The organism is Rhizobium sullae (assembly GCF_025200715.1).
Taxonomy (GTDB): Bacteria; Pseudomonadota; Alphaproteobacteria; order Rhizobiales; family Rhizobiaceae; genus Rhizobium; species Rhizobium sullae.
Genome location: NZ_CP104143.1, coordinates 1,575,771 through 1,799,589, shown reverse-complemented (window position 1 = coordinate 1,799,589; position 223,819 = coordinate 1,575,771). Strand labels below are relative to the sequence as shown.

General features: G+C 60.5%; 223 protein-coding genes, 3 tRNA genes, 7 pseudogenes and 1 riboswitch (2 of these 234 only partly in view). Of the genes and pseudogenes, 126 read left to right on the top strand and 107 right to left on the bottom strand.

Features of this window, described 5'->3' with window-relative positions; translation table 11 throughout:
- Together N2599_RS09090 and kdsA are read left to right on the top strand one after the other, a co-directional pair.
- Nucleotides 1-833 carry the 3' portion of a VOC family protein gene (locus N2599_RS09090; RefSeq protein ID WP_027509418.1) on the top strand. Its footprint begins 46 nt before the window's first position, so 833 of the gene's 879 nt are visible here — the last part of the coding sequence; its start codon lies off the left edge, out of view; it ends in the stop codon at nt 831-833.
- Nucleotides 830-1,675 carry a 3-deoxy-8-phosphooctulonate synthase gene (gene kdsA, locus N2599_RS09085; protein WP_027509419.1) on the top strand — a complete coding sequence of 282 codons (846 nt, stop codon included), beginning with the start codon at nt 830-832 and terminating at the stop codon, nt 1,673-1,675. Before N2599_RS09090 ends, kdsA begins: the two co-directional genes overlap by 4 nt.
- Before the next feature lie 21 nt (nt 1,676-1,696).
- On the opposite strand, the gene N2599_RS09080 is transcribed toward kdsA, so the two are convergent.
- Entirely contained in the window at nt 1,697-3,541 is a 1,845-nt protein-coding gene (locus tag N2599_RS09080; RefSeq protein ID WP_027509420.1) for a methyl-accepting chemotaxis protein, read from the bottom strand.
- A 444-nt stretch (nt 3,542-3,985) separates the two neighbouring features.
- Here N2599_RS09080 and eno point away from each other — a divergent pair, with 444 nt between their 5' ends.
- From eno to N2599_RS09015, 13 genes are all read left to right on the top strand, one after another.
- Nucleotides 3,986-5,260 (top strand): phosphopyruvate hydratase, encoded by a 1,275-nt coding sequence (gene eno / locus N2599_RS09075; RefSeq protein WP_027509421.1) that lies wholly within the window; start codon nt 3,986-3,988, stop codon nt 5,258-5,260.
- 142 nt (nt 5,261-5,402) lie between these two features.
- Nucleotides 5,403-5,723 (top strand): FtsB family cell division protein, encoded by a 321-nt coding sequence (locus N2599_RS09070; protein ID WP_027509422.1) that lies wholly within the window; start codon nt 5,403-5,405, stop codon nt 5,721-5,723.
- A gap of 146 nt (nt 5,724-5,869) precedes the next feature.
- Nucleotides 5,870-6,916, top strand: a complete 1,047-nt coding sequence (gene pdhA / locus N2599_RS09065; RefSeq protein ID WP_027509423.1) for a pyruvate dehydrogenase (acetyl-transferring) E1 component subunit alpha — start codon at nt 5,870-5,872, stop codon at nt 6,914-6,916.
- Between the two features lie 15 nt (nt 6,917-6,931).
- The gene (locus N2599_RS09060; RefSeq protein ID WP_027509424.1) at nt 6,932-8,308 is read left to right on the top strand and encodes a pyruvate dehydrogenase complex E1 component subunit beta; all 1,377 of its coding nucleotides are present in this window, start codon (nt 6,932-6,934) and stop codon (nt 8,306-8,308) included.
- 15 nt (nt 8,309-8,323) lie between these two features.
- Nucleotides 8,324-9,670 carry a pyruvate dehydrogenase complex dihydrolipoamide acetyltransferase gene (locus tag N2599_RS09055; protein WP_027509425.1) on the top strand — a complete coding sequence of 449 codons (1,347 nt, stop codon included), beginning with the start codon at nt 8,324-8,326 and terminating at the stop codon, nt 9,668-9,670.
- Nucleotides 9,671-9,689: 19 nt separating this feature from the next.
- Nucleotides 9,690-10,331: an SGNH/GDSL hydrolase family protein gene (locus N2599_RS09050; RefSeq protein ID WP_027509426.1), complete on the top strand. Its 642-nt coding sequence runs from the start codon at nt 9,690-9,692 to the stop codon at nt 10,329-10,331.
- A gap of 2 nt (nt 10,332-10,333) precedes the next feature.
- The gene (locus tag N2599_RS09045) at nt 10,334-10,915 is read left to right on the top strand and encodes a GNAT family N-acetyltransferase (RefSeq protein WP_027509427.1); all 582 of its coding nucleotides are present in this window, start codon (nt 10,334-10,336) and stop codon (nt 10,913-10,915) included.
- A gap of 15 nt (nt 10,916-10,930) precedes the next feature.
- Nucleotides 10,931-12,376, top strand: coding sequence for a dihydrolipoyl dehydrogenase (gene lpdA / locus N2599_RS09040; RefSeq protein ID WP_027509428.1), 1,446 nt, complete (start codon nt 10,931-10,933; stop codon nt 12,374-12,376).
- A 54-nt stretch (nt 12,377-12,430) separates the two neighbouring features.
- Complete coding sequence (locus N2599_RS09035) at nt 12,431-12,685, top strand: GlsB/YeaQ/YmgE family stress response membrane protein (RefSeq protein ID WP_027509429.1); 255 nt, start codon at nt 12,431-12,433, stop codon at nt 12,683-12,685.
- Nucleotides 12,686-12,699: 14 nt separating this feature from the next.
- Nucleotides 12,700-12,948: a GlsB/YeaQ/YmgE family stress response membrane protein gene (locus N2599_RS09030; RefSeq protein WP_027509430.1), complete on the top strand. Its 249-nt coding sequence runs from the start codon at nt 12,700-12,702 to the stop codon at nt 12,946-12,948.
- Nucleotides 12,949-13,039: 91 nt separating this feature from the next.
- Complete coding sequence (gene lipA, locus N2599_RS09025; protein ID WP_027509431.1) at nt 13,040-14,011, top strand: lipoyl synthase; 972 nt, start codon at nt 13,040-13,042, stop codon at nt 14,009-14,011.
- A gap of 66 nt (nt 14,012-14,077) precedes the next feature.
- Nucleotides 14,078-14,644 carry an AAA family ATPase gene (locus N2599_RS09020; RefSeq protein ID WP_027509432.1) on the top strand — a complete coding sequence of 189 codons (567 nt, stop codon included), beginning with the start codon at nt 14,078-14,080 and terminating at the stop codon, nt 14,642-14,644.
- Between the two features lie 9 nt (nt 14,645-14,653).
- Complete coding sequence (locus tag N2599_RS09015; protein WP_027509433.1) at nt 14,654-15,097, top strand: type II toxin-antitoxin system RatA family toxin; 444 nt, start codon at nt 14,654-14,656, stop codon at nt 15,095-15,097.
- A gap of 29 nt (nt 15,098-15,126) precedes the next feature.
- On the opposite strand, the gene N2599_RS09010 is transcribed toward N2599_RS09015, so the two are convergent.
- From N2599_RS09010 to N2599_RS09000, 3 genes are read right to left on the bottom strand one after another with little or no spacing between them, the layout of a single operon-like run.
- Complete coding sequence (locus N2599_RS09010) at nt 15,127-15,432, bottom strand: hypothetical protein (RefSeq protein WP_027509434.1); 306 nt, start codon at nt 15,430-15,432, stop codon at nt 15,127-15,129.
- 38 nt (nt 15,433-15,470) lie between these two features.
- A complete protein-coding gene (locus tag N2599_RS09005) occupies nt 15,471-15,992 on the bottom strand; it encodes a CinA family protein (RefSeq protein WP_027509435.1) in 522 nt (173 codons plus the stop codon).
- Nucleotides 15,989-17,209, bottom strand: coding sequence for a bifunctional 2-C-methyl-D-erythritol 4-phosphate cytidylyltransferase/2-C-methyl-D-erythritol 2,4-cyclodiphosphate synthase (locus N2599_RS09000; RefSeq protein ID WP_027509436.1), 1,221 nt, complete (start codon nt 17,207-17,209; stop codon nt 15,989-15,991). Before N2599_RS09000 ends, N2599_RS09005 begins: the two co-directional genes overlap by 4 nt.
- 145 nt (nt 17,210-17,354) lie before the next feature.
- Between N2599_RS09000 and dusB the strand changes: the two genes are divergently transcribed.
- The 8 genes from dusB (at nt 17,355) to hflX (ending at nt 27,503) form a co-directional block, all read left to right on the top strand.
- Entirely contained in the window at nt 17,355-18,377 is a 1,023-nt protein-coding gene (gene dusB / locus N2599_RS08995; RefSeq protein ID WP_027509437.1) for a tRNA dihydrouridine synthase DusB, read from the top strand.
- On the top strand, nt 18,374-19,522 hold the full coding sequence (locus N2599_RS08990; RefSeq protein WP_037141584.1) for a two-component system sensor histidine kinase NtrB: 1,149 nt from the start codon (nt 18,374-18,376) through the stop codon (nt 19,520-19,522). Before dusB ends, N2599_RS08990 begins: the two co-directional genes overlap by 4 nt.
- Nucleotides 19,519-20,970, top strand: coding sequence for a nitrogen regulation protein NR(I) (ntrC, locus tag N2599_RS08985; RefSeq protein ID WP_027509439.1), 1,452 nt, complete (start codon nt 19,519-19,521; stop codon nt 20,968-20,970). The genes N2599_RS08990 and ntrC overlap by 4 nt, the downstream gene beginning before the upstream one ends.
- A 226-nt stretch (nt 20,971-21,196) precedes the next feature.
- A complete protein-coding gene (locus tag N2599_RS08980; RefSeq protein ID WP_027509440.1) occupies nt 21,197-23,467 on the top strand; it encodes a sensor histidine kinase NtrY-like in 2,271 nt (756 codons plus the stop codon).
- Nucleotides 23,457-24,821 carry a nitrogen assimilation response regulator NtrX gene (ntrX, locus tag N2599_RS08975; RefSeq protein ID WP_027509441.1) on the top strand — a complete coding sequence of 455 codons (1,365 nt, stop codon included), beginning with the start codon at nt 23,457-23,459 and terminating at the stop codon, nt 24,819-24,821. The genes N2599_RS08980 and ntrX overlap by 11 nt, the downstream gene beginning before the upstream one ends.
- A 62-nt stretch (nt 24,822-24,883) precedes the next feature.
- Nucleotides 24,884-25,747, top strand: coding sequence for a D-amino-acid transaminase (locus tag N2599_RS08970; RefSeq protein WP_027509442.1), 864 nt, complete (start codon nt 24,884-24,886; stop codon nt 25,745-25,747).
- Between the two features lie 110 nt (nt 25,748-25,857).
- A complete protein-coding gene (hfq, locus tag N2599_RS08965; protein WP_003539403.1) occupies nt 25,858-26,100 on the top strand; it encodes an RNA chaperone Hfq in 243 nt (80 codons plus the stop codon).
- 77 nt (nt 26,101-26,177) lie between these two features.
- Nucleotides 26,178-27,503 carry a GTPase HflX gene (gene hflX, locus N2599_RS08960; protein ID WP_027509443.1) on the top strand — a complete coding sequence of 442 codons (1,326 nt, stop codon included), beginning with the start codon at nt 26,178-26,180 and terminating at the stop codon, nt 27,501-27,503.
- 7 nt (nt 27,504-27,510) lie between these two features.
- On the opposite strand, the gene mazG is transcribed toward hflX, so the two are convergent.
- A complete protein-coding gene (gene mazG, locus N2599_RS08955; RefSeq protein WP_027509444.1) occupies nt 27,511-28,344 on the bottom strand; it encodes a nucleoside triphosphate pyrophosphohydrolase in 834 nt (277 codons plus the stop codon).
- A 6-nt stretch (nt 28,345-28,350) separates the two neighbouring features.
- On the bottom strand, nt 28,351-28,938 hold the full coding sequence (locus N2599_RS08950; RefSeq protein ID WP_027509445.1) for a nucleoside deaminase: 588 nt from the start codon (nt 28,936-28,938) through the stop codon (nt 28,351-28,353).
- A 248-nt stretch (nt 28,939-29,186) separates the two neighbouring features.
- Here N2599_RS08950 and cysG point away from each other — a divergent pair, with 248 nt between their 5' ends.
- The 5 genes from cysG to N2599_RS08925 are packed head-to-tail and all read left to right on the top strand — an operon-like array spanning nt 29,187 to nt 34,390.
- Nucleotides 29,187-30,623: a siroheme synthase CysG gene (gene cysG / locus N2599_RS08945; protein ID WP_027509446.1), complete on the top strand. Its 1,437-nt coding sequence runs from the start codon at nt 29,187-29,189 to the stop codon at nt 30,621-30,623.
- Nucleotides 30,624-30,625: 2 nt separating this feature from the next.
- Nucleotides 30,626-30,940: a DUF2849 domain-containing protein gene (locus N2599_RS08940; protein ID WP_027509447.1), complete on the top strand. Its 315-nt coding sequence runs from the start codon at nt 30,626-30,628 to the stop codon at nt 30,938-30,940.
- Nucleotides 30,941-30,948: 8 nt separating this feature from the next.
- The gene (locus N2599_RS08935) at nt 30,949-32,619 is read left to right on the top strand and encodes a nitrite/sulfite reductase (RefSeq protein ID WP_027509448.1); all 1,671 of its coding nucleotides are present in this window, start codon (nt 30,949-30,951) and stop codon (nt 32,617-32,619) included.
- A 10-nt stretch (nt 32,620-32,629) separates the two neighbouring features.
- Nucleotides 32,630-33,142, top strand: a complete 513-nt coding sequence (locus tag N2599_RS08930; protein WP_027509449.1) for a DUF934 domain-containing protein — start codon at nt 32,630-32,632, stop codon at nt 33,140-33,142.
- 36 nt (nt 33,143-33,178) lie between these two features.
- A complete protein-coding gene (locus N2599_RS08925) occupies nt 33,179-34,390 on the top strand; it encodes a UbiH/UbiF family hydroxylase (RefSeq protein WP_027509450.1) in 1,212 nt (403 codons plus the stop codon).
- Nucleotides 34,391-34,395: 5 nt separating this feature from the next.
- Here N2599_RS08925 and N2599_RS08920 read toward each other — a convergent pair whose 3' ends face one another.
- Nucleotides 34,396-35,145 carry a cytochrome c biogenesis CcdA family protein gene (locus tag N2599_RS08920; RefSeq protein ID WP_027509451.1) on the bottom strand — a complete coding sequence of 250 codons (750 nt, stop codon included), beginning with the start codon at nt 35,143-35,145 and terminating at the stop codon, nt 34,396-34,398.
- Between the two features lie 194 nt (nt 35,146-35,339).
- Here N2599_RS08920 and N2599_RS08915 point away from each other — a divergent pair.
- Both N2599_RS08915 and N2599_RS08910 read left to right on the top strand, forming a co-directional pair.
- Nucleotides 35,340-35,415 (top strand) — tRNA-Lys (locus N2599_RS08915).
- A 210-nt stretch (nt 35,416-35,625) separates the two neighbouring features.
- Entirely contained in the window at nt 35,626-36,012 is a 387-nt protein-coding gene (locus tag N2599_RS08910; protein WP_027509452.1) for a hypothetical protein, read from the top strand.
- A gap of 126 nt (nt 36,013-36,138) precedes the next feature.
- Here the strand turns inward: N2599_RS08910 and N2599_RS08905 are convergent, their stop codons facing one another.
- Nucleotides 36,139-36,324 (bottom strand): hypothetical protein, encoded by a 186-nt coding sequence (locus N2599_RS08905; protein WP_027509453.1) that lies wholly within the window; start codon nt 36,322-36,324, stop codon nt 36,139-36,141.
- A 1,031-nt stretch (nt 36,325-37,355) separates the two neighbouring features.
- Here N2599_RS08905 and N2599_RS08900 point away from each other — a divergent pair.
- From N2599_RS08900 to N2599_RS08880, 5 genes are all read left to right on the top strand, one after another.
- Nucleotides 37,356-37,565: a hypothetical protein gene (locus N2599_RS08900; RefSeq protein WP_027509454.1), complete on the top strand. Its 210-nt coding sequence runs from the start codon at nt 37,356-37,358 to the stop codon at nt 37,563-37,565.
- Complete coding sequence (locus tag N2599_RS08895; protein WP_027509455.1) at nt 37,565-37,939, top strand: GFA family protein; 375 nt, start codon at nt 37,565-37,567, stop codon at nt 37,937-37,939. Before N2599_RS08900 ends, N2599_RS08895 begins: the two co-directional genes overlap by 1 nt.
- 145 nt (nt 37,940-38,084) lie before the next feature.
- On the top strand, nt 38,085-39,386 hold the full coding sequence (locus N2599_RS08890) for an efflux RND transporter periplasmic adaptor subunit (RefSeq protein ID WP_027509456.1): 1,302 nt from the start codon (nt 38,085-38,087) through the stop codon (nt 39,384-39,386).
- 12 nt (nt 39,387-39,398) lie between these two features.
- On the top strand, nt 39,399-40,115 hold the full coding sequence (locus tag N2599_RS08885) for an ABC transporter ATP-binding protein (RefSeq protein WP_027509457.1): 717 nt from the start codon (nt 39,399-39,401) through the stop codon (nt 40,113-40,115).
- Nucleotides 40,105-41,313, top strand: a complete 1,209-nt coding sequence (locus tag N2599_RS08880) for an ABC transporter permease (RefSeq protein WP_027509458.1) — start codon at nt 40,105-40,107, stop codon at nt 41,311-41,313. The genes N2599_RS08885 and N2599_RS08880 overlap by 11 nt, the downstream gene beginning before the upstream one ends.
- Before the next feature lie 51 nt (nt 41,314-41,364).
- Here the strand turns inward: N2599_RS08880 and N2599_RS08875 are convergent, their stop codons facing one another.
- On the bottom strand, nt 41,365-42,258 hold the full coding sequence (locus N2599_RS08875; RefSeq protein WP_027509459.1) for a dihydrodipicolinate synthase family protein: 894 nt from the start codon (nt 42,256-42,258) through the stop codon (nt 41,365-41,367).
- A gap of 95 nt (nt 42,259-42,353) precedes the next feature.
- Between N2599_RS08875 and N2599_RS08870 the strand changes: the two genes are divergently transcribed.
- Nucleotides 42,354-42,971: a GntR family transcriptional regulator gene (locus N2599_RS08870; RefSeq protein ID WP_027509460.1), complete on the top strand. Its 618-nt coding sequence runs from the start codon at nt 42,354-42,356 to the stop codon at nt 42,969-42,971.
- Nucleotides 42,972-43,135: 164 nt separating this feature from the next.
- Here the strand turns inward: N2599_RS08870 and N2599_RS08865 are convergent, their stop codons facing one another.
- Entirely contained in the window at nt 43,136-43,948 is an 813-nt protein-coding gene (locus N2599_RS08865; protein WP_027509461.1) for a ferredoxin--NADP reductase, read from the bottom strand.
- A gap of 244 nt (nt 43,949-44,192) precedes the next feature.
- Between N2599_RS08865 and pcsA the strand changes: the two genes are divergently transcribed.
- The 14 genes and pseudogenes from pcsA (at nt 44,193) to N2599_RS08795 (ending at nt 60,339) form a co-directional block, all read left to right on the top strand.
- On the top strand, nt 44,193-44,921 hold the full coding sequence (gene pcsA, locus N2599_RS08860) for a phosphatidylcholine synthase (protein WP_027509462.1): 729 nt from the start codon (nt 44,193-44,195) through the stop codon (nt 44,919-44,921).
- 9 nt (nt 44,922-44,930) lie between these two features.
- Nucleotides 44,931-45,911, top strand: a pseudogene (locus N2599_RS08855) (quinone oxidoreductase family protein).
- A gap of 52 nt (nt 45,912-45,963) precedes the next feature.
- On the top strand, nt 45,964-47,529 hold the full coding sequence (locus N2599_RS08850; RefSeq protein ID WP_027509463.1) for an ABC transporter ATP-binding protein: 1,566 nt from the start codon (nt 45,964-45,966) through the stop codon (nt 47,527-47,529).
- Nucleotides 47,519-48,616, top strand: coding sequence for an ABC transporter permease (locus tag N2599_RS08845; RefSeq protein ID WP_027509464.1), 1,098 nt, complete (start codon nt 47,519-47,521; stop codon nt 48,614-48,616). Before N2599_RS08850 ends, N2599_RS08845 begins: the two co-directional genes overlap by 11 nt.
- Complete coding sequence (locus N2599_RS08840; protein ID WP_027509465.1) at nt 48,613-49,530, top strand: ABC transporter permease; 918 nt, start codon at nt 48,613-48,615, stop codon at nt 49,528-49,530. Before N2599_RS08845 ends, N2599_RS08840 begins: the two co-directional genes overlap by 4 nt.
- 47 nt (nt 49,531-49,577) lie before the next feature.
- Entirely contained in the window at nt 49,578-50,651 is a 1,074-nt protein-coding gene (locus N2599_RS08835) for a BMP family ABC transporter substrate-binding protein (RefSeq protein WP_027509466.1), read from the top strand.
- 133 nt (nt 50,652-50,784) lie between these two features.
- Nucleotides 50,785-51,747, top strand: coding sequence for a galactofuranose ABC transporter, galactofuranose-binding protein YtfQ (ytfQ, locus tag N2599_RS08830; protein WP_027509467.1), 963 nt, complete (start codon nt 50,785-50,787; stop codon nt 51,745-51,747).
- A gap of 118 nt (nt 51,748-51,865) precedes the next feature.
- Nucleotides 51,866-53,389, top strand: a complete 1,524-nt coding sequence (gene ytfR / locus N2599_RS08825; RefSeq protein ID WP_027509468.1) for a galactofuranose ABC transporter, ATP-binding protein YtfR — start codon at nt 51,866-51,868, stop codon at nt 53,387-53,389.
- Nucleotides 53,386-54,402, top strand: coding sequence for an ABC transporter permease (locus N2599_RS08820; RefSeq protein ID WP_027509469.1), 1,017 nt, complete (start codon nt 53,386-53,388; stop codon nt 54,400-54,402). The genes ytfR and N2599_RS08820 overlap by 4 nt, the downstream gene beginning before the upstream one ends.
- Nucleotides 54,399-55,367, top strand: coding sequence for a galactofuranose ABC transporter, permease protein YjfF (gene yjfF, locus N2599_RS08815; protein ID WP_027509470.1), 969 nt, complete (start codon nt 54,399-54,401; stop codon nt 55,365-55,367). Before N2599_RS08820 ends, yjfF begins: the two co-directional genes overlap by 4 nt.
- Before the next feature lie 11 nt (nt 55,368-55,378).
- Nucleotides 55,379-56,131: a FadR/GntR family transcriptional regulator gene (locus N2599_RS08810; protein ID WP_027509471.1), complete on the top strand. Its 753-nt coding sequence runs from the start codon at nt 55,379-55,381 to the stop codon at nt 56,129-56,131.
- Between the two features lie 76 nt (nt 56,132-56,207).
- A complete protein-coding gene (gene glmU, locus N2599_RS08805; RefSeq protein WP_027509472.1) occupies nt 56,208-57,572 on the top strand; it encodes a bifunctional UDP-N-acetylglucosamine diphosphorylase/glucosamine-1-phosphate N-acetyltransferase GlmU in 1,365 nt (454 codons plus the stop codon).
- Nucleotides 57,573-57,668: 96 nt separating this feature from the next.
- Entirely contained in the window at nt 57,669-59,495 is a 1,827-nt protein-coding gene (gene glmS / locus N2599_RS08800) for a glutamine--fructose-6-phosphate transaminase (isomerizing) (protein ID WP_027509473.1), read from the top strand.
- Nucleotides 59,496-59,610: 115 nt separating this feature from the next.
- On the top strand, nt 59,611-60,339 hold the full coding sequence (locus N2599_RS08795) for a DUF502 domain-containing protein (RefSeq protein WP_027509474.1): 729 nt from the start codon (nt 59,611-59,613) through the stop codon (nt 60,337-60,339).
- Here the strand turns inward: N2599_RS08795 and recG are convergent.
- A complete protein-coding gene (gene recG, locus N2599_RS08790) occupies nt 60,295-62,400 on the bottom strand; it encodes an ATP-dependent DNA helicase RecG (protein ID WP_027509475.1) in 2,106 nt (701 codons plus the stop codon). The two genes, N2599_RS08795 and recG, sit on opposite strands and share 45 nt — an antisense overlap.
- Nucleotides 62,401-62,491: 91 nt before the next feature.
- Between recG and N2599_RS08785 the strand changes: the two genes are divergently transcribed.
- Together N2599_RS08785 and mfd are read left to right on the top strand one after the other, a co-directional pair.
- On the top strand, nt 62,492-62,809 hold the full coding sequence (locus N2599_RS08785; protein ID WP_027509476.1) for an FAD assembly factor SdhE: 318 nt from the start codon (nt 62,492-62,494) through the stop codon (nt 62,807-62,809).
- The gene (mfd, locus tag N2599_RS08780) at nt 62,806-66,309 is read left to right on the top strand and encodes a transcription-repair coupling factor (RefSeq protein WP_027509477.1); all 3,504 of its coding nucleotides are present in this window, start codon (nt 62,806-62,808) and stop codon (nt 66,307-66,309) included. Before N2599_RS08785 ends, mfd begins: the two co-directional genes overlap by 4 nt.
- A gap of 6 nt (nt 66,310-66,315) precedes the next feature.
- On the opposite strand, the gene N2599_RS08775 is transcribed toward mfd, so the two are convergent.
- Both N2599_RS08775 and N2599_RS08770 read right to left on the bottom strand, forming a co-directional pair.
- Complete coding sequence (locus N2599_RS08775; RefSeq protein WP_027509478.1) at nt 66,316-66,987, bottom strand: DsbA family oxidoreductase; 672 nt, start codon at nt 66,985-66,987, stop codon at nt 66,316-66,318.
- A 97-nt stretch (nt 66,988-67,084) separates the two neighbouring features.
- Nucleotides 67,085-68,887, bottom strand: a complete 1,803-nt coding sequence (locus N2599_RS08770; protein WP_027509479.1) for an extracellular solute-binding protein — start codon at nt 68,885-68,887, stop codon at nt 67,085-67,087.
- 269 nt (nt 68,888-69,156) lie between these two features.
- Here N2599_RS08770 and N2599_RS08765 point away from each other — a divergent pair, with 269 nt between their 5' ends.
- A complete protein-coding gene (locus N2599_RS08765; RefSeq protein ID WP_027509480.1) occupies nt 69,157-69,810 on the top strand; it encodes an invasion associated locus B family protein in 654 nt (217 codons plus the stop codon).
- A 117-nt stretch (nt 69,811-69,927) separates the two neighbouring features.
- On the opposite strand, the gene hspQ is transcribed toward N2599_RS08765, so the two are convergent.
- The 3 genes from hspQ to N2599_RS08750 form a co-directional block, all read right to left on the bottom strand.
- Complete coding sequence (hspQ, locus tag N2599_RS08760; RefSeq protein WP_027509481.1) at nt 69,928-70,257, bottom strand: heat shock protein HspQ; 330 nt, start codon at nt 70,255-70,257, stop codon at nt 69,928-69,930.
- Between the two features lie 150 nt (nt 70,258-70,407).
- Nucleotides 70,408-71,817: a type I glutamate--ammonia ligase gene (glnA, locus tag N2599_RS08755; protein ID WP_027509482.1), complete on the bottom strand. Its 1,410-nt coding sequence runs from the start codon at nt 71,815-71,817 to the stop codon at nt 70,408-70,410.
- 59 nt (nt 71,818-71,876) lie between these two features.
- On the bottom strand, nt 71,877-72,215 hold the full coding sequence (locus N2599_RS08750; RefSeq protein WP_018900556.1) for a P-II family nitrogen regulator: 339 nt from the start codon (nt 72,213-72,215) through the stop codon (nt 71,877-71,879).
- Nucleotides 72,216-72,560: 345 nt separating this feature from the next.
- Between N2599_RS08750 and N2599_RS08745 the strand changes: the two genes are divergently transcribed.
- Nucleotides 72,561-74,036 (top strand): bifunctional ADP-dependent NAD(P)H-hydrate dehydratase/NAD(P)H-hydrate epimerase, encoded by a 1,476-nt coding sequence (locus N2599_RS08745; protein WP_027509483.1) that lies wholly within the window; start codon nt 72,561-72,563, stop codon nt 74,034-74,036.
- A gap of 8 nt (nt 74,037-74,044) precedes the next feature.
- Here N2599_RS08745 and N2599_RS08740 read toward each other — a convergent pair whose 3' ends face one another.
- From N2599_RS08740 to uvrA, 3 genes are read right to left on the bottom strand one after another with little or no spacing between them, the layout of a single operon-like run.
- Nucleotides 74,045-74,851, bottom strand: coding sequence for a DUF72 domain-containing protein (locus tag N2599_RS08740; RefSeq protein WP_027509484.1), 807 nt, complete (start codon nt 74,849-74,851; stop codon nt 74,045-74,047).
- Between the two features lie 23 nt (nt 74,852-74,874).
- A complete protein-coding gene (locus N2599_RS08735) occupies nt 74,875-75,321 on the bottom strand; it encodes a GNAT family N-acetyltransferase (RefSeq protein WP_027509485.1) in 447 nt (148 codons plus the stop codon).
- 2 nt (nt 75,322-75,323) lie between these two features.
- Nucleotides 75,324-78,248, bottom strand: coding sequence for an excinuclease ABC subunit UvrA (uvrA, locus tag N2599_RS08730; RefSeq protein WP_027509486.1), 2,925 nt, complete (start codon nt 78,246-78,248; stop codon nt 75,324-75,326).
- Between the two features lie 250 nt (nt 78,249-78,498).
- Here uvrA and N2599_RS08725 point away from each other — a divergent pair, with 250 nt between their 5' ends.
- A complete protein-coding gene (locus N2599_RS08725) occupies nt 78,499-79,014 on the top strand; it encodes a single-stranded DNA-binding protein (protein WP_027509487.1) in 516 nt (171 codons plus the stop codon).
- A gap of 97 nt (nt 79,015-79,111) precedes the next feature.
- Here the strand turns inward: N2599_RS08725 and chrA are convergent, their stop codons facing one another.
- The 3 genes from chrA to N2599_RS08710 form a co-directional block, all read right to left on the bottom strand.
- The gene (gene chrA / locus N2599_RS08720) at nt 79,112-80,527 is read right to left on the bottom strand and encodes a chromate efflux transporter (protein ID WP_027509488.1); all 1,416 of its coding nucleotides are present in this window, start codon (nt 80,525-80,527) and stop codon (nt 79,112-79,114) included.
- Between the two features lies 1 nt (nt 80,528).
- Entirely contained in the window at nt 80,529-81,344 is an 816-nt protein-coding gene (locus N2599_RS08715) for a chromate resistance protein ChrB domain-containing protein (protein WP_027509489.1), read from the bottom strand.
- Nucleotides 81,345-81,486: 142 nt separating this feature from the next.
- Nucleotides 81,487-82,119: a MarC family protein gene (locus N2599_RS08710; RefSeq protein ID WP_027509490.1), complete on the bottom strand. Its 633-nt coding sequence runs from the start codon at nt 82,117-82,119 to the stop codon at nt 81,487-81,489.
- 226 nt (nt 82,120-82,345) lie between these two features.
- Here N2599_RS08710 and gyrA point away from each other — a divergent pair, with 226 nt between their 5' ends.
- The gene (gene gyrA / locus N2599_RS08705) at nt 82,346-85,132 is read left to right on the top strand and encodes a DNA gyrase subunit A (protein WP_051336520.1); all 2,787 of its coding nucleotides are present in this window, start codon (nt 82,346-82,348) and stop codon (nt 85,130-85,132) included.
- Nucleotides 85,133-85,316: 184 nt separating this feature from the next.
- Here gyrA and N2599_RS08700 read toward each other — a convergent pair whose 3' ends face one another.
- The 3 genes from N2599_RS08700 to N2599_RS08690 form a co-directional block, all read right to left on the bottom strand.
- Nucleotides 85,317-85,454: a hypothetical protein gene (locus N2599_RS08700; protein ID WP_167333893.1), complete on the bottom strand. Its 138-nt coding sequence runs from the start codon at nt 85,452-85,454 to the stop codon at nt 85,317-85,319.
- A 34-nt stretch (nt 85,455-85,488) separates the two neighbouring features.
- Entirely contained in the window at nt 85,489-85,644 is a 156-nt protein-coding gene (locus tag N2599_RS08695) for a hypothetical protein (RefSeq protein ID WP_165928267.1), read from the bottom strand.
- Between the two features lie 160 nt (nt 85,645-85,804).
- Nucleotides 85,805-86,059 (bottom strand): hypothetical protein, encoded by a 255-nt coding sequence (locus N2599_RS08690; protein ID WP_027509491.1) that lies wholly within the window; start codon nt 86,057-86,059, stop codon nt 85,805-85,807.
- Between the two features lie 82 nt (nt 86,060-86,141).
- Here N2599_RS08690 and coaD point away from each other — a divergent pair, with 82 nt between their 5' ends.
- The 5 genes from coaD to tgt all read left to right on the top strand — a co-directional run bounded on the left by coaD (nt 86,142) and on the right by tgt (nt 90,046).
- Nucleotides 86,142-86,636, top strand: coding sequence for a pantetheine-phosphate adenylyltransferase (gene coaD / locus N2599_RS08685; protein ID WP_027509492.1), 495 nt, complete (start codon nt 86,142-86,144; stop codon nt 86,634-86,636).
- Nucleotides 86,637-86,663: 27 nt separating this feature from the next.
- Complete coding sequence (locus N2599_RS08680) at nt 86,664-87,230, top strand: peptidylprolyl isomerase (RefSeq protein ID WP_027509493.1); 567 nt, start codon at nt 86,664-86,666, stop codon at nt 87,228-87,230.
- Between the two features lie 24 nt (nt 87,231-87,254).
- The gene (locus N2599_RS08675; protein WP_027509494.1) at nt 87,255-87,764 is read left to right on the top strand and encodes a peptidylprolyl isomerase; all 510 of its coding nucleotides are present in this window, start codon (nt 87,255-87,257) and stop codon (nt 87,762-87,764) included.
- A 69-nt stretch (nt 87,765-87,833) separates the two neighbouring features.
- The gene (gene queA / locus N2599_RS08670) at nt 87,834-88,919 is read left to right on the top strand and encodes a tRNA preQ1(34) S-adenosylmethionine ribosyltransferase-isomerase QueA (protein ID WP_027509495.1); all 1,086 of its coding nucleotides are present in this window, start codon (nt 87,834-87,836) and stop codon (nt 88,917-88,919) included.
- Nucleotides 88,916-90,046 (top strand): tRNA guanosine(34) transglycosylase Tgt, encoded by a 1,131-nt coding sequence (tgt, locus tag N2599_RS08665; RefSeq protein ID WP_027509496.1) that lies wholly within the window; start codon nt 88,916-88,918, stop codon nt 90,044-90,046. Before queA ends, tgt begins: the two co-directional genes overlap by 4 nt.
- 3 nt (nt 90,047-90,049) lie before the next feature.
- Here tgt and N2599_RS08660 read toward each other — a convergent pair whose 3' ends face one another.
- Together N2599_RS08660 and N2599_RS08655 are read right to left on the bottom strand one after the other, a co-directional pair.
- Entirely contained in the window at nt 90,050-90,478 is a 429-nt protein-coding gene (locus N2599_RS08660) for a DUF4864 domain-containing protein (RefSeq protein ID WP_027509497.1), read from the bottom strand.
- Between the two features lie 97 nt (nt 90,479-90,575).
- Nucleotides 90,576-91,637, bottom strand: coding sequence for a LacI family DNA-binding transcriptional regulator (locus tag N2599_RS08655; protein WP_027509498.1), 1,062 nt, complete (start codon nt 91,635-91,637; stop codon nt 90,576-90,578).
- A gap of 242 nt (nt 91,638-91,879) precedes the next feature.
- On the opposite strand from N2599_RS08655, the gene N2599_RS08650 reads away from it, so the two are divergent.
- The 5 genes from N2599_RS08650 (at nt 91,880) to N2599_RS08630 (ending at nt 97,294) form a co-directional block, all read left to right on the top strand.
- Nucleotides 91,880-92,857 (top strand): substrate-binding domain-containing protein, encoded by a 978-nt coding sequence (locus N2599_RS08650; protein WP_027509499.1) that lies wholly within the window; start codon nt 91,880-91,882, stop codon nt 92,855-92,857.
- Nucleotides 92,858-92,939: 82 nt separating this feature from the next.
- Nucleotides 92,940-94,454: a sugar ABC transporter ATP-binding protein gene (locus N2599_RS08645; RefSeq protein WP_027509500.1), complete on the top strand. Its 1,515-nt coding sequence runs from the start codon at nt 92,940-92,942 to the stop codon at nt 94,452-94,454.
- Nucleotides 94,447-95,448, top strand: a complete 1,002-nt coding sequence (locus N2599_RS08640) for an ABC transporter permease (protein WP_027509501.1) — start codon at nt 94,447-94,449, stop codon at nt 95,446-95,448. The genes N2599_RS08645 and N2599_RS08640 overlap by 8 nt, the downstream gene beginning before the upstream one ends.
- A complete protein-coding gene (locus N2599_RS08635; protein WP_027509502.1) occupies nt 95,445-96,440 on the top strand; it encodes an ABC transporter permease in 996 nt (331 codons plus the stop codon). The genes N2599_RS08640 and N2599_RS08635 overlap by 4 nt, the downstream gene beginning before the upstream one ends.
- Before the next feature lie 5 nt (nt 96,441-96,445).
- Nucleotides 96,446-97,294 carry a sugar phosphate isomerase/epimerase family protein gene (locus tag N2599_RS08630; RefSeq protein ID WP_027509503.1) on the top strand — a complete coding sequence of 283 codons (849 nt, stop codon included), beginning with the start codon at nt 96,446-96,448 and terminating at the stop codon, nt 97,292-97,294.
- A 122-nt stretch (nt 97,295-97,416) separates the two neighbouring features.
- On the opposite strand, the gene N2599_RS08620 is transcribed toward N2599_RS08630, so the two are convergent.
- The 5 genes from N2599_RS08620 to N2599_RS08600 form a co-directional block, all read right to left on the bottom strand.
- Nucleotides 97,417-97,866 carry a DUF6130 family protein gene (locus N2599_RS08620; protein ID WP_027509504.1) on the bottom strand — a complete coding sequence of 150 codons (450 nt, stop codon included), beginning with the start codon at nt 97,864-97,866 and terminating at the stop codon, nt 97,417-97,419.
- 93 nt (nt 97,867-97,959) lie between these two features.
- Complete coding sequence (locus N2599_RS08615; protein ID WP_027509505.1) at nt 97,960-98,367, bottom strand: organic hydroperoxide resistance protein; 408 nt, start codon at nt 98,365-98,367, stop codon at nt 97,960-97,962.
- A gap of 21 nt (nt 98,368-98,388) precedes the next feature.
- Entirely contained in the window at nt 98,389-99,183 is a 795-nt protein-coding gene (locus tag N2599_RS08610) for an SDR family NAD(P)-dependent oxidoreductase (protein ID WP_027509506.1), read from the bottom strand.
- 130 nt (nt 99,184-99,313) lie between these two features.
- The gene (locus tag N2599_RS08605) at nt 99,314-99,493 is read right to left on the bottom strand and encodes a hypothetical protein (protein WP_084606430.1); all 180 of its coding nucleotides are present in this window, start codon (nt 99,491-99,493) and stop codon (nt 99,314-99,316) included.
- Nucleotides 99,490-100,119, bottom strand: coding sequence for an SDR family NAD(P)-dependent oxidoreductase (locus N2599_RS08600; protein WP_051336522.1), 630 nt, complete (start codon nt 100,117-100,119; stop codon nt 99,490-99,492). Before N2599_RS08600 ends, N2599_RS08605 begins: the two co-directional genes overlap by 4 nt.
- A 141-nt stretch (nt 100,120-100,260) precedes the next feature.
- Here N2599_RS08600 and N2599_RS08595 point away from each other — a divergent pair, with 141 nt between their 5' ends.
- Both N2599_RS08595 and N2599_RS08590 read left to right on the top strand, forming a co-directional pair.
- Nucleotides 100,261-100,482, top strand: a complete 222-nt coding sequence (locus tag N2599_RS08595; RefSeq protein ID WP_027509507.1) for a DUF2798 domain-containing protein — start codon at nt 100,261-100,263, stop codon at nt 100,480-100,482.
- 24 nt (nt 100,483-100,506) lie between these two features.
- Nucleotides 100,507-101,460, top strand: coding sequence for an alpha/beta fold hydrolase (locus N2599_RS08590; RefSeq protein ID WP_027509508.1), 954 nt, complete (start codon nt 100,507-100,509; stop codon nt 101,458-101,460).
- Here the strand turns inward: N2599_RS08590 and N2599_RS08585 are convergent.
- Nucleotides 101,449-102,363: a LysR family transcriptional regulator gene (locus tag N2599_RS08585; protein WP_027509509.1), complete on the bottom strand. Its 915-nt coding sequence runs from the start codon at nt 102,361-102,363 to the stop codon at nt 101,449-101,451. The genes N2599_RS08590 and N2599_RS08585 overlap by 12 nt on opposite strands.
- Nucleotides 102,364-102,635: 272 nt before the next feature.
- On the opposite strand from N2599_RS08585, the gene N2599_RS08580 reads away from it, so the two are divergent.
- Nucleotides 102,636-103,604, top strand: a complete 969-nt coding sequence (locus N2599_RS08580) for a DMT family transporter (RefSeq protein ID WP_027509510.1) — start codon at nt 102,636-102,638, stop codon at nt 103,602-103,604.
- Between the two features lie 387 nt (nt 103,605-103,991).
- Here N2599_RS08580 and N2599_RS08575 read toward each other — a convergent pair whose 3' ends face one another.
- From N2599_RS08575 to N2599_RS08555, 5 genes and pseudogenes are all read right to left on the bottom strand, one after another.
- Nucleotides 103,992-104,408, bottom strand: a complete 417-nt coding sequence (locus tag N2599_RS08575) for a PIN domain-containing protein (protein ID WP_027509511.1) — start codon at nt 104,406-104,408, stop codon at nt 103,992-103,994.
- 3 nt (nt 104,409-104,411) lie between these two features.
- Complete coding sequence (locus tag N2599_RS08570) at nt 104,412-104,648, bottom strand: type II toxin-antitoxin system Phd/YefM family antitoxin (protein ID WP_027509512.1); 237 nt, start codon at nt 104,646-104,648, stop codon at nt 104,412-104,414.
- 153 nt (nt 104,649-104,801) lie between these two features.
- A pseudogene (locus tag N2599_RS08565) lies at nt 104,802-104,919 on the bottom strand (helix-turn-helix domain-containing protein); the annotation flags it as partial.
- 406 nt (nt 104,920-105,325) lie between these two features.
- On the bottom strand, nt 105,326-106,444 hold the full coding sequence (locus N2599_RS08560) for an IS110 family RNA-guided transposase (RefSeq protein ID WP_260308238.1): 1,119 nt from the start codon (nt 106,442-106,444) through the stop codon (nt 105,326-105,328).
- Between the two features lie 157 nt (nt 106,445-106,601).
- Nucleotides 106,602-107,517, bottom strand: a pseudogene (locus N2599_RS08555) (IS30 family transposase).
- A gap of 302 nt (nt 107,518-107,819) precedes the next feature.
- On the opposite strand from N2599_RS08555, the pseudogene N2599_RS08550 reads away from it, so the two are divergent.
- Nucleotides 107,820-108,260 (top strand): annotated as a pseudogene (locus N2599_RS08550) (hypothetical protein); the annotation flags it as partial.
- Here the strand turns inward: N2599_RS08550 and N2599_RS08545 are convergent.
- A pseudogene (locus tag N2599_RS08545) lies at nt 108,250-108,990 on the bottom strand (ISNCY family transposase); the annotation flags it as partial. The pseudogenes N2599_RS08550 and N2599_RS08545 sit on opposite strands and share 11 nt — an antisense overlap.
- Nucleotides 108,991-109,407: 417 nt before the next feature.
- Complete coding sequence (locus N2599_RS08540) at nt 109,408-110,526, bottom strand: IS110 family RNA-guided transposase (protein WP_260308238.1); 1,119 nt, start codon at nt 110,524-110,526, stop codon at nt 109,408-109,410.
- A 330-nt stretch (nt 110,527-110,856) separates the two neighbouring features.
- Here N2599_RS08540 and N2599_RS08535 point away from each other — a divergent pair, with 330 nt between their 5' ends.
- On the top strand, nt 110,857-111,720 hold the full coding sequence (locus N2599_RS08535) for a creatininase family protein (RefSeq protein ID WP_084606723.1): 864 nt from the start codon (nt 110,857-110,859) through the stop codon (nt 111,718-111,720).
- 2 nt (nt 111,721-111,722) lie between these two features.
- Here the strand turns inward: N2599_RS08535 and N2599_RS08530 are convergent, their stop codons facing one another.
- On the bottom strand, nt 111,723-112,673 hold the full coding sequence (locus N2599_RS08530; RefSeq protein WP_027513541.1) for a LysR family transcriptional regulator: 951 nt from the start codon (nt 112,671-112,673) through the stop codon (nt 111,723-111,725).
- A gap of 183 nt (nt 112,674-112,856) precedes the next feature.
- Between N2599_RS08530 and N2599_RS08525 the strand changes: the two genes are divergently transcribed.
- The 6 genes from N2599_RS08525 to N2599_RS08500 all read left to right on the top strand — a co-directional run bounded on the left by N2599_RS08525 (nt 112,857) and on the right by N2599_RS08500 (nt 118,920).
- Nucleotides 112,857-113,873, top strand: a complete 1,017-nt coding sequence (locus tag N2599_RS08525; protein ID WP_027513542.1) for an ABC transporter substrate-binding protein — start codon at nt 112,857-112,859, stop codon at nt 113,871-113,873.
- A 75-nt stretch (nt 113,874-113,948) separates the two neighbouring features.
- The gene (locus tag N2599_RS08520; RefSeq protein ID WP_027513543.1) at nt 113,949-114,773 is read left to right on the top strand and encodes an ABC transporter ATP-binding protein; all 825 of its coding nucleotides are present in this window, start codon (nt 113,949-113,951) and stop codon (nt 114,771-114,773) included.
- Nucleotides 114,773-115,618, top strand: coding sequence for an ABC transporter permease (locus N2599_RS08515; RefSeq protein WP_027513544.1), 846 nt, complete (start codon nt 114,773-114,775; stop codon nt 115,616-115,618). Before N2599_RS08520 ends, N2599_RS08515 begins: the two co-directional genes overlap by 1 nt.
- Nucleotides 115,618-116,931, top strand: a complete 1,314-nt coding sequence (locus tag N2599_RS08510) for a cytosine deaminase (protein ID WP_027513545.1) — start codon at nt 115,618-115,620, stop codon at nt 116,929-116,931. The genes N2599_RS08515 and N2599_RS08510 overlap by 1 nt, the downstream gene beginning before the upstream one ends.
- Nucleotide 116,932: 1 nt before the next feature.
- Complete coding sequence (locus tag N2599_RS08505) at nt 116,933-118,342, top strand: FAD-binding oxidoreductase (RefSeq protein WP_027513546.1); 1,410 nt, start codon at nt 116,933-116,935, stop codon at nt 118,340-118,342.
- Entirely contained in the window at nt 118,339-118,920 is a 582-nt protein-coding gene (locus N2599_RS08500; RefSeq protein WP_027513547.1) for an NAD(P)H-dependent oxidoreductase, read from the top strand. Before N2599_RS08505 ends, N2599_RS08500 begins: the two co-directional genes overlap by 4 nt.
- Here N2599_RS08500 and N2599_RS08495 read toward each other — a convergent pair.
- The 4 genes from N2599_RS08495 to metG all read right to left on the bottom strand — a co-directional run bounded on the left by N2599_RS08495 (nt 118,917) and on the right by metG (nt 122,586).
- On the bottom strand, nt 118,917-119,306 hold the full coding sequence (locus N2599_RS08495) for a RidA family protein (RefSeq protein WP_027513548.1): 390 nt from the start codon (nt 119,304-119,306) through the stop codon (nt 118,917-118,919). The two genes, N2599_RS08500 and N2599_RS08495, sit on opposite strands and share 4 nt — an antisense overlap.
- Before the next feature lie 103 nt (nt 119,307-119,409).
- A complete protein-coding gene (locus N2599_RS08490; protein WP_027513549.1) occupies nt 119,410-120,240 on the bottom strand; it encodes an MBL fold metallo-hydrolase in 831 nt (276 codons plus the stop codon).
- A 4-nt stretch (nt 120,241-120,244) separates the two neighbouring features.
- Nucleotides 120,245-121,027 carry a TatD family hydrolase gene (locus tag N2599_RS08485; protein ID WP_027513550.1) on the bottom strand — a complete coding sequence of 261 codons (783 nt, stop codon included), beginning with the start codon at nt 121,025-121,027 and terminating at the stop codon, nt 120,245-120,247.
- An 8-nt stretch (nt 121,028-121,035) separates the two neighbouring features.
- Nucleotides 121,036-122,586, bottom strand: a complete 1,551-nt coding sequence (metG, locus tag N2599_RS08480; RefSeq protein WP_027513551.1) for a methionine--tRNA ligase — start codon at nt 122,584-122,586, stop codon at nt 121,036-121,038.
- Nucleotides 122,587-122,824: 238 nt separating this feature from the next.
- Between metG and N2599_RS08475 the strand changes: the two genes are divergently transcribed.
- Nucleotides 122,825-123,625 carry a sulfite exporter TauE/SafE family protein gene (locus N2599_RS08475; RefSeq protein WP_027513552.1) on the top strand — a complete coding sequence of 267 codons (801 nt, stop codon included), beginning with the start codon at nt 122,825-122,827 and terminating at the stop codon, nt 123,623-123,625.
- Here the strand turns inward: N2599_RS08475 and N2599_RS08470 are convergent, their stop codons facing one another.
- The 4 genes from N2599_RS08470 to N2599_RS08455 form a co-directional block, all read right to left on the bottom strand.
- Entirely contained in the window at nt 123,626-124,651 is a 1,026-nt protein-coding gene (locus N2599_RS08470) for a DNA polymerase III subunit delta' (protein WP_027513553.1), read from the bottom strand.
- Nucleotides 124,644-125,327, bottom strand: coding sequence for a dTMP kinase (tmk, locus tag N2599_RS08465; protein WP_027513554.1), 684 nt, complete (start codon nt 125,325-125,327; stop codon nt 124,644-124,646). Before tmk ends, N2599_RS08470 begins: the two co-directional genes overlap by 8 nt.
- Before the next feature lie 135 nt (nt 125,328-125,462).
- Complete coding sequence (locus N2599_RS08460) at nt 125,463-126,656, bottom strand: D-alanyl-D-alanine carboxypeptidase family protein (RefSeq protein WP_027513555.1); 1,194 nt, start codon at nt 126,654-126,656, stop codon at nt 125,463-125,465.
- A 72-nt stretch (nt 126,657-126,728) separates the two neighbouring features.
- Nucleotides 126,729-127,814, bottom strand: a complete 1,086-nt coding sequence (locus tag N2599_RS08455; protein ID WP_027513556.1) for a septal ring lytic transglycosylase RlpA family protein — start codon at nt 127,812-127,814, stop codon at nt 126,729-126,731.
- Nucleotides 127,815-128,086: 272 nt separating this feature from the next.
- On the opposite strand from N2599_RS08455, the gene N2599_RS08450 reads away from it, so the two are divergent.
- Nucleotides 128,087-128,176, top strand: a tRNA-Ser gene (locus tag N2599_RS08450).
- 886 nt (nt 128,177-129,062) lie between these two features.
- Here N2599_RS08450 and N2599_RS08445 read toward each other — a convergent pair.
- From N2599_RS08445 to N2599_RS08420, 6 genes are read right to left on the bottom strand one after another with little or no spacing between them, the layout of a single operon-like run.
- The gene (locus N2599_RS08445; RefSeq protein WP_027513557.1) at nt 129,063-129,416 is read right to left on the bottom strand and encodes a hypothetical protein; all 354 of its coding nucleotides are present in this window, start codon (nt 129,414-129,416) and stop codon (nt 129,063-129,065) included.
- Nucleotides 129,416-129,721 carry a head-tail adaptor protein gene (locus tag N2599_RS08440; protein ID WP_037144051.1) on the bottom strand — a complete coding sequence of 102 codons (306 nt, stop codon included), beginning with the start codon at nt 129,719-129,721 and terminating at the stop codon, nt 129,416-129,418. The genes N2599_RS08445 and N2599_RS08440 overlap by 1 nt, the downstream gene beginning before the upstream one ends.
- Nucleotides 129,718-130,053, bottom strand: coding sequence for a hypothetical protein (locus N2599_RS08435; RefSeq protein WP_027513558.1), 336 nt, complete (start codon nt 130,051-130,053; stop codon nt 129,718-129,720). Before N2599_RS08435 ends, N2599_RS08440 begins: the two co-directional genes overlap by 4 nt.
- The gene (locus N2599_RS08430) at nt 130,050-131,249 is read right to left on the bottom strand and encodes a phage portal protein (protein WP_027513559.1); all 1,200 of its coding nucleotides are present in this window, start codon (nt 131,247-131,249) and stop codon (nt 130,050-130,052) included. Before N2599_RS08430 ends, N2599_RS08435 begins: the two co-directional genes overlap by 4 nt.
- A gap of 4 nt (nt 131,250-131,253) precedes the next feature.
- The gene (locus tag N2599_RS08425; RefSeq protein WP_260308393.1) at nt 131,254-131,841 is read right to left on the bottom strand and encodes an HK97 family phage prohead protease; all 588 of its coding nucleotides are present in this window, start codon (nt 131,839-131,841) and stop codon (nt 131,254-131,256) included.
- Between the two features lie 23 nt (nt 131,842-131,864).
- Nucleotides 131,865-133,046: a phage major capsid protein gene (locus tag N2599_RS08420; RefSeq protein ID WP_027513561.1), complete on the bottom strand. Its 1,182-nt coding sequence runs from the start codon at nt 133,044-133,046 to the stop codon at nt 131,865-131,867.
- Between the two features lie 1,008 nt (nt 133,047-134,054).
- Here N2599_RS08420 and N2599_RS08415 point away from each other — a divergent pair.
- A complete protein-coding gene (locus tag N2599_RS08415) occupies nt 134,055-134,333 on the top strand; it encodes a hypothetical protein (RefSeq protein ID WP_027513562.1) in 279 nt (92 codons plus the stop codon).
- Between the two features lie 132 nt (nt 134,334-134,465).
- On the opposite strand, the gene N2599_RS08410 is transcribed toward N2599_RS08415, so the two are convergent.
- The 4 genes from N2599_RS08410 to N2599_RS08395 form a co-directional block, all read right to left on the bottom strand.
- Nucleotides 134,466-134,762 carry a hypothetical protein gene (locus N2599_RS08410; RefSeq protein ID WP_027513563.1) on the bottom strand — a complete coding sequence of 99 codons (297 nt, stop codon included), beginning with the start codon at nt 134,760-134,762 and terminating at the stop codon, nt 134,466-134,468.
- A 138-nt stretch (nt 134,763-134,900) separates the two neighbouring features.
- Nucleotides 134,901-136,136, bottom strand: a complete 1,236-nt coding sequence (locus N2599_RS08405; RefSeq protein WP_027513564.1) for an AAA family ATPase — start codon at nt 136,134-136,136, stop codon at nt 134,901-134,903.
- Nucleotides 136,136-136,336 carry a helix-turn-helix transcriptional regulator gene (locus N2599_RS08400; RefSeq protein WP_037144054.1) on the bottom strand — a complete coding sequence of 67 codons (201 nt, stop codon included), beginning with the start codon at nt 136,334-136,336 and terminating at the stop codon, nt 136,136-136,138. The genes N2599_RS08405 and N2599_RS08400 overlap by 1 nt, the downstream gene beginning before the upstream one ends.
- Nucleotides 136,337-136,417: 81 nt before the next feature.
- The gene (locus N2599_RS08395) at nt 136,418-137,575 is read right to left on the bottom strand and encodes a tyrosine-type recombinase/integrase (protein WP_027513565.1); all 1,158 of its coding nucleotides are present in this window, start codon (nt 137,573-137,575) and stop codon (nt 136,418-136,420) included.
- A 262-nt stretch (nt 137,576-137,837) separates the two neighbouring features.
- Here N2599_RS08395 and N2599_RS08390 point away from each other — a divergent pair, with 262 nt between their 5' ends.
- Nucleotides 137,838-138,875 (top strand): IS110 family RNA-guided transposase, encoded by a 1,038-nt coding sequence (locus N2599_RS08390; RefSeq protein ID WP_027513959.1) that lies wholly within the window; start codon nt 137,838-137,840, stop codon nt 138,873-138,875.
- 669 nt (nt 138,876-139,544) lie between these two features.
- Here the strand turns inward: N2599_RS08390 and N2599_RS08385 are convergent.
- Nucleotides 139,545-139,949, bottom strand: a complete 405-nt coding sequence (locus N2599_RS08385; protein ID WP_027513133.1) for a winged helix-turn-helix transcriptional regulator — start codon at nt 139,947-139,949, stop codon at nt 139,545-139,547.
- Between the two features lie 20 nt (nt 139,950-139,969).
- Here N2599_RS08385 and N2599_RS08380 point away from each other — a divergent pair, with 20 nt between their 5' ends.
- Together N2599_RS08380 and N2599_RS08375 are read left to right on the top strand one after the other, a co-directional pair.
- Complete coding sequence (locus tag N2599_RS08380) at nt 139,970-140,947, top strand: NmrA/HSCARG family protein (RefSeq protein ID WP_245209317.1); 978 nt, start codon at nt 139,970-139,972, stop codon at nt 140,945-140,947.
- Nucleotides 140,948-141,814: 867 nt separating this feature from the next.
- A complete protein-coding gene (locus N2599_RS08375) occupies nt 141,815-142,069 on the top strand; it encodes a GlsB/YeaQ/YmgE family stress response membrane protein (RefSeq protein WP_027513135.1) in 255 nt (84 codons plus the stop codon).
- A gap of 72 nt (nt 142,070-142,141) precedes the next feature.
- Here the strand turns inward: N2599_RS08375 and N2599_RS08370 are convergent, their stop codons facing one another.
- On the bottom strand, nt 142,142-142,423 hold the full coding sequence (locus tag N2599_RS08370; RefSeq protein ID WP_027513136.1) for a hypothetical protein: 282 nt from the start codon (nt 142,421-142,423) through the stop codon (nt 142,142-142,144).
- A gap of 217 nt (nt 142,424-142,640) precedes the next feature.
- On the opposite strand from N2599_RS08370, the gene N2599_RS08365 reads away from it, so the two are divergent.
- Genes N2599_RS08365 through N2599_RS08345 form a run of 5 tightly spaced genes read left to right on the top strand, consistent with a single transcriptional unit; the run spans nt 142,641 to nt 148,106 of the window.
- Nucleotides 142,641-144,533, top strand: coding sequence for a peptidylprolyl isomerase (locus tag N2599_RS08365; protein ID WP_027513137.1), 1,893 nt, complete (start codon nt 142,641-142,643; stop codon nt 144,531-144,533).
- 12 nt (nt 144,534-144,545) lie between these two features.
- Entirely contained in the window at nt 144,546-145,562 is a 1,017-nt protein-coding gene (gene trpD, locus N2599_RS08360; RefSeq protein WP_027513138.1) for an anthranilate phosphoribosyltransferase, read from the top strand.
- Nucleotides 145,563-145,571: 9 nt separating this feature from the next.
- A complete protein-coding gene (trpC, locus tag N2599_RS08355; RefSeq protein ID WP_027513139.1) occupies nt 145,572-146,384 on the top strand; it encodes an indole-3-glycerol phosphate synthase TrpC in 813 nt (270 codons plus the stop codon).
- Nucleotide 146,385: 1 nt separating this feature from the next.
- Nucleotides 146,386-146,886, top strand: a complete 501-nt coding sequence (gene moaC, locus N2599_RS08350) for a cyclic pyranopterin monophosphate synthase MoaC (protein WP_027513140.1) — start codon at nt 146,386-146,388, stop codon at nt 146,884-146,886.
- A complete protein-coding gene (locus N2599_RS08345; RefSeq protein ID WP_027513141.1) occupies nt 146,883-148,106 on the top strand; it encodes a molybdopterin molybdotransferase MoeA in 1,224 nt (407 codons plus the stop codon). The genes moaC and N2599_RS08345 overlap by 4 nt, the downstream gene beginning before the upstream one ends.
- A 32-nt stretch (nt 148,107-148,138) precedes the next feature.
- Here N2599_RS08345 and N2599_RS08340 read toward each other — a convergent pair whose 3' ends face one another.
- The 6 genes from N2599_RS08340 to N2599_RS08315 form a co-directional block, all read right to left on the bottom strand.
- Nucleotides 148,139-148,783, bottom strand: a complete 645-nt coding sequence (locus N2599_RS08340; protein ID WP_027513142.1) for a class I SAM-dependent methyltransferase — start codon at nt 148,781-148,783, stop codon at nt 148,139-148,141.
- Nucleotides 148,784-148,814: 31 nt separating this feature from the next.
- Nucleotides 148,815-149,246 (bottom strand): GNAT family N-acetyltransferase, encoded by a 432-nt coding sequence (locus N2599_RS08335; protein ID WP_027513143.1) that lies wholly within the window; start codon nt 149,244-149,246, stop codon nt 148,815-148,817.
- A gap of 55 nt (nt 149,247-149,301) precedes the next feature.
- Nucleotides 149,302-151,188 carry a DEAD/DEAH box helicase gene (locus N2599_RS08330; RefSeq protein ID WP_027513144.1) on the bottom strand — a complete coding sequence of 629 codons (1,887 nt, stop codon included), beginning with the start codon at nt 151,186-151,188 and terminating at the stop codon, nt 149,302-149,304.
- A gap of 108 nt (nt 151,189-151,296) precedes the next feature.
- On the bottom strand, nt 151,297-153,156 hold the full coding sequence (locus tag N2599_RS08325) for a CHASE2 domain-containing protein (protein WP_027513145.1): 1,860 nt from the start codon (nt 153,154-153,156) through the stop codon (nt 151,297-151,299).
- Nucleotides 153,157-153,161: 5 nt separating this feature from the next.
- Nucleotides 153,162-153,689: a FecR domain-containing protein gene (locus N2599_RS08320; RefSeq protein ID WP_051336814.1), complete on the bottom strand. Its 528-nt coding sequence runs from the start codon at nt 153,687-153,689 to the stop codon at nt 153,162-153,164.
- Between the two features lie 157 nt (nt 153,690-153,846).
- Nucleotides 153,847-155,001 carry a citrate synthase gene (locus tag N2599_RS08315; RefSeq protein WP_245209318.1) on the bottom strand — a complete coding sequence of 385 codons (1,155 nt, stop codon included), beginning with the start codon at nt 154,999-155,001 and terminating at the stop codon, nt 153,847-153,849.
- Between the two features lie 58 nt (nt 155,002-155,059).
- On the opposite strand from N2599_RS08315, the gene N2599_RS08310 reads away from it, so the two are divergent.
- Nucleotides 155,060-156,148: a citrate synthase/methylcitrate synthase gene (locus N2599_RS08310; RefSeq protein WP_027513148.1), complete on the top strand. Its 1,089-nt coding sequence runs from the start codon at nt 155,060-155,062 to the stop codon at nt 156,146-156,148.
- A 56-nt stretch (nt 156,149-156,204) separates the two neighbouring features.
- Here N2599_RS08310 and N2599_RS08305 read toward each other — a convergent pair.
- The 5 genes and pseudogenes from N2599_RS08305 to N2599_RS08285 all read right to left on the bottom strand — a co-directional run.
- Nucleotides 156,205-156,672 (bottom strand): annotated as a pseudogene (locus N2599_RS08305) (SRPBCC family protein); the annotation flags it as partial.
- A gap of 74 nt (nt 156,673-156,746) precedes the next feature.
- Entirely contained in the window at nt 156,747-158,375 is a 1,629-nt protein-coding gene (gene pyrG, locus N2599_RS08300) for a CTP synthase (protein ID WP_027513149.1), read from the bottom strand.
- A 141-nt stretch (nt 158,376-158,516) separates the two neighbouring features.
- A complete protein-coding gene (gene secG / locus N2599_RS08295; RefSeq protein WP_027513150.1) occupies nt 158,517-158,981 on the bottom strand; it encodes a preprotein translocase subunit SecG in 465 nt (154 codons plus the stop codon).
- A gap of 104 nt (nt 158,982-159,085) precedes the next feature.
- Nucleotides 159,086-159,856 carry a triose-phosphate isomerase gene (gene tpiA / locus N2599_RS08290; protein ID WP_027513151.1) on the bottom strand — a complete coding sequence of 257 codons (771 nt, stop codon included), beginning with the start codon at nt 159,854-159,856 and terminating at the stop codon, nt 159,086-159,088.
- Between the two features lie 134 nt (nt 159,857-159,990).
- Complete coding sequence (locus tag N2599_RS08285; protein WP_027513152.1) at nt 159,991-160,875, bottom strand: alpha/beta hydrolase family protein; 885 nt, start codon at nt 160,873-160,875, stop codon at nt 159,991-159,993.
- A 219-nt stretch (nt 160,876-161,094) separates the two neighbouring features.
- Between N2599_RS08285 and parE the strand changes: the two genes are divergently transcribed.
- Nucleotides 161,095-163,155 carry a DNA topoisomerase IV subunit B gene (gene parE / locus N2599_RS08280; protein ID WP_027513153.1) on the top strand — a complete coding sequence of 687 codons (2,061 nt, stop codon included), beginning with the start codon at nt 161,095-161,097 and terminating at the stop codon, nt 163,153-163,155.
- Nucleotides 163,156-163,158: 3 nt separating this feature from the next.
- On the opposite strand, the gene N2599_RS08275 is transcribed toward parE, so the two are convergent.
- Nucleotides 163,159-163,614 carry an OsmC family protein gene (locus tag N2599_RS08275; protein ID WP_027513154.1) on the bottom strand — a complete coding sequence of 152 codons (456 nt, stop codon included), beginning with the start codon at nt 163,612-163,614 and terminating at the stop codon, nt 163,159-163,161.
- Between the two features lie 232 nt (nt 163,615-163,846).
- Here N2599_RS08275 and N2599_RS08270 point away from each other — a divergent pair, with 232 nt between their 5' ends.
- Nucleotides 163,847-165,043, top strand: a complete 1,197-nt coding sequence (locus N2599_RS08270; protein WP_027513155.1) for an AI-2E family transporter — start codon at nt 163,847-163,849, stop codon at nt 165,041-165,043.
- Here N2599_RS08270 and N2599_RS08265 read toward each other — a convergent pair whose 3' ends face one another.
- Entirely contained in the window at nt 165,044-165,502 is a 459-nt protein-coding gene (locus N2599_RS08265; protein WP_027513156.1) for a GNAT family N-acetyltransferase, read from the bottom strand. It abuts the gene before it with no gap.
- 115 nt (nt 165,503-165,617) lie between these two features.
- Here N2599_RS08265 and N2599_RS08260 point away from each other — a divergent pair, with 115 nt between their 5' ends.
- A complete protein-coding gene (locus tag N2599_RS08260) occupies nt 165,618-166,031 on the top strand; it encodes a hypothetical protein (protein WP_027513157.1) in 414 nt (137 codons plus the stop codon).
- Between the two features lie 2 nt (nt 166,032-166,033).
- On the opposite strand, the gene N2599_RS08255 is transcribed toward N2599_RS08260, so the two are convergent.
- The 3 genes from N2599_RS08255 to N2599_RS08245 form a co-directional block, all read right to left on the bottom strand.
- Nucleotides 166,034-167,173, bottom strand: a complete 1,140-nt coding sequence (locus N2599_RS08255; RefSeq protein ID WP_027513158.1) for a DUF2336 domain-containing protein — start codon at nt 167,171-167,173, stop codon at nt 166,034-166,036.
- A 92-nt stretch (nt 167,174-167,265) separates the two neighbouring features.
- A complete protein-coding gene (locus N2599_RS08250) occupies nt 167,266-167,898 on the bottom strand; it encodes a flavin reductase family protein (RefSeq protein ID WP_027513159.1) in 633 nt (210 codons plus the stop codon).
- Nucleotides 167,898-168,482, bottom strand: coding sequence for a nitroreductase family protein (locus N2599_RS08245; protein ID WP_027513160.1), 585 nt, complete (start codon nt 168,480-168,482; stop codon nt 167,898-167,900). The genes N2599_RS08250 and N2599_RS08245 overlap by 1 nt, the downstream gene beginning before the upstream one ends.
- A gap of 112 nt (nt 168,483-168,594) precedes the next feature.
- Between N2599_RS08245 and N2599_RS08240 the strand changes: the two genes are divergently transcribed.
- Nucleotides 168,595-169,692 carry an RgsD C-terminal domain-containing protein gene (locus N2599_RS08240; protein ID WP_027513161.1) on the top strand — a complete coding sequence of 366 codons (1,098 nt, stop codon included), beginning with the start codon at nt 168,595-168,597 and terminating at the stop codon, nt 169,690-169,692.
- 2 nt (nt 169,693-169,694) lie between these two features.
- Here N2599_RS08240 and N2599_RS08235 read toward each other — a convergent pair whose 3' ends face one another.
- The 5 genes from N2599_RS08235 to N2599_RS08215 form a co-directional block, all read right to left on the bottom strand.
- A complete protein-coding gene (locus N2599_RS08235; RefSeq protein ID WP_027513162.1) occupies nt 169,695-170,522 on the bottom strand; it encodes a lysophospholipid acyltransferase family protein in 828 nt (275 codons plus the stop codon).
- A gap of 68 nt (nt 170,523-170,590) precedes the next feature.
- The gene (thrS, locus tag N2599_RS08230) at nt 170,591-172,594 is read right to left on the bottom strand and encodes a threonine--tRNA ligase (RefSeq protein WP_027513163.1); all 2,004 of its coding nucleotides are present in this window, start codon (nt 172,592-172,594) and stop codon (nt 170,591-170,593) included.
- A gap of 123 nt (nt 172,595-172,717) precedes the next feature.
- The gene (locus N2599_RS08225; RefSeq protein ID WP_198521683.1) at nt 172,718-173,254 is read right to left on the bottom strand and encodes a DUF1697 domain-containing protein; all 537 of its coding nucleotides are present in this window, start codon (nt 173,252-173,254) and stop codon (nt 172,718-172,720) included.
- A gap of 10 nt (nt 173,255-173,264) precedes the next feature.
- Complete coding sequence (gene yidD / locus N2599_RS08220; protein ID WP_027513165.1) at nt 173,265-173,657, bottom strand: membrane protein insertion efficiency factor YidD; 393 nt, start codon at nt 173,655-173,657, stop codon at nt 173,265-173,267.
- Nucleotides 173,658-173,669: 12 nt separating this feature from the next.
- Entirely contained in the window at nt 173,670-174,116 is a 447-nt protein-coding gene (locus tag N2599_RS08215) for an iron-sulfur cluster assembly scaffold protein (RefSeq protein WP_027513166.1), read from the bottom strand.
- A 306-nt stretch (nt 174,117-174,422) separates the two neighbouring features.
- Between N2599_RS08215 and folE the strand changes: the two genes are divergently transcribed.
- From folE to N2599_RS08200, 3 genes are all read left to right on the top strand, one after another.
- Nucleotides 174,423-175,037: a GTP cyclohydrolase I FolE gene (gene folE, locus N2599_RS08210; protein ID WP_027513167.1), complete on the top strand. Its 615-nt coding sequence runs from the start codon at nt 174,423-174,425 to the stop codon at nt 175,035-175,037.
- Between the two features lie 23 nt (nt 175,038-175,060).
- Complete coding sequence (gene hisI / locus N2599_RS08205; RefSeq protein ID WP_027513168.1) at nt 175,061-175,513, top strand: phosphoribosyl-AMP cyclohydrolase; 453 nt, start codon at nt 175,061-175,063, stop codon at nt 175,511-175,513.
- A gap of 116 nt (nt 175,514-175,629) precedes the next feature.
- A complete protein-coding gene (locus tag N2599_RS08200; protein ID WP_027513169.1) occupies nt 175,630-176,601 on the top strand; it encodes a patatin-like phospholipase family protein in 972 nt (323 codons plus the stop codon).
- Between the two features lie 15 nt (nt 176,602-176,616).
- Here the strand turns inward: N2599_RS08200 and N2599_RS08195 are convergent, their stop codons facing one another.
- Together N2599_RS08195 and N2599_RS08190 are read right to left on the bottom strand one after the other, a co-directional pair.
- Nucleotides 176,617-177,051, bottom strand: a complete 435-nt coding sequence (locus tag N2599_RS08195) for a CBS domain-containing protein (RefSeq protein ID WP_027513170.1) — start codon at nt 177,049-177,051, stop codon at nt 176,617-176,619.
- Between the two features lie 103 nt (nt 177,052-177,154).
- Nucleotides 177,155-177,925 (bottom strand): rhomboid family intramembrane serine protease, encoded by a 771-nt coding sequence (locus N2599_RS08190; RefSeq protein ID WP_027513171.1) that lies wholly within the window; start codon nt 177,923-177,925, stop codon nt 177,155-177,157.
- Nucleotides 177,926-178,222: 297 nt separating this feature from the next.
- Here N2599_RS08190 and N2599_RS08185 point away from each other — a divergent pair, with 297 nt between their 5' ends.
- The 7 genes and pseudogenes from N2599_RS08185 (at nt 178,223) to N2599_RS08155 (ending at nt 184,596) form a co-directional block, all read left to right on the top strand.
- Nucleotides 178,223-178,837 carry a PAS domain-containing protein gene (locus tag N2599_RS08185; RefSeq protein WP_037143692.1) on the top strand — a complete coding sequence of 205 codons (615 nt, stop codon included), beginning with the start codon at nt 178,223-178,225 and terminating at the stop codon, nt 178,835-178,837.
- Between the two features lie 123 nt (nt 178,838-178,960).
- Nucleotides 178,961-179,575, top strand: a complete 615-nt coding sequence (locus N2599_RS08180) for a PilZ domain-containing protein (protein WP_027513173.1) — start codon at nt 178,961-178,963, stop codon at nt 179,573-179,575.
- 67 nt (nt 179,576-179,642) lie between these two features.
- Entirely contained in the window at nt 179,643-180,611 is a 969-nt protein-coding gene (gene pip / locus N2599_RS08175) for a prolyl aminopeptidase (protein WP_027513174.1), read from the top strand.
- A 348-nt stretch (nt 180,612-180,959) separates the two neighbouring features.
- Nucleotides 180,960-181,559, top strand: a complete 600-nt coding sequence (locus N2599_RS08170) for a transglutaminase-like cysteine peptidase (RefSeq protein WP_027513175.1) — start codon at nt 180,960-180,962, stop codon at nt 181,557-181,559.
- A gap of 217 nt (nt 181,560-181,776) precedes the next feature.
- Nucleotides 181,777-182,558, top strand: a pseudogene (locus tag N2599_RS08165) (hypothetical protein).
- 122 nt (nt 182,559-182,680) lie between these two features.
- Nucleotides 182,681-184,213 carry a D-alanyl-D-alanine carboxypeptidase gene (locus N2599_RS08160; RefSeq protein ID WP_027513177.1) on the top strand — a complete coding sequence of 511 codons (1,533 nt, stop codon included), beginning with the start codon at nt 182,681-182,683 and terminating at the stop codon, nt 184,211-184,213.
- A gap of 110 nt (nt 184,214-184,323) precedes the next feature.
- Nucleotides 184,324-184,596: a hypothetical protein gene (locus tag N2599_RS08155; protein WP_027513178.1), complete on the top strand. Its 273-nt coding sequence runs from the start codon at nt 184,324-184,326 to the stop codon at nt 184,594-184,596.
- 2 nt (nt 184,597-184,598) lie between these two features.
- Here the strand turns inward: N2599_RS08155 and N2599_RS08150 are convergent, their stop codons facing one another.
- Together N2599_RS08150 and N2599_RS08145 are read right to left on the bottom strand one after the other, a co-directional pair.
- Nucleotides 184,599-185,036, bottom strand: a complete 438-nt coding sequence (locus N2599_RS08150) for a DUF1489 family protein (protein ID WP_027513179.1) — start codon at nt 185,034-185,036, stop codon at nt 184,599-184,601.
- 63 nt (nt 185,037-185,099) lie between these two features.
- On the bottom strand, nt 185,100-186,506 hold the full coding sequence (locus N2599_RS08145; protein ID WP_027513180.1) for an L-serine ammonia-lyase: 1,407 nt from the start codon (nt 186,504-186,506) through the stop codon (nt 185,100-185,102).
- 183 nt (nt 186,507-186,689) lie between these two features.
- Between N2599_RS08145 and N2599_RS08140 the strand changes: the two genes are divergently transcribed.
- Complete coding sequence (locus tag N2599_RS08140; protein WP_027513181.1) at nt 186,690-187,454, top strand: DUF599 domain-containing protein; 765 nt, start codon at nt 186,690-186,692, stop codon at nt 187,452-187,454.
- Nucleotides 187,454-188,419 (top strand): acetyltransferase domain-containing protein, encoded by a 966-nt coding sequence (locus N2599_RS08135; protein ID WP_027513182.1) that lies wholly within the window; start codon nt 187,454-187,456, stop codon nt 188,417-188,419. Before N2599_RS08140 ends, N2599_RS08135 begins: the two co-directional genes overlap by 1 nt.
- A gap of 74 nt (nt 188,420-188,493) precedes the next feature.
- Here the strand turns inward: N2599_RS08135 and N2599_RS08130 are convergent, their stop codons facing one another.
- Nucleotides 188,494-188,802 carry a hypothetical protein gene (locus N2599_RS08130; RefSeq protein ID WP_027513183.1) on the bottom strand — a complete coding sequence of 103 codons (309 nt, stop codon included), beginning with the start codon at nt 188,800-188,802 and terminating at the stop codon, nt 188,494-188,496.
- Between N2599_RS08130 and N2599_RS08125 the strand changes: the two genes are divergently transcribed.
- Entirely contained in the window at nt 188,801-188,929 is a 129-nt protein-coding gene (locus tag N2599_RS08125) for a methyltransferase family protein (protein ID WP_244915100.1), read from the top strand. The two genes, N2599_RS08130 and N2599_RS08125, sit on opposite strands and share 2 nt — an antisense overlap.
- 92 nt (nt 188,930-189,021) lie before the next feature.
- Here N2599_RS08125 and N2599_RS08120 read toward each other — a convergent pair whose 3' ends face one another.
- On the bottom strand, nt 189,022-189,414 hold the full coding sequence (locus N2599_RS08120; protein ID WP_037143694.1) for a MerR family transcriptional regulator: 393 nt from the start codon (nt 189,412-189,414) through the stop codon (nt 189,022-189,024).
- A 66-nt stretch (nt 189,415-189,480) separates the two neighbouring features.
- Nucleotides 189,481-190,896 (bottom strand): magnesium transporter, encoded by a 1,416-nt coding sequence (mgtE, locus tag N2599_RS08115; protein WP_027513185.1) that lies wholly within the window; start codon nt 190,894-190,896, stop codon nt 189,481-189,483.
- 235 nt (nt 190,897-191,131) lie between these two features.
- Between mgtE and N2599_RS08110 the strand changes: the two genes are divergently transcribed.
- Together N2599_RS08110 and N2599_RS08105 are read left to right on the top strand one after the other, a co-directional pair.
- Entirely contained in the window at nt 191,132-191,626 is a 495-nt protein-coding gene (locus N2599_RS08110; RefSeq protein ID WP_027513186.1) for a peptide deformylase, read from the top strand.
- A gap of 75 nt (nt 191,627-191,701) precedes the next feature.
- Nucleotides 191,702-192,193 (top strand): BON domain-containing protein, encoded by a 492-nt coding sequence (locus N2599_RS08105; protein ID WP_027513187.1) that lies wholly within the window; start codon nt 191,702-191,704, stop codon nt 192,191-192,193.
- Nucleotides 192,194-192,315: 122 nt separating this feature from the next.
- Here N2599_RS08105 and N2599_RS08100 read toward each other — a convergent pair.
- Nucleotides 192,316-192,400: transfer RNA gene (locus tag N2599_RS08100), tRNA-Leu, on the bottom strand.
- A 175-nt stretch (nt 192,401-192,575) separates the two neighbouring features.
- On the opposite strand from N2599_RS08100, the gene lipB reads away from it, so the two are divergent.
- From lipB to N2599_RS08050, 10 genes are all read left to right on the top strand, one after another.
- A complete protein-coding gene (lipB, locus tag N2599_RS08095) occupies nt 192,576-193,289 on the top strand; it encodes a lipoyl(octanoyl) transferase LipB (RefSeq protein WP_027513188.1) in 714 nt (237 codons plus the stop codon).
- 58 nt (nt 193,290-193,347) lie between these two features.
- Complete coding sequence (locus tag N2599_RS08090) at nt 193,348-194,286, top strand: DMT family transporter (protein ID WP_027513189.1); 939 nt, start codon at nt 193,348-193,350, stop codon at nt 194,284-194,286.
- 85 nt (nt 194,287-194,371) lie between these two features.
- Nucleotides 194,372-195,064: a hypothetical protein gene (locus tag N2599_RS08085; protein ID WP_027513190.1), complete on the top strand. Its 693-nt coding sequence runs from the start codon at nt 194,372-194,374 to the stop codon at nt 195,062-195,064.
- 104 nt (nt 195,065-195,168) lie between these two features.
- A complete protein-coding gene (locus N2599_RS08080) occupies nt 195,169-197,178 on the top strand; it encodes an acetyl-CoA carboxylase biotin carboxylase subunit (protein ID WP_027513191.1) in 2,010 nt (669 codons plus the stop codon).
- A 112-nt stretch (nt 197,179-197,290) separates the two neighbouring features.
- Nucleotides 197,291-198,553, top strand: coding sequence for a zinc metalloprotease (locus N2599_RS08075; RefSeq protein WP_027513192.1), 1,263 nt, complete (start codon nt 197,291-197,293; stop codon nt 198,551-198,553).
- Between the two features lie 131 nt (nt 198,554-198,684).
- The gene (locus N2599_RS08070; RefSeq protein ID WP_260308180.1) at nt 198,685-199,812 is read left to right on the top strand and encodes an S-(hydroxymethyl)glutathione dehydrogenase/class III alcohol dehydrogenase; all 1,128 of its coding nucleotides are present in this window, start codon (nt 198,685-198,687) and stop codon (nt 199,810-199,812) included.
- A 35-nt stretch (nt 199,813-199,847) separates the two neighbouring features.
- Nucleotides 199,848-200,291, top strand: coding sequence for a GNAT family N-acetyltransferase (locus tag N2599_RS08065; RefSeq protein ID WP_084606590.1), 444 nt, complete (start codon nt 199,848-199,850; stop codon nt 200,289-200,291).
- Complete coding sequence (locus N2599_RS08060; protein ID WP_027512466.1) at nt 200,288-200,755, top strand: YaiI/YqxD family protein; 468 nt, start codon at nt 200,288-200,290, stop codon at nt 200,753-200,755. The genes N2599_RS08065 and N2599_RS08060 overlap by 4 nt, the downstream gene beginning before the upstream one ends.
- On the top strand, nt 200,752-201,585 hold the full coding sequence (gene fghA / locus N2599_RS08055) for an S-formylglutathione hydrolase (protein WP_027512465.1): 834 nt from the start codon (nt 200,752-200,754) through the stop codon (nt 201,583-201,585). Before N2599_RS08060 ends, fghA begins: the two co-directional genes overlap by 4 nt.
- A gap of 159 nt (nt 201,586-201,744) precedes the next feature.
- Nucleotides 201,745-202,059, top strand: a complete 315-nt coding sequence (locus N2599_RS08050) for a DMT family transporter (RefSeq protein ID WP_027512464.1) — start codon at nt 201,745-201,747, stop codon at nt 202,057-202,059.
- 36 nt (nt 202,060-202,095) lie between these two features.
- On the opposite strand, the gene N2599_RS08045 is transcribed toward N2599_RS08050, so the two are convergent.
- From N2599_RS08045 to crcB, 7 genes are all read right to left on the bottom strand, one after another.
- Nucleotides 202,096-202,488: a DoxX family protein gene (locus tag N2599_RS08045; RefSeq protein ID WP_027512463.1), complete on the bottom strand. Its 393-nt coding sequence runs from the start codon at nt 202,486-202,488 to the stop codon at nt 202,096-202,098.
- Nucleotides 202,489-202,612: 124 nt separating this feature from the next.
- Complete coding sequence (locus N2599_RS08040) at nt 202,613-204,145, bottom strand: acyl-CoA carboxylase subunit beta (protein ID WP_027512462.1); 1,533 nt, start codon at nt 204,143-204,145, stop codon at nt 202,613-202,615.
- A gap of 37 nt (nt 204,146-204,182) precedes the next feature.
- On the bottom strand, nt 204,183-204,641 hold the full coding sequence (locus N2599_RS08035) for a hypothetical protein (protein WP_027512461.1): 459 nt from the start codon (nt 204,639-204,641) through the stop codon (nt 204,183-204,185).
- 68 nt (nt 204,642-204,709) lie between these two features.
- Nucleotides 204,710-205,495, bottom strand: a complete 786-nt coding sequence (locus tag N2599_RS08030) for an ATP12 family chaperone protein (RefSeq protein WP_027512460.1) — start codon at nt 205,493-205,495, stop codon at nt 204,710-204,712.
- A gap of 9 nt (nt 205,496-205,504) precedes the next feature.
- Nucleotides 205,505-206,155: an HAD-IA family hydrolase gene (locus N2599_RS08025; protein WP_027512459.1), complete on the bottom strand. Its 651-nt coding sequence runs from the start codon at nt 206,153-206,155 to the stop codon at nt 205,505-205,507.
- A complete protein-coding gene (locus tag N2599_RS08020; protein WP_027512458.1) occupies nt 206,152-207,144 on the bottom strand; it encodes an RluA family pseudouridine synthase in 993 nt (330 codons plus the stop codon). The genes N2599_RS08025 and N2599_RS08020 overlap by 4 nt, the downstream gene beginning before the upstream one ends.
- An 87-nt stretch (nt 207,145-207,231) precedes the next feature.
- On the bottom strand, nt 207,232-207,609 hold the full coding sequence (gene crcB, locus N2599_RS08015; RefSeq protein WP_027512457.1) for a fluoride efflux transporter CrcB: 378 nt from the start codon (nt 207,607-207,609) through the stop codon (nt 207,232-207,234).
- 112 nt (nt 207,610-207,721) lie between these two features.
- Between crcB and N2599_RS08010 the strand changes: the two genes are divergently transcribed.
- Nucleotides 207,722-207,988 carry a hypothetical protein gene (locus N2599_RS08010; RefSeq protein WP_027512456.1) on the top strand — a complete coding sequence of 89 codons (267 nt, stop codon included), beginning with the start codon at nt 207,722-207,724 and terminating at the stop codon, nt 207,986-207,988.
- A gap of 58 nt (nt 207,989-208,046) precedes the next feature.
- On the opposite strand, the gene N2599_RS08005 is transcribed toward N2599_RS08010, so the two are convergent.
- Both N2599_RS08005 and N2599_RS08000 read right to left on the bottom strand, forming a co-directional pair.
- Complete coding sequence (locus N2599_RS08005; RefSeq protein ID WP_027512455.1) at nt 208,047-209,012, bottom strand: copper chaperone PCu(A)C domain-containing protein; 966 nt, start codon at nt 209,010-209,012, stop codon at nt 208,047-208,049.
- Nucleotides 209,013-209,089: 77 nt separating this feature from the next.
- Nucleotides 209,090-209,473 (bottom strand): hypothetical protein, encoded by a 384-nt coding sequence (locus N2599_RS08000; RefSeq protein ID WP_027512454.1) that lies wholly within the window; start codon nt 209,471-209,473, stop codon nt 209,090-209,092.
- 159 nt (nt 209,474-209,632) lie between these two features.
- A riboswitch (glycine riboswitch) is annotated at nt 209,633-209,725 on the top strand.
- Between the two features lie 152 nt (nt 209,726-209,877).
- On the opposite strand from N2599_RS08000, the gene gcvT reads away from it, so the two are divergent.
- The 6 genes from gcvT (at nt 209,878) to N2599_RS07970 (ending at nt 215,618) form a co-directional block, all read left to right on the top strand.
- Nucleotides 209,878-211,014 carry a glycine cleavage system aminomethyltransferase GcvT gene (gene gcvT / locus N2599_RS07995; RefSeq protein ID WP_027512452.1) on the top strand — a complete coding sequence of 379 codons (1,137 nt, stop codon included), beginning with the start codon at nt 209,878-209,880 and terminating at the stop codon, nt 211,012-211,014.
- Between the two features lie 24 nt (nt 211,015-211,038).
- Nucleotides 211,039-211,401, top strand: coding sequence for a glycine cleavage system protein GcvH (gene gcvH, locus N2599_RS07990; RefSeq protein WP_027512451.1), 363 nt, complete (start codon nt 211,039-211,041; stop codon nt 211,399-211,401).
- The gene (gcvP, locus tag N2599_RS07985; protein ID WP_027512450.1) at nt 211,401-214,265 is read left to right on the top strand and encodes an aminomethyl-transferring glycine dehydrogenase; all 2,865 of its coding nucleotides are present in this window, start codon (nt 211,401-211,403) and stop codon (nt 214,263-214,265) included. The genes gcvH and gcvP overlap by 1 nt, the downstream gene beginning before the upstream one ends.
- 110 nt (nt 214,266-214,375) lie before the next feature.
- A complete protein-coding gene (locus tag N2599_RS07980) occupies nt 214,376-214,621 on the top strand; it encodes a DUF982 domain-containing protein (protein ID WP_027512449.1) in 246 nt (81 codons plus the stop codon).
- A 334-nt stretch (nt 214,622-214,955) separates the two neighbouring features.
- On the top strand, nt 214,956-215,201 hold the full coding sequence (locus tag N2599_RS07975; protein WP_084606588.1) for a hypothetical protein: 246 nt from the start codon (nt 214,956-214,958) through the stop codon (nt 215,199-215,201).
- Nucleotides 215,202-215,342: 141 nt separating this feature from the next.
- Nucleotides 215,343-215,618 carry a flagellar basal body protein gene (locus tag N2599_RS07970; protein WP_027512447.1) on the top strand — a complete coding sequence of 92 codons (276 nt, stop codon included), beginning with the start codon at nt 215,343-215,345 and terminating at the stop codon, nt 215,616-215,618.
- A 17-nt stretch (nt 215,619-215,635) separates the two neighbouring features.
- On the opposite strand, the gene N2599_RS07965 is transcribed toward N2599_RS07970, so the two are convergent.
- The 8 genes from N2599_RS07965 to N2599_RS07930 all read right to left on the bottom strand — a co-directional run bounded on the left by N2599_RS07965 (nt 215,636) and on the right by N2599_RS07930 (nt 223,421).
- A complete protein-coding gene (locus tag N2599_RS07965) occupies nt 215,636-216,271 on the bottom strand; it encodes a LysE family translocator (protein WP_244915119.1) in 636 nt (211 codons plus the stop codon).
- An 89-nt stretch (nt 216,272-216,360) separates the two neighbouring features.
- A complete protein-coding gene (gene sufA / locus N2599_RS07960; RefSeq protein WP_027512445.1) occupies nt 216,361-216,756 on the bottom strand; it encodes a Fe-S cluster assembly scaffold SufA in 396 nt (131 codons plus the stop codon).
- Between the two features lie 115 nt (nt 216,757-216,871).
- Entirely contained in the window at nt 216,872-217,252 is a 381-nt protein-coding gene (locus N2599_RS07955) for an SUF system Fe-S cluster assembly protein (RefSeq protein ID WP_027512444.1), read from the bottom strand.
- 11 nt (nt 217,253-217,263) lie between these two features.
- A complete protein-coding gene (locus N2599_RS07950) occupies nt 217,264-218,505 on the bottom strand; it encodes a cysteine desulfurase (protein WP_027512443.1) in 1,242 nt (413 codons plus the stop codon).
- A gap of 12 nt (nt 218,506-218,517) precedes the next feature.
- Entirely contained in the window at nt 218,518-219,792 is a 1,275-nt protein-coding gene (gene sufD, locus N2599_RS07945; protein ID WP_027512442.1) for a Fe-S cluster assembly protein SufD, read from the bottom strand.
- 23 nt (nt 219,793-219,815) lie between these two features.
- Entirely contained in the window at nt 219,816-220,571 is a 756-nt protein-coding gene (gene sufC / locus N2599_RS07940) for a Fe-S cluster assembly ATPase SufC (protein ID WP_027512441.1), read from the bottom strand.
- Nucleotides 220,572-220,643: 72 nt separating this feature from the next.
- The gene (gene sufB, locus N2599_RS07935; RefSeq protein ID WP_027512440.1) at nt 220,644-222,113 is read right to left on the bottom strand and encodes a Fe-S cluster assembly protein SufB; all 1,470 of its coding nucleotides are present in this window, start codon (nt 222,111-222,113) and stop codon (nt 220,644-220,646) included.
- Between the two features lie 141 nt (nt 222,114-222,254).
- Complete coding sequence (locus tag N2599_RS07930) at nt 222,255-223,421, bottom strand: cysteine desulfurase family protein (protein WP_027512439.1); 1,167 nt, start codon at nt 223,419-223,421, stop codon at nt 222,255-222,257.
- A 202-nt stretch (nt 223,422-223,623) separates the two neighbouring features.
- On the opposite strand from N2599_RS07930, the gene N2599_RS07925 reads away from it, so the two are divergent.
- A protein-coding gene (locus tag N2599_RS07925; RefSeq protein WP_027512438.1) for an alpha/beta hydrolase crosses the window boundary here: on the top strand, nt 223,624-223,819 show its beginning. It continues 482 nt past the right edge of the window; only the first 196 of its 678 coding nucleotides appear in the window; its start codon is at nt 223,624-223,626; its stop codon lies off the right edge, out of view.

Sequence of the window (223,819 nt, the reverse complement as noted above, 5' to 3'; positions counted from 1 at the left end):
ATCTCGCGCGGGATCGACTGGGACGATTGGGGTTCACGGTTGCCGCCGAGGGCCGTCATCCTTTCGGCACGGTGAATGCCTGCGTTTTCTTCTCCGACAAGACCTATCTCGAGCCGCTTGGCGTTGCTAGCGCGAAGGAATGTGAAGAGGCAGTGCGGCACGGAAACGTCTTTGTGGCGCGCGACCAAGCCTTTCGCTTCCGCTGCGGCAATGACGGATTCTCTGCGGCCGTGTTCGCCACGGAAGACGCGGACGCCGATCATGCGCACTTCGTGCGGGCGAGAAAGAGCGGCGGCGGCATGCTGGAGTTTTCGCGCCTGATCAAGATGCCGGACGGGTCGCAATCGACGGGGACTTTCAAGCTTGCCTTTGCCGCCGATCTTCGGGTGCCGGATTTCTTCCTCTTCGCCTGCCAGCGCATCAACGCCTTTCCGGCCGATCGCAGCGCGCTGGAAAAGCATGCGAATGGCGCAACCGGTATCTCGGAGATCGTGCTAAGCGCGCCGGAGCCTGAAGCTTTCGGCTCGTTTCTTCAGTTGGCCGTGTCTACGACGGGAATCGAGCGGACGCCGTTCGGCGTGGCGATCGCGTCAGCGAATACCAGGATTAGCCTGCTGTCGCCGGAAGGGATGGAGGCTTATTTCGATTCGCTGCCGTTAACCGCAGATAAGGGGCTGAGAGGCAGCGCTATCGTTTTCCGCACCACCGATCTTGCCGTGACAGAAGCGCTTTTGGCTGATAACGGGATGACCTATACACGCAAGAACAACAGAGTCCTGGTGAAGCCGGCGCCCGGCCAGGGTGCGATCTTCGCCTTCGAGGAGACCCAATGAGCAATACGAATTCCGAAGTCGCAGTCGGCGAAGGTGCCGGCCGCGTCGTCTTTTCCAACAGCGGCAGGCTGTCACTGATTGCCGGGCCCTGCCAGATGGAGAGCCGCGAGCATGCGTTCATGGTGGCCGGCGTTTTGAGCGAGCTGTGCAAAATGCTCGGCATCGGCCTGGTTTACAAGTCGTCCTTCGACAAGGCGAACCGGACCTCGCTGTCCGCTCAGCGCGGCATCGGCCTTGAGAAGGCGCTGGAAGTCTTTGCCGACCTCAAGAAGGAATTCGGTTTTCCGGTGCTGACGGACATTCATACGGAAGAGCAGTGCGCTGCCGTCGCGCCGGTCGTCGACATCCTGCAGATCCCGGCCTTCCTCAGCCGCCAGACGGACCTCCTCGTTGCCGCCGCCAAGACGGGCCGGGCGATCAATGTGAAGAAGGGCCAGTTCCTGGCACCCTGGGATATGATGAACGTCCTCGGCAAGCTGAATGCCACCGGCAATCCGAACATCCTGCTTTGCGAGCGCGGGGCCTCCTTCGGCTACAACACGCTGGTCTCGGACATGCGCTCGCTGCCGATCATGGCGGCCATGGGCGCCCCTGTCGTTTTCGATGCCACCCATTCGGTGCAGCAACCCGGCGGGCAGGGCGGCTCGACCGGCGGGCAGAGGGAGTTCGTCGAGACGCTGGCACGCGCGGCCGTCGCCGTCGGCGTAGCAGGCGTCTTCATCGAGACGCATGAGGATCCCGATCACGCACCGTCCGACGGCCCGAACATGGTCCATCTGAAGGACATGCCCCGGCTGCTCGAAAAGCTGCTGGCCTTCGACGCGATCGCCAAGGCGGCTTGAACGGACATGAGGTGCCTGCCGTCAGCCTGCAAGCGCCATCCTTTGGCCTGAGTGCGACCGCGTTGCGGTAGGGGCCGTCAGGTCGTCGAGACGGAAACGGGACAGCAGGTGATTGAGGTGTATCGCCTCTTCACCAAGTTCGCGGCAAGCTGCACTCGTCTGCTCAACCATCGCCGCGTTCTGCTGCGTGACGCTGTCCATTGTGTTGACGGCGGCGTTGACTTCCAGGAGAGCGGTCGTTTGTTCGGAAGAGGAACGCACGATCGCCTCGATCAGCGCCGTGACCCTGAAAACCTGCTGATCGATATTGCTGAGCGCCTTACCGGTGCGGTTGACCAGTGCAACGCCGGCTGACACCTGATTGGAAGACGTCTCGATCAACTGCTTGATTTCCTTCGCTAGATTGGCAGAGCGGCCGGCAAGGTCGCGCACTTCCTGCGCAACGACTGCAAAACCCTTTCCGGCTTCACCGGCGCGGGCGGCTTCCACGCCGGCATTGAGCGCGAGGAGGTTGGTCTGGAAGGCGATTTCATCGATGACGTTGATGATCTCGCCGATCTGCACAGATGATGTCTCGATCTTCTCCATCGCAGCGACCGCCTCATGCACGACGGTTGCCGAATAGCTGGCACTTTCCTTGGTCGCCATCATCATCGCGTTCGCTTCATTGGCCCGTTCCGACGAGTTCTTGACGGTAACCGTGATCTGGTCGAGCGCCGAGGCTGCTTGCTCCAGAGAAGCGGCCTGATGCTCGGTGCGCCGGGCCAGGTCGTCCGTGCTCGATGCGATTTCGCCGGAGCCGGTCCGAACCGTATTCGTGACGGCCGAGATTTCCGTCATCGCGCCGGAAAGCGTGTGGATGCTCGAATTGAACTGCTCGCGCAACTTTTCATAGGCCGCTTCGAAGGGCTCGCTTAGCTGGATGGTGAGGTCGCCGCCGGAAAGGCGTTCCAGGCCGCGGCTCAGGCTCGCGATGACGCGCTCGCGGACGGCTTCCTCATCTGCCTTGGTGGCGGCAAGCGCCGCATCACGCTGCGTTTGGGCCTGACGTTCGGCATCCTGGCGCTCGCGGATATTGTTCCGCTCTTCGGCGGCTTCGCGGAAGACAGTAACGGCGCGCGCCATCTCACCGATCTCATCTCCGCGGCGGCTGAAGGGCACCTCCTTCGAATAGTCGCCGCCGGCAAGGATCGCCATATAGTCGCGCATCGCCGAGAGCGGCACGATGGCGCGGCGTCGGAAGACGTACAGGCCGCCGAGAAGCAGGCAAAGCGAGACTGCGGCAGCTGCGAGCGTGATGGTCGAGAGGATGCGTGTCTGTTCTGCGGCTTCCTTTTCGGCATCCGCCAGGAAGGTATTCGCCATATCCACGAGCTCGTTGACGGAGCTTTCATGAATATGGAAATTCGTCGCAAGTTTTTCGAAGGACGCCGGGATGACTGCGGAGTCATTCTTGAGAATGGCCGGCGCGAGTTCCTCCAACATCACCTTCCAAAACACGTCGCCTTTGACGAGCACATCGTTCAGGAGCTTTTGCTTGAGGTCAGCGCTGAGCGCCGTCGTCAGCCAATATTTGCGGCGATCCTCATAAGCGGGTTTCAGGATGTTTTCGATGCGGTCGATGTTTTTCTTCGCAACGTCGGGGCGCTGCACTGCTTCGAGCGCAAGCATGTAGGATTCGACGACGTAGAGAGGCGGCGGCAGAATATCGGCGACGAGATCCTTGCCGTAGATGATCTGCCTGTACACCTCGCCGTTCACCCGCAGCTTGTTGAAGGCGTAATTCTGTATGCCGATCGAAGCGATCAATCCAGCGGTGACGACCACCGCGAAGATTGCAAGACTGCGTGCAATATTGAGTTTCATCCTGCGCCCCATGAATTGAATAGCGAACAGATGCTGTTCGTTGAAATTATTTTGGAATTTCCGTGGGAACCTGAAATCGTGAAGGTCCGCATAATCAGGCGGGTTTGGACCGCACGAGGAAGTGCATCATGCAATACTACTTGCCGGAGAGCGGGGCAGTATTTCCTCAGTGAGTATTAATTATAATATTGATTGGTTACTGACCGATAAATTTACAACCAAATCGAAAGTGATGGAGGTTGTTTTCAAAACCTGAGGTTTCGAAGTGCCGGAACGAGCTCGCTGGCAGCGGATTGACGACGTGGCAAGCGGTCTCTTCAAAAGCCTGACATATTCGCGCTATAGGCCCGTGCCAGCCGTGTGTCGTCGGTGTGGCATTGTAATTTGCGTGCCTTCGATTAAACAGCTTCGAACGATTTATCACCCACCGAGCAGGAAGAGATCATGACCGCAATTACCGACATTATCGCCCGCGAGATTCTCGACAGCCGAGGCAATCCGACCGTTGAAGTCGATGTCTATCTCGAAGATGGCAGCATGGGCCGTGCGGCCGTGCCGTCAGGCGCCTCGACCGGTGCGCATGAGGCCGTCGAAGTTCGCGATGGCGGCAAGCGCTATCTTGGCAAGGGTGTCGAAAAGGCCGTCGAGGCTGCCAACACGGAAATCTTCGACGCGATCGGCGGCATCGATGCCGAGAACCAGATCCAGATCGACAACATCATGATCGAACTGGACGGCACGCCGAACAAGTCGCGCCTCGGCGCCAATGCCATCCTCGGCGTGTCGCTCGCCGTTGCCAAGGCGGCCGCCCAGGCATCCGGCCTGCCGCTCTACCGCTATGTCGGCGGTGCGAGTGCCCATCTCCTGCCGGTTCCGATGATGAACATCATCAACGGCGGCGCGCATGCCGACAACCCGATCGACTTCCAAGAGTTCATGATCCTGCCGGTTGGCGCCGATTCGATCCGCGAAGCGGTTCGCATGGGCTCGGAAGTCTTCCACGTCCTCAAGAAGGAACTGTCGGCCCAAGGTCATAACACCAATGTTGGCGACGAGGGCGGCTTCGCGCCGGGCCTGAAGAGCGCGCCGGAAGCGCTCGACTTCATCATGAAGTCGATCGAGAAAGCCGGCTACAAGCCGGGTGACGACATCTGCCTCGGTCTCGACTGCGCCTCGACGGAATTCTTCAAGGACGGCAAGTACGTTCTCGAAGGAGAGGGCCGCACGCTGGAATCGGGCGCCATGGCCGAATATCTCGCCGATCTCGCCGGCAAGTACCCGATCATCTCGATCGAAGACGGCATGGCTGAAGACGATTGGGACGGCTGGAAGGCTCTGACGGACCTCGCCGGCAAGAAAGTGCAGCTGGTCGGCGACGACCTTTTCGTCACCAACTCGGAGCGCCTGCGCGACGGCATCCGCATGGGCGTCGCCAACTCGATCCTCGTGAAGGTCAACCAGATCGGCTCGCTGACGGAAACGCTCGACGCCGTCAACACCGCGCACAAGGCAGCCTACACCGCCGTCATGTCGCACCGCTCCGGCGAAACGGAAGACTCCACGATCGCCGATCTGGCGGTCGCCACCAATTGCGGTCAGATCAAGACGGGCTCGCTGTCGCGCTCGGACCGTCTGGCAAAGTACAACCAGCTGATCCGCATCGAAGAGGGTCTCGGCCCGCAGGCCCGCTACGCCGGCCGCTCGATCATCCGCGGCTGATAGTCTTTAAGAATCAGTTGTTTGAAACCCGCGCTTCACCGGCGCGGGTTTTTTATTGCGCGAAATTCACAGTCAACGGACGGTTAATCTCTCAGGCGTAAGCTCGCTGCAATCGGTAATGCGTTTCAGAGCATGTGTGCGTATGTGGACAAAGCATCATAAGAAGAGAAAGATTGGGCGGTTCGTCATTCCGGCCATGACGGTCGCTTTTCTCTCCTATTTCGGTTATCACTGCATTCACGGCGACTATGGTCTTCGGGCCACGGAAGGCTTCGAGAAGCGCCGGATTGCGCGCGAGCGCGAGCTTGCGGTCTTGAAAGTGAAACGCGAACATCTGGAACAGCAGGTCGCGCTGTTGAGCGATGGTTCGCTCGACAAGGACATGCTGGACGAAAAAGCCCGCTATCAACTGAACATGTCGCGGGGCGACGAAATCGTCATATTCAATTCTTATGCAAATTAACCGGAAATAGGTTAATCTGCAATTCTATTGGTTTATCAATGGCTTAAAGCAGAATACGTGCCATGCATTTATGGCATTGCTGTGGCCAAATTTCTTCCCTATGGTACGCGCCACCCAAGAAACGACAAACCCATAGGGAGGGTTGAATGGCGCCGCGAAAGACCGCGACCGTTTCCAGCCGCAAGACCAGCGCAAAACCTCACAGCAAGCAATCGAATGGCGGGGCTATCGCCGATTTCGATCGCGATACGGAGCTCAAAGCCTATCGCGAAATGCTGCTCATCCGCCGTTTCGAGGAAAAGGCAGGCCAGCTTTACGGCATGGGCTTCATAGGCGGTTTCTGTCACCTTTATATTGGCCAGGAAGCGGTCGTCGTCGGCATGCAGTTCGCCCTCAAGGAAGGCGACCAGGTGATCACTGGCTACCGCGATCATGGCCATATGCTGGCGACCGGCATGAACGCCCGCGGCGTGATGGCGGAACTGACAGGGCGCAGGGGCGGCTATTCCAAGGGGAAGGGCGGCTCCATGCACATGTTCTCCAAGGAAAAGCATTTCTACGGCGGCCACGGCATCGTCGGCGCCCAGGTTTCGCTCGGCACCGGCCTGGCATTTGCCAACAAGTATCGCGGCAACGACAATGTCAGCATCGCCTATTTCGGCGACGGCGCGGCCAACCAGGGTCAGGTCTACGAAAGCTTCAACATGGCGCAGCTCTGGAAGCTGCCCGTCATCTACGTAATCGAGAACAACCGTTACGCCATGGGCACTTCGACCGCCCGCGCTACCGCGCAGGCCGACTTCTCCAAGCGCGGCGCGTCCTTCGGCATTCCGGGCATCCAAGTGGACGGCATGGACGTGCGCGCTGTCAAGGCCGCTGCCGACGAGGCGATTGAATACTGCCGTTCCGGCAAGGGTCCGATGATCCTCGAAATGCTGACCTATCGCTATCGCGGCCATTCGATGTCCGACCCGGCGAAGTATCGTTCGAAGGACGAAGTGCAGAAGATGCGCTCCGAATCCGATCCGATCGAGCAGGTGCGCCTGCGCCTCATCGAGAAGGGCTGGGCGTCGGAAGACGACCTGAAGTCCATCGACAAGGACGTGCGCGATATCGTTGCTGACAGCGCCGATTTCGCCCAGGCCGATCCGGAGCCGGATGTATCCGAGCTCTATACCGACATTCTGCTCTAATCGGGGAGGGAACCCATGCCTATCGATATCCTCATGCCCGCCCTTTCTCCGACGATGGAAGAAGGCACGCTGTCCAAATGGCTCAAGAAGGAAGGCGACAAGGTCACTTCCGGTGACGTGATTGCCGAAATCGAAACCGACAAGGCGACCATGGAAGTCGAAGCCGTCGACGAAGGCACGATCGGCAAGCTGCTGGTCCCAGCCGGCACCGAGAACGTCAAGGTGAATGCCAAGATCGCGGTGCTACTGCAGGACGGCGAGTCGGAATCCGACATTTCCGCTGCGCCTGCCGCACAGCCCGCGCCGGCTGCTCCTGTCCAACAGGCAGAAGAGAAGCCTGCCGCTGCGCCCGTTCCGGCTGAACCTAAGGCTTTCGTACCGAACGATCCGGAAATCCCGGCCGGCACCGAAATGGTGTCAATGACCGTCCGCGAAGCGCTCCGCGACGCCATGGCCGAGGAAATGCGCGCCGACGAGACCGTCTTCGTCATGGGTGAGGAAGTCGCCGAATACCAGGGCGCTTACAAGGTGACCCAGGGGCTTCTGCAGGAATTCGGCCCGCTCCGCGTGGTCGATACCCCGATCACCGAGCACGGCTTTGCCGGCGTCGGCGTCGGCGCTGCGATGGCAGGCCTGCGGCCGATCGTCGAGTTCATGACCTTCAACTTCGCCATGCAGGCGATCGACCAGATCATCAACTCCGCCGCCAAGACGCTCTACATGTCCGGCGGCCAGATGGGTGCTCCGATGGTTTTCCGCGGCCCGAACGGCGCGGCTGCCCGCGTGGCCGCCCAGCACAGCCAGGACTATGCTGCCTGGTACAGCCAGATCCCGGGCCTCAAGGTCGTCATGCCCTATACGGCATCCGACGCCAAGGGCCTGCTCAAGGCCGCCATCCGCGACCCGAACCCGGTGATCTTCCTCGAAAACGAAATTCTCTACGGCCAGCACTTCGACGTGCCGAAGCTCGATAACTTCGTCCTGCCGATCGGTAAGGCCCGTATCCACCGTCCGGGCAAGGATGCGACCGTTGTTTCGTGGGGTATCGGCATGACCTATGCCACGAAGGCTGCCGCCGAACTCGAAAAGCTCGGCATCGACGTCGAGCTGATCGACCTGCGCACCATCCGTCCGATGGACCTGCCGGCCGTCGTCGAATCGGTCAAGAAGACCGGCCGCCTGGTCACCGTCGAGGAAGGCTATCCGCAGTCCTCCGTCGGCACCGAAATCGCAACCCGCGTCATGCAGCAGGCCTTCGATTATCTCGACGCGCCGATCCTGACAATTGCCGGCAAGGACGTTCCGATGCCCTATGCCGCCAATCTTGAGAAGCTGGCTCTGCCGAACGTCGGCGAAGTCGTCGATGCGGTGAAGACTGTCTGCTACAAATAAGGGGAGGGTATTTCGATGCCTATCAACATCACGATGCCAGCCCTTTCTCCGACGATGGAAGAAGGCAATCTGGCCAAGTGGCTCGTCAAGGAAGGCGACACCGTCAAGTCCGGCGATGTGATCGCCGAGATTGAGACCGACAAGGCCACGATGGAAGTCGAAGCCGTCGATGAAGGCACTGTCGCCAAGATCGTCATTCCGGCCGGTACGGAAGGCGTCAAAGTCAATGCGCTGATTGCGGTTCTTGCCGGCGAAGGCGAGGACGTTGCGGCGGCTGCGGCGTCCCCCGAGGCGAAAGCGGAAAGCGCTTCCGCGCCTCCACCTCCTCAAGATGAGACAGGAAAAGGCACGGCGCCAGCCGCCCCACTCGCTGCAAATGCCAATGTAAGCCCTCGCACCGAGGTGCCGCAGGCGGTCTCGAAGGGCGAGGGCGGCACACGCACCTTCTCCTCGCCGCTCGCGCGGCGTCTGGCCAGGGAAGCCGGCATCGACCTTTACGCAATCGCCGGTTCCGGCCCGCACGGCCGTGTGGTCAAGAGCGACGTCGAGGCTGCTGTCGCCGGTGCTGGCGCCAAAGCGGCTCCCGCTGTCGCGCCGCAGGCCGCTCCGGTGGCAGCCAAGGGCCCAACGGAAGAGGCTGTCCTCAAGCTCTTCGAACCGGGCTCCTACGAGCTGGTGCCACATGACGGCATGCGCAAGACGATCGCCCGCCGCCTGGTGGAGTCCAAGCAGACCATCCCGCACTTCTACGTCACCGTCGACTGCGAGCTGGATGCGCTTTTGGCGCTTCGCGCCCAGCTCAACGATGCTGCCCCGCGCAAGGATGGCGCCCCGGCTTACAAGCTCTCCGTCAACGACATGGTCATCAAGGCCATGGCGCTCGCGCTGCGCGACGTTCCGGACGCGAATGTGTCCTGGACCGAAAACAACATGGTCAAGCACAAGCATGCCGATGTCGGCGTTGCTGTCTCCATTCCGGGCGGGCTGATCACCCCGATCATCCGCAAGGCTGAGGAAAAGACGCTCTCCGTCATCTCCAACGAGATGAAGGATCTCGGCAAGCGCGCCAAGGACCGCAAGCTGAAGCCCGAGGAATACCAGGGCGGCACGACGTCGGTCTCGAACATGGGCATGATGGGCGTGAAGGACTTCGCAGCCGTCGTCAATCCGCCGCATGCGACGATCCTTGCGGTCGGAGCAGGCGAGCAGCGCGTTATCGTCAAGAAGGGCGAAATGGCGATCGCGACCGTGATGAGCGTCACGCTTTCGACCGATCACCGCTGCGTCGACGGTGCGCTCGGCGCCGAGCTGCTGCAGGCTTTCAAGGGCTACATCGAAAACCCAATGGGCATGCTCGTCTGATCGTTGAGCGGAGACGGAAATGACGAAGACCGTTCTTTGCTATGGCGACTCGCTGACCTGGGGCTACGATCCGATGTCGCTGGCACGGCATGCCTATGAGGACCGCTGGCCGAGCGTTTTGCAGGCAGCGCTCGGCGGTGCGGCGCATGTCATTCCGGAAGGCTTGAACGGCCGGACGACCGCTTTCGACGACCATCTCGCCGATTGCGATCGCAACGGTGCGCGCGTCTTGCCGACGATCCTGCAGACGCATGCGCCGCTCGACCTCGTCATCATCTTGCTCGGTACCAACGACATGAAGTCGGTCGTGGCGGGATCTGCTTTTGCCGCCTGCCAGGGCATCGCCCGTTTGGTGCGCCTGATCCGCAATCATGCCTGGCCCTTCGAATTCGATGGGCCGGACATCCTGATCATCGCGCCGCCGGCGATCTGCGCCACAGGGAATGCGCCCTTTGCCGCTTCGTTCCCGGGCGGCATCGAGGAATCGGCAAAACTCGCTACGCTTTACCGTGACCTTGCCGACGAACTCGGTTGCGGCTTCTTCGACGGCAATTCCGTCGCGAAGACGACGCCGATCGACGGCATCCATCTCGATGCGGAAAATACCCGCGCCCTCGGGCGCGGGCTGGAATCGACTGTGCGGATGATGCTGGGGCTTTGACCATGGCCTCTTTCGCCGCGCTGCGGCCGGCAGAACGGCGGGATGCTGCGGAGCTGGCCATCCTCGTGGACATCGGCTCGCATGGCTTTGCTTCTTGGCTTTGGTTCGCGGAGGTGGCGGGCGGCAGCGCCGATACGCCGCTGGAGCGGGGCCGGATGAAGATGAGCCGCGATGGCGCCTGGGGGAACTGGCAGAGTGCGGTGATTGCCGACGCCTATGGCGAGATCGCCGGAACAGCGGTGGGCTATACGCTCGGCGGGGAGATCGGAGCGGTCGCGGCGGATCGTCCTGCCCTGGAGCCGGTGATCGCGCTGCAGAAGCAGGCGGCCGGAAACTGGTTCATCGGCACGCTGGCCGTCTACCGCCATCTGCGCGGCATCGGCATCGGAAAGCGGCTGCTGGTCGACCAGATCGAGAAAGCGGACGGGCGGGCCGTCAGCCTGATCACCGCAAGTGATAACGAGGCAGCGCTCGCGCTGTATGAGAAGAATGGATTTTCGCAAGCCGCCCGCGCTGAGGCCGTGCCGCTTTTCGAAAACAGCAGGAAACACGAGTGGGTACTTTTGACCCGCCTCGCCGGATGAAAAAGGCAGGAAAACATGGCTGAGAATTACGACGTCATCATCATCGGCTCCGGCCCAGGCGGCTATGTCGCGGCCGTACGTGCCGGCCAACTCGGTCTGAAGACCGCGATCGTCGAACGCGAGCACCTGGGCGGCATCTGCCTAAATTGGGGCTGCATCCCGACCAAGGCGCTGCTGCGTTCGGCCGAGATTCTCGACCATTCCAATCATCTGAAGGATTACGGTCTTGTTCTTGAAGGCAGCGTCAAGCCGGATCCCAAGGCCGTCGTTGCCCGCTCACGCGCGGTTTCCGGCCGCCTGAACGCTGGCGTCGGTTTCCTGATGAAGAAGAACAAGATCGACGTGATCTGGGGTGAAGCCAAGATCACCAAACCCGGCGAGATCATCGTCGGCAAGTCCACCAAGCCGGCAGTCGAACCACAGCATCCTGTGCCGAAGGGCGTCAAGGGAGAAGGCACTTACACCGCCAAGCACATCATCATCGCAACTGGTGCCCGCCCGCGCGCGCTGCCGGGCATCGAACCGGACGGCAAGCTGATCTGGACCTATTTCGAAGCGCTGAAGCCGGATGCCCTGCCGAAATCGCTGATCGTCATGGGCTCGGGCGCGATCGGCATCGAGTTCGCAAGCTTCTACCGCTCGATGGGCGTCGACGTGACGGTGGTCGAAGTCCTTCCGACGATCATGCCGGTCGAGGATGCGGAAGTGACCGCCATCGCCCGCAAGCAGCTGGAAAAGCGCGGCATGAAGATCTTCACGAGCGCCAAGGTGACGAAGGTCGAGAAGGGCGCCGGCAGCATCACGGCCCATGTCGAGACGGCCGGCGGCAAGGTCCAGCAGATCACGGCGGACCGCATGATCTCCGCCATTGGCGTTCAAGGCAATATCGAAAACCTCGGCCTTGAAGCGCTGGGCGTAAAGACGGATCGCGGCTGCGTGGTCAGCGACGGCTACGGCAAGACCAACGTTCCCGGCATATACGCAATCGGCGATGTCGCCGGCCCGCCGATGCTTGCCCACAAGGCCGAGCACGAGGGCGTTGTCTGCATCGAAAAGATCGCAGGCCTGCCGAATGTTCACCCGACCGACAAGAGCAAGGTTCCAGGCTGCACCTATTGCCAGCCGCAGGTTGCCTCCGTCGGCCTGACGGAAGCCAAGGCCAAGGAGCTCGGCCGCGATATCCGCGTCGGCCGCTTCTCCTTCGCCGCAAACGGCAAGGCGATCGCGCTCGGCGAGGATCAGGGCCTCTGCAAGGTCATTTTCGACAAGAAGACCGGCGAGCTCCTCGGTGCGCATATGGTCGGCGCCGAAGTGACCGAACTGATCCAGGGCTTCGTCGTCGCGATGAACCTCGAAACGACCGAGGAGGAACTGATGCACACGATCTTCCCGCATCCGACTGTCTCGGAGTCGATGAAGGAAGCCGTGCTGGACGCTTACGGTCGGGTGTTGAACGCTTGATAATTTCCCTTTCCGCCCTCTATCCGAAGGTGGAAAAAACGAAAGGAAATCATCATGTCCATGGAGACGCAGGCATTGCTTGTCTTCCTCCTGATCGGGCTCGTCGCGGGCTTCCTCGCGAGCCTGGTCGTCGGCGGAGGCGGTCTGATACGCTGCCTGCTCAGCGGCATCATCGGCGCGTTCGTGGGCGGGTATCTGTTCAATGCGCTGGGCATATCGCTCGGCATTGAAAATGCGCTGGCCGTGCAGATCATTCACGCCACGGTCGGCGCCATCGTCGTGGTGCTGATCGCAAGGGCGATAGCGTAGGGAAAAGGACACTCATGGAAGGCGTCGGCTGGATAGCGGCAATCATCATCGGCGGTTTTGCGGGCTGGCTCGCCGGCAAGCTGATGGAAGCGCGATACGGAATTCTCCTCAATATTGTGCTCGGCATCGTCGGCTCGGTGGTCGCGACGGCCATCCTGGCGCAGTTTCATATCGAAGTGGCGGGAGGACGGCTCGGCTACTTCGTCACCGGCTTCCTCGGCGCCTGCCTGCTGATATTCATCGCCCGGCTCGTGCGGCGATAATGCACATCACGGCTTGAATTGTAAGATTCGATCAAAACGCTTATGTGCAGACCGATGAAGCCGCATGGGGCGGCGGAAAGTTGACACTGCAATGGTAACCATCCTCGACACGATCAATCCCGACGCCAAGCGCGTGCGGCATCCGGAAAAGGCGAACCGCCCAGATACGGAAGTGCTGCGCAAGCCGGACTGGATCCGCGTGAAGGCGCCGACCTCGAAGGGCTATGCGGAAACGCGCGCGATCGTGAGGGAAAACAAGCTCGTCACCGTCTGCGAAGAAGCCGGATGTCCGAATATTGGCGAGTGCTGGGACAAGAAGCACGCGACCTTCATGATCATGGGCGAGATCTGTACCCGCGCCTGTGCCTTCTGCAACGTCTCGACCGGCAAGCCGAACGCGCTCGACATGGCCGAGCCCGAAAACGTCGCCAAGGCCGTCAAAGAGATGGGGCTTTCCCACGTCGTCATCACTTCGGTCGACCGCGATGATCTAGAAGACGGCGGTGCCGAGCATTTCGAGAAGGTGATCTGGGCGATCCGCTCCGTCTCTCCGGCAACCACGATCGAGATCCTGACGCCGGACTTCCTGCGCAAGCCGGGCGCGCTTGAGCGCGTCGTCGCCGCCAAGCCGGACGTCTTCAACCACAATCTGGAAACCGTGCCGTCGAATTACCTGACGGTCCGCCCCGGCGCCCGCTATTTCCACTCAATCCGCCTGCTGCAGCGCGTGAAGGAACTGGACCCGACGATGTTCACCAAGTCCGGCATCATGGTCGGCCTCGGCGAGGAGCGCAACGAAGTGCTGCAGTTAATGGACGATCTGCGCACCGCTGATGTCGACTTCCTGACCATCGGCCAATACCTGCAGCCGACCCGCAAGCACCACAAGGTCGAAAAATTCGTGACGCCGGAGGAATTCAAGTCCTACGAGACGGTCGCCTATACCAAGGGCTTCCTGATGGTGGCATCGAGCCCGCTCACCCGCTCCTCGCACCACGCCGGCGACGACTTCGCCCGGTTGAGGGTGGCACGCGAAAAGAAGCTGCTGATGGCGGCGGAATAATCAACGAAGGCTTGCATTTTCTGAAAACCGCGGCGATCGTCCCGCGGCTTTTTCTTGGAGGATGCCATGGCCTGGTTGAGCGATGTCAGGGATGCCGCCCATCGGCTGAAGGCGGCTGATCGCGTACTCGTCATCGGCTGTTCCGGTGGCGGCAAGACGACCCTAGCTCGTACCATCGCCAAGCGCTTCGATCTGCCTTTCGTTTCCATGGATCGGGAATTCTTCTGGCTGCCGGGCTGGGTCGAACGGGCAAGGCCCGAGCAGCGGGCGTTGATTGCCAAATGGGTCAGGCAAGATCGCTGGATCATGGACGGGACCAATACGTCGAGCTTCGATCTCCGGCTGCCGCGGACCGATATCGTCCTGTGGGTCCGCATGCCGCGCCTGATATGTGTCTGGGGCGCCGTCAGCCGCTGGCTGAAGTGGATTGGGCGTACACGGCCGGAAATGACGCCCGGCTGCCCGGAGAAGGTCGATCTCGAATTCCTGAGCTACATCTGGAACTTCGAAAAGAAGCATTCGCCGATCGTTCTCGCCGCCATGGCCGCTCACGGCCCCGATGTTCCGGTTCTCCAGCTAAAATCACGCCGCCAGATGCGTGAGCTTCTTGATCTTCTTGGTTCTCCCGCTTAACTGCCGATTATGCCGCAATTTGAAACGCATCACCGTGTCCCGCATTCAGCCGAGCAGATGTTCGACCTCGTAGCCGATGTGGAACGCTATCCGGAATTCCTGCCGCTCTGCGAAGCGCTGTCCATCCGCAGCCGCAAGGAGCGCGACGGCAAGATCTTGTTGATTGCCGACATGACCGTCGGCTACAAGGCGATCCGCGAGACCTTCACGACGCAGGTGCTGCTCAACAAGGCGGAGCGCTTCATCGACGTCAAATATATCGACGGGCCGTTCAAATATCTCGACAACCGCTGGCGCTTCGAGGAGGCAGCCGAGGGCGGCTGTACCATCCATTTCTTCATCGACTACGAGTTCAAGAGCCGGATTCTCGGCGCCTTGATGGGCTCGATGTTCGACCGCGCCTTCCGAATGTTTTCTGAGGCCTTCGAAAAGAGGGCGGAAGCGATCTATTAGCTCTGACGATCAAAGCGCTGCGGCAGCCATTAGCGGTCGAAGAAGTGATCGAAGTATCGGTTTGCCGGATATGCATATGCGCCCCGATCAATAAAGTTGCGCCGGGACAGGCAGCTTCTCAGGGCCGCGTTGTAAACGAGGCTGTACGGATTTGGCGATCCCCGCCAGGACATCGCCTCGTACTGGCAATATCCGACCGCGCGGTCGTATTTCGCGAGCAATAGCGGGTCTGAATCGACACGGATTCCATGATACGTCTGATAGTTCGATGGCGCCTCGGCGGCTGATACGCAGCCCAAGCTCAAAACGACTCCCATTGCGGTCAGATATTTCATCGACGTAACCCCCTCGGTATGAAATCCAGCATAGGGCATCAGCGCTCTTTGTTCCAGACTCCATGTTCTTGGAGTGCAACCAGCATTTCCAGCGCGGTCTGCACGGTTGCAAGACGCACTTTGTCGCGGCCGATATCGCCGTAGAGCATCTTGCGATGGATGAGCACGCCGCTGCGCGATTTCGCCGCCAGATGAACCAGCCCGACCGGCTTTTCCGGTGAACCGCCGCCCGGCCCGGCGATCCCCGTCACGGCGACCGCGACGTCGGCGCGGGAGCGCAAGAGCGCGCCGTGGACCATCTGCCGTGCGGTCTCTTCGGAAACGGCGCCGAAGCCTTCGAGCGTCCGTTCCTGAACGCCGAGCATCTCGATCTTGGCCGCGTTGGTATAGGTGACGAAGCCGCGATCGACGACTGCCGAGGAGCCGGAGATTTCCGTGAGCGCTCCGACGATCAGCCCGCCGGTGCAGGATTCGGCCGTCGAGATCATTGTCTTTGCCACCGTGGAATCGCGGACGATCCTTTCCGCGAGCGCAAGAATGTCGGCTGGGAACATGCTCACCGCCTTGCTTCGCGATAGACGACTGTGGCAGTCGCGATCGCCGCAATGCCTTCGCGTCGACCGACAAAGCCGATCGTCTCGTTCGTGGTCGCCTTCACCGAACAGCGATCGATCGAAATGCCGAGAAATTCGGAGAGATTGGCACGCATCGCGTCGCGGTGCGGAGCGACCCTCGGCGCCTCGGCGATCAGCGAGATATCGGCATTCATGATCGTGCCGCCGCGATCGCGCACGATCTTCGCCGCATGTTTGAGGAAGATGCACGAGGCGGCACCCTTCCATTGCGGATCGGACGGCGGAAAATGATCGCCGATATCGCCGGCACCGCAGGTGGCCAGCAGCGCATCCGTCAGGGCATGCAGCGCGACGTCGGCATCTGAATGGCCCCTGAGCCTCTGATCGTGCGGGATGAATACGCCGCAGAGCGTGACCCCATCGCCGGCTTCCAATTGATGCACATCGTAGCCGTTGCCGGTGCGCACGTCGGGCAGTTGCGATGACGAAAGCCGGTCGTCGGCAAGGATGATATCCCGTTTGACCGTCAGTTTCACGTTATCGGCTGCACCCTCGACGATCGTCACGGGAATCCCCGCCCATTCGGCAATTGCAGCATCGTCCGTGAAGTCCGTGCGGCCGGTCTCGCTTGCTTTTTCATGTGCCGAGAGGATGGCATCGAAGGCGAAGGATTGCGGCGTCTGGGCTGCGAAAAGATGCTCGCGCGACACCGTTTCCAGAACCGTGCCCGTGCCGTCGGCGCGTTTCAGCGTGTCGGCAACGGGCATTGCCGGCAGGACGGCTGGCGCTCCGCCTACCAGTGCATCCGCGATCCGGTCGAGAAGCCGGCGGTCGAAGAAGGGACGGACAGCATCGTGAATGAGGACATGCGTAATGCCCTTGTTCTTCAGATGCCTCAGTCCAGCAAGAACCGATTGCTGTCGGGTCGCCCCGCCGTGAACGGTTTCGATCGGTGGGGCGGACAGCACCTGGCGAAACGCCTTCGCGAACAGCGCGTCGTCGTCAGGATGGATGACGACGACGATATGGGCGGCGTGCTCCCATGTCATGAAGTTTTCAAGCGTATGGGTGATAACCGGCTTTCCGCCGATCGAGCGGTATTGCTTCGGGCCCTCCTCACGCGAGCCTGCCCGTTCGCCGCGGCCGGCAGCGACGATAACAATTCCGGCCGAGATCGGTTGCTTCGAATGCATTTGCGGCATAAATCCCTAAAAATGCGCGGAAAGTGGCATGAGTTCTCTACCGCCTTGGGGGCTCGCTTTCCAGCATCTGCCCAAAAAATATCAATTCTCACCGAAGCCTCTTGGCAAGCCCCTTTAGTATGGCTAAAAATAGTGCAGCGTTACCGTGTGCCTGAAAGATAATCAATTGCATCGAATGAATCTTGCAGCGCCATTGCAGATCGGAAATGTCTCCGTGCGCAACCGCGTTGTGCTGGCGCCGATGTCCGGCGTCACCGACATGCCCTTCAGGCAACTCGCCTGGCGCTACGGCGCGGGCCTGGTCGTGACCGAAATGGTGGCGAGCCGGGAGCTCGTGAATAACACCGCCGAATCATGGTCGCGACTGAGGACTGCGGGCTTCAAGCCGCATATGGTGCAGCTCGCCGGCCGCGAGGCGCATTGGATGGCCGAGGCCGCAAAAATCGCCGCTGGCAGCGGCGCGGATGTCATCGACATCAACATGGGTTGTCCGGCCAAGAAGGTGATCGGCGGCTATTCGGGCTCGGCGCTGATGCGCGATCCGGATCATGCGCTGAGCCTGATCGAGGCAACCGTGAGGGCCGTCGATGTTCCGGTGACGCTGAAGATGCGCCTCGGCTGGGACGAAAAATCGCTCAACGCGCCCGAGATCGCCAAGCGCGCCGAAGATGCAGGGGTGAAGCTGATCACCATTCACGGACGCACGCGTATGCAGTTCTATGAAGGCAAAGCGGATTGGGACGCGATCCGCGCAGTTCGCGACGTGATTTCCGTTCCGCTGATCGCAAACGGCGATGTCGATACGCCGGAAGATGCGCAAGAAATCCTTCGCCGCTCGGGCGCCGATGCGGTGATGATCGGCCGCGGTTGCCAGGGAAGGCCATGGCATGCGGGCGTGCTGGCGGGGGAAGCTGCACCGACAGCAAGCGTTATCCCCGACATAGTCGCAGAACACTACGAAATGATGCTGGATTTCTATGGCGAGGCGACGGCTATCCGTCATGCCCGCAAGCACCTGGGCTGGTATCTGGAGCGCTTCGCGCCTTTGCTGCCGGTTCCAGAGAAGACGGCAATCATGACGTCGCATACACCGGCAGAAGTCGTCTCGCGCCTTCGCGATGCGCTCACGGCCCGTTTGGAAATTTCAGAAAGCCGGGAGGCGGCATGATGGACAAGGTTCAAGCCGATCATACCGGCAGCCCCGTTGCGATGGCAGTGCTGAACGCGATCCAGAATCCGGTGGTGATGGTCGACGAGGCGGGCTTGATCGCCTTTGCCAACTGGGAGGCGGAATCGTTTTTTGGGGCGAGTGCCTCGCACCTCGCGCGCTACAAGATTTCCACCTTCATTCCGTTTGGAAGCCCGCTTCTGGCCTTGATCGATCAGGTGCGGGAGCGCAAGGCGCCCGTCAACGAATATCGCGTCGATCTAAGTTCGCCCCGCCTTGGCCAGGACAAGCTGGTCGACATTTACGTCGCGCCGGTGATCAGCGAGCCCGGCTCCGTCGTCGTCGTGTTCCAGGAGCGCTCGATGGCCGACAAGATCGATCGTCAGCTGACGCATCGCGCCGCCGCCAGATCGGTGACCGGCCTTGCATCCATGCTCGCCCACGAGATCAAGAATCCGCTCTCGGGCATTCGCGGTGCGGCCCAGCTTCTCGAGCAATCTGTCATCGATGAGGACCGCGCGCTGACGAGGCTCATCTGCGATGAGACCGACCGGATCGTGTCGCTGGTCGATCGCATGGAGGTCTTCTCCGACGAACGGCCTGTCGATCGTCTGCCGGTCAATATCCATTCGGTGCTCGACCATGTGAAGGCGGTGGCAAGGGCAGGCTTTGCCCGGCATATTCGCATAACCGAGAATTACGACCCGTCGCTGCCTGCGGTTTACGCCAACCGCGATCAGCTCGTGCAGGTCTTCCTCAACCTCGTGAAGAACGCAGCCGAAGCGGTCAGCGACCGGCAAGACGGCGAGATCATGCTGACGACGGCCTATCGTCCCGGCATCCGCCTTTCTGTCGCCGGAACGCGCGAGAAGATCTCGCTGCCCCTGGAGTTCTGCGTCCAGGACAACGGTCCCGGTGTGCCGTCCGACCTGCTGCCGCATCTCTTCGATCCGTTCATCACTACGAAGACGAACGGCAGCGGCCTCGGCCTTGCACTCGTCGCCAAGATCATCGGCGATCATGGCGGCATCATCGAATGCGACAGCCAGAACAACAAGACGACGTTCCGCGTCCTCATGCCGGCCTCCAAGGATGCCTCGGCTGACGATTCGGCAATTGCAAACCCCACAGGAACTTCTCGATGACAGCAACGATTCTCGTCGCGGATGATGACGCGGCCATCCGTACCGTGCTCAACCAGGCGCTCAGCCGTGCAGGTTATGATGTTCGAATCACCTCCAATGCTGCCACGCTCTGGCGCTGGGTGTCGGCAGGCGAGGGCGATCTGGTCGTGACCGACGTCGTCATGCCGGACGAGAACGCCTTCGATCTGCTGCCGCGAATCAAGAAGGCGCGCCCCGACCTTCCGGTGCTCGTCATGAGCGCCCAGAACACCTTCATGACGGCCATCAAAGCCTCTGAGAAGGGCGCTTACGACTATCTTCCCAAGCCCTTCGATCTCACGGAACTGATCGGCATCATCGGCCGGGCGCTCGCCGAGCCGAAGCGGAAGCCCGCCAAGCTCGACGAAGACATGCAGGACGGCATGCCGCTTGTCGGCCGCTCCGCGGCCATGCAGGAAATCTACCGCGTGCTCGCCCGCCTGATGCAGACCGACCTGACGCTGATGATCACGGGCGAATCCGGGACCGGCAAGGAACTCGTGGCCCGCGCGCTGCACGATTACGGCAAGCGCCGCAACGGACCGTTTGTGGCGATCAATATGGCGGCCATCCCGCGCGACCTCATCGAGTCCGAGCTCTTCGGCCACGAAAAGGGCGCCTTTACCGGCGCGCAGACCCGCTCCACCGGCCGTTTCGAGCAGGCCGAGGGCGGCACGCTTTTCCTCGATGAAATCGGCGACATGCCGATGGATGCGCAGACGCGTCTTCTACGCGTCCTGCAGCAGGGCGAATATACGACAGTCGGCGGGCGTACGCCGATCCGCACGGACGTCCGCATCGTCGCGGCGACCAACAAGGACCTGAAGCAGGCGATCAACCAAGGGCTCTTCCGCGAGGACCTCTATTACCGCCTGAACGTCGTGCCGCTACGGCTTCCGCCGCTGCGCGACCGCGCGGAGGATATTCCGGACCTGGTCCGGCACTTCATCCAGCAGGCGGAAAAGGAAGGGCTCGGCACCAAGCGGTTTGACCAGGAAGCCATCGAGTTGATGAAGGCCTATGCCTGGCCGGGCAATGTGCGCGAGTTGGAGAACCTGATCCGCCGCCTGGTGGCACTTTATCCACAGGACGTAATCACCCGCGAGATCATCGAAGCCGAGCTTCGTTCCGACGTGCCGGACAGCCCGATCGACAAGGGGCCGATCCGCACAGGATCGATGACGATCGCCCAGGCGGTGGAAGAAAACATGCGAGCCTACTTCGCGAGTTTCGGCGATAACCTGCCGCCTCCAGGACTTTACGACCGGGTGCTGACGGAATTGGAATATCCGCTGATCCTCGCAGCTCTGACCGCCACGCGTGGCAACCAGATCAAGGCCGCGGACCTGCTCGGTCTCAACCGCAATACGTTGCGTAAAAAGATCCGCGAACTCGGCGTCTCCGTCTACAGAAGCTCCCGAACAGCTTGACAATGCTGCAGGCCGCGTTGCATTTTCGCCACAATGCGTTGCTTAAAGGTCACGCATAGGGTTGGACATCGCCATCGCCATCGCATTGAAGCCGTTGAAGCGCACGCTTCAGGCTGCCTGGTGTCGTTTCGGCAGAATGGCTGAGACGGCGGGGCTTTGCATGGGCGATCAAATCCAGCCGATGGACCGTGACATACCGGCTTCTGCCGCTTGGAGTGATGACTTGATGAAGCAGGATGCGGCATCGCCTGCGGCAGACAGCGATACGGTTGCGACCGTCACCGATCGCCGGGCGCTGTTTGCGCTGCCGGGTCTTGTCTTGGCCGGCGGCGCGTTGCTCTGCGCGACGCTGACGCTCTTCATCCTGCTGGGCGTGACGCCGATCGACCCGACGACGCGCGTCGTCATCACTTCGGTCGTGGTGAATTCCTTCTTCGTGCTTGCGCTGATAGCGCTGATTGGACGCGAAGTTGCGCGGCTGCTTAAGGCGCGCACGCGCGGCCGCGCCGCCGCCCGTTTGCACATCCGGATCGTCGTCCTGTTCTCGATCGTCGCCATCACGCCGGCGATCCTGGTAGCGATCTTTGCAAGTATCACGCTGAATGCCGGGCTCGACCGCTGGTTTGCGCTGCGCACGCAGTCCATCGTCAGCTCGTCGCGCAATATCGGCCAGGCCTACATGATGGAGAACGCCAGCTACCTGCAGGGCCAGACCATCTCCATGGCGAACGACCTGGAACGCAACCGGGTGCTCTACAATCTCGACCGCACGGGCTTCGGGGAATTGATGACGCGCCAGGCGCGGGGCCGCGGGCTGCTCGGCGCATTCCTCGTAGAGAGCGACGGTACGGTCATCGTTCAGGCGGACATCAAGACCGAAAAGCCATTGCCGGCGATACCGCAGGATGCCCTGCAGAAAGCCGCCGCCGGCCAGCCGACGCTCATTCCGCCGGGCGTGACCAACCTTGTCGGCGCCATCATCAAACTCGAGCAGATTCCAAGCGCGTTCCTCTACACCGTGCGTGCCGTCGATCCGAAGGTCATGGGTGCGATGCGCATGATGGAGGAGAATGCGACGGAATACCGCTCGATGGAAGCGGGACGGGTCTCGCTGCAGATTGCGTTCGCGGTTCTCTATATCGGTTTTGCCCTAATCGTGCTGCTTGCGGCGATCTGGACGGCGATTGCCGTCGCGGACAGGATCGTCCGGCCGATCCGCCTGCTGATCACCGCAGCCGACAGCGTAGCCTCCGGCAACATGGATATCGTCGTGCCGGTTCATGCGGTCGATGGCGACGTTGCAAACCTGTCGCGCACGTTCAACAAGATGATTTCGGAAATCCGCACGCAGCGTGACGAGATACTAGAGGCGAAGGACGAGGTCGATGACCGCCGCCGCTTCATAGAGGCCGTGCTGTCGGGTGTGACCGCCGCGGTGATCGGGGTCGAGAGCGACCGGCGGATCACCATCGTCAACAGTTCTGCCGAGACGCTGATGTCGCTGCCGGCGGGCGAGATGCTCGGGAAGCAGTTGAATGAGATTGCGCCTGAAGTCGATCAGGTGCTGACCGAAGCCGCATCGCGCTACCGCAGCGATTTCCGCAAGCAGATTGCCCTCGTGCGCGGCGGAACGGTGCGGACGTTGAGCGTGCAGGTCACGCGCGAGGAAGTTCGCGATACGAGCGACTCCTACGTGATCACGCTCGACGACATTACCGATCTCGTGATCGCGCAGCGTTCGACGGCCTGGGGCGATGTGGCGAGGCGCATCGCCCACGAGATCAAGAACCCCCTGACGCCGATCCAGCTCTCCGCCGAACGCATCCAGCGCCGTTACGGGAAGCAGATCAATCAGGAGGACCGCACGGTCTTCGATCAATGTACCGATACGATCATCCGGCAGGTTGGCGATATCGGCCGCATGGTCGACGAGTTCTCGGCTTTCGCGCGCATGCCCAAGCCGACGAAGGAACAGGCCGACCTGCGCAATATTCTCCGAGATGCCATCTTCCTGCGTGAGATGGGCAATACGCATGTGAGCTTCCTGCAGGAATTCGGCGACAAGCCGCTGGAGGGGCTGTTCGACAGCCGCATGCTAGGGCAGGCATTCGGAAACCTGATCAAGAATGCAGTCGAATCCATCGAGGCTGTGCCGAGCGGCGAGCGCGACGAGCGGAAGGTTCTCGTCAGGGCGTGGTTGGATGAGAGCCGCGACCGTTTCACGGTCGATGTCATCGACAACGGCCGGGGCCTGCCGGTAGAAAACCGGCACGGCATCCTGGAGCCTTATATGACGATGCGGGAGAAAGGCACTGGTCTCGGTCTCGCAATCGTCAAGAAGATCATTGAGGAGCATGGCGGGCAGCTGGAACTGCATGATGCGCCCGCCGATTTCGACCAGGGAAGGGGGGCCATGATCCGCGTGCATCTGCCGCGTCTCGAGCCAGCTCCCGCTGCCCCGGCGTCAAATGACAAGGAAAGTGTGTATGGCCTCTGATATTCTCGTCGTCGATGATGAGCACGATATTCGCGAGATCGTTTCCGGTATTCTCTCGGACGAAGGACACGAGACGCGGACCGCGCATGACAGCGACAGCGCGCTCGCGGCGATTTCCGACCGCGCGCCGCGCCTGATCTTCCTCGATATCTGGATGCAGGGCAGCAAGCTCGACGGTCTTTCCCTGCTGGACGAGATCAAGACGCGTCATCCCGACATCCCAGTCGTTATGATTTCGGGTCACGGCAATATCGAGACGGCCGTCTCCGCCATCAAGCGCGGCGCCTTCGATTTCATCGAAAAGCCCTTCAAGGCCGATCGTCTGATCCTGATCGCTGAGCGCGCGCTGGAAAACTCTAAGCTGAAGCGCGAAGTATCCGAGCTGAAGCGGCGCGCAGGCGACGCTGTCGAACTGATCGGAACGTCGGTTGCGGTCTCGCAACTTCGCCAGACGATCGAGAAGGTTTCGCCGACCAATAGCCGCATCATGATCTTTGGCGCATCCGGCTCCGGCAAGGAGCTGGTGGCGCGCATGATCCACAAGAAGTCGGCGCGCGCCAATGGTCCTTTCGTCGCGCTGAACGCTGCGAACATTACGCCGGATCGCATGGAGGTTGCCCTTTTCGGTACGGAAGGCTTGCCCGGCCAGGCGCGCAAGACTGGGGCGCTGGAAGAGGCCCACCGCGGCATTCTCTATCTCGATGAAGTCGGCGAAATGCCGCGCGAGACACAGAACAAGATCCTGCGCGTGCTAGTCGACCAACAGTTCGAGCGCGTCGGCGGATCGAAGCGGGTGAAAGTGGACGTTCGCATCATCTCTTCGACGGCTTACAATCTGGAAAGCCGCATTGCCGAAGGCTGGTTCCGCGAGGACCTTTACCATCGCCTTGCGGTCGTTCCCGTTCGCGTGCCGGCATTGGCGGAGCGCCGCGAGGACATCCCGTTCCTCGTCGATCAGCTGATGCGTCAGATTTCCGAGCAGGCAGGCATCCGTCTGCGCCGCATCGGCGACGATGCGATGGCGGTGCTGCAGGCTCATGACTGGCCAGGCAACATCCGCCAACTGCGCAACAATATCGAACGTCTGATGATCCTTGCGCGCTCGGACGGCCCGGATGCGCCGATTACGGCCGACATGTTGCCGACAGACCTTGGCGACATGCTGCCGAAGGTATCGGCCAAGAACGACTACCACATCATGACGCTTCCGCTGCGCGAAGCCCGCGAGATGTTCGAAAAGGATTACCTGATCGCGCAGATCAACCGCTTCGGTGGCAATATCTCGCGCACCGCGGAGTTCGTCGGCATGGAGCGCTCGGCGCTTCACCGCAAGCTGAAGTCGCTCGGCGTCTGATTGCTCCCGGCGCGGTTTTCTGCGCCGGTTTCCCATTTCATTGCCTTAAATTCAGGTTTCCCATGCCGAGAATTTCCTATGTGAATGGCCGCTACGAGCGGCACGCCGATGCGATGGTGCATATCGAAGACCGCGGCTACCAGTTCGCGGACGGCGTCTACGAGGTCTGCGAAATACGCCATGGCTATATCGTCGATATCACGCGCCATCTCGACCGCTTGAACCGCTCGCTCGGCGAGTTGCGCATCGCCTGGCCGATGAGTCGACAGGCGATGATCCATGTGATTCGCGAAACTGCGCGCCGGAACAAGGTGCGGAACGGCTTGTTCTACTTGCAGGTGACACGCGGCGTGGCGCGCCGCGACCACGTGTTTCCGGCCGAAGGCACCAAGCCTTCGCTGGTCATCACGGCCAAAAGCACCGATCCGTCAGTGATCGCGAAGAAGAACGCAAACGGAATCAGGGCGATCACCGTTCCCGACAATCGGTGGGATCGGGTCGACATCAAGACCGTCGGTCTTCTCTCGAATGCGCTGGCCCGCCAGCAGGCGAAGGAAGCGGGCGCCCAGGAGGCCATCTATGTCGATACAGACGGCTTCGTGAACGAGGGCGCGGCGACCAATGTCTGGATAGTCGACGCGGACGGCACTTTGATCACGCGCCCTGCCGAACATGGCATCCTGCGAGGCATCACGCGAACGACGCTGATGGACGTCGGGGCGAAGCTCGGCCTCAGGATCGCCGAGCGGAACTTCACCGTCGCAGAAATGCTGGCGGCGCGCGAGGTCTTCATCACGGCTGCCACAAGCATTTGTTTTCCTGTCGTTTCCGTCGACGGGCTGACGATTGCCAACGGTCATCCCGGCACGATCTCGCAGAATATTCGAGAAGCCTTTTTCGACGTTGCGGAAAAGATTGCGATTTGATACCAAGATTTGCTGGACGGAAGGGATGAGGATTACCATCCGCCTTGCAGGAGAGGTTGATTAATATTCACCGGCGCGATCAAGCCGGCAATAAAGAAAGAAGCGGCGCGATGGCGGAACGTTCTCAGAATTTGCAGGACTTATTTCTCAATACTGTTCGCAAACAAAAGATTTCTCTCACAATTTTTCTCATCAACGGCGTAAAGCTCACGGGCGTTGTCACTTCCTTCGACAATTTCTGCGTTCTTCTTCGCCGTGACGGCCATTCGCAACTCGTGTATAAACACGCGATCTCAACGATCATGCCGGGCCAGCCCATGCAGATGTTCGAGAGCGAAGAAGCAGCGTCCTAACAGGATCAGCAGTCATTACGACACGCGATACCAGGAATGATTCCATCATCCCGGAGGCCCAAAGACTTCGGGATGATATGCGGGCAACCGTTGTCGTGCCTGTGCTGAAGCAGGCGCGGAGCAAAAGTGTGCCGATCGAAGGCGCTGCCACCCGCTCGCCTGAGAGCCGCCTTGAAGAGGCGACCGGTCTCGCCGAGGCAATAGATCTCGATGTGGTCGGCGGCGCAATCGTGCCGATCTCTGATCCGCGTCCGGCAACTCTGCTCGGCACAGGCAAGATCGAGGAAATCAAGGCGAAGCTCGATGAGCACGATTCCGGCCTCGTGATCGTCGATCACCCGCTGACGCCGGTGCAGCAGCGCAATCTCGAGAAGGAATGGAACGCCAAGGTCATCGACCGGACGGGCCTGATCCTGGAAATCTTCGGCCGCCGCGCCTCCACGAAGGAAGGCACGCTGCAGGTCGATCTCGCGCATCTGAACTATCAGAAGGGCCGTCTGGTCCGCAGCTGGACCCACCTTGAACGCCAGCGCGGCGGCGGCGGCTTCATGGGCGGCCCTGGCGAAACGCAGATCGAGGCCGACCGCCGTCTGCTGCAGGATCGGATCATCAAGCTGGAGCGCGAGCTGGAGCAGGTCGTCCGCACCCGCCAGCTTCACAGGGCCAAGCGCAGGAAGGTGCCACATCCGATCGTGGCCTTGGTGGGCTACACCAACGCCGGCAAGTCGACACTCTTCAACCGGATCACCGGGGCAGGTGTCCTTGCCGAGGACATGCTCTTCGCCACGCTCGATCCAACGCTTCGCCGTATGAAGCTGCCGCATGGCCGCACCGTCATCCTGTCCGACACCGTTGGCTTCATTTCCGACCTGCCGACGCACCTTGTCGCCGCCTTCCGCGCCACGCTCGAAGAGGTGCTGGAAGCCGATCTGATCCTCCATGTCCGCGACATGTCGGATGCCGACAATCAGGCACAGAGCGCGGACGTGATGCGCATCCTGGACGATCTCGGCATCGACGAGGCCGAGGGCGCAAGGCGCATAGTCGAAGTCTGGAACAAGATCGACCGCCTGGAACCGGAAGCGCATGACGCGATGGTGCAGAGGGCAGCAGGCGCCGAAAACGTCGTCGCCGTTTCGGCCGTCAGCGGCGAAGGCGTCGATCACCTGATGCATGAAATCAGCAAGCGCCTTTCCGGGGTGATGACCGCGACGACGATCAAGCTGCCGTTGGACAAACTGGCGCTGCTGCCCTGGCTTTACGAACATGCGATCGTCGATGGCCGCGAAGACAATGAAGACGGCACGGTGACACTCGACGTAAGGCTCGCCGAAAGCGAAGCGGCCGAATTGGAACGGCGCATGGGTGACGGGCCGAAGCCGCAGAAGGAAGACTGGGAATAGCGTTTAGTTAGCCGAGCTGCCGCTCGATCGCCTTTGCCGCCTGCCAGATTTCCTCCATCCGCTCCAGCGTTGCTGCTTCCAGCGTTTCACCGTCTGCTTCAAGTGTTCTTTCGATGTGATTGAATCGGCGGCGGAATTTTGTGTTTGTGCCGCGTAGCGCTTGTTCGGGATCGGCTTTCACGTGCCGGCCGATATTGGCAATGGCGAAGATCAGGTCGCCGAGTTCGTCGCTGACTTTCGCGTGATTGCCCTCCTTCAGCGCGGCACGAAGCTCGCCGATCTCTTCCTCGATCTTGTCCAGGATCGGTTCCGGTGCCGACCAGTCAAAGCCAACCTTTGCGGCGCGTTCCTGCAGCTTCAGCGCTTCTGTCAGCGCAGGAAAGCTTCGCTGCACGGAGCCAAGAAAGCCAGCCTTGAAGTCGTCGCCGATCCCGCGCTTTACCCGCCGCTCGGCGCGCTCGCGTTTTTCCGCCTGCTTGATCTCGTCCCACTGCTTTCGGACAAGCTCCGGAGTGCCGGCATCGGACCGCGCAAAGACATGGGGGTGGCGGCGGATCATCTTGCGCGTGATGGCTGCGACGACGTCGCCGAAGGTGAATTCGCCGGCTTCCTCGGCCATGCGGGCATGGAAGACGACCTGCAGCAGCAGATCGCCCAGTTCCTCGCAGAGATCGTCCATGTCGTTGCGTTCGATCGCGTCAGAAACCTCGTAGGCTTCCTCGATCGTGTAGGGCTTGATCGTTTCGAAGGTTTGGACGACGTCCCAGGGGCATCCGGTTTCGGGATCGCGCAATGCGGCCATGATCTCGATCAGGCGCGAAATGTCTTTTGAAGCTTCCATGATATCTCAGTTCAAGGGGATGGCATTGGCGTCTTTGGACGCCTGATAGGTGTCGGACAGCGCATCGTAGCGGGCCCTAATGCGGGTGGCTTGCGCTTTCAGGCCAGCTTTCAACGGTTCGTCCTCGGTCTCGATGAGATCGGCGATCGCAAAACTGTTCCAGAAGGCGTTCTGGCGGCGGTATCCGCCGGGTTCGAGGCCGAAGACCTCTTTCAGAATCTTCAGATCGTGGGGGATGGCGAAGCTGTCGCGCGAATCCTCGTGGCTGAAGAAGTAATAGAAATTATCGAAGCCCGCCCAGGTGATCGCAGACATGCACATGCTGCAGGGTTCGTGAGTCGAGACAAAGATGAGCTCCTTGGTCGAAGGCTTGTCGGAGAGTTCGTAGAAACGCTTCAGCGTGTGGATTTCGCCATGCCAGAGCGGATTTTCCAGCTCGTTGTTCGTTTCTGCAACGATAAGCGAAAGGTCAGACTTGCGCAGGACCGCCGCCCCGAAGACCTTGTTGCCCTCGGAAACGCCGAGTTCGGTGATCGGCAGGATATGCTTCTCGATGACTTCGAGAAGGCGGGAAACAATCGTCTTTTCCGGCATGGCTTTCTCCCTGTTTCGTGCAGTTTACCGGTTGCCGCCGGGAAGCGGAATGGATGGTCCCGCCGAATCTGCGCATTTGTCACCACCTTATGAATGGGCTGCAGCATTTTCCAACGACCGGGCGACTTTTCTCAAATCCTTGAGGTGGCGAGCAAAAGAATACGCGCCCGGCGGGGCATTCGAATTTCTGTTTCTTCAATCCGTTGACGGTAAAAGGCATAGTCGGCCCACTTCGAAGTGGAACGATAATGCCTTCCAGCAACGAACAGCTATCGGTATTTCCCGCATTCTTCCGTGTGGAAGGGCGGATTGCAGCCGTTTTCGGCAATGGAGACGAGGCCTTCGCCAAGGTGCGTCTGCTGCTGAACACGCGCGCCCGCATCGTTGCTTATGCGGAACATCCCGAGGCCGACTATCACTCCTTCCTGATTTCCAACCGCATCGAAACGGTTCGTGCGCCGTTCTCGCCCGCGCAAGTGGACGGTGCAACGCTCGTTTTCGCCGCGACAGGCGACGCCGCCGAAGATCGAGCGATCGTGGAAGCTGCCCAGGCGGCCAGAATTCCGGCCAATGCGGTCGACCAGCCGGACTATTGCGATTTCTTCACGCCGGCTCTCGTCAATCGCGCGCCGGTCGCCGTTGCGATCGGCACGGAGGGCGCCGGTCCGGTGCTTGCCCAGATGATCCGCGCGCAGGTCGACCAGTTGCTCTCGCCGTCGCTCGGCCGTCTGGCGGACCTTGCGGCGAGCTACCGCAAGACCGTCGAGCATCTCGTTCCGCGCGGCGTCGCCCGCAGGGTCTTCTGGCGCCGTTTCTTCTCGGGCGCGGTGGCGGATGCGGTCGCGAACGGTAATCTTCCCGAAGCACGCCGCGCCGCAAACGGCCTGCTGCGCTCCGCGGAAAAAATTGAAGGCCGTGTCTGGCTCGTCGGCGCCGGTCCGGGTGCCGAGGATCTGCTGACGTTGCGCGCCCAGCGGGTCATGATGGAAGCCGACGCCATCGTTTTCGATGCGCTGGTGCCGCAGACGATCGTTGATATGGGCCGCCGCGATGCCGAGCGCCTTTCGGTCGGTAAACGCAAGGGTTGCCATTCGAAATCGCAGGAAGAGATTAACGATCTGCTGGTCCAGCTTGGACGCCAAGGCAAGCGAGTCGTGCGCCTGAAATCCGGCGATCCGCTGGTTTATGGCCGGGCAGGGGAAGAGATGGCGGCGCTGCGTGCGGCAGGCATCGGCTACGAGGTCGTTCCGGGCATCACCTCCGCTTTGGCTGCCGCAGCCGATTTCGAGCTGCCGCTGACGCTGCGCGGCGTTGCCTCGTCGCTGGTCTTCACGACAGGGCATGACCTGACCGGCGACGTGCTGCCGGATTGGGCAAGCCTTGCCGTGTCGGGCGCGACGATCGCCGTATATATGGGCCGCACCGTCGCGGCCTCGGTCGCCGCGCGGCTGATCAATGCCGGGCTTCCCGCCGAGACGACCGTTGCGGTCGTCGAGAACGCCAGCCGCCGCGATCGCCGTCTGCTGCATGGCATCTTGCGTGATCTTCCCGACCTGCAGCATCGTGACGAGTTGACCGGACCGGTCATGGTCATTATCGGCGATGCGGTCGCAGGCGCCAATTTCGAACTGTCCGAGCCGCTGGTGCGCCATGAGGCGACCGCGCCGGAATTTGCAAGGAGCTGAACATGGTCGACAAGGTTCTGACCGCCAACAGGCTGACGGACGGCGTGGCCGTATGGCTGAACGCTGGCGGCGAATGGGTAACCTCGCTGCAGGGTGCGCTCATTGCCCGCCATGCCGAGGCCGTGACCGCCTTGGAAGAGATCGGCAAGAAATCCTATGCCGAGAACAAGGTCGTTGACGTTGCCGTCATCGAAGTTCAGGAAACCAACGGCGTTCTATGGCCGCTCCGCCTTCGCGAGCGCATCCGCGCCCAGGGCCCGACCATGGAATATGCGGCGGGCTACAAGCCGGCCGATCCCGAATTCATTGCAGTCTGAGGAAGCTGATGTACCGTTACGACGAATTTGACCACGCCTTTGTCGCCGAGCGCGTCGAGCAGTTTCGCGACCAGGTTCAGCGCCGACTGTCCGGTGAGCTTGCCGAGGATGCGTTCAAGCCGCTGCGCCTGATGAACGGCGTCTATCTACAGCTTCATGCCTATATGCTGCGCATCGCGATTCCTTATGGCACGCTCTCCTCGCGCCAGATGCGTATGCTCGCCCATATCGCCCGCACCTATGACCGCGGCTACGGCCACTTCACGACCCGCCAGAACCTGCAGTTCAACTGGCCGAAGCTCTCCGACATGCCCGATGTGCTCGCCGACCTGGCAACCGTCGAGATGCACGCGATGCAGACCTCCGGCAATTGCATTCGCAACGTGACGGCCGATCATTTCGCCGGCGCCGCCGCGGACGAAGTCGCCGATCCGCGCCCCTATGCGGAAATCCTGCGCCAGTGGTCGTCCGTGCATCCGGAATTCTCTTTCCTGCCGCGCAAGTTCAAGATCGCCGTAACCGGCGCCGAGCGTGACCGCGCCGCGATCCAGGTCCACGACATCGGCCTGCACCTGAAGAAGAACGACAAGGGCGAGATCGGTTTTGCCGTCTATGTCGGGGGTGGCCAGGGTCGCACGCCGATGATCGCCAAGCTGATTCGCGACTTCCTGCCGGAAGAGGACCTTCTTTCCTATACGACCGCGATCATGCGCGTTTATAACCTGCACGGCCGCCGCGACAACAAGTACAAGGCGCGCATCAAGATCCTCGTGCACGAAACCGGCGCCGAAGAACTGGCGCGCCAGGTCGAGGTGGAGTTTGCGCAGCTCAAGGATACCGAGCTGAAGCTGCCGGAAAAGGACGTTCAGGCGATCACCGCCTATTTCGCGCCGCCCGCGCTGCCCGAGCGTGCTGAAGGTTGGGAGAACCTTGCCCGCTGGAAGAAGGCCGATCCGGCTTTTTCCCGCTGGGTGCTGCAGAACGTGGCGCCGCACAAGAACCCCGATTACGGCATGGTGACGATCTCGCTGAAACCGATCGGCGGCATTCCGGGCGATGCCTCCGACGCGCAGATGGATGCCGTTGCCGATATCGCCGAGGAATATGCCTTCGACGAAATCCGTGTGAGCCACGAACAGAACCTCATCCTGCCGCATGTGGCGCTGGCCGATCTGGAAGCCGTCTATCGCGGCCTGGTCGCGGCCGGTCTCGAAACCGCCAATGCCGGCCTCATCACGGATATCATTGCCTGTCCCGGGCTGGACTACTGTGCGCTCGCCAATGCACGCTCCATTCCGGTTGCGCAGGAAATCTCCAGGCGGTTCGGCGATCCGGCGCGTCAGGCCGAGATCGGCGAGCTGAAGATCAAGATTTCCGGCTGCATCAACGCCTGCGGACATCACCATGTCGGCCATATCGGCTTGCTGGGCGTCGAAAAGAAGGGTGCCGAACTCTACCAGATCACTCTTGGCGGCTCCGGTGACGAGCACACCTCGATCGGCGAGATTATCGGCCGGGGCTTCGAACCGGACAAGGTGACGGACGCGATCGAGACGATCGTCGATACCTATCTCGGCTTGCGTCAGGCCCCATCGGAAACCTTCCTCGCCGCCTACCGCCGCGTCGGACCGCAGCCCTTCAAGGATGCGCTCTATGGCGCGGCTGCGGAAGCGGCATAAGGAGGGGATGATGATGAAGATCTGGAGAGAAGTCGGTTTTGCCGCCAGCGATCCCTGGGTGATCGAAACCGAAGAGGTGAAAGCGGAGGGCGATCAGAAGCCGCTGCTCGGCCTCGACGAATTGATCGCAAAGGCCGGCGAGAGCAACGATGTCGGCCTCGGCGTGCTGATCAAGCCGGCCGACGACGTCCGCAAGCTTGAGCCGTACCTCGATCGCCTCGATATCGTCGCCGTTGCCTTCCCGGCATTCAGTGACGGCCGTGCTTTCAGCCATGCCTCGCTGCTGCGCGAGCGGCTCGGTTATGCCAAGGAACTGCGGGCTGTGGGCGATGTGCTCATCGACCAGATCCCGCTGATGCTGCGCGTCGGAATCGACAGCTTCACCGTGACCAACGAAACGGCCCTCAAGCGCCTTTCCGAGAACCGGCTGCCCGGAATTCCGCATCATTATCAGCCGGCTGCGCGTGACGCGGAGGCCGGTAAGGGCTATAGTTGGCGCCGTCAGGCGAAGCCGGCGGCATAATGCCGGCTCGCCGTCTCTGATGACGGAAGCGATGCAATGAAACATTTCGAAGTGGCGGTGATCGGCGGCGGTCTCGCCGGCATGGTGGCCGCGATCGCACTGGCTCGCGGCGGCCGTAGCGTGGCGCTGATTGCCCCTACCGCGGCGACCGGGGACCAGCGCACGACGGCGCTGATGGATCAGTCGATCCGCTTCCTCGATCGCTTGTCTCTATGGGACAAGCTGAAGCCTGAAACCGCGCCGCTGAAGAGCATGCGCATCATCGACGCCACGAATCGGCTGCTGCGTGCGCCAGCCACGACCTTCCGCGCCGCCGAAATCGGTCTCGACGCCTTCGGTTACAATTTCCCGAACAAGGCTCTGACCGGCGTGCTTGAGACTGCCGTCGCCATAGAAGGCAATATCACGCGATTCACCTCTTATGCCGACAGCATCGATATAGGCGAGAATGCCGTTTCCATCGCGCTCGCAGGCGGCGAGGTTCTGTCTGCGGATTTCGCCGCCGGCGCCGACGGCCGCAAGTCGAAGCTTAGGGAAGCAGCCGGCATCGGTGCCCGCAACTGGTCCTATCCACAGTCGGCCATGGTGCTGAACTTCGGCCATTCGCTGCCGCACGAAAACATCTCGACGGAATTTCACACCGAGAGCGGCCCCTTCACTCAGGTACCCTTGCCAGGCAATCGCTCCAGCCTCGTCTGGGTCCAGGATCCGTCGGATGCCGCCGCTGGCCTCGAATTGTCGCTTGCTGAATTGAGCAAAGTCGTCGAAGGGCGGATGCAGTCGATCCTCGGCAAGGTGAGCGTCGAGGAAGGCGTACAGGTCTGGCCGCTTTCGGGCATGATGGCGCACCGCTTCGGCAAGGGCCGGATGGCGCTGATCGGAGAGGCCGCGCACGTCTTCCCGCCAATCGGGGCGCAGGGCCTCAATCTCAGCCTGCGCGATATCATGGCGCTGGCAGATATTCTCTGCCACCGCGCCGAAATACCGACACCGGCCGATTCGGGCGATCGGTTCGACCGAAGGCGCCGCGCCGACATCATGACGCGAACGGCGAGCGTCGATTTGCTGAACCGCTCGCTTCTGTCTGGTTTCCTGCCGGTCCAGATGCTGCGCGCTGCGGGCCTTCACATCCTCTCGGCATTTCCGCCGCTTCGCAGCGTCGTCATGCGTGAAGGCATCGAGCCGGGCGGCGGCTTCCGCGATATTCCAAGCGCCTTACGGGAAAAATTCAGCCGAAGGAAAGCCTGATCCGCCTAGCCGATCTGCATCAGGATCGGAAAAGTCTGCTGGAACCAGATGGCGGCATCACTCACGAATCCGAAAATGAAGGCGAGCCCTGTCAGCACGAGGAAGGCGCCTGTGATTTTTTCGACGGTGCCGAGATGGCGGCGGAAGCGCGCCAGAAAGTTCATGAAGGCGCCGGAGAAGCCGGCGGCGATCCAGAATGGAATGGCAAGGCCCAGCGAATAGACGGCAAGGAGCCCGGCGCCGGAGCCAACCGTCTCGCGCGATGCCGCGACCGCCAGAATGGCGCCGAGCACCGGCCCGATGCAGGGCGTCCAGCCGAAGGCGAAGGCAAGTCCCATGATATAGGCGCCGGTCAGCGTCGCCGGCTTGCCGCCGCTCTGGAAGCGGGCCTCGCGCGCGAAAAGCCCGATTCGGAAGACGCCGAGGAAATTCAGCCCCATGAGGATGATGATGAGGCCGCCGATCTTCGCCAGAAGATCCAGATGCTGGCGCAGCAGCATGCCGATGCTGGAAGCCCCGGCGCCGAGCGCGACGAAGACCGTGGCGAACCCGAGCGTGAAGAACAGCGCCGAAAACAGCACACCGCGCCGGAAATCGGGCGCAACTGCAACAGCATTGCCACCGCGAAACTGCTCGACGGAAATACCTGCCATATAGCAGAGATAGGGCGGAACGAGGGGAAGCACGCAGGGGGAAAGAAAGGAGAGGGCTCCCGCAAGCAGGGCGCTCAACAGGGAAATATCGGCAATCGACACGCATTCTCTCCGGCTGCAATCCGGCGGATGTTTAGCGCCGCAACCCGCCGATTGCCAATCACCTTTTCGCGCTCCGGCAAGAAATGTGCCTAACGCGGCGAAAAAGAGAGATTTTTCGGTTGACCGCAATAGGTCGCCTGCATATGTTCCGCGCACTTCCGGCCGGGGCGGCCTTTCAGCCCAAGGCATCAAGGGAGAGCGTAGCTCAGCTGGTAGAGCAACTGACTTTTAATCAGTAGGTCCCGGGTTCGAGCCCCGGCGCTCTCACCAAGGATTTCAATGACTTGGTGAAGAATCATATATTTGGTGACTGCTCCAGTCGCCACGGAGGGGGCTTTCCGGGCCCGTCCGCAATCAAATTGCATGTTTCAGACAGCGGGAATCGACCGATCCGAATGATGTTTCCGTCAAAGGGGAACCTCCGAAGCTCCATCCGATAAGGAGGACCGCATCGCGATATCAAAGGACGAGGCGCGGAAGATGCTCGCCGAAGCATACGCCAACACACCAATCATGCCGGAGACAAAGCACTACACTGATGGCCTGCCACACGAGCCGTGCAACCTTCGACAGCTGTTCATAGGCGGGCGGAAAGGCAAGAAGGGTGAAAGCGGGTCCCGGGCCTGGCAAAACATCTACACAGAGAAAGAGAACCGAGAGACATTCAGTCGTGGCCTTGATGCGATGCAAGACACCCACGTGCGTGTCCTCACCGAGGCTATGACCGCGAAGCGCCTCAGCGAACTCGGGGAGACACGCGGCTACCGTGGCCGGCACGCAATCGATGCTGGGCGCCGTCTTCTCCGAGCAGCGAACGACAACTTCGAAATGGCGATGGAATTGGCTCGGTATGCCGCGGAAGAGTGAGTAGGGAAGTTTCTCCCTGTTCATCCCCCTTTGAGGATGAAGGGGATGGTGAAGGCCATCTCCAATCCTTTCCGGGCGCACATATTGGTTGCGACAGACGCTCGGCCTGCGATGAGCCGGGCGTAACTATCTAAACTTCGGCGCGCGTTTGGCGTTGTACATGAGTTCGCACGCGGTCGCGAACGGACCAAATAACCGGAGGAGCCTCGTTTCTTCTTCATCGTCCAATCGATGTCGCGAGCAGAACTCCGTCACCGACCAGACCTTTGTTGCCATATTCGAGTCTGCAATTTCCGGCTCAATGCGTTCCATAGAAATCCTCCCGCTCCTAATGGGACAACACTACTAAAGTCTAATTTAGAAGCAAATGAAATAACAATGCTGGCGCGATTTTTGTCGTTTCGCCATCCCCTGGCGCGCCTCCTCCGCCCCGGGTTTGAGCCCCGGCGCTCTCACCAAAAATCAGCAATGAGATCGCGATAGACCTCACGGAAGCTCAGTCAAGCGGATGTTTTGCTCCCGTTCATAATCGGGATGTTAATGTCGATCTCCAATGTCTGAGGAGATCGACAGATGCGCGTAACGCAGATTCTTATGGGGCTTGCCGCTGCGGCCACGCTGATGACTGCCCCTGCACCCAGCTTTTCCCAGGATTTCGAGTTCTACATAGGCAGGGACCAGCCGCGCTATTACTATGATGACGACGACTATGAGCGGCCAAGGTATAGGTATGATCGGCAGCGTCCGCGGTGGCGTCAGTGCACATCCGGCCAGGCGCTCAACATATCCCGCCGATATCTTCGAAACCCGAGAGTTGCGAGGACATCGTACGATTCCATCGTCATAATTGGCCGCGGCAGAGTTAACGAGCGGATTCGCATGGTTTTTGGAAGAGAGCCCGGTTGCCCGCGGATCGGCTAACGAGAAACCGTGCATCCGAAGGTCAAGCCCGCCGTCTGGCGGGCTCTTTTATGGGAGCCGCCCGGGTCGCGGAGACCCGGCATCAGGCCTCGTATGGTCCACGTGCCGGATCTCCTTTTGCCGTAGCGGGGAGGGGTGCTCTACGGCCCAAGGACATTGATCGGCTGCTGCTGAGTCGGTCCATCTCAATGGACGGGTAAGGATAACGGCCGGTAAATATCCACTGGGTGCGCTTCGATCAGGGACATCATCACCCTTGGAGCATTCTACAGCTTGGCCGCGGGTGCTTCACCGTCCGCTTTGGACGGCCTGGTACACCATTTCGCAGATTCGAGCCTCTGGTCTGTCGTTTTTCGGATTTGCGCAAACCTTCCCAACGGCCCTGAACGCCCTAATTTCCGGGTTCTAACAAGGAGGTTGCCATGGCCGACTCTGCCAATCAGACGGTGCCGACGCGCAGGGTATTGCGCGGCAGGCCTTACAGCATGAGCGAATTCGCCCGGAAATACCGTTTGGATGAAAAGGAGGCCAAGCGGCTTTACGAAAAATTTGGACCGTCGGCGACCGAACTCGATCTCCTGATGGCCGCCAAGCGCAAGCCGCCGACACTGCCGCTGGATTTCGACGCCTGATGAGAACGCGCACCGGGGGCTGCCTCTGCGGCGCGGTCAGATATGAGGTGAAGGGCGAGCCGCTTCGCGCCGGCCTCTGTCATTGTGCGGACTGCCGCAAGGAGAGCGGCTCGGCTTTCGTCACGTTCGCCGTGTGGCCGCGCGAAGCATTCGACCATTCCGGTCCGGCTGCGACACATCAAGGCCGCAGCTTCTGCCCGGTATGCGGCGGGCGTCTGTTCTGCCTGACGGACGAGGAAGCGGAACTCCGGCTCGGCTCTCTCGACGACGCGCCAATGGAGATCGCGCCGCTCTACGAGATCTGGGTCAAACGCCGCGAAAGCTGGCTGCATCCGCTGCAGAGGACTGACCAATATCAGGAAGACGCCGGCTAAAGCGGACTTTCATTACCAAGATTTAATTGCACATTTTCGTCATTCCATGCGAATGCGCCTCTAACGCTAATTTCCGGTTCATCTTCACTATGACTATCTGGATGGTGAACGGAAACAGGCCCTCTCATTTTGATTTGAGGATTTTATGGACGATTCCCCATCTGGGATTGGCGCGAAGGGTACAGCAGCCAATGCGGATCTTGCCGCAGTCCTCGCTGTATCCGGCAAGCGAGGCAAGGGCCGTCGTTGGCGCGGGCGCCTTATCGCTGCCGTCGTGTTGGTCGCCGTCGCCGGTGCAGGCGTTTATTTCTATGCCGGTCGCAGCGGCAATGCATACAGCTATACGACACAGCCGGTAAAGCGCGGCGATCTGACGGTCCTGGTAACCGCGACCGGCTCGGTGCAGCCGACGCAACAAGTTGACATATCGAGCGAACTTTCCGGCACCGTGCGCGAGGTCAATGTCGATTACAACAGCGAAGTCAAATCCGGCGAGGTGCTGGCGGTTCTCGATACGAACAAGCTGGAAGCCGATGTGAAGAGCTCGCGCGCGAAGCTCGATTCGGCCAAGGCGAACGTGTTGAAGGCCCATGCCGACCTGCTGTCGGCGCAGGTCTCGCTGGAGCGTTTGAAGAGCCTGGTCAGAGGCAGCGTCTCGACGCAGCAGAGCCTTGACGATGCGACTTACAAATACGAGTCCGCCGCAGCCACGAAGCAGATCAATGAGGCGGAGGTGCTTTCGGCCGAGGCCGATCTGCGGCTCGCTGAGGTCAACCTTGCCAAGGCCAGGATCGTTTCGCCGGTCGACGGCGTCATTCTGACCCGCTCGGTGGATCCGGGCGCGACCGTCGCTGCCTCGCTTTCAGCCCCGATTCTCTTCACGATCGCCGGCGATCTCCGGAAGATGGAACTGCAGGTTGATGTGGACGAGGCCGATGTCGGCCAGATCGCCGTCGGGCAGAAGGCGACCTTCACGGTCGACGCCTATGCGAACAAGAGCTTTCCCGCCGAAATCGAGCAGATCCGCTTTGCTTCGGAGACCACCAACAATGTCGTCACGTACAAGGCCGTGCTCTCGGTCGACAATGCCGATCTCCTGCTGCGCCCCGGCATGACAGCAACGGCGGATATTACCGTGGAGGCCGTTAAGAATACGCTGATGGTACCGAACGCGGCGCTGCGCTATGCGCCGCCGGAGGCCGAATCGCGCGGCGGACGCGGCATCTTCGGTCTGTTCCGTCCGCCGCGCATGGGGCCGCGTTCGGGCGGCAACGGCGCTGAAGCGCTCACGGGCGCGAAACGCCGGGTCTGGGTGCTGCGCGAGGGCCGCCAGGTGCCGCTGGTCATCCAGGTTGGATCGTCGGACGGTCAGTTCACGCAGGTCACGACCGGTGAACTCAAGGAAGGCGATGCGCTTGTGACCGACGCGATGGCGCGGGCGCGATAGGCGGGCGGAAAGATGACCAGTCCACCGCTTCTCGAATTCAGGCAGGTGTCGAAGATCTACGGCCGCGGCGAGGCGGCGATCCGCGCGCTCGACCATGTCGATCTGCAGATCAATACCCATGAATTCGTCGCGATCATGGGGCCGTCGGGTTCTGGCAAGTCGACGGCAATGAATATCCTCGGCTGCCTCGATGTGCCGAGTGCCGGCGATTACGTCTTCCAGGGCATATCCACGACCGGTTTCGGCCGTAACCAGCTGACGCTGCTCAGACGCCATATGCTGGGATTCGTCTTCCAGGGGTTCAATCTTCTTGCGCGGACATCGGCGGTGGAGAACGTCGAGCTGCCGCTGATCTATCGAGGTATTGCGGCGGGCGAGCGCCACAGGCGTGCCAAAGAGGCGCTGGGTTTGGTCGGGCTGGCGGGACGCGAGCACCACAAGACACAGGAGCTTTCCGGCGGCCAGCAGCAGCGCGTGGCGATTGCCCGCGCGATCGTCACTGAACCGGCGCTGCTTCTCGCCGACGAGCCGACCGGCAATCTCGACACGAAAACCAGCGCCGAGATCATGGATCTGATGACACGGCTGAACCGGGAGCAGGGGATCACCATCGTCATGGTCACGCATGAACCGGACATTGCGGCTCATGCTGAGCGCATACTTCGTTTCGTCGATGGAAAGCTCGAGGCAGAGATCGCGCATCAGGGCGAGGTGGACCATGTTCCTTGAAACGCTGAAACTCGCACTGCGCGCCATCAGCCGCAACATGCTGCGTTCCTTCCTCACTGTGCTTGGCGTTGTCATAGGTGTCGCCGCGGTCATTGCATTAGTGACCATCGGTAACGGCACGACCGAGCAGGTCTCGTCCGAACTCTCGCGACTCGGAACCAACATGCTCTTCGTGCGGCCCGGCCAGTTCGGTCCGGGGCGCGCAAGCTCCGAGGCGAGGCGGTTTACCGTCAAGGATGTCGACGCGATACGGGATCAAGTAGGTGGTCTTCGCGCTGTCGCGCCGCTCAACCAGACGACGGCGACGGCGATCTATGGTGGCCAGAGCCACTCGACCACCGTCATGGGCACGACGAACGACTATTTCATCGCGCAGGACTGGGACATTGCGCTCGGCCGTACCTTCGAGGCGGCGGAAGAGCGCGGACGCGCCCGCTGCATTCTCGGCGAAACGGTGCGGTCGCAGCTTTTCGGTGCGGCCAACCCGACAGGGCAGCAGATTCGCGTGGGCAAGGTGTCCTGCAGCGTCATCGGCGTACTGGCGAAACGCGGTCAATCGGGCATGGGTACCGATCAGGACGATGTTGTGATCATGCCGGTGAAGGTCTATCAGCGCCGCATCGGCGGCCGGGCCAATGCCAATGTCCAGATGATTGTCGTTTCAGCCCGCGATGGCGTCGCGACCTCCAAGGTTCAGACCGAGACTGAGAACCTGCTGCGCGAGCGCCGCAAGATCATTCCGGGCCGCGAAGACGATTTCAACGTCAACGACATGACGCAGATCGCCGAAGCGATGACGGGCACGACGACATTGCTCACGGGCCTGCTCGGCGCCGTTGCCGCGATCAGCCTTCTGGTCGGCGGGATCGGCATCATGAACATCATGCTGGTGTCGGTCACCGAACGCACGCGGGAGATCGGCATCCGGCTTGCGATCGGCGCGCTTGAAACCCAGGTCCTCATGCAGTTCCTCGTCGAGGCCGTCGCGCTGTCACTCTTCGGCGGCATCACCGGCATAGTGCTTGGAATGGGCATCGGCTTCACCGCTGTCACCTTGTTGAAGGTTCCTTTTGTCGTTAGCCCTCTGATGATCGCCATTGCTTTCGTCTTTTCGGCGGCCATCGGCATGATCTTCGGCTATTTCCCGGCCCGCCGCGCGGCGCAGTTGAACCCGATCGAAGCCTTGCGCCATGAATGAAAAAGGCCGGGCGATCACCCGGCCTCGTAAAGCTCAATTCTTATCGAGCAATTAGAACTTCGGCAGTTCCGGGCGGTTTGCCAGTGCCTTTTCGATAACTGCCACGACGCGCTGGCGCTGTTCGCCTGCAAGCGGCAGACGAGGGGCGCGGACGCGGTCGTTCGACTGGATGGCGTAGACTTCCGCAAGCTTGATGTTCTGGACGAGGAAGGTCGAGACATCGAGATCGAGGAGGGGACGGAACCAGCGGTAGATGGCGCGCGCTTCGTCAAGGCGACCCGCCTGAACGAGCTTATAGATCGCGACCGTTTCCTTCGGGAAGGCAACGACGAGACCGGCGACCCAGCCATGCGCGCCCATCAGCAGGCTTTCGAGCGCCAGGTTGTCGACGCCGGTGAACACGTCGAAGCGTTCGCCGAATGCGTTGAAGATGTCGGTCACGCGGCGAATATCGTCGGTCGATTCCTTCATGGCGACAACCAGGTCGTCCTTCGCCAATTCTTCGAACATCGGGATCGTGACGTCGACGCCATAGGCGACCGGATTGTTATAGACCATGACTGGCAGTCCGCCCGCCGTGGCAATCGCCTGGACGTGCGCCAGCGTCTCTTCCGGAGCGGATTTGTACGGCACGCCCGGCAGGATCATGAAACCGCTGGCGCCGGTCTTTGCCGCAGCCTTGGCGGCAGCAGCGCCGCGCTTCGTCGAGCTTTCGCAGACCGTCATCAGCACCGGCTTCGAACCTGCGGTCGAGCGCGCGACCTTCAGGATCTCCAGCTTCTCTTCCGGTTCGAGCGTCATGTTTTCGCCGAGCGAGCCGCAGACGATGATGCCGTCGACACCTGCGTCGGCCTGCAGGCCGAAGCAGCGTTCCATTTCGGCAAGATCCAGCTCGCCGTTCTCAGTGAATTTCGTCGTTACTGCAGGAAATACGCCGCGCCACATGTTCGTCTCCTTGGCTCTGATATATCACAACAACTTGCCATCCGATTTACGCCGTGTCAATATCTGATATATCAGAGTGAAATATGGACCACCGAATGCAGAATTCACAGAGCCATCTGGCCTATCTCGCACTTGAACACGCCATTGTGACGCTGGTGTTGAAGCCGGGCGCGCTGGTGACCGAAAAGCAGCTGATCGATATTGCCGGTCATGGCCGCACGCCGGTGCGTGAAGCGATCCAGAAACTCGCTTGGCAGGGGCTTGTCATCGTCAGGCCGCGGGTAGGGCTGCAGGTAGCGGAGATCAAGCCGGACGATCATGCCAATGTCATGCAGGTGCGCAGGGAACTGGAGCCTATTGCTGCGTCGCTGGTCGCGAAGCATGCAACGGACGAGCAACGGGAGGCGCTGATAGATTGTGCCCGCACGATGACCAGTTGCGCCGTCAATGGCGATCTTGCTGCCTTCTTCGCTGCCGACAAGGCATTCGATGAGATTATTGAGGAGGCTTGCCCGAATACTTTCATCACCGCGGCGCTTGGGCCTGTGCAGACACATTCACGCCGTCTCTGGTACTCGACTGCCACGCCGGATCGGATGGACCGCTCGATCGCGCTCCACGTCACCGTCATTCGCGCCATCCAGCAGGGCAAGGTGGAAGAGTCGCGGCAGGCAATGGCGGTCTTGATCGACTATCTCAGCTACAAGCCATAACCACTTCGCCTCAGCGGGGAGAAGTGCCGAGCAAAGTGAGGCGATAAGGGGGATGAGCGTCGATAGGAGCTAACGTCTGAGCGACAAACGAAAATGGCATTTGCCGCATCGCCGCCTCATCCGACCCTTCGGGCCACCTTCTCCCGAGCGAGGAGAAGGGTAACTCAGCCCACGAAGGCGCGTTCGATGACGAACTCGGCAGGCTTGCTGTTGGCGCCTTCTTCAAAGCCTGCCTTTTCGAGCAGTTCCTTGGTGTCCTTCAGCATGGCGGAAGAACCGCAAATCATGCCGCGGTCGATTGCCGGGTCGAGCGGCGGAACGCCAAGATCGGCAAAGAGCTTGCCGGAGGCAATCAGATCGGTGATGCGGCCGCGATAGGCGAAGTCTTCGCGGGTTACGGTCGCATAATGGCGTAGCTTGCTGCCGACGATCTCGTTCAGCAGTTCGTCGTTCCGAATTTCTTCCACCAGGTCGAAGCCGTATTTCAGCTCCGCGACCTCGCGCGTCGTATGGGTGAGGATCACCTCCTCGTACTTCTCATAGGTTTCCGGATCGCGAATCAGGCTTGCGAAGGGCGCAACACCCGTTCCGGTCGAGAACATGTAGAGCCGCTTGCCTGGCGTCAGCGCATCGAGCACCAGCGTGCCGGTCGGCTTCTTGCGCATCAGAACCTGGTCGCCCGGCTTGATGGCCTGGAGATGCGAGGTGAGTGGGCCGTCCGGCACTTTGATCGAGAAGAATTCGAGTTCTTCGGCCCAGGCAGGGCTTGCGATCGAGTAGGCACGGAAAACCGGCTTGCCGTCTACCATAAGGCCGATCATCGCAAATTCGCCGGAACGGAAACGGAAGCCCTGTGGCCGGCTCATCGTGAAGCGGAAGAGCCGGTCCGTATAGTGCGTGACGCGCAGCACCGTTTCGGCATACACATTTGCCGGAACGGCGGAGGAGAAATCTTCGGTCTTTGCTGGAGCGTTCATTCGGTATCGGATCCCGTATTCGTCGCATGATCGGTCTGATGCGAGGCAGATATTACAAATACGCCGAAAATTAAAGGCAATCCATTCTCTGACAGGCAGCAGCCACGAAATATGCATGTCATTCTCATGATTCAATACCCTGCGTATACTTGTCGCTTTTGCGCTGGCGAAGCAGGGCAAAGGATGCATATTAGGCCAAAACGCCGCGAGCAGGTTTAACTGGCGGCAGGCAGCACGGGGAAACATGAAGATTTTCAATTACAAGCGTGTTCCTTATGCAGAGATACGCGCCTTTTCCGTCCATATTTTGACGGCGTCCGGCTCGTTCCTCGCATTTCTTGGTGTGGTCGCTGCCGCCGAGCACCGATTCATCGACATGTTCTGGTGGTTGGGCCTTGCCCTGCTCGTTGACGGCATCGACGGCCCCATTGCCCGCAAGGTGCGGGTGAAGGAGGTTTTGCCCAACTGGTCGGGCGACACGCTCGACAATATCATCGACTACGTGACCTACGTGCTTCTGCCTGCTTTCGCGCTTTATCAGAGCGGCATGATCGGTGAGCCCTGGTCCTTTGCCGCCGCCGGCATGATCGTCGTGTCAAGCGCCATCTATTATGCCGACATGGGCATGAAGACCGATGAGTATTTTTTCTCCGGCTTTCCCGTCGTCTGGAATATGATCGTCTTCACGCTCTTCGTCATCGATGCGAGCGCCGTGACCGCCTTGAGTGTCGTGATCGCCTCGGTGATCCTGACCTTCCTGCCGATTAATTTCTTGCATCCGGTGCGCGTCAAACGTCTGCGGCCGATCAATCTCGGCGTTTTCTTTCTCTGGTCGGCGCTCGGCATGTATTCGCTGCTCATGCATTTCAATATGCCGCAGTGGGCGATCATTCTTTTCGTGATCAGCGGTATCTATCTCTATTGCATCGGTGCCGTGCTGCAGTTCTTCCCGGCGCTGGGGCGTGGCGAGTAGGAGCAAAAGATGACAAAGACGCAGGCGATCGCTTTCAGCCGCAATGGCAGTCCTGAGGTTCTTGACTATGTCGATGTCGATCTGCCGCCGCCATCCGCCGGCGAGGTGCAGATCAGGCACGCCGCGATCGGCCTCAATTTCATCGACGTGTATTTCCGCGATGGAACCTACAAGGTGCCGCATCTGCCCTTCACCCCCGGGAAGGAAGCGGCGGGCACCGTGACGGTTGTCGGACCCGGCGTCACCGATTTCACCGTTGGCGACCGGGTTGCCTATGCCGGCGCCGACGGCGCCTACAGCGTGGAGCGGAACGTCGAAACCAAGCATCTCGTCAAGGTGCCGGACGGGATCAGCCTGGAAACGGCAGCCGCGATGATGCTGAAGGGCATGACCGCCGAATATCTGCTGAACCGGACGTTCAAGGTCGGTCCCGAGACGGCTCTACTTTTCCATGCCGCCGCAGGCGGCGTCGGGTTGATCGCAGGGCAATGGGCCAAGGCGCTGGGCGCAACGGTAATCGGCACCGCGGGCTCGGAAGACAAGGCGAAGCTCGCGCTCGAGCATGGCTACGATCACGTCATCAACTAGCGGACGGAAAACTTTCTCGACCGTGTCCGGGAGATCACCGGCGGCAAGGGCGTGGACGTCGTCTATGACTCGATCGGCCGCGATACCTTCCCGCAATCGCTCGATTGCCTGAAGCCGCGCGGCATGTTCGTCTCCTTCGGCCAATCCTCTGGTCCGATTGAGAATTTCACGATGGCGATGCTGGCGCAGCGGGGCTCGCTTTATGCGACGAGGCCGTCGCTTTTCACTTACATCGCCACGCGCGACGAACTGACCGCCTGTGCAAACGCGCTATTTGATATTGTGCTAAGCAGCAAAGTGCGTATCAATATCAACCAAACATATCCGTTGCGTGAGGTGGGACGGGCTCACGCGGACCTGGAAACAAGAAGAACTACGGGAACTACGCTGCTGATCCCATAAACGATCCGGAACGGACAGGTCGGCAGGGAGAAATGAGGGGAACGTGTCGTCATTGAATGCGCTGCCGTCCGGTGCGTTACTGTCGGTCCAGAAACTGACGAAGCTCTTCGGTAGCTTTGCCGCCTGCAATGAAATCGATCTCGATATCGCTCCGGGCGAAATACACGCGCTTCTCGGAGAAAACGGCGCGGGCAAATCCACGTTGGTGAAGATGCTGTTCGGCGTTTTGGAGCCGACGGCCGGCGATATTTGCTGGGAAGGCAAACCGGTTGCGATCGGCTCGCCGGGAGAAGCCCGCAAGCTCGGCATCGGCATGGTCTTCCAGCACTTTTCGCTCTTCGAAGCGCTGACGGTCGCCGAAAACATCGCGCTTTCCCTCGATGACAAAATTCCGATCGGCCGGATCGCCGAAGAGGCGAGGGCATTGTCGCGCGCCTACGGGCTGCCGCTCGATCCGCACTCCCACGTGGCCGACCTTTCCGTCGGGGAGCGCCAGCGCATCGAAATCGTCCGCGCTTTGCTGCAAAATCCCAAGCTGATCATCCTCGACGAGCCGACCTCGGTGCTGACGCCGCAGGAGGCCGACAAGCTTTTCGAAACGCTGTTCAAGCTGAAGGCGGAGGGTCGCTCCGTCCTCTATATCAGCCATCGCCTGGAGGAAGTGCAGCGCATCTGCGACCGCGCCACCGTGCTTCGCCACGGCAGGGTTACCGGTGCCTGCGATCCGAAGCAGGAGACGCCTGGTTCCCTCGCCAGAATGATGGTCGGCTCCCATGTGCCGGGCGTAACCCATCCCGATCGCGCCAATGTGGGGGACGTTCAGCTTGCGGTGACGAGCCTTTCGGTCGCCCCCCGCACACCCTTCGCCACGCCGCTCAGGGATGTGTCGCTTGCGGTCCGCTCCGGCGAAATCCTGGCGATTGCCGGTGTTGCCGGAAACGGGCAGGGCGAGCTTTTCGATGCCTTGTCCGGCGAATATCCGGTGGCGCAGGCGGAGGCGATCGTTATCCGCAGGAAGCCCGTCGGCTCGCAGGGCATCACCGCCCGCCGCCTGCTTGGCGCAGGCTTCGTCCCGGAAGAGCGCCACGGCCACGCCGCGGTTTCAGCAATGAAACTTTCGGACAATCTGGTGCTCGCGCGCAGCCAGTCGGACCGCAAGGCCTTCCTCGGCGGCGGCTTCCTCAAGGTCATCCGGCGCGGAGCGGTGAAAAGTGCGGCAAGACGCATTTCTGAAAGCATGGACGTCCGCAAGAGCGGCGAGGATCCCGCTGCGGGGGCGCTGTCGGGCGGCAATCTCCAGAAGTTCATCGTCGGCCGGGAGCTCGACCGCCAGCCGGCGGTCCTCGTCGTCAATCAGCCGACCTGGGGCGTCGATGCGGGGGCTGCAAGCCATATTCGCCAGGCGCTCGTCGATCTCGCACGCGCCGGCTCTGCCGTCGTCGTCATCAGTCAGGACCTCGACGAGATATTCGAGGTAGCGACCGACATCGCTGTCATCTCCGAAGGGCGCCTTTCGCCGCCGTTCCCGGCCGGCGAACTGACCCGCGAGCAGATCGGCCTCCTGATGGGTGGTCTGCATGAAAGCAGGCCCGCCGCGGAGGCCGCCGATGCGCATTGAACTCGAAAAGCGGCCGCAGGTCTCGAAACTTTTCGGATTCGTTTCGCCACTCCTGGCACTGGCGCTGACGCTGATTGCAGGCAGCGTCATGTTCGCCCTGCTTGGCAAGGATCCCATGGAGGCGCTGAATGCCTTCTTCGTCGAGCCCTTGCTGGAGGTCTGGTCGCTGCACGAACTGGCGATCAAGGCCGCCCCGCTGATCCTGATCGCTGTCGGCCTCTCGGTCTGCTATCGCTCGAACAACTGGAATATCGGTGCCGAGGGCCAGTTTACAATCGGTGCGATCACAGGCTCCATCCTGCCGATCGTTTTTTACGACTGGCACTCGCCGCTCGTGCTGCCGCTGATGCTCATCATGGGGGCCATCGGCGGAGCGCTCTTTGCCGCCATTCCGGCACTCCTGAAGGCACATTTCAATACCAATGAAATCCTGACCTCGCTGATGCTGGTTTATATCGCCCAGCTCTTCCTCGATTGGCTGGTCCGCGGCGCCTGGCGCGATCCGAAAGGCTTCAATTTCCCGGTTTCGCGTGACTTTGCGCCGGAAGCGATCCTTCCGCCTATCTGGGAAGAGTCGGGACGCGCACACTGGGCATTCATCTTCGCGATTCTGGCTGCGATCCTCGTCTGGTTCATGATGCGCTTTACGCTGAAGGGCTTCGAAATCGTCGTCCTTGGTCAATCGGAGCGGGCAGGGCGCTTTGCCGGCTTCTCCTCGAAGCGGATGATCTGGTTCAGCTTTCTGTTTTCCGGGGCGCTTGCCGGTCTTGCCGGGATTTCCGAAGTCTCGGGTTCGATCGGTCATCTGCAGCCGGCCATATCGCCGGGCTACGGCTTCACGGCGATCATCGTCGCTTTTCTCGGACGCCTCAATCCCCTTGGCATCATCGCCTCCGGCCTGGTGCTGGCGCTCACCTATCTCGGCGGCGAGGCGGCGCAGCTCTCGATCGGCGTCTCCGATAAGGTGACGCGCGTCTTCCAAGGCCTGCTGCTGTTCTTCGTGCTCTCCTGCGACACGCTGATCTTCTACAGGATCAGGATCGTCTGGTCGCGCGTGCAGGCAATCGCCGGAAAGGCGGCGCAATGATTTTCGAAGCCATCCTGCTGACGGTCATCACGGCCGCGACGCCTCTTGTCGTCGCAGCGCTCGGAGAACTGGTGACCGAGCGTGCCGGCGTCTTGAACCTCGGCGTCGAGGGCATGATGATCATGGGCGCCGTCGGTGCCTTCGCGGCTTCCCAGGCTACCGGTTCGCCTTATGTCGGACTGCTGGCCGGCATTGCGACCGGGGCCGTATTCTCGCTTCTCTTCGGCTTCCTGACGCTGACGCTGGTGACTAATCAGGTTGCGACCGGTCTTGCACTGACGATCCTGGGGCTCGGCGCCTCCGGCATGCTCGGCGAGAGCCATGTCGGCGTTCCGGGCATCAAGGTGCCTCAAATCTATATTCCCTACTTTTCGGATATCCCCTTCATCGGACCGGTGCTTTTCCATCAGGACCTGGTCTTCTACCTGTCGATCGCGCTCGTCATCGGCATCAACTGGTTCCTCTTCAAAAGCCGCAGGGGCCTGAAGCTGCGGGCGATCGGTGACAATCACGGTTCGGCGCACGCGCTCGGCATCGATGTCATTCGCGCGCGCTATCTCGCCGTCATGTTCGGCGGGGCCTGCGCCGGGCTTGCCGGCGCGCAACTTTCGCTCGTCTATACGCCGCAATGGGTGGAAAACATGTCGGCGGGGCGCGGCTGGATCGCGCTCGCGCTCGTCGTCTTTGCGTCCTGGCGGCCGTGGCGCGTGCTTGCGGGAGGCTATCTCTTCGGCGCGGTCTCGATCGGGCAGCTCCACGCACAGGCCTTCGGGATCGGTATTCCGTCGCAGTTTCTTTCCATGCTGCCTTACGCCGCAACTATTGTCGTTCTCATCATCATTTCTCATAATCGGCGCACAACGTTGATCAACACGCCGGCATCGCTTGGCAAGGCTTTCGTGCCTGACCGGTGACGCACAACAACAAACGGGTTTCAAACTTGCAACCAACAGGGGCTAAAATGAAGAAACTAGCACTCGCACTTGCGGCAACCGCTGCGCTGGTCATCAGCGTCGGCTCGGCCGCACAAGCCGCAGACAAGACCAAGGTCTGCTTCATCTATGTCGGGACCCGCACCGATGGCGGCTGGACCCAGGCACATGAAAACGGCCGTCTGCAGGTCGAAAAGGAATTCGGCGACAAGGTCGAAACGCCTTATCTCGAAAGCGTTCCGGAAGGTCCGGATGCAGAGCGCGCGATCGAGCGTATGGCTCGTTCCGGCTGCTCGCTGATTTTCACCACCTCGTTCGGCTTCATGGATGCCACCGTCAAGGTTGCCCAGAAGTTCCCGAAAGTGAAATTCGAGCATGCAACCGGCTTCAAGGCTGCGGAAAACGTCGCGACCTACAATTCGCGCTTCTATGAGGGCCGTTACATTCAGGGTCAGATCGCCGCCAAAATGTCTAAGAAGGGCCTGGCCGGCTACATCGCCTCCTTCCCGATTCCGGAAGTGGTGATGGGAATCAACGCGTTCGAACTCGGCGCGAAGTCCGTCAATCCCGACTTCAAGCTGAAGGTCGTATGGGCCAACACCTGGTTCGACCCTGGCAAGGAAGCCGACGCCGCCAAGGCGCTGATCGACCAGGGCGTCGACATCCTGACACAGCACACCGACACCACCGCTCCGATGCAGGTGGCTGCCGAACGCGGCATCATGGCCTTCGGCCAGGCATCGGACATGATCAAGGCCGGTCCGAAGACGCAGCTGACGGCAATCGTCGACACATGGGGCGCATATTACACCAAGCGCACCAAGGCCCTGCTCGATGGCACCTGGAAATCTGAACAGATCTGGGACGGCCTGAAGGACGGCATTCTGACCATGGCGCCCTACACGAACATGCCGGACGATGTGAAGAAGATGGCCGAAGAGACCGAGGCGAAGATCAAGTCCGGCGAGTTGCACCCCTTCACCGGCCCGATCAACAAGCAGGACGGTACGCCTTGGCTGAAGGCTGGCGAGAAGGCTGATGATGGCACGCTGCTCGGCATGAACTTCTACATCCACGGCGTCGATGACAAGCTGCCGCAATAGCGAAACTGCGAAAGGCGCTCCATCCCCGGAGCGCTTTTTTCGCGAGCCGTTTCAAAATAGTAATTTACAAAAGTAATACTATATGATTTTTTCTCTCCTGCGCCGCGAGGAGCGGTATTTGGGAGAGACAATCATGAAATTGAAGAATGCACTTTTGAGTGCCACGATTTTGGCTGCCTGCATGTTCGGTTCCGCGTCGGCGGCTGAACTTGTCGTGGGCTTTTCGCAGATCGGCTCGGAGTCCGGCTGGCGTGCCGCCGAGACGACGGTGACGAAGCAGGAAGCCGAGAAGCGCGGCGTCGATCTGAAATTTTCGGACGCCCAGCAGAAGCAGGAAAACCAGATCAAGGCGATCCGCTCCTTCGTCGCACAGGGCGTCAACGCGATTTTCCTCGCGCCCGTCGTCGAAACCGGCTGGGACGACGTCTTGAAGGAAGCCAAGGAAGCAGAAATCCCGGTCATCCTGCTCGACCGCACCATCAAGGCTCCCGAAGACCTTTATCTGACGGCCGTAACCTCCGATCAGATACATGAAGGCAAGGTCGCGGGCGACTGGCTCGTCAAGAATGCCGGCGACAAGAAGTGCAACATCGTCGAGCTTCAGGGCACCACCGGCTCCTCGCCGGCGATTGCCCGCAAGAAGGGCTTCGAGGAGGCGCTTGCCGGTCACGACAACTTCAAGATCGTCCGCAGCCAGACTGGCGACTTCACCCGTGCCAAGGGCAAGGAAGTCATGGAAAGCTTCCTGAAGGCTGAAAACGGCGGCAAGGACATCTGCGCGCTTTATGCCCACAACGACGACATGGCCGTCGGCGGCATTCAGGCGATCAAGGAAGCGGGCCTGAAGCCCGGCAAGGATATTCTCGTCGTCTCGATCGATGCCGTTCCGGATATCTTCCAGGCGATGGCGGCAGGCGAAGCCAACGCCACGGTCGAGCTTACGCCGAACATGGCCGGTCCGGCATTCGACGTGCTCGAGGCCTACCTGAAGGATAAGAAGGAGCCGCCGAAGTGGATCCAGACGGAATCGAAGCTCTACACGCCGGCTGACGATCCGATGAAGGTCTACGAAGCCAAGAAGGGCCTCGGTTACTAATTGACACTGGAGCCGCACCGGTCCGTCATGGACTGGTGCGGCGCTGCCCGTGCGGGCGCGGACGTCATGTCCTGCAATTGCATGGGTGTGAGGGTCAATATCAGGAAAATACCGAGCCATGAATCACGATATCGAGAACATTCTCGTCGCGTCCGGAATATCAAAATTCTTCCCCGGCGCCGTGGCGCTGGACAAGGTCGACTTCACGCTTCGCAAAGGCGAAGTTCACGCGCTGCTTGGCGAAAACGGAGCCGGCAAATCAACCCTCATCAAATGTCTGACCGGCGCCTATCGCCGCGATGAGGGAAGGCTCGCGCTTGAGGGAAGCGAGATCGATCCCGCCGATACGCTGGCTGCCCAGAAGCTCGGCATCGGAACCGTCTATCAGGAGGTGAACCTCCTGCCGAATCTTAGTGTCGCCGAAAACCTTTTCCTCGGCCGTCAGCCGCGGCGTTTAGGCATGGTCGATATGCGCGCGATGAACCGGATGGCGCGCGAGCTGCTGGCGCAATATGGCCTCGACATCGATGTGACGGCACAGCTCGACCGTTTCTCGGTCGCCGTGCAGCAGGTGATCGCGATTGCCCGCGCCGTCGATCTTTCCGGCAAGGTTCTGATCCTCGACGAGCCGACCGCGAGCCTTGATACGCATGAAGTCGCGATGCTCTTCGGTGTCATCAATGACTTGAAGAGGCGTGGCTTAGGCATTGTCTTCATTACACACTTTCTTGAACAGGTTTACGAAATTAGCGACCGCATCACGGTGCTTCGCAATGGCAGGCTTGTCGGCACCCGGGAAGTGGCCGAACTGCCGCGGCAGGCGCTGATCCCGATGATGCTCGGCCGCGAATTGGCCCAAACCGAGGAAGCCGCAAAGGAGCGGGCGCTCGCCGCCGGCAGCGTCAAGTACCGGTTTGAAGGATTTGGCAAGCGCGGCAAGGTGAAGCCGTTTGATCTCGACATCCGTATCGGCGAAGTTGTCGGCATTGCCGGCCTACTCGGTTCCGGACGCACGGAGACTGCTGAACTTCTCTTCGGCATAGAACATGCCGACAGCGGCAGGGCGGAGATCGATGGCAAGGCAGTGACGCTATCGAGCCCGCGCGCTGCGATCAGGCACGGCTTCGGATTCTGCCCGGAGGACCGCAAGACTGACGGGATTATCGGCGATCTGTCGATCCGCGAGAATATCGCGCTGGCGCTTCAGGCGCGCCGCGGCTGGGCAAGACCGCTGTCGCGCGGCGAACAGAACGCCTTGGCGGATCAGTACATCAAGGCGCTCGACATCCGAACCACGGATCGAGAGAAGCCGATCCGGCTGCTTTCGGGCGGCAATCAGCAAAAGGCGATCCTTGCCCGTTGGCTTGCCACCAATCCTGATTTCCTGATCCTCGACGAGCCAACCCGCGGCATCGATGTCGGCGCCCATGCGGAGATCATCCGGCTGGTCGAGGAGCTTTGCGCAAAGGGCATGTCGCTGATTGTGATTTCATCAGAATTGGAAGAGCTTGTCGCCTATAGTTCACGCGTCATCGTCCTTCGCGACCGCGAGCACATTGCCGAGCTTGCTGGAGACCGCTTGACGGCATCCCACATCATCGACGCGATCGTCGCGGCCGAACAGAAAATGGAGGATGCATGAGTTCCTCGCTGAAGGCGCTTGCCATACGCCTGGCGCCGCAATTGATTGCGCTGGCCGTCATTCTTTTGTTGAATTTCATCATGTTCCCGCAGTTTTTTAATGTCGTCGTGCAGAACGACCGCCTCTACGGCAGTCTGATCGACGTCCTGAACCGCGGGGCTCCCGTTGCCTTGCTCGCCATCGGCATGACGCTGGTGATTGCGACGAAGGGCATCGATCTTTCCGTCGGCGCCGTCATTGCGATCTGCGGCGCGGCCGCCGCATCGTCGACCGTTTCCGGCAATTCGCTCGCCTATACGCTGATCGCGACACTCTCTGTCGGCCTGCTCTGCGGAGTATGGAACGGCTTTCTGGTGGCAATCCTGAATATCCAGCCGATCATCGCAACGCTTGTGCTGATGGTCGCCGGACGCGGTATCGCCCAGCTGATCACCGAAGGCGTAATCATGACCTTCAACGATCCGGGGCTGACCTTCTTCGGCAGCGGCTCCTTCGGCTTTCTGCCGATGCCCGTGGTAATCTGGCTGATTGCCGGTGCGCTGGTGATCCTGCTTGTCAGGCGGACCGCACTCGGCATGCTGATCGAAGCCGTCGGCATCAATCGCCGCGCCAGCACGCTTTCGGGCGTTCGCACGCCTGTCCTCTTGATGGCGGTCTATATGTTGAGCGCGCTATGCGCGGCGATCGCGGGCATCATCGTTGCCGCCGACATCAAGGGTGCGGATGCCAACAATGCCGGTCTGTGGCTGGAGCTCGATGCAATCCTCGCGGTCGTCGTCGGCGGCAATTCGCTGCTCGGCGGACGTTTCAGCATCCTTGGTTCACTAATCGGCGCGATGATCATCCAGGCGGTCAATACCGGCATCCTGCTCTCCGGTTTCCCCCCGGAATTCAACCTCATCATCAAGGCGGTGATCGTCCTGATCATTCTCATCATCCAGTCGCCGGCGCTGCAATCCGCCGCGGTTTTCTTCAGCCGCAAGCCGGAAGTCAGAGCGGAGCTGTCGAAATGAACTCGAAATACCTGCCGCTTCTGGCAACCATCGTCATCTTCGTCCTTTCCTATGCGGCCTGCGCGCTGCAGTACCCGAACATGCTCTCGACCCGCGTCGCCGGCAATCTACTCACCGACAATGCGTTCCTCGGCATTGCCGCGGTCGGCATGACCTTCGTCATCATCTCGGGCGGCATCGATCTTTCGATCGGCTCGGTCATCGCCTTCACCGGCGTGTTCCTTGCCGTCGTGCTGCGGGACACTTCGATCCATCCGCTGGCGGCCTTCGCGCTGGTTCTGGCCATCACCACTGCCTTCGGCGGACTGATGGGTGCGGTGATCCACTATCTGAAGATGCCGGCCTTCATCGTGACGCTCGCCGGCATGTTCCTGGCGCGCGGCATGTCCTATGTGCTTTCGATCGACAGCATTCCCATCAACCACGACTACTATTCAATGCTGACTAGCATCTATTACCGTATGCCGGGCGGCGGGCGCCTGACTTTGGTCGGCGGCGTCATGCTGTTGGTTTTCATCGCAGGCATTTTCGTCGCCCATCGCACCCGTTTCGGAGCCAATGTCTACGCACTCGGCGGCGGCGTCCAGACGGCGGAATTGATGGGAGTGCCGGTCGGCCCGACGACCATCCGGATCTATGCGCTCTCCGGCTTTTTGGCGGGCCTATCCGGAATCGTTTTTTCGCTCTATACGTCTGCCGGATATTCCCTGGCTGCGGTTGGCGTCGAGCTTGACGCCATCGCGGCGGTGGTCATTGGGGGAACTCTTCTGACCGGGGGAGCAGGATTCGTGGCGGGAACCTTCATCGGTCTCCTGATACAGGGGCTCATTCAGACATACATCACCTTCGATGGGACGCTCTCGAGCTGGTGGACGAAAATCCTGATCGGCCTTTTGCTCTTTGCGTTTATCCTGATGCAAAAGGCCATCCTGTTCTTGTCCAGTTTGAACAAGAGGTACGCCTGACGGAGGACTTATTGCGCAACCGATTGCTTGAGACACGAAGGACCGGCCGCAAGGCCCGCACGAGCCACGCGCAGGTCGTGGACGAGCTCGGCAAGGCCATTGTCGCCGGAACCTATCCGGTCGGCTCGATTTTGCCCGGCGACGTCGAGCTTGCGCAACGCTTCAAGGTCTCCCGCACCGTCCTTCGGGAAACGATGAAGACGCTTGCGGCCAAAGGCATGGTCGTTGCCAAGGCGCGCGTCGGCACGCGTGTAACGGAGAAGAACCTCTGGAACATGTTCGACAGCGAGATCATCTCCTGGCATTTCGACCATGGCGTCACCGAGGAATTCCTGCTGCAACTCTATGACATCCGACTTGCCGTGGAGCCTTTCGCCGCGGGCCTTGTGGCAGAACGGGCAAACGCCGATAACATCGCGACGCTGCGCGCATTGGCGCTCGATATGGCCGAGCCCGGCCATACGACGGAAAGCCTGGCGCTCGCCGACCTTAAATTCCATCTTGCCATTGCTGATGCATCTCACAACCCGTTCATGCGCACGCTTGGAAGTCTGATCGAGGCCGCGCTCGTCGGCATGTTCCGGCTGAGCACGCCGCAGTCGCAGAACGGCTTCTCCACCATCGCAGAGACGCATATGCGCATTGTCGACGCGATCGTTGCTGGAGACGTTGTCGGCGCCCGCAAGGCAATGGAAGACGTCATCATCGAAGGGCGGGAGCATATCCGAGAGGCCTATGCGGCGCTCGCCAAGGTTCCGGTCTGATTCAATTTCATCTTTGTCGCCCGTTCGCCTTGCTGCTATGAGGCAGAGCTGAACAACGGATTCCCGGAGCCTGCCTATGGAACGCACCTGCCTTGCCGTCATTCTTGCCGCCGGCGACAGCACCCGAATGAAGTCCTCGAAATCGAAGGTGCTGCATCCGGTCGCCAACCGGCCGATGATCGCCCATGTCGTGGATGCCGTGGCAAAGGCCGGTATTTCGTCAGTCGCCGTCGTCGTCGGGCGCGATGCCGATGAGGTCGCGAAGGCGGCCAGGATCGGCGGAGTCGAGGTCGAGGCGCATCTGCAGGAGGAGCGCCTCGGAACAGGACATGCCGTCCTTGCAGCACGCGAAGCGATCGCTCGAGGCTACGACGATGTCCTGGTGACCTATGGCGACGTGCCGTTGCAGACCGAGGGACCGCTGAAGGCCGCGCGCCAGGGACTGGCGGATGGCTGCGACATCGTCGTCTTAGGCTTCCATACGGACAAGCCAACAGGCTACGGCCGCCTGCTCGTCAAGGACGGCGAGTTGATCGCGATCCGCGAGGAGAAGGACGCGACTGACGCCGAGCGTGCCGTCAAATGGTGCAACAGCGGCCTGATGGCGATCAACGGCCGCAAGGCGCTCGATCTTCTTGCGCGCATCGAAAACAGCAACGCCAAAGGCGAATACTACCTAACGGATCTCGTCGAGATTGCCCGCTCGCTCGGTGGCCGGGTGACGGCCGTCGATGCCCCGGAAGTGGAAATGACGGGCTGCAACAACAGGGCAGAACTCGCGACGATCGAGCATTTCTGGCAGGAACGCCGCCGTCACGAACTGATGATTTCCGGCGTGACGATGATCGCGCCGGAAACAGTTTTCCTATCCCACGATACCGTCATCGGCCAGGATGTGCTGATCGAGCCGAATGTGGTCTTCGGTCCGGGCTCGGTCGTCGATGGCGGCGTGGTGATCCATGCTTTTTCCCACATCGAAGGCGCGCATGTGAGTGCCGGTGCGGCGGTCGGTCCCTTTGCACGCCTGCGGCCGGGCGCTGATCTCGGGGAGGGATCGAAGGTCGGCAATTTCTGCGAGGTGAAGAACGGGCAGATCGGCAAGGGCGCCAAGGTCAACCACCTGACCTATATCGGCGATGCGGTCATCGGCGCCGGAGCCAATATCGGTGCGGGTACGATCACCTGCAATTATGACGGCGTGAACAAGCACGAGACCCGCATCGGCGCCAACGCCTTCATCGGCTCCAACAGTGCGCTGGTTGCTCCGGTCAGTATTGGCGACGGCGCCTATATTGCATCGGGCAGCGTCATCACCCACAATGTCCCTGCCGAGGCGCTCGCTTTCGGCCGGGCGCGCCAGGAAGTCAAACCCGAACGCGGCAAGGCGATCCGCGAACGGGCACTGGCGATCAAGGCCGCGAAGCAAACCAAGGCTGAGTAACGGCCGGAAATCGAAAGTGACTGGCTGACTTATTGAGAAATAACAGAAAATCGCTAGGACTGGCCTCGTTATTTTCAAAGCGTTGGGGACATTTGCATGTGCGGCATTGTGGGGATCGTCGGCGGCCAGCCGGTTGCGGAACGTCTGGTCGATGCGCTGAAGCGGCTCGAATATCGAGGTTACGATTCGGCGGGAGTCGCCACCATCCACGAAGGCGTGATGAACCGCCGCCGCGCCGAGGGCAAACTCTTCAATCTCGAGAAGCGCCTCGACGCCGAGCCGCTGCCCGGTACGACCGGCATCGCTCATACGCGCTGGGCAACCCACGGCGTTCCGAACGAGACCAATGCGCACCCGCATTTCGTCGAGGGCGTGGCGGTCGTCCACAACGGCATTATCGAAAACTTCTCGGAACTGCGTGACGAGCTCAACGCCGATGGTGCCGTCTTCGAAAGCCAGACCGACACCGAAGTCGTCGCCCACCTGATGGCGAAATACCTGCGCGAAGGGTTTGAGCCCCGCGCTGCTATGCTGAGGATGCTGAACCGCGTGACAGGCGCCTATGCGCTCGTCGTCATGCTGCAGAGCGATCCGGGCACGCTCCTGGCGGCACGCTCCGGCCCGCCGCTTGCCGTTGGTTTCGGCAACGGCGAGACGTTTCTTGGTTCCGATGCGATCGCTCTTTCGCCCTTCACCAACGAAATCACCTATCTCGTCGACGGCGACTGTGCGGTCATTACCCGCGAAGGCGCTACGATCGTCGACTTCTCCGGCAACCCGGTAAACCGACCGCGGCAGATTTCGCAGGCGACCGCCTATGTCGTCGACAAGGGCAACCATCGTCACTTCATGGAGAAGGAAATCTACGAGCAGCCGGAGGTAATCTCCCACGCGCTCAGCCATTATATGAATTTTGCCGAGAACACGATCGGCGCCAATGCGCCTGAGATTGACTTCAGGGCGGTCAGCAGCCTTGCGGTCTCGGCTTGCGGCACGGCCTATCTCGCCGGACTGATCGGCAAATACTGGTTCGAGCGCTATGCTCGGCTGCCGGTCGAGATCGACGTCGCCTCGGAATTCCGCTATCGCGAGATGCCGCTGCAGCCGTCGCAGGCGGCGCTCTTCATCTCACAGTCCGGCGAGACCGCTGATACACTCGCCTCGCTCCGCTATTGCAAGGAGAACGGTCTGAAGATTGGTGCGGTGGTCAACGTGCAGGAATCGACCATTGCGCGCGAATCCGATGCCGTGTTCCCGATCATGGCGGGCCCCGAAATCGGCGTGGCTTCAACGAAGGCCTTCACCTGCCAGCTGGCGGTCCTTGCCTCACTGGCAATCGGTGCCGGCAAGGCGCGCGGCACCGTCAGCGCCGACGAGGAAAAGGCGCTCGTCCGGCAACTTGCTGAAATGCCGCGCATCATGAGCCGCGTGCTGAATCTCGTGCAGCCGCAGATGGAAAGCCTGTCGCGCGAACTCTCCAAGTGCCGCGACGTGCTATATCTCGGTCGCGGCACCAGCTTCCCGCTGGCGATGGAAGGCGCACTGAAGCTCAAGGAGATTTCCTATATCCATGCGGAAGGCTATGCGGCCGGTGAACTGAAGCACGGGCCGATCGCGCTGATCGACGAGAATATGCCGGTCATTGTGATCGCGCCCTACGACCGGTTCTTCGAAAAGACAGTTTCGAACATGCAGGAAGTCGCAGCCCGTGGCGGCCGGATCATCTTCATCACCGACGAAGCAGGTGCTGCTGCCTCCAAGCTGCCGACGATGGCGACTATCGCGCTTCCGAACGTCCCTGAGATCATTGCGCCGATGATCTTTTCGCTCCCGATCCAGCTGCTTGCCTACCATACCGCGGTCTTCATGGGCACGGATGTAGACCAGCCGCGTAATCTCGCGAAATCGGTCACGGTGGAGTGAATCAGAAAGCCGCCGGAAGGCTTGTGGAAGGGGCCGAATTCTGGCAGCTTCGTTCCGGGTGCGGGGGAGCCCTGATCACGACAGCCGGTAGATTCAAGGGAGTTCATCGCGAGCGATGACGCACAAACTGCCCCGATTGCCGATAGCGACCCGCATGAGAAACAACTTCCTTGCGGGCCTTATCATCTGTGCCCCGATTGCGATCACGCTGTGGCTGACCTGGTCCGTCGTCCGGTGGGCCGACAGCTGGGTGAAGCCCTATATTCCGGCGCGCTACGATCCTGACAGCTACCTGAATTTCGCCGTACCCGGCTCCGGCCTGGTGATCGCGATGATCTTCATCACCATCATCGGTTTTCTCGGCAAGAACCTCATCGGCCAGACCATCGTGCAGTTCGGTGAGTCAGTCGTGCGCCGCGTACCGCTAGTGCGCAGCATCTACAAGAGCGTGAAGCAGATATTCGAGACGGTGTTGAAGGAGCAAAGCAACTCTTTCAAGAAGGTCGGCCTCATCGAATATCCGAGTCCCGGCCTCTGGGCGCTGGTGTTCATCGCGACCGATGCAAAGGGCGAGATCGCTTCGAAGTTCAACGCCATGGGCCAGGATATGGTAAGCGTGTTCCTGCCGCCGACGCCAATACCGACCGCGGGCTTTCTGATATTCGTGCCGCGCGAAAAGATCGTCGTGCTCGACATGAGTGCGGAAGACGGCGCCAAGCTGCTGGTTTCCGGCGGCCTCGTGGCGCCAGACTTTCCGGCCAAGCCGTCCAATGAACCGGTTCCGGGAAAGCCGAGACTGCTAGCCCGCGCGAAGAAAGCGGATCGCTTCGTCGCGCCTGAATAGATAGAGCAGGGTGCGGACTGCCGTACCGCGTTCGCTCGTCAGTTCCGGGTCGCGCTCGATCAGGTAGACAGCATCTCTGCGGGCGATCTCCAGAAGGTCGGCATGGGCTTCCAGGCTCGCGATCCGGAAGCCGGGTGTGCCGGATTGGCGGGTGCCGAGCAATTCGCCTTCGCCGCGCAGCTTCAAATCCTCCTCGGCAATCCTGAAACCGTCCTCCGTTTCCCGCAAGATCGAAAGCCGCGCATGGCCGGTTTCGCCGAGCGGGCCTTTGTACAGCAGGATGCAGGTCGAGGCTTCGTCGCCGCGGCCGACGCGGCCGCGAAGCTGATGGAGCTGCGAGAGGCCGAAGCGTTCTGCATGCTCGATCACCATGATCGTCGCGTCCGGCACGTCGACGCCGACTTCGACGACGGTGGTCGCCACCAGCAGTCTGAGTTCACCGTTCTTGAACGCCAGCATCACGGCATCTTTCTCCGGCCCGCTCATGCGGCCATGGATGAGGCCGATGCCTGGACCGAGGGCGGAGACCAATGTCGCGTGCCGCTCTTCTGCAGACATAAGGTCGAGTTCTTCGGATTCTTCGACCAGCGGGCAAATCCAATAGGCTTTCTTGCCCTCGGCAAGCGCGCTCTTTAGCCGATCGACGATCTCGCTGGTGCGTTCACTGGGGATGGTGATCGTCTGGATCGGTTTGCGTCCGGCGGGTTTTTCGGTGAGCTTTGAGACATCCATGTCGCCGAAGGCGGCAAGCACCAGCGTGCGTGGAATGGGGGTCGCGGTCATCACCAGCATATGCGGCGAGATGCCCTTCGCGGTCAGCCGCAGACGCTGGTGCACGCCAAAGCGATGCTGCTCATCGACGACCGCCAGCATCAGGTTCTTGTAGTTGACGCTCTCCTGGAAGAGCGCATGCGTGCCGATGATGATCTGAGCCTCGCCTGAGGCGATGCGCTCCAGGATATCGTCGCGCTCGCGTCCCTTGGTGCGGCCGGTCAGCACCGTGATACCAAGACCGGCAGAAGCGGCGAATTTGGAGATCGTCGCGTAGTGCTGTCGCGCAAGGATTTCGGTGGGAGCCATCAGAACGGCCTGTCCGCCGCTCTCGATTACCGCTGCCATGGCCATTAACGCCACCAGCGTCTTGCCGGATCCGACGTCGCCCTGGAGCAGCCGCAGCATGCGTTCTTCGCCAGCCATGTCCTTCAGGACGTCGGCAATCGCCACGGTTTGGCTGCGCGTGGGCAAAAAGGGCAGTGCCTGCAGGATCTTGCCGCTGATTTTGCCGGTGGCATGGACCGGATGCCCGGCGACCTTGCGAAGCCGCTGGCGCACCAGCGCGAGCGATAGCTGACCGGCAAGGAATTCGTCATAGGCGAGCCTGCGCCGGGCAGGGGCCTGCGGATCGACGTCCGCCGAATCACGCGGTTCGTGCAGCATATGGAAGCTGTCGGAAATCGATGGCAATCCCTGTGCCTGCGCCAGCGAAAGATCGATCCATTCCGGCAGCTCCGGCATGCGAAGTACCGCGGCCTCGATGATCTTGCGTAGCGTCTTCGGCGAGAGCCCGGCCGTCAGTGGATAGACCGGCTCGACGAGCGGCAGGTTCTCCGTATCGCCGGCCTTTACGATGTAGTCCGGGTGCACCATCGTCGCCCGGCCATTGAACCAGTCGATCTTGCCGCTGACGACAACCTCTTCGTCGATCGGAAGCTGCTTGTCCAGCCACGCCGCCTGCCCGCGGAAGAAGACGAGGTTGAGTTCGCCTGTCTCGTCGTGCAGGAAGACGCGGTAGGGGATATTGCTCTTGCCTCGCGGTGGCGGCTGATGCCGGTCGACCCGCGCCGTGATCGTCACGATCGCTCCTTGCGGCGCGCGCGCAACTCCCGGCTGGTTGCGCCGGTCGATCAGCGAATGCGGCGCATGGAAAAGCAGGTCAATGATCCGCGTATCTTCAGGGTTCTCGCGTCCTAGCAGCTTCACCAGCAGCTCGGCAATCTTCGGCCCGACGCCCGGAAGAGCCGAAACGGGAGAAAACAGCGGATCGAGAATGGTCGGGCGCATGCTGCAAGATGCGATGAACAATAGGGCATTGGCAAGGCTGACAAGCCGCTTTCGAGGGGCTATAGAGGCGCATCAACAGGAAGGTAATGCCATGACAGGTGTGACACTCTCGAGTGCCGGTCTCGACGCGCGCCGCCGCCGCATATTGTTCCGCTGTTGGCATCGCGGGCTGCGCGAGATGGATCTTGTGTTCGGTCAGTTCGCCGAAGCCGAGATCGCAACTTTGTCCGAGGCGGCGCTCGACGAGCTCGAAACCATCATGGGCGAGGAAGACAACGACCTTCTGCGCTGGGTTATGGGCACATGGCCGGTGCCGGAGCGCTTTCAAACACCTATGTTCCGGCGGCTCACCGCCTTCAAGCCGGATTTCGAATACCCGGCCGATACCGCACCCAGGAAGCCCGAATGATCTCAGGATTTGACGCAAGCAAGCTCGCAGCTGCCGCCGAGCCGCTGACGATCGGCAACCTGCCGAGCGGCCTGGAGCCGCTTCTGCTGGCCGAACTGGCGCGTGCAGGCGGACCGGTCGCCTATGTGCTTTCCGACGGGCAGCGCATGGCCGATCTGGAGCAGATGCTCGGCTTTGTTGCGCCCGACATTCCGGTCCTGACGCTGCCCGCATGGGACTGCCTGCCTTACGACCGTGTTTCCCCGAGCGCCGATACCTCGGCCCGCCGTTTGGCGGCGCTGAGCGGCCTGATTGCCCATCGCAAGAAGCCGCATGCGGCAATCGTGCTCGTTACAGTCAACGCCATGCTGCAGAAGGTGGCGCCGCAGAATGTGATCGAGAGCCTGGCATTCTCGGCGCGTCCCGGCAACCAGGTGCGCATGGACGACCTCGCCGGCCGTCTGGAGCGGAACGGGTTCGAGCGCGTTGCGACCGTGCGTGAAGTCGGCGAATATGCAGTGCGCGGCGGCATCCTCGACGTTTTCGTGCCGGGTTCGGAAGAGCCGGTCCGCCTCGATTTCTTCGGCGATACGCTGGAAAGCATCCGCAGCTTCGATCCGGCAAGCCAGCGCACGACCGGGCAGGTACGCTCGCTCGATCTCAACCCGATGAGCGAAGTGACACTGACGCCGGATACCATCAGCCGCTTCCGCAAGAATTATCTCTCCGCTTTCGGCGCCGCGACGCGCGACGATGCGCTCTATCTGGCTGTCTCTGAAGGCCGCCGCTATCCCGGCATGGAGCACTGGCTGCCGCTCTTCTACGAGAAGCTGGAGACGACGTTCGATTACCTTAAGGGTTTCCGGCTGGTCACCGACCACACCGTGCGCGAGGCCGCCGAGGAGCGCTCGAAGCTTGTTCTCGACTACTTCGATGCACGCTTGAACTCAGGCCAGCAGGTCAAGGGTCAGATGGCCCAGGGGACACCTTATAAGCCTGTGACGCCGGGCCAGCTTTATCTCGACAGCGAGATCTTTGCGAAGACGCTGGATGCGTTCAACGCCATGCGGATTTCACCCTTCAACGAGCATGAAGGCGAAGCAAGACGTGTGGTCAACGTCGATGCGCGTCAGGGCGAGCGCTGGGCGCGCTCGAATTTCGAAGGTGGTGATGCCGAGCGCGTCAACATCTTCGATCTGGTCGTCAAGTATATCGCTGACAAGCGGGCCGGCGGCGCGAAGGTTCTCATTACGGCCTGGACGGAGGGTTCGCTCGAACGCCTGTTGCAGGTGCTGAACGAGCACGGCCTGGAGCGCGTCAAACCGGTCGAAGCGTTGAAGGCCGTCGATTCTCTGGATAGGGGCGAGGCGGCGGCGGCCGTGCTCAGCCTCGAATCCGGCTTCGAGACAGGCAACCTCATTGTCATCGGCGAGCAGGACATTCTCGGCGACCGCATGGTTCGCCGCACGAAACGTCGCAAGCGCGCTGCCGACTTCATTTCGGAGGTTGCGGGTCTCGACGAAGGTTCGATCGTCGTTCACGCCGAACACGGCATCGGCCGGTTCGTCGGCCTGAAGACAATCGAGGCGGCCGGCGCCCCGCACGCGTGCCTCGAGCTGCAATATGCCGATGACGCCAAGCTCTTCCTGCCGGTCGAAAACATCGACCTGCTTTCCCGCTATGGCGGCGAGGGAACCGAAGCCCATCTGGACAAACTCGGTGGCGGCGCCTGGCAGATGCGCAAGGCGAAGCTCAAGAAGCGCCTCCTCGACATGGCGGACGCGCTAATCCGGATTGCGGCCGAGCGTTTGACCCGTCACGCGCCGATGCTGACGACGCCGGACGGCCTTTATGACGAATTCGCCGCCCGCTTCCCCTATGACGAGACGGAAGACCAGGACAACGCGATCGAGGCCGTGCGCGGCGATCTCGCTGCCGGGCGTCCGATGGATCGCCTCGTCTGCGGCGACGTCGGGTTCGGCAAGACGGAAGTGGCGCTGCGTGCCGCCTTCGTCGCCGCGATGAACGGTATTCAGGTGGCCGTCGTCGTGCCGACCACGCTCCTTGCCCGGCAGCACTTCAAGACTTTTATCGACCGCTTCCGCGGCCTGCCTGTGCGCATCCAGCAGGCCTCGCGCCTTGTCGGTTCGAAGGAGCTCGCTCTCACGAAAAAGGAAGTGGCCGAGGGCAAGACCGATATCGTCGTCGGCACGCACGCACTGCTCGGCGCCGGTATCAAATTCGCCAATCTCGGCCTGCTGATTATCGACGAGGAGCAGCATTTTGGCGTGAAGCACAAGGAGCGCCTGAAGGAGATGAAGAGCGACGTGCACGTCTTGACGCTCTCGGCAACACCGATCCCGCGCACACTGCAGCTGGCGATGACCGGCGTCCGCGAGTTGTCGCTGATCACCACGCCGCCCGTCGACCGCATGGCGGTGCGCACCTTCATTTCGCCCTTCGACAGCCTGGTCATCCGCGAGACGCTGATGCGCGAGCATTATCGCGGTGGCCAGAGTTTTTACGTCTGCCCGCGTCTTGCTGATCTCGAAGACGTGCACGCCTTCCTGCAGTCCGACGTACCCGAGCTGAAGGTGGCCGTCGCCCATGGCCAGATGCCGGCCGGCGAACTCGAAGACGTCATGAATGCCTTCTACGAGGGCCGCTACGACGTGCTGCTTTCGACGACCATCGTCGAATCCGGCCTCGATGTTCCGACCGCCAACACGCTGATCGTTCACCGCGCCGACATGTTCGGTCTGGCGCAGCTCTATCAGCTCCGCGGCCGCGTCGGCCGCTCGAAGGTCCGCGCTTTCGCCCTCTTCACGCTGCCGGTCAACAAGGTGCTGACAGCAACCGCCGAGCGTCGCCTCAAGGTGCTGCAGTCGTTGGATACGCTCGGCGCCGGTTTCCAGCTCGCCAGCCACGACCTCGATATCCGCGGTGCAGGCAACCTGCTCGGCGAGGAACAGTCCGGCCATATCAAGGAAGTCGGCTTCGAGCTTTACCAGCAGATGCTGGAAGAGGCGGTTGCCGAGGTGAAGGGTGTCGATGAAATCCAGGACACAGGCTGGTCGCCGCAGATTTCGGTCGGCACGCCGGTGATGATCCCGGACGGCTATGTGCCGGACCTGCATCTGCGCATGGCCCTCTATCGTCGCCTCGGCGAGATCACCGAACTAAAGGAGATCGATGCTTTCGGCGCTGAGATGATCGACCGCTTCGGTCCGATGCCGATCGAGGTGCAGCATCTTTTGAAGATCGTCTACATCAAATCGCTTTGCCGCATCGCCAATGTCGAGAAGCTCGACGCCGGCCCGAAGGGCGTGGTCGTCCAATTCCGCAACAAGGAATTCCCGAACCCGGCAAACCTGGTCGGCTATATTGCCAAGCAGGGCACGATGGCGAAGATCCGTCCGGACCACAGCGTGTTTTTGACCCGCGACCTGCCGACGCCGGAAAAGCGGCTGCAAGGCGCGGCCGTCGTCATGACGCAGCTGGCCGAAATGGCGAAGCCGTAAGTCGGGTCAGTTCATTCCGGCGCGCGCTTCGGCCTTCGCCTTGGCGATGTCGCGAAGTGCGCCTGCCAGAACGTCCGGCGTCTGTGCGCCGCTGGCGGCATACTGCTGGTCGAAGATGAAGAACGGGACGCCGGTGACGCCCATTTTCTGGGCCGCCTCGATCTCGGCAATCACCAGGTCGCGGTCGGCATCCGAAGCAAGCAGGGAGGCGATGACAGCGCGGTCGAGGCCGGCTTGCTCGGCGATATCGAGCAATACGGCGTGGTTCCCGAGATTGCGGCCTTCCTCGAAATTCGCCTTGAAGAGTGCATTGACGACGCGGTCCTGCTTTTCGCGATCCTCGACCATGGCCCAATGGATCAGGCGGTGCGCATCGAGCGTATTCGGGCCGACTTTGATCGCCTCGAAGTCGAAATTGATGCCGACGTCGCGGCCGAAATCGGTCAGCATCTTGTGGGCCTGTGCGACCCGTTCGGCGCCGCCGAGCTTCTGCTCCAGAGCCTTCTTCTGGTCGACGCCTTCGGGCGGATAGTCGGGATTGAGGCGGTAGGGGCGCCAGTTGATGTCGACGCCGATTTCGTCCTGCACTTCGGCGATCGCAAGCTCCAGCCGCGCCTTGCCGAGATAGCACCAAGGGCAGACGACATCCGATACGACGTCGATGGTTATGCGTTCCATGGTGTTTCCTTTCATCGGTCCGAGGTTCCCACGCCATCTATGCCCTGACGCGTTCGACTTCAACCAGGCAGGAAAAAGGAACCAGCGTCGGCAGGACTTACTGCACGCTCTGATCCCACCAGGCCGGAAGCTGGTAGCCGTAAAGCGGCACAATGTCCGGATGTCCGAGCCGTTTGCTGCGCGCGACCCATTGCTGGTCGATATGGTAGAGGGGCAAGACGTAGTGCCCGGAAAGCAGCAATCGGTCGTATGACCGGACGGCGGCAGTGAAATCTTCCTCAGAGCGCGCCGTGAGGATATGCTTGATCAGCGTATCGACGTTTGGGTCGGCAACGCCGGCGAAACTCGAACTGCCCTCGCGGTCACGCGCAGCCGAGGACCAATAGGAAAGCTGCTCGTTGCCGGGCGAGAGTGACGACACATAAGACTTTAGGATAACATCATAGTCGAAACTATTGGTTCGGCTCTGATATTGTGAATCATCCACCGTGCGGATCGAAGCGGCAATGCCCACCGTCTGTAGCGAACGCTGGAAGGCGATCGCGAGTTTTTCCTGATCAGGATTCTGCGTCATGATCTCGAAGGCAAGCGGCTTGCCGCTGGAATCCACCATCTTGCCGCCCTGGATCGAATAGCCGCCTTCCTTCAGCACCTGCACCGCCTTTTTCAACACATTGCGGTCGCGTCCGGACCCATCGGTCACAGGCAGCTTATAAGTGCCGTCGAGGATGGCCGGGTCGATCTTGTCTTTGATCGGGCCCAGCATCTCAAGTTCGCGGGCGTCGGCCGGAACGCCGAAGCTCGAAAGCTTCGAATTCTGCCAGAAGCTCTGCGTGCGCTTGTAGGCACCGGAATAGAGCGTTTTGTTCGCCCATTCGAAATCGAAGATCAGCGAGAGCCCTTCGCGCACCTTGGTGTTTGCGAATAGCGGCCGCCGGGTATTGAAGACGAAGCCGAACATGCCGCTCGGCAGCTTCGGCTGGAAGGTATCCTTGATCACGGCACCGGTGGAAACCGCTGGAAAATTATAGGCCGTCGCCCAGTGGCCGGGGCTGCCGTCGGGATAGACGTCGATATCGCCCTTTTTGAAGGCCTCGAAGAGCGTTGTGTCCTGCAGAAAATATTGAACGGTGATCTGGTCGTAGTTGTCCATGCCGACCTTGGAAGGGATATCCTTGCCCCAGTAGTTCGGGTCGCGTTCATAGGTGATACTCTCGCCGGGCTTCACAGCCTTGATCTTATAGGGGCCGGAGCCGAGCGGCGGCACGAGAGAGGTCCGGTCGAAGGTTTCGGGATCTATGGCGTGCTTTGGCAGGACCGGCATAAGCCCGAAGATCATCGGCGTTTCGCGGTCTGCTTTGTCGTTGAAGGTGAAGCGCACGCTGTGCTCGCCGACCTTCCCCATCTTGGAGACAAGGCTGAGACGATTCGCAAAGGGCACGCGTCCCTTGTCGCGCAGCAGCTCGAAGGAGAACATGACGTCCTCGGGCGTCACCGGTTGGCCGTCGGACCATTTGGCCTTCGGGTTGAGATTGAACTGGACGAACGTGCGGTCCTCGTCCCATTCGACGGTTTCCGCAAGCAGTCCATAAAGCGTGAAAGGTTCGCTCCGGGAGCGCAGCAGCAGCGATTCGTAGACGAGGTTGCCATAGTCCGGGTCCCACATGCCGCGCGCTGTCGTGCGCATGCTTTTCAGGATGAAGGGGTTGAGGTTGTCGAAGGTGCCGACGACGCCGTAGCTGATCTTGCCGCCCTTTTTCACGTCCGGATTGACATAGGAGAAATGCCTGTAGTCCGGGGGCAGGGCGGGTTCGCCATGCATGGCGATCCCATGCAGTGGGCTGGCAGCAACGGCGCCGCAGAACAGCGTAAAGGCGAGGGGGAGGATGACCCGGAGCATGCTCAAATCCTTTCCGGCAAAGGCACGATTCGGCCGAAGACTATCATGCTGGGCAGGAAATCGAACATCGAGACGCCGAAATCTTTCGGACCATCCAGAAATCGCCAAAGAAATACTGGATATCTGCAGCGCCTCAATGTAACAGGTGGTCCGGGTTTTTGGGGGCCATGCATTTGCCTTAATGTTTTAAGAGGTGGAATGCACAGTGGCCCGGTTGGAGAGGACGGCAGATCGCGGTCCCGAATGGGTATCAGGAGACGGAATCCGTTATGATGTTCAAGTCTGATAAGAAATTGCGGGCAGCTCTGTCCGTTCTGGCAGTAGCTTTCGGCGCCGCTTCGGCTCCTGTATCCTCCTTTGCACAGGATGCCGCTGCAAACGCGCCCGCACAGGCTGCGGGCGCGCCGCGCCTTGGCTGGTACAAGACCTGCAGCAAGCAGGAAGACAACGATATCTGCGTCGTTCAGAACCTGATCCTCGCCAATGGCGGCCAGCTCGTCACGGCCGTCGGCCTCATCAACATCTCCGGCAAGGTCAATCGCAAGATCCTGCAGGTATCGGTGCCGACCGCCCGCCTGATTCCGCCGGGCATCATGATGCAGGTCGATAACAACAAGGGCCAGAAGCTCGATTACGCCGTCTGCCTGCCGGACAAGTGCACTGCCGAAATCCCCCTGACGGATGCGATGATCGCCGGCCTCAAGAAGGGCAGCGACGTGATCTTCACGTCGATCAATTTCCGCCGTGCACCGAACCCGATCAAAATCTCGCTCGAAGGCTTTACCGGCGCCTATGATGGCGAAGCCGTTTCGCCGAACAAGCTCGCCGAGAGCCAGAAGAGCCTGCAGGACAGCATGCAGAAGAAGGCCGAGGAAGCCCGCAAGAAGCTCGAAGACGCGCAGAACGCCGCCAAGGCGCAGTAGTCTGCCAGCGTAAGCGCAATGAACAGAAAACCCGGCCATGGCGCCGGGTTCTCTGTTTTTACGGCAAAGAAAAAACCCCGCCGGAGCGGGGTTTGAAATCATAATTGTTTGCGCGTCTTAGTGGGCGAAGCTCATCTTGGGCTTGAGCTGGCCGGACGGCGCCTGATCGAAAATCTGGTAAACCTGCTGATTGCGAAGCGGAATGCCGCTTTCGTCATTCACCAGGTTCTGCTCGGAGACGTAAGCGACATATTCGTTTTCGTCGTTTTCCGCGAGCAGATGGTAGAAGGGCTGGTCCTTGTCAGGGCGGACTTCGGGAGGAATAGAGTTCCACCATTCGTCCGTATTCGCGAATTCCGGATCGACATCGAAGATGACGCCGCGAAACGGAAAAACCTTGTGCCGGACCACTTCACCGATACTGAACTTTGCTACTCTTTCTTTCATGGTACGACTTCCTTTCATCACCAGATTTGGTGATTGGGCCCGCTCAAATCAAGATTTTTGCGGGTTTTCGTCACATGAGTGTCATGTCGCCATCAGCCTCAGTGACAAGGAAGGAAGGCTCCGGCGGAACCGGAGCCTCCCGCTCAGCGATCAAGCCGAATAGTACATATCGTATTCGACCGGATGTGGGGTCATCTCGAAGCGCATCACCTCTGCCATCTTCAGTTCGATGAAGGCGTCGATCTGATCGTCGTCGAAGACACCGCCAGCTGTCAGGAACTTGCGATCCTTGTCGAGGCTTTCGAGGGCCTCGCGCAGCGAGCCGCAGACCGTCGGGATCTTCTTCAGTTCCTTCGGCGGCAGGTCGTACAGGTCCTTATCCATGGCCTTGCCCGGATGGATCTTGTTCTTGATGCCGTCGAGGCCCGCCATCAGCATGGCCGCGAAAGCCAGGTACGGGTTGGCGGTCGGATCCGGGAAGCGGACCTCGACGCGCTTTGCCTTCGGGTTGGAGCCGAACGGAATGCGGCAAGAGGCCGAGCGATTGCGGGCCGAATAGGCCAGCAGCACCGGCGCTTCGTAACCTGGAACGAGACGCTTGTAGGAATTGGTCGACGGGTTGGTGAAGGCGTTGATCGCCTTGGCATGCTTGATGATGCCGCCGATGTAGTAGAGGCACGTTTCGGAGAGGCCCGCATATTCGTCGCCGGCGAAGGTCGGCTTGCCGCCCTTCCAGATCGATTGATGCACATGCATGCCTGAGCCGTTGTCGCCGAAGATAGGCTTCGGCATGAAGGTTGCCGTCTTGCCATAGGCATTGGCGACCTGGTGCACGACGTACTTGTAGATCTGCATCTTGTCGGCGTTGCGCACCAGCGTGTCGAACTTAATGCCGAGTTCGTGCTGGGCCGCGGCCACTTCATGATGATGCTTCTCGACGACGACGCCCATTTCTGCAAGCACCGTCAGCATTTCCGAGCGCATGTCCTGCGCGCTGTCGACCGGTGGAACCGGGAAGTAACCGCCCTTGACGCGCGGACGGTGACCGAGGTTGCCGGTCTCATAATCGGTGTCGTCATTCGAGGGCAGTTCGCTGCTGTCGAGCTTGAAGCCGGTATTGTAGGGATCGGCCTTGTACTTGACGTCGTCGAAGACGAAGAATTCTGCTTCCGGGCCGACGAAGACTGTATCGCCGATGCCGGAGGCCTTGAGATAGGCTTCAGCCTTTTTGGCGGTGCCGCGCGGGTCACGGTTATAGGCTTCGCCCGAAACAGGGTCCAGGATGTCGCAGATGATAACCATGGTCGACTGCGCGAAGAACGGGTCCATGTGCACCGTTTCCGGATCCGGCATCAGCACCATGTCGGACTCGTTGATGGCCTTCCAGCCGCCGATCGACGAGCCGTCGAACATCACGCCATCGGCGAACATGTCCTCATCGACGCAGACGACGTCCATCGTGACATGCTGCAGCTTGCCCTTGGGGTCGGTAAAGCGCAGATCGACGAACTTGACGTCGTTTTCCTTGATCTGCTTAAGAATTTCGTTCGCGGTCGCCATGAAATCTCCCTTTCATTTGCAATGACGATGGATGAATTCGCCGCATTGGGCGAGCCGCCTTAAATAGCGTCCACACCGGTCTCGCCGGTACGGATTCGAATGACTTCTTCGATATTGGATACAAAGATTTTTCCATCTCCGATTCGGCCGGTCTGCGCGGCCTTGCGGATCGCGTCGATGACGGCTTCCGCATTTTCGTCGGCGAGTACGACCTCGACCTTCACCTTCGGCAGAAAGTCGACGACATATTCAGCGCCACGGTAAAGTTCCGTATGGCCTTTCTGGCGACCGAAGCCCTTTGCTTCCGTGACAGTGATGCCCTGCAGGCCGACTTCCTGAAGAGCTTCCTTCACTTCGTCGAGCTTGAAAGGCTTAATGATCGCTTCGATCTTTTTCATGAGAAAATGACTCTCCGCTTCTCCCGTTAAAGCGGACAAATTGCCGCTCGCGAAGCATGATGCAGGTATCGTGCCAGTTCGCAACGCCGGAGAGCGAAAAAATATGTCAATTCCCCGCAAATTAGCGGCGTCGCGGCGCTTTTTGAGGCATTTTTTCCAGCAGAATCGGTTGGGATCGCCATCGAAAATTCAAAAATGGTGCAAAAGCAGGAAAAATGCCGCGCCGCTCGTATTGGACATGTTGTTCCTTGATCGCTCAAAAATTAGGCAAATGACCTAATTTTGAGCTGCAGAAGAAATCATGAAACAGGTTGTTTTTTAGGCGCTTTTTGAATTGAATGGCGCATGGCAGAAAAACTGGGTGACCTACTCCTGACACCTGCAGAAATGGCGGCCGTCGATGCCGCCGCGTCCGATTCGGGCATCGCCTCTTTCGGGCTGATGTGGAGCGCGGGTGCGGCCGTCGCCGGCGCCGCGCTTCGGCTGTATCCCGGCGCACTGCGCTTTGCCGTTCTCTGCGGCCCCGGGAACAACGGCGGCGACGGCTACGTTGCGGCCCGCCGTCTTGCGGAAAGCGGCGCCGAGGTTGCCGTCTTCCATCTCGGCGACCTTGCCAAGCTTCGTGGCGATGCCGCGCGGGCAAAGGCCGAATGCGCGCTCGTCTCGCAGCCGGTCGATGTCTACATCCCGACGCCGGGAGACGTCGTCATCGACGCGATCTTCGGGGCGGGGCTCGGACGGGATGTGCCTTCGCAGGTGCGTTCCGTCATCGAACAGGTGACGGGTGCTATGGTTCCCGTCATTGCCGTCGACCTGCCATCCGGCCTCGATGGCCGCAGCGGCGAGGTGCTGGGGACGGCGTTCAGGGCTGCCCATACGGTCACGTTCATGACGCGCAAACCCGGCCACCTGCTGATGCCGGGCCGGGAGCTTTGCGGCAGCGTCGAGGTTGCCGACATCGGCATTCCCGCACGCATCGTCAAGGCGCGTTCGTCCGGCAGGATTGCCGAAAATACCCCGATCCAATGGGCGCACCTGCTGCCTTCGGCGAAACTGGGGACGCACAAATACAAACGCGGGCACCTTGTCGTTTTCTCGGGCGAAACCGGAAAGACAGGTGCGGCGCGGATGTCCGCCGCGGCCGGGCTGAAAGCCGGGGCTGGTCTCGTAACCATCGCCACGCCCAGAGATGCGATGGCTGAAAACAGCGCCCATTTGACAGCCGTCATGCTGTGCGCCGTCGATGACGCGACGGCTTTGCGCGACTGGCTGGCCGACGAGCGCCTGCAGACTTTCGTCCTCGGACCGGGCTTTGGGACCGGCGTAAAAACAAGAGACTTCGCCGCAGAACTCAGTGGTCGCCATCTCGTGCTCGACGCCGACGGCATCACGTCGTTCAGAGACGATCCGCGGGAGCTTTTCGATCTCTTCGCGGAGGGCGAGCCGCATCTCGTGCTGACGCCGCACGAAGGCGAATTCGCACGCCTGTTTCCAGATATCGCGGCGGACAAGACACTCAGCAAGGTCGACAGAGCGCAGGTGGCCGCCAAACGCGCCAACGCGGCGATCGTCTACAAGGGCGCCGATACCGTTATCGCATCGCCGGACGGCCGGGCGCTGATCAATACGAACGCGCCGGTCTGGCTTGCGACCGCCGGCTCAGGCGACATCCTTGCCGGCATCATCGGCGCGTATCTGGCTCAGGGTCTGCCGGCATTCGAAGCTGCCGCTGCCGGCGTCTACCTCCATGGCGAAGCCGGGCAGCGCGCCGGCCAGGGCCTGACGGCCGAAGACCTCGTCGCCCACGTGCTGCCGTTCTAGGCCGACTGCTATTTTCCGACCTCTTCCTGAAGCGCGATCGCGCCGAAAGGCGCATTGACCTTGCCTTCGTGGATCATGAAGGCAAAAACGTCGCGCGGCTCGCTCTTGACCTTCCGCTGCTTGTCGATCAGCGGCAAATCATCCGGTACCTTGCCTTCGGCCCATGTCTCGAGGCGCTTCGCCCAGGCCTTCAGGTCCTTGGAGGCGTAGCAGGTCTTGATGTCGTCCGATCCCTTCTGCAGCCGGGCATAGACGAAATCCGCCGTCACATCGGCGATCATCGGATAGTCGAAATGTTCAGCGCAGACTGGCGCCACGCCGTATTTCGCCAGCAGCGCGATGAATTCGGGCACCTTGAAGGAATCGTGGCGCACCTCGACGACATGCCGCAATGGCAGGCCGTCCTGGTTGTCCGGCAAGAGCTTTAGGAAGGCCTCGAAATCCTCGTCATCAAACTTCTTGGTCGGAGCGAACTGCCAGAGGATTGGTCCGAGCTTGCCGCCGAGCTCGGTTAGCCCCTGCGTCAGGAAGCGCTCCATGGATTCTCCCGCCTCGGCAAGCACGCGCCTGTTGGTCACGAAGCGGCTGGCCTTCAGCGAGAAGATGAAGCCATCCGGCACGTCGGCAGCCCATTTCGCAAAGGTCTCCGGCTTCTGCGAGCTGTAATAGGTGCCATTGATTTCGATGACCTTCAACTGCCGGCTGGCGTAGTGCAGCTCGTCCTTCTGCTTGAGGTCGCCCGGATAGAAGTGATTCCGCCAGGGCTCGAAAGTCCAGCCGCCGACACCGACGCGGATGCTGCCGGATTTGCTCATGTGTTCCTCCCGTTGTTCCGCCTTCACGCCATTGCTTTTGTCATGTCGACGATGGTCGATCCTGGCCTGTAAGGACTCGGCCGGCGCCCCTGAAATCCAAAGCCCTTATAAATTGCGATATTCCGCATCGTGCGGGCGTTGGTGTGGAGCCGCAACTCAGGCAGTTGCCATTCCTGTGCTTTAGCCTCCACCCAGCGAAGGATGGTGCTGCCGTGCCTGCGGCCCTGATGAGCAGGCGACACGGCGATGCTAATGAGCATTGCGTGATTCTTATGACGCTCCAGCACCGCCAAACCGGCGCAAACGCCGTTGATCTCAAACAACCAGATCTCACCCCTCGCGATCCGTGGAGCATCATCGTCGGTCACTGGTATGGGCTCTGCTCCCAGCAAAGCAAGGTAACGTGCATAGGCTTCGCCTGTTAGCGACTTCACTATCTCGATATCCGCAGTGGAGCCCAGGCGCAGCATGGCTATTCCGCTGCCGCGAATGTCTTTTTCACCGGCCGGCGCTCCAGCAGTTCCTTAAGGAAATGGCCGGTATAGGAGCGCGGCTCCTTGACGATTGCTTCGGGCGTGCCGGCCGCGACGATCTCGCCACCGCCGTCGCCGCCTTCAGGGCCGAAATCGAGCACCCAGTCGGCCGTTTTGATGACTTCGAGATTGTGCTCGATCACCACGACGGAATTACCCTGGTTGACCAACTCGTGCAACATTTCAAGCAGCTTGGCGACGTCGTGGAAGTGCAAGCCGGTGGTCGGTTCGTCGAGGATGTAGAGCGTGCGGCCTGTCGAGCGCTTGGAAAGTTCCTTGGCGAGTTTGACGCGCTGGGCTTCGCCGCCTGAAAGCGTATTTGCCTGCTGGCCGACCTTGATGTAACCGAGGCCGACATCGAACAGCGACTGCAGCTTGTCGCGTACCGCCGGTACGGCGCTGAAGAACTCCACGCCTTCCTCGACCGTCATGTCGAGCACGTCCGAAATCGACTTGCCCTTGAAGGTCACGTCCAGCGTTTCGCGATTGTAGCGCTTGCCGTGGCAGACATCGCAGGTGACGTAGACATCCGGCAGGAAGTGCATCTCGATCTTGATGACCCCGTCGCCCTGGCAGGCTTCGCAGCGCCCGCCCTTGACGTTGAAGGAGAATCGTCCCGGCTGATAGCCGCGCGCCTTCGCCTCCGGCAGACCGGCGAACCAGTCGCGGATCGGCGTAAACGCACCGGTATAGGTTGCCGGGTTTGAACGCGGCGTGCGGCCGATTGGCGATTGGTCGATATCGATGACTTTGTCGATGTGCTCGAAGCCGTCGATGCGGTCATGATCGGCCGGAATTTCGCGGGCGCCCATCACGCGGCGTGCGGCCGATTTGTAGAGCGTCTCCACCAGGAAAGTGGATTTGCCGCCACCCGAAACGCCCGTCACGGCGGTGAAGACACCGAGTGGGATGGAGGCCGTGATGTTCTTCAGATTATTGCCACGCGCGCCGACCACCTTGATCTCGCGGCCTTTCTTCGGCTTGCGCCGTTCGTCGGGAACCGGCACGCCGAGTTCGCCGGAGAGGTACTTCCCGGTCAGCGACCTCGGGTTCGCCATGATGTCCTGCGGCGTTCCGTGGGCCACGATGTGGCCGCCATGCACGCCGGCCGCCGGGCCGATGTCGACCACGTCGTCTGCCGTCAGGATCGCATCCTCGTCATGCTCGACGACGATCACCGTATTGCCGATATCGCGCAGGTGCTTCAGCGTGTCGAGCAACCGCGCATTGTCGCGCTGGTGCAGGCCGATCGACGGCTCGTCGAGAACGTAGAGCACGCCCGTCAGGCCCGATCCGATCTGGGAGGCAAGGCGGATGCGCTGGCTTTCGCCGCCCGACAGAGTGCCGGAATTCCGCGACAGGCTGAGATATTCAAGACCGACATCGTTCAGGAAGCGCAGGCGGTCGCGGATTTCCTTCAGGATGCGCACCGCGATCTCATTCTGCTTGGCCGAGAAAGTCGCTGGAAGTGCCTCGAACCAGTCGCGCGCCACGCGGATCGACATGTCGGTCACCTGGCCGATATGCAGCTTGTTGATTTTCACTGCCAGCGTTTCCGGCTTCAGGCGGAAACCGTTGCAGGCCGGGCAGGGGGCTGCGGACATGAAGCGCTCGATCTCTTCGCGCGCCCAAGCGGAGTCGGTTTCCTTCCAGCGGCGTTCGAGATTGGTGATGATGCCTTCGAAGCTCTTATGCGTCGTATAGGAGCGTGCGCCGTCGGCATAGTGAAACTCGATCTTCTCGTCCGTGCCGTTCAGGATGACGTCCTGTGCCTTTTCCGAGAGATCGCTCCAGCGGTTGCCGAGCTTGAAACCGTAATGCTTGCCGAGCGCTTCCAGCGTCTGGTTGTAGTAGGGCGAACTCGACTTCGCCCAAGGCGCGATGGCGCCGTCGCGCAGTGTCCGCTCCGGTTCGGGGATAATCAGCGCCCGGTCGATTTTCTGCTGGGCGCCAAGCCCGTCGCAGGTCGGGCAGGCGCCGGCCGGATTGTTGAACGAGAAGAGCCGCGGCTCGATCTCCGGAATGGTGAAGCCGGAAACGGGGCAGGCGAATTTCTCCGAGAACAGCATGCGCTCATGCGTGTCGTTGAGCGATTTGTTGGCGGAGCCGCCCGCAGACGTTTCCCCCGGCGGCAGCGGCTTGTCGGCAAACTCGGCGATCGCAAGCCCATCTGCGAGCTTCAGCGAGGTCTCGAAGCTGTCGGCAAGCCGGGACGCCATGTCGGGGCGCACGACGATGCGGTCCACGACAACATCGATGTCGTGCTTGTATTTCTTGTCGAGCGCCGGAGCATCGGCGATCTCGTAGAACTGGCCGTCCACCTTGACGCGCTGGAAGCCCTTTTTCATGAGGTCCGCCAGTTCCTTCTTGTATTCGCCCTTACGGCCGCGCACGATCGGCGCCAGAATATAAAGACGCGTGCCTTCCTCGAATTCGAGCACGCGGTCGACCATCTGACTGACAGTCTGGCTCTCGATCGGCAGGCCCGTCGCCGGCGAGTAAGGAACACCGACACGCGCAAAGAGCAGGCGCATGTAGTCGTAGATCTCTGTGACCGTGCCGACTGTCGAGCGCGGATTGCGCGAAGTCGTCTTCTGTTCGATGGATATGGCCGGCGACAGGCCGTCGATCTGGTCGACGTCCGGCTTCTGCATCATCTCGAGGAACTGGCGGGCATAGGCCGAAAGGCTTTCGACATAGCGGCGCTGGCCCTCCGCATAGATTGTGTCGAACGCAAGCGACGACTTGCCGGACCCGGAAAGGCCGGTCATGACGATGAGTTTGTTGCGCGGCAGGTCGAGGTCGATGCCCTTGAGGTTATGCTCGCGCGCGCCGCGGATGGAAATCGTCTTAAGTTCACTCATCGTAATTGTGCTTCTGTGCTGGAGTAAGCCCCTTATTTAGTGATGCCGCTGGGCGAGTCGAGGCTGAATATCCATCTGTTGCGAGGTTTTCGATTCTGTTGACAGGATCATAGCCATAAACTAGAACAAATAAAGAACAAAATTCCTTGTGGATGAACCGGCGATGGACACGCATGGCCGGGGTTCTATAGTTTAAGGTACACTGATTGTTTCAAGCGCCGCCGGGCAGGGCGGCAGTAAGGTGAGAAGTATGGCTGGCAGCGTGAACAAGGTAATTCTGATCGGAAACGTGGGCGCAGACCCCGAAATCCGCAGGACACAGGATGGCCGCCCGATCGCCAATCTTCGCATCGCGACCTCCGAGACGTGGCGGGACCGCAATTCCGGCGAGCGCCGCGAAAAGACCGAATGGCACACCGTCGTCGTCTTCAACGAAGGTCTCTGCAAGGTTGTCGAGCAATATGTGAAGAAGGGCGCCAAGCTCTACATCGAAGGCCAGCTCCAGACCCGCAAATGGCAGGACCAGCAGGGCCAGGACCGTTACTCAACGGAAGTCGTGCTGCAGGGCTTCAATTCGACGCTGACCATGCTCGACGGCCGCGGCGAAGGCGGCGCGAGTTCCAGCGGCGGACGCGGCAGCAGCAGCGATTTCGGTGGCGGCAGCAATTCCGGAGACGACTACGGCGCCCCGTCGCAGCCGTCCGGCCGCAGCAGCGGTGGCGGCGGGAATTTCTCACGCGATCTCGATGACGATATCCCGTTCTGAGACGAGCGAAATCACCGTAAAAACCGCTGCCTGGCAGCGGTTTTTTTTATTGGCGTTTCCTCGGCAGAGGCATTCGGCGCGAACAAAATTCCGGTGCTCACGGCGTCGTGGTGCCCGAGCCTGCCAGAATGGTCCACATGACGCCGATTGCGGCGCAAATGGCCAGTGTCGAGATCACCGAAAGCTTCAGGCGAAAGATAGCCAAGGCGGCAAACGCCGTCAGCGCGAGCGATGGCCAGAGGACCGAGGATGGAACCGGGACATCGATTGAAACCGGTCCCCATAAGGCAGGACGCACCTCGGCAAAGAGCACGTGGATCCCGAACCAGATCGCAAGATTGAGGATCACACCGACGACGGCTGCCGTGATGGCCGACATCGCTCCGGTCAGCTCGGCATTGCCGCGCAGCTTCTCGATGAACGGTGCTCCGAGAAAAATCCACAGGAAGCTCGGAATGAAGGTCACCCATGTCGTCAGGACCGCGGCGAGCGTGGCGGCGAGCATCGGATCGAGCGGCCCGGGGTTCCTGTAGGCGGCCATGAAGCCGACGAACTGGACGACGATGATCAACGGACCTGGTGTAGTCTCGGCCATGCCGAGGCCATCCAGCATCTCGCCCGGTTTTAGCCATCCGAAATGCTGAACCGCTTCCTGCGCGACATAGGCAAGCACCGCGTACGCGCCGCCGAATGTCACGACAGCCATCTGGCTGAAGAACAGACCGACCTGCGAAAAGATATTGCCGGATCCCGTTGTCGCTAAAAGCAGCGCGACAGGCAGAAGCCAGGCGATCGCAAGGGCGCCGGATACCCGCAGCGACCATGCAAGGTTTGGCCGTGCGTGGGGCGGCGTCTCCTCCCCAAGCAGGGAATCCCTGTCTTCGAGGATCACGGCCGAACCGCCTCTGTGTCCACCGCCAACCTTGAACAACGGCGAGCCCGCGCGGCCGCCGAAGAAGCCCAGAATGCCGGCCGCGATGATGATCAGCGGGAACGGGACGTGGAGAAAGAAGATCGCAACAAAGGCGGCGGCGGCAATGCCGATCATCACATTGTTTTTGAGCGCCCTGCTTCCGATCCGGAACACAGCCTGCAGCACGACCGCAAGCACCGCGGCCTTCAGACCGAAAAACAAGCCGGCGATATAGCTCACGTTTCCATAGGCGGCATAGATGTAGCTCAGCCCGAGGATGGCGATGAAGCCCGGGAGCACGAACAGCGCTCCGGCGATCAGGCCGCCGATCGTCCTGTTGAGCAGCCAGCCGATGTAGATCGCTAACTGATGGGCTTCCGGCCCGGGAAGCAGCATGCAGTAGTTGAGCGCATGCAGGAAGCGATGTTCGCCGATCCACCGCTTCTCATCGACGACGACGCGATGCATGAGGGCAATTTGTCCCGCCGGTCCGCCGAAGCTGAGCGCCGCAACCCTTGCCCACACCTTCACGGCCTCGCCGAGAGGCACGATATCCCGGCCCGCCGGGGCGTCTCGTTCCGTATCCACCATGTCAGCCATCTCACTGCGCCCGCTTCGGGTTGGGCCAGTTGTGTGTCTCGTCGGTCGCGTCGCGGCACCAGCGGTAAAACGCGTCATAGAGCGTCAGGCCGGCGTCGAGCTGCTGTAAGTCGTCGGTGAACATGCGCGAAAGCCCGAGCGAAGCGGCGAGCAGACCGGCGGCTTCCGGCGCGAGATCGGGCCTGGCAGTATCGGCGCCGCGAATAATGGTGGCGAGATGCAGCAGTGGTTCGGAAGTAAGATTGAATTCCTCGATCATCACGTCGAAGGTGCAGCGTTCGCCGCGGTGGCTCCAGAAGACGTCCTCTATATCGAACGGCGTCGCGCCAAAACGATCAGCAACTGCTGGCACCTCCGATGCCGGAACGAACAGGAAGACGGCATTGGGATCGACAAAACGCCTGATCAGCCAGGGGCAGGCGATCCGGTCGATCTTCGGGCGTGCCCGCGTCACCCATACGGTCCGGTCATGCGGGTCGCGCGCCGGCATCTTGCCCTCCGGCACGACTTGGCCACCGGCCCGCAGCCACGCCTCGAATCCTCCTTCGAGAACCTCTGCTTCCGTTCCGGCATGCCGGAGATAGGCGGCTACACCGTGACTCAGCTTTTGACCCCTCTGGCATACGATGATCGCCGGACCGGCAACTTCGCGGCTCCACTCGTCGACATTGGTATGGCTACGCCGGACCGAGGCTGGGACGAGCCTAGGGTCGGCGGCAAAGTCTTCGGCTGTGCGGACGTCGACAATGACGGGCGCATTCGGCGTTCCGATGATACGGTTGAGCTTGTCGGATGAAATTTCCAGAAATGACGGCATGACGCGTCCTCCGTTTTGCGGCTTATCGGACGCGATACTTCAGCTGTCGCCTCGTGGGGTGATCGCAACCCCAGAGCCAATCATGTGCAGCAGGCCCGCGGGAAGTCAAGCCCTGTTGGGTTTGCCTCGCGACGGCGTCCTTTTAACTGACAGCCATCGCGGCTTTAACGCCGTCTACGACGAACTGCGCGGCAAGCGCCGCCAGGATTACGCCGAGCAGGCGCGTGAGGATCGCCCGGCCGGTGACCCCGAGGAGGCGGTCGAGACGATCGGCGATCAGCAGCGCCACAAGCATCAGAAGAAGATTGCCTGCAATGACGATGAGAAGCTGCGCCCGTTCGACTGAGGTCGGCAGCGAGCCCGCAAGCAGGATCGTCGCCGAGATCGCGCCCGGGCCGGCAATCAGCGGAAGGGCGAGCGGAAAGACCGCGATATTCTGGATGTGATCCTTGGTAATCGCCACTTCGCTGGTCTTTTCCTTGCGGTCCTGCCGCTTCTCGAACACCATTTCGAAGGCGATCCAGAAGAGCAGCAGTCCGCCGGCGATGCGGAAGGCGCCGATGGAAATGCCAAGAACCCCAAGCACACTTGCGCCGAACAGTGCAAAGACGGCGAGAATGATGAAAGCGATGACGGAGCCGCGCAGCGCCACCTGCTTGCGCTGGCCGCGGCTCATGCCGCTGGTCAGGCCGAGGAAGATCGGCGCAAGTCCGGGAGGATCGATCGTGACGAGCAGCGTCGTGAAAGCGTTGATCAGTTGGTCGGCGCTTGCCATCGTCTCTCCGGAACACCATATCAAGGCTTGATTTTCGCGATTGTGAAGCGAGGTTTTCCATTTGGCAAATGACAGGTGGTGGACCGGCGCTGAAAGCGGTCCGAAATCGCCTGAATTGCCGCCCTTCCGCCGCAAAGTCTGTTCAAAACCCTCGCTCAAATTGGCGCGCGGCCAGCCTTTCCGCTATAAATCCTCCAGTGATTCTACAAAGAGATCGTGATCTGTTTTGACTGAACAAACACCCCCAGGCGGCGGGAAGCTCCCGCCAGGCATCGAGCCCATCTCCATCATGGAGGAAATGCAGCGGTCGTATCTCGATTACGCGATGAGCGTCATCGTCAGCCGTGCGCTTCCGGACGTCCGCGACGGCCTCAAGCCTGTGCACCGGCGCATCCTCTATGGCATGTCCGAACTCGGCATCGACTGGAACAAGAAATACGTCAAATGCGCCCGCGTCACCGGTGACGTGATGGGTAAATATCACCCGCACGGCAATGCTGCGATCTACGATGCGCTCGCCCGCATGGCGCAGGGTTGGTCGCTCCGTCTGCCGCTAATCGACGGTCAGGGCAATTTCGGTTCCGTCGACGGCGACCCGCCGGCGGCCGAACGCTACACGGAATGCCGTCTGCAAAGGGCGGCGCATTCGCTGCTCGACGATCTCGACAAGGAAACGGTCGACTTCCGCGACAACTACGACGGCACGCTCTCCGAGCCCGTCGTGGTGCCCGCGAAATTCCCGAACCTGCTCGTCAATGGAGCAGGCGGCATTGCCGTCGGCATGGCCACCAATATTCCGCCGCACAATCTGACTGAAGTCATCAACGGCTGCATCGCGCTGATCGATGATCCGGCGATCGAACTGTCAGATCTGATGCAGATCATTCCCGGTCCGGATTTCCCGACAGGTGCGAAAATCCTTGGCCGTGCCGGCATCCGCTCGGCTTATGAGACCGGCCGCGGTTCCGTGATCATGCGCGGCGTTGCTGCGATCGAGCCGATGCGCGGCGACCGCGAGCAGATCATCATCACCGAGATCCCTTTCCAAGTGAATAAGGCGACGATGATCGAGAAGATGGCCGAACTGGTGCGCGAGAAGCGCATCGAAGGCATCTCCGATCTCCGTGACGAATCCGACCGCCAGGGCTATCGCGTCGTCATCGAGCTGAAGCGTGATGCCAATGCCGAAGTCATCCTGAACCAGCTTTATCGCTATACGCCGCTGCAGACCTCCTTTGGCTGCAACATGGTGGCGCTGACCGGCGGCAAGCCGGAACAGATGAACCTGCTCGATATGCTTCGCGCTTTCGTCTCCTTTCGCGAGGAGGTCGTTAGCCGGAGAACGAAATTCCTGCTTCGCAAGGCGCGCGAACGTGCTCATGTCTTGGTAGGTCTCGCGATTGCGGTCGCCAATATCGATGAAGTGATCCGCGTCATCCGCCAGGCGCCGGATCCACAGTCGGCGCGCGAAGAGCTGATGACGCGCCGCTGGCCGGCTGAAGACGTCGAGAGCCTGATCCGCCTCATTGATGACCCGCGCCATCGCATCAATGAGGATATGACCTATAACCTCTCGGAAGAGCAGGCCCGCGCCATCCTCGAGCTCCGTCTTGCCCGTCTAACAGCGCTCGGCCGCGATGAAATCGGCGATGAGCTCAACAAGATCGGCGACGAGATCAAGGATTATCTCGACATCCTGTCGTCCCGCGTCCGCATCCAGACGATCGTCAAGGATGAGTTGACATCGGTTCGCGACGAATTCGGCACCCCACGCCGCACTGAGATCATCGACAGCGGCCTTGAAATGGATGACGAGGACCTCATCGCCCGCGAAGACATGGTCGTTACCGTCTCGCATCTCGGCTACATCAAGCGCGTACCGCTGACGACCTATCGCGCTCAGCGCCGTGGCGGCAAAGGCCGCTCCGGCATGACGACGCGCGATGAAGATTTCGTTAGCCGGCTATTTGTGGTCAATACGCATACGCCGGTCCTGTTCTTCTCCTCCCGCGGCATCGTCTACAAGGAAAAGGTCTGGCGTTTGCCCATCGGCACCCCGACGTCGCGCGGCAAGGCGCTGATCAACATGCTGCCGCTGGCGCCCGGCGAACGCATCACCACGATCCTGCCCCTGCCGGAGGACGAGGAGAGCTGGGAAAGCCTCGACGTCATGTTCTCGACGACGCGCGGCACGGTTCGCCGCAACAAGCTGTCGGATTTCGTCCAGGTGAACCGCAACGGCAAGATCGCCATGAAGCTCGAGGAGGAGGGCGATGAAATCCTCTCCGTCGAGACCTGCACCGAACATGACGACGTCCTGCTGACGACGGCGCTCGGCCAATGCATCCGCTTCCAGGTCGATGATGTCCGTGTCTTTGCGGGCCGCAATTCGATCGGCGTTCGCGGCATTAACCTCGGCAACGGCGACCGCATCATCTCGATGACCATCGTCGGTCATGTCGATGCCGAACCGTGGGAGCGAGCCGCCTACCTCAAGCGTTCCGCTGCGGAACGCCGCGCCACGGGCATCGACGAGGAGGACATCGCCCTGGTCGGCGAAGAAGTCACCGAAGAGGGACAGCTGACGGACGAGCGCTACGAGGAACTGAAGGCACGCGAACAATTCGTGCTGACGGTGTCGCAGAAGGGCTTCGGCAAGCGGTCGTCTTCCTACGACTTCCGCATCTCCGGCCGCGGCGGCAAGGGCATCCGGGCCACCGATACCTCCAAGACGAGCGAGATCGGCGAACTTGTCGCCGCCTTCCCGGTCGACGAGGGCGACCAGATCATGCTGGTCTCGGATGGCGGTCAGCTGATCCGCGTCCCGGTCGGTGGCATCCGCATCGCCAGCCGCGCCACCAAGGGCGTCACGATCTTCTCGACCGCCAGGGACGAAAAGGTCGTCTCCGTCGAGCGCATCAGCGAGCCGGAAGATGACGGCGAGGATGTCGGCGAAATCGTCAACGAAACGCCGATCGAAAGCGGCGAGGCGCCACCTGCAACGGAAGAGTAATGTAAACCAGGCTTTGGTTGAGAACCGGGCGGCCCCCTGCCGCCCGGTTTTTTTATGCACAGATTGCTGCTCGTCTGGTTTGAGGGTGCAGTGCGCATGAAAAAGCCGGACGCGGGGACCGCGTCCGGCTTTGAATGACCCGAGCGCTGGAGGGGAGTGCGCTCAAGGGGCGGGGAATCGTGTCTTAGAAAGTGCTGTGCTTCTTCTTGTCGAACGCCTTCACTTCTGCGCTTTCGCGGCGAAGGGCGGAAACGGTTGACGCCACGGACACGATAAACATGACGCTGATGAGAGCGGTAAGAACAGTCAAGATCGTGAACATGGCGCAATCCTTTCCGAAGTTGCGTTCGCGTCCCTCAGTACTGGCTTATGATGGCCGTGCGGGCCGAAGCATAAGGACCATATACCTTGGACGTATCGGTCTGCTGGTCATAGAGCGCGACAGTTGCAGTAAGCATTCCCGTGATCATTGCCATCCAGAAAACATTGATGATGGTAACCTTATCGGGCATCTGTTTTTCCCTTCGTACCGCGTATCGCATCTACGCTTCGGTTGATGAACGTATCCGTCCGTAATTGGTTCCGGCGGATGTTGATGGGTCGTTTACCAAGCCCGGTCTGAAGCCACCTTGAATGTCTCGTTCATCTGGCGTTCAGATTCGAGAGCTGGTCTCAACGCGCTCTGCCGAGCTTGCGCATGATGGCGCGATGCTCGCTGACTTCCGCCCGCACCCAGCGTATCGCATAGCGGTCCTGCAGGTAGCCATATGCCAGCTCCGCAAGCAGGGAGAGAACGACGGCAAGGGAAAGCAGCAGGATCAGCATGTCGGTGTCTTTCGGGTGCGCCCGGTGCCGGATGGCATCGGCTGCGTTGATGTTTCCGATTATGCGGATCGCATCTGAAACGGCGTTGAACGCAGCATTCATCCGCCGTTCAGCCGGCCGGCAAATGACTTGCGGGACGCAGGCATCCATGACAAAAGGCATCGGAACGAAACGGCCGGGTCCTATGACGACTGCATTTTATCCGGGGTCCTTCGACCCGCTCACCAACGGACATCTGGACGTGCTCGTCCAGGCGCTGAACATCGCCGAAAGGGTGATCGTTGCAATCGGCATCCATCCGGGCAAGGCGCCGCTGTTTTCCTTCGAGGAGAGGGCGGAACTGATCCGCAACGCGCTTGCCGAGGCGATGCCGCAGAAAAGCGGCAGCATCTCCGTCGTTGCTTTCGACAATCTTGTCGTCGATGCAGCGCGTATGCATGGTGCGGCGCTGCTCATCCGCGGGCTTCGCGACGGCACCGACCTCGACTATGAAATGCAGATGGCGGGCATGAACCGGCAGATGGCACCGGATGTGCAGACCGTCTTTCTGCCGGCAGGCACGGCCTCGCGGCCCATTACTGCCACATTGGTCCGTCAAATCGCGGCCATGGGTGGCGACGTCAGCGCCTTTGTGCCGGCCGCCGTTTTGAAGGCCCTTCAATCCAAGCGCAAATCTTGAGGCGTTTTTCGCCGCAACGGAGCTCACATGAAACTCTTCTATATTGCATTTGCCGGCGTGCTTTACCTGGCCTCCTTCGTTGGCGATGCGTTTGCCCAGGCCGATCATACGCTGACTATCCAGCTTAAGGATGGCCCCGTCGTAATCCAGCTGATGCCGGATGTGGCTCCCAAGCACGTTGCGCAGATCGAGGCGCTGGCGAAGAAGGGGGCCTATGACAATGTAGCCTTCCACCGCGTCATCGACGGCTTCATGGCGCAGACCGGCGACGTGCAGTACGGCAATATGTCGAAGGGCTATGATCCAAGCCTTGCCGGCACCGGTGGCTCCGATCTGCCGAACATTCCGGCCGAGTTCTCCAAGACGCCCTTCGTACGCGGGACGATCGGCATGGCGCGCGCCCAGGATCCGGATTCGGCAAACTCGCAGTTCTTCATCATGTTCGCGGACGGCTCCTTCCTCAACGGCCAGTACACCGTGGTCGGCAAGGTCGTCTCCGGGATGGAAAATGTTGACAAGATCAAGCGCGGCGAAGGCCAGAACGGCGAAGTGAGCGAGCCCGACCGCATGGTCAAGGTCACCGCCGGCAAGTAGTTTCGAAAAACGAGGAGAATGAAAATGGCCGAGATCAAGGATCCGGAAAACACCGTCATCCTGGAAACCACGAAGGGCAAGGTGGTCATCCAGCTGCTGCCGCAGGTAGCCCCCGAGCATGTCGCCCGCGTCAAGGAGCTTTCCCGCGAGAAGGCATACGACGGCGTCGTCTTCCACCGCGTCATTCCCGACTTCATGGCGCAGACTGGCGACGTCCAGTTCGGCAAGAAGGGCGGCGAGAACTTCAACCCGGGCCGCGCCGGCATGGGCGGGTCGCCGAAGCCGGACCTCAAAGCCGAATTCTCTGCCACGCCCCATGTCCGCGGCACCTGCTCGATGGCGCGTTCGCAGAGCCCGAACTCGGCAAACAGCCAGTTCTTCATCTGCTTCACCGATGCGCCTTGGCTGAACAAGCAGTATTCCGTCTGGGGCCAGGTCATCGAAGGCATGGATGTTGTCGACACGATCAAGAAGGGCGAGCCAGTCAGCGACCCGGACTCGATCGTCTCGATGCGGGTTGCCGCTGACGTCTGATTGTGATTTCTGCTGAACCCGCCCTTGCGCGAAAGCGCGGGGCGGGTTTTGCTTTGCTGAAAGTGCCCGATGCGCGTTGACCTTTTCGATTTCGACCTGCCGGATGAACGGATCGCCCTGCGGCCCGCCGAGCCGCGCGATAGCGCGCGCCTGCTCGTCGTCGATCCGCATGCCGAAACGGTCCTCAGCGATCACTCAGTCAGCGAGCTGCCGTCGTTCCTCCGGCAAGGGGATGCGCTGGTCTTCAACGATACCAAGGTCATTCCCGCGCAGCTCGAAGGCATCCGCCATCGCGAAGGGGCGGGCGGCCAGCAGGTCTCGGCGACATTGCATATGCGCGTCGGTGCCAGTCGCTGGAAAGCTTTCGCCAAGCCCGGCAAACGGATCAAGATCGGTGATCGCATCGCCTTCGGCCACAGCGGGGAAAGCTGCTTCCTTGGCCAGCTCGATTGCACCGTCGAGGAGAAGGGAGAGGGCGGTGAAGTCACGCTTGCGTTTGATCTTTCCGGCCCGGGGCTCGACGAGGCGATCGCCTCCGTCGGCCATATTCCGCTGCCGCCCTATATCGCCGCCAAGCGTCCTGACGACGAGCGCGATCGCACTGACTACCAGACGATCTACGCCCGCGACGAAGGCGCCGTTGCAGCGCCCACCGCCGGCCTGCATTTCACGCCACGACTTTTCGAAGCTCTGGACAAGGCCGGTGTCGAACGCCATTTCGTGACGCTGCATGTCGGCGCCGGCACCTTCCTGCCGGTCAAGGCCGACGACACCGCCGATCATAAGATGCATCTTGAAAGCGGCTATGTTAGCGCGGAGACGGCTGCAAAACTGAACGCCGTCAAGGCGAGGGGCGGGCGCATCATTTGCGTCGGTACGACGTCGCTGCGGCTGATCGAAAGCGCGGCTGCCGACGATGGAGAAATCCGTGCCTGGGCGGACGCCACCGGCATATTCATCACGCCTGGCTACCGTTTCAAGGCGGTCGATGTCCTGATGACCAATTTCCACTTGCCGCGCTCGACGCTCTTCATGCTGGTTTCAGCATTCTCTGGCTTCGAGACCATGCAGGCGGCATACAAACACGCCATTTCAAACGGCTACCGCTTCTACTCCTACGGTGACGCGAGCCTTCTTTTCCGGAAAGACAAATGACCGAGAATTTCCAGTTCGCCCTCAAGAAGACCGATGCAGGCGCTCGCCTCGGCGAAATCTCCATGCCGCGCGGCACGATCCGCACGCCAGCTTTCATGCCGGTCGGCACTGTCGGCTCGGTCAAGGCGATGTACCTCGACCAGGTTCGCGAAACGGGCGCCGACATCATTCTCGGCAACACCTACCACCTGATGCTGCGGCCGACGGCTGAGCGTGTCGCGCGCCTTGGCGGCCTGCACAGCCTCATCCGTTGGGAACATCCGATCCTGACCGATTCCGGTGGCTTCCAGGTCATGTCGCTTTCCGCTCTGCGCAAACTTAACGAGCAGGGCGTCACCTTCAAGTCGCATGTCGACGGTAGCCTGCACCACATGTCGCCGGAGCGCTCGATCGAAATCCAGGGCCTGCTCGGCTCCGACATCCAGATGCAGCTTGACGAATGCGTGGCGCTTCCGTCCGAACCGCGTGAGATCGAACGGGCGATGGAGCTTTCACTGCGCTGGGCCGAGCGCTGCAAGGTGGCCTTTGGCAACCAGCCGGGCAAGGCGATGTTCGGCATCGTGCAGGGTGGCGACATTCCCGCACTCCGCATCCGCTCGGCCGAAGAACTGGCACAGCTTGACCTCAAGGGCTATGCGGTGGGAGGTCTTGCCGTCGGCGAACCGCAGGACGTTATGCTGAAGATGCTCGAGGAAACGCTGCCGGTGCTGCCGAGCGAAAAGCCGCGCTATCTCATGGGCGTCGGCACGCCGGACGATATCCTGAAATCGGTTGCCCGCGGCATTGACATGTTTGACTGCGTAATGCCGACCCGCTCCGGCCGCCATGGCCTGGCCTTTACCCGCCGCGGCAAGGTCAATATCCGCAACGCCCGCCATGCTGAGGATACGCGCCCGCTCGACGACCAGTCGAATTGCGCGGCCTCGCGCGATTATTCGCGCGCCTATCTGCACCATCTCGTCCGGGCCAATGAGGCGCTCGGCGGCATGCTGCTCTCCTGGCACAATCTCAACTACTATCAGGAGCTGATGCAGGGCATCCGCGCGGCAATTTCCGAGGGTCGCTTCGCCGATTTCATGGCGGAAACGCAGGAGGAATGGGCAAAGGGCGATCTCGAGCGCGCCTGAGGTTCAGATGCCTTTGCTCTCGGTATTCGGCACGATCTGCACGCCGTTGATCTTGTAGCCGCCGTCTGGCTGCCGCATCATTTGGTAGATCGCCGTCCAGTCCTTGCCGTCGCGGCCGGATATCAGAACCTCGTGATAAATCATCGTGCCGTCATCGATCGAACGGCTGCGGCCGAAGGCGTAGTTCCCGGGATGATAGACAGGCTCGTAGCTCTTCTTCACCATCGCAAAGAACATGTTCTTGTCCGGATACATCGCCTTGATACCAGGCGCAGCAAAGGAATAGGCCGCCTCCGCATCGTCCTTCAGGAAAGCCGTGATCTGATCCTCGATGATATGCCGCGTCGCATCGATCGGATCTTCAGCACGCGCCGGCAAGGAGAAGAGGACCGTCGCAGCACACAGAGCAAGCACAGCATATAGGGCGCGCATGGATTCATCTCCGGCGATATCAATCGGAGTGTAGGCCATTTTGCGGAATAGAAAAGTAGGCCGCGTCAGGGGAAGGCCCTAGCTTTCGACGCTCTGTTCAAGCGTAGACATCCTTGATTGCATCCAGGGGGCCTTTCAGCGCGGTCCGTGGATGGATCAACTCCGGCTGGATGAGGTGAATCTTGTTGACGGGGCGATGCTCTTCGATGAGCTCAAATGCTTTTGCAAGCATGCTCTCGGTGTTCTGCCTGATCATGATGACCGGGAAGGGCAGGAATGAGCCGAAGGGATCATAGTCGTAGCAGCCGACGACGATGTCGGCGAAGGTCTCGTGGGGGTGCTGCGCCATGAAGCGGAGCAGACCCTCGAAGTTGATCGAGGAATTGATGAAGAGCCCGCGCGGCAGCTTGCCTTCGCGCTCATAGAAGGCTTCGAAGGCCTTCTGTGTCATATTGGGTGAATAGCCGGTCGGCTGAATGCATGCATCCTTGCTCGTGCCGAGCAGCGCCTTTTTGATATCGCGGAAGCCTCTTATGCGTTCCCGGCTGGCATGGTCGTTACGTCCGCCAAACAGGAATAGCTCGTCGGGCTTCAGCGGATGGGCGGGATCGAAACGCTGAATGATCGCTTCGGTCAGCATCCGCGCGCCCTGATAGTTGTCGCTGATGACCGATGGCGCCTTCGTCCCCGGCAGGTCGATATTGATGTGCCGGATGCCCGCGGCTTCGCACAAGGTGTGAACGCTGTCGGGATCGGTCGCCCCGGCGATGAACAGTTCATCAATCGAATAGGAGATCAGCGTTTCGACGGTTGCAAGCTCTTCCTGAGGATCGCGGGAAGCGCTGACGACGACCGGACATTTGCCGTGGCTGCGCACCTGTGCCTCGAAGGTCTGTGCCATGGACGAGAAATAGCGGTTGTCATGCACCGGCAGAAGCAGCCCGACAAGCCCCGAGCGGGAATTGCGTAAGCCGCGGGCCTGGAGGTTGGCAGTATATTGGTGCTGTTCGGCGAGGTTCTGAATAAGTTCGGCCGTGCTTTCCCGAATGCGCCGTTTACGCCAGGTGCCGTTCAGGACGGCGCTGACGGTCGAGGCGGAGCATCCCGACAGGATCGAAAGATCATAGATCGTCGCTTTCTTTTTGCCCTGTTGCTTCATGTGATCCTCCAGCAGTTCCTTAGTGCCGATTTCCTCTTGACGAAAGCTTAAATCCAAAAGATATTATTTGCACCATCGATTGTGCAAGGAAGAAATATCGATTGTGCATTTGAGGTCCGCTTGAGGAGGCGGCGCGTTGGAGGATGCGATTTCCGCGTCGACCGAAACCAAACTGACAGGTACCGCCAGCCGGCGGCCCGTGAGTGTTTCCCTGCGTGAAAACGTCTGGAGGAGGAAGAGATATGAAAAAGCTTATGATCGCAGTGCTTGCTGCATCGCTGTCGCTTGGCGTTTCGTTCGCAGCGCTGGCCGCAGATAAGGTCGGCGTCGTCGTCAAGATCGGTGGCATCCCATGGTTTAATGCAATGGAAGCCGGGATCAAGGAGCAGGGGGGCAAGCTCGGTCTCGATGCCTTCATGGTCGGCCCGACGAGCGCCGATCCAGCGCTTCAGGTGCGCGCCATCGAGGACCTGATTGCCCAGAACGTCAAAGTGATCGGCGTCGTTCCGAACGACGCGAAAGTGCTGGAACCCGTTCTGGCCAAGGCGAAGGCGGCGGGCATTATCGTGATCACCCATGAATCGCCCGGCCAGAAAGGCGCCGACTGGAATTTCGAATTGGCCTCGTCGACCGGCTTCGGCGAAGCGCATGCCAAGCTCCTGGCGGAGAAAATGGCCGGCAAGGGCGAATATGCCGTGTTCGTCGGCTCGCTCACGGTTCCGTTGCACAATGCCTGGGCGGATGCAGCGATCGCTTACATCAAGGCGAATTATCCCGATATGAAGCTAGTCGGCGAGCGCTACGGCGTGGCCGAGGATGTCGACAAGAGCCGCTCGACGGCACTCGATCTCATCTCCGCGCATCCGGATCTCAAGGGTTTCCTTGCTTTCGGCAGCCAGGGCCCCATCGGTGCGGGCCGCGCCGTCGAGGAGCGCCGCAAGACTGGGGAAATCTTCGTTCTTGGGCCTTTTTCGCCCGGCCAGGGCCGGAAGCTCATCAAGGCGGACGCGATTTCCGGAGGCTTCATGTGGAATCCGAAGCAGGCCGGCGAAGTCTTCGTCACCATGGCCGATCGCCTGATCAAGGGTGAGAGCGTCAAGGACGGCGACAACATTCCCGGTCTTGGTGTGATCAAGCCGGTCGGCAACGACATCATCGTCGATCAACTGCTGCCGATCAACAAGGACACCGTGGACGAGCTTGCGGGCATGGGCCTGTAAGTTCGCCAGGACGCGTTCTCCCGGCCTGCCGGGCTGGCTTCGGCCGGCTCGGTGGCGCCGGGAAATTCCATAGGTTGATATGATGACCGCACCTGAAAGCCCGGAAGACGGCCCAAAGCCGCTGTTGTCGCTGCGCAACATCAACATGACCTTCGGCGGCGTCAAAGCGTTGAAGAACGTCAGCTTCGACGTTCTTCCAGGCGAGGTGCATTGCCTGGCGGGTGAAAACGGCTCCGGCAAGAGCACGTTGATCAAGATCATCACCGGCGTTTATCGTCCCCAGTCCGGTGCCGTCATCGAATATGACGGCCAGACCTATTCGCACATGTCGCCGGTAACGGCCCAAGCCGCGGGCATCCAGGTCATCTGGCAGGATCTCGCCTTGTTTCCGGAAATGACGGTTGCCGAGAACATCGCCTTCCAGACGGTGCTTGGCCGCTGGCCGCGGCCTGTCAACTATAACAGCATGCGGGAGACCGCGGTAAGGGCGCTTGCGCGGCTTGGCGTCGCTCTCGATGTGGATCTGCCACTGAAGGAATATGCGATCGCCCAGCGCCAAATCGTGGCAATCGCGCGAGCGCTCATCGGTGACGCTAAGCTGGTCTTCATGGACGAGCCAACCGCCTCACTCACGCAATCTGAAACCGACCGCCTTATCGGCATTGTCCGGACACTCTCGGCTTCCGGCGTGGCCGTTGTGTTCGTCAGCCACCGGCTCGCCGAGGTGCTCGAGATATCGAGCCGGCTGACGGTCCTGAGAGACGGTGCGCTTGTCGGCATCTATCCGGCAACAGGCATGACCCAGTCGCGCATCACCGAGCTGATGACCGGAAAGACTTTCGACCAGGCGCTCCGCGTCCGCGACGTTAGCCGCAATCCGGTGGTGCTGGAGGTCGATGGGCTCTCGCGGCCGGGGCAGTTCGAGGATATTTCTCTTAGCGTGCGGTGCGGGGAGACATTGGGTATTACCGGCCTGCTCGGCGCCGGCCGCACCGAGCTTGCGCACTCCTTGTTCGGCATGCTGAAACCGAAAGCCGGTACGATCCGGCTTGAGGGCAAGCCGGTGCGTTTCTCCTCCAATCGCGAGGCCATCGCAGCCGGTATCGCCTATCTCTCCGAGGACCGGCTGTCGCTCGGCCTCATTCAGCCTCAGTCGATCGCCGACAACCTGGTGATCGCGTCGCTTGACAGGATCATCTCCCGCGGGCTGTTGTCCGATTCCCGCAAGTGGGATCTCGTTGCCCGGTGGATCGCCGATCTCGGCATCAGGATCGGCAAGCAGGACGATGCCGTTTCGACGCTTTCGGGCGGCAACCAGCAGCGCGTGGCCATCGCCAAGTGGCTGGCGACAAACCCGAAACTGCTCATTCTCGACGCCCCGACCGTCGGCGTCGATGTCGGTGCCCGCGCCGGCATCTTCGATATCGTCGCCAAGCTCGCCGACAGCGGCCTCGCGATCATCCTGATCTCCCACGAGGTCCCGGAGGTCTATTTCCACGCGGATCGCGTTCTGCATATGGCCAAGGGCCGTATCGTCAACAGGTTTACGCCGCGCGATTGCGCACTTCAGGACATTGAGGCTGCCGTCTATGCGTAACGCCGTTCAGTCCCATGCGACGGAATTTGCCCTGCTTGCGGTTATCGCAATCATCTGCCTCTTCCTGTCGATCGTCACCGACCGCTTCTTTTCGCTGGGAAACGCGTTCGACCTGCTCAACACCAGTTCTGTCAACATCATCTTCGCCGTTGGCCTGCTGGTCGTGCTGATTGCCGGTGGCATTGATATCTCCTTCGCGGTCGCCGCCTCCGTCGTTCAATACATCACCGCAATCTTGCTCGGCTGGGTAGGCGGCGGCAGTTGGGTGAGCGGACTGCTGATCGCCAGCGGACTCGGAATCCTGCTCGGAGCCGTCAATGCCTTCCTGATCCACAAATTCCGGATCATTTCGATCGTTGTGACCATCGCCACCTTCAACATCTATTTTGGCCTGTTGATGTTCTTCTCGCGCGGAGTATCGATCTACGATCTGCCGGACTGGCTGACCACGCGCATTATCCTGTTCGAGCACGAGATGGCCGACGGAAGCTGGATCGAGATCACGCTGCCGGTGCTGGTCATGCTCATCTGCGTCGCCGCCACCTGGCTGCTCATCACACGAACGACGACAGGACGGCAGCTTTATGCTTTCGGCGACAATCCGGAAGGCGCGCGCCGTTTCGGCATCAATATCGGCGCAATGCAATTCATCGCCTATGGCTGGCTTGGCCTGATGGCTGGTATCGGCGGCCTGATCCAGGCGCATTACGCACAGGAAGTCGTCCCGAACGCGCTATACGGCCGCGAGCTCGACGTACTTGCCGCTGTGGTACTGGGCGGCGCCCGGCTCGGCGGCGGGAAGGGGTCGGTGCTCGGTTGCGTGCTGGGCGTGCTACTCATCTCGATCACGCAGAATGGTCTCAATCTCGCAGGCGTCTCGCCCTATGCCTTCAAGATGATCGTCGGCGCCATTATTCTGGTTGCCATCACGCTGTCGAATGCACGCATTGAAAAGCTGCTGCCGTTCATGCGCCAGAATGGAGGCAGCAAATGACCGCAATCATCAGGCGCAGCAGGGCCGTCCTGGGGCCGGAAATGGCCGGGCCGGGACTTGCGCTCTTCGCGGTGGTGCTCTTCTTCGGCCTGGCGTCGCCTCAGTTCCTGAGCCGTGCCACCTTCGGCTCAGTCGCCTTCCAGCTGCCGGAGCTCGGGCTTCTCACGCTCGCCATGCTGCTGCCGGTGCTCACCGGCGGGCTCAATCTTGCCATCACCTTCACCGCCAACATTGCCGGATTGACGCTCGCCTGGGTGTTGCAAATGAACGGCGGCGTGGATGCGGGACCCTTCGCCTTCTTCCTCGGCGGCCTGCTCGCTATCGGCGCGGGCGCGGCAAGCGGTGTCGTGATGGGGCTGGTGATCGCCTATACGCGTGCCCACCCGATCCTGGTGTCGTTGTCGATGATGATCTTCCTACGCGGGCTCGGCGAGTTCTTGACGCGCGGCGGCGATGTTTCCGGCTTCCCGGCCTACCTTGCGCCGCTCGGTCATGGCAGCGTGCTTGGTTTTCCGGTGCCGCTCCTCGTTTTCATCGGCTGTGTGGCGATCTGGCATCTGTTGCTGACGCGGATGAAGCTAGGCTTCAACACCTACATGATCGGCTCGAATATCGAGGCGACGCGATATTCGGGCGTCAATACGCGCAAGGTCCTGGTGCTGGTTTATATGCTGTCTGGCGCCATGTGCGCGGTCGCCGGCATCATCATGCTCGCCCGGTTCAACTCGGTGCGCGTCGGTCACGGCGAATCCTACCTGTTGATCACCGTGCTTGCCTGTTTCCTCGGCGGCGTCAATCCGTTCGGCGGCTTCGGCCGGGTCATCCCCGTTTTCGTGGCGCTCGTCGTTCTGCAACTGCTCGCGTCCGGTCTCAACCTGATGGGCGCCAACCAGCATTTGGCGACGGCCGTCTGGGGCATCCTGCTCATCGCCGTGATGATCCTGCGCTACGCCGCGGGGCATCTCAAACTGCTCAACCGGAAAAAAGGATAAGGCCCATGGAAGGCTTTGGTGTTCATACTAGCATGTGGACCATGAATTGGGATCGCGCCGGCGCGGAAAAGGCGATTGCCGCCGCCGTCAAATATGAGATGGACTTCATCGAGATCGCGCTCCTCAATGCCCCGGCCGTCGATGCGGCGCATACCAGGACCTTGCTGGAAAAACACAAGCTGCGCGCTGTCTGCTCGCTGGGCTTGCCGGAGAACGCCTGGGCATCAGTTCGTCCCGACGCGGCGATCGAGCATTTGAAGGTCGCCATCGATAAAACGGCGGAAATGGGGGCGGAAGCGCTTTCCGGTGTGATTTTCGGCGGCATCGGCGAGCGCACTGGCGTACCGCCGACGCAAGGCGAATACGACAATATCGCGCGCGCGCTGCAGGCAGCGGCCAAGCATGCCCAGTCGAAGGGTATCGAATTGGGCGTCGAGGCGGTGAACCGTTACGAGAACCATCTGATCAACACCGCCCGCCAGGCGGTGGACATGATCGAGCGGGTCGGGGCCGACAATGTTTTCGTTCATCTCGACACCTATCATATGAACATCGAGGAGAAGGGTGCCGCCAACGGCATTCTCGATGCCCGCGATCATCTGAAGTACATCCATCTTTCGGAAAGCGACCGAGGCACGCCAGGCTACGGCAATGTTCCCTGGAACGAGGTATACGCGGCGCTCGCCGCCATCAGCTTCAAGGGCGGGCTCGCGATGGAGAGTTTCATCAACATGCCGCCGCAGGTCGCTTACGGCCTCGCGGTCTGGCGGCCGGTGGCAAAAGACGAGGCAGAGGTGATGGGTAACGGCCTGCCGTTCCTGCGCAACAAGGCACGGCAATACGGCCTGATCTGACGCTGAGGCTATTTGCGCAGCTTGGCGCGCCGCTCGCGTGCGATCTCGTTCGCTGTTGCGCAATAATAGCCGTTGAGATTTTGCTTAATCCTCGAACGCGTTGCGGCGCAATTCGGGGAAAATCATCGAGCGCTGTCGATCGCGGGTACAGTGAATTTCACAACTTTTCCGCCTAGCACTTCGTGTTCTGGCGTGGCGATTTCGATGAGCACTTTGTGTTCGCCTGGCGGCAGTCCGGTCAGGACGATCGCGCCAGTGCCGCCTGCATCGGCCCACCGCCATGGCAGGTCATCGATGCTGACATGGAGGTGCCCAGCTCGCGGCGAGACATCGGTTGCGCTAGCGCCGAAGATGGGCAGGATGCGGAAGTTCTCGGCCCGATAGGGAATTATGGCTACGCCTCTGGTAATCAGAGGTCTCGGAAGGGGCTGATCCACAAAGAGTTTGGGTGCAGGCTCGTTCTTGATCGGCAGGAACTGTGTGGCTGCATGTTGCGGCGATTGCGCGTGGATGGGTGTGCCCGCGGCGAGTAGGAAAGCTGCCGTTGCGAGGGCTCTTGCGATCGTGGTCATGACAAAAATCTCGTCGTAGTCGCGCCGGTCATGACCGACATATCTCGGGACGCCGGCGCGGTGTTGGGTTGGAGGGCGTTAATCGGACACCGATCAAACGACATTGAGCTCGACTGCGATGTTGCCGCGGGTGGCCTTGGAATAGGGGCAGAGCTGGTGGGCGCGCTCGACCAAAGACCTGGCGAGGTTCGCCTCGATGCCCGGCAGCTTTGCATTCAGCCGTGCCTGCAGCACATAGCCGTCGTCATTCAAGACGAGGTCGATTTCGGCATTTATCGCAGCGTCGGCGGGCACGCGGAGTTGGCGCTCGGCAGCCGCCCTTCCGATTGCGCCGAGGAAACAGGCGGACCAGCCCGCCGCGAAGAGCTGTTCGGGATTGGTGCCCAGGCCTGAAGAGCCCGGCGGCGACAGTTTGACATCGAGACGCCCGTCGGAACTGCGAGACGCGCCGTCTCGGCCGCCCGTGGTGTTGGTGTTGCCAGTGTAGATGACTTTCGGCATTAAGATGTACCTTGTTGAATTTCAGCCGGCTAGATAGCGGGCTGCTGGTTTGTTGGTAGACAGATTTCCGGCCATAGCCTGCCGGGCGGCTTCGTAGACATCCCACTGCGCGACATCATGCAGGCTGGGTATGGTGACGAATTCTTTGCGGGAAAGCCCCAGGAGCGCCGCATCGACCAGGGCATCGGCCGGCATGACGATTTCCTCGGGCAGGTGCGCGACAGGCAGACCGGCGGCGTCCCAGAAGTCGGTGGCGGTCGCTCCGGGAAGGACGACCTGAACGTGGACATTGCTACCCTCGAGCTCCTGCCGGAGGCTCTGGCTGAAGGCGAGGACGAACGCCTTGCTGCCGCCATAGACGCCGTTCAGCCTTTCGGGCGTGATCGCCACGATCGATGCGATATTGACGATCGTTCCCCGGCCGCGTGCAACGAAACCGGGGACGGCGGCATAGGTCAGCCGCGTTAGCGCCTCGACATTGAGTGCGATCATCGCGCTCATCGCATTGGCGTCGGATTGAAGCAACGGCGCGGTCGCTCCCACGCCTGCATTGTTGATCAGTACGGTGATCTCGGCGTTGTCGGCAATCAGGCTGGCGACGTGGTTGACGTCATCGGCGAATGTCAGGTCGGCAGTGACGGTCTCGATGATGCGGCCTGTCTGCTCGCGGATCGGACGCGCGATCCGCTCCAACCGCTCGGCATTTCGTGCGACGAGCACAAGGTCATAGCCCTGACGGGCAAGGCGATCGGCATAGAGGGCGCCGATGCCGCTCGAGGCCCCGGTAATGACGGCCGTTCCCAATGTCTCAGGCATGGCATTTCCTTTCGGGTTTTGATGGACGCCGCCCGGACCAATGTGGTTGTGGGCAGCGATGACGGGAATATGAGCTTGGGAAAAGTTGACCGGTAGTGAGCGAAAACGAGAGTGAGCCTCTCGTTTTCGATCAGCCACGCTTCAGGTAGCGAGAAGCCGGATCGCTATTGACGAGGCCGGAAAGCAGTGCGTTGCGGGCGCTTTTGTACCGCGTCCATTCCCCCGTCTCGGCGAGCGAGGGGATGGTGATTGGCTCGCGAAGATCGAGCCCGACCATCGCGGCGTCGACGAAATCCTGCGGCGACATCATGCTAGGCAGAGGTTCGGGCGGACAATCCCATGGCAAATATCGGTCCGTGTGGCAGCAGCGATGACGAGTTGGACATAGACGTTGTCATGTATCAGCTCGACTTGCATCGTTCGGGTCAGGGCGATGACGAAGGCTCTGGTGGCGCCATTGGCACCTGCGGAAATCTCGGGAGCCAGACCAGCCGCCGATGCAACATTCACGACCGCGCCCTCACGGCGCTGAGCTACCCTTCGGGCTGCAGCGGTCGCCAATCGTGTACAGGCCGTGATGTTGGTATCAAGCAGCCGATCAAGACTCGACATGCGTCCATGAGCGAGCGGCCGGTCCGTCGGCAGCTCCAGATTGTTGATAAGGAGATCGAGCTCAGCGAGCTCGGCCCCGACATCTTTCAGATCACCTTCCCGTGTCAGATCGGCGACGCGCACCTCGATCACCGCATCGGTTTCGCTTCGAAGGACGCGCGCGAGCGCGCCCGGGCGTTCGGCACGATGTGCAAGCAGCACGAGATCATACCCGCGGCGTGCCAGGCGATCGGCGTAGACCAGGCCAATCGCACAGGATGCGTGGGGCGCGGTCGCGACATGACGGTTGTCCTTTCGCGATCGGTATAACGGTTTCCTCGCCATTGATAACTTACCGGATTCAAGAGGCTGCCTCTCAGGTTTCCCCGCTACCGCCGGTGCCGACGTTGCGCGATCTTCGAAGCCACAATCCGGGATCGTAACCGCTGAGCCGATCCCCATTTCACCTCGAACCGGGAGACCGACATGGACACGCATTTCAAACGCAAGATCGCCTTCGCCTTGTCGATGGGTATCGTAACGACAGGGTTGATCTCTTTCACATTGCTCGCGCTCAATCTGGGCTTCTCAAGGGGGTTCGTCCTGACATGGCTCCGCTCGTGGAGCATCGCCTACCTCATCGTTGTCCCCGCCATCCTGCTGGTCGGCCCGCGCCTTCAGGCGCAGGTCGACCGCGTTGTCCGTTGACGCGACGAAGCTGGAGCTACTGACATGACAATGGCCACCCTTCGACGGCTGTTTGCCGCGGCAGCGATGATTTCCTCTATCGCGACCGTAACACATGCCGAGGACCGCTCGCATCAACCGAGGGCGAATATCAGCTTCATTCAGATCGACAACGACATCACACTGAGAAGGTCGGTCGTGCATAGTCTCGACCCGAAGGGGACCGTCCTCTTCCTGCATGGCTTCCCGGAAACGATGTATGCCTGGAAGGAAGTATCCCTAGCTCTCGCCGACGATTACGAGGTCCACGCATTCGATTGGCCCGGCTTCGGGCTCTCGTCGCGGCCGACCACGGACCGCTTTTCTTATGCGCCGATGGATTATGCGCGTGTGCTTGACGCCTACATCGCGAAGGCTCACATCGACCGGTCCAAGCTTACGATCTATGCCACCGACATCGGCGCCCTGCCGGCGCTGCTGCTGGGCTTGGAGAAGCCCGACATTGCACGAACCATTATCGTCGGCGACTTCGCGCCCTTCGATCGGCCGCATTACATGTATGAGAGCCTGCAGAAGCTGAAGGATAGGCGGTCAGCGGCTCAGGCACGGGAACAGCTCAACAAAAACCGCGCGGACATTCTCGAGAACGCCTTCAGGAGAGGGCTAGCGAAGGAGGTGCAGTTCGAGCTCTCCGCCCGGTTCAGGAGCGACATGGCGCGTGGCTGGTCCTATGGCACGCTGACGACGGCTGACGCCTTTGCGAGCTATTACACGCATTTCACCAGGGACCAGCAGTATTTCGAAGCCAATCTGGACAAGCTAAGGACTCCTGTAAAGGTGGTATGGGGCGAGAAGGATCTCTACATCAAGAAGGAAATGGGGGTAGAACTCGCCGAACGGCTCAGGGCCGAACTTTCAATTCTCCCTGACACTGGCCATTACCCTCATCTCCAGAAGCCGGAGAGGACGGTCGAGGAAGTGCGCGCTTCATTCCGGTGACGGTGGATCGCAATAATTGCTGCAAGCCGCGCGAAGCCGGGGGAGCATCCAATCGATGAAGGCACGCACTTTGAGAGCGAGTAGCCCCTGACGCGAATAGACGATGTGGATCGGCTTGGGCCTACCGCCGTAGTCCTTCAAGATCTGCACGAGCGCGCCCGAGGACACTTCCTCCGGAACCTGGTAGTCGAAGAGGCGGGCGATCCCGGCTCCATTTCGCGCGGCTGCGACGCAATTGGCCGCCGTGTTGACCTCGATCCGGCTGCGTGGCATCGCCTCGACAGACTTCCCGTCGATCTCGAAACTCCAGAAGAACGACCGGTTATGGAACATGATTCCGTCGTGATTGGTGAGCTCGGTGGGATGTTGGGGAACGCTATGCCGTTCCAGATAGGCCGGGCTTGCGCAGGTCAACAGGCGGAACTCGCCGGCCTTGACGGCGTAGAGCGAACTGTCGACCAACTCACCAAGTCGGATGGCGACGTCGACCTGCTCGTTGGCGAGATGAACAGAACGGTCGAGGGACAGGAGGTTCAAAGTCACCTCCGGATGCTCGTTCATGAAGTCGAGCGCGATCGGCAGAACGTACCGGTGGCCAAACTCGATCGGCATCGTGATGGTGAGCAGTCCCCGCGGCGTTTGATATTCGCCTGAGGCCCTGCGTTCGACCTCCTCCAGATCGGCGATGATTTTGCGCGCCGCATCGACATAGTCGCGACCGGCGTCGGTAAGCTGCAGGTTGCGGCTTGTTCGGATGATGAGGTTTGCGCCGAGATATCGCTCCAGATCGGCGACCTTGCGGCTGACACTCGGCAGCGGCGCATTCAGCTTCCGGCTGCCCGCCGACAAGCTCCCGGCGTCAACCACCGCAAGCAGAACCCGCATTGCATCAAGCCGATCCATAACGTCCCGACGATTAGAAACCTCGATGTTGAGGATATGAGAAATCGGTTCTGCTGAATAGGCCGCACAGTCGTCTGCGTGAATCGTATCCCGATCATGGTCCGATGGGTGCGTATCGAGAGGGTGGTTCTCATTTTCGCTGGGTACCAGCCACGGCTCGCGGCCGGTAAATTTTAGTCATTCGACAGAGGGTTTCGCTTGATTGCTAACCAAAGCTGTCAGCGTTACCGCAATCAAATTTCCAGTGACGCAGTCTCAAAGGGATGACCACTATGAACAGGGTCTTTTATGTTGGCGTGTCAGCCGCTCTCTTTGCGGCCTTTGCCTTTTCGCTCAACTTCGTTGTGCCCTTCATCATCGGTGACTATTCCACCTTTGATTTTGCCCTAGTCCGTCACGTTGTTTCTGCGCTCGTCGGGCTTTACATCTTGTTTTCTGAGAAGCGCGTCATGCGCCACCTCACGCTTCGAAACTGCCTGCAAGCTATCTGGCTCGCCTTTGTCGGATATGTCGGCTACTTCCTGACGGTGACGGGAGCGGCCATCTTTGCCGGCCCAGTCATCGCTCCCGCCTTTCTAGGTCTGGTTCCGATCGTATTGATGGTCATCGGTAATCAGCGTCAGGGATCAATGCCATGGCGATTCCTTATGATGCCTTTGGCGCTGGTGCTGGTCGGCCTCGTTCTCGTCAATGGCCCGGCATTCACGACCGAAGGATTGAACTCTGTCCAATCGTTGTGGATTGGCGTGCCGTTATCGCTCGCTGCCGTGGGACTTTGGGTCTGGTTCGCCCTTGCCAATCAGGCTGCACTCGCCGCCCGACCAGAAATGCCCTCCGGTGTGTGGTCAGCGCTGATACTAGTCGGAGGCGGCGTCTTGATGCTGGCGTTTTATCCTGTCGGTGCCGCGATGGACCTCTTCCAGCTTCCAACATTGGGATTCGGCTGGAGTGCCGCCGGCAGCCTATATGTTTGGGGTGTGTCCCTCGCGCTGCTGGTAACCGTAGGCGGCGCCTGGGCCTGGAACGTTGCATCACGGAGCCTGCCGGTTGCCTTGGCCGCGCAATTGATCATCTCGGAAACAGCCTTCGGTGTTATCGGAGGACTTGTCGCACATACCCGCTGGCCAACCCCCATCGAAGTGGCTGGGGTGGTTGTCCTGATCGCCGGCGTTGTTCTGTCAGTGCGGATTTTCTACGATCGCCAATTCGCATCGGGAACGACATTGCTTGCGCAGGAGTGACCTGCTGCGCGCCGGATCAATGACAGGCGCTGGCATCGGTGATGAAATGACATCCAACGCAGCGCCCGCATTTGCCGCGAAGTCGTCGAGACGCACGCGACATGCTCGGCCCAAGAGATCATCGAAGTTGGTACAATCTTCCACGTCCTCAAAACCCGGGGAGAGTGACATTCCAACTTTGCAGAATCGGGACACTTTAACTTTGCGTGGCCGGCGTCACCCTGCCGGTGGATGGCGGTTATCACGTAGGCTAGGCAATGGTTCGATTCAATGATTAGTGTACAAGCGCCGACACGCCAGTCGGAGCGCATAAGCTGCGCCTCATGGCCGCCAACCCCTGATGCGTGGTGTCAACCTAAAGATCGGCGGCGCGACGGGCCCTCTCGCTCAGGACTTTGGCGGCAGCAGCCAGTTTTCAAGGGTCAGGCCAGGCACGCGCGCGAACTCGCGCTCGTTGTCGGTGACAAGCGTCGCGCCGATCGCCAGCGCCTGCGCGGCGATCCATGTATCGTTGGCGCCGATCGGTGTCCCCTGTCGCTCCAGCAGCGCGCGTATCTTTCCGTAATGCCGGGTGGTGTCGTGATCGATCCCAACCAGTAGCAGGCGCTGGGCGAGCGTTGCTAGACGCGCACGATTGCGCTCGCCGTATTCGCTCTTCTCCGCGCCGAATTCCAGCTCGCCCAGCACGATCGCCGAAAGGCGGATAGCACTCAGCTCCTCGGATTCCAGCCGCTGGCGAACTTCCTCGCGCCCTTTCAGAGCCGCGATCACAATGTTTGTGTCGATAAGGTAGAGATCGGACACGACCTAGTCATCCAGAGAGGGCACGTCTTCGGCCGGCAGATCTTCGTGCGCGACGAGATCAATTTCATTGGCATCGGACCAGAAATCCCGAAAGGCCTCGGCCGCCTTGCGTGGGTAGTCTGGGACCAGCCGTGCGATCACCTTGCCGTGCCGGGTCACGGCGATTTCCTTGCCGGCTTCTACCTCGGCCAGCAGGGCGGAAAAGTGAGCTTTTGCCTCGACAATAGGGACGCTCTTCATTGTCGCCTCCATAAAAATGACTATATGGTCAGAATATAGGAGGATGACGCTGCTTGGTCAATGGACTGTCCTCTTCCCCGGCGCCTCCTTCGGGGCCATGCTTCGGAGACGCGCCCGAAAAGCGGTGACTGCCACAGCAACCAGGCCGAGAGTGCCGGCCATGATCATAGGCCTGCAAAAGCCGATGGACCTGGCTGCGACTGAGCCCAAGCAACTCAGCGGCCCGGATGACCGTCAGGCTGCCTTGGCGAACCTGCGACGCCGAACACATAGGGCCTCGGCCACGATGCACGTCGTCGCTAATCTTGCTTCCCAACGCTGACGTTCGACCGGCATCCCAAGAGGCGACGACTGTCGCATCTCTCTTATGTTCGTTTGCAAGCTTCTTAGCGATAATTTTTCCTTTCCGGCTTTGAGGACGAAAGCACATGCGTGAAGCTGTTGAACAAAGCAGGAGACAGGGCGTTTCGACGACGGCTGGCATACTCTTATGCGCGGGCTGGGTACCGCATTTCCGTGTGTTCGTCTGGGGCTGCTTCTGTCTAACATCGGGCATGGATTTTATCCGCCACATAGAGATGACGAGGGTTCCCCACCGGAGCCCTGCCTCCATCTTTGTTCAACAGCAGATGTTTGCGTCTTGACTGGTTTGTCGCGCATTGCGCCGACGATTGGCTTTAGATTTTTGCTGTGGGAGCGACCTCCTGCCCGATCGCCCACAGGAACGCTGCCATTTCCCGGGCAACGGCGGTGACCGCGACGACCTTCGGCTTGCCTGCCGCCATCAGCTTGCGATAGCGCGCGCAAAGCCGCACCTGACCTTTCCAGGCAATCTCTCGAACCGCTCTTGGCAGGCCATCCAGCCGGGCCTGGATCGCCGGGCTCACGCGAGCCGGGAAGCGATATGTCCAGGCTCCTTCGACGAGGACCCTTCGCGCCCTTGTGTTGCCTGCCTTGGTGATCCCACCACGTTTGACCCGTTCGCCGGTTGAGCTTTCCGATGGCACGAGACCGAGATACGCCATCAGCTGGCGAGGATTGCCAAAGCGCCGGACATCGCCGATTTCGACCACAAAGGTGACCGCTGTCATGAACGCGACGCCGCGCATCGCTTGATAGGCGGCCACAACCGGCGCCATCGACCAGGATGCCGCGGTCTCGGCAACCAGCTTTGTCAGCCTGTCCAGACGCACGCCGGCATCCTCGATGGCCTGGCAAAATTCCGCCAACAGGATGTGGTGGGCGGGATGATCGAAGGCCTGGCGCGCCAGCCATCTTGTATGGGCATGCGTCCATGGCGTGCGGCCGGTATAAATCCGGCCGTGCCGCAGGAGAAAGGATTGGAGTTGCTGACGTGCCTGCTTCAACGCGTCGTTGGCAGCCTCGCGGGCCCGCACCAGGTCGCGGATCGCCTCATGGCCTTCATCCGGGACCCAGACCGCCGTCAGCTCGCCCGCCCGGTGCAGGCGCGCCAGGCTTACGGCATCGCGGCGGTTGGTCTTCACCCGGTCGCCCGCACGCCTGGGCACCAGCGATGGCGCCACCACCACGCAGTCATGCCCCAGTTCAACAATCTGGCGATAAAGACCGTAACCGGTCGGGCCGGCTTCATAACAAAAATGAAGCTTGGCTCCACGCTTGGAAAGCTTGGCGACCATCGACGCCACCGACGCCGGCTCCGACGAGATATCGCCGAAAAACCGCACCTCGCCGTTACGACCGCCATCGGCAACCGCCACTGAAATCTTCAGCTTCGACGTATCCAAGCCGATGAAAAGTACGCTATTCTCTTTCATGGTTCGCCCTCGCTAAGCATGGGGCTCGGCTCCGGCCAATCCAGAGCAACCCCCGAATTCAGCTTAACGCGGGGGCGGGCCACCTTCACCCCACGAACATACGGTCTAACTGGAGAATCTACGCCAAGTGCAACCTGCCGGATTACAGGGTAGGGGATCAGCCACATTCGCGCAAATGGGCGATGAACACTTCGGCCGGTGTTTTGTAGCCGAGGCATTTGCGGGGTATTGCATTCAATTGATGGGCGAGGTGGACGAGCTGTTGTTGGCTCACGAGTGACAGGTCGGTGTGGCCAGGCAGGAAGCGGCGGATGCGTTTGTTGGCGTTCTCGACAGCACCTTTTTGCCAGGGTGAGTTTGGGTCGCAGAACCAGCTCCTGGCGCCGATCCCGTCTTCCAGAGCCCTGAAGCCGGCAAACTCGGTGCCGCGGTCGAAGGTAAAGCTGCGACGCGCAAAAGACGGCAGGGGCGAGAAGGCATGGACGATCTTGTCGATGATCGGTCGCGAGTGGCGGCTGCGGTTCTTGATCACCACGGTGTAGCGGCTCACCCGTTCAACGAGCGACGTCACGTTGTATTGGCCGAGTTGGCGATCAAAGATCAGCAGGTCGCCTTCCCAATGCCCAAACTCAGACAGATCATCAATAAAATCAGGCCGTTGCGAGATCCGGCACTCAAACGGGATGAGGCCGTCACGCGGCTTGCGGGAGCCGCGCGGGCGGCGTCTGCGGCGCCGTTCAGGCAGGTGCTCGTAAAGGCCGAGCGACCTTTACGAGCACCTGCCTGAACTCCTTCAACCGCTCAATGACAAACTCGCGCAGTTCGGGATGCCGTCTGAGCTTGCGCAGCCGCCGGCGGCGCTCCTTGCGGAGGTCGTCGGCGATCGTCCCGAAGTAACCGCTGTACTCGGGAAACTCGCGGTCATGGAAGGTATTGCGCTTGAGTTCGCGGTAGATCGTCGAGCGGTGGCGGCCAAGCTGGCGAGCGATCTCACCAACCGGTAGTTTGCGTTCCTTCAGCTGATACAAACGCCGGCGATCGGACAGGGTGAGCTGTGAATAGCAATGCGACATGCAAATTTCTCCAAGGTGAAGCCATTGTAATCATTGGCATGTCGCACTTGAAAATAGAATGTACCCCCTTACACATCATGTCAAAGCTGATTAGTGCTGCGACGTGGTCAGCCATTTAGAGATGCGACACTGGCTCCGTCGGTCAGCCCCCGATCCGACCGGCTGGGCCGGGTTGCAAGGGAGGAGCGGGGGCGGGTGATAACGCTCCTCTTCGGCTTTAGCTTTCTCAGTAGTAATTGTTCCGTCGCCGTCTGATACTCGTTTGCACCTGCATGGGGCGGGGTAGGGATCAAAGCCGCACGATGCTTCCAGAAATCAAACTGCAGGGTGACGTGGATGTCGCCGCGCTGTCACCACTTCTGCGCGGTATGCTTCTTTCTGTTATCTATGCTGACGGTGAAGGTGGCATAGGATTGACGGCAACCGGTGCCATGAACCGCAAGTTCGTGCATTGGGCCGCTGTGCACTTCCTCTGGCCAGGGTTCACAGCCGAAGACCTCTACAGCATGAACAAGGTGCTCAATGAAAGCGACATGCCGCCGCTTTGGGTCGTGCGCGACATGGCCCGTCATCTGAAGCTTCTTCGCCGGAAAAAGAATGTGCTGCTGCCAACCAGACGTGGCCGGGAGTTCCTGGTGAACCCACAAGCCTTCTTCGATCTGGTCGTCACGGATTACCTCTATTCGTATGTCCACGCCACCGAGCGGGAAGAGGAGGTTCGAGCGCGATTACGCTGGTGGCGCAGATGATGTCGATGTTCAGCTCATAAAGCGCCCGACCGAACTGCGTCAGGCCGCTCGTCCGGTCCTTCTCCGACGCATGGGTCGAACGAAAAACACCATGCTTGTCGCTATAGAAAGCCAGCGGCTTGCCCCATTGCTGCAGATAGGCCTTCGTCGCATGCAGATAGTCGAACGTGTTCTCCGATCCGGCAAAGCGAAGATGTAACAGCTTGCCGGTGGCGTCATCGATATAGACGAGCAGGGCGCATTTGGGGCCGCGGTTCTCGAACCACCAGTGATGCGAACCATCGATCTGCACCAGTTCGCCAAAGCAGTCGCGCCGGCCGCGTGGCTGGAAAACCCGCTTCTTGCGCTCGCGACGCGAGATCCAGATGCCGGCCTCGGTCATCCATTGCCGCAGCGTTTCCTTGGCCACCGAGATCCGGTGCAGCTCGATCAGCTTCTCGCGCGCCAGCGTCGGACCGAAATCCAGATAGCGCTCCCGGATCAGATCCAGCGCCGCATTGCGAAACTCCTCGCTATGGCGCCGGTTGCTCGGCTGTGATCGCTTCTTGGAAACAAGGCCGGCTGGACCATTCCGGTCATAAGCCTGCAGCAGCCGATGGACCTGACTTCGACTGAGGTCGAGCAGTTCGGCAGCCTGGACAACGCTCAGGCGTTTGTCACGGATCTTCTGGATGACTTCGAGGCGATGCAACTCTTTCTGCGACATGGTGATCATAAAGGACATGACGACTCCGACCGCTCATGGTCTCGACCAGGCTGAAGATCGTCATCCTTGCTCCCAACGTTGGCTTTGACCAGTGCGTCGAGAGGCGAGACTGTCGCATCTCTCTTATGTTCGTTTGCAAGCTTCTTAGCGATAATTTTTCCTTTCCGGCTTTGAGGACGAAAGCACATGCGTGAAGCTGTTGAACAAAGCAGGAGACAGGGCGTTTCGACGACGGCTGGCATACTCTTATGCGCGGGCTGGGTACCGCATTTCCGTGTGTTCGTCTGGGGCTGCTTCTGTCTAACATCGGGCATGGATTTTATCCGCCACATAGAGATGACGAGGGTTCCCCACCGGAGCCCTGCCTCCATCTTTGTTCAACAGCAGATGTTTGCGTCTTGACTGGTTTGTCGCGCATTGCGCCGACGATTGGCTTTAGATTTTTGCTGTGGGAGCGACCTCCTGCCCGATCGCCCACAGGAACGCTGCCATTTCCCGGGCAACGGCGGTGACCGCGACGACCTTCGGCTTGCCTGCCGCCATCAGCTTGCGATAGCGCGCGCAAAGCCGCACCTGACCTTTCCAGGCAATCTCTCGAACCGCTCTTGGCAGGCCATCCAGCCGGGCCTGGATCGCCGGGCTCACGCGAGCCGGGAAGCGATATGTCCAGGCTCCTTCGACGAGGACCCTTCGCGCCCTTGTGTTGCCTGCCTTGGTGATCCCACCACGTTTGACCCGTTCGCCGGTTGAGCTTTCCGATGGCACGAGACCGAGATACGCCATCAGCTGGCGAGGATTGCCAAAGCGCCGGACATCGCCGATTTCGACCACAAAGGTGACCGCTGTCATGAACGCGACGCCGCGCATCGCTTGATAGGCGGCCACAACCGGCGCCATCGACCAGGATGCCGCGGTCTCGGCAACCAGCTTTGTCAGCCTGTCCAGACGCACGCCGGCATCCTCGATGGCCTGGCAAAATTCCGCCAACAGGATGTGGTGGGCGGGATGATCGAAGGCCTGGCGCGCCAGCCATCTTGTATGGGCATGCGTCCATGGCGTGCGGCCGGTATAAATCCGGCCGTGCCGCAGGAGAAAGGATTGGAGTTGCTGACGTGCCTGCTTCAACGCGTCGTTGGCAGCCTCGCGGGCCCGCACCAGGTCGCGGATCGCCTCATGGCCTTCATCCGGGACCCAGACCGCCGTCAGCTCGCCCGCCCGGTGCAGGCGCGCCAGGCTTACGGCATCGCGGCGGTTGGTCTTCACCCGGTCGCCCGCACGCCTGGGCACCAGCGATGGCGCCACCACCACGCAGTCATGCCCCAGTTCAACAATCTGGCGATAAAGACCGTAACCGGTCGGGCCGGCTTCATAACAAAAATGAAGCTTGGCTCCACGCTTGGAAAGCTTGGCGACCATCGACGCCACCGACGCCGGCTCCGACGAGATATCGCCGAAAAACCGCACCTCGCCGTTACGACCGCCATCGGCAACCGCCACTGAAATCTTCAGCTTCGACGTATCCAAGCCGATGAAAAGTACGCTATTCTCTTTCATGGTTCGCCCTCGCTAAGCATGGGGCTCGGCTCCGGCCAATCCAGAGCAACCCCCGAATTCAGCTTAACGCGGGGGCGGGCCACCTTCACCCCACGAACATACGGTCTAACTGGCCCAACTGTCGCATTACTAAATAGCCCTTACACATCAAAGTTGGATAATCTATCTTATGGAACTGAAGCGTACCGCCTGCATGGGGATTTGCGAAAGTACCCCGGGCCATCGCCACGATGTTGGCAGCAAACAAGCATCATGTCGGCCAAGTCATAGTCCCATTCTCAAGCCGTATTCACCGCACCTCTCACAAAAAGGCATCGGCGCTGGCGCAAATTGATGCTTTTCGCGCGCTGTACGATTTCCTACTCAGTGTCTAAGAGTGCAAGGAAGGAATGCGGGATGGCGACGCCATTTTATTGGAACGAGCTCAATACCTATGATTTCGCCGCGTTACCTCCCGATACGACCATAGCCATTCTGCCGATCGCGTCGACGGAGCAGCACGGCCCGCATCTCCCGATCGCCACCGATGTCGCCATCGCTAACGGCATGCTCTCGGAGTTGAAAAGGAAGCGGCCGGAAGACCTCGACATATTGGTGCTGGCGACGCAGGAGATTGGCAAGGCGAACGAACATATCTACGGCCCGGGCACGCTCTCGCTTGGGGCTGAGCTTTTGATCCCCGTCTGGACCGCGATCGGTGCGAAGGTCGCCGAAGCCGGGATCCGAAAGATGGTGATCGTCAATTCGCACGGCGGCAATCTCGACGTCATGAGCATCGTCGCCCGGGAACTGCGCGTACGTTACCAAATGGCCGTTTTGTCGACGCAATGGGGCCGGTTCGGCCATCCGGAGGGCATGATCAGCGAACATGAAACGAAATACGGCATTCACGGCGGCGAGGTGGAGACCTCCCTGATGCTGCACTTCCGGCCGGACCTGGTGCGCATGGACAACGCGCAGAATTTTATCTCGAAGGCGGAATGGATGCGGGAACAGTCGAACTATATTCAGCCTCTGCCCCCGCACTCTCTTGCCTGGATCGCCCATGATCTCAATCCATACGGCGTCGTCGGCGACGCCTCGCGCGGCACCGCGGAAAAAGGCGCGGCCATCTGCAGCCATCAGGTGAAAGGCTTCATCGAGATGCTCTATGATCTGAAGCGCTATCCGCTCTCAAATCTTTACGCGAAGTAAGATCAATCCGCGGCCGACTTGTCCGACGCGATATGGCCCTTGACCTGAAGCTCCTGCACAAGTCCTGCAAGCTCGGCCAGCAGGTATTCGACGAAGAGGCTCGTTGCCGCATCCAGCGGCGCGCGGGCGCGCGCGAACAGCTTCATCGGCTGCTGGCGTGCATGCGGCTCGGCGATCGGCCGGAAGACGAGCTCGCCGTTTCTGCACTCGGTGATGACGTCGAGCGGGTTTAGCATCGTCAGCCCTGCCCCGGATTTCACCAGTTTCTTCAGCATCTCCGAAGCGTTGGTTTCGAGAACCGGCTCGAGATGGACGTCGAGCCGGGCAAAAGCCAGATTTATCACGTCACGAAGACTGGTGCCCTGTTGTGCCAGCACCAGCCGCTCCTGCACCACGTCCGCCAGATTGATCGGGCCGGGGGCGATCAAACGATGCCCCGGCGGCAGGACGACGCCGATCGGGATATCGAAATTCCCGAGCGTGCGAATACCGGGGGTCGGGGGAATATTGAAGCCAAGCCCGATATCCACCTCGCCCGACAGCACAGGATTGACGGTCATCGTGCCGGCATCGTTCCTGATTTGGAAGAAGACGCGCGGATGCTCCGATTGAAAGCGGCTGATGATTTCCGCGAGCGGCCCGGCGGCAAGCCCGACCGTCGTTACCAGCCGCACCTTGCCCGCTTGCTGCATCCTGAGACTGCGAATGCGGCCCTCCAGGCGATCGTAGTTCTTCAGAACTTCGCGAATGTGTTCGATGCACAGTTCGCCGGCCGCTGTCAGCCTCAGGCCGCGCGGCAGGCGCTCGAAGAGCGGAGCACCCATTTCCTCCTCCAGCGCCAAGATCTGCCGGTTGATGGCGGATGAAGCGACGTTCAGCCGCGCCGCTGCCTTGCGGATGGAGCCCGACCGGGCGATTTCGTTGATGTAGAGAAGTTTTCTGGAATGCAGCATCGCGCCCTCGGTGCATCAATTTTAGGCACGCAGCACAAATTAGGCGCGCGCGCTCTTTGAGATGCCAAAAAGGCATCGTTGCGCACGAATTTTGATGCTTTTCAAAGAGCATTGCAATCGCTCAAATGAAGAAAATGGGACGCCGATTGCGGCGATCCCTGACACCAAAGGGGAATGTCGAACATGTCCAATGCACTGAAAAATATTGCATTCACCGTACTCCTTGGTCTCGGTGCTGCAATTGCCGCGGCCCCGTCAGGCTACGCGCTCGACAACGTGACCTATGGCACCAATTGGCTGGCGCAGGCCGAGCATGGCGGCTTCTATCAGGCGATCGCTGATGGCACTTACGAAAAGTATGGTCTTGATGTCAGCATCGTTCAGGGCGGTCCGAACGCGGCAAACAGCGCGCTGCTGATCTCTGGCAAGATCGACTTCTACATGGGTGGCCCGCAGGGCGAAATCACGGCCGTGGAGCAAGGCATTCCGTTGGTGGATGTCGCGGCCATCTTCCAGAAGGACCCGCATGTGCTGATCGCGCACCCGGACGCCGGCGTCGAGACGTTCGAAGACCTTGCCAAGCTGAAGACGCTCTTCCTCAGCAAGGACGGTTACCTGACCTACTTCGAGTGGATGAAGGCAAACTACAAGGGCTTCAAGGACGAACAGTACAAGCCGTACAACTTCAATCCCGCGCCGTTCATTGCCGACAAAGAGTCGGCACAGCAAGGTTACCTGACGTCCGAACCCTACGAAATCCAGAAGCAGACGGGCTGGGAGCCGAAGCTGTTTCTGCTCGCGGACAACGGTTACACCCCATATTCCACGATGATCACAACGACGCAGATGATGATCGACAAGAAGCCGGACGTCGTCCAGCGCTTCGTCGATGCCTCGATCGAGGGGTGGTACAATTATCTCTACGGCGACAACAGCAAGGCGAATGAACTGATTAAGAAGGACAATCCGGAAATGACGGATGGCCAGATCGCCTATTCCATCGCCAAGATGAAGGAATTCGGCATCGTCGAATCGGGCGAGGCTCTGGACAAGGGCATCGGCTGTATCACTGACGCCCATTATAAGAAATTCTTCGAGGGAATGGTTGGGATCAAGATCTTCAAGGCGGACACCGACTACACGAAGGCCTTTACGACGAAATTCGTCTGCAAGGGCAGCGGCATGGCGCTGAAGAAGTAAGCCTGCGCTCGCTTTGTGATGGCCTGCCGCGTCCAAGCGTCAGGCTGCACCGTCTTCGAACGAAGAGAACCCGCAATGCCCCTAGCCGAAATCCAGACGGCGCCTCTCAAGGAAAAACGCAAACGGCCGCTGGTTGCCATGCAATCCGTTTCGAAGGTCTTCTCCAGCGGAACGGTTGCGCTTTCCGGCATGTCGCTCACCGTCGAGAACGGCGAGTTCATCAGCCTGCTCGGCCCTTCGGGTTGCGGCAAGTCGACGGCGCTTCGCATCATCGCTGGACTTGGCGACATCACGTCCGGAACGATCGACTGGCCGAGTTCACGCATCAATGCCAAAGGATTGCCGGAGGGCGATATCGGCTTCGTTTTCCAGGAACCGACGCTGATGCCGTGGAAAAGCGTCTTCGGCAATGTCTACCTGCCGCTGAAGCTGCGCGGCGTCTCGAAGGCGGCGGCCCGCGATCAGATCATGAGCGCGCTTGCGACCGTTGGCCTGCGGGACTTCGCGGAAGCCTACCCACGTGAGCTCTCCGGCGGCATGAAGATGCGCGTCTCGATCGCCCGCGCTCTGGTAACCAAGCCGAAGCTGCTCCTGATGGACGAGCCTTTCGCGGCGCTCGACGAGATCAGCCGCCAGAAGCTAAACGACGACGTGCTGCTGCTCTGGAAGATGACCGGCATCACTGTGATCTTCGTGACGCATTCGGTGTTCGAGTCCGCCTATCTTTCCAGCCGGATCATCGTCATGAAAGCGCGCCCTGGCCGGGTCCATGCGGACCTCCCGCTTGTCACAAACCGGGAACGCGACGCCCATTATCGCACCTCGGAGGAATACCGGCGGGCCTGCGAAACAGTCTCTTACTCGCTGATCGGGGCAATCAACGCGGCAAAGGAAGATTGATGAGCACGGACACAGCCGAGGCCCTCGCGCCGTCGATCTCCAATACAGTCAATGCCAAACGGCGTGATCTGGTTCTCAGGATCGCGGTTCCCTCCATCGCCATCATCGTTCTGGTCGTCATTTGGGGGGGTTACGTCACACTGTCTGGTGTTCCGCCCTATATTCTGCCCGGTCCGCTCGCCGTTGCCAACGCCTTTGTCGCGGATTGGGGAACGTTGGCCCCTGCCCTTTGGGTCACGACCAAGGTTACCTTCATGTCGCTGATGCTGGCGCTGGTCGGCGGCGTCGGTTTTGCGATCTTCCTTGTGCAATCCCGCTGGATCGAGATCGCCTTCTATCCGCTCGCGGTGATCCTGCAGGTGACGCCCATCGTGGCGATCTCACCGCTCATCCTGATCTACGCACCATCGACGCAAGTTGCACTGTTGATCTGTGCCTTCCTCGTCGCCTTCTTCCCGATCCTCTCCAACATGGTTCAGGGCCTGAAGAGCGTCGATCACAATCTGATCAACCTCTTCGAACTCTATGGCGCCTCGCGTTGGCAGACGCTGCTTTATCTGAAACTGCCCGCAGCTCAGCCTTATTTTATGACCGGCCTCAGGATCGGCGGCGGACTTGCGCTGATTGCTGCCGTGGTGGCGGAATTTGCAGCAGGCTCGGCAGGTGCCGGTTCCGGCCTTGCCTTCCGCCTGCTCGAGGCCCAGTACCGGTTGAACATACCCCGGCTCTTTGCGGCGCTGCTGATGCTGTCGATGCTCGGCGTCGCAATCTTCGCCGTCACGTCCTTCATCTCGTGGCTTAGCCTGCATCGCTGGCATGAAAGCAGCCTGAGGCGCGAAAACTGATGACCTATTCCTTCATCTCGCCTCCCAATGCCGGCCGCTTCGTGCTGAGCAATGCGACGCTTCCGGCAGCCGCTGTTGGCCGTTATGACGCGCCAGCCGAAGAGGGACTGGTCAGAGCCGATATCGTCGTCGCCGACGGTCTGGTTTCCGCCGTTCTGCCGCCAGGCGAGGCACCGGCGGACTATGCAAAGTCTGACCTCAAGGGCGGCATGGTCTGGCCGTGCTTCGCAGACATTCATACGCATCTCGACAAAGGACATATCTGGTCGCGCAATGCCAATCCCGACGGCACCTTCATGGGGGCATTGGAAGCCGTGCGCGCAGACCGCGAGGCATACTGGTCCGCCGCCGACGTCAGGAAGCGTATGGAATTCTCGCTGCGGTCCGCCTATGCCCACGGCACTAGCCTCATCCGTACCCATCTCGATTCCATCGCGCCGCAACATCGAATTTCGTTCGATGTCTTCGATGAGCTACGGGAGGCCTGGAGGGACAGGATTACGTTGCAGGCCGTCGCACTCTTCCCGATGGAATTCATGGTGGATGCCGCCTACTTTGCCGATCTCGTGACGGTGGTTCGCGAAAAAGGCGGGCTGCTTGGCGGGGTCACGAGGACTGGGCCTGACCTCGTCTGGCAACTCGATACGCTGTTTCGAACCGCAGCGGACAATGGACTCGATGTCGACCTCCATGTCGACGAGACCGACGATCCGGGCGCGGAAACGCTGAAGGCAATCGCCGATGCGGTGATCCGCAACGGCTTTCAAGGCAACGTCACAGCCGGCCACTGCTGCTCGCTCGCGCGGCAGGATAACGGTCTCGCCCGGAGGACTGTTGACTTGGTCGCCAAAGCTGGCCTCTCGATCATCTCGCTTCCGATGTGCAACCTGTATCTGCAGGACCGCTATCCAGGGAGGACACCGCGGTGGCGCGGAGTGACGCTCTTCAAGGAGCTTGCCGCAGCCGGCGTCAAGACCGCCGTCGCCTCCGACAATGCCCGCGATCCCTTCTATGCCTACGGCGACCTTGATCCGGTCGAGGTGTTCCGCGAGGCGGTACGCATCCTGCATCTCGATCATCCGCTGGATACCGCCGCCCGCGTCATCACCACGTCGCCGGCGTCGATCGTCGGCCGCCCGGATATCGGCCGGATCGCGGCGGGAAGCCCCGCCGATCTCGTCCTCTTCAGCGCCCGGCGTTGGAGCGAATTCCTTTCCCGTCCGCAGTCTGACCGCGTCGTGCTTCGACGCGGCAAGGTGATCGACCGCAGCCTGCCGGATTACCGTGAACTCGATAGCATCGTTGGAGCCTGACATGCCGGACTACGAGAAGATCAAAAAGGAACTTGCAGGAATCGCCGTTGAGGACAATCCGGCGCTCGTGCGACAGAAGAGCCGCGATTTCTATTGGTACTCGCCTATCCTGAAGGCGCAGCTCGACAGTGTGACGGCCGATCTCGTCGTCACCCCGAAGAGCGAGGAGGAGGTCATCCAGACGCTGAAGGTCGCCTTCGCGCATGGCGTCCCGGTGACGCCGCGCGGCGCCGGCACAGGCAATTACGGCCAGGCCATGCCACTTTCGGGAGGCATCGTGCTCAACCTTGCGGCCATGGACAAGATCAAGGAAATCCATCCGGGACGCGTCATCTGCGAGCCCGGCATCGTCATCGCCCAGTTGGACAAGCAGACGAAGGCCCATTCCGGTCAGGAACTGCGCTTCCATCCGTCGACGGCGCAGACGGCGACGATTGGTGGCTTCATTGCCGGCGGCTCCGGTGGCGTTGGCTCGATCACCTGGGGCGGACTGCGCGACCTCGGCAATATCCTGCGGCTGCGCGTCGTCACCATGGAAGCCGAGCCACGGGTGCTCGACCTGACGGGGTGGGACTTGCAGAAAGTCAGCCATGCCTACGGCACCAACGGTATCATCACCGAGATCGAAATGCCGCTCGCGCCGGCCTACGACTGGGCGGATGTGCTGGTCGGCTATGACGACTTCATGGCGGCCGTCCGCTTCTCGGATGCGCTTGCACGGTGCAACGGCATCCTCGTCAAGGAGATCGCGCCGATTGCCGCTCCGATCCCGCAAGACTATTTCACCCGCCACAGACCCTACATTCGCAAGGACCAGTCGGTCGTCGTCCTGATGATCGCGCCGCATTCCATGGATGCATTCCTCGCCTTTGCTGCATCACAGAAGGGTGAGATCATCTTTCGCTCCGACAAGGTGGAGAGCATGCGGGGCATTCCGCACGCCTACGAGCTTGCCTGGAACCATACGACGCTGCGCGCGCTGAAGATCGATCCGACTTTCACCTATCTGCAGGTGCAGTATCCGGGACCGGATCATGTCGAGAAGGTTCGGAAGATGGTCGAAATCTTTGGCGACGAAGTGCCTGGGCATCTCGAATTCATCAGGTTCGATGGCCAGATTCAGTGCTCGGGCCTGCCGCTGGTGCGTTACACGACGGAAGAGCGCCTCGAAGAAATCATCTACATACATCAGGATCACGGCTGCCCGATCTTCAACCCGCACCGCTATACGCTGGAGGAAGGCGGCATGAAGCGCACCGACAAAATTCAGCTTGCCTTCAAGCATGAGACCGACCCGAAGGGACTGCTCAATCCAGGCAAGATGATCGCCTGGGAGAATCCCGATTTCGACTTCTCGGCGGGCAAGAATTATCTGTTCCCGGGGCTTGCCAGCGTCATGGAGCCCTCGTGAGGGTTCTTGTCCTTCATTCGCATCCGGTTGAGGAAAGCTACGGCGCAGCCCTTTACCGGCAGGCAGTCGAAAGCCTCACGAAGGCCGGACACGAAGTTGACGGCTGCGATCTCTATGCGGAGAATTTCGATCCGGTGCTCTCCCGCCATGATCGCCTCGCCTATCACGACTATCCGGACAATATTGCTTTGGTGAAACCCTATGTCGATCGGCTCAAGCAGGCGGAAGGACTTGTCATCGTCACACCGGTTTGGAATTTCGGTTTTCCGGCAATCCTGAAAGGATATTTCGATCGCGTGTGGCTGCCGGGCGTATCTTTCGAACTGGTTGATGGAAAGGTCGAATCCCGGCTCCGCCATATCGGCAAGCTTGGAGCCGTCCTGACTTACGGCGCCACGCCCTTCCGTGCCTTTGTGGCAGGCAATCCGCCAAAGAAGATCGTCAAGCGCGTACTGCGCGCCCAGATAAACCCGCTGAAGCCGGTCACCTTCCTTGCCCACTATGACATGAACAACTGCACGCCGGAAACCCGCGCAAATTTCCTCGAAAGGGTGAAGACCGCTATGGAGGGGTTCTAAAAGACCTTGGCGGCCGTTACCTCCACTTCCACCAAGAATTCCGCCCGGGTGAACCCGCTGACGATGATGAGCGTCGACGTCGGCTTTGGGTCGGCTGTATAGCGGTCGCGCACGGCCATATAGGCCGGAAAGTCCTCGCGCTGCGTCAGGAAGCCAGAAATGCGGATGACATCTGCAAAGCTCATATCCGCGTCTTCAAGGATGGCCTTGATTGCCTCGAAGCACAGTTCCGCCTGCGCCGTCATACCCTTGGGCACACTGTCGTCGAGACCGATCCCGAGTTGGCCGGATGTCACCAGCAGCGAAGCGCCAGGCGGCACCATCAGGCCGTGATTATAGTTTCCGAAAGGTCGGCGAACCGACGGCGGATTGAAAATCTTCGTCATGGAAGGGCCTTTTTCAAACCCAATCCCTTATAAAGGAAATCGTCGCTATTCCAAGTGCTTGAAGGCCTGGATCGACGTTCGGGAAGGCCTGGAAGCCCCTCCTCTAAATCGCGCGAAGCTCGTCCAGTTCGATCTCGAACTGCATCTGATCATAGGCAGGCACAACATGATCCGGCGTCTCGGCCATCAAGGTGTCGTAGTCGAGTGGCGTATGCATATGTGTCAGGATTGCTCGCTTCGGCTTCAGCCGCCCGATCCAGTCTAGCGATTGCTCAAGCGACAGATGGCTCGGATGGTAGCGATACTGCAGGGCGTCGATGATGAGGGTGTCGAGACCTTGAAGTTTTTCTATAGTCTCCGGTGGAAAGTCACTGATATCGCTGCAATAAGCGACATCGCCTATTCTGAAGCCGAGCGAGTGGATATCGCCGTGCTGCTGCAGATGCGGCCTGAACGGAATCGTGCCGCCGGCGCCGCTGATGGCGATCGGTATCTCGATATCCTCGATCAGGATCGGTTCGACGATTGGCGGATAGTTGCTGCCGGGCGGCGTTTCGATGCAGTAGCTGAAGCCCTGGCGAATGCGGTCCATCGTGAATGGATTGGCATAGATCGGCACGCGCTGCTGGGCGTTGTGAAAATAGCCGCGCAGATCGTCGATGCCGTGAATATGGTCGGCATGCGGATGCGTATAGAGCACGGCGTCGATGTGCTCTACCTTGGCGGCGATCATCTGTTCGCGAAAGTCCGATCCGGTATCGATGACGACGGTCGTGACCCCGCCGTTGTCATCGTATTGCTGTACCATGAAGGCTGCGCGCGTGCGGCGGTTCTTCGGGTTGGCCGGATCGCAGGCGCCCCAATCGCCGGTGATGCGCGGCACGCCGGGCGACGACGCGCAGCCGAGAATGGTGAAGCGCCGCCGGTAACGCACGCGGCTAGACCTTCGGCATCTTCGAGAAGAGCCGGAAAGCGTTCTCGGTGGTGATCCGCGCCATCTCGGCGTGGCTGACGCCGAGCGTTTCAGCCAGAATCTCGGCGGTATTCACCACATAGGACGGCTCGTTGCGCTTGCCCCGCCAGCGCTTAGGCGCAAGGTAAGGCGCGTCGGTTTCGACCAGCAGCCGGTCGTGCGGAACCGTTTTGGCGATCGCCCGCAACTCCTCGGATTTCGGAAAGGTGAGGATGCCCGAGAAGGAAATGTAGCCGCCGAGTTCGACGCCGGTTCGGGCAAGCCCGGGGCCGGCCGAGAAGCAGTGGAGAATGAAGGGGAAGGCCCCCTTCCCGGTCTCCTCTGTCAGGATCGCCGCCATGTCCTCGTCGGCGCTACGGCTATGGATCACCAGCGGCAACTGCGTTTCGCGTGCGGCAGCGATGTGGCGCAAAAAACCGGTCTTTTGATCCTCCGGCCTCTGGGTGTCGTAGAAGTAATCGAGCCCAGCCTCGCCGATCGCGACGATCTTCTCATGGGCATTGGCGAGGCGCACGAGATCTTCGGTCTGGATCTCGAGCTCCTCATCCGCATTGTTCGGATGCGTGCCGACGGAGCAGAAGACCGAGGGATATTTCTCGGTGATCGCGAGCAGCTTTTCGAGCTTCCGCACCCGGGTCGAGATCGTCACCATCTGCTTCACGCCGGCCTGATGCGCGCGAGACACGATTTCATCGCGCTCCTCCTCGAAATCGGCGAAATCCAGATGGCAATGCGTATCGATCAGCATGGCAGACCTCAGGCCTCCGGCGCCACATAACGCGGGAAGACAGGCTTCGGAGCCTCCAGCGGCGTTCCGGGAACAAGGCGTCCGGCTTCGCCCAGTGCCGCGAAATCGCGCCTGTCGGCAGGTGCGGCGACGAGGTCGAGCAGCTTACCCGCCGATTCCGGCATGAACGGCTGCAGCAGGATCGCAATCTGGCGGACGACTTCAGCCGCCACATAAAGCACGGTGCCCATCCGCGTCGGATCGGTTTTCTTCAGCGCCCACGGTTCCTGGCCTGCGAAATAGCGGTCGGTTTCCGAAACAACCGCTATGATGGAAGCGAGTGCCCTGTGGATCATCTGCTTGTCCATATCGTCGCGCGTGGAGGCAAGCAGCGCGTCGACCTGAGCCAGCATCGCCTTGTCCTCGTCCATCAGCTGCCCGCAATCCGGAATCTGGCCGTCGCAGTTCTTAAAGATCATCGACAGCGAGCGGCTCGCGAGATTGCCGATGCCGTTCGCAAGATCGGAATTGATCCGCGTGCCGATCGCCTCTTCGCTATAGCTGCCGTCCTGACCGAAGGAAACTTCGCGCAGGAAGAAATAGCGCACCTGATCGAGACCGAAATGGTTCACCAGATTGACGGGATCGACGACATTGCCGACCGACTTCGACATCTTCTCGCCCTTGTTGAGCAGGAAGCCATGCGCAAAGACCCGCTTCGGCAGTGGCAGCTTTGCCGACATCAGGAAGGCTGGCCAATAGACCGCGTGGAAGCGGATGATGTCCTTGCCGATGACGTGAACGTTGGCCGGCCAGTATTTCGCTCTCGGGCCGTTCGGATCCTGGAGATAGCCGGTCGCTGTGATGTAATTGGTCAGCGCATCGACCCAGACATACATGACGTGCGCCGGATCGTTGGGTACCCTGATTCCCCAATCGAAGGTCGTGCGCGAAATCGAAAGGTCTTTCAAGCCGGACTTGACGAAGGAGATCACTTCGTTGCGCCGCTCGGCCGGGCCGATAAAATCGGGATTATCCTCATAGTGCTTGAGGAGCTTGTCCTGGTATTCGGAAAGCTTGAAGAAGTAGCTTTCCTCCTGCACCCATTCGACTGGCGTGCCCTGCGGCCCGTAGCGCACGCCGTCGGCGCGAAGCTCCGTTTCGTTTTCCTGGTAATAGGCCTCGTCGCGCACCGAATACCAGCCGGCGTAGGAATCCTTGTAGACATCGCCGTTTTCCGCCATCAGGTTCCAGATGTCCCTGGAGGCCTCGTGGTGGCGGGCTTCCGTCGTGCGGATGAAATCGTCGTTCGAGGCGTTCAGCAGCTTGGCCATCGCCTGGAACTCACCGGAGTTGCGGTCGGCAAGCTCCTGGGCGGTGATGCCCTCCGCGCGTGCCGTCTGCTGCATCTTCTGGCCGTGCTCGTCGGTGCCCGTCAGAAAGAAGACATCGCGGCCATTAAGGCGCTGAAAGCGTGCCATGGCGTCCGTCGCGATCAGCTCGTAGGCATGGCCGATATGCGGCTTGCCGTTCGGATAGGAAATCGCGGTGGTGATGTAGAAAGGCGTCTTGTCTGTCATGGCGGCCATCGTGTCCGGCTTGCTCTCTCGAAATATCAGCCGCTCTTAGCGCATGTCATGGAGAAGAGAAACACTAAGTTTCCAAAGCGACTGTGATTTGGCGGTTTGCCGGAGCGCTGAGCTTGACTCGCTTTCTGCCACATTCTAGGCCTTGCGAACATAAAGAACGGGGCGCAATCGACGTGAGATTTCCAGCAGCGGACAAAAGCCGTTTCTCTGTCCGTCAGAGGCCCGTCGCTTGACGTTTCTCGAAAATTTTCAGCCGCTCTATTCGCTTTCCGGCTTTTTCGTTGGCGCGCTTGTCGGCATCACTGGCGTCGGCGGCGGCTCGCTGATGACGCCGCTGCTTGTCCTGCTTTTCGGCATCCATCCGGCAACCGCGGTCGGCACTGACCTGCTTTATGCCGCCGTCACAAAGACGGCGGGCACGGCGGTTCATGGCATGCATGGCCGCATCAACTGGCGTGTTGTCGGCGCGCTGGGCGCGGGCAGCGTCCCGGCAGCGCTTCTGATGCTCTGGCTGATGGCAGGCGTCGACCGCAAGAGCGTCGAGGTTGCCCATACGATTACCGTTGCACTTGGCTGGCTGCTCGTCATGACAGCGGTGATGCTTGTCTTCCGGGCGCAGATCCTCGCATTCGCCCGCCGGGTCACCGGCGAGCGCGCCCCGCCCCGCCCGGCGACGATTGTCATTCTCACCACCGTCCTCGGACTGGCGCTCGGCATCCTCGTTACGCTGACATCGGTCGGCGCCGGTGCACTGGGCGTGACGATCCTGCTTGTCCTTTATCCGCGGCTCGATGTCCGCGAAATCGTCGGCTCCGATATCGTCCATGCGGTGCCGCTGACGCTGATCGGCGGCATGGGCTACTGGATCATCGGAGAGATCGACTGGCCACTGCTGATTGCGCTGCTGATCGGTTCGATTCCGGGCATCATCGCCGGCAGTCTCCTGGCGCCGAAGCTGCATGAACGCACGATCCGCATCGTTCTTGCACTCACGCTTGTAATCGTCGCGTGGAAGCTGCTCACAGGCTGATCAGGGCCCCGGCTGCTTGATATCGCCGAGAATACTAAGGATCGTCTGCTTGCGGTCGAGATTGTAAGCGTCGGAAACGGCAAGCCGCTCGTTGATATCGGATTGCAGCCGTGCCAGCCGTTCGGCGGCGGAAAGCTGCCCTACCCGCGCCGCTTGGCGCGCCCGGCTCATGAGATCGTCGCCGACATAGCTCGTGAAGAACTCAAAGACCGTGTCGCTATCCTTGCCGGACAAGGCATCCGCCAGGCGATGCATCGCCTTTCGAGCCGTCGGACCTTGAGCCGACAGGACCTCGCTGTAAGCCGCGATGATCTCGCCGCCCCCATAATTCAGAAGCTTCAATGCCTCCCCGACGCTTCCCTTCGCCGCCGATAGCATCGAGGCATCGCTGCCGCTTACGCCGAGAGTGGCGAGCGCCGCACCCAAAGCGCTATTATCCAGCGGCGAAAGCCTGAGCGGGAGACACCGGGAACGGATCGTCGGCAGAAGCTTGCCCGGTGCATGCGACAGCACGAGGAAAAGCGCCCGTTTCGGCGGCTCCTCGAGAATTTTCAGGATGGCGTTTGCCGCGTTGCGGTTCATGTCGTCTGCCGGATCGATGATGACGATGCGCCAGTTGCCTGTTCCGGAAGTCTGCGAGAAGAAGCGTCCGGCGCGCCGCACCTCGTCCACCGTGATCGCCGACTTCACCTTGCCTGTCTTCTCGTCGACGGGACGGGAAAGATAGAGCAGGTTATGCGACGCCCCTGAAGCGATCTGGCGGCTGACGGAAGAGGCTGGGTCGGGATCGCCGATCGCTGTAGGCGCCATTGCCGGATCGGGATTCGACAGAACGTAATTCGCAAAGCGAAAAGCCAGCGTTGCCTTTCCGATCCCCTCCGGCCCCTCGATTAGGACCGCGTGATGGCCTTTGCCGGAGCGGTAGGATTGCGAAAGAAAGGCTTGTGCGCCGTCATGCCCGAAGAGTTTCGTGTTTTCGGCCGGCCAGATGGCGCCGTCCAGAAGTCCCGGTCGCTCGTCACTCATGCGCGGCCTCCGGCATCTTCGCGGCGGCAACGGGTGCAAGAAGCTGGTTGACGATCGCGAGAATTTCCGCGGCAATTGCCTCTTCGTCCTGCGTCGCGTTGACGACGTGGCACCGTTCCGGTTCGCGCGCGGCTATGTCGAGATAGGCTTCGCGGCGTTTTTCGTGGATTTCGAGTTCGTCCTTTTCGAAGCGGTCCGGTCCGCTGGCCGTCGCCGCACTGCGCTTCTTTACTCGCTCCAGACCAAGCCTTGCTGGAATGTCGAGGATCAGCGTGCAATCCGGCACGACGCCGTTGACGGCAATCCGCTGCAGCGTCTCGATGAAATCCGCCTCGAGATTGCCCGTCACGCCCTGATAGACGCGCGAGGAATCCATGAAGCGGTCGCACAGCACGATCTTGCTCTGAAGAAGCGCTGGGCGAATCACCGCCTCGACGTGATCATTGCGGGCCGCGGCAAAGAGAATGGCTTCCATGCGCGTGCCGAAGGCCTCCGCGGCGCCGGACAGCAACACATGGCGCACGGCTTCGGCACCGGGCGAGCCGCCGGGTTCCCGCGTCAGCAGAACCTCATGGCCGCGCGCCCTCAGCGCTTCCGCCAGCCGGCGGATCTGCGTGGACTTCCCAGCCCCTTCCCCGCCTTCAAACGTAACGAACAATCCCGTACCGGATGACAATGACACATTCCCGCATTCTTCAGCGCCCGCGCCACTGGGCTTTCTTCCTATCTATCCGAAGACAGGGCCAAGCGAAACCGTCAGGCTGGACACCTTCCGTTCCTTCCCCGGCAATTTAGGCAATGAATATGGCGATCAGGTGGGTTCGGCCGTGTCCCAGAGCCATGAGAAGAGCAGCGATTCGCCGAGCTCCAGAAGCGCATCGAACGCCCGGCTCGTCAGCGAACCCTGCGCGACGCCTTGTGCGGTATAAAGCGGCACTTCGCGCAATATGCGGCCGCCCGCCGAGATGACCAGCGTGCCCGCTTCGGCATCAGCAGCAACGGGCGCCGTCAGCGGCCAGCGATAGACGATCCTCGCTGAGAGCCTGTCAGGATTGCTGACCGGAATGTAGACACTGACGGGCCCCTTCGCGACGAGGTCCACTTTTCCGGTCTGGCCGCCATAGACGCTGGCCGCGCCGACAACTTCCTTGTCCGCGAACAACTGACGATCCTCGAAAGCGGTCTGCCCCCATTCCAAGATGCGCTTTGCCTCCTCGGTCCGTTCCTTGTCGGAAGCAATGCCGCCGAGCGCCAGGAAGAGCCGCTTTCCGTCACGCTCCGCCGAGGCGACGATCGAATATCCCTCGCCCTCGGCAAAGCCGGTTGCCAGCCCGTCGGCGCCAAGCCCTAAGCCCAGCAAGGGATTGCGGTTGCGCTGGAAGATCTTGTTCCACTCGAAATCCGGCTGCGCGAAGTAATGATAATATTCGGGGTAGGATTGCTGCAGATCGACCGCGAGCGCCACCAGGTCACGCGCGGACACCTTGCTTTTGCCGTCCGGCAGGCCGGTGGAGTTAGTAAAGATCGATTTCTGCATGTCGAGCGTCTGCGCCCGTCGCGTCATTGCAGCAGCGAAATTGCCCTCGGTGCCGCTCATGCCCTCCGCAAGGATGATGCACCCGTCGTTCGCGCCCTGGACGGCAACGCCTTTGATCAAGTCCTCGACGCGAATATGGGATTTCAGCGCTGCGAACATCGTTGCCGTCCGCGATGGTGCGCCTCCCGTGCGCCAGGCATATTCGGAAACCGGATATTCGGTATCGAGCGTGATCTCGCCCTTCTTCAGTGAGCCGAAGACCAGATCCATCGTCATCAGCTTTGCCAGCGAGGCAGGTGAGAAGCTCTGCTCCTCATTCTTCGCAAGCAGCACCGTTCCGGTCGATGCCTCGATCATATAGGCCTGCGCGGCCTTGGTCACAAAGCCGGCGGGCGCGGTTTCGGCAGCGTTCGATTGCGAAGCGAAGGGCAGAAGGCACGCACACAGACGAAGCAGACGCTTCAACATCGAGGCTCCATGGGATCGAAGGTTCGACTCTCGACGTTAGAGGCAGCGCGCGGCGCGCGCAATCGCTTCAAATCAGGGTGCGATCTGTTTTGCCTGCTGGCGCTTGAAAGAGGCGAGGATCGAATCATGCGTCAGACCGTCATTGCGGACCATGACGGCGTCGAAGGCGAGCTCGACGGTCACCGTCTTCTCGTCCCCGCCCTGGTAGCCCATGGCGAGCGAACCGCCCTGCCCGGAGCCGTAAGGGCGCTCATAGGGAATGGGTCCAATCTGCGGCAGCACGACCATCTGCTCGAACGCCCGTCCTGAATTGCCGAAGGTCGGAGATGGCATGGGCACGGGTGCCGCATTGTAGCGCGCGCTTGGCGTCGAGCCGCCGTAGGCCGTCGCGGACATAGGCACCGGCACCTTAGACTGATCGACAGTCAACGTGCCAAGGCTCTGCAGTTGATCGCCGGTGATCTTCTTGCTGTTCGACGCAACCATCACGCCGGTTGCGATCTGCCCTCCCGGATTGACGCCCGGAACCCGGCTTCCCTTCGGCACGTAGGATGCCATCAGGTAAGGCATGTCGTGCCCATCCATGCGCGCCTTGCCGACATATTGCACGCGCACCTTGCCGGTGCCGCTGTGCTGCAGGTCGAGCATGGTCGCCGTCTTGTTGGAAAGGTCGATGATGCGGCCTTCGTGATAGGGGCCGCGGTCGTTGACGCGCACGACCACCGACGAGCCGTTTTCGAGATTGGTGACACGCGCATAGCTCGGCAGCGGGAAGGTCGGATGCGCGGCGGAAAGGTGCATCTGGTCGTAGACTTCGCCGTTTGCCGTCAGCCGGCCGTGAAATGCGGAGCCATACCACGATGCGACGCCCACTTTGCTATAGGCGAAGTCTTCCTTGGGATAATACCACTTGCCCTTGACCTCGTAAGGGTTGCCGACGATGTAGCGCCCGCCGCCCTTCGGTATGTTGGCGCCGCTGGCAACGCGCGGGCTTGCTTTGACGCCATATTCCTTTTCGGAGAAATATTCCTTGCCGTGAGCGCGCTTTTTCGGCGCCTGCGAAGCCGTACCGCAAGCCGTGACGGTGGCGCACATCAGCGCCAGCGCCAGCCACCGCGTACCCATTGCGAAAGAGGCCGCCCCGTATTCCAGTCTCATATGTCCCACGCCGCCCAAGATCGTATGGTTAAGCAACTGCCCGATGACGGGCCAATATTGCGTACGCCCACTCACCTAACGAGACTTTAACTCGGCGACAGTCATGGCGAATTTACGAAATGATTTCCTCGCGATAGCAACAATTTTAATGATCATGGTTTACAGGATCCTAACAGCGCTTCGCTCAACCGTTAACCGGCCGGTCTTCCGGCCGCAGATTTTTCCGCCCCACCCTTGCATTGGCCATGCCCTTTGCGCCATAAGGCGCACAAGGAAGAGTGTCCGAGTGGTTTAAGGAACCGGTCTTGAAAACCGGCGTGCGGGAAACCGTACCGTGGGTTCGAATCCCACCTCTTCCGCCATCCGTATTGATTTTATTATGTTTTTTCTAGTTTTTTGCCGATTGCCATAACTGAGATTATTCGTTTTCCCCAGCCATGTGCATAAATGCAAAAAAACAAATCATGAACAATGCTCGACTTGCCAAGGTTTTCAGCACCTTGTAGATAAGCAAGGTGGCATACGCATTAGCGCTCGCCTGATTCGGAGCTTTCTAGTCCAAACTGTTGTGGGAGGACTCTAGCTTCGGCGGAAGTGACCGAAGGGGTGGCAAGCTCTCCTTGCCTTTATCCGAGAAAGGATAAAGCCCATGCGGATAGTATGCTCAATTAGTAGGCCCGTGTCGGTTATCCGATACTGGCGCTTCAGACTGGGGCAATGGGAACAAGTTCGCGCCCATTGCCGACGTTGGCCGCGTTCCCCCGCGTTCATCGCCTAACCAGTCGAAGTAGCGTCAACTTAGCCCCGCTTAGGCGGGGCTCTTTTTTTGTGTATCCGCTGTGGATACGCAAATTGAGTAGACGCTTTTGCAATGTGTTGCAACAGCTAACCTGTTGACTGAGACGCAAATCTTACGAAAACTCGAATCAATTTCGGTAAAAAATACCTATATATCAATTGCTTATCTTTTTGGTCTTCGCATACCTTGATGCAAGGAGAAGTCAAGGGGGGAAATCGCGCCTGGGACCACCCAAGTGTTGATAAGTAGCCGGTTTTTCTCGGCTAATTCACAGGGTAATTAAAAGATCACGCTAGTCTGATTCTTGGTCGTTATCTCCCGAAGAAGGCAAAAAGGGGCCATGAGGCAGCCTTGAGGCCCCTACTTGCGGTCCCCGCATATCGCCTTCTCCCCGCCCCGTAAGATTTGGATGCGGGGAGCCGCCACGCGTAAGCGTGGCTGAGTCTTTATTATTTGCGCACTTCGCTGCCGTCGGGAAATACTGCGATGATTTCCCCGGTGTTCTCAGCGTCAGCCTCCTCGTATTCCGGGGCATCGGGAAGCGCTTCCGCGATTTGCCGGGCCATTTCCTCAAGCACGGCCTTATCCCCGATCTGAAGCGTGGACAGGCCGCCGCGCTGAAGCGACGGGAGCGCAACAAGCGGCCGCTTCGTCTTCCTGTTTTGCACCAGTCGGACGTTGCGCATCGTGAGCCTCAGCGATGGGAAGAACACTTCAGCGACGGCAAGCTGCCAGAGATCGCTAGTGTGGCCCATAACCTTGACCTTCTTTTCGTGCTTATAAACTGCGATGATATTGAACATCAGTTGACTCCGGATTCCGCGAGCAGGGTCCAGAAATCATAGGACTCGTCAGGCTCGACGCTGCGAATGTTGTAAACGGTGCCAGAGCGGGCATTGCGAGCCCGCCAAGTCGAGTCGACGGCATCAAGGGCCGGTTGCCCTCGCATGGTGAGGATCAAAGTCTTGCCGCCTAGAAGGGGCTGGATTCGGCAGGCTGCGGAGAGCTTGGTTTCCCAAGCTCCGTTGAAACCAACGCTGCCACCACCGCCTCCCGCTTGCTTCTGAAGGAAGACGCGCTCCCGAAGTGCTCCCGCGCCGCCCGTCATCCAAACTCCGTTTCCGCGAACTTGTGCAGGTCGATGCCGCGCTCTTCCATCCGTTCGAAAACGCGACCCAACTCCGCAGCCTTCAGTCGCAATTCCGGGTTCTGGAAATTCCAGTTGAGCGGATAGAATCCGTCTGCGCGGAATTTGCTTTGTGGCGGCCTGAGCCTGTAGCCGGACTGGCCGTCGGTGCTTCCCTTCCACGTCAACCGGGCATTTTGGATAATGATGCCGTACGGAAGCTCAAAAGCTACAAGCGCCTTCACTTCGTAGCCGTACCCCGGCTTTCCATCCTTGAAGCGTCGCATGTTGATGAACGTCATGTGTTGGCTCATGCGACGGGCTCCTTAGCTGGCGCCGTATTGAGCGGGACGCGGAGTTGATTTCCGTTTTCGAGCGGCTTCAAATCCATGGTCTGGCGCGCTTCGTTGAGCGTCATGATTCCGGCCGACGTGAGGCTGTTGTAGGCTGCCGAACGCTCCTGCAATGAGCCGGAAATCAGCAAATCCCACTTGGCCGCGAGATAGAGCGTTTTTCGCTCACGGGAGCCAAGCACAAATGCGCACAACTGCTGGCACAAGCATTGCGACCAGACTTCAGCCGCGAGGTTCACGAACTGGCGGTTAGCCTCGCTCGCCGATGACCACGTGCTGTGGAAAGGCAGGCCAGCAACATCTGGCGGCACGCCGTATGCTTGCGCCACAAGGTACGCATTGAGCCTGCGATTTTCGAGCACTTCATTGTCCGCATTGCTGAGCGCCATGCGGTCGAACTTGAGGCCGTCGCCCAAAACAGCGATCTTGCCAGTGCCAGCCGCGCCCATGTATCCGGACTCGAAAGTCGCTTTCAAACGCTTGGCCGTGTCGTTGGCAATAGCGCCCGGCGCTGTCAGAATGCCGCCTGCCTTGAAGCCAGAACGCGCATCGGTAGCAACGGCGTTCTCGAAATCACTGGCAATGCCCATGGACAAAGCCGCCAGAGCAAGCGGCGAGCGGCCGCGCAGGTTCTTCGGACGCCACTTGGCATGGAAGATATCGTTGCTTGAATGGACGGTAACGGCATTGTTCCGCAAGAGGTCAACAACGCGATACTGCAGGCGGCCATTGCCAAGGTTTTCGACCGAGACATTCTGCCATTCGAGCGGATCTAGACTCGTTAGCCTGCCTTGATTGTCGAAGCTGACTTTCGCGAATGCCTCGCCGTAGGAAGCCAGCGATTCCATGAGAGCAGACTTCAGCTCATAAGCAGACATATCCGCCGTGCCATTCAGCATCAGATCATAAAGAGCGTGCCCGACAGCCGGCTCAGGGCTGCCGTCGGCGGCTTGCCGGTACAAAGTGACGTCAGCGCTTGCAAACGCGCCAGTAATCAAGCTGATGCAGCGGGAAGCCGTCGACATGTTGAGCGCTGCGCTTGCCGTGGGTGCATAGCCGAGGATAGAGGCCACGAGGGGGTCGGACACGTCGGTTGCGCGGGTTTCGGACTTGCCGAAGAAAAGACCAGAAATGCGTTCATATACGGTTTTGGCCATCGGCTTAAGCTCCCAGATAATATGTGTACAAACGGGCTCGCAGGTCGGCTTCAGCCCCGGCCTGCAGCTTGCGAACGTCGAGCGTGTCGGCAGTCGGCAGGACGGCTGCGTGAGCGTGAATGATTGAAACCTCCACAAGATCGGCTTGGCTCACGCTGCGGCGATTGCCGGTCCATTCTTCCTTGACGGCCACAAAGCCAACGGAGAGCCCGCCTAGAAGGCCAGCTTCAGCCATCTTGAGCGTATCGTTGCCAAGCTGAGTGTCTGGAAGCGATGCCTGGACTCGCAAACCCTTGGCATCTTCCGTGATGGTGAGCGAGCTATTGGCCTGCCGCGCGAGCAACTGCGTCGAGTCATGATCCACGAGGAGGAGGATATCCCGTAGGTTGGCCCGGTTCGCGAGCGTCTGCGTAAAGGCTCCGCGTTCGAAAATTTCTGTAAAGTCGCCGATACGAGTCTCGACGCCCCAAAGCACTGCGTAGCCCGTGAGAATGCGCCCGGTGATTTCGCTAAACGGCGCAGCGGCTAGTCTTTTTTCAGTCTGCATAAGCTTGTCTCCTTTCGTCAGGTGGCGGTAGGGGGCTAGCCGCATGGCCAACCCCCTCCTCATGACCCTTACGAGCCGCTAACCGCTGCCTCGCCCCAAGCGAAGGATGCCGAGCCCTGCTTGAGGGCAACGTCAACGTCGACAAAGCCAACGAGCTTGACAGCGCCTTCGGAGGAGTAGGTCGCCGTATCAACAATGATATCGACAGACGGCGCAGTACCGGCCTGATTCCAGAATCCGACTACGAGGTCCGAAATCTTGCCGTAGACGAGCTTGTTGCCAGATACGTTGTTCGTGACGACAACCTTCTTGTCGTAGAACTGCGTTGCCAGCGGAACCGGCATGCCGAGAGCATTGCGGTAACGGCGAGCCAGATTCGCAACGCCCTGCGAGATGAAGAACACGTCGCCGTCATTGTCTTCGACCTCGACAGCGTTCATGAGGTCCGCAGCATGCAGGCTGACGTCGTTGGCATCACCAAATACGGTAGCTGCGACGGTGGACATGATGCCTTCCGGCTCGTTCGTGCCGCCACCAACGAGAGCAGTCTTGTCAACGGCACGGCCGATGGAGGTGTTTAGGTCCGAACGAAGCAGCGTATCGAGGCCAATCGAGTTGGTCACGAGGGCCTTGCGGCTGACCTTGAGGAACACGCCCGCCGTCTTCGGAGCGAGCGTGACGTTGTCGAACGTAGCAGAGCCCTGCGAAACAGCGCCGGATTCAGCTACCCACGAGATATTCGCGTCCGGGCCGCCTACCATGCGCGGAAAGCTGATCGAGCCGTAGCCAAGGCCGGACAGGACCGTTGCGCCAGCCTGAATGACATGGCTAGCCGGTGCAAGACGCGGAATCAGGTTCTGGAAGCTCTGATTCTGGAAAGCCGGGTTGGCTGTAACTTCGCGGCGCTCATAGTCAGCGATGGCAGACAGCGGGATTCGCATACCGCGAGTGGTCTGAGCGCCGTTACGCAGCTCCTGAGCAACCTCAGCCTCACGGCCTTCAAGCCTGCCGTTGACGTAGCCGGTGACGGCCGCAGACACGCTGTAGGCGCGAATTTCGGACTCAAGGCTATCCTTGGCGGGCTGACGGGCCTCGAACGCGGCCATGCGTTCCTCAGCGTTGATTTGAGCGTCGAAAGCTTCAATCTGCTTGGCCAGCTTCTCGAATTCCGCGTTGTTGCCTGCGGACAAGGCTGCCCGCATCTCCGAAACGGTTGCTGCCCGGTCGGCTTTAATCTTGTGAATATGCATCTGTACTGCTTCTCCTTGAGCGACTCATTGCGAACCACGACCCCAAGGAAAAAACGGCGGCGAGCCTTGAAAGACCCGCCGCCGAAACACCGAAGGAGCAGCGCATTCGTGAATCTCTAAATGAGCGTCCGAGCAGCTGACGTAATGCAGGATTCTGGATATATATTTTGCTAGCTGACGTTTACGGTCTGTTAATCGGGGACTACACGGCCGCAGAGAAGAATATAATTCTCAGGAAGGCGCGTATCTTAGGCCCATATTCTGAATTGCAGTTGCGGGCATTCTGGCACCACGCCGGTCCTCAAGGAGGGCCAAGCCGCAAAGTCCATCGGCCCCCGCGCATGTGCTGCACCTGCTACTGCCGCAGCCTATGTCGGCCGAGATGTCTTGCAAACCAAGCTTTGAAAAAATTAGAAAAAAATGGGCGGCTCAGCCAATTCCCAGCGTCATGGGAGAAAGACGTCATAGCCGCCCAAGAAGTTGAGTTTGGACACTCAAAAATAATGGTAGCACCACCGATTCTTACAGTTGGTATGCCGGGGGGAAGTGTAAGGGTCAGCGCCGCGATTTGACGGGATAATTTCAACTGTCCTGCTAGAGCAGCGCCGCCCTTCAGCTCTTTAAGTAGCCACCGGTTCCGCGAATGACAAAAGAATCAACGCTACTTTTCAGGGACTTGAAAGAGCGGAATTCACTACCCAAATTGATGTAATACCCTGCGACAAAATGGCTCGCTTTAAGGGTGTTTTTCAGTCAAACTGAAGTTGACAGTTGAGATTCCCTGTGTATTATCGGGCATCCGCACGAGGGTTACTACTATAGGGCTAGACTTTCTTAACGAAGTGTGAAAAAAAAGGCGTGCTAGAAATCTAGCACGCCCTTTGTTTTGAGGAGCTGTCGCGGAATTGGCTACCGTGAAGAAGCGCAAGACCGGACAACATTCTCGGCTTGAACAATCGAGTATGTAACGCCGTAGGGCTCCAACATCAAGCCTGAGGCAATACATACATGACTACCTATATCGTAACGTACGACCTGAACAAGGAAGTCAAGCGTCCTGATATCCTCAAGGAGATCAAGAAAGGCGGCAACTGGGCGAAGCTCTCGGAGTCGTCCTACGCGATCTCCACCAATGAAACGGCTGAGCAGGTTTACAGTCGCCTGAAGCCCTATTTGGACAACAACGACAACTGCTACATTATTACCCTGTCCCGCCCGTACACGGGCTGGGGGCCAAAGGAAGTTAACGACTGGCTGGAAAGTCATCTCCAGTACCAACGCGCATAATTTTCGCCCTCCCAAGCGACCGCAGCAATACGAGCGCCCCTCGCGGGGCGCTTTTCAATTCCACCAACCATCGCATGACCTCCAGCGGCTCCCGCAGCCTACGCCATCGGGCAGAATGATAGATCTGCGTGCTCAATCGAGTAACGGGGTCCCGTCTGCCAACATTAGGTCATGGAAGGCACGTTTCAACCAAGTCACCGCGCCGGGTTCGCCAAATTCATCAAGTAGCGAAATAAGGGTTATCCAGTCGCTGTGGTTCAAAAACATTGCGACCACCTCCGCCCAAGCCCTTTCCGGCGTCATAACACTCGAATACTCGGGGCCCACGCGTTCCAGACGAGTATGCGCAAACTCTAACTCAGCACGATGGTTGATGTGGAAAACTCTCGCATGATTAAAGATGGCGATGACACGGTCTCGTCCATTCATAGGCCTACTTCGCATTTTACTCGCTTCCTTTCGCATTGTTGTAGTCCGGCAGGAGCTTCCCCTCCCGCCATCTGATCTTTCTTCCCGTATATAGGAATACGGGGAAAGATAAGATTGTGGCGGAGGCTCAGGACATGCTCAAAGAAGGACTAATGATGTTCCGGACTTCTCGATTTTGTCGGACTTAAGAAGGCCGCGAATACCGGCATCAAACCGATTGTCGAGCCGCTTCTTGTCCTCAGCCGTCGCGTTTTCGGGTGGCTGGCTGTTGAGGATATACCGGGCGCGAGCGTTGCCCATCGGGACGTGATTGTTGCTGTCGACCGTGGCCTTGATCGCGGCCAGCACGTCAGCATCCCGGCTGTTGGCGTTGTCCATGAGCTTTGCGGCCTTAGTCTTGCCTTCCCCGCACTGATCAACAACAAGCGTTTTGACGTGGCCCCCGTCGCGGCTCTTCCCAACAATGACTTCGGTCGGCTTGAAATGCGTAAAAATTCCCGTTTCGATGTTGTTCGCCTTGATGCATTTCAACTCGCGGACGCCATCACTCTTCTCCCTAATGACGAATGAGGCGTCGACTGCGCCAGAAAGGGCAGTCGCACCCATCGGCTTCCCGCTCTCGCCCTTGTCCGAAACGTGGTGGACTACCAGCACATGAGAGCCTGTTTCCACCATGATCCGCTTGCAGCTATCCGTGAACTTCTTGACGTCCTGATTGCTATTGATGTCACCATCGCCAAGCGACATTGCCATGGTATCAATGATGACAAGTCCGCCCTTGGCTCGAAAGAAGTGTTGAATGACTCGCATCGTGTCGGCGATGTCGAGCGTATCAGCCCATTTCCCGAAGAAATCGACCTGCTTAGGTGTGATAAGCATGTCCAGCTCGGTAATGCCGTGGTTCTGCTTCCAAGCGATAACGCGCTTTTTGACTTCCTCACCGCGTTCGGCCGCCACGTAAATTACTGGCCGCTGCCGGACGTTCCGGCCATGCCAATCCATGCCCGCTTGCACGTGACAGGCAAGGTCAATTGCGGCAAACGTCTTGAGGCTGCCCGGCGTACCAGAGAGGACCGAAAAGCCGCCGTCGGCAAGCATCCCGTCGATAAAGAAATCAATCTCGATTTCATCAAGGCGCAGGTCGGTTGCCCATACAGGCCGGAAGCTGCTGATAAATGAGGAGCCGAATTCCTCAAGGGCGCCCATCACTGACTTGCGACGGCGCGCTGCGGCCATCTTGGCAAGCTGGCTGGCCTGCCGTGCAACGTAGGCGTCTAGCCCTTCGGCCTCTGCTTCAAGGCGCAGTGCATGGTATCGCGCGATGTCTTCATTGGAGACGCCGTCCATGATGCTCGCGAGCTTGAAACCGGCCATTAGGCGGAGACCTTCGAAGCAACCCAAGATTCTACCTCGGCTCTTACGTAAGCGATCCGACGTTGGCCGATCTGACGAGGCTTGGGGAATTTGCCTTCGATGCTCATGAGGCGCAGCAAGGGCCGCGACATTGTCGTGACCGCCGCTGCTTCTTTTGGCGACATCAAAGGGGATGCGAATACTGATTTTGTCTTTGTCATGGTGCTCTCCGTTTCCGATAATTATCAGTTGGGAGAGCTGGCCAATTTTGACAAAGAGGAAAATTCGCGCGCTGCAAACATTTATTTTTTTGGCGCTGTACCGCAGAACGTTGCCCAATCCGCCATAAGTTTCCGGCGCTTTTCGAGCGCGTCCTTGCGTCGGTAGGCGGCCTCCGTCTTATCCTTGACCATGTGGGCGAGCGCGGCCTCGATCACGTCGCGGGGATGGTGTGTTTCATCACCTGCCCAGTCGCGGAATGATGAGCGGAATCCATGTAGCGTTTCCGTGCCCTTCGAGATAGCGCGGATAGCCTTAACTATGGCTGTGTCTGACACAGCCTGCCCTTCCTTTTCGCCCTCGAATACCAAATCCCCGGTCGCCACCTGCTGACGTGCCTTGAGGATCGTGACGGCGCGTTCTGACAACGGTATGCGATGTTCTCTGCCGGGCTTGGTGCGTTCGGCCGGAATGATCCATAGCGCTCCGTCAAGGTCAACTTCGTCCCATATCATCCCGCGCACTTCGCCAGAGCGGCAGGCCGTCAAGCAGGCGAATTCGGCCGCGCGAGCAGACACCCCGTTCGCAGCCCGCAGGCCCGCCATGACGGTCGGAATGAGTTGGTATTCTATTGCCTCATGATGGCCGCGCGAAAGCTTCTGACGTGCGGGCAGTAGCTCTTTCAGTCCGCCCTTCCAATCTGCCGGGTTGTCGCCGGTATAGAGGCCACGCGCCTTGGCATGATCGATGACGGCAGCGATGCGCATGCGAGTGCGGTCGGCCGTTTCCGGCTTCGATTCCCAAATCGGCTTAAGGGTTTCAACTACGTCGTCACGCGTGATTTCAGCAACAGGCTTCCCGTGCAAGGTCTTGGCATAGGTCCTAAGTGTCATAGCCCATTGCTGACGATGCTTCTCATTGCGGGAAGTCGCCGTTTTGACCTTAATGACGTCTTCCATGATCGCCGCGAAGGTAGCACGGCTAGCCAATTCTTCGCCCCGTGCAAGGCGCTGGCGGATAGCGTCGGCCTTCTCTCTGGCAAGCTCTAGCGATATCGGGGCAGTGCCCTGCCCGTAACCGCCTAGGCCAAGCTCAGTGCGCTTTCCCTCGCGCTTATAGATGAAAAACCAAGACTTGCTGCCGCCCGCCCGAACCCTGAGATACAAGCCGTCTCCATCACTGTAGATTCCGGCCTTATCTAGCTTCTTGATTTTCGTTTCTGAGAGCTTGTTGCGCGCCATTTCCCGATTCCCGTTGCCATAACTTCACTATAGAAAATATGGAAAATAGGAGAAAATACAATGCCTTGCGGCACGCAATTTCAATAACTTACGGAAATCAGCGGACACCTCTTCCGCCATCGAGAACATTGTCCGGCCCGGAGATGGGGTATTCGGCTTTCGCCCCATCTTCTACGGTGATGCAGGGAGGTGCTGCGCTTCGAGCTGATGATAGAACGTGGTCTGTTCAAACAGCCACAAGCATCAGGAAAGGAAGCGCAGCATGAAGCACTTTATTGGCCTCGATGTCTCGGTAAAAGAGACTGCCGTTTGCATTATCGACGAATCCGGCAAGATCTGTCGTGAGGTGAAGGTTGTCAGCCACCCTGACGATCTCATTGCGGTGCTGAAGGACCCGACCTGGAACGTCGAGCGGGTCGGGCTTGAAGCCGGACCTTTGTCGCAGTGGTTATTCGAAGGGCTGGCCAGGGCGGGATTGCCGGTCATCTGTATCGAGACGCGCCATGTGAAGGCCTTCCTGAAGGCGCAGCCCAACAAGACGGATCGCAACGATGCGCGCGGCATCGCGCAAATGATGCGCGTCAATCTGTATCGCCCAGTGCATGTGAAGACGCTGACGAGCCAGAAGCGGCGGGCGCTCTTAGCGGCCCGCAAGCTGCTGCAGGAAAAGGCGATCGCCATCGAGAACGACATCCGCGGCCTTCTGCGCAATTTCGGGCTGAAGGTTGGCGCCGTGGGAACGGCAAAGTTCGAAGAGCGCATTCGGGAGCTCACCGAAGGCATGCCCGACCTCGCGGCGATCATGGAGCCATTGCTTGCCGCCCGAGGGAAGCTGCGTACCGAATTTGCGCGCCTGCACAGACAAGCCCTTGCGGTGGTGAAGGATGATGCCACCTGCCGGCGCCTGATGACGATCCCGGGTGTCGGCCCCGTGGTGGCGCTCGCCTATACCGCGACAATAGACATTCCGCAGCGCTTCAGAAACTCCAAGGCGGTGGGATCGATCCTGGGACTAACGCCGAAGCTCCACGAGTCCGGGGAAAGCAAGCGCGTCGGCTGCATATCGCTATGCGGGGACGGCACGATGCGCACTTTGCTCTATGAGGCTGCCCAGCTGCTGCTGACGCGCGTGGGGAAATGGTCGTGGCTGAAGGCTTGGGCGATGAAGATCGCCAAGCGGCGCGGCATGGCGAAAGCGAAAGTCGCACTCGCTCGTCGCCTAGCGGTCGTCATGCATCGCATGTGGCTCGACGGCACTGAATTCCGCTGGACGCGGGAAGCCATGACATCAGCGAGCTGACAAGAGGTCAGAAGGAGAAAGACACATAGTTCCGCCAGTTGGCGGAAGGACGTCCTTCGCAGGACGATGGATGAGGCAAGTTCGAACCTATGTCTGTGCCGATCGCATCACGCGGTAATCACGTCCCGGAGATTGAACCGCCCCATTCTCCTAACCCCATGCTGGGAGGGCGAAACGCCGATCCCGAAGAGAAGCGAGGACCTGCGGAAGATGTCATGCCCCAAAGAGGTGGAGACGCTCGTAAGTGCTTGACGCCAACACGCCGAATAGAGAAGACATCGGTAACAAAACGTACCTAACACATGGGTGACAACCTCGTGCCGAGCGGGTTGTCGTTGGTTTGCAAGGTCCTCTGCTCCAGGTCGAAAATATCCCAGATCACAGTGCTGAAGCTGGCGAGCCATATATGGCCTTCGACCCGTTTGATTCCGACGTCTGGTCGGCGAGGATCTGGCTCAAGTTGATCTTCGCCGGCGTTTGCACGTCCGGCTCGGGATTACAAGCTGGTTCAGCACAATAGCGGCAGCATTCGCCACCAAAGTGGCCATTCAGGGTTGGATTGGTGCCTGCCGAAAGCTGCCATCTTGTGCATACAACACATGGTGCACACCACATCTGAGCAGAAAACTCGGTTTAGAAGCGGGTCGAAGCTGCGGCGGGTCCTAGAAGTTACTGCTCAGCTTTGTCGTAGGCGTGACGATGTTCTTCAATGGTAGGCAGGTTTTCTCGAATCCAAAAGTTGAATCCTTCAAGGGCGTCCAAAACGCCGGTTCCCATGTCGGTCAATTCGTATTCGACCCGCGGTGGCACTTCGGGAAAATAGTGTCGCACGACAAGCCCGTCGCGCTCTAGATTGCGCAGTGTCAGCGTCAGCATTCGCTGGGTAATCCCGTCGATTTCTTTCTTGAGCGCTGAAAAGCGGAGCCGTCGCTTATCTGCGAGGGAGAGACGCCACAGGACTTGGACAGTCCATTTATCGCCGAGCCGCGTGCAGATCCCGTTTGATGGGATTGGTTTGAACTCCCGATTGCCCTCTGGCGCTTGATGTGAGCGGGCATGAACGGAATTGTCCATGCGTATCATCCCTGTGCCTGATGCTGAAAAATGTGCCGTCTTCCGATGGCCTTCCATTCGTATATATGGATGCCCCTTGTTCAACGCGAGGGTTCTCAATGACCAATGACATACGTCCAATTTTGGTTTTCGGCGCCAGCGGCCGACAGGGCGGATCGGTCGCTAAAGCCTTGCTGAAGGCAGGGTGGCCTGTTCGCGCACTTGTACTGGATCCCCTGAAACCGGCCTCGATTGCCCTACGAGACGCAGGCGTCGAACTGGTGCCCGGATCTTTTGAGGACACGGATGTCATCCGGGCGGCGGTGAAAGACACTCATGGTGTTTTCAGCGTGCTGCCGGCGAATCTGGCGGCAGAGGAAGAAGTACGCTACGGCACCTCGATCGCGGACCTGGCCGCCGAAAGGGGCGTCGCTCATCTGGTTTATTCCTCGGGTGCCAGCGTCGGAGATAAGCTGACAGGTGTGGCGCGGTTCGATGCCAAGCCTCGCATAGAGGCGCATATCCGCAAGTTGCCCATCACGGCAACCATCGTCAGGCCAATGATCTTCATGGAGATGCTTGTGCGACCCGGGTTCGGATTGGACGAAGGGCGGTTGCTCTCCCTTATCAGACCAGATCATTCGATCCAGCTCACTGCCGTGGACGATATCGGAAAGTTCATTGCAGCCATGTTCGCCGATAAGCCTCGGTTCGGTGGGGTGACTTTGAAGATCGCAAGCGACATGGTTACAGGTCTTGAGCTCGAAGCCGCCTTTACTGAAGTCGCCGGTCGCCCGATAGCTTACGCGCGCCTTCCGGATGACGTTTTCGCAGCCAATGCGGACCTCGCACACATGGCTAAGAGCTTGGAAGATGGCCCGCTGGCAGAACGTGTCGATCTAAACGCCATGCGGGAGATCAATCCAGAAATCCTCTCTTTCCGAACTTGGCTTGCCGGGAGCGGACGCCAGGCGCTCGTTCACGCCTTGGGGACAAGTGCTGCCCACCAGCCGGAGTAGTAGTGTTTTGGTGGCTTCGGCTCAGTAAGTATACAAGGCAAGCAATTTGCATGACCGTCGAGATTTTGCGAGATTTTGGCGATCGCTGCCGCCGCTTCGGCATGCGAGCGATCGCAGAAGTGTCATGGAGCGCCATAGCGTAGACGTAGTTCTCCGTTTCCGCCGTTCTCGCCGCGCCGGTAGATACATGATTTTGTTATATATTTTATGATTTTCTCGAACATCATATGGTTATCATAATCCCCGCATCCCTATATCTTACGATATCCGGTCTCATTGGCGCCCTATAAGGGTTGTATGTCCTTGAGCGCCTGTCGGGCGCTCGGGTTTGGAGCGGGTCGTAGCGTCGGCGGGGGCGCAAGCTTCGACCCGCTCTTTCTTCTCGCAACGGAGCGCGCCAATGTTTTGGGACTTCATTACGATCGCAGCGATCTTCGGCGCCCTCTTTCTTGTGCGAGAGGCGCAGATCGTGCTCGTCAAGGCCCGCCTGTCGAACTGGCGCAGCTTCACCTTCCGCTGAGCCGACGCACTTTTATCGATCGGCGACAACGCGGAAATCCCCGAGCGCGGCGGCGCTTTTCGGCCGTCCATGCGGAAGAAAGCTGCCTTCAATCTAAATTCCACGCCTAACCGCCTGTTAATATTTGGCTTGCTCCGCAAGGCGAATGATTTATCTTTTCGACTCACGGGGTTGAGTAGAAGCGTGAGACAAGAGTTTGAGCGTGAAGCCGGGTGCGCGCTCCGGCCTGATTTTTCAATTGGTTAGCTTACGAGCTTCATATGCCGGTAACATTGCTACCCTGACCCGGCAAGGAACGTTTTTGCAGGTTTGCGTTTATTTATTGCTTCTCTAGGAGGGAGATCACAATGGAAGGCGAAGGCGTAGGTTGGATTGCGGCCATCATCATCGGCGGTATCGCCGGCTGGTTCGCGGAAAAATTCATGCGCAGCAATATGGGCGTGCTCATGAATATCGTTCTTGGCATCGTAGGCGCGATCGTTGCCAATTTCATTCTCGGCGTTTTGAATATCCAGCCGCTCGTAGGCTGGCTCGGATACCTGATCACCGGCTTCGTCGGCGCCTGCATTCTTATTGCGCTCGGACGCCTCGTACGACGCTGATTTCAATCGCGCAAAAGCCGGGACCACAGCTCCCGGCTTTTTTGTTGCACGTTTGCATATTGCCGCGCCGTTTCAGCGGCGGCTCATCAGGCCGAAGACGTAGGCAATGCCGGCGGTTACGGCGAGTGCGAAGATTGGCTCTTCACGCACTTTCTCGCGCACGCGCTCGGTCATGACAGAAGCCTCGTCGGCAACGGCGGTCTTTGCGCCCTGCCCCAAGGCGACGACGCTCTCGGACAGCCGTGCCAAATCCTCACGCAATGCAGCGACCTGAGCGGAAAGATCGTCTGCTGCGATTTCCGCCTTCACGCGTGCGCCCGTCGTTTGTCCGGAGGCGGTCTTGAGTTCGGCCATTGTCTGCTCCTCTTTTTGCGGATGCGGCTTCAACGAAGTGAGGGCCGAAAGGTTCCCTGCACCGCTTCATTTCTTAAATGCGATCGCCTTCCAGGACTCTCTCCACCACCTGCCATGTTTTCGCGCGCGGGCGCTTCATTTCCTGACGCGTTTGTTCTAAGGAACGTCAAAAGCTTTGCCCGTGAAACGGCGAAAATAATGCGAGGTTTGCGTTTCGATGTTCCATTTCCTGAGAAGAGCCGCCCGGACATGGGTCGCCAAGCTCCTGATGCTTCTCCTGGTCGCTTCATTCGGCATCTGGGGCATCTCCAGTTCGCTGCTCACCGGCAGCAGCAGCACGGCTGTCGTCACCGTCGGCGACCAGCAGGTGGACGCCACCGAATTCCGCCTCGCCTACCAGCGGCAGGTCGCAAGTCTCAGCCAGCAGTTCGGCATGCGTCTGACGCCTGAGCAGGCCAAGGCTTTCGGCGTCGAGCAGCAGGTGATCGCCCAGCTCGTCGCCGGCGCTTCGCTCGACCAGCTTGCTGCCGACATGAATCTCGGCCTTTCCGAAGATCGCCTGGCCCAGCTGATCGCTGACGATCCGGCATTCAAGGCCGTCAACGGCCAGTTCGACCGCACGCTCTTTACGTCGCGCCTGCGCAACGCCGGCATCCGCGAGGCGGACTATATCAGCGAGCGCAGCAAGGTCGCCGTGCGCAGCCAGATCGTCGATGCGGTTTCGAACGGCTTCACGCCTCCGAAGACGCTCGTCGACGCGCTCAAGCTCTACCGCCAGGAGAGCCGCGACATCGACTACCTGCTGCTGACGAACGCGAATATCGAGCCCATCAAGGCACCGGCCGAGGATATGCTTTCGAAGTGGTTCGAGGGCGTCAAGAGTCGCTACCGCGCACCGCAATACCGGAGGATCGCCTATCTGAAGCTCGAGCCTGCCGACATCGCGGATGCCGCGACTGTCACGGACGACCAGATCCGCGAAGACTTCGACAAGCGCAAGGATAACTACCGGACGCCGGAAACGCGCACGATCGAGCAGCTGACCTTTGCCAGCAAGGATCTGGCGACGGCTGCCGAAACGGCGCTGAAGAGCGGTACCAGCTTCGACCAGCTCGTGACCGACCAGGGCAAGACGGCAAGCGACGTGCTGCTCGGCGATTTCACCAAGGACAAGGTTCCGGACCAGACCGTCGCCGATGCTGCTTTCGCAGTCGCCAAGGACGGCGGCACGACGCCTGTCGTCGAAGGTTCCTTCGGCCCGGTCATCCTGCGCATCACCAACATCAAGCCGGAGAGTGTCAAGAGCTTCGACGCGGTGAAGGAAGACATCCGCAAGCAGCTTGCGCTAGTCAATGCGTCGCAGGAGGTTATCAACGTCCACGACCGTATCGAGGATCTGCGCGGCTCCGGCCAGACGCTCGAGCAGATCGCCGAACAACTGAAGCTGAAGGCCATCGTGATCGACGCCGTCGATCCTAGCGGGTTGGACAAGGACGGCAACGAGGTCAAGGACATTCCCGCGAAGCCGCAACTGATCGGCGAAGCCTTCAAAACCGAATCCGGCGTTCAGGCGCCGGCTCTGCCGCTCGGCAATGACGGTTATGCCTGGTTCGACGTGCGCGAAATCACGCCGGAACGCGATCGCCCGCTCGCCGAAGTGCGCGACAAGGTCGTTCAGGATTGGACCGCCGAACAGCAGAAGCTCGAACTTGCCAAGAAGGCCGGCGAGCTCAAGCAGGAAGCCCAGAAGGGCAAGACGCTTGCCGACATCGCGGCTCCACTCGGCATCGCGGTCGAAAGCAAGAGCGGCATCACGCGCGGCACCGACGATGCCGTTCTCGGCCGTGCCGGCGTGACCGCTGCCTTCACCGGCCCGGTTGATACCGTTGCAAGCGCCGTCGGCGGCGATCCCGGCACACAGATCCTGCTCAAGGTCACCAGCGTGAACACGGAACCGACCGGCGATGTGCTGAACAATCAGGATGCGCAGATCACCGCCATGGCCAATGCTGCCGGCGACGATATTCTCGACCAGATGGTGAACCTGCTGCAAACGCACTACGGTGCGTCGATCAACCAGACGCTCGCCGATCAGGCAGCCGTTCGCTAGGAGCTGTAGCGCATGACCGATCTGAAGCCGCTTCTGGCCAAGGCTGCGAGCCGCGAGCCGCTGACCCGTGACGAGGCCCGCGAGGCCTTCGAAATTCTCATGTCCGGTCAGGCGACTCCCTCGCAGATCGGCGGTTTCCTGATGGCGCTGCGCGTCCGCGGCGAGACGGTCGACGAAATAGTCGGAGCCGCGACGACGATGCGATCGAAGATGCTGCGGGTGGAAGCGCCTGCCGATGCGATCGATATCGTCGGCACCGGGGGTGACGGCAGCGGCACCTACAATATCTCGACGCTGGCGGCGCTGATCGTCGCCGGCGCCGGTGTTCCGGTCGCCAAGCACGGCAACCGCGCCCTGAGTTCGAAATCCGGCGCCTCCGATAGCCTTGCCGCACTCGGAGTCAAACTCGAGATCGCACCTGAAGTGATCACCCGCTGCATCAGCGAGGCAGGCGTCGGCTTCATGTTTGCCCAGCTGCACCATTCGGCGATGCGGCATGTCGGCCCGTCGCGCGTCGAGCTCGGCACCCGGACGATCTTCAACCTGCTCGGCCCGCTGACGAACCCGGCCGGGGTGCGCCGCCAATTGCTCGGCGTCTTTGCGCCGCAATGGGTCGTGCCGATTGCCGAAGTGATGCGCGATCTGGGATCGGAGAGCGTCTGGGTCGTGCATGGCGATGGCCTCGACGAGATCACTACGACCGGCAAGACCAATGTCGCCGCACTCGAAAACGGCAAAATCCGCACCTTTGAGCTTTCGCCGGCCGATTTCGGTGTTTCGTCTTGTGCGCTTGCCGCGATCAAAGGCGGCGATGGCGTCGCCAATGCCGCGGCCCTTCGCGAAGTGCTGAGCGGCGCGAGGAACGCCTATCGCGATATCGCCCTTGCCAACGCGGCTGCCTCGCTCGTCATTGCCGGTAAGGCGGAGACGATCACCGAGGGCATGAAACTCGCGACCGAATCGCTGGACAGCGGCGCGACCGCTGCAGCACTCGATAAACTGATCGCCGTTTCGAACGATATCGACTAGGATTGCCTGATGACCGATATCCTGCGAAAGATCGAGGCATACAAGCGCGAGGAAATCGCCGCCGCCAAGGCGAAGGTCTCGCTTGCGGACCTGAAGGCGATGCAGGCAGGGCAAACCGCGCCGCGCGGCTTCCACAAGGCTCTCGCCGCCAAGCGCGCTGCCGGACTGTACGGCCTGATCGCCGAGATCAAGAAGGCAAGCCCCTCCAAGGGCCTTATCCGCCCGGATTTCGATCCGCCGGTGCTCGCCAAAGCCTATGAAGCCGGTGGTGCCGCCTGCTTGTCGGTCTTGACCGACACGCCAAGCTTTCAAGGCGCGCCGAAGTTCCTGACGGCGGCCCGCGACGCCTGCGCCCTTCCGGCGCTGCGCAAGGATTTCATGTTCGAGACATATCAGGTGCACGAAGCGCGCGCCTGGGGCGCGGATTGCATTTTGCTGATCATGGCCTCGCTTTCCGATGACGAGGCAGAGCAGCTGCAGGATGAAGCCTTTGCGCTCGGCATGGATGTGCTGGTCGAAGTGCACGATGCACCGGAAATGGAGCGGGCGCTGAAACTCTCCTCGCCGCTCGTCGGCATCAACAATCGCAGCCTCCGCACCTTTGAAGTCAGCCTGACCGTCAGCGAGGAGCTTTCGGCGATGGTTCCGGATGACCGGCTGCTGGTCGGCGAAAGCGGAATCTTTACCCATGCCGACTGCAAGCGGCTGCAGGCGGCCGGCATCGACACCTTCCTCGTCGGCGAAAGCCTGATGCGCAAGGACGACGTGACGGCTGCGACCCGCGCTCTGCTCTTCGGCGAAGCGGCAATCGCGGCGGAATGACATGAGCGGCGAAAAGCCAAGCCTGACCCATATAGGTGCCTCGGGCGAGGCCCACATGGTCGATGTCGGAAACAAAGCCGATACGGTTCGCATTGCGACCGCAGAGGGCCATGTGAAAATGGCGGCAGCGACGTTGCGATTGATCCGTGACGGGAATGCGAAGAAGGGCGACGTCATCGGCACCGCGCGACTTGCCGGCATCATGGCGGCCAAGCAGACGTCCAGCCTTATTCCGCTCTGTCACCCTTTGATGCTGACGAAGGTGAGCGTCGAGATCGATGAGGACGCCGCCCTGCCCGGCCTGCGCGTCACCGCGACCGCCAAGCTCACCGGCAAGACCGGTGTCGAGATGGAGGCATTGACGGCCGTGTCCGTCGCCTGCCTGACGATCTACGACATGGCGAAGGCCGCCGACAAGGCGATGGAGATCGGCGGCATCAGGCTGCTCGAAAAATCCGGCGGCAAATCGGGCGACTTCCGCCATCCGGAGGCTCGCCGATGAGCCTGCTTCCGGTCGCAGAGGCGCAAGGCAGGCTGCTTGGCAGCGCCAATCCGATTTCCGATGTCGAGACCGTTTCGCTTGCCAACGGCGATGGACGCGTCCTCGCGAACGGCTTGACGGCGCGGCTGACGCAGCCGCCCTTCAACGCGTCTGCGATGGACGGCTATGCGTTGCGCCGCGAGGATGCACCGGAACCCGGCGCTCAGCTCAAGCTTATCGGCACATCCGCTGCCGGACACGCTTTCGACGGCACGGTGGGCAAAGGCGAGACAGTTCGTATCTTTACCGGCGCACCGGTTCCCTTAGGCGCCGACAGCGTCTTGCTGCAGGAGGACGCGGAGAAGATCGACGGCGGCATCCGCACGAAATTTCCCGTTCGCCAAGGCCAGCATATCCGTCCCCGTGGTCAGGACTTTGCCGAGGGCGAGGCGGTGCTCGCGGCCGGCACCGTGATGGATTTCACGCGGCTGACGGTGGTGGCCGCGATGAACCATGCCTCGTTCGACGTGCTGCGCAAGCCGCTTGTGGCAATCCTTGCGACCGGCGACGAGCTGCTGGCGCCCGGAAGTGATCTGGGTCCTTCGCAGATCATTGCGTCGAACACGTTCGGTATCGCGGCACTGGTGCGCAAGGCCGGCGGCGACGTGCTGGACCTCGGCATTGTAGCTGACGACAAGACGGCGATCACTTCAGCGGTCCGCAGGGCGCAGGCTGCCGGGGCCGACGTTGTCGTGACGCTCGGTGGCGCCTCCGTCGGCGACCATGACCTCGTGCAGGCCACACTGGTTGCAGCGGGCATGACGCTCGATTTCTGGAAGATCGCCATGCGGCCTGGCAAGCCGCTGATGGTTGGCAGCCTCGGAAGCACGCATGTGCTCGGCCTGCCGGGCAATCCCGTGTCGAGCCTCGTTTGCGCCTTGCTGTTCCTCGAGCCGCTGATCCGCAAGCTTGCCTCCCTGCCGCCTGTGAAGCGCGACTCAACGGTCGAGGCGGCGGTCACCCTTGCCGCCAACGATCAGCGCCAGGACTATGTGCGGGCGAAGCTCGCCAAATCCTCCTCCGGCAACTGGTTGGTAGAGCCGTTCGGCAAGCAGGATTCGTCGATGATGAAGGTCTTCGCCCATGCCGACTGCCTGATCGTCCGCCCGCCCCATGCACCGCAGCTTCCGGCAGGAACCCCCTGCCCGGTGATGCTGCTCCGGCCTGAGCTTCTCGGCTGACGTTTAGTGCGATCCGTCGGACCTTCGCCGTATTAAAGCGAATAAACCCCACTGACCTTGTCCGCACCTGCATCTCCAAAATCTGTGACAGCATGTGTTCCGACGAGGCGGAACTGCTCGCGCGGGAAAGATGCCCTGCCGGGATCGCCGATCAGGATATCGATGCTTGCGGCGCGGCAGCGGGCAAGGAATGGCAGAACGCGGCTTGCAAGCCTTGCATCGTAGAACACGTCGCCTCCCAGGATGACGTCGCAAATGGGCGGCAACGCGCCGAGGATATCGGCTTGCAGGGTTTCGATCGCAACGCCGTTGGCAGCGGCGTTGAGGTCTGTTGCGGCGATGGCACGGGCATCGACATCCACGGCGGTGACATGCATAGCACCTGCCTTCACAGCGGCAATAGCGACAAGGCCCGAGCCTGAGCCGAGATCAAGGACACGGCGGCCGTTAACGGTCTGAGGCTGCGAGAGGATATGGCGGGCGAGCACGGTTCCGCCAGCCCAATGATAGGCCCAGTAGGGTGCCGCGCCATCCAGACTTGTCAATCGCCCAAGCCCGCTTCCCGAATGCGCGCGATGGAGCACTATCTCCGGAATTGCCGGTACCCGCTGAAGGCGGAGGTTTTCGCGAATGAAATCTGCTGCCGCAAGATATTCCGGGCGGTCTTTACCTGTCATCGGCGCGCCTATATCCATCGCGCCCACGGAATTAGTAGTTCTTCATGGCGAGGTGGGGCATGCCCCCGTCGAGAAATTTGTCACCGAACGCAGTGAAGCCGAACTTCTCATAGAGCGCGATCTTGTCGCTTTGAGCCGTCAAGTAAAAGCGATTGCCGCGTGCCGCGCGATGCGCCTCCATCGCAAAGCGGATCATCGTGCTTGCGATGCCATGGCCGCGCCATTGCGCTCCGACGGCCACGCGGCCGATCTTCACGTGATCGTCGAGATAGACGACCCGAAGCGTGCCCGCGACTTCGCCGGCATGGATGGCGACGATGTGCTCGGCGCTGAGATCGGCTTCATCGAATTCCTCGTCGGCGGGCACATTCTGCTCGCCGATGAAGACGGCGCGACGCAGCTTGAAAGCTTCGTTGCACAAGGTGCTGAAGAGCGGAACGGATAAAATCGCTGTCTCTGTCACGGTTGCCTCTCAAGTGGGCATATACGGAAGGCACCAATTGTCAGTCCTTCTCTCCTCAGCCTTGCTTCTTCTTAGCGAATTTGCCCTTCGGCGCGAAGCCGCCCTTGCCCTCGAATTTTGGCTTACCGGCTGCGGTGCCCCAGGGCTTTTCGCTGCGCTCGCCATTCGCCGGAGTGGCTTTGCCTTTGAAATCCTTCTTGAACTTCCCCTTAGGGCGCTCATCATGGGACGTCTCGTCGCGGCGCTCGCCGAACGGCTTCTTGCCGCCGTAAGGCTTCGCGGCGGCCGGGCGGCCGAAATCCGGCGTGCCGTTCAGACGTGTCACGCGGATGCCGCGCTCCATCGTCTTGTTCGGCCCGACTGCTTGCAGAAAGGCTTCGGCGCTATCGGCAGAGATTTCCACATAGGTTTCTTCCGGCTGCATCTTGATCGCGCCGATTTCGCGTTTCGTCAGATTACCGTTGCGGCAGAGCATCGGGATCAGCCAGCGCGGTTCGGCATTCTGCTTGCGGCCGACGGAAACCGAAAACCAGACGCTCGGTCCGAAATCGTCGCGCGGGCCCTTCTGGCTCGGTTCGCGCGGCTCGAAGGCATCATCGCGGCGCTGACGCTTGCGGTCGCCCTCGATCGAGACCTCGATCAGATCCTCCGGCGCCGACTGATTGGAGCGATAGAGGCGCACGAAGGCCGCGGCGAGCTTTTCCGCGCCGTGATTTGCAATGAGCCGGCTGACCAGCACTTGATCCTCTTCGCGCCCGGCCTCGCTGAGGATTGGGTCGGCAAGCAGGCGCTCGTCGTCGCGGCGCATCACGTCTTCGGCCGACGGCGGCAGAGCCCAGGCGGCGGCGATCCCGGCGGCATCGAGAATGCGCTCGGCCTTGCGGCGGGCATTGAGCGGCACGATCAGCGCGCTTACGCCCTTGCGCCCTGCCCGGCCAGTACGGCCGCTGCGATGCAGCAGCGTTTCCGGATTGGTCGGCAGGTCGGCATGGATGACGAGATCGAGGCCGGGGAGGTCGATGCCGCGCGCAGCCACATCCGTTGCGATGCAAACGCGGGCGCGGCCGTCGCGCATCGCCTGCAGCGCGTGCGTCCGCTCGTTCTGCGTCAGTTCGCCGGAGAGCGCCACGACCGAGAAATTGCGGTTGTTGAAGCGGGCCGTCAGATGATTGACGGCAGCGCGGGTCGAGCAGAAGACGATGGCATTGGTCGCCTCGTAGTAGCGCAGCACGTTGATGATCGCGTTTTCGCGATCGGCGGGCGCAACCGCGAGCGCGCGGTATTCGATATCGACATGCTGCTTCTCTTCGGTCTGAGTCGAAATGCGCACCGCGTCGCGCTGGTAACTCTTGGCGAGCTTGGCGATGGCGGACGAAACCGTTGCCGAGAACATCAGCGTCCTGCGGTCGCCGGGTGCGGCATCGAGGATGAACTCCAGATCCTCGCGGAAGCCGAGGTCCAGCATCTCGTCCGCCTCGTCGAGCACGACAGCCTTCAATGCTGACATATCAAGCGCCTTGCGGCGGATATGGTCGCAGAGACGGCCGGGCGTGCCGACAACGATATGGGCGCCGCGTTCCAGCGAGCGGCGCTCGCTGCGGATATCCATACCGCCGACGCAACTGACGATCAGCGCACCGGTCATCTCGTAGAGCCATTCGAGCTCGCGCTTCACCTGCAGAGCAAGCTCGCGCGTCGGCGCGATTACCAGCGCGAGCGGTTCGGCGGCGGGCGCAAATCGCTCTTCACCTTCGAGCAGCGTCGGCGCAAGCGCAAGCCCGAAGGCGACGGTCTTGCCCGAGCCGGTTTGCGCCGAAACCAGCGCATCCGAGGCGGCAAGCGCCGGATCCAGCATGGCCTTCTGAACTGGGGTCAGGGCTGCATAGCCGCGCTTCGCCAACGCCTTGGCGATCGCCGGAACGACGCTGTTGAGATCTGTCATCTGTCTGTCTTTCGGAATATCGGGCGCAGAAGCGCCGTGGCCGGAACCTGCCGGCAGAACGGTTGGCGCGTTCCTACCCGCTAAGACGGCAAATGTCAAAGCGGCAAATCAGGTGGCTGGGCGCCAGAGCCAGACGCCGATGCTGCCGGAACGGCCGCGGATATGCGTCTCGAGCGGACCCTCCAGCGGACCGGCGGGCAACGGGCCGCCGTCGCTGGACGCGACGCGGACGAGAGCTGCGCTGAAGGCGACCTCTGCGCCGCGGCTTGCCGCGACTTCCATCAAGCGGCTGGCGACATTGACGGTGTCGCCGGTCGCGGTGATCTGCTGGCGGTCACCGGTACCGAGGCGCGAGGCGACGACCGGGCCGCAATGGGCGCCGATCTTGAAGCCGATCCTGCGCTCCCCTTGCAGGTCCGCGTGAGAATTGAGCCAGGTGCGCATCCGGTCTGCGAGCGCCAGCGCGCAGGCGGCGGCACGTGAGGCATCGTCATCCGCCGGATGCGGCAGTCCGAACAGGATCATCGCGCCGTCGCCCATGAAGCTGGTGATCGCGCCGCCATGCGCCCTCGCCTCCTCATCGACGATCTCGAAGAAGCCGCTCAGGATCTCGCGCACGGTCACCGCGCCGACCGCCTCGCTGAGACCCGTAAAACCCGACAGATCGATGAACACCACCGCCGCGTTCTGCCTTACCGGTACGGCGAGGAAGGACGGGTCTCGGGCAAGCCACTCGCCGAGGCCTGGGGCTTCGACCCGTTGCAGGAGCTCGCTCTGGGCGGCGAAAAGACGGGCCTGACGGCGGCCGAGAAGGAGCTGCGCTGCACCGAAAGCGAGAACGGGAGGCAGAGCGGCAGCGATCGGCAGCGATGCGCTGAGCCAATAGCCCGCCCTGAACATGGCGAGATTGACGGTTGCCCAGGTCACGAGAACCAGCACGATCAGCGCAAAACCGACAATGCTGCGCCGCCAGGCAATCAGGCCGACAAGCGCCAGCGGCAGAAGCACCGCGACAGTGGCATCCAGCCGGCGGATATTGTGATCGCGCACGATGCTGTCGCCTGCGATCAGATGCGCTATGGCTGTCGAAATGACCTCGACTCCGGGTAACACCGGATCGAAAGGCGTCGGAAAAACGTCGCCGCCGGCCGTGACCGTTGAACCGAAGATGACGACGCGGTTCTCAATTGCGTCGGGAGGTACCTTGCCGTCGAGCGCGTCTGCCAGGCTGAATGTCGGGATGGTGCCGCGTGGGCCATAGAAGGTGAGCGGCAGACGCTGACCGGTATCGGTCGGAATATGCCGGTCGGCAAAGGAGATGCTGCCCGGCTGGAATGCAGGATCGCGATCGAGCGCCAGCGATGCGGTCCGCAACGCGAATGATGGATCGACGCGTCCGTCGCTGCGCGAGATCAGGGGCATGAAACGGGGGACGCCTGTCTCGTCCGTTGCGACATTGACGACGCCGGTGGCGGCGACATCGGAAAAACGCTTGAGCGGCAGGAGCAGGCTGTCGGCGAAGGGGATCCCAGCAAGCGGGTCGTTCGGGTCGCTTGCCACCGTCTGGGTACTTTGCGGAAAGACGGCCGCGGCGGCAATAACTGACGGCACGAGCCGGAGCGCGGATACGAGCGCCGAATCACCTTGCTCGGTGCTCGGGTCGATGAAGAGCAGATCGAGAGCGATCGTCTTCGGCCTTAGGGCGGCAACCGTAGTGACCGCGCGGGCAAGCGTTGCCCGGTCGACAGGATAGCCGTGTGATGCGGCCGTGCGGTCGTCGATCGCAACGATCGCGACCATTTGCGGCGGCATCTTGCGGCCGATCAGCACGCTCCGGAAATCCGTCAGCGAAGCTTCCATCCGGTCGAGGAACCCGGCGCTGCCCGTGAGATGCAGGGAGCCAAGAAAGCCTCCCCAAAGTGCAGACAGGAGAAGGGCAGCAGTGATCGAAAATCTCTTGTCGGGCATGAGCTCTACTGACCGAGGCGGGCAAGCAACGCGGCGGCACGGGCGGCCGGCCAGCGGCGCACTTCAAGCGCGCCTGCGCCGCTTGTGACATCGACTCCCTCGCCGGGACCGAGTACGACCGGATTACCCGCAGGACGGCGCACGGCAACGGAGCCTTGCACCACGAGCACGGACGTCCGGCCGCCTGCAACGTCGACTGCCCATTGCGTGCCGCGTACGGCAGCGATCGCCTGAGGCGTCACCACCTGAAAGCTGCCTGTGTGGCGAGCGTCGTCGACATCGACCAGGATTGCCTTGCCGCGCAGCGACACAACATCGGGGCTGCCGTCGCGGTTGCGGTCATTCAGCCTAAAGGAAGCACCGGCCTCGGCCGTCACCGTTACGCCGTTCGGGCAGCGGAGGATTTCACGCCCGCCCGCTGCATTCTCGACAGTGCACCCGCCCGTTTGAGCAAGTGCGGCGCCCGCCGGCAGGAGAAGTGCCGCAAGGGCGGCTGCGGCAAAACCGCGAAGGAATGCTGAGATTATGCTCATGATCCGCCCCCACATCGCACAAACGTCATGATCCGGCATGGTATTCGCCATGCGGTCACCTGCTTGCCCCGGCCCTATCATCATAAAACAAAACCGGATTTTCGTATGCAGAAAAGCGCAAGCTGGCAAGGTTGACGAGTGTTACCCACCAGAAGTTTCAATCATGGGGTCCTGTGTAGCGTGCTCTTGGACGGATAAGATGGCCATCTTCGACCTGCTCCATGGCATGCGCGAGCCAGCCACAGGTGCGAGCAAGAGCGAAGATGATAAGCGGCGCATCTTCGGGAAGCGTGAAGGTGGCTGTCAGGGCGGCGATCGCGAAGTCGACATTGACTGGCTCGCCGAGCAATTCCTCGCCTGCTTCCGCCAGAGAAACAAAAAGCCGTGGCGCTTCGAAGCTTGCCATTAGCGCCTTCGCGCGAGGATCGCCCTGTGGGTAAAGCCGATGGCCGAAAGCTCGGACAACTCCTTCGGATGATAGCGCTCCACGGATTGCCTCTCGCACCCCAACGGAAGCGGCCTGTTCGGTAAGCAGCGTGACACTCAGCCACGCCCCGCCGTGGCGGGGGCCCGTGAGCGCCGCTAGACCCGAGAGCGTCGCCGCCGAAAGGGCCGCACCGGAAGATGCGGTGACGCGCGCCGCAAAAGCCGAGACGTTGAGTTCATGTTCGGCGGCGAGCACCAGAGCCCGGCGGATCGGATCGGCCGCCTCGGGTCGCTGCCAGCCACGCGCAAGACGTTGATGCAGAGGCATTGGCTCGCCATGCCAGGGGGCGAGTCCGCCGGCCACGGTTAATAGCACGTCCGCTGCCTCTGCTCGAAGAACTGCCGGTTTCCGACCGAGGGCCGGCAGGTCGGTGGTGACGCGCGCTGCAAGAAGCGTGAAGGCATTCGCCATGCGGGATGCGTCGCCCTCACCGCCTTCGCCCGTTTCGAACGCAATATTTCCGCCGCCCCACAGGAGTGCCGCGACCTCTTCCAGAGTCGCATGCTCGGAAAGCGCGACCGCCTCGCGGCCGCGATAGAACAGCCTTCCATCGGAAATCGTCGAGATCGCCGTCGGCAAAACGGGTTCACCCCAGCGGATCGCTTCGGCTGCCACCGCTGCCGACTGCCGTCGGCCTGCGTGGCGCTCTGCCAGTCGCCCGACATCGTCGGCCTGGTAGAGGCTGCGACGCGGGTCGGCGGGATCCGGTTTGGCGCGGATCCGTCCGCGGCTAACATTGGCGTAAAGCGTCTGTGGCTTTGTACCGAGGCGGGCAAGCGCCTCTTCGGTGGTGATCCAGAGCGTGTTCATATTGATCGATTGCATCAAGATTGACGTCAATAAGACTAGGCCCGATCATCCTCCTCGTAAAGGAGAAGCACCCATGAAGAACGGACTTGAAGACGTCATTGCCGCAGAAACCCGATTATCGGATGTGGATGGAGAACTCGGCCGCCTGATTATTCGTGGGGTGTCGCTGGATCGCCTCGTGGAGCGCGCGACCTATGAGGATACGGCAGCCCTGTTGCTCGATGACCTGCTGGAGGTCCCCGCTGCCGCCGGCGACTTGAAAACCCGCCTCGGCCGTATGCGTACGGAAGTTTTCACGCATGTCCGGGCCATGGATGAAGCGCTTTTGAAGCTGCCGCCGGTCGATGCGATGCGGGCGCTGATTGCTCGGTTGCCAGACGGCGAGGATTTCGAAACGGTATTGAGGCTCCTCGCTGCACCCGCGGTGTTCCTGCCGGCGGTGTTGCGCATGCAACGCGAAGAGAAGCCCGTTCCGCCGGACGCCTCGGTTTCGCAAGCCGCGGACATTCTGCACATGATGACGGGCAGGATTCCGAGCGCCGAACAGACGGCTGCGCTGGACGGTTATCTCGTGACGATTTCCGATCACGGGTTGAACGCCTCGACTTTCGCATCGCGCGTAATCGCCTCGACGCATGCCGGCCTCACCTCTTCGGTGCTTGCGGCGCTCAGCGCACTCAAGGGACCGTTGCATGGCGGCGCGCCGGGACCGGTCCTCGATATGCTGGATGCGATCGGAACGGAGAACCATGCGAAAACATGGCTCGCCGCTGCCCTTGATCGCGGCGAGCGGCTGATGGGTTTCGGCCATCGCATCTATCGCGTCCGCGACCCGCGTGCCGACGCCTTGAAAAATGCGCTGAAGCCGCTTGTCGCAACCGGCCAGGTCGACCGGCAACGGATCGCGCTGGCGGAGGCGATCGAAAAGGCGGCGCTCGCCATCCTCAAGGAACGCAAGCCGGATCGCCCGCTGGACGTCAATGTCGAATTCTATACGGCGCTGCTTCTGGAATCGCTCGGCTTCCCGCGCGAGGCCTTCACCGGCGTCTTTGCGATCGGCCGCACCGTCGGCTGGATTGCGCATGCGCGCGAACAGCTGCTCGAAGGCCGATTGATCAGGCCGAAATCGGTCTATGTCGGGCTCTTGCCGCTCGCTGCATGAACAGGGTTTCCGGCGGTAGGTTCAGGCCTGCCGCCGGGCCAAGCTTTTCCGGCCCAGCCGCGGACATAGGCGGCAAGCTGCTCCAGCGTCTGAAGGCAGCCGGTTTCGTTATCTTCCAGGCGAATTCCTTCCGGAATATCCTCGGTTACCATCGTGACTTGGGTGCCACCCGCCGCAGGGACGAGATGGGTGCGGACGGTCATCTCTCCGGCGAAGGCCGGATCCGGTGAATCGAACACCGTCTTCCAGACGACGAGGGCATCCGGAATGAGCTGGGCGGTTCGTCCGCGGAAGGTATCGGTCTTTTCCGAGGTCTTGCCGGTCATCTCCGTCTCGTCATCCGGATAGACCAGCGACATGTTGAAGGCACCGCCTTCCCTGCCCTCGAATTCATGGACGATGCCGCGCATATCACCAGGTGGAAGCCAGGTGGCAACCGCTTCCGGATCGAGGAAGGCAGCATATATCGCACACGGCGGCGCGTAGATGATGCGGGAGACGGTAGTGCAGCGGTTTGCGCTCATGCGGCGCAAGATAGCAGAGGGGCACCTGTTTTAAAGGCCGCTCCCGCAAATGTCGCGAAGCGGCCTTTTGTTGCTCAGACCAACCGGCTCTGCTCGGTGGCGGCTTCAATGAAGCTTGCAAAGAGCGGATGCGGGTCGAGCGGCCGGGACTTCAGTTCCGGGTGATACTGGACACCGATGAACCACGGATGATCCGGATACTCGATCGTTTCCGGAAGCACGCCGTCCGGCGACATGCCGGAGAAGACGAGGCCGCAGTTTTCCAGGCGGTCCTTGTAATCCACGTTGACTTCGTAGCGGTGGCGATGGCGCTCGGAAATATCGGTCGATCCGTAGATTTCGGAGATCTTCGTGCCTTTCTTCAGCGCCGCCTTGTAGGCGCCGAGGCGCATGGTGCCGCCGAGGTCGCCGGCTGCTGTACGCTTCTCCAGCGCATTGCCCTTGATCCACTCTGTCATCAGGCCGACGACCGGTTCCTTGGTAGGGCCGAATTCTGTGGAGGAGGCATTCTCGACGTCAGCGAGATTGCGTGCTGCTTCGATGACCGCCATCTGCATGCCGAAGCAGATGCCGAAATACGGCACCTTGCGCTCGCGGGCAAACCGGGCCGCATGAATTTTGCCTTCCGAACCGCGTTCGCCGAAGCCGCCAGGAACGAGAATGCCGTGGACCTTTTCGAGGTACGGCGCGGGATCTTCCTTTTCGAATATCTCCGACTCGATCCATTCGAGATTGACTTTGACGCGGTTGGCGATGCCGCCGTGATGCAGCGCTTCGATCAGCGACTTGTAGGCGTCCTTAAGACCGGTGTACTTGCCGACGATCGCGATCGTGACTTCGCCTTCCGGCGTGCGGATGCGATTGCAGACCTCTTCCCACGGCTCAAGGCGCGGCTTCGGCGCTGGCTCGATGCCGAAGGCGGCAAGCACTTCTCCGTCGAGGCCCTCTTTGTGATAGGCCATCGGCACGTCGTAGATGTTGGCGACGTCGAGCGCCTGGATGACGGCGGACGGACGGACGTTGCAGAAGAGCGAGAGCTTGCGGCGCTCGGCTTCCGGAATTTCGCGGTCGGCGCGCACCAGCAGGATATCGGGATGAATGCCGAGCGCCTGCAGTTCCTTGACGGAATGCTGCGTCGGCTTGGTCTTCAGCTCGCCGGCGGCCGGAATGTAGGGCATCAGCGTCAGGTGGACGTAGATCGCGGTGCCGCGCGGCAGGTCGTTGCCGAGCTGCCGGATCGCTTCCATGAAGGGCATCGCCTCGATATCGCCGACCGTGCCGCCGATCTCGCAGATGACGAAATCGTAATCGTCATTTCCCTCGACTACGAAATCCTTGATCTCGTTGGTGACGTGCGGAATGACCTGGACGGTGGCGCCGAGATAGTCGCCGCGGCGTTCCTTGTCGATGATGTTCTTGTAGATACGGCCGGTGGTGATGTTGTCGGTCTTGGTTGCCGAACGCCCGGTGAAGCGCTCGTAGTGGCCAAGATCGAGGTCGGTTTCCGCGCCGTCGTCGGTGACGAAGACTTCGCCGTGCTGGGTCGGGCTCATGGTGCCCGGATCCACGTTCAAATAGGGGTCGAGTTTGCGAAGCCGCACCCGATAACCACGGGCCTGCAACAACGCTCCGAGAGCCGCAGCCGCAATTCCTTTACCGAGAGAGGAAACCACGCCGCCAGTGATGAATACGTATCGCGCCATGGGAGTCACCGGATACCTTTTCAAAAACGATTCCACCAGCCCAAAAATTCTTTTCCAGAACTTTTGGCGCCGGGATGGAATCTGAACAAAAGAAAACCGGCAGACCCTGGGGCCTGCCGGCGGTTTATTTCGTCGACCGGCTTACTGCCCGGTCGGGACGCCGCCCGGTTGGGCCGGAGCCGCCGGTGCCGCCGGTGCGGTCTGCGTCGCAGGAGCGTTGGCTGCCGGTGCCTGTCCAGCGGGAGCTGCTGTGCCGCCATTCGGAACGCCATTGCCGGCAGGCTGGTTCGCGGGCTGCTGCGGAGTGCCGCCGCCAAGCGAATCGAGAATGCCGTTGCCCTGCCCGCTCGTTGCCGGGATGCGGTCGAGAATGTCGGTTGGGCTGCCCTGATAACGTGTCAGGATGCCGAGGCCGAGCGAAGTGACGAAGAACAGCGCGGCAAGGATGGCGGTGGTACGTGTCAGCGCATTAGCCGTGCCGCGCGCCGACATGAAGCCGGAGCCGCCGCCGATGCCGAGGCCGCCGCCTTCCGAACGCTGGATGAGCACGACGCCGACAAGCGCCAGCACGATCATGAGGTGGATGACAATCAATACTGTCTGCATGGGTCCAGTCCTGCCCGCATGCGGCGGGCATCGAATAAAATCTGGCGCTGTTTACATGAGGTGATCCGCTATTCCAAGCCCTTAGGCCCAGAATATACACGTCATCACGCGAGCAGCGCTTCGTATGCGCCGAAGATGGCGAGGAAATCGGATGCTTTCAAGCTCGCGCCGCCAATCAACGCGCCGTCGACATTGGTAACGCCCATCAGTTCCCCGGCATTGCCGGGCTTGACGGAGCCGCCATAGAGGATGCGGATTTTACTGCCATTCGCGCCGAAGCGGGCGACAAGTTCCGAGCGCATGAAGGCGTGCGCCTTCTCGACGTCCCGCACCGTCGGCGTGAGGCCGGTGCCGATCGCCCAGACGGGTTCGTAGGCAATCACGGTGTTTTCGGGTGTCGCGCTATCCGGTACAGAGGCCGAAAGCTGCCGCTTGAGAATGTCGAGCGTCTGCCCTGCCTTGCGCTGGTCGGCCGTCTCGCCGATGCAGATGATGGCGGTGAGATCGGCGGCAAAGGCAGCCTCGGCCTTGGCGCGGACGAGATGGTCGGTCTCGGCGTGGTCCGTCCGGCGCTCGGAATGGCCAACGATCACGTAGGTTCCGAAGCAATCGGCGATCATCTCGGCTGAGATATCGCCGGTATGAGCACCCGACGGGTTTTGATGGCAATCCTGCGCGCCGATCGCGAGCGGGCTGTCGGTGCAAAGCGCGGTCGCGACATAGAGCAGCGTCGCGGGCGGGCAGATGAGCGCCTCGACGTTCTTGGCGAGCGGCGAATTCACGCCTTCCGCAATCGCCTTGATCTGATCGAGAGAGGCGCGCGTGCCGTTCATTTTCCAGTTTCCCGCCACGAGCGGGCGCACGTCAGGTGTCATGCCAGCCTTCCAACTTTTCTCGTAAGCCTGCGCCTTAGCAAAAGCATCACGGAAAGGAAAGCGATCCGCCGCTTACGTAAGGGAAATAAGAAGATTTGACGCGCAAAATGCGTAAAATCTGCCCGACGCTTTGCCTAAGAGGCGAGGAACCAGTTCAAAACTCTTCGCCAATCGATCATCCGGATCGGCGTGCCGTGGTTGCCGTTTTGAAAGAGCGTGAAATGGGCAGGGTATTTCGTCTCACGAAGCCTTTTGAAGAACGCCTGCTGGCCGGCAGCCGCATAGACCGGATCGCGGCTGCCATGGACGAACCAAAGCGGTAGCCTCGCCTTGTAGAACGCGCTCCTTGCGAAATCCGGATCCGTGACGCCGCTCAGGACGATCATGCCTTTCAGCCGTTTGACGCTGCCTGGGTCGCGCGCAATGCCCCAGCAAATCTGGCTGCCCATGGAGGCGCACGAAAGGATCACCGGGGGGTGGCCGGATTTCTCGCTCGCATAACGGATCAGTTCGGCGATGTCTGCTACGCCTTCGCCGTCGAACGTGCGCACGGTCGGTGAATAATAGACGCCGCCATTGGCTACCGCGAGGTTCTTGAGGCGATTGAAATTACCGCCGAAGCTGTAGTCGTTGGCGCCGAGCCGACGGTCACCGCCACGCCCGTGGATGAAGATGGCGGTGAACGCCGCATTGTCTCCCGGTCCCACCCTGGTGACATCCACCCTGCGGCCATTGAGTGACAATGTTTCGTCCTGCTGCTGCTTGCGCACGCCGAGCGACACGTATTTCTGCTGCGCGCGCTTTTCGGGGATCTGGTCGCGGCCGTTGATGTCGCGCATCTCGTCGTATTCGATGGCTTCGAAGGCGCCGCCGTCGGCGGTCTGCAGCACGTTCTGTCTAGAGAAAAGTTCGTCCTTGTAGGGCGGTAAAGCATCGGCTGCAGCGGTGCCGATATCGGCGGACAGGAAAAAGGCCGCAATTGCGGCGATAATCGTGCAATGACTTGTGGACATTCTCATGCGGGCGGTTTCCTAACACATCAGGCCGCTTGCCATTTTGGGCCCGGCAACGCAAACCAATTCCACAGAATTCCGCCAAATCGGGCGGCGTCGCGTAACGAGGCGCTTTCTGGCAGAATCTGCCTGATTCGCTAACGTGACATCAAACGCGGTGATTTTGGGTCGTGTCCTCACTCGGAGGTTCCAGCCCAAAACAGGATTGAAGATCTGAACGACTCCATGGATGACAGCAACGACCTCTTCTCCGGAATACCCCTGACGCCCAAGCAGGAGGCGGCTGCAAAGCCCGCCGCGCCCCCCGAAAGGCCTGCGGCGTCTGCTCCGCGCCCTGCCCCGTCCACTGCGGGCTCGGACGACTACGGCGCATCCTCCATCCGCGTTCTGGAGGGGCTGGAACCGGTGCGCATGCGCCCCGGCATGTATATCGGCGGCACGGACGAAAAGGCGCTGCACCATCTCTTTGCCGAAGTCATCGACAACTCAATGGACGAGGCGGTCGCCGGCCATGCGAACTTCATCGAGGTGCATCTCGATATCCAGGGCTACCTGACGGTCAGCGATAATGGCCGCGGCATCCCGGTCGAGAACCATCCACAGGTTCCCGGCAAATCGACGCTCGAAGTCATCATGACCAAGCTTCATGCCGGCGGCAAGTTCGACGGCAAGGCGTACGAGACCTCCGGCGGCCTGCACGGCGTCGGGGTTTCGGTCGTCAACGCGCTGTCCGACGATCTCGAGGTCGAAGTAGCGCGCAACCGCAAGCTTTACCGTCAGCGCTTTTCGCGCGGTCTGCCACAAGGTGGCCTCGAGGAGCTCGGCGATGTGCATAACCGCCGCGGCACCCGCGTGCGCTTCCATCCCGATCCGCAGATTTTCGGCGACCATGCGAAGTTCGATGCCGGGCGCGTCTTCCGCATGGCGCGGTCGAAGGCTTATCTTTTTGGCGGCGTCGAAATCCGCTGGAGCTGCGACGAAGGCGTCCTGCCGGAAGGCTCCGAAATCCCGGACAAGGCAGTCTTCCACTTCCCCGGCGGCCTGAAGGACTACCTGCAGGCTACGATGGGCAAGGAATTCACCGTCACCCGCGAAATCTTCGCCGGCAAGACGGAGAAGGCGAGCGGCCATGGCTCGCTCGAATGGGCCATCACCTGGTACGGCGGCGACCAGCAGATCCATTCCTACTGCAACACCATTCCGACGCCCGAGGGCGGCACGCATGAAGCGGGTCTGCGCATCGCGTTGACCAAGGGCCTGAAGGCCCATGCCGACCTGACGCAGAACAAGCGCGCCGCGCAGATCACCACGGATGACGTGATGATTTCGGCAGTCGGCATGCTCTCCGTTTTTATCCGCGAGCCGGAATTCGTCGGCCAGACCAAGGACAGGCTCGCGACCGTCGAGGCGCAGCGCATCGTCGAAAACGCGCTTCGCGATCCCTTCGATCACTATCTGGCGGACAATCCCAACGAGGCCGAAAAGTTACTCGACTGGGTCATCGAGCGCGCCGAAGAGCGTCTGCGTCGCCGCAAGGAAAAGGAAGTCAACCGCAAGACGGCCGTGCGCAAATTGCGCCTGCCCGGCAAACTGGCCGATTGCTCACAGAACACGGCGCAGGGTGCCGAACTCTTCATCGTCGAAGGCGACTCGGCAGGCGGCTCCGCCAAGCAGGCGCGCAACCGCGCCAATCAGGCGATCCTGCCTCTGCGCGGCAAGATCCTGAACGTAGCGAGCGCCGGCCGCGAAAAGCTCGGCGCCAACCAGCAATTGGCGGATCTCGTACAGGCGCTCGGCTGCGGCACACGTTCCAAATATCGAGAGGAAGACCTGCGTTACGAGCGCATCGTCGTGATGACTGATGCCGACGTCGACGGCGCTCACATCGCGTCGTTGCTGATCACCTTCTTCTACCAGGAGATGCCCGAGCTTGTGCGCGGCGGCCACCTGTTCCTGGCCGTGCCGCCGCTCTACAAGATCACCCAGGGTGCCAAGTCCGCCTACGCGCGCGACGACGCCCACAGGCAGGAGCTGATGGAAACGGAATTCAGGGGCAAGGGGAAGATAGAGGTCAGCCGCTTCAAAGGTCTCGGCGAAATGCTTCCGGCGCAGCTCAAGGAAACCACCATGGACCCCAGCAAGCGGACTCTGCTACGCGTGGTGATAGACGAGGTTGATTTCGAGGGAACACGCACGGCGGTGGACGACCTGATGGGCACGAAACCGGACGCGCGCTTCCGCTTCATTCAGGAGCGTGCCGCCTTTGCCGAAAACCTCGATATTTGAACTCTAGTCGAGACGGACGTCGATCTTCGTCTTCACCGAGTTGGCGAGGAAGCAGAGATCATGGGCCTCGTGATGGAGCTGTTTTTCCATCTCGCGGCTCGGCGCTTCGCCAGCATAGACCACCGCCGGCTTCAGCTCGACGCGGCTGACGAGCATTTTTCCGTCGATCTTCTCCATGATCCCGGTCGCCGCATCGACATAGCTGTCGACGACCATGCCCTTCTTGGAGGCGAGCCACAGATAAAACAGCATATGGCAGCTTGAGAGCGCCGCAACATAAGCCTCCTCGGGATCGACGTTCTCGGCGACCGCGTATGGAAGCGGCACGTTGTGCGGCGATGCCGAGGCAGGCACCGAAAGGCCGCCGTCGAAATTCCACACATGGCCGCGGCTGTACTTGCCGTCCGTGAAACTGCCCTCGCCGCGCTGCCATGATACTTCTGCTGAAAATGTCGTCATCGTTCGAACGATCCTTATGAATCCTGATGCCCAACCTGCCGCCATTTTCACCGGCTATCAAGGTTCAGAGGAAATTCCGTCACATTCCGTATAGAGGTTTAAGATATGTCGCTGCCTGACGGCTTGGCGCACCTTTCGATTGGACGAGGCCGGCCCTTAGACGATCGATATGCTTGCGTCCGGGCTCCGTATGGCGCATATCCGTGATTGAGAAGAAGGAATAAAAAGCGACGTGAGCCTCTCGAACAACAAGAAACTGCCTGGCGAGCCGCGGTGGCTTGGGCCGTCCGCGTCTACACGTACGCCGCTCATTCCCTCGATTTCTGCTGCCCGCTGGCTGCTGATCCTCATCGTCGCGGCAGGCGTCTATTTCTTCTACGGTTTCGTCGTTCCGGTGCTGGCCGCACTCGTCATCGGTTTCGCGAGCTGGCCGCTCTATCGCAGGCTTCTCGCGCGCGTCGGCGGCAATACGACGATCGCTGCCACGATCGCGATCCTTCTGATCGTCACTTTCCTCGTTATTCCGATCGGACTTGCGATCACCTATACGACAGGTGAGGTGCGCGAATGGGTCACCTGGATCATTCACGCCAACCGGCAAGGCGCGCCGACGCCGCAGTGGATCCTCGCTTTGCCCTTTGCAGGGCCCTATCTCGACGATCTGTGGGGGAAATATATCGGCAGCCCCGGCTCCGTGGGCGAGGTCATACAGGCCGTCAGCGGCGCCAATATCGGCAATATCTACCGCGCGGTTCTCGCAGCCGGCGGTGCGTCGTTCCACCTGCTTCTGACGCTGCTCTTCATGCTGATCGCGCTGTTCTTCGTCTATCGCGACGGCGCGTCCTTCTCGCGTCAGATCGACATGCTCGGCGAGCGCATCCTGCCTAATCGCTGGGAGCGGATTTCGCGCGTCGTTCCGGCAACAATCAGCTCGACCGTCATGGGTATGACGCTGATCGCGATCGGCGAAGGTATCGTGCTCGGCGTCGCCTACTGGATCGCAGGCGTCCCCTCGCCCGTGACACTTGGCGTCCTCACCGGCATCATGGCCCTGATCCCGGGCGGCGCGCCGCTCTCTTTCACCTTGGTCTCGATCTATCTCGTTGCCAGCGGATCGCATGTTGCCGGCGTTGCGCTCTTCACCTGGGGCACGGTCGAGCTCTTCATCGTCGACAAGACGCTGCGTCCGAAGCTCGTTGGCGGCCCGATCAAGCTTCCCTTCCTGCCGACTTTCTTCGGGCTCGTTGGCGGCGTGAAGACCATGGGCTTCCTCGGCCTCTTCATCGGCCCGGTCCTGATGGCGCTGCTCGTCGCGATCTGGCGCGAATGGATGCATGAAGTGAAGACCAGCGACCAGACCGCGGGCCTTGGCCCCGAGGTCATGATCGACGAGCACGCACCGCCGGTGCAGCGCGCTGCAGACGGCTGATCATTTCAGCCGCTTCTCCATGAAGAGGCTGAGCGGGTCCGGCAGGTAAGAGCCGAAGGGCTCGATGTCGGCATAGCCGTATTTGCGGTAAAGGCCGATCGCCTCCGGCTGGTAGATGCCGGTCTCGAGCCGGAGCGCATCGAGGCCGAGTTCCCGGGCACGTTCCTCGAGCCGGTCCATCAGGCGGCTTGCGACTTTCAATCCCCTCGCCTCCAGATCGACGAACATGCGCTTGATCTCCGCCGTGCCGTCGCCTGCTTCCACGAGTGCCGCACAGCCGACGATTGCTCCTGCATTCCGCGCAACGAAGAAACTTACGGCAGGCTTCTCCAGGGTCGAGAGACCGACGAGGTGATTGCTTTCGGCAGGATAGAGCGACTGCGCATAGGCATCCGAAAGGTCGAGAAGGCGGATGATTTCCGGTTGGCGCGGCGATTCAAGAGCGACGGTGACAGACATGGTGTTCTCAGGTTCTGCGGCGGCGGCGCATGACAAAAGGTTAATGTGGCCGCCATCTTTCGGTTGGAATTGCCTCGTCTAAGGCAAGGAATTTCAATAATCAAAGGGTTCGATTATGCAAGCGGTCTTCGTCGCCATGACCATCCTCGGCTGCAATGACTCGGTCACGCAATGTAATTATGTCGCAACGATCGATAAGCGCTGGGAAACGGTGGCGATGTGCGACGCCGAGTCGGAAAAGCGGCTCAAATCCTTTGCCAATGCCAACTACCCGACCGTGATCGCTGTTTGCGAAGCACCGAAGCCCGCTGTCGCGGCGGAGCCGCCCAAAATTGCCAACGCCACCCCTGCCCCGGTGCCGACGGTTCAGGACATCGAAAAGACCGGCATCCGCGCTTTCGCTCTCCGCTTTGCCGACCGAGTGCGCACACGCCTGCCCACCGGCGAAAGCGTCAAGCATACGCTGGAGAAGCCGGTGCACTTTGTTTCGGATGGCTATTCCTGGGCCGTTCAGCGTTTCAAGAAATAAGACTAGGCGGCGGCGAGCGCCGTCAGCGAAGCGTAGCTGCGCGCCGATTGGCGTTGCTCGGTTATATGAAGCTTCTCGACCAGATCGAGCAGCTCGCCGACGGCGTTATGGGTGCCGTCGTGGTGACGGAAGCGTTCGAGCAACCTGCCGCACACATTGGCAAGCATGGTGCGTCCGGTCTTTTTGGACGCTTCGCGCCAGAGAAGCGTCGCTTCGACGAACACTGTGCTGATCTCGCGGTTGAGTCCGGCCGCCTCGTAGAGGGCACGTACCGCATGCATGCGGCCGGTGGCGAGGATCGAGCGAACGCGCTTTTCGGTGCAGCCGGTAAGATTGACGATGGCGCCCGCGAAGAAATCCACCTTGCCGCAGCAGAGGGCATGCATGAGAAAGCACGGCGTCAGATGACCAGTAAGACGCAGGTGCTCGACGAGATCGGCGATCTCGCGCGGCTGGATGTCGCCGGCGAGCGATACGACAGCCGCCTGAGTCGCCTCGCGGCTGATGCGCTGCAAACGATTGAGACCGATAACCGCCCGCGCCAGCGGCAGGGCGACCAAGGCATTGCTGACATGCTGCGTCAGCAGTTGACGTGCATCGGCTGGAAGATCGGCGCGATCAAGCAGCAGATTGCGGATATCGCAGCAGTCGCCCAGCCGTTCCGCAATGCGCTTCAGGGATGCCGGAGCAATCGCGGCACCCTGGTTTTCGAGAAGGCAGAGGATGTCCTCTTCATCACCGACTTCCGCCAGAGCGGCTGAAACGGCGCGGGATATCGAAGCACGTGCGGCGATCAGGATGCGAGTCACACTGCCGCCGCGGGCTGCGAGATCGACCAGATCGGCGTCTGAGAGCAGCGGAGAGCACGTCACGGCGTGGCAGGCGATCTCCGGCTGGTCTTCGGCCAAGGCAAGAATGATACCGCGGGGCGCGTCGCTCGACCAGGCGATCACCTCCGCCAGCGCCAAGCGCACGCCCGGCGACGGATCGTCGAGCAGGAAGGTCATTGCCATTTCGGCGGCCCGGCGCTCCTCGGGAAGCATTTCGGATTGCAGATAGGCCCGGCCGAGTGCGCTTGCGGCGCGGGCCCTGTCTCCAGCCTTGGCAGTCTCAACCCAGCGCAGAAAAGCTTCTACGATCACATCACGCCCCAACCTTCGAACGCGATTCCTTCGCGCTCTACCTTTGGAATGAGGCTATCGGCAAATGGTTTATGATTGGTTCACCATATTCATTAACCCTTGCCCGCCGCAATCAGATCGTTCGGCACTTGCGGGCGCAGCAGCTCGAAGACGTCGCTGCCTTCGCTGTAATCCATATACCCCATGCGTGCGACAGGCCGGGCGATCGACATGTCCAGGCGTCCCTCGCGGATGATCGATTCATCGATATGGATGCCGACAACTTCACCGAAAACCATGACGCTCTCCGAAGGTTCGCCGGAAAGGGTCTTGGGTTCGATCAGCTCGGTCACCTTGCATTCGAGCACGGCGAAGGCTTCGGCTACATAGGGCGCATCGACAAGCTCGCCCTGCTTTGCCGTAAGTCCCGCTAGTTCGAATTCGTTGACGCCGTAAGGCATGGTTGCCGACGAGAGGTTCATCTGCTCGACAAGATTGCGGCTTACGAAATTGCAGGTGAAGACCCCGGTTTCCGCAGCGTTGCGCTGGCTGTGCTTACGGCCGCTGGAGGAAAACATCACCAGCTTCGGCCGGTCGGAAACGGCGTTGAAGAAGGAATAGGGCCCAAGGTTCAGCGAGCCGTCCCTGCCCTTCGTGCCGATCCAGCCGATCGGCCGCGGCGTGACGATCGCCTTGAACGGATCGTGCGAGAGGCCGTGCATATTGCTGTCGGTCGGATAGAACATCAATCTTCCCCGCCGACCCAGGTGACCGTCTCGGTGAGTTCCGGGCGGGGGCGTTCTGCCGCGGGAAACTCTGTCGAGCCGATATGGATGAAGCCGGCAACCTTTTCGCCGGGCTGGACCCCAAGCAGCGGATAGGCACGGTCGTCGTAAGCGAACCATTCGGTCAGCCAGTTCGCGACCCAGCCATGGGCATTCGCCGAGAAGATGATGTTGAGGCAAACGGCACCGGCCGACATGATTTGTTCCCATTCCGGGATCTTGAGATGCGGACCGGCCTTGCTGACCACGGCAACGACGACCGGCGCGCGCGTCAAGCGCGCGCGCTCGACCTCTATCATTTCCTCGGAAAGATCGGGCTTGGCTTCGAGTGCGAGCTTCAGAAGCTCTTTGCCGATGCGAACACGCTCTTCACCGCGATAGACAATGAAGCGCCAGGGCGCGAGCTTGCCGTGGTCGGGAACGCGAGATGCCAGACGGAGGATTTCCTCGATCTCCGCCTTCTCCGGTCCGGGTTCGCACATCTGGAAGGCAGGGATGGAACGGCGCACGGCGAGGTAATCGATCAACTTGATATCCGATTTCATGCGGGGAAACTTTCATTTTCATGACAGCGGTAGGGATGGGTCTTGAATTTGCCATCGCGTTGGTCTTGAAGTGGCCTCTGTGATTTCAGAAGTCAATCTGTTCAGGAAAGACATGCTCGGCATTTTGCCTTTTGCGCGTATGGCCTTTGCACTTGTTCTGGCGGCTTCGCTGCCTTTCGGCGCAGGCGCGCAGGACGCGTTCAAGGAGTTTAAGCAGCTCGATACGACGGCAAAAATGCCGAAGCTCAACGCGTTCATCGCCCCCGGCAGCGCGCCTCAAGGAGTCGCGTTGCAGGAGGTCGAGATCGAGGCGAAGCTGACGGCCGACGGCGAGCCGCTGGAAGACGGCCTCTCCTGGTACGTGTTCAGCCCGATCGCCGGCGGCGACGGCAAGCTGCCGCTGGTGGCGAGCGCGCGCGGCGGGTCGGCGGCTTTCCAGCTGGCGCCGGGCGACTATCTGGTGAACGTCTCCTTCGGCCGCGCCGGCGTCACACGCAAGGTGAATGTTCCCGACAGCGGCAAGCTTGACAAGCAAGTGATGGTGCTCGATGCGGGCGGTCTGCTGCTCAACGCGATTTCCGGCTCCGACGTTCGCATCCGCCCGGATCAGCTGCGCTTCTCCATCTACTCGTCGGAAGTCCGTGATGACGGCGAGCGCGGATTGGTGACGGCAGACGTCTCGCCGAACACCGTCGTCAGGCTGAATGCCGGCACCTATCACATCGTTTCCGAATATGGCGACGTCAACGCCGTCATCCGCGCCGATATACAGGTGGAAGCCGGAGGGCTCACGGAAGCGACCATCCAGCACCGCGCGGCGCAGATCACCTTCAAGCTGGTTTCCGAAGCCGGTGGCGAAGCGATCGCCGATACGGCCTGGTCGATCCTGACGGCCGCGGGCGACAGCGTCGGCGAAAGCGTCAGCGCTTTTCCGACGATGGTTCTGGCCGAAGGCGAATATTCCGCCGTCGCGCGCAACAAGGACAAGATCTATCAACGCGACTTCAAGGTCGAGGCGGGCAAGAATACCGATGTCGAAGTGCTGATGAAGAACGAGCAGCCGCAGGAGCCGGCAAGCGCCGCGACGACGCTGCAGCAGGAACCGCAGCCATCAGCCGCCGGCGAGCCGCAGAATTCCGCACCGGCGCCGTTGCCTTCCTACGAGCAACTGCTGCCGGGCAACGGCACGGCAGGCGCCGACGCCGATTGAATTCAGACGCGCTTTCGTTTGGTGCCGAAATCCAACGAAAAGACTGCATCGTAAAGCGCCGCCAGCAGATCCTTGCGGTCGTTCCTTCGCAGTTTTTCATAAGGCAGTACCTGGCCCGCACGCGCGACAATCGTCTTGCCCGATAGCCGGCGGAATTCGCGGATCAGCAGTGAGAGGCGGAGCGTCGGCGAGAAGCGGCTGACGATATGGAAGAGCCGCCCGTTCTGGCCTTCGAAATAGATTGGCAGAACGCTGGCACCGGCCGCCTGGACGAGCTTGGCAGGAAACATCTTCCAGGGCAGATCTTCGGCCCGGCCGAAGCCGTTTTTTGCGGTGGCGACGCCGCCGCCTGGGAAGATGATGACGGCAACGCCCTCCTTCAGAAGCCGGACCGCCGCCTGGCGCGTCTCCATGTTGAGGGCGATGGCCTCTTTCGTCTCATCGAAGGATATCGGAAGCGAATAGGCCGCCATTTCCGGAACCTTGAGCAATTCGTTGTGTATGAGAACGCGAAATGGTCGTCCAAGCTGTTCGGCAAGAGCCAGCACGGCAATGCCGTCTCCAATACCGAACGGATGGTTGGCGACGATGACGAGCGGCCGGTCTGCGGCCGTTTCCGGCGGCCACGCGCCATTGATGTCAAGGCGCACGTCAAGGAGATCGAGCAGTTTGCCGAAGACGCGCTCGCGCGTTGGAACGATATCGCTGCGCCAGATAGCGTAGAGCCGCACGTAACGGTCGCGCCCGGAGAGCCCCTCGATCGAGCGGATCAGCCAGCGCTTGAGACGCGAATCGCTTTCGCTCGCATAAGATAGCTGTTTGAATCGCAAAGCCGCCCAGCCTCTCGTAAAAGACCGGACGGCTATATTTCAAAGCGATGACAGCCGTCTGACAGAAATCAGGCAGCCATCGCCTTCTTGGCTTCGATCTTGCGGCGGATATCCGGCGGCGTCGCTTCCCAAGCAAGGCTCTCGATCGCCTCGGCAAGCGGCATCGAGGTCTGCTCCTGGCTGCCGAGGCGGCGGATGTTGACGGTGCGCTCTTCGGCTTCCTTCCTGCCGCAGACGATGATCACGGGAACTTTCGTAACGGAATGTTCGCGGATCTTGTAGTTGATCTTCTCGTTACGGAAGTCGGTCTCGACGTTGAGCCCTGCCTCACGTAGCGCTTCGGCAACTTCCGCGCCATAGCCGTCCGCTTCCGAGGTGATCGTTGCGACCACGACCTGCAGTGGCGAAACCCAGAGCGGCAGATGGCCCGCGAAATTCTCGATCAGGATGCCGAGGAAGCGTTCCATAGAACCGCAGATGGCGCGGTGGATCATCACCGGCTGCGTCTTCTCCGAATTGCTGTCGATATAGAAGGCCCCGAAGCGTTCCGGCAGGTTGAAGTCGACCTGCGTGGTGCCGCACTGCCATTCGCGGCCGATCGCGTCCTTCAGCGTATATTCGAACTTCGGACCGTAGAACGCGCCCTCACCCGGCAGAATGCCGGTCTTGATGTCGTTCGACTGCTGCTGGATCGTGGTGAGCACGTCCATCATGACGCTCTCGGCGCGATCCCAGAGTTCATCCGAACCGACGCGCTTGTCCGGGCGCGTGGAGAGTTTGATGGTGATCTCGTCGAAGCCAAAGTCCTTGTAGACCGAGAGGATCAGGTCGTTGATCTTCAGGCACTCAGCGGCCATCTGCTCGTCGGTGCAGAAGATGTGCGCGTCGTCCTGCGTGAAGCCGCGCACGCGCATGAGGCCGTGCAGCGCACCGGACGGTTCGTAGCGATGCACCGTGCCGAATTCCGCAAGACGGATCGGCAGTTCGCGATAGGACTTCAGGCCATGCTTGAAGATCAGCACATGACCCGGGCAGTTCATCGGCTTCAGGGCGAAGATGCGGGTGTCGGCTTCCTTGTCATCTGGATGCGTCAGCGAATGCGCCGATTTCACCGCGAACATGTTCTCCTGGTACCAACCCCAGTGCCCAGAGGTCTCCCAGAGCGAGGTATCGAGAACCTGCGGCGCGTTGACTTCCTGATAGTCAGCGGCCAGACGCCGGCGCATATAGGCCACCAGCGCCTGGAAGATGCGCCAGCCCTTGCCATGCCAGAAAACGACGCCCGGGCCCTCTTCCTGGAAATGGAACAGGTCCATTTCACGGCCGAGGCGGCGATGGTCGCGCTTCTCGGCTTCAGCAAGCATGTGAAGGTAGTTGTCGAGTTCGGACTGCTCGGCAAAGGCCGTGCCATAGATACGGGAGAGCATCGGATTGTTGCTGTCACCGCGCCAATAGGCGCCTGCAACCTTCAACAGCTTGAAAGCCGAGCCGATCTGACCGGTCGATGCCATGTGCGGGCCGCGGCAAAGGTCGAACCAGTCGCCCTGATAGTAGATCTTCAGATCCTGGCCTTCCGGAATCGCATCGACGAGTTCAACCTTGTACTGCTCGCCCTTGGCGGCAAACACTTCCTTCGCCTTCTCGCGCGACCAGACCTGCTTGGTGAAGGGCGCGTTGCGGGCGATGATCTCCTTCATCTTCTTTTCGATCTTCGGCAGATCGTCCAGCGTGAAGGGCTCGTTCTTGGCGAAGTCGTAGTAGAAGCCGTTCTCGATCACCGGGCCGATCGTCACCTGCGTACCGGGCCAAAGCTCCTGCACGGCTTCCGCCATGACGTGTGCTGCGTCGTGGCGGATGAGTTCCAGCGCGCGCGCGTCGTTACGGGTGATGATCTCGATCTTGCCCGTCGTCACGGGATCGGAAAGGTCGCGCACGGTGCCATCGATCGCAATGGCGACGGCCTTCTTGGCAAGCGACTTGGAAATGGATTCGGCAACGTCGCGGCCGGTCGTGCCGGTGTCGAAGTTGCGTTGATTGCCATCGGGGAAAGTCAGAGAAACGGATTGGGACATATCGATATTCTCCTTGTCCAGTCCCGCCAACGAATGCGGGTGGTTGCAATGAAGCGCTTCGTCCGCACGAACGCGCTGCCGCCTGATACCGAGATTTGGCGTTTGAGTAAAGGCAGACCCTGTTCAGCCGATCATTTCGGCAAGGCCACGCACCGTGTTCCAATTGCGCAGCGTGCCGGCGCCCATGCGCTTGGTGGTGAGCGCCGACAGCAGCTTCCATTCGCTGGGTTTGCCGGCGAAATCGATCCAGAGATCGCCATCGGTAAGCGCCAAACGCTGGTTGGCCTCGACGTACTTCTGAAGCGCGTCGAGAGCGGGCCGTTCGAGCGGCTTGCGCATGACGCGGACGATCACTTGGCTGCCATCGCCATCCGGAAATGGATTGGAGTTCGCCAGCCTCAACCAGTCCTCGCCCTTGCGGACGATGATATCGACGGGCTTGCCGAACTTCGATTTGAAGGCAGTTTCAAGCTTCGCCTCGATGTCGCCGAGTGGTGCATTGTCTGCTTCAAAGACGATATTGCCGGTCGAAACCAGCGTGCGCGGGTTGCGGTAGCCGAGAGCCGCCGCCATGTCGCGAAGATCGGACATCACGACCCTGCGTCCGGGCGCGAGCACAATGCTGTGAAGGAGCGCGACATAGGCGATCTTATGTGGCATCGGCGTGCCGTCAGCCCATTTTCCGTCCGAGCGCGAAATAGCGCCACGGCGTCCACCAATGAAGGCGCTGCTCCAGCCTTTCAGGTACGGGATCAAGACCGCTCGTTCCGCCCGGCCCGCAGCGCCCGACGCGGAAGACGGTCATCCAGCCGCCGGCCCAGAGGCCGTGGCGTGCGATCGCCTCGTAGCCATATTCGGAGCATGTCGGAATATGCCGGCATGAATTGCCGATGAAGCCGGACAAGGTCAGCTGATAAAGCCGGATAATTCCCATGCCGAGCAGGCGATCGGGGGTCTTGCGGAAAGGGCCGGTATAGTTTCGGGAAAACCGCAAAGGCTTTCTTTGCGAAGCTGCCGCGCCGCCTTCGTCCTTATCGTGGCTTGTCGAGCAGAATTCGCACATCGCTTACGCCGCTCACGCCTCCGCCATTTCCGCGCGCTTCGCTTCGATCTGCCCAACCGCATCGACGACAGCGTCGAAAGTCAGCATGGTGGATGCGTGGCGAGCCTTGTAGTCCTTGACCGGCCGCAGGTAGCGCATGTCCTCGAATCGGCCTTCCGGACCTTCTCCGTCCGCCTTCAGCATCGCGAGCATGTCTTCACGGGCCTTGCGAAGTTCGCCACCCGTTGCGCCGATCACGTGGCGGGCCATGATCGAGGACGATGCCTGGCCGAGCGCGCACGCCTTGACGTCATGGGCAAAAGCCGTGACGGTATCGCCATCCATCTTCAGCCAGATCCGCACCTTGGAGCCGCAGAGTTTCGAATGCGCCTGGGCGCTTGCGTCAGCATCGGCAAGGCTGCCTGTCAGCGGAATATTGCCTGCAAATTCGAGGATTTTGCTGTTATAGATGTCGTCCATGATGAATTCCGCTCCAGATTGCCGCGGATCGGCCCATATCGGCGGTCATTGTATCATAAACAAAAAACACACCGTGTCGTGCTAGCATACTTACATGAAGACGCCGTCTTCCTATATGTATGTCGTTCGAAGGCCATGAAAATGCAATGGCCTCGGGTAAGTTTGATTGGGAAACCGTGCCGGACGGGCTATGAGCCGCCCCGAAAGCCCCGGAGCCTGCCAAAGGTGCAACATTCCTGACAGGGGATACCAGTGGCGAGTCCGAAAGACGGTCTGCACACTCGCGGACCAGGAGACTTGAGCAGTATGGACGCCATCGTAAAGAATTTTCCGCAGAACAACCGTGACTCCGAACGCCCCAGCCAGAAGGAAGCGGAAGACGCAATTCGCGTTCTGCTTCGCTGGGCTGGTGACGATCCGTCGCGCGAAGGCTTGATCGACACGCCTAACCGTGTTGCCAAAGCCTATCGCGAACTTTTCGCCGGCTACGACATGGACGCGGAAGACGTTCTCGGCCGCACCTTCGAAGAGGTTGCCGGCTACGACGATATGGTTCTCGTGAAGGACATTCCGTTCTACTCGCACTGCGAACATCACATGGTCCCGATCATCGGCAAGGCGCATGTCGCCTATATACCCGACGGAAAGGTCCTAGGGCTTTCGAAGATCGCCCGCGTCGTCGAGATCTACGGCCGCCGTTTGCAGACACAGGAAACCATGACCGCGCAGATTGCCAAGGCGATCGACGATACGCTGGCTCCGCGCGGCGTTGCGGTCATGCTCGAAGCCGAACATATGTGCATGGCGATGCGCGGTGTACAAAAGCAGGGTTCCACCACATTGACGACAACCTTTACCGGGACCTTCAAAGCCGAGCCCGCCGAACAGGTGCGATTCATGACCATGGTGCGGAGCCGCTAATACGGCTCCACTAAGAGAGCCGAATGATGCCGTTTGCATTCAATGCGCCGTCCGACGACAAATCCGAGCTGGAAGATGCCGGCGATTTCACGCCCCGCTTCGACGATCGAGGCCTGATCACCGCGATCGTCACCGATGTGCACGATGGCGAGATCCTGATGGTTGCGCATATGAACGCGCAGGCGCTGGCGCTGACGATTCAGACGGGCAAGGCTCATTATTTCAGCCGGTCGCGCGGCAAGCTCTGGATGAAGGGCGAGACATCCGGCAACGTTCAGACCGTGAAGGAAATCCGCACCGACTGCGATCAGGATGCAATCTGGCTAAAAGTAGAGGTCGCCGGGCACGACGCGACGTGCCATACTGGTCGCCGTTCCTGCTTCTACCGTACAGTGACGCTTCGCGACGGGAAACCAATGCTCGATATCGTTGATGACGAGAGGCATTTCGACCCGAAAGACGTCTACGGAAAGTAGCGCACGTATCAGTTGTCTGCTCGTTATTGAGACAGGAAGCGCTGCCGTATACGATTTGGAAAGGAACGGAGACACTATAATAAACCGCAATATTTTATGCCTGGAGGAGGCACGCCATGCTGAACTGGAGTTTGCATCGTCAGAGCTCTGAAGCAGGTGATTCAGGTTCCGGTGCCTCGACAGTTCCAGATATGACAGCTCCTCTGACGTCCACCCTTCCCCCTAAGAGAGCAAAGATTGCGCTGGCGCTTGGCGGCGGTGCTGCGCGCGGCTGGGCACATATAGGGGTGCTGCGGGCACTGGACGAGGCGAGCATCGAAGTCGGCATGATCGCCGGAACCTCAATCGGTGCGCTGGTCGGCGGCTGCTACCTTGCCGGCAAACTGGACGAACTGGAGGCCTTCGCCCGTTCACTGACGATGCGGCGCATCGCAAGCCTACTTGACCTTACGATCGGCGGCAGCGGACTTTTCGGCGGCATGCGTCTGACGAAACGCATGCAGGAGCATCTCGAAGGTCTGAACGTCGAAGACCTCGACCGTCCTTTCGTGGCAGTCGCTGCGGAGGTGAACACCGGCCACGAAGTCTGGATTTCCAGCGGCTCGCTAATTACGGCGCTGCGCGCATCCTATGCCTTGCCCGGCATCTTCGAACCGGTTCGCAGCAACAGTCGCACCCTGGTCGACGGCGCGCTGGTCAATCCGGTGCCGGTTTCGGTCTGCCGCAGCTACGAACAGCAGCTCGTCGTGGCCGTCAATTTGAACTACGACCTCTTCGGCCGGTCCGCAGTCGTCAAGCATAATGCGAGCCTGACGCTTCAGGAAGTGCAGAAGCAGGAGGAAGCACCTTACGCGCGCCTCGGAATGACCGGCGTGATGGTGCAGGCCTTCAATATCATCCAGGACAGGATTTCGCGGGCGCGCCTTGCCGGCGATCCGCCGGACATTTCGCTGCATCCGCGTCTCAGCGACATCGGCCTCTCGGAGTTCCATCGGGCCGGCGAAGCGATCGATCGCGGATACGAGGAAGCCAAGGCGCGGCTTCCCGAACTCCGGCGGATGCAGGAAGCATTCGCCAGCCAGGTGTGACGGCCGGCGAACACCTCAGCCCGCGATATAGGCCTTGATTTCTTCTGCTTCGCGCTCGACTTCCGCGATGCGCGTCTTCACAACGTCGCCGATCGAAACGATTCCGACGAGCTTTCCATTGGTTTCAACCGGTAGGTGGCGGAAGCGTCGGCTGGTCATCAGTTCCATCAACTCGTTGACCGTCGTGTCTTCGTGGCAGCGGAAGACCCTGGATGTCATCAGCGAGACAACCGGCTGATCGAGGCAGTCCTTGCCAAACTTCGCAACGGCGTTGACGAGGTCGCGCTCGGTAAAGATCCCGGCAATACGGCCCTCCACGCCGACGATGACGACTGCGCCGATCTTGCGGCTGCTGAGCACTTTGGCCGCTTCGCCGGCGGTCGTGTTCTGCCCGGCCGTGACGACGTTGCGGCCCTTCAGGTCGAGGATGGCTTTTACGGTGTTGGACATTCGAAACCTCCCATATCGAAAGTGAAACACTTAACTGAACCGAGGCACCTGTGAAGGGCTGTTCGTCCCAACGCGGATCACTTCGGATGGTGCACTCCAAAGCTCAAGATTGCAATATATCCGGTTCTTCTGAAACCTCAGGCTCTGCCGGAAAATTCCTGTCGAAGAACGGGAAGAGAAAGAATCCGAAAATGAAACCGCCGATATGGGCGTCCCAGGCGATCGGCTGGTTGGGGTCGCCGATCAGCGGAATGCCGACCGCGATCAGTCCATTGCCGATCATCCAGAAGAGCGTGAACACGATAACCGTGCGGCTGCGGAAGGATTCGATCACCGACAGCCGCGGATTGAGGTGCGCCGGACGCGGCACTCTTCGTTCTGGCGGAAACGCAAAGCGGCAGGCGGCTCCCATCAGCCCGGAAACCACGCCGGAAGCGCCGATAAGCAAGGTCGGATCGCCCCAGTTCAATCCTACATGAAGCGCTGCGGAGGCGATCGACGAGAGAACCCAGAAGATGACATAGCGCGAGCCACCGATGCGTCGTACGACCGGCGCGCCGAACGCCATCAGCCACAGCCCGTTGAAGAGTATATGCTCCACGCTGCCGTGCAGCAGCGAATAGGTCACCGGCGACCAGAGCCATTGCAGTCCCTGTTCGGAGAAAGGAATCACGTAGCGCACCGGGATGAAGCCGAAGGTGATGAAAAGCCAGTCGACTGCGTTTGCGGAGAGGATGAACGACTGGACCGCATAGATCGCACCGAGCAGACAGAGCGTCCCCAGCAGGATGCCAGGCAAATTGAAAACCGGCGTCCGGGTCTTTTCAACTGGCATTTCCTCAGCCGTTTCCGGCTCCGTCCTGTGATCGTCCATATGCGTCCTCGCCGGATTGAGGCCCCAGCCTTACAGGAGCGAGGATCAAAAAAAAAGCCGCCCGGACGAGCCGGACGGCTTGCCGAGCGTCCCCGAGAATGACCCCGCGCCCGATCAGTGAACGTGCTGAACTTCGTTTCCGAAGCGATACACGACAGTTGCACGGCATGTGATCGGCGGCAATTGAAACCGTTCCTTAACCTTAACTGCCTGCGGTTGGCATGAAATCCGCATGGTAAGGATCAGAAGAGCCGTTCGGGCTTGAATTTGAACCGAAATGAAACAGGTTGGTGCGCCGTGCGTCATCAGACGATCATCGATATTTACGATTACTGGAACCGCCTGCGCGGTGCCTGCGACGCGCCGCTGAAATCGCAGATCGAACCGTCGGCCCTTGGCCACCTTTTGCCGAGCCTTTTCATTCTCGAAAAGAACGACGATCTGGGCGCCGTAACCTTCCGGCTTGCCGGCACGCGCATCTGCGATCTCTTCGGCCGCGATTTGCGCGACGAGAGCTTTGCCGAACTCTTCGGCGACGGCCATGCCTATGACATCGAGGCAACGCTTCTGGGCGCGATGCATCACGTCATCCCGACGCTGCTCAATGCCACCGGCTACAGCACGGCAGGCCATCAGGCAACCTTCGAGATCATCGTCATGCCGCTGCGCTGCGAGAACGGCTGCCGCGCGCGGCTTTTCGGCGCCATTGCGCCATCCGTCGCGGCAAGCTGGCTGGAAATCGTGCCGCTCGATTTCCTGGCACTCGACCGCAGCCGCCTGCTCCGCGACAAACCCGGGCAGAACGGCGGTGGGAGCAGCTGGCCATTCACAGCCGCCGCCGAACGTCGGGATGGCTTCGGTGTTGTCCTCGGCCGCATGATGTCTTCATTGTTTTCCGGCGCGCCGCGCTGACCGTCTCATTCCGGCACAGCCTTATCCTATGCTTCAGGCTGTATTTGACCCCTTCAGGACAACCTTCTGTTAAGGGATTGCGGGTAATGATTGCGGTATAACATTTTATGAAGAAGCGCTTTCATGCACTCATTCCAGCAAGCCCAGACGCCACGGACAACAGTGCCGCGCCCTGAGCAGGGTGTCTTCCAGCGTGTGCCCATCAATATGCAGGGCCGCCTCATGCTTGCGAATTACGAGGAATACGAATGTACGGTGATCGATATGTCGCCGGGCGACATGTATGTCACCTGTGCCGGCCGCCCGCGTGCCAATGAGCGCGTCGTCGCGTATATCGATCATCTCGGGCGCGTCGAAGGTCACGTTCTGACCGTGGATGCGCGCGGCTTCACGATGTCGATCAACGCCACCGAGCGTAAGCGGGAGAAGCTCGCCGCGCAACTCACCTGGCTTGCCAACAAGCATGAGCTCGGCCTGCCGGAAGACCGGCGTCATGATCGTCTGACCCCGCGTGAAACGAAGACCGAGCTGACGCTTGAGGACGGCACGCGCTACACCTGCCGCATCATGGACCTGTCGTTGTCGGGTGCTGCGGTCGACATGGAGGTGCGCCCCGCGATCGGCACGCCGGTTCGCCTCGGCAACATGCGCGGCCGCGTCGTTCGACATTTCAGCGAGGGCGTTGCGCTAGAGTTCCTCTCGCTGCAGTCCCGTGAGACGCTGCGAGAATTCCTCTAAGCGGCCTTTGTCATTTCAGTGTTACGGCTATGACTGATGAAGGCAGCCCGAAACAGGCGGTCTTTGCATGTCATCGCGTTATCCCGAACTCGAGCCCTATGACACAGGATTCCTGGAGGCCGGAGCTGGCAACCGGATCTACTGGGAATGCTGCGGCAATCCTGCCGGCCAGCCTGCACTGGTTCTCCATGGCGGTCCCGGCTCGGGCTGCTCGACGACCGCACGACGCTACTTCGATCCTTCAGCCTATCGCATCGTGCTCTTCGACCAACGCAATTGCGGCCGCAGCCTGCCGAGTGCCGCCGAGTTCGGCACGGACCTTGCGGCAAACACCACGTGGCATTTGGTCGACGACATAGAGCGGCTTCGGCTTTACCTCGATGTCGACGGCTGGGTGATATTCGCGAACTCCTGGGGCTCGACGCTGGCCCTCGCCTATGCTGAGAGCCATCCCGATCGCGTACGAGCCATGGCGATCGCTGGAGTAACGACCACCCGCCGCACCGAAATCGACTGGCTCTGCCATGGCATGGCACGCTTCTTTCCCGAGGAATGGCGGTGGCTGCGCGAAGCCATACCGCCAAACCTCCGCCATCTCGATACGCTTTCGGCCTTTCACCAATTGCTGAATGCGTCTGATCAGGAAGCCCGCATGAAGGCGGCACGCGATTGGCACGGCTGGGAGGCTGCATCGATCCTTCTGGCCGATCCGGATGGATTTCCCCGCCGCTGGCACGATCCCGACTATCTGCTCGCCCGTGCGCGGATCGTCACGCACTACTTCTATAACGGCGCATGGCTTGAAGATGGTTTCCTGCTCCGCAACGCTGGGCGGCTGGCCGGGATACCCGGCATCCTGATCCAGGGCCGCCTCGACCTGGAAGCCCCGCTGACAACTGCTTGGGAACTCGCCGAAGCATGGCCCGGCAGCCGCCTTGTCGTGATTGAGAACGCCGCCCACTCGATGTCAAACGCGACAATCTCCTCCGCCATCGTTGGCGCAACCGACGAATTTCGCGAAATTTTCCGAAAATAATTCTTGGGCGCCGCTGCGAAAAATAAGCCTCGCTCGCTGTCCTGGTGTGCCGCTCGGTGTGTCGCGCCGCGCGCGGGTGCCTGGCGGCTGGAGACAGAATTTACGGCGATCGGTCTCTGCCGTTAACTTTATCACGGAAACGCAGCGCTTGCAGCATCAGTAAACCTTGTGCCGATATGTAAAATTTTATTCGAAACTGCATCGAGTTTTATGCGTATTTGATTTTGTTTTTAATTAGGTTTTACGTGCTTTTGAATAAACTAAGCTATTAATTTTACTGCGAAATTTTGCGCAGGATAAAAACGTCCCTGTCATTGTCATCCTCACAAAACGGGGACGACAAAGACAATGTTCAATGCACTCAAAGGCACGTTTCTGGCCGGTATCCTGATGATGGCAATGACGGGCTCGGGACAAGCGGCGCCTGCCAATATGACCCTTGCAGGCAACGCAAGCCCGCCGATCGGCCACTACGAATTCTGCAAGGTAAACGCGAGCGAATGCGCTTATGACGGTGGCGACGCCGGCCCCGCGATCCTGACCCAGGAGCGTTGGAAGACCATTCTTAAGATCAACTACGAGGTCAACGCGCAGATCCAGCCGATGACCGACAAGGAAATCTTCGGCGTGGAAGAACGCTGGGCCTACCCGCGCACTGTCGGTGATTGCGAGGATTTCGTGCTACTGAAGCGCAAGATGCTGATCGATGCCGGCATCTCTCCATCCGATGCGCTGATAACGGTCGTCATGCAGCCGAACGGCGAGGGCCATGCCGTTCTGACGGTCCGCACCGACCACGGCGACTTCATTCTCGACAACATGCGCAACAAGGTGATGCTCTGGGCGGACACCGAATACACTTTTCTAAAGCGCCAGTCCGCAGATGATCCCGCACGTTGGACGAAGCTGCAGGACGGCCGTGCCGTCGCGGTTGGTAGCGTACGCTAAGGCAAATCGCCCGGCCGGAAATACCGGCGGGTCCCACTCGGCCCGGTCAGTCACCCCGCATCCCCGTCCCGACCGGCGCCCTGGAGCCGCTCCTGCTGTCCCGGGAGCGGCTCATCCTTTTTGAGGGACGCCCGGCAATCAGGGTTAATCTTTCTTTAACTGCATCCACCCGATGATGCGGTAAGATTCATCCAGGCACCGGCGGCTCCAGTTTCGTTTGCGGCGGTCAGACACCGAAGAACCGCCATGAGCAACCTCGCCCGCAGCGCCGCCGCATCCGACGAGTCGCCTCGCTTCTCGAATGACTTCACCCTCTGGCTGACCGCAGTCGTTGCAGTGCTTGCAATGCTGACGCTGGGCATCAGCATCGGCGGCCGCTGGATCGGCCGGCACATTACGCTCGCTGGCAATACCGACGATACGGCCGCCGTCATGATCACCATCGGGCGCGACACGCTCAATCTGCCCGAGAACGTCATCCGCTTCCCGAGCCAGAGACGCAACGGAGTTGCCGAGCGTGCCGATGTCTATCTCACTTGGCCGGAACTGCAGGGCTATACGAAGCAACACCGCGGACGCTTCGACGACGTCTCGCAGTCCGCCAATCTCATCTTCCTTCAAATCACCCAGAGCACGATGTCGCAGGACATGTCCGGCCGCCTCGAGCCCATTTATTCGCACCTGATGGAAGACGCCGCCGTTCTCTATGGTAACGGCTTGACCCTTCACAATCTGAAAGCCGAGGCAGGTTATGGCGGCGAAGTTCTGCTGACGGCACCGCGAATGAACCAGGCCGCCTATGCCGTGCGCTGCATCCTGTCGTCTTCCGCGGCCAATGCCACGAGCGGGGATTGCCAGCGCGACATCAAGGCCGGGAAAGGCCTCAGCGTCCTTTACCGCTTCTCAAGCCGTCATTTGCAGGACTGGGACCATATTGATGCCGCTATTCGCACCTTTGTGGAGGCCCGTCTTGTGACCCATTCCACAACACCCCGCTAAAATGCGTCAGGACGGCGAAACAAACGATTAATCATAAACGGATTGGTAACCCCGCCCGGTTAATTTCAAAAGACGATGGCCGCGACGACGAGGAGATGTGCGGCCGATACAAACATCTGAAAATGCAAGCGAAGAGTGAAATAGTGTCAAGGTCAATATCCTTCGTATCATCGCCGCGATCCGGCAGTTTCCTGGTGAAGATGCTCGCGGCGATCGCGATCGCAACAACGGCTCTCCTCGTCGGGTCGGTTACGGCCGAAGCAGAAGCCGCAAATTCGAAATATGCGGGCATCGTCGTCGATGCGAAGTCCGGCAATGTTCTCTACAGCGAGAATGCCGACCGCCTGCAGTATCCGGCGTCACTGACAAAAATGATGACGCTCTACATGGTCTTCGAGGCGCTCGAGCAGGGCCGCCTCCGTCTCGACACGCGCGTCCCGTTCTCGGCTTACGCTTCAGCGCAGGCTCCGACCAAGCTCGGCGTCAAGGCCGGCGGCTCCATCAGCGTCGAACAGGGCATCCTCGGTCTTGTGACGCTCTCCGCCAATGACGCGGCAACCGCGCTTGGCGAATTGCTTGCCGGCAGCGAAAGCCGGTTCGCCCAGATGATGACGGCAAAGGCGCATGCGCTCGGCATGACCCGCACCACCTATCGCAATGCCAACGGCCTGCCGAACACTGCGCAGATGACCACGGCGCGCGATCAGGCCCGTCTCGGAATCGCCCTTCGCCAGCATTTTCCGCAGTATTACAGCTATTTCTCCACGCGCAGCTTCAAGTTTGGCAAACGCGTCATCCGCAGCCACAATCGGCTTGTCGGTTCCGTGCGCGGCGTCGATGGCATCAAGACCGGCTATACCCGGGCTGCCGGATTCAACCTCGTTAGCTCCGTGCAGGCCGACGGCAAGTTGATCGTCGGCGTCGTCATGGGCGGCGCCTCCACGCCTGCCCGCGATGGACAGATGCGCAAACTGATTGCGACCTATCTTCCGAAGGCTTCCACGCGCGGCGGCTCCAATCTGATTGCGCAGACGGCGCCGACGCCAATTCCCTCGCCTGCCGCTTCTGTAGCTGAAATTCCTGTTGCGGCCGCCGATGTCGACCTGCCGCGCAAGGGCCCGACGCCGGACGCGCGCTATGAGGTGGCGTCCGCTGCCGTCGCCTATACCGACGCGCCCGCCGCGAAATCCGAAAACCCGCTTCTTGCCGGACAGAAGACGGAGATCCCTGCTCCGACCAAGGTGAAGACCAAGAGCTTCAAGCAAGCCTCCGTCGCTGTCCCCACTTCCGCCCCGGCCTACATGCCGCCGGACGAGCCCGCCGGCAATCCGGTCGATGCTCTCACGACAGCTTCGGTTGGCCCTGCGGCCTCTGCCGCAAAGCCGGCTCCGGTTACCGAGCAGGGTCCCAGCGGGTGGGTCGTCCAGATCGGCGTATCGTCCAGCCGCGAAATGGCGATGGACCTGCTGGAGAATGCCAAGAGCAAGGGCGGCAAGGCGCTGCGTTCTGCGAAACCCTTCGCGGTCGCCTACGCAAACGGCGGCGATCAGGTCTATCGCGCCCGCTTTGGTGGCTTCGACGACCAGCGCGACGCCGTCAATGCCTGCAAGGCGCTCAAGCGCGCAGGCGTCAAATGCTGGGCAGCTGCCCAATGAGAGATACGGCGCCGCCAGTGCTCCTGACGGCGCCGTTCACGGTCGGAATCGGTGTTAGCGGCGCCGGCCACAGTTCATAACCTCGATTTGTAATGCGTACGGGGACGATTATGGCCACCAATGGAAATGTAACGGGTTTTCCGCCCCGCAGTTCAGGCAAGCCGGCGCGGTTCGGCCTTCATCCGCTGCACGAGGCTGCGCTCAGACTTGCGGAGATCGGCCTGCACCGGCCGAGAGCAAAGTCCGCAAAGACGAAGGATCTCATCAACCTGCTGCTCTGCCACGGCGCGCGCGCCTGGCGCTACTCGCAGCCGGAAGCCAGCATCCATCTGCATGTCACCTGCCCGGACGGTAAATCGCCGGTCATGCTGCGGCTGCGCTGAAGTTACAGCAATCCGAGCTCCGACAGCTCGCGGCGCAAATCCGCGGGCATTTCTGCAACGCCATCTCCAAGTGTCGCAATATCCCGCGGCACGTCTTCTTCCGGATAGTAGCGCCAGCCCTGGAAGGGGCGTTTTGGTTGTGCGGCGGTTTCGATCACTTCCGGGCCGAGAATCAGGTGGCACCGGCCGATTCCTTCGCCGTCCTTGAACGTCTGGATGTCCAAGAGCTTCTGGCGCGCCTGCACCTGGCCCTTGATCACCCAATAAAGAGAGCCGCCGTCAAGCAGTTCATCCACGCGTTTCGGAACCATGCGCGTCGTGTGAACGGAATGCGGCTCGAGGTCGGCCGCAATCGCCCGCAGCACACGCTCCGCCACCCATTCGCGCAGATCCTCGATCGAGTCGGCGCCGACGCATAATTTGATCAGATGCAATGCCATGCCGCCCGTTGAAATCCTTTTGACGGGCAGCGTCAAGCGACTACCGGTCGCAAGTCCACAGGCTCAGCATTCGACGACGTTGACCGCCAGCCCGCCGGTTGAGGTTTCCTTGTATTTCTCGCTCATGTCGTAACCCGTCTGGCGCATCGTCTCGATGCAGGCGTCGAGCGGCACGAAATGCTGGCCATCGCCCTTGACGGCAAGCGACGCGGCGGTAACGGCCTTGACGGCACCGAGCGCATTGCGCTCGATACACGGCACCTGGACGAGTCCGGCAACCGGATCGCAGGTCATGCCGAGATGGTGCTCCAGCGCGATTTCCGCGGCATTCTCAATCTGCGCCGGCGTGCCGCCCATCACCGCCGCAAGTCCCGCAGCTGCCATCGCTGCAGCAGAACCCACTTCGCCCTGACAGCCCACTTCGGCGCCGGAAATCGATGCATTGTGCTTGATGATGCCGCCGACGGCAGCAGCCGTCAGCAGATAGTCGCGAATGCCATTCTGATCCCAGTCTTCGTGGAAATGCTCGTAGTAGCGGATCGTTGCCGGAATGACGCCCGCAGCACCATTGGTGGGCGCGGTCACCACGCGGCCGCCTGCCGCGTTCTCCTCGTTGACGGCCATGGCATAGACGCTCAGCCAGTCGTTGGCGAGCAACGGATTGATGCGGTTGCTCCTCCACTCTTCCTGCAGCTTGTCATGGATTTTCCGCGCACGGCGCCGGACGTTCAATCCACCTGGCATGACGCCGTCGACCTTGAGGCCGCGCTCGATACAGGAGCGCATGGCTTCCCAGATACGGTCGAGTCCCGCATCAAGTTCCTCGCGGCTGCGCTGGCTCTCCTCGTTGGCGCGCTTCATCTGCGCAATGCTCAGACCCGAACGCTCCGCCATCTCCAGCATCTGCTTGGCGGTGGCGAAGGGATAAGGAACCCTGGTCGCACCCGCGACGGCCTTCTTCCTGGCGCGCATCTGCTCGAGCTCGGTATCGGTGACGACGAAACCGCCGCCCACGGAATAATAGATACGTTTCAGGAGCAGACGTTCGTCCTTGTCGTAGGCGGAGAAGGACATGCCGTTTGCGTGGCCCGGCAGCGGCTGCTTCTTGTCGAAGACCAGGTCGTTCTTCGGCATGAAAAAATAGGCTGGGTGGCCGGGCGGGTTGATGCGGCCGGAGCGCTCCACCTGGTCGATGATGCCGTCCATCTTGTCCGGATCGACGCTATCGGGTTTCTCGCCCATCAGGCCGAGAATGACCGCCCTGCCCGTCCCGTGGCCGATGCCGGTATGGGCAAGCGAACCGTGCAGGCTGACCTTGATCGCCGCAACCTGGGCGCCGGAGGATGGACGCGGCCACTCGTTCGAAAGGATTAGGTCGAGGAAGCGGTTGGCTGCCGACATTGGCCCCATCGTATGCGAGCTCGACGGCCCGACACCGATCTTGAAAACGTCGAATACCGAAAGGAACATGTGTGTTTCCTGTGAAAATCTTCCGTCAGACTATCCAAAAGGTTAGTTCGGCGCTCGCGACGAACCGACATCGCGTTTAATTGGCGCGACACTAAAACGAATTGGCACGTCTTGCCAGTCATTGCAGCAGGCAATTGCATCTGTAGAGTGGCGGCGTCGAATGCGGGATTTGTAACATTGATGCTGACGGTTGCGGATTATATCGCGCTGGCTTTCTTCGCCATGCTCTGGCTCGGTTATTCGTGGCTCTTGCGCGGCAGGACATTCTTCGGCCGCACGAGCCTGACCCATGCCATGACCGAGCGGCGGCGCGAATGGATCTATAATTCGCTGCGCCGCGACCTGAAGATGATCGATACGCAGATCATGGCCGGTCTGCAGAACGGCACGGCCTTTTTTGCATCGACCTCCATGTTTGCGATCGGCAGCTGCTTTGCACTGCTCGGCGCGACGGACAAGGTGAGTGCCATCTTCGCCGATCTGCCTTATGTATTCAGCAGCGGCACCGCGAGTTTCGAACTCAAGGTCGGCGGGTTGGCGGCCCTTTTCGCATACGCCTTCTTCAAGTTCGGCTGGTCTTACCGGCTCTTCAACTACTGCAGCATACTCTTCGGCTCGATCCCAATGGTGCGCGACAGCGAGACCGATATCATCGCTGCCGAGCGCGCCGCTGAACGTGTCATTCGCATGAACGTCATTGCCGGCGGACATTTCAACGAGGGTCTTCGCGCGATCTTCCTGTCGATCGGTTATCTCGGCTGGTTCGTGAATGCTTACGTTTTCATGGCGACGACCGCGGTCATCGTCGTCGTGCTGACGCGCCGGCAGTTCTTCTCGGAGGCGCGTCTGGCTATCATGGATGCCAACCCGCCATCAGATCTCCACCTTTCTGCTATTCGCCGCGATACGCCGCAAGATAGCGGAAGTGATTTGTCCGGGGGATTGTGATGACTATTTCTGCGAGCGAAAACGGTACGTCCGCCCGGCCACCGCGCATCGGCCTGCTCGATACGGCACGCGGCGCAGCGCTGATTGCCATGGCGACCTACCACTTTACCTGGGACATGGAGTTCATGGGCTATCTGGCGCGCGGGACGGCGGAGACTGGGTGGCTGAAGATCTATGCCCGTGCGATCGCGTCGACCTTCCTCTTCCTCGCCGGTGTCAGCCTGATGTTTGCCGGCACACCAAGCATCAGGCGCCAGGCCTATCTCCGGCGGCTTGGCATGATCGTTTCGGCCGCGGCTCTCATCACGGCCGCGACGGCAATTGCGATGCCGCAGGGCGCGATCTTTTTCGGCATTCTGCACAGTATCGCGGCGGCAAGCGTCATCGGCCTGCTCTTCTTGCGCCTGCCTGGGATTTTGATCATCACCGCCGGCATTGCGGCTGTCGTCGCCCCGCTCTATCTGCGCTCTTCATTCTTCGACACGCCGTGGCTTTGGTGGGTGGGCCTTTCCCAGACGGTGCCGCGATCGAACGATTATGTGCCTGTTCTGCCATGGATCGGGCCCTTTCTCATCGGTATGGGCGTTTCGAGCATAACGCTGAAGCAGGGCTGGGCAGAATGGCTCGCAAAGTTTGGCACAGGCACCACTTTGCTTGCAAAAGCCGGCCGCCACAGCCTCGCCATCTACCTGATCCACCAGCCGGTCCTGATCTCGATCGCCTATGCGCTTTCGATTGTCGCGCCGCCCGCAAAGCCGGATCCCGTGCAGACCTACCTGCAGCAGTGCCAATCCTCCTGCGTCGTCCAGGAAGGAGAAGCGCTTTGCCGCAGCTTCTGCCAGTGCACGCTCGAAAGATTGCAGGGCGAAAACCTGTTCACGCCGCTCCAGTCTGGCGCAATCCAGGCGGATAAAGATGAAAGGGTACAGCGTATCGCATTGGAGTGCAGCACCGAAGCGCAATGACGGTCGTTCGATGAATGCCTATCGTTCGAAGCCGCTGAAATTTTCCATGGCCGCCGGTTCTATACGGCCACGCTTTACTCTCCGCTTTCCTGCTTGGCGAAATCGTCGGGCTTCCGGTACCCCGGATGCATGCCGCCTTTGCCTGGATCATTGGTGCAGCACTCACCTACGCCGACCCGGAGCACCTCGTGGAAAGGCATAGTCCAGGTGCGTCGAGCGCTCCCGTCATAGCAGCGATAAAGGAAGGGGTAGCTAATCTGGCAGACCGTGCCTGTCGCGACTGAAGCTACCTGCTGTTGCGCATGCCGGCCATTCAGGTGGAAAGTTCTCATCGCCGCCATATGGGCGATCAAGACTTTGCTGGAGAGCGGGACGACGATCATGCGGAATCGCGCAACAGCCCGTCTCGTCACCCGCGGTCCCTTCCGCTGCACGCGCAATCCGATCTATCTCGGCTACACGCTTGCAACGATCGCCTTCGGCCTCGTGACGGGAAACAGTTGGTTCTAGGTCGCAGTCGGCGGGAAGAACGGCACCTGCAGGCCCGCTTCGGCTGCGATTTCGAAGGCTATTGCAGAAGAACCAGAGGTTCGATCTGACGCTCAGGTGCCCACGCCGATTTCTGCGAGACGGCCGAGGCAGGCCTCTTCGATATTGTCGAGCTCCGTCAGCGTATCGTCGATGTCCTTGCGCTTCTTGCGCAGGTCTTCCCGTTTTTCGTCGATGCGCTTCATCAAAAGCTTGAGCTGGCCGAGTTCCCCCGGAGGATCCTTGTAGACCTGAATGATCTCGCGAATCTCTGCGATGGTGAAGCCGATGCGGCGGCCGCGCAGGATTTCCTGAATCAGGCGCCGGTCGGCCGGACGGAACAGGCGCGTGCGCCCGCGGCGTTCCGGATGGATCAGGCCTTCGTCTTCGTAGAAGCGAAGCGTGCGCGTCGACACACCGAATTCGCGCGTCAGCTCCGTTATGCTATAGTATTTATTCACTGGCATTGGTTTCCCACTCTCGTGCCCCATAATATTGACTTTTACGTAATAGTCAATTTATGCAGGTTCGGCTCAGATTCCGAACCACCAGGTGGCGATGCCGAGGAAGGCGAAGAAGCCAGTGCAATCGGTGACGGTCGTCACGAAAACGGACGACGCGATGGCCGGGTCCGCGCCGACCTTGTCCAGAAGAAGCGGCCAAAGAATGCCTGCGAGAGCCGCAGCCATCAGATTGATGATCATGGCGGCGCCGATGACCATGCCGAGCTGATAGTCGTGGAACCACGCGCCGGCAATCGTGCCCATGATGCTCGCAAAGACGATGCCGTTCATGATGCCGACGCCCGCCTCTCTGCGGATGATGCGGCCGGCATTGTAAATGTCGAGGTCGCGGGTCGCCAGCGCCCGCACCGTCACGGTCATCGTCTGCGTGCCGGCATTGCCTCCCATGGACGCCACGATCGGCATCAGCACGGCAAGTGCGATCATCTTCTCGATCGATGCATCGAAGAGCCCGATGACGCTGGCCGACAGCATCGCCGTGCCGAGATTGATCACCAGCCAGAGGAAGCGCGAGCGGACGGTCGAGATGACATTGTCCGAAAGCTCTTCGTCACCGACGCCGCCGAGGCGCTTGATGTCTTCATCCGCTTCTTCGTGGATGACGTCGACCACGTCATCGATGGTAAGAACACCGACAAGGCGATCGTTCTCGTCTACGACGGCGGCTGAGAGAAGGTCGTATTGCTCGAAGAGTTGGGCCGCCTCTTCCTGGTCCATCTCGGCCGGAATCGGATGGGTCGTCTCGCGCATGATCGCCTCGATCTTCGTCTGCCGCTTGGTGCGGAGAAGCTTGTCGAGATCGACGGCGCCAAGCAGCTTGAAGGTCGGGTCGATAACGAAGATCTGCGTGAAGGAGTAAGGCAGGTCCTCCTCCTCGCGCATGTAGTCGATCGTCTGCCCGACGGTCCAGAATGGCGGCACCGCCACGAATTCCGTCTGCATGCGGCGGCCGGCGGAACTTTCCGGATAGTCCAGCGCCCTGCGTAGGCGCACCCGCTCGGTGAACGGCAGCTGCGCCAGGATTTCTTCCCGGTCTTCCTTGTCCAGGTCCTCGAGAATGTAGACAGCGTCGTCCGAATCGAGGTCGCCAATTGCAGCGGCAATCTGCTCGTTCGGTATCTGGTCAACAATTTCGCGGCGGATCGCTTCGTCGACCTCCGTCAGCGCCGTCATGTCGAAATCGTCGCCGAGGAGGCGGACAAGCGCCAGGCGCTGATCCGGCTGGATCGATTCCAGCAGGTCGCCTATTTCCGACTCGTGAAGGCGCGCGACGTTCTGCCGGAGAAAGATCGTGTCACGGTCGGCGATGGCAGCGCCGACAAGCGCCAGAAAGTCGCTACGGACGTTACCGTCCTCGTCGTAGATGTCGGCGCCTTCGTCGTCCGGACGTCTGCGGATGCGGTCGTCTTCTCCGGTTTCCGTCATCTGTCGTCCTCGCGTTCCAAGATTAACGACTGTCGCGCCGCATTCGAGAATGGCGGCTGAAAGAGCATTGTCAACAACCGGATAAGCGAATTCCGCCTGCCTCCCGGCCCGCTCGAATTCCAGCCCTGCTAGCCGAAACACGCCTCGCCGTCTAGCGCCAAGCGCGTCCCCGCAGATGACAATGCGCCGTCTTGCCGATAGTTTCCGCGCGCTAGGAAACCAGGACCGCCCGCCGATGGCCATTCGTCCCATTCTTCATTATCCGCATCCCGGCTTGAAGACAGTCTGCGAACCGGTGACAGTCTTCGATTCGGCGCTGCGCGAGCTTGCGGACGATCTGCTGGAGACGATGCGCGCGGCACCCGGCGTCGGCATCACGGCCGCCCATGTCGGTGTCTTCCTGCGGGTGGCTGTGATCGAGCTCAGCAAGGCAGACGGCATTCGGATCTATATCAATCCTGAAATCACGTCGGTTTCGGACGAACTCACGCGCCAGACCGAAGGAAGCGTCTCAATGCCCGGAGTGACCGACGATGTCGCGAGGCCCGCCGCGATCCGTTTTCGCTATCAGGACATCAACGGCGTCCAGCATGAAGACGATGCCGATGGCTTCCTGGCAATCTGCATCCAGCACGAAGTGGACCAACTTGACGGCATATTCTGGCTTCAGCGCCTGTCGAAGCTGAAGCGCGACCGACTGATCCGGAAATGGGAAAAAGCGGCGCGGTGATTTCACGAAACTTTGGCGAACCATTCCGGACCGTGAGCGTTCTTCGATCAAGGTAACGCCTGAGGGAGAACGACGATGCCGAAGAAGAACGACAAGACAACCTTTTCGCGCGAAGACGATTATCGCGATTACGAAGAACGCAATCTTGACGAGGGCTGGCCCTACTCCGACGGAGCAAGATCGGCCGGGCCGGGAAATCGAGCCTACGGCGAAACGCCGGCAAATTTCGACCGCGATCCAAACGGCGGCTTTCGCGTTGACGGCACGGATAAAGACGGTAACGAAAACCGGCTCAAGGATTCGCTCAGGGCCAATACGATCGACCGCGACGAAAGTGATGACCTCGAAGCGCGCGTGACGGAGAACCTGGAAAACATCCCGGATTTAAACCTCGACAGCATCGATGTTCACGCTGACGGCCACACCGTAACGTTGGAAGGCGCGGTCGAAACCATCGGCATGGCCCGCAAGGTTGAACTCGGGGCCCTTTCAGTCGATGGCGTCCACCGTGTCCGCAACCGCCTGGAAACGATCGGCGTCGATTCGCATCTGTCGGACGAGGATTGAAGACCCTGACAATCAAGGCGGCACGAACCGTCTAGCATGCCGGCAAACGAAAAAGGACCGGAAACCCGGCCCATTTTTCATGCTGTCCGCGCGATCGGACGTCTTAATCTCTGGAAGAGAAATGGTGCGGTCGAGAAGACTCGAACTTCCACGGGTTGCCCCACAGCGACCTCAACGCTGCGCGTCTACCAATTCCGCCACGACCGCATCGTGGTAGGTGCCGATTTGCGTCGGCGGGGCAGCATGTAGCAAAAGCATTTGGGGTGCACAAGGGCGATATGACAGATTTTTGCAAAACAAATCACAGCATTTGAATTGCACGTCGAACGGGGCCATATAGGCGGTCTGCCGCCTGTGATCGCCGTGCGGCGAGGGAAAGTCCATGCTGCGCACCGATCTGCAATTCTCCATGTTTCCGCTTGAAGGCTCAAAACCGGTGCGCTGGCGCATCGCCGATGGTCTCGTAGCCTACGAAGAGGCCGTAGGAGCGATGGAGCGCGAGGTGGCGATGATCGCCGAAGGCGGCGACGAGCTTGTCTGGCTCGTCGAGCATCCGCCCCTTTATACGGCGGGCACCAGCGCCAATGCAAAGGACCTTGTGCAGCCGGATCGTTTCCCGGTCTTTGCGACCGGCCGCGGCGGCGAATATACCTATCATGGCCCCGGCCAGCGCGTTGCCTATGTGATGCTTGATCTCAAGCGCCGTCGTCAAGATGTGCGCGCTTTCGTTGCAGCGCTGGAAGAAGTGGTGATCCGCACGCTCGATTCGATGAATGTGCGCGGCGAGCGGCGCGAGGATCGCGTCGGCGTCTGGGTAAGACGGCCGGAGAAACCGCTGCTGCCGGACGGCAGCATGAGCGAGGACAAGATTGCCGCACTCGGCATCCGGCTTCGCCGATGGGTGACGTTTCACGGCCTGTCGCTCAATGTCGATCCGGACCTCGATCATTTTACTGGCATCGTGCCGTGCGGGATTTCCGCCTATGGCGTGACGAGCCTAGTCGATCTTGGCCTGCCGGTGATGATGGCGGATGTGGATATCCGTCTGCGGGAAGCCTTCGGAACGGTCTTCGGCGAAACGGTGGGCGAGCGCTAAGCCGTATTGATCGGCATGCATTCCTATGGTTGATGGCTTCGTTCCCGAAAGCCGCACGATGTCCCAAGAACAGTCTCCGCAAAATCCGCTTCAAGGCATGGGCATCATGGCCGGCGCCATGGTCGTCCTGCCCGCCATGGATGCGATCGCCAAATACATGGCGACCTTCGAGGCGATGTCGCCTGGCCAAGTGACTTTCTACCGCTTCTTCTTTCAGGTTGCCTGCACGCTTCCTATCTTGTTTGCCGTTTTCCGCTGGAAGGCGCTTTCGGCCAAGCGGCCGTGGATGAACCTTTTGCGCGGCGCCTTGCATGGTGCAGCCAGCCTGCTTTTCTTCGTCGCGGTCAAATACATGCCGCTCGCCGATGTCTTCGCGATCTATTTTGTCGAGCCCTTCATGCTGACGGCGCTTTCGGCGCTTTTTCTCGGGGACACAGTCGGCTGGCGGCGATGGATGGCGATCGTCGTCGGATTCGGCGGCGCGATGATCGTCATCCAGCCGAGCTACGAAATCTTCGGCCTGAAGGCGCTGCTGCCGGTGTGCTGCGCCTTCCTCTTTTCCCTTTATCTTTTCCTTAACCGCGCGATCGGTGAGGCTGATTCGCCATTGACGATGCAGACCATGGCCGGAATCGGCGGAACGCTCTTTATGGGCGCCGCGCTCCTTGGCGGAAATGCGCTTGCGATACCCGATTTCGAGATGTCGCTCCCTTCCTCCACGCTGGGCCTCTTCCTTCTGCTGATCCTCGGCACCATTTCCGGATATGCACATATGCTGGTCGTCAAGGCATTCCGCCTGGCGCCGCTGTCGCTGCTTGCCCCGTTCCAATATTTCGAGATCATCTCGGCGACGGTGCTCGGATACGCGCTGTTCGACGATTTTCCCAATTTTTCCAAATGGATCGGCATTTTCATCATCGTCGCATCAGGTCTTTTCATCATCTGGCGCGAACGCGTTCAATCACGATCGCTAAAATCGTCGGAGACGCCTGCATAATCGGTTAACGTTTGTTGTTGATGGTTCATCAATTCCGCTGCGCTAGAGCTGTTTCCGGCTTCATGATGAAGCCTGGAGATAAAAGATGAGCGAATTCCGATTGGCTTTTCCGGCATGCGTGATCGCCGGGAAGCATCGGTTGGCCGCCGACGATATCGGCCTCTTGCGCAGGCACAGCTTTCCGGACGGCGTCCGGACGGCGGACGACGTCGTTGTCATCCTCGCGCTGAACAATTCCTGCCCTGAAAAATGCCCGGAATGGAACTCCTTCTTCGTGGAGCAACTCGCCGGTTTCATCGTCAACTACAGTTATCCGCAAGGCTCGCTGGACGAAATCAATGTCGCATGGATCATGCGCATGTTCGCGACTGGCGGTGTCGTCAATTCGGCGCTCGAACTGGAGCTCGTGCTACATATCATGGAGATTTCCGCCCATGTGCCGGACGATCTGCGCGCCTTTGCGCTCGATCAGCTGCGGGTCGCGATCACCGACGATGTCGGCGGCTACAAGGTGTCGCGCGCAGTGGATCGCAAGGGCGTCACCCGTCAGGACGTCGATTTCGTCATGCGTGTGCTGAGGAACATCTGTGAGGGCGGTGTGCTTCCGGTTTCACTGCTTACCTACAACGTTCTGCACCGGATCGAAGCGGCAACGCTGCCTGCCGCCAATCATCCCCGCTGGAGCGACATCCTGCAGGCTCTCGAACTCCGCGAATATGTCGAACCGCGCACCAGCCGCTGGCTGCGGATCGTGGACGACGAACAAGCGGTCGCGTGACTTCCGTTAGGACAGGTCCCCTCCTCACCGTCAACTTTCGCACGATTGTGCGTCTCGACGTTTCTGCGTAGAACTTCTGGACGCATTTTTCGGGTGGAGTCTGCATGTTCAAGAAAATCCTGATCGCGAACCGCGGCGAGATCGCTTGCCGCGTGATCAAGACTGCGCGCCGCATGGGTATTGCAACGGTCGCGGTCTATTCGGACGCAGACAGGGATGCCCTCCACGTCGAGATGGCCGATGAGGCCGTGCATATCGGTCCGGCCGCGGCGGCCGAGAGTTATCTCGTCGCCGAAAAGATCATCGCCGCCTGTAAGGAGACCGGTGCCGAAGCCGTCCATCCCGGCTACGGCTTCCTCTCGGAACGAGCCTCCTTCTGCGAGGCGCTAGAAAGGGAAGGCATCGTCTTCATCGGGCCGAAACCGAAGGCCATCAGGGCGATGGGCGACAAGATCGAATCGAAGAAGTTTGCCAATGCCGCCAAGGTCTCGACGGTGCCGGGCTATCTCGGCGTCATAGAAGATGCCGCGCATGCCGAAAAGATCGCCGGTGAGATCGGCTATCCGGTGATGATCAAGGCTTCGGCCGGCGGCGGTGGCAAGGGCATGCGCGTCGCCTGGAACGAGGCGGGGGTGTGCGACGGCTTCGACCGCGCCCGCTCGGAGGCGCGGAGTTCCTTCGGCGATGATCGCGTCTTCATCGAGAAATACATCGTCGACCCGCGTCATATCGAAATCCAGGTGCTGGCCGATGCGCACGGCAATGCCGTCTATCTCGGCGAGCGGGAATGCTCGATCCAGCGGCGGAACCAGAAGGTCGTCGAAGAGGCGCCCTCGCCCTTCCTCGACGAAAAGACCAGGCAGGCGATGGGCAAGCAGTCTGTCGCGCTGGCTAAGGCCGTCGACTACCAAAGCGCAGGCACGGTGGAATTCATCGTCGATCGCGACCGAAATTTCTATTTTCTCGAGATGAATACGCGGCTGCAGGTCGAGCATCCGGTGACGGAACTGGTGACCGGGATCGATCTTGTGGAGCAGATGATCCGCGTCGCTGCGGATGAAACGCTTCCCTTCAGCCAGAAGGACATAAAGCTGAATGGCTGGGCGATCGAAAGCCGGCTCTACGCCGAAGATCCCTATCGCAACTTCCTGCCCTCGATCGGCCGCCTGACACGTTACCGTCCACCGGCGGAAGGCAGGCACGGAAACACGATTGTCCGCAACGATACCGGCGTCTTCGAGGGCGCGGAAATCTCGATGTATTACGACCCGATGATCGCAAAGCTTTGCACCTGGGCGCCAGACCGTCCGGCGGCGATCGACGCCATGGGCCAGGCGCTCGACGGCTTCGTGGTCGACGGCATTGCGCATAATCTGCCGTTTCTTGCGGCATTGATGACGCATCCGCGCTGGCGCGAAGGCCGGCTTTCGACGGGCTTCATTGCCGAGGAATATCCGGACGGCTTTGCGCCGATGGTGCCGGATCAGCGGGAGGAAACGATGCTGGCTGCCGTGGCTCTCTCGGCATCGTTGATCGAAGCAAACCGGCGCGAACGCCATGTCGACCGTCTGCGCGCGTCGGACGGCGATCTCCGCCAGGAATGGGTTGTGAAGATCGGCGGAAGCTACGTGCCGGTAAGGCTGATCGACGGACTCGTGACCATCCCGTTCGACATGGAGATGGAAGCAGTGGGAGAAACGCTGCATGTTATCACCGATTGGAGACCCGGCGATCCGGTCTGGAACGGGGCAGTCAGCGGGCAGGCTGTGACGGCACAGGTGCGGCCCGTTCTCAATGGCATGCTGATCGACTGGCAGGGTCTCGCCGTCCGCGCAGGCGTTTTCACGCCGCGCCACGCCGAACTCGACCGCCTGATGCCCGTCAAGCTGCCACCGGATACATCGAAGCTGCTGCTTTGCCCCATGCCGGGACTGGTGATCTCGATCGCCGTCGCGGAAGGGCAGGAAGTAAAGGCCGGCGAGACACTTGCCGTGGTCGAAGCCATGAAGATGGAAAACGTGCTGCGCGCCGAACGCGATCTGGTCGTCGGCAAGATCAATGCGAAACCCGGCGAGAGTCTCGCCGTCGATGCCGTTATCCTGGAATTCGCCTGATCCGGATTGGCACAAGCCCATCCGCGCCGCGGTGAATGCGGCTTCGCTTTTGTTAAGGTCTTGCAGTTTAAGATGTAGCGTTCTCGTCCTGTGGCTGGGGCCGGAGTAACGAATGACGGCACTACAATCTGCCGCCCTGCTGCTTTTCATCAATCTTGGCCTTCTCTGGCTGCTCATACGCATACCGCTCGGCCTGCGCACCATTCGTTTGAAGCGCGCATTCCGGCGTTCGCCGGAAGAGCTGTGGAAAGCGATCAATCCCGCCGGCAGCGACGCCGACTGGCACCATTCCGTTATCAGCAGCAAGCCGCTTGGAAACCGTAAGGGTATCGTCGAACAGTTTTACAGCCATCTGGACCGCAACGGCGAGCCTTTGCGCCGCTTGCTCGCTTTGGAGCCGTTGCCCACCGCCGGCGGCCGCGGCTTTCGCGCGCGGGTAACTGACGACAGTACGCTCGATGCGACGTTCTGGCAGGACTTCAGCGAAAGCAGAATCGTCCGCCGTGCGCCGGACGGCGCCGAGATCGAAATTTCGCAGACGGATCGTTATCGCGGCCTCGCGTTCCTTCTCTTCCGGTACTTCGTCCTGCGCCGCGAGCTGCGTGCCCTGGAGGGGTGGCTGGCGACCGGAGAGTCCGTCCCTCAGGGCCATTTCGAACATCCTGCCGTTCAATGCTGCCTGGCGCTTCTATCGACGCTGCTGCTTTGGCCGTTCTTTGGTCTGACGGTCGGGGGCCTGATGATCTCGACCTTTCTCACGCTCGTCATCGCCCTGCACGAACTCGGACATCTTGCCGCCTACCGGACGTTCGGGCACGAATCCGTACGCATGATTTTCGTGCCGTTCCTCGGCGGTATTGCAATTGGCGGCAGACCGTACAGAAGCCATTTCGAGGTTGCCACCTGTGCGCTGATGGGGCCTGGCATCTCGGCCTTTTTCGTCCCGATCCTGATTGCCGGGGATAACCTTGCGGCACATGGCCTGCTGCCGGAGCAATTCCGCGGTCCGCTATTGATCTTCCTGCTTATCCTCGGCGCCTTCAACCTGCTCAATCTTCTGCCGATGCAAAGGTTCGACGGTGGTCAGGTCCTGCGGCAAATCTTCAGGACGCGCCGCTCGCTGATCGGAGCGAGCTTTGCCGCAACGGCCTGTGTTCTAGGTATCGGCTGGGAGATCGGCGTTTCCAGCGGTGTCCTGGCGGCTGCCCTCGCGGTCTTCATCCTGCTCAGCATGATCGGCGCGGGCTCCCTCAAGCCGCGCCACAAGCTTGAGGAGATGAGGGCCGGCGAACGCATGCTCGTCGCCTTCGGGCTTTACGCCGCGATCGCCATACATGGTTATGCCGTTGTCCTTTCCGCGGAAAAGCTCTTTTGACGCTTTGAGCAAACTTGCTGCCGCAAGCAGCTGATTTTGCAATAATGTTATCGCCGCCTTGCCTTTTTCGCTTGAGCCGCTCGCGCCCGGCATGCCAAGGTTCGTCCGGAAAATCACGAGGAGATCAGACGATGGACGTTCGCGCCGCCGTAGCCGTTCAGGCTGGAAAACCACTGGAAATTATGACCGTGCAGCTTGAAGGGCCGAAGGCCGGCGAGGTGCTGGTCGAGGTCAAGGCGACGGGCATCTGCCATACCGATGATTTCACCCTGTCGGGCGCCGATCCGGAAGGTCTCTTTCCGGCAATCCTCGGCCACGAGGGCGCCGGCATCGTCGTCGATGTCGGCCCGGGCGTCACTTCGGTCAAGAAGGGTGACCACGTCATCCCGCTCTATACACCGGAATGCCGTGAATGCCCGTCCTGCCTGTCGCGCAAGACCAATCTCTGCACCGCGATCCGTTCCACCCAGGGCCAGGGCCTGATGCCGGACGGCACCTCGCGCTTTTCGATCGGCAAGGACAAGATCCATCACTACATGGGCTGCTCGACCTTTGCCAATTACACGGTGCTGCCGGAGATCGCGCTCGCCAAGGTCAATCCTAACGCCCCCTTTGACAAGATCTGCTACATCGGCTGCGGCGTGACCACCGGCATCGGCGCCGTCATCAACACCGCCAAGGTGGAGATCGGTGCAACGGCCATCGTCTTCGGTCTCGGCGGCATCGGCCTCAACGTCATCCAGGGGCTGAAGCTCGCCGGTGCCGACATGATCATCGGCGTCGATTTGAACAACGGCAAGAAGGAATGGGGCGAGCGCTTCGGCATGACGCATTTCGTCAATCCGAAGGAGGTCGGCGACGATATCGTGCCCTATCTCATCAACATGACAAAGCGCGGCGCCGACCAGATCGGCGGCGCCGACTACACCTTCGACTGCACCGGCAACACCAAGGTGATGCGCCAGGCGCTGGAAGCCAGCCATCGCGGCTGGGGCAAGTCGGTGGTCATCGGGGTTGCCGGCGCCGGCCAGGAGATTTCGACGCGTCCCTTCCAGCTGGTTACCGGCCGCAGCTGGATGGGCACCGCCTTCGGCGGTGCGCGCGGCCGCACCGACGTGCCGAAGATCGTCGACTGGTACATGGAAGGCAAAATCCAGATCGATCCGATGATCACCCATACAATGCCGCTCGAAGACATCAACAAGGGCTTTGAGCTCATGCATTCCGGCGAAAGCATCAGGAGTGTTGTGCTATATTGATACCCGCGGCGAACTATAGAGTCGACGTGCGCGGCATGAACGAGCTTTCCGCGCACGAGCTTTACGACCTCCTGAAGATGCGCGTCGACGTTTTCGTCGTCGAGCAGAATTGCCCTTACCCTGAGCTGGATGGCAAGGATGCTGAAGCGCTGCACTTAAGATTGATGGACGGTGCACAGTTGCTGGCATCAGCGCGCATCCTGAAACCACATCGTCCGGAGGATGCGACACAGATCGGCCGCGTCGTCGTTTCGCCGTCTCATCGGGGCAAACGACTCGGCGAAGCGCTAGTGAAGGAAGCTGTCCTTGCCTGTGAGCGGCTGCTCCCGGCCAATCCGATCGCGCTTTCCGCTCAAGGCCACCTTCGCCGCTTCTATGAGTCCTTCGGATTTGCGGCGACGTCAGAGGAATATCTGGAAGACGGTATTCCTCACATCGACATGATCCGACCTTTGCAGCCAGGAGGAACTGCGTCATGATCTACGTCGATGCCGACGCCTGCCCCGTGAAGTCGGAAATCCTGAAGGTTGCCGAACGCCACGGCCTCGAAGTGACCTTCGTTGCCAATTCAGGGCTCCGGCCCTCACGTGAACCGACGATCCACAACGTTATCGTCTCTAGCGCCTTTGATGCCGCCGACAACTGGATCGCCGAACATGCCGGCGCAGGCGACGTCGTGGTAACCGCAGACGTGCCGCTTGCCGTGCGTTGCGTCGCGACGGGCGCCTTGGTCAGCGGTCCTACCGGGCGCGTTTTCGACGATACGAACATCGGCATGGCGAGCGCCATGCGCGATCTCGGCGCGCACCTCCGGGAGACCGGCGAAAGCAAGGGTTACAATGCCGCCTTCAGCCCGAAGGACCGCTCGCGGTTCCTCGAAACCTTCGACCGGCTCTGCCGTCGCGCCAAGGCGGCAACCCCAGGAACGGGAGATCAAAAATGAACATCATTTCCCAGGCGACTGCCTTCGGCGGCATGCAGGGCGTGTTCTCGGATGGATCCGAAGCCTGCAAATGCGAGATGACCTTCGCGGTCTTTGTGCCGCCGAAGGCCATCACGGAGCCCTGCCCGGTTCTCTGGTATCTTTCCGGCCTCACCTGCACCCATGCCAATGTCATGGAGAAGGGCGAGTACCGCCGCATGGCGGCCGAACTCGGCCTCATCATCGTCTGCCCGGACACGAGCCCGCGCGGAAACGACGTGCCGGATGAGTTGACAAACTGGCAGATGGGCAAAGGTGCTGGCTTCTATCTCGACGCCACCGAAGAGCCATGGGCCGAGAATTACCAGATGTATACTTATATCACCGAAGAGCTCCCTGCACTGATCGGCAAGCAGTTCCGCGCGGATATGAGCCGCCAGGGCATCTTTGGCCATTCTATGGGCGGTCACGGCGCGCTGACGATCGCGTTGAGGAACCCGGACCGCTTCAAGAGCTGCTCGGCCTTCGCGCCGATCGTCGAGCCGTCGACTGCCGATTGGTCGGCACCGGCGTTTGAAAAATATCTTGGGTCGGATCGCGCGGCCTGGCGCAAGTACGACGCAGTTGCCTTGGTAAGCGACGGTGCACGGTTCCCGGAATTTCTCATCGATCAGGGTGAGGCGGACGGCTTCCTAGAAAACGGCCTGAGGCCGTGGCTTTTCGAAGAGGCGGTCAAGGGCACGGATATCAAGCTCACGCTCCGGCTGCATCAGCGCTACGACCACTCTTACTATTTCATCTCCACCTTCATGGATGGTCACCTGAAGTGGCACGCCGAGCGGCTAGGATGACGACGCAGGAGGCGGTTGGCATGGCAGCCATGCCAATTCCGGCCTTGAAACCGGCCGCCGAACCGCGCATATGAAGGTCAACGCAGACGACTGCGGCGCCCGATCCTCTCGGACGCGAAAGTCGCGGGGACGGCCTCGCTCTTGAAAAAGGAGAGTAAGATGGCCTGGTTCCTGCTGTTCCTTGCAGGTCTTTTCGAATGCGGTTGGGCAATCGGTCTGAAATATACCGATGGCTTCACCCGACCCATGCCGACCGTTCTGACAGTCATTTCCATGGTGATCAGCATCGTGCTGCTCGGTCTGGCGGTCAAATCGCTGCCGATCGGCACCGCCTATGCGGTCTGGACCGGCATTGGCACCGTCGGAACAGTGCTGCTCGGTATCTGGCTGCTCAGCGACCCCGTCACAGCAAGCCGCCTCGGCTGCATCGCGCTTATCGTGGCCGGCATTGCCGGGCTGAAATTCACTGCATGACAATGGATGCCGCGGGACGAACCCGCGGCATTTTTCTCAGGCGTTGCGCTTGTCGACCGAAAATGTGCCGGCACCGGCGAAAACCAGGAACAGGAAGACGAAGCAATATAGGATCGCCGATTCGCCCTGGTTGACGGACGGGTAGAAACCCAGCGGTGCATGCGCCATGAAATAGGCAACCGCCATCTCGCCGCTCAGGATGAGCGCGACCGGACGCGTCAGGAAACCGACCAGAATGGCCAGGCCGCCGACGAATTCAAGAAGTGCCGCCACGAGCATGAGCGGCGGAAGTGGGCCGCCCTCTCCTTGCGGAATCGGGAATTCAAACAGCTTCATCGTGCCGTGCTCGATGAAGAGAAGCGCGGTGATGATCCTAAGAGCAGCCAGCGCATAGGGTTGATAGGCGCTGAGGCGTTCGGAAGCGGACATTAAGACTCTCCTTTGAGATAAGACAGTGGAGCGTTAATGTCCTGAACGATTGGAATGAATACACGGATCGCTGACAACCGATCACTTCCTGTTGATTTCGCTTGTTTTTCACCATTCCTGCGCCTCAGAGTGGAATATTGTCGTGCTTCTTCCAGGGGTTCGAGAGATCCTTGTTGCGCAGCATCTTCAGACCGCGCGCCAGGCGGCGGCGCGTCGAATGCGGCATGATCACCTCATCGATATAGCCGCGCTCGGCCGCGACGAAGGGTGATAGGAAGCGGTCTTCGTACATCTTTGTGTGTGCCGCGATCTTTTCCGGATCGGCGATATCCTTGCGGAAGATGATCTCGACTGCCCCTTTCGCACCCATCACGGCGATCTGCGCCGTCGGCCAGGCATAGTTGAGATCGCCGCGCAGATGCTTGGAGGCCATCACGTCGTAAGCCCCGCCGAACGCCTTGCGGGTGATGACCGTCAGCTTCGGCACGGTCGCCTCTGCATAAGCAAAAAGCAGCTTTGCCCCATGCTTGATAAGCCCGCCATATTCCTGCGCCGTGCCCGGCAGAAAGCCCGGAACATCGACGAAGGTGACGATCGGAATATTGAAGCAATCGCAGAAGCGCACGAAACGCGCAGCCTTGCGTGATGCGTCGCTGTCAAGCACGCCGGCAAGAACCATCGGCTGGTTCGCCACAAAGCCGACCGTCGAGCCTTCGATGCGGCCGAAACCGCAGACGATGTTCTTGGCGAAGCTTGCCTGGATCTCGAAGAAGTCGCCTTCGTCCGCAACCTTGTGGATCAGTTCCTTGATGTCATACGGCTTGTTGGTATTGGCCGGGATCAGTGTGTCCAGCGATTTATCCCCATCCGTCACCGACTGGTAGCATTCGATCTCCGGCACCGGCGAGGTATTGGAAAGCGGCAGGAAATCGATGAGGCGGCGGACCTGCAGCAATGTATCGACATCGTTGTCATAGGCGCCGTCGGCGATCGAGGAGCGCGTCGTGTGAACAAAGGCGCCGCCGAGTTCCTCGGAGGTCACCGTTTCGTTGGTGACGGTCTTCACCACATCCGGACCCGTGACGAACATGTAAGACGTGTCGCGCACCATGAAGATGAAATCGGTCATCGCAGGCGAATACACGTCGCCGCCGGCACATGGACCCATGATCACCGAAATCTGCGGAATGACACCGGAGGCGAGCACATTGCGCTGGAAGACCTCGGCATAGCCGCCGAGCGCAGCAACCCCTTCCTGGATGCGTGCGCCGCCGGCATCGTAGATGCCGACGATCGGCGCGCGATTCTTCAGCGCCATATCCTGCACCTTCATGATCTTCTCTGCATGCGCCTCCGAAAGCGAGCCGCCGAACACCGTGAAGTCCTTGGCGAAGACGAAGACAGTCCGACCGTTCACCGTTCCCCAACCCGTGACGACGCCGTCGCCGGCGATACGGGACTTGTCCATGCCGAAATCCGTCGAGCGATGCTCCACGAACATGTCGAACTCCTCAAAGGAACCTTCATCGAGGAAGAGGTCGATCCGTTCCCGCGCCGTCAGCTTGCCGCGCTTGTGCTGCGCTTCGATACGCGTATGGCCGCCGCCCTGCCGGGCGATCTCGCGGCGGCGCTCCAGCTCATCGAGAACTTCCTTCATGAAATCTCCCTTCGCCGCGTGGTCGCGGCATGATTTCTCAGCCGCGGCCGGCGTTGAGCTTGAAGGCCGAACGGATGCGCGCGGCGATATCTTCCGCCAGGATCTGGTCCGCCATGGCCTGTTCGTTGGCAGTGCTGGTCACCACCAACGAACTGACGGCGATGACCGAACCATCGTCGACGGAAGCCGCATCGATATTAATCTTGGCGATATTCCGCTTCTTGTCGAAGCCAGTGGCCTTCTGAAGGGAAGCGATGCGAATCGTCAGCACGACGCGCGGATAGACCTCGGTGCGAACCGTTGCATTGATGGCGGCATTGATCCGGTCGCCGATTCCCGAAAGCAGCTCAGGCGGCGTATTTGGGCCGCCGAGAACGACGGCACTGCGGACATCGTAGGTGGGAGCGGCGGGCTCATCGGAGGTCAGGCCCATGCAGGATGTCAGCAGGGTGGAGACCAGCGCCAGCTGACAAAAAAGCGACCTGAACCAATTCATACTGAAATCCGCACCTCTCCCGCTCGGAGTCGCAGAGTTCGTCATAATGGCTGTCAAAGCAATATGTTTCAGGCCTTTAGCGCCAAAAAAACCTCCGCCGCGGCCTTGAACTCCTCAAAGCGTTTGGCACGGCGCAGTTCAGCCTCCTCGTCGCTGCCCCAATGCTCGATCGTCCAGTCCTCGTCGAGATGAGCAAGCGACCAAACCTCGTCCATGGTTAGATGACGTTCGGCGAACGCAAGCGCCAGAAGGGCCGACCCGGTTAGCGTCGTTATGGTGTGAAGAGAGGCAAGTGCCAGCGCACTGTCGTGTCTCCGCAAAGTGACGCCGAAGGCTGCGACCGCTTCGCGCGGCTGCTCATGATGCATCACGCCTTCGATCAGGATGAAGCGCGCGCCGAGATCATTCGCCACCCAATCGAGAACCGGATCCCACCGCGCGGTCTGGCGCTGCACCAAGAGTTCTGGTCCCTCGGCGCGATAGCAAAGAAGATCGCTCGAGGAAAACCGCAGGATGTCTTCGAAGACGGCCTGCGTGTCGGTCGCGACGCCATCGAGCGCGGTATTGACGAGACGCGTCACGGGCATGGTTGCCGGGTCGATGATTTCCGCCTGTGCATCCCACTCGGCGGCAACGAGGTCAGCCACAGCCCGTCCCGGCACTGCCAGAACCTGTTTGGCGGGCGTGCGCACGACCTTGCCATCGAGCTCGATCGCGAAGCCTTCGTCCCGCTCGGCCACCGACACATTTTTGTAAAAGCGCTTCGGCAGCGGCTTCTTCATCTGGATCTGCGCGCGGCGGATCGGGTCGGGATGGCTCAGACCTTCTGAATGGTCGTTTAGCAGGTCGCGCATGGCGTCACCTCAAAAATGATCAAGCACGTCGTTCGGATGGTGGGCGATGGTATCGGCGCCGGCCGCGATCAGGTCGTCAACGCTGGCATAACCCCAGGATACACCAATTGCCCTTGCACCTGCAGCCTTTGCCATCTGCATATCGTAGATCGCATCGCCGATGACAATGGCATCAGCAGCATTCATGCCCGCTTCGTCGCAGCATTCCCTCACCATCGCCGGATGCGGCTTGGACGGGCAATCGTCAGCCGTGCGCGAGACTATGAAATGCGGCGTCAACCCGTGTGTCTCAAGGACATTGACGAGCCCGCGGCGCGACTTTCCGGTAACGGCGCCGATCAGGATGTCATCCCGTGCGACCAATGTGTCGATCATTGGTTTTATGCCGGCGAAAAGCGGCACATCCATGCCTGCCTCTTGCCTGACGTCCATGTAGATCGACTTGTAGTGCGCCGTCATCGCGATCGCCTCGTCATCGACATGCGGTTTGCCCTGCATGCGGGCAATCGCGATATCGAGCGTCAGGCCGATGATCGATTTGGTGCTGGAAACATCCGGCCGCCGATGACCGAATTGAACGAAAGTTCTAGCCATCACCTCATGGATCAGGGCGGCACTATCGACCAACGTACCGTCGCAATCGAAGAGAATAAGCTTCATTCGTCATCCCTCTCCGCGCCGGCAAGATCAAGGCCGAGAAGGTTCCACGTCTGCACCATATGCGGTGGCAGCGGAGCAGTGATGCGCAGACGTCCCCCGGAGGGGTGCGGAATATCGATATGACGGGCATGCAGGTGCAGCCGCTTCTGGATACCGCCGGGAAAATCCCAGTTGGGATCGTCGATGAAGTACTTCGGATCGCCGATGATTGGATGACCGATATGCAGCGCATGAACGCGCAGCTGATGGGTCCGGCCGGTGTATGGCTCCATCTCGAGCCAGGCTAGGTTCTGCGCAGCAGTCTCAATCACACGGTAGTAGGATACGGCGTGATCCGCACCCTCCTCGCCATGCTTGGCAATGCGCATGCGGTCGCCGTCGGCGGTCGCTTCCTTGACGAGCCAGGTGGAGATTTTGTCTTCGTGCTTGCGCGGCACGCCCCTCACCAGCGACCAATATGTCTTCTTGGTGTCGCGCTCGCGAAAGGCAGCCGTCAACTTCTGCGCCGCACCACGGGTGCGGGCGATAACGAGCACGCCCGACGTATCGCGGTCCAGCCGGTGCACGAGCCGCGGCTTCTCGCCCTTGGGGCTTGTCCAGGCATCCAGCATCTGGTCGATATGCCGGGTCAGGCCGGAACCGCCCTGCACGGCAAGTCCGGCAGGCTTGTTGAGCACGATCACCTTGTCGTCCTCGTGCAGCACCATTCGCTGAAGAAGTTCGTAGTCGCTGGAATGCTTCAAGTCCTTCCCGGCGATCGGACCGCTCTTGACCTTCGCATCGACATCGAGCGGCGGTACGCGAACCGTTTGGCCCGGCTGCACGCGCGCATCGGTCTTCACGCGTCCACCGTCGACACGGACCTGGCCCGAGCGCAACAGCTTCTGCAGAGGACCGAAGCCGAGGCCCGGATAGTGGACCTTGAACCACCGATCGAGCCGCATGCCCGCCTCATCGGCTTCCACCTTGATATGTTCTATTCCGGCCATTCTTGTTCTTTCGGAAAATCGTGAGCGCGCCACGCGCGGCTGTTGCCGGTGGCTTTAGAGCATTTTTCTCTGCGCGGAAACTGCCTTTCAGATCAAAGCGCGCACGACGGCGAGGCCGACCATGACAGAGGCCATCGAAAGCCCGACGCTTGCGGCGACATAAAGCCCGCCGGCCACTGTCTCGCCCCGCTCGAAGAGGGAGATCGCATCCAGTGAAAAAGCGGAAAAGGTCGTAAAGCCGCCGAGGAAACCGGTGATGAGCAGAAGGCGCATCTCCACGGAGGCGTTGAACCGGCGTGCGATCATTTCGGCAAAAACGCCAATGGCGAAACAGCCAACGACATTGACGATCAGCGTGCCCCAAGGGAAGCTCGGCCCCATGAGCCGCAGCGACCATTGGCCTACGTAATATCTCAGAAGCGAACCAATAGCGCCACCGGCGCCGACAAGAAGAGCTTGGATCATAGTTTGGCCTACCTGACGAATTCCAATCGGATGGCTAAAAATCTTACCATTCAGTAAAACACGAATGATTTCCTTAGCCGGTTACAAACCGGCGGCCTGTACCAAGCGTCTTATGACACAGGTCGTTACCATATCCGCGAGCACGGCCGCCACCGCTTTCGAAACGCTGAGGATTGCTCCCCGCGTCCCGGCGAGCATGGTGGCAAAGGATGCGCGCCGGATCGCCGATCGTCAGCTAAAGGGTCGAAGCGGCCAGGAGCTGAACGAAACGGCAAGCATCATCCAGTCTACCGAAGTGGCGCTCGACCTGATGACCAAAGGCAACAAGCAGCCGCAGGCAGGATTGCAGCAGGCATTGAAATCCTACGAGGATTTTTGAACTTCCCACCTCTGGAAAGTAAAAGGCCCGCGACGACCGCCGCGAGCCTATTGCCAAATTATTTGCCTTGTGCCGAGAGGACCTTCAAGGTCACATTGATCTTGCCCGCCTTCTCAAAGGTTAGCGTCGCCGGCACGCTCTCACCCTGCTTGAAAGGCGCTTTCACTTTCTGGAACATCAGATGCAGGCCGCCAGGCGCTAGCTTCACCGTCCCGCCTGCCGGCACGGCAATCCCATCCTTCAGCTCTCGCATCTTCATCACGTTGTCCTGCATCCCCATTTCATGCATCTGAACTTCGCCCGCAGCCGGCGAGGAAACGGCGACGAGCTTGTCGTCGGTCTTGCCGTTATTCTTGATGGTAAGAAAACCGCCACCGACCGGCTGGCCAGGCAGCATTGCTTTCGCAAAGGCGCCGGAGACTTCGAGATCGCCGAGCGTTGCGGTTTCAGCTGCTGCGGCATTCATGTCCATCCCGGCCATGTCGCCATGGTCGTGACCGTTGCCGCCGCCGGCAACGACCGTCAGCACCGGCGCCGGGCTCTTGAGCTTATGGTGATCGCCGCCGCCGGTTGCGACCTGGTCCCATGCCTCGACTGCATCGCCGCAAAGCTGCTTCACGGGAAAGGCCAGCGACGTTCCTGCTTCCACGCCCGAGACCTTACCCTGGATCACGAAGGTGTCGTAGAAGTCGTCGGAGAGATTGCCGCCTTTCCAGCGGATCTCGATCGCGCCGGATTTCACATTGGAGCCGTGATTGTCGTAGGTCTTCTGATAGTCGCCCTTGATCACCTCCAACTCCCAGCCGGCCTTCGGCTGCGGCTTGGCAAAGACGAAGCCCTCCGGCAGCCTCACCTGCACTTCGTTGGTCGGCTTGCCGTCGCAGCCATGCGGTAGCTGCAGTGTTGCGAGGATCGTCTTTTCCTGTGGGGCTTCGGGATCAAGAAAGGTGACATGCGCCTGCGTTGCCGTGAATGCGGCTGCGGAAACCAGAGCTGCAGCGCTGAGTGTCTTGATGGTCTTCATCGGGTATCTCCTCGTCGGTTGCGCTCGCAATGGCTGGCGCACCGGCATCATAGTGTCGTTTTCGGTGTGGCTGGAGATCAGGCCAAAACCGGAGGCGCCCTGGATTTCGGACGTTCGACGGCTTGCACCCCGATGGGGGTGTCCGCATGAACCGGCGGGTTGTGCAGCGTGGCGAATTCAAGATGCAGCCAGGAGCCGGCATCCGGCACCGGCAGGATAACGGAGGCGGAGAGCCGGCAGACTTCGCAACCCGGCTTCTGCGGGACCGTCCTGTCGCCGCTGTCCGTAACGTTCACGCAAAGCGAGGCGTAGGTGCCATCCGGCAGGACGTATGCGGCGCTGTTATAGTCCGCGTCAGCCGCGGCCGCCTGCGGCGCCTGATGCGCAAGGCCAAGCATAAGCAAGCTCAGCGCGCAGAGAATGCGCGTCAGCATGCCAGCGTTTCGGCCTGTCTTCATCATCTGGATCCTCTTTAGCGGATTTCGCGATTAAGCACTTTATCCGGGAAAAGCAAAAGCTCATTTGACGCAGATCACACTTTGCCGAAGGACGGCGCGACAAAAATTTGTTCGGCGGCGACATTCCCCCTTGCCAAGTGCCTGCTCCGCCGGATAATTGCCGCAACCTTGTTGGGAGAATCCGGTCTGCGGACGACCGGTGCCGAAGGAGCAACCGCCCCGGAAACTCTCAGGCCAAAGGACCAGCAAGGGGCAGACGGAACTCTGGAGAGAAGCGTTCTCGAAACGCTCGCCGAAGGGATAACAATCTCAGGCAAACGGACAGAGGGGGCTCGGAAGGAAGGCGTAGCTGCGCCTTCAGATTGAGCCCGCGCATGGGATTCCACGCGCAAACCCCGGAGGCGTCGTTGGACGATACTGCTGCCCTCAAGAATACTCCGCTACACGCGCTGCATCTTTTGCTCGGCGCTCGCATGGTGCCCTTCGCAGGCTACGATATGCCCGTGCAATATCCGGCCGGCGTCCTGAAGGAACACCTGCAGACGCGCGCCGCCGCCGGCCTGTTCGACGTTTCCCATATGGGCCAGGTCATCGTGAAGGCGAAGTCGGGCAAGTATGAGGATGTGGCCCTTGCGCTCGAAAGCCTCGTCCCGGTCGATATCCTCGGTCTCGCCGAAGGACGCCAGCGCTACGGCTTCTTTACCGATGAGAACGGCGGCATCCTCGATGACCTGATGATCGCCCATCTCGACGACCATCTCTTCGTCGTCGTCAACGCCGCCTGCAAGGAAGCCGATGTCGCGCATATGCAGAAGCATATCGGTGACCGCTGTGACATCACCCTGCTCGACCGCGCGCTGGTCGCGCTGCAAGGTCCTCGCGCCGTCGACGTGCTGGCCGAACTCTGGGCCGACGTCGCGGCGATGAAATTCATGGACGTGCGTCACTGCCGCTTGCACGACGTCTCCTGTCTCGTCTCCCGCTCGGGTTATAGCGGCGAGGACGGTTACGAAATCTCCATTCCGGCCGACAAGGCGGAGGACGTCGCCAAGCGGTTGCTCGAACATCCCGATGCGCAACCGATCGGCCTCGGCGCCCGCGATTCGCTTCGCCTGGAGGCGGGCCTCTGCCTCTACGGCAACGACATCGACACCACCACGACGCCGGTCGAGGCGGCGCTCGAATGGGCCATGCAGAAGACTCGCAGGACGGGCGGAGCGCGTGCCGGAGGCTTCCCCGGCGCGGAACGCATCCTCCGCGAGCTCGACAACGGCGCCACGCGCCGCCGCGTCGGCCTGAAGCCGGAAGGCAAGGCGCCGGTGCGCGGCCATTCCAAGCTCTATGCTGATGCCGAAGGCAGGACCGAGATCGGCGAGGTTACGTCGGGCGGCTTCGGCCCGAGCGTCGATGGCCCGGTTGCCATCGGCTACGTGCCTGTCTCCCATGCTTCCGTTGGAACCCAAATCTACGCTGAGGTGCGCGGCAAGTACCTGCCTGTGACAGTCAGCGCCATGCCCTTCATCACGCCGACCTACAAACGCTAAGACTTTTCCAGAGAGGAACAAACCATGCTGAAATTTACCGAAGAACATGAGTGGCTGAAGATCGAAGGCGGCGTGGCGACGGTTGGCATCACGAATTACGCCGTCGAGCAGCTCGGCGACCTCGTTTTCGTCGAGTTGCCGGAAGTGGGCGCGAGCTTTTCCAAGAATGACGATGCCGCCACCGTCGAGTCCGTGAAGGCTGCCTCGGAAGTCTATTGTCCGCTCGATGGCGAGATCACCGAAGTCAACGAAGCAATCACCGCCGACCCGTCGCTGGTCAATTCGGACCCGCAGGGCGCCGGCTGGTTCTTCAAGTTGAAGCTCAAGAACCCGGCCGATGCCGATGGCCTGCTTGACGAAGCGGCCTACAAGGAGCTCACCGCGTAATGACGACGCCGACAGAATTCCAGTTTACCGACTACCAGCCCTACGACTTCGCCAACCGCCGCCATATCGGCCCCTCGCCGGCCGAGATGGAGGAGATGCTGAAGGTCGTCGGCTACAACAGCCTCGACAGCCTGATCGACGCAACCGTACCGCCCGCGATCCGCCAGAAGGCGCCGCTCGTCTGGGGTGCGCCGATGACAGAGCGCGAGGCGCTCGACAAACTCCGCGAAACAGCCAACAAGAACAAGGTGCTCGTTTCGCTGATCGGCCAGGGCTACTACGGCACGATCACGCCGCCGGTCATCCAGCGCACCATCCTGGAGAATCCCGCCTGGTACACCGCCTACACGCCCTACCAGCCGGAAATCAGCCAGGGCCGCCTGGAAGCGCTGCTGAACTACCAGACGATGATCTGCGACCTGACCGGCCTCGACGTCGCCAACGCTTCGCTTCTCGACGAAGCGACCGCTGCCGCCGAAGGCATGGCCATGGCCGAGCGCGTCTCGAAGTCGAAGGCCAAGGCCTTCTTCGTCGACGCCGCCTGCCACCCGCAAACGATCGCGCTCATCCAGACCCGCGCCGAGCCGCTCGGCTGGACCGTCATCGTCGGCGATCCCTTCAAGGATCTCGATCCAGTGGACGTCTTCGGCGCGATCTTCCAGTATCCCGGCACGCACGGCCATGTGCATGATTTCACCGGCCTGATCTCCCGCCTGCATCAGACTGGCGCGATTGCCATCGTCGCCGCCGATATCCTCGCGCTGACGCTTCTGAAGTCGCCGGGCGAAATGGGTGCGGACATCGCGATCGGCTCGTCGCAACGCTTCGGTGTCCCGGTCGGCTACGGCGGCCCGCATGCGGCCTATATGTCGGTCAAGGATGCGCACAAGCGTTCGATGCCCGGCCGCCTCGTCGGCGTGTCCGTCGATGCCCGCGGCAACCGCGCCTACCGCCTGTCACTGCAGACCCGCGAACAGCATATCCGCCGCGAAAAAGCGACGTCGAACATCTGCACCGCGCAGGTGCTGCTCGCCGTCATGGCGTCGATGTATGCGGTCTTCCACGGTCCGAAGGGCATCAAGGCGATCGCCCAGCAGGTTCACCAGAAGGCCGTGCTGATGGCCAAGGGCCTTGAGAAGCTTGGTTACAAGATAGAGCCGGAAACCTTCTTCGACACGGTCACCGTCGATGTCGGCCACATGCAGGGCCTCATCCTGGGCGCCGCTGTCGCCGAAGGCGTCAACCTGCGCAAGGTCGGCACGACGAAGATCGGCATTAGCCTCGACGAGCGCACCCGTCCGGCGACGCTTGAAGCCGTCTGGCGCGCCTTCGGCGGCAACTTCGCCGTTGGTGACTTCGAGCCCGGTTATCGCCTGCCGAAGGATCTGCTGCGCACCAGCGATTATTTGACGCATCCGATCTTCCACATGAACCGCGCGGAAAGCGAAATGACCCGCTACATCCGCCGGCTCTCGGATCGTGACCTTGCGCTCGACCGCGCGATGATCCCGCTCGGCTCCTGCACCATGAAGCTGAACGCCACGGCGGAAATGCTGCCGATCACCTGGCCGGAATTTTCGGACATCCATCCTTACGTGCCGGCCGATCAGGCGCTCGGCTACCGCGAAATGATTGACGACCTGACGGAAAAACTTTGTGCGGTCACCGGTTACGACGCCTTTTCCATGCAGCCGAATTCCGGCGCACAGGGCGAATATGCCGGCTTGCTTACGATCCGCAACTACCACATCGCCAACGGCAACGGCCATCGCGACGTCTGCCTGATCCCGACCTCGGCGCACGGCACGAACCCCGCCTCGGCGCAGATGGCCGGCATGAAGGTAGTCGTCGTCAAGGTTCGCGGAAACGGCGACATCGACATGGACGACTTCCGCGCCAAAGCGGAAGAGCATTCGGCAAACCTCTCCTGCTGCATGATCACCTACCCGTCGACGCATGGCGTGTTCGAGGAGACGGTAAAAGAGATCTGCGATCTCGTGCACAAGCACGGCGGCCAAGTCTATCTCGACGGCGCCAACATGAACGCAATGGTCGGCCTATCCCGCCCCGGCGACATTGGCTCCGACGTGTCGCACCTTAACCTGCACAAGACCTTCTGCATCCCTCATGGCGGCGGCGGTCCGGGCATGGGCCCAATCGGCGTCAAGTCGCATCTGGCGCCTCACCTGCCCGGCCATCCGGAAACCGACGGCCGCTCCGGCGCGGTTTCCGCTGCGGCCTTTGGGTCGGCCTCAATCCTGCCGATCTCGTGGAGCTACTGCCTGATGATGGGGGGCGAAGGCCTGACGCAGGCAACCAAGGTCGCGATACTCAATGCCAACTATATCGCCGCCCGCCTGAAGGACGCCTACGGCGTGCTCTACAAGTCCGAGAGCGGCCGCGTCGCGCATGAATGCATCATCGACACGCGTCCGCTGGCCGATAGCGCCGGCGTCACCGTCGATGACGTTGCCAAGCGCCTGATCGATTGCGGCTTCCATGCACCGACCATGAGCTGGCCGGTCGCCGGCACGCTGATGATAGAACCGACCGAGTCCGAAACCAAGGCCGAACTCGACCGCTTCTGCGAGGCGATGCTGGCCATCCGCGAGGAGGCCCGCGCCATCGAGGAAGGCCGCATGGACAAGCTCAACAATCCGCTGAAGAACGCCCCGCACACGGTGGAAGACCTCGTCGGCGAATGGGACCGCCCCTACTCTCGCGAACAGGCCTGCTTCCCCCCGGGCGCCTTCCGCGTTGACAAATACTGGTCCCCGGTCAACCGCGTCGACAATGTGTATGGGGACAGGAACCTGATCTGCACCTGCCCGCCGGTGGAGAGCTATGCGGAGGCGGCGGAATAACACGCCCTCACGGCCCCTCCCCCTCGTGGGGAGGGTTTTCCGCCTCACTCTCCCAACCCGACGATGAAAAAAGGTCACGCCCGATGCCGAAAGACCAGAGCGAAGCCAGAATGCAAGCGCCCTGGTCGAAACCGGTGCTGCTCGCCCTCGAAGAACCAGGTCAATACATGACCATATCGACCACGCAGGCCGCCTCCTGGGCGCTGATCGAGGACTGGCCAATCGAAGACGGCCCCGCCCTCGATCGTGCTCTGCTGATCTGCGCCGACGTCATAAAGGGCAAGCGCACCAACGAAGAGGCGCGGAAGGCCTTCATCGATGCCGCGATCGAGGCTGGCATCGACATTCAAGGCTGATCGACGCTACCAGATTTTGCTTACCGCGGCGGGCCTCCCAAGCGACGCTTTGCGAACGACCTCAGGCCATCGGGCCGCCCAGCCGCCCTATGGCGAAAGGATGGATCTGATCGCCGGGCTCCCTCGGGAGGATTCCGATCCGTTGAACAAGCAGGGCATCGATAGCCGCAGCCGTCTGGATTTCGATATCTGTAGCCAAGATCGGACCACGGCTGACCATCCGAGGTTTCGTCTTTTAGTTTCAGCCCCTTTTATTGTTCCATTGCGCTACGGTTCTGTCCAAACGTGCAGCCTCAGCAGAAAGTTTGAATGAGCGACATCGTCGAATAAAGCGTTGTCAATCGAACCATATCGCAGGCTCGATCGCTTGCTGCCCATGATAGGCGACCGCCGCCTGCCCTCGCCGCTGGACGCTATTCAACCCGATCACTGGCTTTGCGAATATACAGCCGATCTGACGAACCTTCTCCATGTCCTCGGCCGGTTGGTCCGGCTGGAGCCTCGCCAGGCCGATCTGCCGCCTGAAGAGGCCTCCCAGTATCGAACGGCGTTCCAGGCTCAGATCGCGCGCTTGAACTGAGGCGACCACCGTTTTTCAGCTTCCGTGCCATTTCCGGACGCCCTGCTCGCCTTGCTGCGCTTACTGTTAACGAAACGCGTTCAGTTTTCCCTAAAATCTCTTCTGTATAGCGGCTTCTATGGAGACGTGAGGAAACGGCTGATGAATGTATCGAGCGTCATGAACACCGCTCTTTCGGGCATGCGCACCCAGACCAGCAAGGTCAGCGCGATTGCCAGCAACGTGGCGAACATCAGCACGCCCGGCGATAGCCGCGTCGATCCCGATACGCTGACTGCCAATGAAGGCCAAAGTGTCGATCCGCTCATGGAACTGACGAGCCTGATCCAGGCCGAGCAAAGCTTCAAGGCGAACGCCGTCGTTTTCGAGGCCGGCGCCGACATGTGGGAATTGCTGATGAGCATCAAGCGCGACTGACTTACCCGCGCAACTCTCTATGCAAGCAGCAGCCGCGCTGCAAAGCCGAGAACGACGGTCCCGAAGGCGATGATCAGCCCGCCAGAAATGCGGCGGATTAGCAGCGTGAGATCGCTTGAAATCCTGTCGCGGGCGAGATTGACCGCCGCGCTCAACGCCGTCCACCAGGCCATTGCACCGAAAAACACGCCGATGACGATCGCCGCGACTTCCGTCACCGTATTGCCGTCGACCAGACCAAGCCCCGCAAAGAGGCCTCCGAACGAAAGAAGCGCGCCGGGGTTCGAAATCGCCAGCAGGAAGGTCGAGGCGATCTTGCCGAAGAGATCGCGGGCGCCGACCTCCACGGCACCGGCAGGCGGGGTCACAAGATCGCGGATGCCGAGAAAGATGAGAAGCGCACCGCCGGCTGCCGCAATCGGCAGTGAATAATCGTCGACGGTGTGCGAGACCATTGCGAGACCGGCGGCCGCCACCAGTGCGTAGCACGCATCGCCAAGCGCCGCCCCAATACCGATGGCTGCACCCGATCGGAAACCACGATGAAGGCTGCGGTTGATGCAGAGCGTCGCGATCGGCCCCGGCGGCGCGGTGACGATGAGACCAAGAAGAGCGCCTTTGGCAAAGAGTAGAAGCAGCGTTTCGATGATCATACGGTAGAAACTGTTTCGCTGCCTGAAAGGGACAAATCAAAATAACAAAGCCGCCATCGCTGGCGGCTTCGATTGCGGCCTTGAAGAATTCAGTGCGCGGCAGGCACTACCGCGTCGCCGCGCGCGGCAAGCGCTGCGAGATCGGCGGGCTTCAGTTCCACGGATTCTCCGCAGCCGCAGGCCGATGTCTGGTTCGGGTTGGTGAAGGTGAAGCCCGAGCGCAGCGTCGTCGTCTCGAAGTCCAGTTCCGTGCCGAGCAGATAGAGGACAGCAGATGGCTCGACCCAGACCTTGGCGCCGTCGCGTTCGATCAGGTCGTCCTTGGCATTGGGTTCGGTCACCAGGTCGATGGTATATTCCATCCCGGCGCAACCGCCCTTCTTGATGCCGACGCGGATGCCCTTGGCCTCCGGTCCGGAATTTTCGACGATCGCCTTCACCCGCGCCGCGGCGGTGCCGGTCATGCTCATCACTGCAAAGCCCATCGGCTCATTCTCCTTCCACAACCCGGGTTAAGTTCGGGTGCTTCGAGTCTTAATGTAAAGCGCGCAGCTTAAGGCTTCAATACCAGCCTGCCGACTGCAGCTTTTCGGGATCATGCTAGTACCAGCCAACGGCAACCTGCGCCTCTTCCGACATGCGATCTGGAGTCCACGGCGGATCGAAGGTCATCGCGACCTCGACGCCGGATACGCCTTCAACCGCGCCGACGGCATTCTCTACCCAGCCCGGCATTTCGCCAGCAACCGGGCAGCCCGGGGCCGTCAGCGTCATGACGATCTTCACCATGCGGTCGTCCTCGATGTCGATCTTGTAGATCAGCCCGAGTTCGAAAATGTCGGCGGGAATTTCCGGATCGTAGACGGTTTTCAGCGCGCCGATGACGTCGTCGCTAAGGCGCGCCAACTCATCGGCAGGAATGCTCGAATGCACGATACCCTCGCGCACGTCGGTCTTCTGTTCGCTTTCGTCCAGGCTCATACGGACACTCCTCAAGCAAAGAACTTGCGCGCATATTCCAGCGCGTCGGCCAAGGCATCAACCTCGGCACGTGTGTTGTACATGCCGAAGGATGCACGGCATGTGGCGGTGACGCCGAAGCGTTTCAAGAGCGGCATGGCGCAATGGGTGCCTGCGCGGACCGCAACGCCCTGCCGGTCGATCACCATCGAGACATCATGAGGATGCAGGCCGGCGAGTTCGAAGGCGAAGATGCTGCCCTTGCCCAGCGCCGTTCCGAAGATGCGCAGCGAATTGATCGACCGCAGCCGCTCGGCGGCATAGGCCGTCAGATCGGCTTCATGGCGTGAAATCGCCTCGCGTCCGACCTTGTCCATGTAATCCAGCGCATAACCAAGGCCGATCGCCTGAACGATTGGCGGCGTGCCGGCTTCGAAGCGATGCGGCGGATCGTTGTAGGTCACGGCATCTTCCGTCACCTCGAAAATCATCTCGCCGCCGCCCTGGAACGGCCGCATCTCGCGAAGCCGCTCCTTTTTGCCGTAGAGCACGCCGATTCCCGAGGGACCGTAGAGCTTGTGGCCGGTCATCACGTACCAGTCGCAGTCGATATCCTGGACATCGACCGGCAGATGCACGGCACCCTGCGAGCCGTCGATCAAGACCGGAATGCCGCGCTCATGGGCGATGCGGCAGACTTCCTTGACCGGAACGATGGTGCCCAACGCGTTCGACATATGCGTGATCGCAACGAGCTTAGTGCGTTCTGTCAGGCTTTTCTCGAAGTCCTCGATATGGAAGGCACCTTCGTCGTCCACCGGCACCCAGACCAGCTTGGCGCCCTGCCGCTCGCGGATGAAATGCCAAGGCACGATATTGGAGTGGTGCTCCATGATCGAGACGACGATCTCGTCGCCCTCGCCGATCTTCGGCATGCCCCAGCCGTGCGCGACCGTGTTGATCGCCTCCGTCGAGGATTTCGTGAAGACGATGTCGTCGACGGACGGCGCGTTCAGGAAGCGCCGAACCTTTTCGCGCGCGCCCTCATAGGCTTCGGTTGCCGCATTGGACAGGAAATGCAGGCCGCGGTGCACGTTCGCATATTCGGTCGAATAGGTCCGCGAGATGGCATCGATAACCATTTGCGGCTTCTGGGCGGAGGCGCCGTTGTCGAGATAGACCAGCGGCTTGCCATAGACCTCCCGTGCAAGGATCGGAAAATCCTTGCGGATGGCTTCGACGTCGTAGGTGGCTGCCGGTGCTAACTTGTCCATGGCGGTATCCGATCAGGCGTGCTTTTCGAGCCAGGCCGAGATGACGCCTTCCAGCGCCTCGACCAGGGCTTCGTCTTCCAATTCCTCGACGATCTCGGCGACGAAGGCCTTGACGAGCATCGCCCGCGCCTTGTTCTCCGGAACGCCGCGCGCCATCATGTAGAAGAGATGATTGTCATCGATATCCGCAACGGTCGCGCCGTGGCCGCACTGGACGTCGTCGGCAAAGATCTCGAGCTCCGGCTTCGTCGAGAAGTCGGCATCGTCCGACATTAGCAGCGTGTTGCACGACATTTTCGCGTCGGTCTTCTGCGCATCGGGCGCAACCCGGATCATGCCCTGGAAGACGCCCTTGGCGCGGTCGAAGACGACGTTGCGGATGATCTCCGTCGAACCGGTGTGCGGAACGTTGTGGCCGAGCACCATCGTCACGTCGGTATGCGTATCGCCGCCGAGCAGGTTGATGCCCCGGAGCGTCAGGTCCGCACCCTCGCCTGTCACCTTGATGTGCAACTCCTGTCGCACCAGCTTGCCGCCCGCGTTGATGACGAACAGCTTCAGCTTGGCATTGGCGCCAAGATCGATGCGGATCTGGCCAAGATGCGTATCCTCGCCACCTTGCTGTTGCAGGATGATCCAGGTGAGTTCCGTGCCTTCGCCGATCGTGATGTCACTGACATGGGACACGAGTGCCTCATCGCCTGTCACCGACAGGTGACGTTCGATCACGATCGCCTTGACGTTTGCGCCAAACGATACGGGCAGGCGCGTATGGATCTGGCCGCCGGCATGGACGAGATCGATCTCCAGCGGCCTTTCCAATTCGGTACCCGCCGGAACATAAACGACATAGCCGTCGCGCACGAAGCTGCCGTTGATGCGGCCGACGGCATCATCCGCACCAAGCGCGCCGAGCCCCGCCACGGCCGAGCCGTCGATCAGGTGCTGCGCGTAACTGGAGATCTCAAGCTCGCCCGCAGTCGCACTTGGGTCGACATGGCCCTGCACGATCGAGAGAACCGAAGAACCTTCGATCAGCGGTTCGATCTCTTTCGATGCGGCGTCCCCGGCAACGGCCGGAACGGCGCGAAGTAGGTTCTTGAGGTCGGTATAATGCCAGGCCTCGATCCGCCGTGTCGGCAGGCCGCCCTTCTTCAGGTCGTCCAGCAGCCGGTCGCGGGTCGCCGTCACCGCGCCGTCACCGGGCAGTTCGCCGAATTGATTGTTGAAAGCCTCGATGAGCGCCGCTTCCGCGGCAGTCAGGCGGCTCGTCGTCTGCATGTTCATGAGACTCGTCCTTTCCGCCTGAATCAGGCTGCCGCTCCGATGATGTCGGCGTAGCCGTTAGCTTCCAGCTCGTGCGCCAGCGTCTTGTCGCCGGATTTGATCACCTGGCCCTTGTAGAGGACGTGAACGGTGTCCGGAATGATGTAATCAAGCAGGCGCTGGTAGTGGGTGATGACGACCACAGCGCGGTCGGGCGAACGCAGCGCGTTGACGCCATCGGCAACGATCTTCAGCGCGTCGATATCGAGGCCGGAATCGGTTTCGTCGAGCACGCAAAGCTGCGGCTGGAGCAGCGCCATCTGCAGGATCTCGGCGCGCTTCTTCTCACCGCCGGAAAAGCCGACGTTCAGCGGCCGCTTCAACATCTCGGTATTGATCTGCAGCTTGCCGGCTGCGTCCTTGACGAGACGCATGAAATCCGGCGTCTTCAGCTCTTCTTCGCCGCGCGCCTTGCGCTGCTCGTTCATCGCCACCTTCAGGAACTGCATGGTCGCGACGCCCGGGATTTCGACCGGATACTGGAAAGCCAGAAAAATACCTTTGGCGGCGCGCTCGGCGGCGTCGAGCTCGAGAATGCTCTCGCCGTTGTAAAGGATGTCGCCTTCGGTCACTTCATAGTCTTCGCGACCCGCAAGAATGTAGGAGAGCGTCGACTTGCCGGAGCCGTTCGGGCCCATGATGGCAGCGACTTCGCCGGCCTTCACTGTAAGGTCCAGGCCGCGGATGATCTCGGTGCCGTCTTCGGCGATGCGGGCGTGCAGGTTTCTGATTTCAAGCATGGTCATGTCCCATAAAAAGCAATCGGGTAAAGGCGCGCCGGGCGCGCCATCGCGTAGTGATTTCGGTTGGCGTCAGCCGACGCTGCCTTCGAGCGAGATGCTGATTAGCTTCTGCGCCTCGACGGCGAATTCCATCGGCAACTCCTGCAGGACTTCCTTGACGAAACCGTTGACGATCAGCGCGATCGCCGCTTCCGCCGGAATGCCGCGCTGCAGGCAGTAGAAGAGCTGGTCTTCGGAGATCTTTGAGGTGGTCGCCTCGTGCTCGAAATGTGCCGTCGAATTCTTCGCCTCGATGTAAGGCACGGTATGGGCGCCACACCTGTCGCCGATCAAGAGCGAGTCGCACTGCGTGAAGTTGCGCGCGTTCGACGCCCTGCGGTGAGCCGAAACCTGACCGCGATAAGTGTTCTGCGACACGCCTGCGGCGATGCCCTTGGAAATGATGCGGCTCGACGTGTTCTTGCCGAGATGGATCATCTTGGTGCCGCTGTCGACCTGCTGATGTCCGTTGGACACGGCGATCGAATAGAACTCCCCGCGGCTGTCGTCGCCGCGCAGGATGCAGGACGGATATTTCCAGGTGATCGCGGAGCCGGTCTCGACCTGCGTCCACGAAATCTTCGAGCGGTCGCCGCGGCAATCGCCGCGCTTGGTGACGAAGTTGTAGATGCCGCCCTTGCCCTGCGCATCGCCCGGATACCAGTTCTGGACGGTGGAATACTTGATTTCGGCATCATCGAGAGCGATCAGTTCGACAACGGCGGCATGCAGCTGGTTTTCATCACGCTGCGGCGCCGTGCAGCCTTCGAGGTAGGACACATAGGCGCCTTCCTCAGCGATAATCAGCGTGCGCTCGAACTGTCCAGTATTCTTCTCGTTAATACGGAAATATGTGGAAAGCTCCATCGGGCAGCGGACGCCCTTCGGCACGAAGACGAAGGAGCCGTCGGTGAAAACAGCGGAGTTCAGCGTCGCATAGTAATTGTCGGTCTGCGGAACGACCGTGCCGAGATATTTCTTCACCAGCTCCGGATGCTCGCGGATCGCTTCCGAGATCGACATGAAGATCACGCCGGCCTTCTTCAGCTCTTCCTTGAAGGTCGTCACCACCGAAACGGAATCGAAGACGGCATCGACGGCGATCCGCGACTTCTCGACGCCGGCGAGGATTTCCTGCTCGCGCAGCGGGATGCCGAGCTTTTCGTAAACCTTCAGCAGCTCCGGATCGACCTCGTCCAGCGACGACGGGCCGGAGGTGCTCTTCGGCGCGGCGTAGTAGTGGATATCGTTGAAATCAATCTTCGGATAGTCGACGCGCGCCCAGGTGGGCTCGTCCATCGTCAGCCAGCGCTTGTAGGCCTCAAGGCGCCATTCGAGCATCCATTCCGGCTCACGCTTCTTGGCGGAGATGAAGCCAATGATCTCCTCGGACAGGCCCTTGGGTGCCTTGTCCATCTCGATGATGGTTTCGAAGCCATATTTGTACTGGTCCACATCGATCTGGCGGACGCGTTCAACCGTTTCTTGGACGGCGGGCATATCGTTCTCCAATCTCGCCGGGTAAAGGTCCGGCAGCTTGTCTTGGGGCAGTTTTCCTTACCCCGTATGTAGGTGGCCAAAAGGGGTTTTTCAGCCCGATTGGCAAGCGGAAATTTGCGTTTCCGCAATTTAGTGAGGCGGTCAGGCCGCTTCCCCGGCCGGCCTGCACCGCCCGGCTATCTTCGCAAAGGCGGCGACCGCCCTGTCGATTTCTGCTTCCGTCGTCGCAAAGCCGAGTGAAATGCGCAGCGCCCCCATTTTCGGGTCGCAGCCCATGGCCACAAGAACATGGCTCTCGCCGACCTTGCCGGACGAGCAGGCGGAGCCCGCCGAAAGCGCGATGCCCTCGAGATCGAAGGCGATCTGGCCGGTCTCGGCCTTCAGGCCCGGAAGCGTGAAGAAACTCGTATTCGATACCCGCGGCGCGTCCGCGCCATAAATAAGCACATGGGGCGCCGCACGCCGCATACCGTCCTCAAGACGATCGCGAAGCCTTTCAAATCTGCTATTGCGGTCGTCGAATTCATCAAGCGCCGCGGCTGCGGCGGCACCAAAGCCAATGATGGCGGACGAATTTTCAGTCCCCGACCGGTGACCTTTTTCCTGGCCTCCACCGCGGATCAGAGGCCGCGGCATCAGAACCTCGCCGCGCGAAACAAGCGCACCGGCACCCTTCGGCCCGCCGAGCTTGTGTGAAGACACGATCAGGAAATCGGCGCCGAGCTCGTTGATGCCGAGCTTCAAGCGTCCTGCTGCCTGCACCGCATCGACGATGAGAAGTCCGCCGTACGTCTGTACGATCTTGGCGGCTTCGCGAACCGGCTGGACGATACCGGTCTCGTTGTTGACGAGCATGATCGCCACCATCGGCGGGCCTGAGGCCTTGTCGTGGGCCGCAAGCAATCTCTCCAGCGCTTCCAGATCCACGACACCCGCAGACGTGACCGGAATTTCGGTCGTCTTTTCAGCCGAAAAGCGACCGCCTTCACGCACCGCCGGATGCTCGATCGCCGAATAATAGAGATGGCCGATCGCAAGTGGCGTGCGTCCCATGCGGAAATCCGGCGTCAGCACCGTATTGACCGCTTCCGTCGCGCCGCTCGTAAAAACCACATGTGCCGGCTCGGCTCCAGTCAGTGCCGCAACCTGGCGGCGCGCGGCCTCGATTGCAGCGCGCACGGCGCGACCTTCTCCGTGGACCGAATTCGGATTTCCAAAGAGATCGAACGCGCTCAGAATCGCCTCGCGCGCTGCGCGATGCAGCGGCGATGTCGCGTTCCAATCAAGATAAAGGCGGGGCGGCGCCATGCTCTTTTGTCCTGCGCTTGATTCCAGTTAGGCTGCTACGGTTCATTTTTCTTGAAATGTCCGCCGAGCTTGCCTTATGACACTTCCACGATGCGTGGATCGCATACAAGTTTCGAATTGTTCTAAACTGCGTTTTAGAAAAGCTGACAACGTTCGTCAAGTCTAAGCGCCAGGAACGCGAAAATAAAAACCCGGAGTACCGATGCCCGAAGTCATTTTCAACGGCCCAGCCGGCCGTCTTGAAGGCCGCTACCAGCCCTCCAAGGAAAAAAGCGCGCCGATCGCCCTTATCCTGCATCCGCACCCGCAGTTCGGCGGCACGATGAACAATCAGATCGTCTACCAGCTCTTCTACATGTTCCAGAAGCGCGGGTTCACGACATTGCGCTTCAATTTCC

What these genes read in the sequence shown, in the direction of transcription:
- kdsA (WP_027509419.1), top strand. Translation starts at nt 830, where the DNA reads ATGAGCAATACGAATTCCGAAGTCGCAGTCGGCGAAGGTGCCGGCCGC.
- N2599_RS09080 (WP_027509420.1), bottom strand. Translation starts at nt 3,541, where the DNA reads ATGAAACTCAATATTGCACGCAGTCTTGCAATCTTCGCGGTGGTCGTC.
- eno (WP_027509421.1), top strand. Translation starts at nt 3,986, where the DNA reads ATGACCGCAATTACCGACATTATCGCCCGCGAGATTCTCGACAGCCGA.
- N2599_RS09070 (WP_027509422.1), top strand. Translation starts at nt 5,403, where the DNA reads ATGTGGACAAAGCATCATAAGAAGAGAAAGATTGGGCGGTTCGTCATT.
- pdhA (WP_027509423.1), top strand. Translation starts at nt 5,870, where the DNA reads ATGGCGCCGCGAAAGACCGCGACCGTTTCCAGCCGCAAGACCAGCGCA.
- N2599_RS09060 (WP_027509424.1), top strand. Translation starts at nt 6,932, where the DNA reads ATGCCTATCGATATCCTCATGCCCGCCCTTTCTCCGACGATGGAAGAA.
- N2599_RS09055 (WP_027509425.1), top strand. Translation starts at nt 8,324, where the DNA reads ATGCCTATCAACATCACGATGCCAGCCCTTTCTCCGACGATGGAAGAA.
- N2599_RS09050 (WP_027509426.1), top strand. Translation starts at nt 9,690, where the DNA reads ATGACGAAGACCGTTCTTTGCTATGGCGACTCGCTGACCTGGGGCTAC.
- N2599_RS09045 (WP_027509427.1), top strand. Translation starts at nt 10,334, where the DNA reads ATGGCCTCTTTCGCCGCGCTGCGGCCGGCAGAACGGCGGGATGCTGCG.
- lpdA (WP_027509428.1), top strand. Translation starts at nt 10,931, where the DNA reads ATGGCTGAGAATTACGACGTCATCATCATCGGCTCCGGCCCAGGCGGC.
- N2599_RS09035 (WP_027509429.1), top strand. Translation starts at nt 12,431, where the DNA reads ATGTCCATGGAGACGCAGGCATTGCTTGTCTTCCTCCTGATCGGGCTC.
- N2599_RS09030 (WP_027509430.1), top strand. Translation starts at nt 12,700, where the DNA reads ATGGAAGGCGTCGGCTGGATAGCGGCAATCATCATCGGCGGTTTTGCG.
- lipA (WP_027509431.1), top strand. Translation starts at nt 13,040, where the DNA reads ATGGTAACCATCCTCGACACGATCAATCCCGACGCCAAGCGCGTGCGG.
- N2599_RS09020 (WP_027509432.1), top strand. Translation starts at nt 14,078, where the DNA reads ATGGCCTGGTTGAGCGATGTCAGGGATGCCGCCCATCGGCTGAAGGCG.
- N2599_RS09015 (WP_027509433.1), top strand. Translation starts at nt 14,654, where the DNA reads ATGCCGCAATTTGAAACGCATCACCGTGTCCCGCATTCAGCCGAGCAG.
- N2599_RS09010 (WP_027509434.1), bottom strand. Translation starts at nt 15,432, where the DNA reads ATGAAATATCTGACCGCAATGGGAGTCGTTTTGAGCTTGGGCTGCGTA.
- N2599_RS09000 (WP_027509436.1), bottom strand. Translation starts at nt 17,209, where the DNA reads ATGCCGCAAATGCATTCGAAGCAACCGATCTCGGCCGGAATTGTTATC.
- N2599_RS08990 (WP_037141584.1), top strand. Translation starts at nt 18,374, where the DNA reads ATGATGGACAAGGTTCAAGCCGATCATACCGGCAGCCCCGTTGCGATG.
- ntrC (WP_027509439.1), top strand. Translation starts at nt 19,519, where the DNA reads ATGACAGCAACGATTCTCGTCGCGGATGATGACGCGGCCATCCGTACC.
- N2599_RS08980 (WP_027509440.1), top strand. Translation starts at nt 21,197, where the DNA reads ATGAAGCAGGATGCGGCATCGCCTGCGGCAGACAGCGATACGGTTGCG.
- ntrX (WP_027509441.1), top strand. Translation starts at nt 23,457, where the DNA reads ATGGCCTCTGATATTCTCGTCGTCGATGATGAGCACGATATTCGCGAG.
- N2599_RS08970 (WP_027509442.1), top strand. Translation starts at nt 24,884, where the DNA reads ATGCCGAGAATTTCCTATGTGAATGGCCGCTACGAGCGGCACGCCGAT.
- hfq (WP_003539403.1), top strand. Translation starts at nt 25,858, where the DNA reads ATGGCGGAACGTTCTCAGAATTTGCAGGACTTATTTCTCAATACTGTT.
- hflX (WP_027509443.1), top strand. Translation starts at nt 26,178, where the DNA reads ATGCGGGCAACCGTTGTCGTGCCTGTGCTGAAGCAGGCGCGGAGCAAA.
- mazG (WP_027509444.1), bottom strand. Translation starts at nt 28,344, where the DNA reads ATGGAAGCTTCAAAAGACATTTCGCGCCTGATCGAGATCATGGCCGCA.
- N2599_RS08950 (WP_027509445.1), bottom strand. Translation starts at nt 28,938, where the DNA reads ATGCCGGAAAAGACGATTGTTTCCCGCCTTCTCGAAGTCATCGAGAAG.
- cysG (WP_027509446.1), top strand. Translation starts at nt 29,187, where the DNA reads ATGCCTTCCAGCAACGAACAGCTATCGGTATTTCCCGCATTCTTCCGT.
- N2599_RS08940 (WP_027509447.1), top strand. Translation starts at nt 30,626, where the DNA reads ATGGTCGACAAGGTTCTGACCGCCAACAGGCTGACGGACGGCGTGGCC.
- N2599_RS08935 (WP_027509448.1), top strand. Translation starts at nt 30,949, where the DNA reads ATGTACCGTTACGACGAATTTGACCACGCCTTTGTCGCCGAGCGCGTC.
- N2599_RS08930 (WP_027509449.1), top strand. Translation starts at nt 32,630, where the DNA reads ATGATGAAGATCTGGAGAGAAGTCGGTTTTGCCGCCAGCGATCCCTGG.
- N2599_RS08925 (WP_027509450.1), top strand. Translation starts at nt 33,179, where the DNA reads ATGAAACATTTCGAAGTGGCGGTGATCGGCGGCGGTCTCGCCGGCATG.
- N2599_RS08910 (WP_027509452.1), top strand. Translation starts at nt 35,626, where the DNA reads ATGCTCGCCGAAGCATACGCCAACACACCAATCATGCCGGAGACAAAG.
- N2599_RS08905 (WP_027509453.1), bottom strand. Translation starts at nt 36,324, where the DNA reads ATGGAACGCATTGAGCCGGAAATTGCAGACTCGAATATGGCAACAAAG.
- N2599_RS08900 (WP_027509454.1), top strand. Translation starts at nt 37,356, where the DNA reads ATGGCCGACTCTGCCAATCAGACGGTGCCGACGCGCAGGGTATTGCGC.
- N2599_RS08895 (WP_027509455.1), top strand. Translation starts at nt 37,565, where the DNA reads ATGAGAACGCGCACCGGGGGCTGCCTCTGCGGCGCGGTCAGATATGAG.
- N2599_RS08890 (WP_027509456.1), top strand. Translation starts at nt 38,085, where the DNA reads ATGGACGATTCCCCATCTGGGATTGGCGCGAAGGGTACAGCAGCCAAT.
- N2599_RS08885 (WP_027509457.1), top strand. Translation starts at nt 39,399, where the DNA reads ATGACCAGTCCACCGCTTCTCGAATTCAGGCAGGTGTCGAAGATCTAC.
- N2599_RS08880 (WP_027509458.1), top strand. Translation starts at nt 40,105, where the DNA reads ATGTTCCTTGAAACGCTGAAACTCGCACTGCGCGCCATCAGCCGCAAC.
- N2599_RS08875 (WP_027509459.1), bottom strand. Translation starts at nt 42,258, where the DNA reads ATGTGGCGCGGCGTATTTCCTGCAGTAACGACGAAATTCACTGAGAAC.
- N2599_RS08870 (WP_027509460.1), top strand. Translation starts at nt 42,354, where the DNA reads ATGCAGAATTCACAGAGCCATCTGGCCTATCTCGCACTTGAACACGCC.
- N2599_RS08865 (WP_027509461.1), bottom strand. Translation starts at nt 43,948, where the DNA reads ATGAACGCTCCAGCAAAGACCGAAGATTTCTCCTCCGCCGTTCCGGCA.
- pcsA (WP_027509462.1), top strand. Translation starts at nt 44,193, where the DNA reads ATGAAGATTTTCAATTACAAGCGTGTTCCTTATGCAGAGATACGCGCC.
- N2599_RS08845 (WP_027509464.1), top strand. Translation starts at nt 47,519, where the DNA reads ATGCGCATTGAACTCGAAAAGCGGCCGCAGGTCTCGAAACTTTTCGGA.
- N2599_RS08840 (WP_027509465.1), top strand. Translation starts at nt 48,613, where the DNA reads ATGATTTTCGAAGCCATCCTGCTGACGGTCATCACGGCCGCGACGCCT.
- N2599_RS08835 (WP_027509466.1), top strand. Translation starts at nt 49,578, where the DNA reads ATGAAGAAACTAGCACTCGCACTTGCGGCAACCGCTGCGCTGGTCATC.
- ytfQ (WP_027509467.1), top strand. Translation starts at nt 50,785, where the DNA reads ATGAAATTGAAGAATGCACTTTTGAGTGCCACGATTTTGGCTGCCTGC.
- ytfR (WP_027509468.1), top strand. Translation starts at nt 51,866, where the DNA reads ATGAATCACGATATCGAGAACATTCTCGTCGCGTCCGGAATATCAAAA.
- N2599_RS08820 (WP_027509469.1), top strand. Translation starts at nt 53,386, where the DNA reads ATGAGTTCCTCGCTGAAGGCGCTTGCCATACGCCTGGCGCCGCAATTG.
- yjfF (WP_027509470.1), top strand. Translation starts at nt 54,399, where the DNA reads ATGAACTCGAAATACCTGCCGCTTCTGGCAACCATCGTCATCTTCGTC.
- glmU (WP_027509472.1), top strand. Translation starts at nt 56,208, where the DNA reads ATGGAACGCACCTGCCTTGCCGTCATTCTTGCCGCCGGCGACAGCACC.
- glmS (WP_027509473.1), top strand. Translation starts at nt 57,669, where the DNA reads ATGTGCGGCATTGTGGGGATCGTCGGCGGCCAGCCGGTTGCGGAACGT.
- N2599_RS08795 (WP_027509474.1), top strand. Translation starts at nt 59,611, where the DNA reads ATGACGCACAAACTGCCCCGATTGCCGATAGCGACCCGCATGAGAAAC.
- recG (WP_027509475.1), bottom strand. Translation starts at nt 62,400, where the DNA reads ATGCGCCCGACCATTCTCGATCCGCTGTTTTCTCCCGTTTCGGCTCTT.
- N2599_RS08785 (WP_027509476.1), top strand. Translation starts at nt 62,492, where the DNA reads ATGACAGGTGTGACACTCTCGAGTGCCGGTCTCGACGCGCGCCGCCGC.
- mfd (WP_027509477.1), top strand. Translation starts at nt 62,806, where the DNA reads ATGATCTCAGGATTTGACGCAAGCAAGCTCGCAGCTGCCGCCGAGCCG.
- N2599_RS08775 (WP_027509478.1), bottom strand. Translation starts at nt 66,987, where the DNA reads ATGGAACGCATAACCATCGACGTCGTATCGGATGTCGTCTGCCCTTGG.
- N2599_RS08770 (WP_027509479.1), bottom strand. Translation starts at nt 68,887, where the DNA reads ATGCTCCGGGTCATCCTCCCCCTCGCCTTTACGCTGTTCTGCGGCGCC.
- N2599_RS08765 (WP_027509480.1), top strand. Translation starts at nt 69,157, where the DNA reads ATGATGTTCAAGTCTGATAAGAAATTGCGGGCAGCTCTGTCCGTTCTG.
- hspQ (WP_027509481.1), bottom strand. Translation starts at nt 70,257, where the DNA reads ATGAAAGAAAGAGTAGCAAAGTTCAGTATCGGTGAAGTGGTCCGGCAC.
- glnA (WP_027509482.1), bottom strand. Translation starts at nt 71,817, where the DNA reads ATGGCGACCGCGAACGAAATTCTTAAGCAGATCAAGGAAAACGACGTC.
- N2599_RS08750 (WP_018900556.1), bottom strand. Translation starts at nt 72,215, where the DNA reads ATGAAAAAGATCGAAGCGATCATTAAGCCTTTCAAGCTCGACGAAGTG.
- N2599_RS08745 (WP_027509483.1), top strand. Translation starts at nt 72,561, where the DNA reads ATGGCAGAAAAACTGGGTGACCTACTCCTGACACCTGCAGAAATGGCG.
- N2599_RS08740 (WP_027509484.1), bottom strand. Translation starts at nt 74,851, where the DNA reads ATGAGCAAATCCGGCAGCATCCGCGTCGGTGTCGGCGGCTGGACTTTC.
- N2599_RS08735 (WP_027509485.1), bottom strand. Translation starts at nt 75,321, where the DNA reads ATGCTGCGCCTGGGCTCCACTGCGGATATCGAGATAGTGAAGTCGCTA.
- uvrA (WP_027509486.1), bottom strand. Translation starts at nt 78,248, where the DNA reads ATGAGTGAACTTAAGACGATTTCCATCCGCGGCGCGCGCGAGCATAAC.
- N2599_RS08725 (WP_027509487.1), top strand. Translation starts at nt 78,499, where the DNA reads ATGGCTGGCAGCGTGAACAAGGTAATTCTGATCGGAAACGTGGGCGCA.
- chrA (WP_027509488.1), bottom strand. Translation starts at nt 80,527, where the DNA reads ATGGCTGACATGGTGGATACGGAACGAGACGCCCCGGCGGGCCGGGAT.
- N2599_RS08715 (WP_027509489.1), bottom strand. Translation starts at nt 81,344, where the DNA reads ATGCCGTCATTTCTGGAAATTTCATCCGACAAGCTCAACCGTATCATC.
- N2599_RS08710 (WP_027509490.1), bottom strand. Translation starts at nt 82,119, where the DNA reads ATGGCAAGCGCCGACCAACTGATCAACGCTTTCACGACGCTGCTCGTC.
- N2599_RS08700 (WP_167333893.1), bottom strand. Translation starts at nt 85,454, where the DNA reads ATGTTCACGATCTTGACTGTTCTTACCGCTCTCATCAGCGTCATGTTT.
- N2599_RS08695 (WP_165928267.1), bottom strand. Translation starts at nt 85,644, where the DNA reads ATGCCCGATAAGGTTACCATCATCAATGTTTTCTGGATGGCAATGATC.
- N2599_RS08690 (WP_027509491.1), bottom strand. Translation starts at nt 86,059, where the DNA reads ATGAATGCTGCGTTCAACGCCGTTTCAGATGCGATCCGCATAATCGGA.
- coaD (WP_027509492.1), top strand. Translation starts at nt 86,142, where the DNA reads ATGACGACTGCATTTTATCCGGGGTCCTTCGACCCGCTCACCAACGGA.
- N2599_RS08680 (WP_027509493.1), top strand. Translation starts at nt 86,664, where the DNA reads ATGAAACTCTTCTATATTGCATTTGCCGGCGTGCTTTACCTGGCCTCC.
- N2599_RS08675 (WP_027509494.1), top strand. Translation starts at nt 87,255, where the DNA reads ATGGCCGAGATCAAGGATCCGGAAAACACCGTCATCCTGGAAACCACG.
- queA (WP_027509495.1), top strand. Translation starts at nt 87,834, where the DNA reads ATGCGCGTTGACCTTTTCGATTTCGACCTGCCGGATGAACGGATCGCC.
- tgt (WP_027509496.1), top strand. Translation starts at nt 88,916, where the DNA reads ATGACCGAGAATTTCCAGTTCGCCCTCAAGAAGACCGATGCAGGCGCT.
- N2599_RS08660 (WP_027509497.1), bottom strand. Translation starts at nt 90,478, where the DNA reads ATGCGCGCCCTATATGCTGTGCTTGCTCTGTGTGCTGCGACGGTCCTC.
- N2599_RS08655 (WP_027509498.1), bottom strand. Translation starts at nt 91,637, where the DNA reads ATGAAGCAACAGGGCAAAAAGAAAGCGACGATCTATGATCTTTCGATC.
- N2599_RS08650 (WP_027509499.1), top strand. Translation starts at nt 91,880, where the DNA reads ATGAAAAAGCTTATGATCGCAGTGCTTGCTGCATCGCTGTCGCTTGGC.
- N2599_RS08645 (WP_027509500.1), top strand. Translation starts at nt 92,940, where the DNA reads ATGACCGCACCTGAAAGCCCGGAAGACGGCCCAAAGCCGCTGTTGTCG.
- N2599_RS08640 (WP_027509501.1), top strand. Translation starts at nt 94,447, where the DNA reads ATGCGTAACGCCGTTCAGTCCCATGCGACGGAATTTGCCCTGCTTGCG.
- N2599_RS08635 (WP_027509502.1), top strand. Translation starts at nt 95,445, where the DNA reads ATGACCGCAATCATCAGGCGCAGCAGGGCCGTCCTGGGGCCGGAAATG.
- N2599_RS08630 (WP_027509503.1), top strand. Translation starts at nt 96,446, where the DNA reads ATGGAAGGCTTTGGTGTTCATACTAGCATGTGGACCATGAATTGGGAT.
- N2599_RS08620 (WP_027509504.1), bottom strand. Translation starts at nt 97,866, where the DNA reads ATGACCACGATCGCAAGAGCCCTCGCAACGGCAGCTTTCCTACTCGCC.
- N2599_RS08615 (WP_027509505.1), bottom strand. Translation starts at nt 98,367, where the DNA reads ATGCCGAAAGTCATCTACACTGGCAACACCAACACCACGGGCGGCCGA.
- N2599_RS08610 (WP_027509506.1), bottom strand. Translation starts at nt 99,183, where the DNA reads ATGCCTGAGACATTGGGAACGGCCGTCATTACCGGGGCCTCGAGCGGC.
- N2599_RS08605 (WP_084606430.1), bottom strand. Translation starts at nt 99,493, where the DNA reads ATGATGTCGCCGCAGGATTTCGTCGACGCCGCGATGGTCGGGCTCGAT.
- N2599_RS08600 (WP_051336522.1), bottom strand. Translation starts at nt 100,119, where the DNA reads ATGGCGAGGAAACCGTTATACCGATCGCGAAAGGACAACCGTCATGTC.
- N2599_RS08595 (WP_027509507.1), top strand. Translation starts at nt 100,261, where the DNA reads ATGGACACGCATTTCAAACGCAAGATCGCCTTCGCCTTGTCGATGGGT.
- N2599_RS08590 (WP_027509508.1), top strand. Translation starts at nt 100,507, where the DNA reads ATGACAATGGCCACCCTTCGACGGCTGTTTGCCGCGGCAGCGATGATT.
- N2599_RS08585 (WP_027509509.1), bottom strand. Translation starts at nt 102,363, where the DNA reads ATGGATCGGCTTGATGCAATGCGGGTTCTGCTTGCGGTGGTTGACGCC.
- N2599_RS08580 (WP_027509510.1), top strand. Translation starts at nt 102,636, where the DNA reads ATGAACAGGGTCTTTTATGTTGGCGTGTCAGCCGCTCTCTTTGCGGCC.
- N2599_RS08570 (WP_027509512.1), bottom strand. Translation starts at nt 104,648, where the DNA reads ATGAAGAGCGTCCCTATTGTCGAGGCAAAAGCTCACTTTTCCGCCCTG.
- N2599_RS08560 (WP_260308238.1), bottom strand. Translation starts at nt 106,444, where the DNA reads ATGAAAGAGAATAGCGTACTTTTCATCGGCTTGGATACGTCGAAGCTG.
- N2599_RS08540 (WP_260308238.1), bottom strand. Translation starts at nt 110,526, where the DNA reads ATGAAAGAGAATAGCGTACTTTTCATCGGCTTGGATACGTCGAAGCTG.
- N2599_RS08530 (WP_027513541.1), bottom strand. Translation starts at nt 112,673, where the DNA reads ATGCTGCATTCCAGAAAACTTCTCTACATCAACGAAATCGCCCGGTCG.
- N2599_RS08525 (WP_027513542.1), top strand. Translation starts at nt 112,857, where the DNA reads ATGTCCAATGCACTGAAAAATATTGCATTCACCGTACTCCTTGGTCTC.
- N2599_RS08520 (WP_027513543.1), top strand. Translation starts at nt 113,949, where the DNA reads ATGCCCCTAGCCGAAATCCAGACGGCGCCTCTCAAGGAAAAACGCAAA.
- N2599_RS08515 (WP_027513544.1), top strand. Translation starts at nt 114,773, where the DNA reads ATGAGCACGGACACAGCCGAGGCCCTCGCGCCGTCGATCTCCAATACA.
- N2599_RS08510 (WP_027513545.1), top strand. Translation starts at nt 115,618, where the DNA reads ATGACCTATTCCTTCATCTCGCCTCCCAATGCCGGCCGCTTCGTGCTG.
- N2599_RS08505 (WP_027513546.1), top strand. Translation starts at nt 116,933, where the DNA reads ATGCCGGACTACGAGAAGATCAAAAAGGAACTTGCAGGAATCGCCGTT.
- N2599_RS08495 (WP_027513548.1), bottom strand. Translation starts at nt 119,306, where the DNA reads ATGACGAAGATTTTCAATCCGCCGTCGGTTCGCCGACCTTTCGGAAAC.
- N2599_RS08485 (WP_027513550.1), bottom strand. Translation starts at nt 121,027, where the DNA reads ATGCTGATCGATACGCATTGCCATCTGGATTTCGCCGATTTCGAGGAG.
- metG (WP_027513551.1), bottom strand. Translation starts at nt 122,586, where the DNA reads ATGACAGACAAGACGCCTTTCTACATCACCACCGCGATTTCCTATCCG.
- N2599_RS08470 (WP_027513553.1), bottom strand. Translation starts at nt 124,651, where the DNA reads ATGAGTGACGAGCGACCGGGACTTCTGGACGGCGCCATCTGGCCGGCC.
- N2599_RS08460 (WP_027513555.1), bottom strand. Translation starts at nt 126,656, where the DNA reads ATGTTGAAGCGTCTGCTTCGTCTGTGTGCGTGCCTTCTGCCCTTCGCT.
- N2599_RS08455 (WP_027513556.1), bottom strand. Translation starts at nt 127,814, where the DNA reads ATGAGACTGGAATACGGGGCGGCCTCTTTCGCAATGGGTACGCGGTGG.
- N2599_RS08445 (WP_027513557.1), bottom strand. Translation starts at nt 129,416, where the DNA reads ATGTTCAATATCATCGCAGTTTATAAGCACGAAAAGAAGGTCAAGGTT.
- N2599_RS08440 (WP_037144051.1), bottom strand. Translation starts at nt 129,721, where the DNA reads ATGACGGGCGGCGCGGGAGCACTTCGGGAGCGCGTCTTCCTTCAGAAG.
- N2599_RS08435 (WP_027513558.1), bottom strand. Translation starts at nt 130,053, where the DNA reads ATGAGCCAACACATGACGTTCATCAACATGCGACGCTTCAAGGATGGA.
- N2599_RS08430 (WP_027513559.1), bottom strand. Translation starts at nt 131,249, where the DNA reads ATGGCCAAAACCGTATATGAACGCATTTCTGGTCTTTTCTTCGGCAAG.
- N2599_RS08425 (WP_260308393.1), bottom strand. Translation starts at nt 131,841, where the DNA reads ATGCGGCTAGCCCCCTACCGCCACCTGACGAAAGGAGACAAGCTTATG.
- N2599_RS08420 (WP_027513561.1), bottom strand. Translation starts at nt 133,046, where the DNA reads ATGCATATTCACAAGATTAAAGCCGACCGGGCAGCAACCGTTTCGGAG.
- N2599_RS08415 (WP_027513562.1), top strand. Translation starts at nt 134,055, where the DNA reads ATGACTACCTATATCGTAACGTACGACCTGAACAAGGAAGTCAAGCGT.
- N2599_RS08410 (WP_027513563.1), bottom strand. Translation starts at nt 134,762, where the DNA reads ATGAATGGACGAGACCGTGTCATCGCCATCTTTAATCATGCGAGAGTT.
- N2599_RS08405 (WP_027513564.1), bottom strand. Translation starts at nt 136,136, where the DNA reads ATGGCCGGTTTCAAGCTCGCGAGCATCATGGACGGCGTCTCCAATGAA.
- N2599_RS08400 (WP_037144054.1), bottom strand. Translation starts at nt 136,336, where the DNA reads ATGACAAAGACAAAATCAGTATTCGCATCCCCTTTGATGTCGCCAAAA.
- N2599_RS08395 (WP_027513565.1), bottom strand. Translation starts at nt 137,575, where the DNA reads ATGGCGCGCAACAAGCTCTCAGAAACGAAAATCAAGAAGCTAGATAAG.
- N2599_RS08390 (WP_027513959.1), top strand. Translation starts at nt 137,838, where the DNA reads ATGAAGCACTTTATTGGCCTCGATGTCTCGGTAAAAGAGACTGCCGTT.
- N2599_RS08385 (WP_027513133.1), bottom strand. Translation starts at nt 139,949, where the DNA reads ATGGACAATTCCGTTCATGCCCGCTCACATCAAGCGCCAGAGGGCAAT.
- N2599_RS08380 (WP_245209317.1), top strand. Translation starts at nt 139,970, where the DNA reads ATGCTGAAAAATGTGCCGTCTTCCGATGGCCTTCCATTCGTATATATG.
- N2599_RS08375 (WP_027513135.1), top strand. Translation starts at nt 141,815, where the DNA reads ATGGAAGGCGAAGGCGTAGGTTGGATTGCGGCCATCATCATCGGCGGT.
- N2599_RS08370 (WP_027513136.1), bottom strand. Translation starts at nt 142,423, where the DNA reads ATGGCCGAACTCAAGACCGCCTCCGGACAAACGACGGGCGCACGCGTG.
- N2599_RS08365 (WP_027513137.1), top strand. Translation starts at nt 142,641, where the DNA reads ATGTTCCATTTCCTGAGAAGAGCCGCCCGGACATGGGTCGCCAAGCTC.
- trpD (WP_027513138.1), top strand. Translation starts at nt 144,546, where the DNA reads ATGACCGATCTGAAGCCGCTTCTGGCCAAGGCTGCGAGCCGCGAGCCG.
- trpC (WP_027513139.1), top strand. Translation starts at nt 145,572, where the DNA reads ATGACCGATATCCTGCGAAAGATCGAGGCATACAAGCGCGAGGAAATC.
- moaC (WP_027513140.1), top strand. Translation starts at nt 146,386, where the DNA reads ATGAGCGGCGAAAAGCCAAGCCTGACCCATATAGGTGCCTCGGGCGAG.
- N2599_RS08345 (WP_027513141.1), top strand. Translation starts at nt 146,883, where the DNA reads ATGAGCCTGCTTCCGGTCGCAGAGGCGCAAGGCAGGCTGCTTGGCAGC.
- N2599_RS08340 (WP_027513142.1), bottom strand. Translation starts at nt 148,783, where the DNA reads ATGACAGGTAAAGACCGCCCGGAATATCTTGCGGCAGCAGATTTCATT.
- N2599_RS08330 (WP_027513144.1), bottom strand. Translation starts at nt 151,188, where the DNA reads ATGACAGATCTCAACAGCGTCGTTCCGGCGATCGCCAAGGCGTTGGCG.
- N2599_RS08325 (WP_027513145.1), bottom strand. Translation starts at nt 153,156, where the DNA reads ATGCCCGACAAGAGATTTTCGATCACTGCTGCCCTTCTCCTGTCTGCA.
- N2599_RS08320 (WP_051336814.1), bottom strand. Translation starts at nt 153,689, where the DNA reads ATGAGCATAATCTCAGCATTCCTTCGCGGTTTTGCCGCAGCCGCCCTT.
- N2599_RS08315 (WP_245209318.1), bottom strand. Translation starts at nt 155,001, where the DNA reads ATGCAATCGATCAATATGAACACGCTCTGGATCACCACCGAAGAGGCG.
- N2599_RS08310 (WP_027513148.1), top strand. Translation starts at nt 155,060, where the DNA reads ATGAAGAACGGACTTGAAGACGTCATTGCCGCAGAAACCCGATTATCG.
- pyrG (WP_027513149.1), bottom strand. Translation starts at nt 158,375, where the DNA reads ATGGCGCGATACGTATTCATCACTGGCGGCGTGGTTTCCTCTCTCGGT.
- secG (WP_027513150.1), bottom strand. Translation starts at nt 158,981, where the DNA reads ATGCAGACAGTATTGATTGTCATCCACCTCATGATCGTGCTGGCGCTT.
- tpiA (WP_027513151.1), bottom strand. Translation starts at nt 159,856, where the DNA reads ATGACACCTGACGTGCGCCCGCTCGTGGCGGGAAACTGGAAAATGAAC.
- N2599_RS08285 (WP_027513152.1), bottom strand. Translation starts at nt 160,875, where the DNA reads ATGAGAATGTCCACAAGTCATTGCACGATTATCGCCGCAATTGCGGCC.
- parE (WP_027513153.1), top strand. Translation starts at nt 161,095, where the DNA reads ATGGATGACAGCAACGACCTCTTCTCCGGAATACCCCTGACGCCCAAG.
- N2599_RS08275 (WP_027513154.1), bottom strand. Translation starts at nt 163,614, where the DNA reads ATGACGACATTTTCAGCAGAAGTATCATGGCAGCGCGGCGAGGGCAGT.
- N2599_RS08265 (WP_027513156.1), bottom strand. Translation starts at nt 165,502, where the DNA reads ATGTCTGTCACCGTCGCTCTTGAATCGCCGCGCCAACCGGAAATCATC.
- N2599_RS08260 (WP_027513157.1), top strand. Translation starts at nt 165,618, where the DNA reads ATGCAAGCGGTCTTCGTCGCCATGACCATCCTCGGCTGCAATGACTCG.
- N2599_RS08250 (WP_027513159.1), bottom strand. Translation starts at nt 167,898, where the DNA reads ATGTTCTATCCGACCGACAGCAATATGCACGGCCTCTCGCACGATCCG.
- N2599_RS08245 (WP_027513160.1), bottom strand. Translation starts at nt 168,482, where the DNA reads ATGAAATCGGATATCAAGTTGATCGATTACCTCGCCGTGCGCCGTTCC.
- N2599_RS08240 (WP_027513161.1), top strand. Translation starts at nt 168,595, where the DNA reads ATGCTCGGCATTTTGCCTTTTGCGCGTATGGCCTTTGCACTTGTTCTG.
- thrS (WP_027513163.1), bottom strand. Translation starts at nt 172,594, where the DNA reads ATGTCCCAATCCGTTTCTCTGACTTTCCCCGATGGCAATCAACGCAAC.
- N2599_RS08225 (WP_198521683.1), bottom strand. Translation starts at nt 173,254, where the DNA reads ATGCCACATAAGATCGCCTATGTCGCGCTCCTTCACAGCATTGTGCTC.
- yidD (WP_027513165.1), bottom strand. Translation starts at nt 173,657, where the DNA reads ATGTGCGAATTCTGCTCGACAAGCCACGATAAGGACGAAGGCGGCGCG.
- N2599_RS08215 (WP_027513166.1), bottom strand. Translation starts at nt 174,116, where the DNA reads ATGGACGACATCTATAACAGCAAAATCCTCGAATTTGCAGGCAATATT.
- folE (WP_027513167.1), top strand. Translation starts at nt 174,423, where the DNA reads ATGGACGCCATCGTAAAGAATTTTCCGCAGAACAACCGTGACTCCGAA.
- hisI (WP_027513168.1), top strand. Translation starts at nt 175,061, where the DNA reads ATGATGCCGTTTGCATTCAATGCGCCGTCCGACGACAAATCCGAGCTG.
- N2599_RS08200 (WP_027513169.1), top strand. Translation starts at nt 175,630, where the DNA reads ATGCTGAACTGGAGTTTGCATCGTCAGAGCTCTGAAGCAGGTGATTCA.
- N2599_RS08195 (WP_027513170.1), bottom strand. Translation starts at nt 177,051, where the DNA reads ATGTCCAACACCGTAAAAGCCATCCTCGACCTGAAGGGCCGCAACGTC.
- N2599_RS08190 (WP_027513171.1), bottom strand. Translation starts at nt 177,925, where the DNA reads ATGGACGATCACAGGACGGAGCCGGAAACGGCTGAGGAAATGCCAGTT.
- N2599_RS08180 (WP_027513173.1), top strand. Translation starts at nt 178,961, where the DNA reads ATGCACTCATTCCAGCAAGCCCAGACGCCACGGACAACAGTGCCGCGC.
- pip (WP_027513174.1), top strand. Translation starts at nt 179,643, where the DNA reads ATGTCATCGCGTTATCCCGAACTCGAGCCCTATGACACAGGATTCCTG.
- N2599_RS08170 (WP_027513175.1), top strand. Translation starts at nt 180,960, where the DNA reads ATGTTCAATGCACTCAAAGGCACGTTTCTGGCCGGTATCCTGATGATG.
- N2599_RS08160 (WP_027513177.1), top strand. Translation starts at nt 182,681, where the DNA reads ATGCAAGCGAAGAGTGAAATAGTGTCAAGGTCAATATCCTTCGTATCA.
- N2599_RS08155 (WP_027513178.1), top strand. Translation starts at nt 184,324, where the DNA reads ATGGCCACCAATGGAAATGTAACGGGTTTTCCGCCCCGCAGTTCAGGC.
- N2599_RS08150 (WP_027513179.1), bottom strand. Translation starts at nt 185,036, where the DNA reads ATGGCATTGCATCTGATCAAATTATGCGTCGGCGCCGACTCGATCGAG.
- N2599_RS08145 (WP_027513180.1), bottom strand. Translation starts at nt 186,506, where the DNA reads ATGTTCCTTTCGGTATTCGACGTTTTCAAGATCGGTGTCGGGCCGTCG.
- N2599_RS08135 (WP_027513182.1), top strand. Translation starts at nt 187,454, where the DNA reads ATGACTATTTCTGCGAGCGAAAACGGTACGTCCGCCCGGCCACCGCGC.
- N2599_RS08125 (WP_244915100.1), top strand. Translation starts at nt 188,801, where the DNA reads ATGCGGAATCGCGCAACAGCCCGTCTCGTCACCCGCGGTCCCTTCCGC.
- N2599_RS08130 (WP_027513183.1), bottom strand. Translation starts at nt 188,802, where the DNA reads ATGATCGTCGTCCCGCTCTCCAGCAAAGTCTTGATCGCCCATATGGCG.
- N2599_RS08120 (WP_037143694.1), bottom strand. Translation starts at nt 189,414, where the DNA reads ATGCCAGTGAATAAATACTATAGCATAACGGAGCTGACGCGCGAATTC.
- mgtE (WP_027513185.1), bottom strand. Translation starts at nt 190,896, where the DNA reads ATGACGGAAACCGGAGAAGACGACCGCATCCGCAGACGTCCGGACGAC.
- N2599_RS08110 (WP_027513186.1), top strand. Translation starts at nt 191,132, where the DNA reads ATGGCCATTCGTCCCATTCTTCATTATCCGCATCCCGGCTTGAAGACA.
- N2599_RS08105 (WP_027513187.1), top strand. Translation starts at nt 191,702, where the DNA reads ATGCCGAAGAAGAACGACAAGACAACCTTTTCGCGCGAAGACGATTAT.
- lipB (WP_027513188.1), top strand. Translation starts at nt 192,576, where the DNA reads ATGCTGCGCACCGATCTGCAATTCTCCATGTTTCCGCTTGAAGGCTCA.
- N2599_RS08090 (WP_027513189.1), top strand. Translation starts at nt 193,348, where the DNA reads ATGTCCCAAGAACAGTCTCCGCAAAATCCGCTTCAAGGCATGGGCATC.
- N2599_RS08085 (WP_027513190.1), top strand. Translation starts at nt 194,372, where the DNA reads ATGAGCGAATTCCGATTGGCTTTTCCGGCATGCGTGATCGCCGGGAAG.
- N2599_RS08080 (WP_027513191.1), top strand. Translation starts at nt 195,169, where the DNA reads ATGTTCAAGAAAATCCTGATCGCGAACCGCGGCGAGATCGCTTGCCGC.
- N2599_RS08075 (WP_027513192.1), top strand. Translation starts at nt 197,291, where the DNA reads ATGACGGCACTACAATCTGCCGCCCTGCTGCTTTTCATCAATCTTGGC.
- N2599_RS08070 (WP_260308180.1), top strand. Translation starts at nt 198,685, where the DNA reads ATGGACGTTCGCGCCGCCGTAGCCGTTCAGGCTGGAAAACCACTGGAA.
- N2599_RS08065 (WP_084606590.1), top strand. Translation starts at nt 199,848, where the DNA reads ATGAACGAGCTTTCCGCGCACGAGCTTTACGACCTCCTGAAGATGCGC.
- N2599_RS08060 (WP_027512466.1), top strand. Translation starts at nt 200,288, where the DNA reads ATGATCTACGTCGATGCCGACGCCTGCCCCGTGAAGTCGGAAATCCTG.
- fghA (WP_027512465.1), top strand. Translation starts at nt 200,752, where the DNA reads ATGAACATCATTTCCCAGGCGACTGCCTTCGGCGGCATGCAGGGCGTG.
- N2599_RS08050 (WP_027512464.1), top strand. Translation starts at nt 201,745, where the DNA reads ATGGCCTGGTTCCTGCTGTTCCTTGCAGGTCTTTTCGAATGCGGTTGG.
- N2599_RS08045 (WP_027512463.1), bottom strand. Translation starts at nt 202,488, where the DNA reads ATGTCCGCTTCCGAACGCCTCAGCGCCTATCAACCCTATGCGCTGGCT.
- N2599_RS08040 (WP_027512462.1), bottom strand. Translation starts at nt 204,145, where the DNA reads ATGAAGGAAGTTCTCGATGAGCTGGAGCGCCGCCGCGAGATCGCCCGG.
- N2599_RS08035 (WP_027512461.1), bottom strand. Translation starts at nt 204,641, where the DNA reads ATGAATTGGTTCAGGTCGCTTTTTTGTCAGCTGGCGCTGGTCTCCACC.
- N2599_RS08030 (WP_027512460.1), bottom strand. Translation starts at nt 205,495, where the DNA reads ATGCGCGACCTGCTAAACGACCATTCAGAAGGTCTGAGCCATCCCGAC.
- N2599_RS08025 (WP_027512459.1), bottom strand. Translation starts at nt 206,155, where the DNA reads ATGAAGCTTATTCTCTTCGATTGCGACGGTACGTTGGTCGATAGTGCC.
- N2599_RS08020 (WP_027512458.1), bottom strand. Translation starts at nt 207,144, where the DNA reads ATGGCCGGAATAGAACATATCAAGGTGGAAGCCGATGAGGCGGGCATG.
- crcB (WP_027512457.1), bottom strand. Translation starts at nt 207,609, where the DNA reads ATGATCCAAGCTCTTCTTGTCGGCGCCGGTGGCGCTATTGGTTCGCTT.
- N2599_RS08010 (WP_027512456.1), top strand. Translation starts at nt 207,722, where the DNA reads ATGACACAGGTCGTTACCATATCCGCGAGCACGGCCGCCACCGCTTTC.
- N2599_RS08005 (WP_027512455.1), bottom strand. Translation starts at nt 209,012, where the DNA reads ATGAAGACCATCAAGACACTCAGCGCTGCAGCTCTGGTTTCCGCAGCC.
- N2599_RS08000 (WP_027512454.1), bottom strand. Translation starts at nt 209,473, where the DNA reads ATGATGAAGACAGGCCGAAACGCTGGCATGCTGACGCGCATTCTCTGC.
- gcvH (WP_027512451.1), top strand. Translation starts at nt 211,039, where the DNA reads ATGCTGAAATTTACCGAAGAACATGAGTGGCTGAAGATCGAAGGCGGC.
- gcvP (WP_027512450.1), top strand. Translation starts at nt 211,401, where the DNA reads ATGACGACGCCGACAGAATTCCAGTTTACCGACTACCAGCCCTACGAC.
- N2599_RS07980 (WP_027512449.1), top strand. Translation starts at nt 214,376, where the DNA reads ATGCAAGCGCCCTGGTCGAAACCGGTGCTGCTCGCCCTCGAAGAACCA.
- N2599_RS07970 (WP_027512447.1), top strand. Translation starts at nt 215,343, where the DNA reads ATGAATGTATCGAGCGTCATGAACACCGCTCTTTCGGGCATGCGCACC.
- N2599_RS07965 (WP_244915119.1), bottom strand. Translation starts at nt 216,271, where the DNA reads ATGATCATCGAAACGCTGCTTCTACTCTTTGCCAAAGGCGCTCTTCTT.
- sufA (WP_027512445.1), bottom strand. Translation starts at nt 216,756, where the DNA reads ATGGGCTTTGCAGTGATGAGCATGACCGGCACCGCCGCGGCGCGGGTG.
- N2599_RS07955 (WP_027512444.1), bottom strand. Translation starts at nt 217,252, where the DNA reads ATGAGCCTGGACGAAAGCGAACAGAAGACCGACGTGCGCGAGGGTATC.
- N2599_RS07950 (WP_027512443.1), bottom strand. Translation starts at nt 218,505, where the DNA reads ATGGACAAGTTAGCACCGGCAGCCACCTACGACGTCGAAGCCATCCGC.
- sufD (WP_027512442.1), bottom strand. Translation starts at nt 219,792, where the DNA reads ATGAACATGCAGACGACGAGCCGCCTGACTGCCGCGGAAGCGGCGCTC.
- sufC (WP_027512441.1), bottom strand. Translation starts at nt 220,571, where the DNA reads ATGCTTGAAATCAGAAACCTGCACGCCCGCATCGCCGAAGACGGCACC.
- sufB (WP_027512440.1), bottom strand. Translation starts at nt 222,113, where the DNA reads ATGCCCGCCGTCCAAGAAACGGTTGAACGCGTCCGCCAGATCGATGTG.
- N2599_RS07930 (WP_027512439.1), bottom strand. Translation starts at nt 223,421, where the DNA reads ATGGCGCCGCCCCGCCTTTATCTTGATTGGAACGCGACATCGCCGCTG.